Source organism: Roseateles amylovorans, from assembly GCF_025398155.2.
Taxonomy (GTDB): Bacteria; Pseudomonadota; Gammaproteobacteria; order Burkholderiales; family Burkholderiaceae_C; genus Roseateles; species Roseateles amylovorans.
This window is the reverse complement of sequence record NZ_CP104562.2, coordinates 1,375,079-1,605,764: the sequence shown is the minus strand read 5'-3', so window position 1 is coordinate 1,605,764 and position 230,686 is coordinate 1,375,079. Positions and strand designations below refer to the sequence as shown.

The 230,686-nt window shown below is 67.2% G+C and carries 192 protein-coding genes, 3 tRNA genes and 3 pseudogenes (2 of these 198 cut by a window edge); 86 read left to right on the top strand and 112 right to left on the bottom strand.

Translation table 11 applies throughout. The features are described 5' to 3' along the window. The 4 genes from N4261_RS06930 to N4261_RS06915 all read left to right on the top strand — a co-directional run. Positions 1 to 46 carry the 3' end of an AAA family ATPase gene (locus tag N4261_RS06930; RefSeq protein WP_261759464.1) on the top strand. It extends 935 nt beyond the left edge of the window, so 46 of the gene's 981 nt are visible here — the last part of the coding sequence; its start codon lies off the left edge, out of view; its stop codon occupies positions 44 to 46. Beyond that, complete coding sequence (locus N4261_RS06925) at positions 43 to 1,416, top strand: DUF58 domain-containing protein (protein ID WP_261759463.1); 1,374 nt, start codon at positions 43 to 45, stop codon at positions 1,414 to 1,416. Before N4261_RS06930 ends, N4261_RS06925 begins: the two co-directional genes overlap by 4 nt. Positions 1,417 to 1,450: 34 nt before the next feature. After that, positions 1,451 to 2,002, top strand: a complete 552-nt coding sequence (locus N4261_RS06920; protein ID WP_261759462.1) for a DUF805 domain-containing protein — start codon at positions 1,451 to 1,453, stop codon at positions 2,000 to 2,002. A gap of 191 nt (positions 2,003 to 2,193) precedes the next feature. Beyond that, the gene (locus N4261_RS06915) at positions 2,194 to 2,409 is read left to right on the top strand and encodes a hypothetical protein (protein WP_261759461.1); all 216 of its coding nucleotides are present in this window, start codon (positions 2,194 to 2,196) and stop codon (positions 2,407 to 2,409) included. Between the two features lie 42 nt (positions 2,410 to 2,451). On the opposite strand, the gene N4261_RS06910 is transcribed toward N4261_RS06915, so the two are convergent. After that, a complete protein-coding gene (locus N4261_RS06910; protein WP_261759460.1) occupies positions 2,452 to 3,510 on the bottom strand; it encodes an aldo/keto reductase in 1,059 nt (352 codons plus the stop codon). Between the two features lie 256 nt (positions 3,511 to 3,766). Here N4261_RS06910 and N4261_RS06905 point away from each other — a divergent pair, with 256 nt between their 5' ends. From N4261_RS06905 to N4261_RS06890, 4 genes are all read left to right on the top strand, one after another. Then, a complete protein-coding gene (locus N4261_RS06905; RefSeq protein ID WP_261759459.1) occupies positions 3,767 to 4,318 on the top strand; it encodes a DUF2975 domain-containing protein in 552 nt (183 codons plus the stop codon). A gap of 138 nt (positions 4,319 to 4,456) precedes the next feature. Beyond that, complete coding sequence (locus N4261_RS06900) at positions 4,457 to 4,696, top strand: helix-turn-helix domain-containing protein (protein WP_261759458.1); 240 nt, start codon at positions 4,457 to 4,459, stop codon at positions 4,694 to 4,696. Continuing rightward, positions 4,686 to 5,450 carry a hypothetical protein gene (locus N4261_RS06895; protein ID WP_261759457.1) on the top strand — a complete coding sequence of 255 codons (765 nt, stop codon included), beginning with the start codon at positions 4,686 to 4,688 and terminating at the stop codon, positions 5,448 to 5,450. Before N4261_RS06900 ends, N4261_RS06895 begins: the two co-directional genes overlap by 11 nt. Before the next feature lie 92 nt (positions 5,451 to 5,542). Next, positions 5,543 to 6,439 carry a hypothetical protein gene (locus N4261_RS06890; protein WP_261759456.1) on the top strand — a complete coding sequence of 299 codons (897 nt, stop codon included), beginning with the start codon at positions 5,543 to 5,545 and terminating at the stop codon, positions 6,437 to 6,439. Here the strand turns inward: N4261_RS06890 and N4261_RS06885 are convergent. Next, the gene (locus N4261_RS06885) at positions 6,411 to 8,252 is read right to left on the bottom strand and encodes an acetate--CoA ligase (RefSeq protein WP_261759455.1); all 1,842 of its coding nucleotides are present in this window, start codon (positions 8,250 to 8,252) and stop codon (positions 6,411 to 6,413) included. The two genes, N4261_RS06890 and N4261_RS06885, sit on opposite strands and share 29 nt — an antisense overlap. A 149-nt stretch (positions 8,253 to 8,401) precedes the next feature. Between N4261_RS06885 and arsC the strand changes: the two genes are divergently transcribed. Next, positions 8,402 to 8,746, top strand: coding sequence for an arsenate reductase (glutaredoxin) (arsC, locus tag N4261_RS06880; protein ID WP_261759454.1), 345 nt, complete (start codon positions 8,402 to 8,404; stop codon positions 8,744 to 8,746). A 126-nt stretch (positions 8,747 to 8,872) separates the two neighbouring features. Here the strand turns inward: arsC and N4261_RS06875 are convergent, their stop codons facing one another. The 4 genes from N4261_RS06875 to N4261_RS06860 form a co-directional block, all read right to left on the bottom strand. Then, positions 8,873 to 10,342 (bottom strand): DUF7125 family protein, encoded by a 1,470-nt coding sequence (locus N4261_RS06875; protein WP_261759453.1) that lies wholly within the window; start codon positions 10,340 to 10,342, stop codon positions 8,873 to 8,875. 107 nt (positions 10,343 to 10,449) lie between these two features. Beyond that, positions 10,450 to 11,376, bottom strand: a complete 927-nt coding sequence (locus N4261_RS06870) for an OmpA family protein (RefSeq protein WP_290428853.1) — start codon at positions 11,374 to 11,376, stop codon at positions 10,450 to 10,452. Between the two features lie 231 nt (positions 11,377 to 11,607). Next, the gene (locus N4261_RS06865; RefSeq protein ID WP_261759452.1) at positions 11,608 to 11,934 is read right to left on the bottom strand and encodes a DUF4398 domain-containing protein; all 327 of its coding nucleotides are present in this window, start codon (positions 11,932 to 11,934) and stop codon (positions 11,608 to 11,610) included. Positions 11,935 to 12,215: 281 nt separating this feature from the next. Then, positions 12,216 to 12,944 carry a Crp/Fnr family transcriptional regulator gene (locus tag N4261_RS06860; protein ID WP_261759451.1) on the bottom strand — a complete coding sequence of 243 codons (729 nt, stop codon included), beginning with the start codon at positions 12,942 to 12,944 and terminating at the stop codon, positions 12,216 to 12,218. 262 nt (positions 12,945 to 13,206) lie between these two features. Between N4261_RS06860 and N4261_RS06855 the strand changes: the two genes are divergently transcribed. Beyond that, positions 13,207 to 13,341, top strand: coding sequence for a hypothetical protein (locus N4261_RS06855; protein WP_261759450.1), 135 nt, complete (start codon positions 13,207 to 13,209; stop codon positions 13,339 to 13,341). 114 nt (positions 13,342 to 13,455) lie between these two features. After that, entirely contained in the window at positions 13,456 to 14,133 is a 678-nt protein-coding gene (locus N4261_RS06850; protein WP_261759449.1) for a hypothetical protein, read from the top strand. Positions 14,134 to 14,157: 24 nt separating this feature from the next. On the opposite strand, the gene N4261_RS06845 is transcribed toward N4261_RS06850, so the two are convergent. The 3 genes from N4261_RS06845 to N4261_RS06835 form a co-directional block, all read right to left on the bottom strand. Continuing rightward, positions 14,158 to 14,625: a universal stress protein gene (locus tag N4261_RS06845; RefSeq protein WP_261759448.1), complete on the bottom strand. Its 468-nt coding sequence runs from the start codon at positions 14,623 to 14,625 to the stop codon at positions 14,158 to 14,160. A 172-nt stretch (positions 14,626 to 14,797) separates the two neighbouring features. Beyond that, a complete protein-coding gene (locus N4261_RS06840) occupies positions 14,798 to 15,046 on the bottom strand; it encodes a hypothetical protein (RefSeq protein WP_261759447.1) in 249 nt (82 codons plus the stop codon). Between the two features lie 216 nt (positions 15,047 to 15,262). After that, on the bottom strand, positions 15,263 to 15,739 hold the full coding sequence (locus N4261_RS06835; RefSeq protein WP_261760631.1) for a GNAT family N-acetyltransferase: 477 nt from the start codon (positions 15,737 to 15,739) through the stop codon (positions 15,263 to 15,265). A 280-nt stretch (positions 15,740 to 16,019) separates the two neighbouring features. On the opposite strand from N4261_RS06835, the gene N4261_RS06830 reads away from it, so the two are divergent. Further along, complete coding sequence (locus N4261_RS06830) at positions 16,020 to 16,922, top strand: alpha/beta fold hydrolase (protein WP_261759446.1); 903 nt, start codon at positions 16,020 to 16,022, stop codon at positions 16,920 to 16,922. Between the two features lie 52 nt (positions 16,923 to 16,974). Here N4261_RS06830 and N4261_RS06825 read toward each other — a convergent pair whose 3' ends face one another. Genes N4261_RS06825 through N4261_RS06815 form a run of 3 tightly spaced genes read right to left on the bottom strand, consistent with a single transcriptional unit; the run spans position 16,975 to position 18,150 of the window. Beyond that, complete coding sequence (locus N4261_RS06825) at positions 16,975 to 17,430, bottom strand: acyl-CoA thioesterase (protein WP_261759445.1); 456 nt, start codon at positions 17,428 to 17,430, stop codon at positions 16,975 to 16,977. Beyond that, positions 17,427 to 17,948, bottom strand: coding sequence for an META domain-containing protein (locus N4261_RS06820; protein ID WP_261759444.1), 522 nt, complete (start codon positions 17,946 to 17,948; stop codon positions 17,427 to 17,429). Before N4261_RS06820 ends, N4261_RS06825 begins: the two co-directional genes overlap by 4 nt. A gap of 31 nt (positions 17,949 to 17,979) precedes the next feature. Further along, complete coding sequence (locus N4261_RS06815) at positions 17,980 to 18,150, bottom strand: hypothetical protein (protein ID WP_261759443.1); 171 nt, start codon at positions 18,148 to 18,150, stop codon at positions 17,980 to 17,982. 61 nt (positions 18,151 to 18,211) lie between these two features. Between N4261_RS06815 and N4261_RS06810 the strand changes: the two genes are divergently transcribed. Continuing rightward, positions 18,212 to 19,081 carry a ParB N-terminal domain-containing protein gene (locus N4261_RS06810; RefSeq protein ID WP_261759442.1) on the top strand — a complete coding sequence of 290 codons (870 nt, stop codon included), beginning with the start codon at positions 18,212 to 18,214 and terminating at the stop codon, positions 19,079 to 19,081. Between the two features lie 194 nt (positions 19,082 to 19,275). On the opposite strand, the gene N4261_RS06805 is transcribed toward N4261_RS06810, so the two are convergent. Continuing rightward, positions 19,276 to 19,632, bottom strand: coding sequence for a DUF4212 domain-containing protein (locus tag N4261_RS06805; RefSeq protein ID WP_435532018.1), 357 nt, complete (start codon positions 19,630 to 19,632; stop codon positions 19,276 to 19,278). A 148-nt stretch (positions 19,633 to 19,780) separates the two neighbouring features. On the opposite strand from N4261_RS06805, the gene prfB reads away from it, so the two are divergent. From prfB to N4261_RS06790, 3 genes are all read left to right on the top strand, one after another. Further along, positions 19,781 to 20,885, top strand: a protein-coding gene (gene prfB / locus N4261_RS06800; protein WP_261759441.1) for a peptide chain release factor 2 whose coding sequence is annotated in 2 segments (ribosomal slippage) — positions 19,781 to 19,861 and positions 19,863 to 20,885 — 1,104 coding nt in all. Because the reading frame shifts where the segments join, the coding sequence is not laid out codon by codon here. A 288-nt stretch (positions 20,886 to 21,173) separates the two neighbouring features. Then, a complete protein-coding gene (pepN, locus tag N4261_RS06795) occupies positions 21,174 to 23,933 on the top strand; it encodes an aminopeptidase N (RefSeq protein ID WP_261759440.1) in 2,760 nt (919 codons plus the stop codon). Between the two features lie 142 nt (positions 23,934 to 24,075). Beyond that, positions 24,076 to 25,089: a class 1 fructose-bisphosphatase gene (locus tag N4261_RS06790; RefSeq protein ID WP_261759439.1), complete on the top strand. Its 1,014-nt coding sequence runs from the start codon at positions 24,076 to 24,078 to the stop codon at positions 25,087 to 25,089. A 221-nt stretch (positions 25,090 to 25,310) separates the two neighbouring features. Here the strand turns inward: N4261_RS06790 and infA are convergent, their stop codons facing one another. From infA to N4261_RS06765, 5 genes are all read right to left on the bottom strand, one after another. Next, positions 25,311 to 25,577 (bottom strand): translation initiation factor IF-1, encoded by a 267-nt coding sequence (gene infA, locus N4261_RS06785; RefSeq protein WP_261759438.1) that lies wholly within the window; start codon positions 25,575 to 25,577, stop codon positions 25,311 to 25,313. Positions 25,578 to 25,670: 93 nt separating this feature from the next. Then, positions 25,671 to 25,907, bottom strand: coding sequence for a hypothetical protein (locus N4261_RS06780; protein ID WP_261759437.1), 237 nt, complete (start codon positions 25,905 to 25,907; stop codon positions 25,671 to 25,673). Between the two features lie 107 nt (positions 25,908 to 26,014). Continuing rightward, the gene (locus N4261_RS06775; protein WP_261759436.1) at positions 26,015 to 26,233 is read right to left on the bottom strand and encodes a cold-shock protein; all 219 of its coding nucleotides are present in this window, start codon (positions 26,231 to 26,233) and stop codon (positions 26,015 to 26,017) included. Between the two features lie 405 nt (positions 26,234 to 26,638). Then, positions 26,639 to 26,714: transfer RNA gene (locus tag N4261_RS06770), tRNA-Thr, on the bottom strand. A gap of 128 nt (positions 26,715 to 26,842) precedes the next feature. Further along, complete coding sequence (locus N4261_RS06765; RefSeq protein WP_261759435.1) at positions 26,843 to 27,256, bottom strand: MarR family winged helix-turn-helix transcriptional regulator; 414 nt, start codon at positions 27,254 to 27,256, stop codon at positions 26,843 to 26,845. A 165-nt stretch (positions 27,257 to 27,421) separates the two neighbouring features. Between N4261_RS06765 and N4261_RS06760 the strand changes: the two genes are divergently transcribed. Continuing rightward, positions 27,422 to 28,204, top strand: a complete 783-nt coding sequence (locus N4261_RS06760) for a siderophore-interacting protein (protein ID WP_261759434.1) — start codon at positions 27,422 to 27,424, stop codon at positions 28,202 to 28,204. Positions 28,205 to 28,267: 63 nt separating this feature from the next. Beyond that, positions 28,268 to 28,669, top strand: a complete 402-nt coding sequence (locus N4261_RS06755) for a VanZ family protein (RefSeq protein ID WP_261759433.1) — start codon at positions 28,268 to 28,270, stop codon at positions 28,667 to 28,669. Here N4261_RS06755 and N4261_RS06750 read toward each other — a convergent pair. Next, the gene (locus N4261_RS06750) at positions 28,656 to 29,462 is read right to left on the bottom strand and encodes a helix-turn-helix transcriptional regulator (protein WP_261759432.1); all 807 of its coding nucleotides are present in this window, start codon (positions 29,460 to 29,462) and stop codon (positions 28,656 to 28,658) included. The two genes, N4261_RS06755 and N4261_RS06750, sit on opposite strands and share 14 nt — an antisense overlap. A 352-nt stretch (positions 29,463 to 29,814) precedes the next feature. Between N4261_RS06750 and egtB the strand changes: the two genes are divergently transcribed. Beyond that, positions 29,815 to 31,098 (top strand): ergothioneine biosynthesis protein EgtB, encoded by a 1,284-nt coding sequence (egtB, locus tag N4261_RS06745; protein ID WP_261759431.1) that lies wholly within the window; start codon positions 29,815 to 29,817, stop codon positions 31,096 to 31,098. After that, positions 31,095 to 32,009, top strand: coding sequence for an L-histidine N(alpha)-methyltransferase (gene egtD, locus N4261_RS06740; RefSeq protein WP_261759430.1), 915 nt, complete (start codon positions 31,095 to 31,097; stop codon positions 32,007 to 32,009). The genes egtB and egtD overlap by 4 nt, the downstream gene beginning before the upstream one ends. A gap of 207 nt (positions 32,010 to 32,216) precedes the next feature. Here egtD and N4261_RS06735 read toward each other — a convergent pair whose 3' ends face one another. From N4261_RS06735 to N4261_RS06720, 4 genes are all read right to left on the bottom strand, one after another. Next, positions 32,217 to 32,972, bottom strand: coding sequence for an N-acyl amino acid synthase FeeM domain-containing protein (locus N4261_RS06735; protein ID WP_261759429.1), 756 nt, complete (start codon positions 32,970 to 32,972; stop codon positions 32,217 to 32,219). 465 nt (positions 32,973 to 33,437) lie between these two features. Further along, positions 33,438 to 34,817 carry a lyase family protein gene (locus tag N4261_RS06730; protein ID WP_261759428.1) on the bottom strand — a complete coding sequence of 460 codons (1,380 nt, stop codon included), beginning with the start codon at positions 34,815 to 34,817 and terminating at the stop codon, positions 33,438 to 33,440. Positions 34,818 to 35,135: 318 nt separating this feature from the next. After that, positions 35,136 to 35,876: a SapC family protein gene (locus tag N4261_RS06725; RefSeq protein ID WP_261759427.1), complete on the bottom strand. Its 741-nt coding sequence runs from the start codon at positions 35,874 to 35,876 to the stop codon at positions 35,136 to 35,138. Then, positions 35,873 to 37,174 (bottom strand): hemolysin family protein, encoded by a 1,302-nt coding sequence (locus N4261_RS06720; RefSeq protein ID WP_261759426.1) that lies wholly within the window; start codon positions 37,172 to 37,174, stop codon positions 35,873 to 35,875. The genes N4261_RS06725 and N4261_RS06720 overlap by 4 nt, the downstream gene beginning before the upstream one ends. A gap of 100 nt (positions 37,175 to 37,274) precedes the next feature. Between N4261_RS06720 and N4261_RS06715 the strand changes: the two genes are divergently transcribed. From N4261_RS06715 to N4261_RS06700, 4 genes are all read left to right on the top strand, one after another. After that, positions 37,275 to 38,105, top strand: coding sequence for a symmetrical bis(5'-nucleosyl)-tetraphosphatase (locus N4261_RS06715; protein ID WP_261759425.1), 831 nt, complete (start codon positions 37,275 to 37,277; stop codon positions 38,103 to 38,105). 125 nt (positions 38,106 to 38,230) lie between these two features. Beyond that, positions 38,231 to 38,320: transfer RNA gene (locus N4261_RS06710), tRNA-Ser, on the top strand. Positions 38,321 to 38,690: 370 nt separating this feature from the next. After that, the gene (locus N4261_RS06705; RefSeq protein WP_261759424.1) at positions 38,691 to 41,741 is read left to right on the top strand and encodes a sensor histidine kinase; all 3,051 of its coding nucleotides are present in this window, start codon (positions 38,691 to 38,693) and stop codon (positions 41,739 to 41,741) included. A gap of 151 nt (positions 41,742 to 41,892) precedes the next feature. Next, positions 41,893 to 43,563, top strand: coding sequence for an ATP-binding protein (locus N4261_RS06700; RefSeq protein ID WP_261759423.1), 1,671 nt, complete (start codon positions 41,893 to 41,895; stop codon positions 43,561 to 43,563). A gap of 82 nt (positions 43,564 to 43,645) precedes the next feature. Here the strand turns inward: N4261_RS06700 and N4261_RS06695 are convergent, their stop codons facing one another. Further along, a complete protein-coding gene (locus tag N4261_RS06695; RefSeq protein WP_261759422.1) occupies positions 43,646 to 44,437 on the bottom strand; it encodes an NAD(P)H-dependent oxidoreductase in 792 nt (263 codons plus the stop codon). 111 nt (positions 44,438 to 44,548) lie between these two features. Here N4261_RS06695 and N4261_RS06690 point away from each other — a divergent pair, with 111 nt between their 5' ends. After that, positions 44,549 to 45,460 (top strand): LysR family transcriptional regulator, encoded by a 912-nt coding sequence (locus N4261_RS06690; RefSeq protein WP_261759421.1) that lies wholly within the window; start codon positions 44,549 to 44,551, stop codon positions 45,458 to 45,460. 18 nt (positions 45,461 to 45,478) lie between these two features. Beyond that, positions 45,479 to 45,592, top strand: a pseudogene (locus N4261_RS06685) (hypothetical protein); the annotation flags it as partial. A gap of 146 nt (positions 45,593 to 45,738) precedes the next feature. On the opposite strand, the gene N4261_RS06680 reads toward N4261_RS06685, so the two are convergent. The 8 genes from N4261_RS06680 to ureA all read right to left on the bottom strand — a co-directional run bounded on the left by N4261_RS06680 (position 45,739) and on the right by ureA (position 52,325). Then, the gene (locus N4261_RS06680) at positions 45,739 to 46,926 is read right to left on the bottom strand and encodes a hypothetical protein (RefSeq protein ID WP_261759420.1); all 1,188 of its coding nucleotides are present in this window, start codon (positions 46,924 to 46,926) and stop codon (positions 45,739 to 45,741) included. 174 nt (positions 46,927 to 47,100) lie between these two features. Further along, on the bottom strand, positions 47,101 to 47,757 hold the full coding sequence (ureG, locus tag N4261_RS06675) for an urease accessory protein UreG (protein WP_261759419.1): 657 nt from the start codon (positions 47,755 to 47,757) through the stop codon (positions 47,101 to 47,103). Then, positions 47,754 to 48,497, bottom strand: coding sequence for an urease accessory protein UreF (locus N4261_RS06670; RefSeq protein WP_435532016.1), 744 nt, complete (start codon positions 48,495 to 48,497; stop codon positions 47,754 to 47,756). The genes ureG and N4261_RS06670 overlap by 4 nt, the downstream gene beginning before the upstream one ends. Continuing rightward, entirely contained in the window at positions 48,439 to 49,182 is a 744-nt protein-coding gene (gene ureE / locus N4261_RS06665) for an urease accessory protein UreE (RefSeq protein ID WP_261759418.1), read from the bottom strand. Before ureE ends, N4261_RS06670 begins: the two co-directional genes overlap by 59 nt. Then, positions 49,183 to 50,901 (bottom strand): urease subunit alpha, encoded by a 1,719-nt coding sequence (ureC, locus tag N4261_RS06660; RefSeq protein ID WP_261759417.1) that lies wholly within the window; start codon positions 50,899 to 50,901, stop codon positions 49,183 to 49,185. After that, positions 50,901 to 51,206 carry an urease subunit beta gene (locus tag N4261_RS06655; protein ID WP_261759416.1) on the bottom strand — a complete coding sequence of 102 codons (306 nt, stop codon included), beginning with the start codon at positions 51,204 to 51,206 and terminating at the stop codon, positions 50,901 to 50,903. Before N4261_RS06655 ends, ureC begins: the two co-directional genes overlap by 1 nt. Further along, the gene (locus tag N4261_RS06650) at positions 51,203 to 51,853 is read right to left on the bottom strand and encodes a HupE/UreJ family protein (protein WP_261759415.1); all 651 of its coding nucleotides are present in this window, start codon (positions 51,851 to 51,853) and stop codon (positions 51,203 to 51,205) included. Before N4261_RS06650 ends, N4261_RS06655 begins: the two co-directional genes overlap by 4 nt. A 169-nt stretch (positions 51,854 to 52,022) precedes the next feature. Next, positions 52,023 to 52,325: an urease subunit gamma gene (gene ureA / locus N4261_RS06645; protein ID WP_261759414.1), complete on the bottom strand. Its 303-nt coding sequence runs from the start codon at positions 52,323 to 52,325 to the stop codon at positions 52,023 to 52,025. A 504-nt stretch (positions 52,326 to 52,829) separates the two neighbouring features. Here ureA and N4261_RS06640 point away from each other — a divergent pair. Both N4261_RS06640 and N4261_RS06635 read left to right on the top strand, forming a co-directional pair. Next, positions 52,830 to 56,312: a hybrid sensor histidine kinase/response regulator gene (locus N4261_RS06640; RefSeq protein ID WP_261759413.1), complete on the top strand. Its 3,483-nt coding sequence runs from the start codon at positions 52,830 to 52,832 to the stop codon at positions 56,310 to 56,312. After that, entirely contained in the window at positions 56,309 to 57,307 is a 999-nt protein-coding gene (locus N4261_RS06635) for a response regulator (RefSeq protein ID WP_261759412.1), read from the top strand. Before N4261_RS06640 ends, N4261_RS06635 begins: the two co-directional genes overlap by 4 nt. Before the next feature lie 283 nt (positions 57,308 to 57,590). Here the strand turns inward: N4261_RS06635 and N4261_RS06630 are convergent, their stop codons facing one another. Both N4261_RS06630 and N4261_RS06625 read right to left on the bottom strand, forming a co-directional pair. Then, on the bottom strand, positions 57,591 to 58,565 hold the full coding sequence (locus N4261_RS06630; protein ID WP_261759411.1) for an Abi family protein: 975 nt from the start codon (positions 58,563 to 58,565) through the stop codon (positions 57,591 to 57,593). A 166-nt stretch (positions 58,566 to 58,731) separates the two neighbouring features. Then, on the bottom strand, positions 58,732 to 59,742 hold the full coding sequence (locus tag N4261_RS06625) for a hypothetical protein (protein WP_261759410.1): 1,011 nt from the start codon (positions 59,740 to 59,742) through the stop codon (positions 58,732 to 58,734). A gap of 325 nt (positions 59,743 to 60,067) precedes the next feature. On the opposite strand from N4261_RS06625, the gene urtA reads away from it, so the two are divergent. The 5 genes from urtA (at position 60,068) to urtE (ending at position 66,521) form a co-directional block, all read left to right on the top strand. Further along, positions 60,068 to 61,354, top strand: a complete 1,287-nt coding sequence (gene urtA, locus N4261_RS06620; RefSeq protein WP_261759409.1) for an urea ABC transporter substrate-binding protein — start codon at positions 60,068 to 60,070, stop codon at positions 61,352 to 61,354. A 694-nt stretch (positions 61,355 to 62,048) separates the two neighbouring features. Continuing rightward, on the top strand, positions 62,049 to 63,599 hold the full coding sequence (gene urtB / locus N4261_RS06615; protein ID WP_261760628.1) for an urea ABC transporter permease subunit UrtB: 1,551 nt from the start codon (positions 62,049 to 62,051) through the stop codon (positions 63,597 to 63,599). Further along, positions 63,596 to 64,723 carry an urea ABC transporter permease subunit UrtC gene (gene urtC / locus N4261_RS06610; RefSeq protein WP_261759408.1) on the top strand — a complete coding sequence of 376 codons (1,128 nt, stop codon included), beginning with the start codon at positions 63,596 to 63,598 and terminating at the stop codon, positions 64,721 to 64,723. The genes urtB and urtC overlap by 4 nt, the downstream gene beginning before the upstream one ends. Then, positions 64,720 to 65,556, top strand: a complete 837-nt coding sequence (gene urtD, locus N4261_RS06605; RefSeq protein ID WP_261759407.1) for an urea ABC transporter ATP-binding protein UrtD — start codon at positions 64,720 to 64,722, stop codon at positions 65,554 to 65,556. Before urtC ends, urtD begins: the two co-directional genes overlap by 4 nt. A gap of 260 nt (positions 65,557 to 65,816) precedes the next feature. Further along, positions 65,817 to 66,521 carry an urea ABC transporter ATP-binding subunit UrtE gene (gene urtE / locus N4261_RS06600; RefSeq protein ID WP_261759406.1) on the top strand — a complete coding sequence of 235 codons (705 nt, stop codon included), beginning with the start codon at positions 65,817 to 65,819 and terminating at the stop codon, positions 66,519 to 66,521. Between the two features lie 34 nt (positions 66,522 to 66,555). Here the strand turns inward: urtE and N4261_RS06595 are convergent, their stop codons facing one another. The 5 genes from N4261_RS06595 to N4261_RS06575 are packed head-to-tail and all read right to left on the bottom strand — an operon-like array spanning position 66,556 to position 77,654. Beyond that, the gene (locus N4261_RS06595; protein ID WP_261759405.1) at positions 66,556 to 69,027 is read right to left on the bottom strand and encodes a YehQ C-terminal OB-fold domain-containing protein; all 2,472 of its coding nucleotides are present in this window, start codon (positions 69,025 to 69,027) and stop codon (positions 66,556 to 66,558) included. Continuing rightward, the gene (locus N4261_RS06590) at positions 69,024 to 70,136 is read right to left on the bottom strand and encodes a VWA domain-containing protein (protein ID WP_261759404.1); all 1,113 of its coding nucleotides are present in this window, start codon (positions 70,134 to 70,136) and stop codon (positions 69,024 to 69,026) included. Before N4261_RS06590 ends, N4261_RS06595 begins: the two co-directional genes overlap by 4 nt. Then, positions 70,133 to 72,685: a DUF5682 family protein gene (locus N4261_RS06585; protein ID WP_261759403.1), complete on the bottom strand. Its 2,553-nt coding sequence runs from the start codon at positions 72,683 to 72,685 to the stop codon at positions 70,133 to 70,135. The genes N4261_RS06590 and N4261_RS06585 overlap by 4 nt, the downstream gene beginning before the upstream one ends. A 29-nt stretch (positions 72,686 to 72,714) precedes the next feature. Beyond that, the gene (locus tag N4261_RS06580) at positions 72,715 to 73,836 is read right to left on the bottom strand and encodes an ATP-binding protein (protein WP_261759402.1); all 1,122 of its coding nucleotides are present in this window, start codon (positions 73,834 to 73,836) and stop codon (positions 72,715 to 72,717) included. 14 nt (positions 73,837 to 73,850) lie between these two features. Beyond that, positions 73,851 to 77,654, bottom strand: coding sequence for a DUF4132 domain-containing protein (locus N4261_RS06575; protein WP_261759401.1), 3,804 nt, complete (start codon positions 77,652 to 77,654; stop codon positions 73,851 to 73,853). Positions 77,655 to 77,868: 214 nt separating this feature from the next. Here N4261_RS06575 and N4261_RS06570 point away from each other — a divergent pair, with 214 nt between their 5' ends. Further along, positions 77,869 to 79,401, top strand: a complete 1,533-nt coding sequence (locus tag N4261_RS06570) for an MFS transporter (RefSeq protein WP_261759400.1) — start codon at positions 77,869 to 77,871, stop codon at positions 79,399 to 79,401. 67 nt (positions 79,402 to 79,468) lie between these two features. On the opposite strand, the gene N4261_RS06565 is transcribed toward N4261_RS06570, so the two are convergent. Further along, positions 79,469 to 80,464 (bottom strand): LysR family transcriptional regulator, encoded by a 996-nt coding sequence (locus N4261_RS06565; RefSeq protein ID WP_261759399.1) that lies wholly within the window; start codon positions 80,462 to 80,464, stop codon positions 79,469 to 79,471. Between the two features lie 146 nt (positions 80,465 to 80,610). Here N4261_RS06565 and N4261_RS06560 point away from each other — a divergent pair, with 146 nt between their 5' ends. Continuing rightward, positions 80,611 to 80,868, top strand: coding sequence for a hypothetical protein (locus N4261_RS06560; protein ID WP_261759398.1), 258 nt, complete (start codon positions 80,611 to 80,613; stop codon positions 80,866 to 80,868). Positions 80,869 to 81,127: 259 nt separating this feature from the next. On the opposite strand, the gene N4261_RS06555 is transcribed toward N4261_RS06560, so the two are convergent. From N4261_RS06555 to N4261_RS06545, 3 genes are all read right to left on the bottom strand, one after another. Next, positions 81,128 to 82,015: an urease accessory protein UreD gene (locus N4261_RS06555; protein ID WP_261760627.1), complete on the bottom strand. Its 888-nt coding sequence runs from the start codon at positions 82,013 to 82,015 to the stop codon at positions 81,128 to 81,130. 203 nt (positions 82,016 to 82,218) lie between these two features. After that, positions 82,219 to 83,484 (bottom strand): cyclic di-GMP phosphodiesterase, encoded by a 1,266-nt coding sequence (locus N4261_RS06550; RefSeq protein ID WP_261759397.1) that lies wholly within the window; start codon positions 83,482 to 83,484, stop codon positions 82,219 to 82,221. Between the two features lie 130 nt (positions 83,485 to 83,614). Beyond that, complete coding sequence (locus N4261_RS06545) at positions 83,615 to 84,328, bottom strand: c-type cytochrome (protein ID WP_261759396.1); 714 nt, start codon at positions 84,326 to 84,328, stop codon at positions 83,615 to 83,617. A gap of 85 nt (positions 84,329 to 84,413) precedes the next feature. Between N4261_RS06545 and N4261_RS06540 the strand changes: the two genes are divergently transcribed. The 4 genes from N4261_RS06540 (at position 84,414) to N4261_RS06525 (ending at position 88,613) form a co-directional block, all read left to right on the top strand. Continuing rightward, positions 84,414 to 85,256 (top strand): AAA family ATPase, encoded by an 843-nt coding sequence (locus N4261_RS06540; RefSeq protein WP_261759395.1) that lies wholly within the window; start codon positions 84,414 to 84,416, stop codon positions 85,254 to 85,256. Between the two features lie 10 nt (positions 85,257 to 85,266). Further along, positions 85,267 to 85,491: a hypothetical protein gene (locus tag N4261_RS06535; RefSeq protein ID WP_261759394.1), complete on the top strand. Its 225-nt coding sequence runs from the start codon at positions 85,267 to 85,269 to the stop codon at positions 85,489 to 85,491. Between the two features lie 189 nt (positions 85,492 to 85,680). Beyond that, a complete protein-coding gene (locus N4261_RS06530) occupies positions 85,681 to 86,289 on the top strand; it encodes a GNAT family N-acetyltransferase (protein WP_261759393.1) in 609 nt (202 codons plus the stop codon). Next, a complete protein-coding gene (locus tag N4261_RS06525) occupies positions 86,289 to 88,613 on the top strand; it encodes a S9 family peptidase (RefSeq protein ID WP_261759392.1) in 2,325 nt (774 codons plus the stop codon). The genes N4261_RS06530 and N4261_RS06525 overlap by 1 nt, the downstream gene beginning before the upstream one ends. A gap of 134 nt (positions 88,614 to 88,747) precedes the next feature. Here the strand turns inward: N4261_RS06525 and N4261_RS06520 are convergent, their stop codons facing one another. The 5 genes from N4261_RS06520 to N4261_RS06500 form a co-directional block, all read right to left on the bottom strand. Next, positions 88,748 to 90,652: a reverse transcriptase family protein gene (locus tag N4261_RS06520; RefSeq protein ID WP_261759391.1), complete on the bottom strand. Its 1,905-nt coding sequence runs from the start codon at positions 90,650 to 90,652 to the stop codon at positions 88,748 to 88,750. 277 nt (positions 90,653 to 90,929) lie between these two features. Beyond that, positions 90,930 to 92,672 carry an SWIM zinc finger family protein gene (locus N4261_RS06515; protein ID WP_261759390.1) on the bottom strand — a complete coding sequence of 581 codons (1,743 nt, stop codon included), beginning with the start codon at positions 92,670 to 92,672 and terminating at the stop codon, positions 90,930 to 90,932. A 5-nt stretch (positions 92,673 to 92,677) separates the two neighbouring features. Next, positions 92,678 to 95,944 (bottom strand): hypothetical protein, encoded by a 3,267-nt coding sequence (locus N4261_RS06510; protein WP_261759389.1) that lies wholly within the window; start codon positions 95,942 to 95,944, stop codon positions 92,678 to 92,680. A gap of 90 nt (positions 95,945 to 96,034) precedes the next feature. Further along, positions 96,035 to 96,910: an MHFG family PEP-CTERM protein gene (locus tag N4261_RS06505; protein ID WP_261759388.1), complete on the bottom strand. Its 876-nt coding sequence runs from the start codon at positions 96,908 to 96,910 to the stop codon at positions 96,035 to 96,037. Positions 96,911 to 97,007: 97 nt separating this feature from the next. Beyond that, on the bottom strand, positions 97,008 to 98,297 hold the full coding sequence (locus N4261_RS06500; RefSeq protein WP_261759387.1) for a sensor domain-containing phosphodiesterase: 1,290 nt from the start codon (positions 98,295 to 98,297) through the stop codon (positions 97,008 to 97,010). 197 nt (positions 98,298 to 98,494) lie between these two features. On the opposite strand from N4261_RS06500, the gene N4261_RS06495 reads away from it, so the two are divergent. From N4261_RS06495 to N4261_RS06455, 9 genes are all read left to right on the top strand, one after another. Next, a complete protein-coding gene (locus tag N4261_RS06495; protein ID WP_261759386.1) occupies positions 98,495 to 99,676 on the top strand; it encodes a vWA domain-containing protein in 1,182 nt (393 codons plus the stop codon). Further along, the gene (locus tag N4261_RS06490) at positions 99,673 to 101,568 is read left to right on the top strand and encodes an autotransporter assembly complex protein TamA (RefSeq protein WP_261759385.1); all 1,896 of its coding nucleotides are present in this window, start codon (positions 99,673 to 99,675) and stop codon (positions 101,566 to 101,568) included. The genes N4261_RS06495 and N4261_RS06490 overlap by 4 nt, the downstream gene beginning before the upstream one ends. Next, a complete protein-coding gene (locus N4261_RS06485; protein WP_261759384.1) occupies positions 101,565 to 106,322 on the top strand; it encodes a translocation/assembly module TamB domain-containing protein in 4,758 nt (1,585 codons plus the stop codon). The genes N4261_RS06490 and N4261_RS06485 overlap by 4 nt, the downstream gene beginning before the upstream one ends. 119 nt (positions 106,323 to 106,441) lie before the next feature. Continuing rightward, positions 106,442 to 106,516, top strand: a tRNA-Arg gene (locus tag N4261_RS06480). Positions 106,517 to 106,918: 402 nt separating this feature from the next. Further along, on the top strand, positions 106,919 to 108,370 hold the full coding sequence (locus tag N4261_RS06475) for a S41 family peptidase (RefSeq protein ID WP_261759383.1): 1,452 nt from the start codon (positions 106,919 to 106,921) through the stop codon (positions 108,368 to 108,370). A gap of 143 nt (positions 108,371 to 108,513) precedes the next feature. Beyond that, a complete protein-coding gene (locus N4261_RS06470) occupies positions 108,514 to 109,302 on the top strand; it encodes a HesA/MoeB/ThiF family protein (protein WP_261759382.1) in 789 nt (262 codons plus the stop codon). A gap of 103 nt (positions 109,303 to 109,405) precedes the next feature. After that, positions 109,406 to 110,302, top strand: coding sequence for an LOG family protein (locus N4261_RS06465; RefSeq protein WP_261759381.1), 897 nt, complete (start codon positions 109,406 to 109,408; stop codon positions 110,300 to 110,302). Next, the gene (gene rocF / locus N4261_RS06460; protein WP_261759380.1) at positions 110,299 to 111,219 is read left to right on the top strand and encodes an arginase; all 921 of its coding nucleotides are present in this window, start codon (positions 110,299 to 110,301) and stop codon (positions 111,217 to 111,219) included. Before N4261_RS06465 ends, rocF begins: the two co-directional genes overlap by 4 nt. Positions 111,220 to 111,709: 490 nt before the next feature. After that, positions 111,710 to 112,240, top strand: coding sequence for a Csu type fimbrial protein (locus N4261_RS06455; RefSeq protein ID WP_261759379.1), 531 nt, complete (start codon positions 111,710 to 111,712; stop codon positions 112,238 to 112,240). Between the two features lie 62 nt (positions 112,241 to 112,302). On the opposite strand, the gene N4261_RS06450 is transcribed toward N4261_RS06455, so the two are convergent. The 4 genes and pseudogenes from N4261_RS06450 to N4261_RS06435 form a co-directional block, all read right to left on the bottom strand. Next, on the bottom strand, positions 112,303 to 112,632 hold the full coding sequence (locus tag N4261_RS06450) for a BrnA antitoxin family protein (protein ID WP_261759378.1): 330 nt from the start codon (positions 112,630 to 112,632) through the stop codon (positions 112,303 to 112,305). Beyond that, complete coding sequence (locus N4261_RS06445; RefSeq protein ID WP_261759377.1) at positions 112,629 to 112,940, bottom strand: DNA-binding protein; 312 nt, start codon at positions 112,938 to 112,940, stop codon at positions 112,629 to 112,631. Before N4261_RS06445 ends, N4261_RS06450 begins: the two co-directional genes overlap by 4 nt. Before the next feature lie 196 nt (positions 112,941 to 113,136). Next, complete coding sequence (locus N4261_RS06440; protein ID WP_261760626.1) at positions 113,137 to 114,030, bottom strand: ketopantoate reductase family protein; 894 nt, start codon at positions 114,028 to 114,030, stop codon at positions 113,137 to 113,139. A gap of 360 nt (positions 114,031 to 114,390) precedes the next feature. Beyond that, a pseudogene (locus tag N4261_RS06435) lies at positions 114,391 to 115,227 on the bottom strand (DUF429 domain-containing protein); the annotation flags it as partial. 156 nt (positions 115,228 to 115,383) lie between these two features. On the opposite strand from N4261_RS06435, the gene N4261_RS06430 reads away from it, so the two are divergent. Then, the gene (locus N4261_RS06430; RefSeq protein ID WP_261759376.1) at positions 115,384 to 117,264 is read left to right on the top strand and encodes a GGDEF domain-containing protein; all 1,881 of its coding nucleotides are present in this window, start codon (positions 115,384 to 115,386) and stop codon (positions 117,262 to 117,264) included. Positions 117,265 to 117,304: 40 nt separating this feature from the next. On the opposite strand, the gene N4261_RS26030 is transcribed toward N4261_RS06430, so the two are convergent. From N4261_RS26030 to hutC, 6 genes are all read right to left on the bottom strand, one after another. Continuing rightward, entirely contained in the window at positions 117,305 to 118,861 is a 1,557-nt protein-coding gene (locus tag N4261_RS26030; protein ID WP_290428852.1) for a methyl-accepting chemotaxis protein, read from the bottom strand. Positions 118,862 to 119,086: 225 nt separating this feature from the next. Beyond that, positions 119,087 to 120,442, bottom strand: coding sequence for a formimidoylglutamate deiminase (hutF, locus tag N4261_RS06415; protein ID WP_261759375.1), 1,356 nt, complete (start codon positions 120,440 to 120,442; stop codon positions 119,087 to 119,089). Next, positions 120,439 to 121,266: an N-formylglutamate deformylase gene (gene hutG, locus N4261_RS06410; RefSeq protein WP_261759374.1), complete on the bottom strand. Its 828-nt coding sequence runs from the start codon at positions 121,264 to 121,266 to the stop codon at positions 120,439 to 120,441. Before hutG ends, hutF begins: the two co-directional genes overlap by 4 nt. Positions 121,267 to 121,297: 31 nt before the next feature. Continuing rightward, positions 121,298 to 122,509: an imidazolonepropionase gene (gene hutI / locus N4261_RS06405; RefSeq protein WP_261759373.1), complete on the bottom strand. Its 1,212-nt coding sequence runs from the start codon at positions 122,507 to 122,509 to the stop codon at positions 121,298 to 121,300. Continuing rightward, positions 122,506 to 123,060 carry a HutD/Ves family protein gene (locus N4261_RS06400; RefSeq protein ID WP_261759372.1) on the bottom strand — a complete coding sequence of 185 codons (555 nt, stop codon included), beginning with the start codon at positions 123,058 to 123,060 and terminating at the stop codon, positions 122,506 to 122,508. The genes hutI and N4261_RS06400 overlap by 4 nt, the downstream gene beginning before the upstream one ends. Positions 123,061 to 123,097: 37 nt before the next feature. Continuing rightward, entirely contained in the window at positions 123,098 to 123,820 is a 723-nt protein-coding gene (gene hutC / locus N4261_RS06395; protein ID WP_261759371.1) for a histidine utilization transcriptional repressor HutC, read from the bottom strand. Between the two features lie 205 nt (positions 123,821 to 124,025). Here hutC and hutU point away from each other — a divergent pair, with 205 nt between their 5' ends. From hutU to N4261_RS06380, 3 genes are all read left to right on the top strand, one after another. Then, a complete protein-coding gene (hutU, locus tag N4261_RS06390) occupies positions 124,026 to 125,864 on the top strand; it encodes a urocanate hydratase (protein WP_261759370.1) in 1,839 nt (612 codons plus the stop codon). A 139-nt stretch (positions 125,865 to 126,003) separates the two neighbouring features. Continuing rightward, positions 126,004 to 127,554 (top strand): histidine ammonia-lyase, encoded by a 1,551-nt coding sequence (hutH, locus tag N4261_RS06385; protein ID WP_261759369.1) that lies wholly within the window; start codon positions 126,004 to 126,006, stop codon positions 127,552 to 127,554. A gap of 16 nt (positions 127,555 to 127,570) precedes the next feature. Next, positions 127,571 to 128,992: an alpha/beta hydrolase gene (locus N4261_RS06380; protein ID WP_261759368.1), complete on the top strand. Its 1,422-nt coding sequence runs from the start codon at positions 127,571 to 127,573 to the stop codon at positions 128,990 to 128,992. A 15-nt stretch (positions 128,993 to 129,007) separates the two neighbouring features. Here the strand turns inward: N4261_RS06380 and clsB are convergent, their stop codons facing one another. The 3 genes and pseudogenes from clsB to nudB form a co-directional block, all read right to left on the bottom strand. Beyond that, entirely contained in the window at positions 129,008 to 130,282 is a 1,275-nt protein-coding gene (gene clsB / locus N4261_RS06375; protein WP_261759367.1) for a cardiolipin synthase ClsB, read from the bottom strand. After that, positions 130,279 to 131,109, bottom strand: a complete 831-nt coding sequence (locus N4261_RS06370) for an endonuclease/exonuclease/phosphatase family protein (protein WP_261759366.1) — start codon at positions 131,107 to 131,109, stop codon at positions 130,279 to 130,281. Before N4261_RS06370 ends, clsB begins: the two co-directional genes overlap by 4 nt. Positions 131,110 to 131,237: 128 nt before the next feature. After that, positions 131,238 to 131,711: pseudogene (gene nudB / locus N4261_RS06365) on the bottom strand (dihydroneopterin triphosphate diphosphatase); the annotation flags it as partial. Positions 131,712 to 132,045: 334 nt separating this feature from the next. Here nudB and N4261_RS06360 point away from each other — a divergent pair. From N4261_RS06360 to N4261_RS06345, 4 genes are all read left to right on the top strand, one after another. Continuing rightward, positions 132,046 to 132,444 carry a hypothetical protein gene (locus N4261_RS06360; RefSeq protein ID WP_261759365.1) on the top strand — a complete coding sequence of 133 codons (399 nt, stop codon included), beginning with the start codon at positions 132,046 to 132,048 and terminating at the stop codon, positions 132,442 to 132,444. Next, positions 132,441 to 133,025, top strand: coding sequence for a cell division protein FtsI (locus N4261_RS06355; RefSeq protein WP_261759364.1), 585 nt, complete (start codon positions 132,441 to 132,443; stop codon positions 133,023 to 133,025). Before N4261_RS06360 ends, N4261_RS06355 begins: the two co-directional genes overlap by 4 nt. Positions 133,026 to 133,071: 46 nt before the next feature. Then, entirely contained in the window at positions 133,072 to 133,860 is a 789-nt protein-coding gene (locus N4261_RS06350) for a flagellar basal body L-ring protein FlgH (RefSeq protein WP_261759363.1), read from the top strand. Between the two features lie 68 nt (positions 133,861 to 133,928). Then, the gene (locus N4261_RS06345; protein ID WP_261759362.1) at positions 133,929 to 139,142 is read left to right on the top strand and encodes an Ig-like domain-containing protein; all 5,214 of its coding nucleotides are present in this window, start codon (positions 133,929 to 133,931) and stop codon (positions 139,140 to 139,142) included. Between the two features lie 36 nt (positions 139,143 to 139,178). Here N4261_RS06345 and N4261_RS06340 read toward each other — a convergent pair whose 3' ends face one another. The 5 genes from N4261_RS06340 to N4261_RS06320 form a co-directional block, all read right to left on the bottom strand. Further along, positions 139,179 to 140,666 (bottom strand): hypothetical protein, encoded by a 1,488-nt coding sequence (locus tag N4261_RS06340; protein WP_261759361.1) that lies wholly within the window; start codon positions 140,664 to 140,666, stop codon positions 139,179 to 139,181. A 344-nt stretch (positions 140,667 to 141,010) separates the two neighbouring features. Beyond that, entirely contained in the window at positions 141,011 to 142,804 is a 1,794-nt protein-coding gene (gene aspS, locus N4261_RS06335; protein ID WP_261759360.1) for an aspartate--tRNA ligase, read from the bottom strand. 195 nt (positions 142,805 to 142,999) lie between these two features. Next, complete coding sequence (locus tag N4261_RS06330) at positions 143,000 to 143,674, bottom strand: DUF502 domain-containing protein (protein ID WP_261759359.1); 675 nt, start codon at positions 143,672 to 143,674, stop codon at positions 143,000 to 143,002. Positions 143,675 to 143,696: 22 nt separating this feature from the next. Then, a complete protein-coding gene (locus N4261_RS06325; protein WP_261759358.1) occupies positions 143,697 to 144,089 on the bottom strand; it encodes an FmdB family zinc ribbon protein in 393 nt (130 codons plus the stop codon). Between the two features lie 147 nt (positions 144,090 to 144,236). After that, entirely contained in the window at positions 144,237 to 145,700 is a 1,464-nt protein-coding gene (locus N4261_RS06320; protein WP_261759357.1) for a high affinity choline transporter 1, read from the bottom strand. A 185-nt stretch (positions 145,701 to 145,885) separates the two neighbouring features. On the opposite strand from N4261_RS06320, the gene N4261_RS06315 reads away from it, so the two are divergent. The 9 genes from N4261_RS06315 to N4261_RS06275 all read left to right on the top strand — a co-directional run bounded on the left by N4261_RS06315 (position 145,886) and on the right by N4261_RS06275 (position 152,150). Continuing rightward, positions 145,886 to 146,080, top strand: coding sequence for a hypothetical protein (locus N4261_RS06315; RefSeq protein WP_261759356.1), 195 nt, complete (start codon positions 145,886 to 145,888; stop codon positions 146,078 to 146,080). Positions 146,081 to 146,301: 221 nt separating this feature from the next. Continuing rightward, positions 146,302 to 146,496, top strand: coding sequence for a hypothetical protein (locus tag N4261_RS06310; RefSeq protein ID WP_261759355.1), 195 nt, complete (start codon positions 146,302 to 146,304; stop codon positions 146,494 to 146,496). 101 nt (positions 146,497 to 146,597) lie between these two features. Continuing rightward, positions 146,598 to 147,161, top strand: a complete 564-nt coding sequence (locus tag N4261_RS06305; RefSeq protein WP_261759354.1) for a hypothetical protein — start codon at positions 146,598 to 146,600, stop codon at positions 147,159 to 147,161. Beyond that, positions 147,161 to 147,532, top strand: coding sequence for an EscI/YscI/HrpB family type III secretion system inner rod protein (locus N4261_RS06300; RefSeq protein ID WP_261759353.1), 372 nt, complete (start codon positions 147,161 to 147,163; stop codon positions 147,530 to 147,532). Before N4261_RS06305 ends, N4261_RS06300 begins: the two co-directional genes overlap by 1 nt. Positions 147,533 to 147,536: 4 nt before the next feature. Continuing rightward, on the top strand, positions 147,537 to 148,394 hold the full coding sequence (gene sctJ / locus N4261_RS06295) for a type III secretion system inner membrane ring lipoprotein SctJ (protein ID WP_261759352.1): 858 nt from the start codon (positions 147,537 to 147,539) through the stop codon (positions 148,392 to 148,394). A gap of 8 nt (positions 148,395 to 148,402) precedes the next feature. After that, positions 148,403 to 149,302: a hypothetical protein gene (locus N4261_RS06290; RefSeq protein ID WP_261759351.1), complete on the top strand. Its 900-nt coding sequence runs from the start codon at positions 148,403 to 148,405 to the stop codon at positions 149,300 to 149,302. Positions 149,303 to 149,314: 12 nt separating this feature from the next. Continuing rightward, positions 149,315 to 150,181, top strand: coding sequence for a GNAT family N-acetyltransferase (locus tag N4261_RS06285; RefSeq protein WP_261759350.1), 867 nt, complete (start codon positions 149,315 to 149,317; stop codon positions 150,179 to 150,181). A gap of 29 nt (positions 150,182 to 150,210) precedes the next feature. Continuing rightward, positions 150,211 to 151,002, top strand: a complete 792-nt coding sequence (gene sctT / locus N4261_RS06280) for a type III secretion system export apparatus subunit SctT (RefSeq protein WP_261759349.1) — start codon at positions 150,211 to 150,213, stop codon at positions 151,000 to 151,002. Continuing rightward, positions 150,999 to 152,150, top strand: coding sequence for an EscU/YscU/HrcU family type III secretion system export apparatus switch protein (locus N4261_RS06275; protein WP_261759348.1), 1,152 nt, complete (start codon positions 150,999 to 151,001; stop codon positions 152,148 to 152,150). The genes sctT and N4261_RS06275 overlap by 4 nt, the downstream gene beginning before the upstream one ends. A 53-nt stretch (positions 152,151 to 152,203) precedes the next feature. Here the strand turns inward: N4261_RS06275 and N4261_RS06270 are convergent, their stop codons facing one another. The 8 genes from N4261_RS06270 to N4261_RS06235 form a co-directional block, all read right to left on the bottom strand. Then, a complete protein-coding gene (locus N4261_RS06270; protein ID WP_261759347.1) occupies positions 152,204 to 152,677 on the bottom strand; it encodes a type III secretion protein in 474 nt (157 codons plus the stop codon). Next, positions 152,674 to 154,032: a FliI/YscN family ATPase gene (locus N4261_RS06265; RefSeq protein ID WP_435532013.1), complete on the bottom strand. Its 1,359-nt coding sequence runs from the start codon at positions 154,030 to 154,032 to the stop codon at positions 152,674 to 152,676. The genes N4261_RS06270 and N4261_RS06265 overlap by 4 nt, the downstream gene beginning before the upstream one ends. Further along, entirely contained in the window at positions 154,026 to 155,102 is a 1,077-nt protein-coding gene (locus N4261_RS06260) for an FHA domain-containing protein (protein WP_261759345.1), read from the bottom strand. The genes N4261_RS06265 and N4261_RS06260 overlap by 7 nt, the downstream gene beginning before the upstream one ends. 1 nt (position 155,103) lies before the next feature. Continuing rightward, positions 155,104 to 157,287 (bottom strand): type III secretion system export apparatus subunit SctV, encoded by a 2,184-nt coding sequence (gene sctV / locus N4261_RS06255; protein ID WP_261759344.1) that lies wholly within the window; start codon positions 157,285 to 157,287, stop codon positions 155,104 to 155,106. Between the two features lie 51 nt (positions 157,288 to 157,338). Then, complete coding sequence (locus N4261_RS06250) at positions 157,339 to 158,550, bottom strand: hypothetical protein (RefSeq protein WP_261759343.1); 1,212 nt, start codon at positions 158,548 to 158,550, stop codon at positions 157,339 to 157,341. A 145-nt stretch (positions 158,551 to 158,695) separates the two neighbouring features. Then, the gene (gene sctC, locus N4261_RS06245; RefSeq protein ID WP_261759342.1) at positions 158,696 to 160,483 is read right to left on the bottom strand and encodes a type III secretion system outer membrane ring subunit SctC; all 1,788 of its coding nucleotides are present in this window, start codon (positions 160,481 to 160,483) and stop codon (positions 158,696 to 158,698) included. Next, positions 160,480 to 160,698 carry a hypothetical protein gene (locus N4261_RS06240; protein WP_261759341.1) on the bottom strand — a complete coding sequence of 73 codons (219 nt, stop codon included), beginning with the start codon at positions 160,696 to 160,698 and terminating at the stop codon, positions 160,480 to 160,482. The genes sctC and N4261_RS06240 overlap by 4 nt, the downstream gene beginning before the upstream one ends. 22 nt (positions 160,699 to 160,720) lie before the next feature. Beyond that, a complete protein-coding gene (locus tag N4261_RS06235; protein ID WP_261759340.1) occupies positions 160,721 to 161,434 on the bottom strand; it encodes a FliH/SctL family protein in 714 nt (237 codons plus the stop codon). A 459-nt stretch (positions 161,435 to 161,893) separates the two neighbouring features. Here N4261_RS06235 and N4261_RS06230 point away from each other — a divergent pair, with 459 nt between their 5' ends. The 4 genes from N4261_RS06230 (at position 161,894) to N4261_RS06215 (ending at position 164,740) form a co-directional block, all read left to right on the top strand. Then, positions 161,894 to 163,084: a FliM/FliN family flagellar motor switch protein gene (locus N4261_RS06230; RefSeq protein WP_261759339.1), complete on the top strand. Its 1,191-nt coding sequence runs from the start codon at positions 161,894 to 161,896 to the stop codon at positions 163,082 to 163,084. Further along, positions 163,069 to 163,746, top strand: a complete 678-nt coding sequence (sctR, locus tag N4261_RS06225) for a type III secretion system export apparatus subunit SctR (protein ID WP_435532012.1) — start codon at positions 163,069 to 163,071, stop codon at positions 163,744 to 163,746. The genes N4261_RS06230 and sctR overlap by 16 nt, the downstream gene beginning before the upstream one ends. A gap of 18 nt (positions 163,747 to 163,764) precedes the next feature. Continuing rightward, a complete protein-coding gene (sctS, locus tag N4261_RS06220; protein ID WP_261759338.1) occupies positions 163,765 to 164,034 on the top strand; it encodes a type III secretion system export apparatus subunit SctS in 270 nt (89 codons plus the stop codon). 106 nt (positions 164,035 to 164,140) lie between these two features. Further along, positions 164,141 to 164,740 carry a sigma-70 family RNA polymerase sigma factor gene (locus tag N4261_RS06215; protein ID WP_261759337.1) on the top strand — a complete coding sequence of 200 codons (600 nt, stop codon included), beginning with the start codon at positions 164,141 to 164,143 and terminating at the stop codon, positions 164,738 to 164,740. A 193-nt stretch (positions 164,741 to 164,933) separates the two neighbouring features. Here N4261_RS06215 and ubiB read toward each other — a convergent pair whose 3' ends face one another. Together ubiB and N4261_RS06205 are read right to left on the bottom strand one after the other, a co-directional pair. Next, a complete protein-coding gene (gene ubiB / locus N4261_RS06210; protein ID WP_261759336.1) occupies positions 164,934 to 166,493 on the bottom strand; it encodes a ubiquinone biosynthesis regulatory protein kinase UbiB in 1,560 nt (519 codons plus the stop codon). A gap of 4 nt (positions 166,494 to 166,497) precedes the next feature. Next, positions 166,498 to 167,031, bottom strand: a complete 534-nt coding sequence (locus N4261_RS06205; protein WP_261759335.1) for a hypothetical protein — start codon at positions 167,029 to 167,031, stop codon at positions 166,498 to 166,500. Between the two features lie 229 nt (positions 167,032 to 167,260). On the opposite strand from N4261_RS06205, the gene N4261_RS06200 reads away from it, so the two are divergent. From N4261_RS06200 to wecB, 10 genes are all read left to right on the top strand, one after another. Further along, positions 167,261 to 168,655 carry an undecaprenyl-phosphate glucose phosphotransferase gene (locus N4261_RS06200; protein WP_261759334.1) on the top strand — a complete coding sequence of 465 codons (1,395 nt, stop codon included), beginning with the start codon at positions 167,261 to 167,263 and terminating at the stop codon, positions 168,653 to 168,655. 84 nt (positions 168,656 to 168,739) lie between these two features. Continuing rightward, positions 168,740 to 170,014 (top strand): porin family protein, encoded by a 1,275-nt coding sequence (locus N4261_RS06195; RefSeq protein WP_261759333.1) that lies wholly within the window; start codon positions 168,740 to 168,742, stop codon positions 170,012 to 170,014. 44 nt (positions 170,015 to 170,058) lie between these two features. After that, positions 170,059 to 171,078 (top strand): UDP-glucose 4-epimerase GalE, encoded by a 1,020-nt coding sequence (gene galE / locus N4261_RS06190; RefSeq protein ID WP_261759332.1) that lies wholly within the window; start codon positions 170,059 to 170,061, stop codon positions 171,076 to 171,078. 69 nt (positions 171,079 to 171,147) lie between these two features. Continuing rightward, positions 171,148 to 172,557 (top strand): mannose-1-phosphate guanylyltransferase/mannose-6-phosphate isomerase, encoded by a 1,410-nt coding sequence (locus N4261_RS06185; protein ID WP_261760624.1) that lies wholly within the window; start codon positions 171,148 to 171,150, stop codon positions 172,555 to 172,557. A gap of 82 nt (positions 172,558 to 172,639) precedes the next feature. Further along, a complete protein-coding gene (locus tag N4261_RS06180) occupies positions 172,640 to 173,920 on the top strand; it encodes a nucleotide sugar dehydrogenase (RefSeq protein ID WP_261759331.1) in 1,281 nt (426 codons plus the stop codon). A gap of 88 nt (positions 173,921 to 174,008) precedes the next feature. Next, positions 174,009 to 175,064 (top strand): dTDP-glucose 4,6-dehydratase, encoded by a 1,056-nt coding sequence (gene rfbB / locus N4261_RS06175; RefSeq protein ID WP_261759330.1) that lies wholly within the window; start codon positions 174,009 to 174,011, stop codon positions 175,062 to 175,064. Between the two features lie 218 nt (positions 175,065 to 175,282). Then, positions 175,283 to 176,164: a dTDP-4-dehydrorhamnose reductase gene (gene rfbD, locus N4261_RS06170; protein WP_261759329.1), complete on the top strand. Its 882-nt coding sequence runs from the start codon at positions 175,283 to 175,285 to the stop codon at positions 176,162 to 176,164. A gap of 13 nt (positions 176,165 to 176,177) precedes the next feature. Beyond that, positions 176,178 to 177,086, top strand: coding sequence for a glucose-1-phosphate thymidylyltransferase RfbA (rfbA, locus tag N4261_RS06165; RefSeq protein WP_261759328.1), 909 nt, complete (start codon positions 176,178 to 176,180; stop codon positions 177,084 to 177,086). After that, on the top strand, positions 177,086 to 177,637 hold the full coding sequence (rfbC, locus tag N4261_RS06160; protein WP_261759327.1) for a dTDP-4-dehydrorhamnose 3,5-epimerase: 552 nt from the start codon (positions 177,086 to 177,088) through the stop codon (positions 177,635 to 177,637). The genes rfbA and rfbC overlap by 1 nt, the downstream gene beginning before the upstream one ends. Positions 177,638 to 177,674: 37 nt before the next feature. Next, complete coding sequence (wecB, locus tag N4261_RS06155; protein WP_261759326.1) at positions 177,675 to 178,814, top strand: non-hydrolyzing UDP-N-acetylglucosamine 2-epimerase; 1,140 nt, start codon at positions 177,675 to 177,677, stop codon at positions 178,812 to 178,814. An 89-nt stretch (positions 178,815 to 178,903) separates the two neighbouring features. On the opposite strand, the gene kdsA is transcribed toward wecB, so the two are convergent. The 32 genes from kdsA to N4261_RS05995 form a co-directional block, all read right to left on the bottom strand. Continuing rightward, positions 178,904 to 179,743 (bottom strand): 3-deoxy-8-phosphooctulonate synthase, encoded by an 840-nt coding sequence (gene kdsA, locus N4261_RS06150; protein ID WP_261759325.1) that lies wholly within the window; start codon positions 179,741 to 179,743, stop codon positions 178,904 to 178,906. A 172-nt stretch (positions 179,744 to 179,915) separates the two neighbouring features. Continuing rightward, a complete protein-coding gene (locus tag N4261_RS06145; RefSeq protein ID WP_261759324.1) occupies positions 179,916 to 181,256 on the bottom strand; it encodes a UDP-glucose dehydrogenase family protein in 1,341 nt (446 codons plus the stop codon). A gap of 139 nt (positions 181,257 to 181,395) precedes the next feature. Continuing rightward, a complete protein-coding gene (locus N4261_RS06140) occupies positions 181,396 to 182,403 on the bottom strand; it encodes an NAD-dependent epimerase (RefSeq protein ID WP_261759323.1) in 1,008 nt (335 codons plus the stop codon). Between the two features lie 269 nt (positions 182,404 to 182,672). Beyond that, positions 182,673 to 183,755: an acyltransferase family protein gene (locus N4261_RS06135; RefSeq protein WP_261759322.1), complete on the bottom strand. Its 1,083-nt coding sequence runs from the start codon at positions 183,753 to 183,755 to the stop codon at positions 182,673 to 182,675. Continuing rightward, a complete protein-coding gene (locus N4261_RS26025) occupies positions 183,752 to 184,327 on the bottom strand; it encodes an acyltransferase (protein ID WP_290428851.1) in 576 nt (191 codons plus the stop codon). Before N4261_RS26025 ends, N4261_RS06135 begins: the two co-directional genes overlap by 4 nt. 110 nt (positions 184,328 to 184,437) lie before the next feature. Then, positions 184,438 to 185,952, bottom strand: a complete 1,515-nt coding sequence (locus tag N4261_RS06125; RefSeq protein ID WP_261759321.1) for a lipopolysaccharide biosynthesis protein — start codon at positions 185,950 to 185,952, stop codon at positions 184,438 to 184,440. Between the two features lies 1 nt (position 185,953). Then, complete coding sequence (locus tag N4261_RS06120; protein WP_261759320.1) at positions 185,954 to 186,961, bottom strand: glycosyltransferase family 2 protein; 1,008 nt, start codon at positions 186,959 to 186,961, stop codon at positions 185,954 to 185,956. A gap of 114 nt (positions 186,962 to 187,075) precedes the next feature. Continuing rightward, complete coding sequence (locus N4261_RS06115) at positions 187,076 to 188,209, bottom strand: polysaccharide pyruvyl transferase family protein (RefSeq protein WP_261759319.1); 1,134 nt, start codon at positions 188,207 to 188,209, stop codon at positions 187,076 to 187,078. 64 nt (positions 188,210 to 188,273) lie between these two features. Further along, the gene (locus N4261_RS06110) at positions 188,274 to 189,089 is read right to left on the bottom strand and encodes a WecB/TagA/CpsF family glycosyltransferase (RefSeq protein ID WP_261759318.1); all 816 of its coding nucleotides are present in this window, start codon (positions 189,087 to 189,089) and stop codon (positions 188,274 to 188,276) included. Between the two features lie 80 nt (positions 189,090 to 189,169). After that, entirely contained in the window at positions 189,170 to 190,378 is a 1,209-nt protein-coding gene (locus tag N4261_RS06105; protein WP_261759317.1) for a glycosyltransferase family 2 protein, read from the bottom strand. Next, on the bottom strand, positions 190,371 to 191,576 hold the full coding sequence (locus N4261_RS06100; protein ID WP_261759316.1) for a glycosyltransferase: 1,206 nt from the start codon (positions 191,574 to 191,576) through the stop codon (positions 190,371 to 190,373). Before N4261_RS06100 ends, N4261_RS06105 begins: the two co-directional genes overlap by 8 nt. A 92-nt stretch (positions 191,577 to 191,668) precedes the next feature. Then, positions 191,669 to 193,144 carry an Atrophin-1 multi-domain protein gene (locus N4261_RS06095; protein WP_261759315.1) on the bottom strand — a complete coding sequence of 492 codons (1,476 nt, stop codon included), beginning with the start codon at positions 193,142 to 193,144 and terminating at the stop codon, positions 191,669 to 191,671. A gap of 68 nt (positions 193,145 to 193,212) precedes the next feature. Then, positions 193,213 to 193,830, bottom strand: a complete 618-nt coding sequence (locus tag N4261_RS06090) for a serine acetyltransferase (RefSeq protein WP_261759314.1) — start codon at positions 193,828 to 193,830, stop codon at positions 193,213 to 193,215. Next, positions 193,827 to 195,317 (bottom strand): Atrophin-1 multi-domain protein, encoded by a 1,491-nt coding sequence (locus tag N4261_RS06085; RefSeq protein ID WP_261759313.1) that lies wholly within the window; start codon positions 195,315 to 195,317, stop codon positions 193,827 to 193,829. Before N4261_RS06085 ends, N4261_RS06090 begins: the two co-directional genes overlap by 4 nt. A gap of 1 nt (position 195,318) precedes the next feature. Then, complete coding sequence (locus N4261_RS06080; protein WP_261759312.1) at positions 195,319 to 196,338, bottom strand: acyltransferase family protein; 1,020 nt, start codon at positions 196,336 to 196,338, stop codon at positions 195,319 to 195,321. Beyond that, positions 196,335 to 197,855, bottom strand: coding sequence for an O-antigen ligase family protein (locus tag N4261_RS06075; RefSeq protein WP_261759311.1), 1,521 nt, complete (start codon positions 197,853 to 197,855; stop codon positions 196,335 to 196,337). The genes N4261_RS06080 and N4261_RS06075 overlap by 4 nt, the downstream gene beginning before the upstream one ends. Before the next feature lie 12 nt (positions 197,856 to 197,867). Further along, the gene (locus N4261_RS06070; protein WP_261759310.1) at positions 197,868 to 198,635 is read right to left on the bottom strand and encodes an exosortase C-terminal domain/associated protein EpsI; all 768 of its coding nucleotides are present in this window, start codon (positions 198,633 to 198,635) and stop codon (positions 197,868 to 197,870) included. Continuing rightward, positions 198,632 to 199,561, bottom strand: coding sequence for an exosortase B (gene xrtB / locus N4261_RS06065; protein WP_261759309.1), 930 nt, complete (start codon positions 199,559 to 199,561; stop codon positions 198,632 to 198,634). The genes N4261_RS06070 and xrtB overlap by 4 nt, the downstream gene beginning before the upstream one ends. An 86-nt stretch (positions 199,562 to 199,647) precedes the next feature. Further along, positions 199,648 to 200,559: a polysaccharide biosynthesis tyrosine autokinase gene (locus N4261_RS06060; RefSeq protein ID WP_261759308.1), complete on the bottom strand. Its 912-nt coding sequence runs from the start codon at positions 200,557 to 200,559 to the stop codon at positions 199,648 to 199,650. Further along, the gene (epsF, locus tag N4261_RS06055) at positions 200,559 to 201,977 is read right to left on the bottom strand and encodes a chain length determinant protein EpsF (RefSeq protein ID WP_261759307.1); all 1,419 of its coding nucleotides are present in this window, start codon (positions 201,975 to 201,977) and stop codon (positions 200,559 to 200,561) included. The genes N4261_RS06060 and epsF overlap by 1 nt, the downstream gene beginning before the upstream one ends. Positions 201,978 to 202,014: 37 nt before the next feature. Continuing rightward, the gene (epsE, locus tag N4261_RS06050; protein ID WP_261759306.1) at positions 202,015 to 202,911 is read right to left on the bottom strand and encodes a polysaccharide export protein EpsE; all 897 of its coding nucleotides are present in this window, start codon (positions 202,909 to 202,911) and stop codon (positions 202,015 to 202,017) included. Beyond that, complete coding sequence (locus tag N4261_RS06045) at positions 202,908 to 203,894, bottom strand: EpsD family peptidyl-prolyl cis-trans isomerase (protein ID WP_261759305.1); 987 nt, start codon at positions 203,892 to 203,894, stop codon at positions 202,908 to 202,910. Before N4261_RS06045 ends, epsE begins: the two co-directional genes overlap by 4 nt. A gap of 240 nt (positions 203,895 to 204,134) precedes the next feature. After that, the gene (ubiE, locus tag N4261_RS06040; RefSeq protein WP_261759304.1) at positions 204,135 to 204,866 is read right to left on the bottom strand and encodes a bifunctional demethylmenaquinone methyltransferase/2-methoxy-6-polyprenyl-1,4-benzoquinol methylase UbiE; all 732 of its coding nucleotides are present in this window, start codon (positions 204,864 to 204,866) and stop codon (positions 204,135 to 204,137) included. Positions 204,867 to 205,084: 218 nt separating this feature from the next. Beyond that, positions 205,085 to 205,516, bottom strand: coding sequence for a gamma-butyrobetaine hydroxylase family protein (locus N4261_RS06035; RefSeq protein WP_261759303.1), 432 nt, complete (start codon positions 205,514 to 205,516; stop codon positions 205,085 to 205,087). 178 nt (positions 205,517 to 205,694) lie between these two features. After that, positions 205,695 to 207,503: a S8 family peptidase gene (locus N4261_RS06030; RefSeq protein ID WP_261759302.1), complete on the bottom strand. Its 1,809-nt coding sequence runs from the start codon at positions 207,501 to 207,503 to the stop codon at positions 205,695 to 205,697. A gap of 624 nt (positions 207,504 to 208,127) precedes the next feature. Beyond that, complete coding sequence (locus tag N4261_RS06025; RefSeq protein ID WP_261759301.1) at positions 208,128 to 209,462, bottom strand: MFS transporter; 1,335 nt, start codon at positions 209,460 to 209,462, stop codon at positions 208,128 to 208,130. A gap of 71 nt (positions 209,463 to 209,533) precedes the next feature. Further along, positions 209,534 to 210,988, bottom strand: a complete 1,455-nt coding sequence (locus tag N4261_RS06020) for a DNA recombination protein RmuC (protein WP_261759300.1) — start codon at positions 210,986 to 210,988, stop codon at positions 209,534 to 209,536. 826 nt (positions 210,989 to 211,814) lie between these two features. Then, positions 211,815 to 212,837, bottom strand: coding sequence for a 2-hydroxyacid dehydrogenase (locus N4261_RS06015; RefSeq protein ID WP_261759299.1), 1,023 nt, complete (start codon positions 212,835 to 212,837; stop codon positions 211,815 to 211,817). 305 nt (positions 212,838 to 213,142) lie between these two features. After that, positions 213,143 to 213,862, bottom strand: a complete 720-nt coding sequence (locus tag N4261_RS06010; protein WP_261759298.1) for a nitroreductase — start codon at positions 213,860 to 213,862, stop codon at positions 213,143 to 213,145. Further along, positions 213,859 to 214,305 (bottom strand): acyl-CoA thioesterase, encoded by a 447-nt coding sequence (locus N4261_RS06005; RefSeq protein ID WP_261759297.1) that lies wholly within the window; start codon positions 214,303 to 214,305, stop codon positions 213,859 to 213,861. Before N4261_RS06005 ends, N4261_RS06010 begins: the two co-directional genes overlap by 4 nt. A gap of 114 nt (positions 214,306 to 214,419) precedes the next feature. Next, positions 214,420 to 215,277 (bottom strand): cupin domain-containing protein, encoded by an 858-nt coding sequence (locus N4261_RS06000; RefSeq protein ID WP_261759296.1) that lies wholly within the window; start codon positions 215,275 to 215,277, stop codon positions 214,420 to 214,422. Positions 215,278 to 215,401: 124 nt separating this feature from the next. Continuing rightward, positions 215,402 to 216,409 (bottom strand): histone deacetylase family protein, encoded by a 1,008-nt coding sequence (locus tag N4261_RS05995; RefSeq protein ID WP_261759295.1) that lies wholly within the window; start codon positions 216,407 to 216,409, stop codon positions 215,402 to 215,404. Between the two features lie 414 nt (positions 216,410 to 216,823). Here N4261_RS05995 and N4261_RS05990 point away from each other — a divergent pair, with 414 nt between their 5' ends. Next, positions 216,824 to 217,378, top strand: a complete 555-nt coding sequence (locus N4261_RS05990) for a phasin family protein (protein WP_261759294.1) — start codon at positions 216,824 to 216,826, stop codon at positions 217,376 to 217,378. Positions 217,379 to 217,591: 213 nt separating this feature from the next. On the opposite strand, the gene N4261_RS05985 is transcribed toward N4261_RS05990, so the two are convergent. Further along, on the bottom strand, positions 217,592 to 218,254 hold the full coding sequence (locus N4261_RS05985) for a TetR/AcrR family transcriptional regulator (protein ID WP_261759293.1): 663 nt from the start codon (positions 218,252 to 218,254) through the stop codon (positions 217,592 to 217,594). Between the two features lie 194 nt (positions 218,255 to 218,448). On the opposite strand from N4261_RS05985, the gene N4261_RS05980 reads away from it, so the two are divergent. After that, the gene (locus N4261_RS05980; protein WP_261759292.1) at positions 218,449 to 219,993 is read left to right on the top strand and encodes a methyl-accepting chemotaxis protein; all 1,545 of its coding nucleotides are present in this window, start codon (positions 218,449 to 218,451) and stop codon (positions 219,991 to 219,993) included. A gap of 50 nt (positions 219,994 to 220,043) precedes the next feature. After that, positions 220,044 to 220,613 (top strand): YdeI/OmpD-associated family protein, encoded by a 570-nt coding sequence (locus N4261_RS05975; protein WP_261759291.1) that lies wholly within the window; start codon positions 220,044 to 220,046, stop codon positions 220,611 to 220,613. A gap of 118 nt (positions 220,614 to 220,731) precedes the next feature. Here N4261_RS05975 and N4261_RS05970 read toward each other — a convergent pair whose 3' ends face one another. After that, positions 220,732 to 221,730 carry a patatin-like phospholipase family protein gene (locus N4261_RS05970; RefSeq protein ID WP_354005401.1) on the bottom strand — a complete coding sequence of 333 codons (999 nt, stop codon included), beginning with the start codon at positions 221,728 to 221,730 and terminating at the stop codon, positions 220,732 to 220,734. A gap of 283 nt (positions 221,731 to 222,013) precedes the next feature. Here N4261_RS05970 and N4261_RS05965 point away from each other — a divergent pair, with 283 nt between their 5' ends. Beyond that, positions 222,014 to 224,074 carry a type I secretion C-terminal target domain-containing protein gene (locus N4261_RS05965; RefSeq protein ID WP_261759290.1) on the top strand — a complete coding sequence of 687 codons (2,061 nt, stop codon included), beginning with the start codon at positions 222,014 to 222,016 and terminating at the stop codon, positions 224,072 to 224,074. A 248-nt stretch (positions 224,075 to 224,322) separates the two neighbouring features. Then, entirely contained in the window at positions 224,323 to 226,875 is a 2,553-nt protein-coding gene (locus tag N4261_RS05960; RefSeq protein ID WP_261759289.1) for a penicillin acylase family protein, read from the top strand. Here N4261_RS05960 and pncB read toward each other — a convergent pair. Continuing rightward, on the bottom strand, positions 226,787 to 228,067 hold the full coding sequence (gene pncB / locus N4261_RS05955) for a nicotinate phosphoribosyltransferase (RefSeq protein ID WP_261759288.1): 1,281 nt from the start codon (positions 228,065 to 228,067) through the stop codon (positions 226,787 to 226,789). The two genes, N4261_RS05960 and pncB, sit on opposite strands and share 89 nt — an antisense overlap. A 391-nt stretch (positions 228,068 to 228,458) precedes the next feature. On the opposite strand from pncB, the gene N4261_RS05950 reads away from it, so the two are divergent. After that, complete coding sequence (locus N4261_RS05950; RefSeq protein ID WP_261759287.1) at positions 228,459 to 229,241, top strand: hypothetical protein; 783 nt, start codon at positions 228,459 to 228,461, stop codon at positions 229,239 to 229,241. Positions 229,242 to 229,273: 32 nt separating this feature from the next. Here N4261_RS05950 and N4261_RS05945 read toward each other — a convergent pair whose 3' ends face one another. After that, positions 229,274 to 229,699 carry an Lrp/AsnC family transcriptional regulator gene (locus N4261_RS05945; protein ID WP_261759286.1) on the bottom strand — a complete coding sequence of 142 codons (426 nt, stop codon included), beginning with the start codon at positions 229,697 to 229,699 and terminating at the stop codon, positions 229,274 to 229,276. 192 nt (positions 229,700 to 229,891) lie between these two features. Here N4261_RS05945 and ocd point away from each other — a divergent pair, with 192 nt between their 5' ends. Then, a protein-coding gene (ocd, locus tag N4261_RS05940) for an ornithine cyclodeaminase (protein ID WP_261759285.1) crosses the window boundary here: on the top strand, positions 229,892 to 230,686 show its 5' portion. The gene runs 324 nt beyond the window's last position; 795 of the gene's 1,119 nt are visible here — the first part of the coding sequence; the start codon lies at positions 229,892 to 229,894; the stop codon falls past the right edge of the window.

Here is a 230,686-nt window from a genome sequence, read left to right as displayed (position 1 = left end):
AATCCTGCAGGCCGCGCTGGAGAGCGTGGAGGCCCCGCGGCTTTGAAAACCACTGCCCGTCGCATCGTCCTGCCCACGCAGGCCAGCATCCGTGTGCTGGCCGGGCTGAGCCTGGCCATCGCCGTGGCGCTGTCGCTGGGCGCGCCGCTGGCGGTGATGGCACCGCTGGGCAGCGCCCTGCTCGGGGCACTGTTGCTGGCTGCAGCCGTGGACCTCTGGCGCAGCCTGCGGCTGTGGACACGCGGCGGCGTGCAGGTGGAGCGCCGTCTGCCGGCCGCCTTCGCCATCGGCGCCTCGACCGAACTCAAGCTCGACCTCGTCAACCCCGGACTGCTCGCCTGGCGACTGCAGGTGTTCGATGAGGTGGACCCGGTCTTCGACATCGACGGCATGCCGCGCGCACTCCGCCTCCAGGGCCAGACGCGCAGCCGGGTGGTGTTCCGCGTCACCGCACGCCAGCGCGGCGTGGCCACGATGGGACGCACCCAGTTGCTGTGGCGCAGCCGCGCCGGGATCTTCGAGGTGCGCGACACCGTCGGCGAGGCGCGGGCGCTGCGCATCTATCCCAACTTCGCCGCGCTGGCGCGTTACGCGTGGCTGTCTGGCGATCGGCGACTGGCCCAGATCGGCATCAAGAACTTCATTCAGCGGGGCCAGGGCACCGACTTCCGCCAACTGGCCGAATACCAACGCGGCGCCCCGCTGCGAGACCTGGATGTGAAGGCTTCGCTGCGCTATCGCAAGCCGATTGTTCGGGAGTACCAGGACGAGCGCGACCAATGCGTGATGTTCCTGCTCGACTGCGGACGCCGCATGCGGGCCGATGAGCAAACTCGGCACACCGGCGAGACCAGCCATTTCGACGACGCGCTCGACGCCCTGATGCTGCTGGCCTATGTCGCGCTCACCGAAGGCGACGAGGTGGGCGCCATGACCTTCGGTGGCGAGGAAAGCGACCGCCGCGACTTCGCACCGCGCAAAGGCATGGGCACGCTCAATGCGCTGATGAACAAGATGCACGACCTGCAGCCCGGCGGCCACCATTCCGATTACCTGGCGGCGGCGGAGACCCTGTCGCATCGGCTGCGTCGGCGCTCGCTGGTGATCGTGCTGACCAATTTCCGCGATGAGGATTCGCCCGAGCTGCAGCCCGCGCTGCGGCTGCTGCGCCGTCGGCATCTGGTGCTGCTGGCCAGTCTGCGCGAAACCGCCCTGGGTCGCATGGCCGCGCTGCCGATCGCCGGCACCGAGGATGCCGTGGCCGTGGCCAGTGCACACCTGCTGTCCCAGGCCCGGCAGGACGCCTTTGCCCGCGTGGTGGACCATGACAAGCTGTCCATCGATGTGGAACCCCGGGCGCTGGCCGCCACCCTCGTCAACCGATATCACCAAGTGAAGCGCGCAGGCTTGCTGTGACCTTCCGCATTCCCGTTCAACCCAGGAGGAACCCATGATCGAATCCGCCCCCAATCAATACGCACCCCCGGTCGCCACCGTTCAGGACGTGGCGCCCCCCGCCCCGGCGGCGGAGCTGCGCTACTTTTCGGCCGAAGGCCGGATCGGGCGACTGCGTTATCTGGCCTACAGCATCGGCGCCTCGCTGCTGCATGGCGCGATCGTCGGTCTGCTGACCGCGATCCTGGGCAGCACCATCGGCACCATCGTGTCGCTGGCCAGCGTCCTGGTCCTGATGTGGTTCACGATCCTGTGCGGCATCAAACGCTGCCATGACCTGGACCTGAGCGGCTGGTGGTCGGTGACGGTCATCATTCCCATCATCTCGCTGATCTGGATCTTCGTGCCCGGCAGCAAGGGCGCGAACCGCTTCGGCCCGCCGCCCCCGCCCAACACCCTGGGCGTGCGCCTGCTGGCGTTCATTCTGCCGGCGGTGTTCATCATCGGCGTCGTGGCCGCCGTGGCGTTGCCAGCCTACAGCGCCTATGTTGCCAAGGCGCGCGCCGCCCAGGCGGCCAGCCAGGGCAGCCCGAGCAGCCAGCCCTGAGCTCTCATCCGGCGCGATGCGCAGGCCCGGCAAGTCCGGCCTGCTGATCGCCCACCCGCCCCACCACCGACGCACCACGGACGCACCGCCTGAACCGCGGGGCCCCGTGGTGTTTTCATTTGGCTGGTAGGCTGTGCGCCGTGATCAAGCGATGCCGCCCTGGCGGCTCGCACCAAGCAAAGGGAACTGCCGTGAAGACCATCGACGAGATGCTGAGCCTCGACCTGATCACCGCCGAGCAGCACCACCAGATTGGCGCCTGGATCGCCAACGCCGCGTCGCCGGAGGCGATTCTGCAGATGCCGCCCGCCCTCTGGCAGGCGGTGGAACGCGCCAGTGAAGTGATGGGCGTGGACGCCGACCTGCTGCGTCCGCCCTCGCTGGATGACGGCGGCACGCTGACCTGACGAACGGGGACAGAGACGGGGACGGCGCGCGTACCCCGCCGCTCACTGCGCCGGGTCGCGGATCTCCCACCGCACGCGATCGATGCGCGCGAGCGTCTCTTCGTCCAACCGGCATCCCAGTGCGGCCACGTTCTCGTCCAACTGGGCTGCGGTCGTCACACCGATCAAGGTGCTGCTGGTCTGCCAGCGCGAATGCACCCAGGCCAACGCCATCGTGGCCGGGCTGATGCCGAGCTCCCGCGCGATGGCGTTGTAGCGCCGACCTGCCTCCAGCGACTCCGGCCGCGCCCAACGCTGCTTCTTCATGCTGTCGAACAGCGCCAGACGACCGGGCCGATCCGGATCCGCCAGCCCGTGGGCGTCGTACTTGCCGGTGAGCACACCGAACGCCAGCGGCGAGTACGCCAGCAGCCCGACCCCGTGGCGGTACAGGGCCTCGTCCAGTCCGTTTTCCACCACCCGGTTGACCAGGCTGTAGGCGTTCTGCACGCTCACCACGCGCGGCAGGTCGTGTTGCTCGGCCAGGTGGATGAACTCGCTCACCCCGTAGGCGGTCTCGTTGGACAGGCCGATGTGCCGGATCTTGCCCGCGCGCTGCAGGCGGGCCAGCGCTTCCAGCTGCTCATGCATCGAGGTCACCGGCCGGTCCTTGGACGGCTCGAAGTAGACACCGCCGAACATCGGCACATGACGCGCCGGCCAATGGATCTGGTAGAGGTCGATGTGCTCGATCTGCAGCCTCCGCAGGCTGTCGTCGCAGGCCTGGACGATCTGCGCGGCGGTCAGGTCCTGGCTGCCCTCGCGGATCCAGTCGTAGCCGCGGGACGGGCCCGACACCTTGGACGCAATCACCAGCCGGTCGCGCAAGCCCGGTCGGGCCCGCAGCCAACGGCCGATGAGGGCTTCGGTCTGACCGAAGGTCTCCGCCCGCGCGGGGACCGGGTACATCTCGGCCGCATCCAGAAAATTGATGCCCGCAGCCACTGCGCGGTCCATCAGGGCCTGGCTGCCGGCCTCGTCCACCTGCTCGCCGAAGGTCATCGTGCCCAGACCGATCCGGCTCACCGACAGGTCCGACCGGCCCAATGAAATGCGTTCCATCGCTGCTCTCCAGAAGGGCGGAGACGGCCTGGTCCGGCCAGTCCCGCGCCTGTGATTCATCTGCGCGCTGCGCCGCGATGCACCGGGCCTTCCGGTCGACGGCTTCACAGCACGGCCGGAAGTTTGCCCGAGCCCGCCAAGACGCGCCGACCGCGATCAGCGCGAGCGACCCCGCTCGGGCCACCCGGGCAGATCGTCGTTGCGGACAAACAATTATTGTTTTACAGTAATTTATTACTCCGAAGCGACAAGACCCATGACCGAATCCCGCTTGCCCTCCGGCCTGACCCGCATCCGGTGGATTGCACACTGTGTGCGCGTGATGGCCGTGATCGCGATGGTCACCGTGGTGGGATTTCAGTGGTGGTTCTGGAGCGACGCCGCCTGGGTGCAGCGCACCGCCACCACGGACTGGAACCTGACCGGACCGATGCAGCTGGACGTCATGGCCCGGGGATCGGCGGCGGTGGTGAACCTGCCGGCCACCCTGCTCACGCTGTATGCGCTGATGTGCCTGTGGCGGCTGTTCGGCTGCTATTTGCGGGCCGAGGTCTTCACCGCGCCGGCCGCCCATCATTTGCGGCGACTGGGTCAGGCGGTGATCGCGATGGCGGTGGTGACCCCGCTGACCCAGACGGCGACCATCATTGCGCTGACGCTGGGCAATCCTCCCGGCAAGCGTCAGCTGATCGTCGGGCTGAGCAGCCAGCATTACATCGTGCTGCTGTGCGGTCTGGTGCTGCTGGCCATGGCCCTGATCATGCGCGAGGCCCAGCGCATGGCGCAGGAAAACGCGGAGTTCGTCTGACCGCCCGCAGACCCGCACGGCCTGCGGGCCTCACCGCCGCCTCGGCGCACGCCCACCATCGCCCCCTTCTGCCGGGTCCGGCGCTGACGTCGCTCCCTTGGTGCCTGTCCTCACTCTCTTGCCCTCACCGTCCCCACCATGCCCATCGTTGTCCGCCTTGACGTCATGCTGGCGCAGCGCAAGATGCGCTCGAAGGAGCTGGCCGAGGCCATCGGCATCACCGAGGCCAACCTGTCGCTGCTGAAGTCCGGCAAGGTGCGCGGCGTCCGTTTCGACACGCTGGCACGGATCTGCGCCGTGTTGCAGTGCCAGCCTGCGGACTTGCTGAGTTACGAGCCCGGCGACGACCTCACCGCTGGAGCCGATGATGGTGCATGAACCGCATGAGCCGCATGAGCGCCCCACACCGACTGGACCGACTGCATCGACCGGGCTGTCCGCGCTGCCTCGAGCGGCTCGGCGATGGCCGCTGCTCCTGGCGGTGCTGGTGGGACATCTGCTGCTGATCGGTGGTCTGGGCAGGGCCAGCCTGAGCACCACCCCGCCGCCGCACCAACCCACCAGCCGGCTGCGGATGGTGACCCTGCAATTGCCGCCGCTGTCCACGCCGACTGCGCGGCGCTCGCCTTCCATCCCGACCGGCGAACGGACGACGCGCTGGCGCAGCGCCTCGTCCCGTACGTCGCAAGGACCGGCGTCCATCTCGTCCCCTCGCCCCCGCCCATCGCCCGACGATCGTTTGGGCACGGCGCCGGGCCCGTCGGACGACGTGGCCACGTTGATGCCGCCGAAGACCGACGCTCAGCCAGATCCGACCCACACGCAGCCCCAGGCCTCAACGCCCCTGACGGCCGCTGCGCCCTCGGCCTCAGGACCGAGCGGCCAGACCCTGATGTCCGGCGACGCGACCCGACGGGCCATTCAACAGTCCGCTCGCGCGCCGCTGCTCTCGGAGCGTGCTGATCAAGCCAGCCAGGCGCCTGACCGCACCGAGGCCAGCGCTCGACTGGGCCAGGAGATGCAGCGCGGCGCCAAGTCCGACTGCCTCAAGGGCGACTTCGCCGGCGGCGGCGGCGGCCTGCTGAGCCTGCCCTTCTGGCTGATCGCCGAGGCGCGCGGCAAATGCCGATGACGTGGTCCGTCCACCAGCGCATGGGTTCAAGCGTTCAACACCGGCGCATCGATGCGTCCCAGATCCCGCCCTTTCTTGAGACGAGGTTCCATTTGATTCCGACACCGTCCTCCCTGATCGCTGCGCTGCTCGGCGCCGTCGTTCTCCTCGGCGTGCCGCCGGTCCTGGCGCAGGGCACGCCCGCCACCCCGGCGAGCGCCGCCTCGGACGCCGCTTCGAACGCAGCCTCGGACCCGGATGGCGGGGCCACCGTGCTACCGCCGGTTCAGTCGGCCATGCGGCGGGGCGTCTCGATCCCGTACAAGCAGCTCAACCAGATCCTCACCACGCTGCGCACCGAGGGCGAGGGCCTGTTCGTCAGCCGCTTCACGCTGACGCCGGCCAAGCAGGGTCAGGACTTGCCGCCCAACCTCCGCATGGCCTTGATGGATGACGAGCGCACCATCGCCATTCCGGTCGACGCAAAGGGTCGTTTCGAGCTGCCGACCTTCCCGGCGGACGAAGCCAAATCGATGGAGCTGGCCTCGAATGTACCGAAGGGTTCGACGGGCATCCGGATGAGGGTCGACCTCACCACGCCACCGGAGCGCCTGGACATGGCGGTCGTGCGCCGCGTGGTCAAGGTGGGCCAGCGGCTGCGGGAAGAACTGCTGCCCTGGTATTTGCGCTGGTTGTTCCCGCAGATCGATGGGGTGACGATCTGCAGCGACCGCCCGGACTGGAGCCTGGAATGGCGCGAAGGCGGCCAGCTGCTGTCGCTGCCGCTGAGCGTCGAGGCCGGTCTGCGCGAGCCCGATGGTTCGCAGAAGCCGTCGACATCGAACGCCCCCGCAGCGACGGCCGCGTCGTCCGCCGAGGCGTCCTCAACGCCGCGCAGCTGCACGGTGCTCACCGGTCAGGAGCCGTGGCCGGATGCCGCCCGGCTGCAGCCCCCGGACGGCGGTCACACCAAGCTCTACGTCAAGCTGAGATCGACCCGCCCGTCTTGACGGTGTCGACCAAGGGGCGCGCCGCGGTGCCGGCACCGCCCTTGCCGGCGGGGCGCCCCTGCGCGACGTTGCTCGCCCCCGCCTCGGCCGCGGCCTCGGTCGCTCGCGCCTGCTCCAGCTCGCGCAACACGCGGCGCTGCAACTTGCCGGTGGTGGTCATGGGCAGGCTGTCGAGAAACTCGATCTCCTTCGGATATTCATACGGTGCGAGGCGATGCTTCACGAAGGCCTGCAGCTCCGCCACCAACGAGGCCGACGGGCGATGCCCGGTCGCCAGCACGACGAACGCCTTCACCACCGCGCCGCGCTCGGCATCGGGTTTCGGCACCACCGCCGCATTCGCCACCGCCGGATGCTTCACCAGGCAGTTCTCGATCTCGCCGGGGCCGATGCGGTAGCCGGCCACCTTGAACTGGTCGTCGGCGCGACCTTCGTACCAGAGATAGCCCTGCGCATCCATGCGGGCCAGGTCGCCGGTGCGGCACCAGCTGTCGGACGGGTCACCGGTGAACTTGGCCAGGGTCGCCGGTTCGTTGTTCCAGTAGCCGAGGAAGAACACCGGATCGAGCTCGCCATGGACATCACGGCGATGCACCGCGACTTCACCCACGGTCCCGGTCGGGCAGACCTGACCCGCTTCATCGATCACCGCCACCCGGTGGCCCGGATAGGCGCGTCCCATGCTGCCGGCCCGCGCGGGCCACAGGCGTTCGCAGTTGCCGACCACATAGTTGATCTCGGTCTGGCCGAACATCTCGTTAACGGTCACCCCGAGTTCATCGCGCACCCACTGGAAAACCGCATCGCCGACCGCCTCGCCCGCACTCATCAGGCCCTGCAGCGTCAGCGTGTAGCGCTCGCGCGGATGCGGCACCGACTTCATCATCGCCTTGAGCGCCGTCGGGAAGAGAAAGGTGTGGGTGATGCGGTAATGCGCGAGCAGCTCGAACGCCTTCTCCGGCGAGAAACGGCCCTGATAGCCGAGGATCGGCCGGCCGAAGTACAGCGACGGCAGCAAGGCATCCATCAGGCCGCCGGTCCAGGCCCAGTCGGCGGGACTCCAGAAGATGGCGTCGCTGGTGACGCTGGGATCGCGCGGATCGAAGCCGAACCAGTTCTGGCTGGCAATGAAACCGGTGAGGTTGCCCAGCAGCGCGCGCTGAGGCAGCAGCGCGCCTTTGGGCGCACCGGTGGTGCCGCTGGTGTAGATCAGGATCGCCGGGTCGTCGGCGGCGTTGTCGCGGGGGGTGAAGCGCGCGTCTTCGGCCTGCAGCGCCTGCATCCAGTCCTGCTCGCCCGCCTGCAGCGACAGCGCCCCCACCGCCAGCACCTGACGCAAGGCCGGACATGCCGCACGCACCTGCCGCACGGCGTCGAGTGCGCCGGTTTCGACGATCGCCAGGCAGGCGCCGCTGTCGCGCAGCCGGTATTCCAACGCGTCGGGGCCGAACAGCATCGACAGCGGCATGGCCACCGCGCCCAACTGATTCAGCGCGATGTGCGCCACCGCGGTCTCGAACCGCTGCGGCATGACCAGCGCAACGCGATCGCCCGCGCCCACGCCGAGTCGCTGCAAGGCATTGGACAGCCGGTGCGCGGCGCGTTGCAGCTGGCCGTAGCTGTAGTGGGCGCGACAACCGCTGTCACTGTCGAACAGGATGGCGGGCGCTTCGGGCGTGTCGCGCGCCCAGCGGCCGCAGCACAGCTCCGCCAGGCTGATGCGCTCAGGCAGCTGCCACCGGAAACCGGCGTGGACATGCGGATAGATGTCGCCTGCCGGCGCCTGCGGGCCGGACGGGGTTCTGCCGGTCATGACGCCTTTGCCTCCTGATGGGGAACAAGAGGCTGGATGCTAGCGAGGGTGGGGGTCGGGGTCTTCATGGAAAGCCCGTAGCAAGTCATGGACCATTCAGGGTCCACCCTCTCCTGGTGGACCCTGCCCCGTGTTCCTACACTGCGCGCATGCAGATCTTCCACAACCCCCGTTGTTCCAAGTCGCGCGAGGCCTTGGCCTTGTTGGAGGCGAGAGGCCTCGCCCCCGAGGTCATCGACTATCTGAACGCGCCGCCCACGCTGGCAACGCTCATGACCTTGACGCGGCAACTGAAGCTGCCGGCCCGCGCCCTGCTGCGCGACGGCGAGGACGAGTACCAGGCGCTCGGCCTCGCGGACCCATCGATGACCGATGCCCAGCTGCTGCAGGCCATCGCGTCGCATCCGCGACTGCTGCAGCGGCCGATCGTGGTCGATGGTGACCGCGCCCTGATCGCCCGGCCTCCGGCGCTGCTCAACGACTGGCTGACCTGATCACGTTCAGCGATCAAGGGCAGCGATCAGGTTCACGGATCCGGTTCATCAATCCGGTTCATCGATCCGGTTCATCGGTGAAGGCGGGCCATGGCGCCCGGCCCTCACGACCACCTGATCACCCGGTCATGCAGTGCCCGTCTCCGGCGCCAGCCGACGAGGTCGGCCGGCCAGCAGGCCCTCGTAACCCTGCATCGCCTGGCCGACATGCAGGCCGTCGTCATCAATGTCGAAGGCCATCAATTCCTTGGCATGCGCGCTGCCTCGCAGCTTGACCACCGCCATCAGACGATCCAGTCGCCCGTCGAGCTCGACATAGCGCTGCAGGATGATGGCATCGGTCAGGAAGGCGGTGCCGCCGGGACTGAAGCGCAGATCGTCATACCGATCCTCCAGCTCGGAGGTCATCATCAGCGTGGCGCCGGTCGAGGCCAACGCGGCCACCAGACGGGCCAGTGATTCACGGAAGTCCCCGCGGAAGGTGGGCGCCAACGCCAGCTCGAAGCCGGAGAGCGAGTCGATCACCACACGCGTTGCGCGCACGCGGCGGATTTCCTCGATGAGCAGCAACGCCAGCTCATCGACCGACAGCGACTGGGCCCGCGTGTCCACCACCGCAATGCGGGCGGAATCCACCAGCGCCTTCATCGCCGCGCCGCGCGAGCGGGTCGGGCGTTGCTCGAAGGCCGCCAGCACGCCGACCTCACCCAGGCGTGCGCCCTCCACCAGGAAGGAGGCGGCCAGCAGGCTCTTGCCCGAGCCCGAGGGTCCCGCGACCAACACCGAATAGCCGCGTGGCAGGCCGCCACCCAGCATCCGGTCCAGTCCGGTGACACCGGTCAACTGGCGCGCGGCCAGGGGATCGGGCGGCAGTTCATCCCGGTAGGTCGCCAGCGGCTGCGGCGCAAACACCCGCAGGCCGCTGTGATCGATGCGGAAGGTGTGCAGCCCGGGCACAGTGCCCTGGCCTCGCATCTTGATGATCTCCATCTTGCGGACCATGGAGTTGCCGTGCACGCTTTGGCGCAGCCAGATGAGCCCGTCCGACACAGTGAAGATCGGGCTGGGCTCGGCCTCGTGGAAGGCCTCGCCCACCAGGAAGGTCGTGGCCTGCCAGCTCGCCAGCTTCACCCCCAGTTCATGCACGAAGCGCTCCGCCGTCATGCCACTGGGCCCCGGCGGGATGGTCGCACCGAGCAAGGCGCGAAATGAATCCACGAACACCAGCCCCGGCTGGTGCTGCTCCACCTCGGCCACGATGCGCGCGAGCACCTGATGGAGATCGCCGCCCGCCATGTCGTCCGCGAGATTGACGAAGCGAATGGCGTTGTTGAGTCGATCCAGCTGGAAGAAATCGAACTGCTGCTGATAACGCAGCATCTTGATCGGCGGCTCGCCCAGCACGGTGAAGTACAGCGCGCGCCGTTCCGGCGTGGCGAGCGCAAACATCAACTGGTGCGCCAACGTGGTCTTGCCGCTGCCGGGCGGACCGGCGATGAGATTGAAGGAGAACTCCGGCAGGCCCCCGCCCAGGACATCGTCCAGGCCGGGCACGCCCGTCGACAGGCGGCGGATCATGGCGCGATCCAGATTCATGAGCACACTCCTTGGCACCCGAGGCGGGCGCCCTGCAATGGGGATGGACACGGTCCGCCGTCCGCTGGCGTTGAAGGCACGCGGGGCGGCCGCCTCGGATCAGGCACTCAGCGGCTGCTGCCGACGGGCTGACCTTGCATCGGCGAATCGAACACCACTTCGACGCGGCGATTCATCTGTCGTCCGGCGGCGGTCGCATTCGTGGCCACCGGCCTGGCGGAGCCGTAGCCCCGCGCATCGAGACGATCTCGTGCCACCCCTTGCGCGACCAATGCGGCGACGACCGAATTGGCGCGCGCTTCGGACAAGGTCTGGTTCGCGGCCTGTCCGCCCACGTTGTCGGTATAGCCCTCCACCGTGGCCCGACGCGCCGGGTTGTGCAGCAGGAATCGAGCCACCTTGTCCATGTGGGGAACGCCGCCCGGTGTGAGCTCGGAATGGCCGCTGGCGAACAGCGTGTCGCTGAGCGACAGCATCATCCCGCGCTCGGTTTGCGTGGCGCCCAGAGCGACGCGTTCGGCCTCCAGCTCACGGACGCGGTCATTGCGCTGGCGCAGGGCTTCCGCCTGTCGCGCCGACTGCGCATCGGCCGCCGCCAAGGCATTGCCTTGCATGGCCTGGTCCTGGCGCGCCCGGCTCAGGTCGGCCTTGGCCTTGTCCGCTTCCTGGGTGCGCATGGACAGCCGCATGCGGTCGCGCTCAGCCGCCGCGCCGGCCGTCTGCGCATCGGCTGCGCGGCCAGAGGCCACATCCTGGGCGATGACGGTGCGCTGCTGGGCGAGGTAGGCCAGATGGTCGATCTCGGCCAGGCTCAGTCCGTCACGCGCGGCCTGGTCGGCCTTGCCCAGGCTGGATTCGGCGGCAGCGAGTTCGGTGCGAGCGAGCGCGGTGACCTGCGGATTGTCCCGGGCCGCGCCGAAGCGGGCATGAGCGCGCTCCAGGGCGGTGTTGCGCTCGGGCAAGGCGCCGCAAGCGGTGAGCATCGCGATGGTGGTGGTCAGCAAGAGCAGAGATCGGGTGTGGGTATGAGACATGGTGAATCCTTGAAATGCAGGGGCGCGATCCGACCGTGGCGAGGCCTCGGCCCCGCATCGGTCATTCATTCGCGACCTGGCCGACGACGCGCGGCCAGGGAGGAGACAGTCCGCCGCCTCAATCAATGAGCGCGGCGGCGCATGGGCGATGGCGATGAGACGACGTCGACACACCGCCGCGCCGGAATGACGTCCGTGGACGCATCGAGCTCCGGCGGTGCGGACGGGGTGTCAGCGACCGGCCTGCCGCGCCAGTTCTTCGGCCAGGACCCGCGCGGCATCCCGCGCGTCTTCTGCGGCCTTGCGGGCACGGGCGGCGCTGGCTGCGGCGACCGCCGCCTGCGCATCGACCTGGGCTTCCTCTGCCATGCGGCGGGCGCTGACGTTGTCCTTGGCCTGTTCGGCCACCCGGGCCGCTTCGAGTTTGCTGACGGCCAACTGAAGCTGAGCGCCGGCGTACTTGGCGGTGTCAGGCGAGTCTGCGGCTTGCACGGCCGCTTGCGCCACGGCGATGTCCGCATGGGGTACCGGCACGCTGGCGCAGCCTGCAGTGATCATCAAGAGTGCGACGGCGATGGGACCGACCCGTACCAGGGTCCGTCCGGATGTGTGATGCTTCATTGGGCCTCCAAGGGCTGTGTGTCCACAGTCTGGGCGCCGAGTGAGCGAGGGTCTGTCCGGCAGCGCACATTGCAGGTCATTGCCATCCATGCAAAGCGATGCAATGGCATCGACTGCACGGCACTGCACGGCCCGGCACGACACTGCATTTCAACGCCATGCGTGGAGGGGTGGCGCAGGTGCGCGGCGCCACTTCTGCTGGCCGTCCGAACTCAGGGTCAGGTGTGCGGCGACGGTGGCAGCAGCGACAGCAGGCGGTCGTATTCGCGCTTGACCACCGCATAGCACTCGCAGGTGCGTCGCTCCAGGCCAGCCCGGTCCAGCACGGTGATGTGGCCGCGTCGGTAGTTGATGAGTCCGGCGGCCTGGAGATTGCCAGCCGCCTCGGTGACGCCTTCACGGCGCACGCCCAGCATGTTGGCGATGAGCTCCTGCGTCATCACCAGATCCACGCCGTGAAGCCGGTCCAGGCTCAGCAGCAGCCATCGGCACAACTGCTGATCCAGCGCATGGTGCCGATTGCAGACCGCCGTCTGCGACATCTGGGTGAGCAAGGCCTGGGTGTATCGCAGCAGCAGATGCATCGCACTGCCGGCACGATTGAATTCCAGCAGCATCAGGTCGGCACGCAATCGAAGCAGTCGGCCGGCACTCTGCACCACGGCCCGACTGGGGGTCGTCTGTCCGCCCATGAAGAGCGAGACACCGACCACGCCCTCGAAGCCCACGACCGAGATCTCTGCCGATCCGCCGTCCTCCAGCACATACAGCAAAGAGACGATGCAATCGATCGGAAAGTAGACATGCGAGAGTCGTCCGCCCGATTCATACAGCACCTGTCCCAGGGGCATGTCGACCGGCTCCAGGTCGGGCAGCCATCGCGCCAATTCATGCTCAGGCAATGCCGCCAACAACTGATTCTTGCGCGCCTCAAGGCTGGTGACCATTCGCCTCCCAGTGGGTGTGATCGGTTGTCGAGTCGCCTCGATGGATCGGAATGGTTCGATTCGATCGAGTATAGGTCGCTCATCGCCATCGATTGGGTCGGGTGGCCCCGCACTGCAGCGCTTTTCTCCGTCAGCGCTGATCAATCTCTCCAGCGCTACGTGCGCTTGCGCACCGACGAACGGCGCCATTGGTTGCACGCTGAGCCGAACCCCGATGCCTACGCATCTTGCCTCGGCGCCAAGCCACTCACCAAGGACCCTCATGACCAAGCATCAACGCGGCAACAAGGAAGCCAAGAAGCCCAAGAAGCCGACGCCACCGCCCCTGCCAGTGCAGGCGGCACCGGGGGCGCTGCACGATCCGGCCACGGGGCCACGCCGGGACAACAAGCGCTAGGCCACCGCGCCGCAGCTGGCTCCTGGCCCTCCTCTTCGGTGCCTCGTTCCGCTCGCACCGCCCAGGCAGGGACCCGGGCGGACAGGCGTACGCCACACGTCATCGGATCGAACCATGCTCAACAGCCTCAGCGCCCTGCACCGCACCAAGATCACTGGCAATGACGGCGACATCGGCCATGTGAGCCAGGCCCTGTTCGACGATCAGGCCTGGCGACTGCGTTTTCTCGTGGTCCGCACCAGCCCCTGGCTGCTCGGTCGCCGGGTGTTGGTGGTGCCGTCGATGCTGATCCAGCCCATCACCGCCGGCAGCATGCACCTCGACCTGAGCCGCCGGGTGATCCGCACCGGCCCGACCCTGCATCCGCTGCAGGAGGTGACGCCGCAGCAGACGCATGCCGCCATGCTGCATTACGAACAAGTGCCATCGTGGCCTGAACGGGCCGCGCTCTACAGCGACATCGACCTCCAGGGCTTTTCAGTGGGCAGCGGTCAGGACTTCCTCGGTGCAGTGCACGACATCGTCTTCGACGACACCGACTGGACGCTGCGCTACTTCATGGTCGACACCAGCGCCTGGTGGCAAGGCGGCCATCGGGTGCTCATCGGCGTGCGCTGGACCGACGGCATCGACGCCGCGGCCAAAGTCATCCGCGTGGGACTCACCCGGGCGCAGATCCAGGGCAGCCCGTCCTTCCAGGATGTGGGATCGATCGACCGGGACTACGAGGCCCGGCTGCATCGCAGCTACGCCCAGGCCGGTTATTGGGAGCGGCTGCAGGCGCAGACCTGATCCCGTCATGCCGTACGGCGCCGACTAGGCTTGCGACGTGCCCAGGCCGGTCTTGGCCGGCGCCCGGACGAACATCACCGGCACCGTGCTGTCTCGCAGCACCAGTTCCGCATCCCCGCCGAGGGCCAGGCGGCTCAGCCGCCGGCGGCCATGCGTGCCCATGACGATCAGGCCGCAATGCTGCCGGACCGCCTCGGCAACGATGGTCGAGGCCGGGCTCGATTCCACCGTCTCGCGCAGATAGTAGGAGACCTGCACGCCCTGGTCCTGTGCGGCGACCGCGGCCGTGGCGAGGATCTCTTCGCCGTAGTCCCGCAGGTTCTTTCGGTAGTCCTTGAGATCGCCCACACCCTGCAGGAACATCGGCTCGACATCCACCACGTGCAGCAGCACCAGCCGTGCATTGAGCGGTCGCGCCAGGGCCAGGGCCTGCTGGAATCCGAAATCGGCGGCCGCGCTGCCGTCGATGGGCACGAGGATGGTGTCGACCATGGGGCGCCTCCTGGCGAATGAAGGGTGAGTGGATGGACGAAGGAGCGGATAGACGGAAAGGCGGATGCGCGTATAGGCGGAATGACGCCGCCCATGTGGCGCGTGAATCGGCTTGGCATCGGCCAGGGGGTCTGCCCTCGCCATGCTGTGCCGGCGCTGACGCCGTGGGGGCTCAGCCGTTCTTGCGTGGCGCGCGCGAGCCCCAGATCCGCTGAAGGCAGGTCATCACCGCATGGATCAAGGACCTCGGCACGGCGCCGGGCCGGCGGTATTCACGCCAAACCTCCACCATGAACAGGGATTGGGACAGCACGGCCGCGGCCACCCAGATGGCCAGGCCCCAGCCGATGAAGTGCTCGGAGAACAGCACCGCGCCCAGCACGGCCAGCGTGCCCGCCATCAGCAGGATGAGTGCATTCATGCGGGCGCCTTTCGTTGGGGTGTCGCGGATGCCGTTCATCGCCACTATGGGCGCCCCGCCGTCGGCGGTCTGTGCCCCACCGCACGCAACCCGCGCGCAGACGCGCCATGCGCCCGCGCCCAGGCAGCGATCACCCCGATCGCAGGCCGATCCCTGGCCGATCGCGCCGAACTCAGGACGCGCTCAAACCGAACTCGGCCTGAGCCCCGGCCCCGCTCAGGCCGACGTCTCGCCGAACGCCGACAGCGCATCGCCGGCGAGCCGGCACAGGCGCCAATCCGGCATGATCGTCGCGCCCATGCGCTGGTAGAAGCGGATGGCATCCTCATTCCAGTCCAGCACGCACCACTCGAAGCGGCCATAGCCGCGCGCGATGGCGGTCTGCGCCAGCCTCGTCAGCATCCGCTGACCGAGGCCGGCCCCGCGATGGGCCGGCTGCACATACAGGTCCTCCAGATACAGGCCGGGCTTGGCGAGGAAGGTGGAGAAGTTGGTGAAGGTCAGCGCGAAGGCCACGACGCCGCCGCTCGCATGCTCGGCCACCAGCGCCTCGGCCACCGGACGCTCGCCGAAGAGATGGGGATGCAGCTTGTCGGCGGTGACTTCCAGCAGGTGGGTGAGGCTTTCGAACTCGGCCAGTTCGCCAATGAGTCCGACCAGCGCCGGCACGTCCTCGGGACGGGCCGCGCGCAACGTGTAGGCGTTCGATGCGTCGGGAGGCGATGCCGCGGGGCCGACGGGCGCCGCGGTGGTCGCAGCCGAGTGGATGGCGTCCGCCGCTGGGGCAGCACCGGCAGCCAGGTTCGATGGCGCGTTGGACGATGAAGGCGTGGAAGCAGCGGTCATGGCGAGGAATCTCTGGCAGGGGTGACGTTCACCGGGGAGGTGTCGACGGAACGGTCGATCGACGGATGGGCCGCATTGTCTCCATGGCGAAAGCGCGCCGCATCGCCGCGCCGTAAAGTGCCGCTCCATGAGCACCGCCTATGACGCCCGCCGACCGCACCGCAGCGAATTCCTGACGCTGCGCGGCCTTCGCCACCATGTGATGCGCTGGGGGCCGCCGCCGGACGGCTCGCGGCCGCTGCTGGTGATGCTGCACGGCTGGATGGATGTGGGCGCGTCCTTCCAGTTCATGGTGGATGCGTTTCGCGAGGACCGCTCGGTGCTGGCCATGGACTGGCGCGGCTTCGGCCTGACCGACAGCTCCGGCGGCGATGCCTACTGGTTCCCGGACTATCTAGGCGATCTGGATGCGCTGCTGGATGCGGTCAGTCCCGACGCTCCGGTGGACCTGCTGGGCCACAGCATGGGCGGCAACATCGTGATGACCTATGCCGGCGTGCGTCCGCAGCGGCTTCGCAAGCTCATCAACCTGGAAGGCTTCGGCCTGCCGGAAACCATCCCGGAGATGGCGCCGGCCCGCCTGGCCGAATGGCTGGATGAACTGAAGCAGCCGCAACACCTGAAGACCTATGACGATCTCGGGGGCGTGGTCGATCGCCTGATGAAGACCAACCCGCGGCTGGCGCCGGACAAGGCCGCCTGGCTGGCGCCGCACTGGTCCCAGCGTCGGGACGATGGGCGCTGGCACATCCTGGGCGACCCGGCCCACAAGCGGACCAATCCGGTGCTGTATCGCCGCGCCGAGGCGCTGGCCTGCTGGTCCCGCATCGAAGCGCCCACGCTGTGGGTCGAGGGCAGCGAGACCAACATCAGCCAATGGTGGGGCAACCGCTATCCGCGGGAGGACTTCGAGACCCGGTTGAGCGTGGTGCCGCAGTTGCAGCGTGTGACCCTGCAGCAGGCCGGACACATGCTGCACCACGACCAGCCGGACGCACTGGCGCGCGAGGTGCAGGCCTTCCTGGGCTGAGCACCGTGCGGCGCGCCACTGCGCGCCCGGTCGAGCAGACGCGCAGGCAGCGTCAGGCGGGCACCACCACCGCCTGGTAGATCGAGACGAACTCCGGCGGCATGCGGCGCGGTCGACCGGTGCTGATCTCGATGCAGACCAGGTCCCAGCGGCCCCGCATCAAGGTTTGCCCATCGCTGGCGCGGCGCAGCTGGAAACGTCGCTCCATCGACAGCTTGCCGTCGCCGGCGGTAAGCCAGGTGCCCAGCACCAGCGACTCGCCTTCGAACGACGGCAGCAGATAGTCGTAGCCGCCGTGGCGGATGGCCATCGCTCGATCGAGTCGGCGGTAGTCATCGAGGCTCAGGCCCAGCGCCTCCGAATGCGCCCAGGCCACCCGCTCGCACCACTGCACGTAGACCGCGTTGTTGGTGTGGTTCAGGCCGTCGATGTCGGCCGCCTGAGGGCTGACCGTGAGCCGGTACGGGCCGGGAAGGTCCCAGCCCTCCAGCAGATCGGTCGCACTCATGGGGTCGCGCCGGCCTTGGCTTGCGGGCGCAGACGGGCCAGCACGTTGTCGCCCTCGTCGATCAGCAGCAGCCGGCTGCGTTCGGCGCGGATCGAGCGGGTGGCGGCCAGCGCGGCATGCCAGTCCCGTGCGATGGCATCGCCGGGCGGTACGCAGGCCATGCGAGTGGTCGCTGCGCCCGACGGGTTGAACCGCAGCGCGCCCGGCACGTCCGCCGGCGTGGTGATCGCCTGGCGATACCGGTTGCAGCCGTCGGTGCCTTGGGCCATGCCGTCGACCACCTGCAGGGTGGGCCGCGGTCCGTTCTCCGGCAGATCGCGGCTGCCCAGGGAAGCCACCTCCCAGGACTGATCGCTCCAGCGGTGCAGCGACGGGCCGTCCGCCGGCAGCGGCCGGGCGGTGGACGAGGAGGTGGCGGATGAGGCGGAGCCGGAAGCGCTGGAGGAGGCGGACGGTGCCGCGCAGCCGGCCACCAGGGCCAGGATCAGCAGCGGTCCGACGAAGCGTGAGGGGTGCATGAACAGGTCTCCGTGTGAAGTTGGGCGCGTGTCAAGCCGAGATCGGGCTGAAGTCACGCAGCAGTTTGGGCAGAATGCCGGCCCTTGATTCTGTTGTCGTCGCTGCTGCGCGCGTGTCGCACAAGCGGCGGCACCGACCTTGGGTGCTTTCATCGTCGATCTTGGGTCCGCTCTGGCTGGACGCAAGGTCCTTGCGGGTCATTCTTCGGTGCTTTCGGCCCCTCCGCCCTCTCGACATTCCCGGCTCTTCCTCCTCCCGCCTCATGAACATCATCGTCAACGAAGATCTCCGCGCCTACATCGACCCGCTGACCGAGGACGAATACGCCGCCCTGGAACGCAGCATCCTCGCCGAGGGCTGCCGCGATGCGCTGGTGCTCTGGGGTGAAGTGCTGATCGACGGCCACAACCGCTACAGCATCTGCTCCCGGCACGGCCTGCCCTTCCAGACGGTGCAGAACACCCGGTTCACCTCGATGGAAGACGTCCATCTGTGGATGATCGACCAACATCTCGGCCGACGCAGCGTGTCGGACTTCCAGCGCGGCGTGTTGGCGCTGCGCAAGAAGGAGATTCTGGAAACCCGCCGACTGGCCGTGCTGGACGATCCCGCGCCCGACGCCAGTGCCTCCGAGGCCGCGACCGGCGCCGGTCCCGAGGCTGCCCTGCCCCCGCCGCCGCCGCTCAAGAGCCGCGAGGCCATCGCCCGCGCTGCTCGCATCAGCAGCGCCACGGTGGGCCAGATCGAGAAGATCCAGAAAGCCGCCGCGCCCGAGCTGGTTGCTGCGGTGAAGTCGGGTGAGGTGTCGATCAGCGCCGCAGCCGTGATTGCCGACCTGCCCGCCGAGGAACAGGCCGCCGCCGCTGCGGGTGGCAAGAAGGAGCTGCGTCAAGCGGCCAAGCGGGTGCGGGAGTCACGCGGCGGCAAGAAGCCGGCTTCGGATGCGGTGGCCGAGGTGGCCGTCGAAGTGCTGGGCGTGGCCACCACCGAGGACGGCGAGCCCGAAGCCGATCCGCGCATCGCCCTGCTGCGGGCGCAGGTCAACGCCCTGCAGGAGGAAAACGGCCAGCTGCGCGCCCAAGTGACCGAGCTTCAAGCGCAATTGAGCGCCGCCCGGCACTCGGCCGGTTGACGGGCCTGGTCCCCGCCCGACCCGCCCTCGATCCACGCTCGATCCGCCTTCAATCCGAACCTGGCCTGCGATTGATCGGCGCTTGATCGGCGCTTGACCTGCGCTTGACCTGCGCTTGACCTGCGCTGGATGCCACCCCGGCATCCCGCATCGCAGCGGCGGTGAATCGCTTCACCAGCAACGCGCCGTCGAGATCAGAACTCGGAGGGGCGCGAGCGGACCGGCTCGGCCGGTGGGGCCACCGGCGGCGGAGCCGCGCCGTGCACCGCCACCCAGGCGGCCTCGCGGCGGTTCATCGTCCGCGCGTAGTACCAGACGATCAGGCAGTAGACGATCAGGCCGCCCTGCGCGCCCACCCAGAAGCTGAACGGCCAGCCGAAGAAATCGAAGCTGAGATCGCGCGCAAACCAGGCCACGCCGAAGGTCACGCTCGCCCAGAGGGCCAGCAGCGACAGCGTCAGCGGCCACACGCGGGGACGCTGCGGCGCGCCCGTCGGCGACATCGACCCGACCGGGTCGCCGTGTTGGGGGACATCTCGAAAATCGGCCATGCGGCCATCTTAGGCGGCCCCCTTGCCCGCCCCATGAGAAAATGCGCCGCTTGTCCCGGCCGTCGGCCGCGGACATCGCGATCCCGCCAGTGGCGGCAAGCGGCCCGACGCAGGACCGCCAGGCCGTCTCCACGCTTCAAAGAAGACCATGGACATCGAACAAATCAATGCGATCGGGAACTCCCTGACCGATCTGCAAGCGCGTACCGACGCGCTAAGGGGGTACCTTTGACTACGACCGCAAAGCACTGCGGTTGAATGAGGTCAATGCCGCGTTGGAGAACCCCAACGTCTGGAATGACCCCAAGCGCGCCCAGGAACTGGGCAAGGAAAAGCGCACCCTGGAACAGGTCGTCGAGACGATCAACCACCTGACCACCAATCTGGCGGACAACCTTGAACTCTTCGAGATGTCCAAGGCCGACAACGACGTCACCGGTCTGCAGACGATCGAGGCCGATGCGGCCAAGCTCGCCGAAAGCGTCGAGCAGCTCGAATTCCGGCGGATGTTCAACAACCCGGCCGATCCGAGCAACTGCTTCATCGACATCCAGGCCGGCGCCGGCGGCACCGAGGCCTGCGACTGGGCCGGCATGCTGCTGCGTCAGTACACGCGCTATTGCGAACGCAAGGGCTTCAAGTACGAGATCGAAGAACTGACGCACGACGAAGTCGCCGGCATCAAGAGCGCCACGCTCAAGGTCGAGGGCGAGTACGCCTTCGGTCTGCTGCGCACCGAATCCGGCGTGCACCGCCTGGTGCGCAAGAGCCCGTTCGACTCCTCCGGCGGTCGCCACACCAGCTTCGCCTCGCTGTTTGTCTATCCGGAAATCGATGACTCGATCGAGATCGACATCAATCCGGCCGATGTCCGCACCGACACCTACCGCGCCAGCGGCGCCGGTGGTCAGCACATCAACAAGACCGATTCGGCGGTGCGCCTGACCCACATTCCCACCGGCATCGTGGTGCAGTGCCAAGACAGCCGCAGCCAGCACAGCAACCGCGACGTCGCCTGGCGCCGGCTGCGTTCGCGGCTGTACGACCATGAGATGAAGAAGCGCATGGTCGAGCAGCAAAAGCTCGAGGACAGCAAGACCGATGTGGGCTGGGGCCACCAGATCCGCTCGTATGTGCTGGACCAGAGCCGCATCAAGGACCTGCGGACCAGCGTCGAAGCCTCCAACACCCAGAAGGTGCTGGATGGGGATCTCGACGGCTTCATCACCGCCTCGCTCAAGCAAGGCGTCTGACAGCATGGACTGCCGGGCTGCCCGCCTCGCCGCTGATCCGGCCCCGCCGCACCTGACCCATCCGAAGGTCGGCGGCGCCCGCCGGTCCGGACGGGGCGCGCGGGCCGCGGTGGTGCCAGGCGGTGCACCTGCGTCCTCGTGGTATGACACAGGCTGTTTTTCCGGGCCGCGGCCGGCGGGTGTCGACACGTGTCGACCGGCCGGGCGCGGCCCGCTGTCGTCGGCTTGGCCGGCGTGAATTGACACTTTGTCGGGCCGGCCGGCCTGACCTTTTTTAGGATGACCGACATGCGTGAAGGCACTGCCAACCTCATCCGCCGCGAGGACTACGTCGCGCCCATCTTCTGGATCCGCACCGTCGACCTGTGTTTCGACCTGGATCCGGCCAAGACGCTGGTGACCAGCAAGATGCGCCTGGAGCGCAACGCCGCCGTGGCCCACGGCCCGCTGCGTCTGCATGGCGAGGAACTGAATCTGCTGCGCGTCCTGATCGACGGCGAGAGCGTGTCCTTCCGCACCGAAGGCCATGAGCTCGTCATCGACAACGTGCCGGATGCGGACTTCACGCTCGAGATCCGCAACACCTGCTGCCCCGAGAAGAACACCTCGCTGTCCGGTCTCTATACCTCTGGCGGCGGCTTCTTCACTCAATGCGAGGCCGAGGGCTTCCGCCGCATCACCTACTTCATGGACCGCCCGGATGTGATGGCGGTCTATACGGTGACGATGCGTGCCGACAAGGCGCGCTTCCCGGTGCTGCTGTCCAACGGCAACCTGCTGGAAACCGCCGAGCTCGACAACGGCCGCCACCTCGCCAAGTGGCATGACCCGTTCCCCAAGCCCAGCTACCTGTTCGCCCTCGTGGCGGCCGACCTGGTGGCCCGCGAACAGCGCATCCGCACCCGCAGCGGCAAGGACCATCTGCTGCAGGTGTTCGTGCGCCGCGGCGATCTGGAGAAGACCGAACATGCGATGAATTCGCTCATCGCCTCGGTCGTGTGGGACGAAGCCCGTTTCCAGCTGCCCCTGGACCTGGAACGTTTCATGGTGGTCGGCGTGTCCGACTTCAACATGGGCGCGATGGAAAACAAGGGCCTGAACATCTTCAACACCTCGGCGCTGCTGGCCTCGCCCGCCACTGCGACCGATGCGGACTTCCAGCGCATCGAATCCATCGTCGCGCATGAGTACTTCCACAACTGGACCGGCAACCGCGTGACCTGCCGCGACTGGTTCCAGCTCTCGCTCAAGGAAGGCCTGACCGTCTTCCGCGATCAGGAGTTCAGCCAGGACATGGCCGCCACGCCCAGCGCACGTGCGGTCTGCCGGATCCAGGATGTGCGCGGCCTGCGGGCCCGCCAGTTCCCGGAAGACGCGGGGTCGATGGCGCATCCGGTGCGCCCGGACCAGTACGTCGAGATCAACAACTTCTACACCGCCACTGTTTACGACAAGGGCGCCGAAGTCGTCCGCATGTACCAGACGCTGGTCGGACGCGACGGCTTTGCCAAGGGCATGTCGCTGTACTTCGAGCGCCACGACGGCCAAGCCGTGACCTGCGACGACTTCGCCCAGGCGATCGCCGATGCGAACCCGGGTTCGGCCCTGTCGACGCGGCTCGATGCCTTCAAGCGCTGGTACGCGCAGGCGGGCACGCCGCGCCTGCAGGCCCGCGGCCACTATGACGCCGCCACGCAGACCTACACGCTGGCGCTGCAGCAGGTCAATCCGCCCGCGCCGGGACAGGACGGCAAGCTGCCGCAGGTGATTCCGGTGGCGCTGGGCCTGCTTTCGCCCGACGGCCAGGCGCTGCCGCTGATGCTGCAGGGTGAAGACGGCGCCGCGGGCGCCACCGACACCGAGCGGGTGTTGGTGCTGGACCAGGCGGAACAGTCGTTCGTGTTCGTCAATGTGCCGGTGGCGCCGGTGCCGTCGTTGCTGCGCGGTTTCTCGGCGCCGGTGGTGCTGGAAGACGGTCTGGGCGACGCCGAACTGCTGGTGCTGCTCAAGCATGACAGCGACGCCTTCAACCGCTGGGAAGCCAGCCAGCGCCTGGCGCTGGCGCGCATCCTGGGCGCGGTGCGATCGGGCAAGCCGCTCACGCTCGATGCCGCCTACCTCGACGCCATGCGTGCCGTGCTGCGTCATCCCGCACTCGAGCCCGCATTCAAGGCGCTGGCGCTGCAACTGCCGGATGAGGCCTATATCGCCGAGCAATTGAGCGACGTCGATCCGCAGGCGGTGCACGCCGCAGTGGCGGCCGCGCAAGAGCAACTGGCCGCCGCGCTGCAGGCCGACTGGGTCTGGGCGTACGACGCGCATCAGGTCGCCGGCGGCTACCAACCGGACCCGGTGCAGAGCGGCCGACGTGCGCTGTCCAACCTGGCGCTGTCGATGCTGGTGCTGCAGGCTACCCGCAGCGGCGACACCGTCTGGCCGGGTCGCGCCTATCAACGGTTCAAGGACGCCGGCAACATGACCGACCGGCTCGGCGCGCTGTCCGCGCTGGTCAATGCCCATGCCGAACTGGCCGACAGCGCGCTGGCGCGTTTCCACAGCCAGTTCAAGCACGATGCGCTGGTGATCGACAAATGGTTCGCGCTGCAAGGTCGCGCCGCCGAGCAGGAGGGCCGCACCTTCGCCCGGGTGAAGCAGTTGCTCAAGCATCCGGACTTCACGCTGAAGAATCCGAATCGCGCCCGCAGCCTGATCTTCTCGCTGTGCATGTTCAACCCCGCCGCCTTCCATCGCCGCGACGCCGCCGGCTATGTGTTCTGGGCGGAACAGGTGTTGGCGCTCGATGCCATCAATCCGCAAGTCGCCGGCCGTCTGGCGCGGGTGATGGACCGATGGACTGCATTGGCCCAGCCCTATCGCAGCGCTGCCCGCGAGGCGATCGCCCGTGTGGCGGCCAAGCCGGACCTGTCGAACGATGTGCGGGAGATTGTCGAGCGCGCGCTGGCAATGGATCCGCAGTGGGCCGCAGTCAGCCCCGCCAGCGACGCCCCCGCCGCAGCACCGGCCGCCGAAGCCGCTGCGCAAGGCTGATCGGGCGGATCAGGCCGATGGCGCGCACGGGAGCGACGACTGACCGACACCTCACCGGTGCGGTCGGTCCCGCTCCCAGGCCCCAGCCAAGCGCGCCTCGCCCACGATTGCGACGAGTTTTTCAACCATCCGGAGTCGTTTCATGAGTCAACGCGTCAGCCTGACCCAGTACCTGGTCGAGCAGCAGCGCCTGCATGGCCACATCCCGTCGCAGCTGCGGCTGCTGATCGAAGTGGTCGCCCGCGCCTGCAAGCGCATTGCCATCAGCGTCAACAAGGGCGCTCTCGGTGATGTGCTGGGCACGGCGGGATCGGAAAACGTGCAGGGCGAGGTCCAGAAGAAGCTGGACATCATTGCCAATGAAGTCCTGATCGAGGCCAACGAATGGGGTGGCCATCTGGCCGCGATGGCGTCCGAGGAGATGGAGAGCATCCATCTGGTGCCCAATCGCTTCCCGCAGGGCGAGTACTTGCTGATGTTCGATCCGCTGGACGGCTCCAGCAACATCGATGTGAATGTCTCGATCGGCACCATCTTCTCGGTGCTGAAGAAGCCCGAGGGCAGCAAGGGCGTCAGCGAGGACGACTTCCTGCAGGCCGGCTCGGCACAGGCGGCTGCGGGCTATTGCGTCTACGGGCCGCAAACCACCCTGGTGCTCACCGTGGGCGACGGCGTGGCCATGTTCACCCTGGACCGCGAGCAAGGCTCCTGGGTACTGACCGCCGACGATGTGAAGATCCCGGAAGAGACCAAGGAATTCGCGATCAACATGTCCAACATGCGCCACTGGGACGAGCCGGTGAAGCGCTACATCGACGAATGCCTGGCCGGCGAAGACGGTCCGCGCGGCAAGAACTTCAACATGCGCTGGATTGCGTCGATGGTCGCGGATGTGCATCGCATCCTGACCCGTGGCGGTGTGTTCCTCTACCCCTGGGACAAGCGCGAACCGAAGAAGGCCGGCAAGCTGCGGCTGATGTACGAAGCCAATCCGATGGCCTTCCTGGTGGAACAGGCCGGTGGTGCCGCCACCAATGCACGCGAGCGCATCCTGGACCTGCAGCCGACCCAGTTGCATGAGCGGGTGTCCGTGGTGCTGGGCTCGAAGAAAGAAGTGGAGCGGATTACCGCCTATCACCTTGAGGCGAAGCCTTGAGGCTTGAAACGTGACGAGGGCGGTGGACGGCGATGCAGATCAGCGCCGTGCGCCTGATCCTCCACTGATCGGGACTTGATCAGCACGCCACAATGAGAAAGGCCGCCCAAGGGCGGCCTTTTTGCTGCTCAACCGGCCAGTGACAACATGGCGAGTCGGGCAAGCGCAGGTGAATGGGCAAGAGACCCATCGCTGCGGCAACTGGCCGCAGCGGGGACTCATCAACGCCGATGCGGCGTCGGCCGGGGGGCACCGCCACCAGCACCACGTTGGATGTGCCGGAAGGTGATGCGACCCTTGCTGAGGTCGTAAGGCGACAGCTCGAGCGACACATTGTCGCCAGCCAGGATGCGGATGAAATGCTTGCGCATCTTGCCGGAGGCGTAGGCGATCAGGCGATGGCCGTTCTCAAGCACAACAGCGAAACGGGAGTCGGGCAGCACTTCCTCCACCACCCCGTTCATTTCAATGAGTTCTTCCTTTGCCACGGGTTCTCCTTTGTCAGTGTGGTGGTGAGCCGCAGTCCGCACCCGGGCGGGCCGCGTCTCGATCAGGTGTGCCGGCCTGGCGCTCGGTCCCCGTCATGCGGGGAGGAGCGTCGCGAGGCTCTTGCGCGCCCAAGCCGTACCTTCCGCCGTAGCGTAACGCAGGGCTGCCTGTTGGCTCGGGAACGTTGGCACGAAGCGCCACACGCGATCGATGCTGGACATGCCGCGTCCCGAACGAATCGAGACCGAAGCGGCAAAGCCGCCGTCGACATGGGGTTTGGTCATAGGTGAGACAAGGTAACGCCCCACCTCAATGCTTTTGTTTTGCATGTTTTTTTTGAGGTGTGTGCGCCTTGACTGGTCAGTATCACCGTCTTGGCGCGGTTTGGATGTTGCAGGGATGTTAGACGTGCCCTGCCACGTGATCGCGTGTTGAATTACAGCGCGCGAATGTTGGCGGCCTGCAGGCCCTTTTGGCCTTCCTTGACCTCGTACTCGACGCGGGCGCCTTCGGCCAGGGTACGGAAGCCGCCGTTGTTGCGGATTTCCGAGTGGTGGGCGAACAGGTCCTTGGAGCCGTCAGCCGGCGTGATGAAGCCGAAGCCCTTGCCGTCGTCGAACCACTTCACGGTACCGGTTTGCGTTTGATTGGACATGGTGTTTCCTTTGGAAATTAAGAAGATGAGCGAGAACACTCCGCCGCCACATGGCGATGCGGAGACAGAAACACTCAAGAACAGTCAGCGGGAGTTGATGCTGTAGCGAGCCGCTCGCGCGAGGTGGGGTCAGGGGATGACCGGCGGGGCTGCAGATAAAGACCTTGATAAACGGTCTTGTGCGTATCTATGTTCCCGAATATAGCACAAGGTTTTGGTTTTCCGCTATGGGTCTCTGCGGAGTTCGCTGCGCGTCGCATTGCCGTCACGGTGATTCGGGACTTCTTGGGTTCCCGTTGGGAGCCACCTTGGGTCGCAGTTGAACAGACCTCAAAGCGCAGACCCAAAAAATGCAGACCAGAAAAGAAAGAAGGCCTGAGGTCTTGCAACCTCAGGCCTTCGAATTGGTGCCGATGAAGAGAGTCGAACTCCCGACCTTCGCATTACGAATGCGCTGCTCTACCAACTGAGCTACATCGGCATTCTTTTGACGATTCACCGTCGCTGGATGGCCATCAATTCAGATGAACAATCATGCGGGCGGTCGTCAGCAGAGCCTTGGAGTATAGGGCAACTTTTTTTGGCCGGCAAGCATGGAGGTCGCGGACCTCATCCCAGATCGAGATTGAACCTCACCCGCTGCAGCAGCTTCAGGAGCATCTCCTGCTCTTGAGCGTCTAGCCCTTCGACCGCCAACGCCGAGAGCTGCTTCGCCTGCCGCCGCAACGCCTGATTCACTGCATCGCCTTGCGCGCTCAGCCGCAACCGGACGTGGCGGCGGTCCGCTTCATCGGCCTCCGCCTCCAGCAAACCTTGCTCTCTCAGCCCCTTGATCAGCCGCGCCAGCTGCGCCTTGTCGCGCCCGCTGTGCTGGGCAAGATCGCTTTGCGTGGCGCCTGGGTGGCGCGCGAAGAATCCCAGCACCTTGCCGTCCATGTGGGTGATGTCGTGCGGCCCATCCTTGAGCACCCGGTACTGCCGCGCACGGTACTGATGCATGACGGTGTGGATCAGCTCCAGCACATCCTCCTTGCCCCTGCCGCTCGTGGTGTTGGTTGACATTATCAATCGAATGCGAAATTATTGATGACATTATCAACCGATCAGATCCTGCCTTCAATGACCTCCCATCTCCGCCCTGCCGACGACTCCCCCGAGCCATTCCCCCTCCCCACCCTCGCCCCGTCGATGGCCGCTCCCGGCGACGGGCCAGCCCCCTCCCACCGCGCGCCGGCCGCCGATCCACTCAGCGCGGTCAGCCGGGTGAAGCGGGTTCGTCACGAGATCAAACGACGCGAGCTCACCGTGATGCGCGTCGAATCGATCACGCCGCACTTTCGTCGCATCACGCTGAGCGGCGAATCGCTGAACGACTTCATCAGTGCCTCGTTCGATGACCACATCAAGCTGATCTTCAGCGCAGACGGTGAGACTCCGGTCATGCGCGACTACACGCCTCGCCGATACGACACGTCATCCCGTGAACTGGTGATCGAATTCGCCCAGCACGGTGACGGGCCCGCAGCCCACTGGGCGGCACAGGCGCAGCCCGGCCAATCGCTCACCGTGGCGGGACCTCGCGGCTCCTTCATCATCCCGACGGACTACGACTGGCATCTACTCATCGGCGACGAGACGGCATTGCCTGCCGTGGCGCGCCGACTGGAGGAACTGCCCGCCGGCGTTCGCGCGCTCGTCGTGCTCAATGTCCCAGCCAGTGACCGTCGGCCATTGGAGACGCATGCCCATGTCGACCTGCGGTGGGTCGATGGCGATGAGGCCCTGCGCTCGGCCATTGGCGACCTCACGCTGCCGCCCGGCGAAGGCTATGCCTGGTGTGCGGGTGAGGCGTCGACCGTGGCGGCCGTGCGTCGAATGCTGGTGGAGGACAAGGGCCACGACCGGCACGCCATCCGCGCCTCGGCCTACTGGAAGCGCGGGGCGAGCAACCACCACGAAGCTCTTGAATAAGGCCAGCAAGGCCGGCCGCAGGCCCGTGGCACACTGCAGCCGCCCGACCGGAGGCGGGCTGCCGTGATCGATCATCTCCTGTTCAATCCCCAATGGCGCCTGGCTTGGCGTGTGCTGTTCCTGGCGCTGGTGACTGTCATCAGCTGGCTGGCGTTCAGTCCCCACCCGCCCCAGGGCGCCGACCTGGGATGGGACAAGGCGAACCATTTCGCCGCCTTCGGCACCTTGGCGGTCGTTGGTCTGCAGTGTCTGCGTCCGAGCGGGAACCGCCGTTGGGCGGTGCTGACCGGACTGTTGGCCTACGGCATCCTGATCGAATGGGTCCAGTCCCATGTGCCCGGCCGGGATGCCGATGCGCGCGACGTGGTCGCCGACATGATCGGCGCGGCCCTTGGCGTTGGCGTGCACCTGCTCCTCACCCGTTTGGCGGGACGGCGACGCAGCGCCCAGGCTAGCCCTCGCTGATCTCCCGCCGGGTCATCGCGATGGCCACCGCCTGAGCGCGGTTGCTGGCACCGAGCTTGCGCAGGATCTTGCGCACATGGTTCTTCACCGTGAACATGCTGATCCCCAGCTGGATCGCAATCCCCTCGTTGCTCAACCCCGCCCGCATGCCCTCCACGATCTGCTGCTCGCGAGGCGTGACCAGGTCCAGCATCCGCTGTGGCGCCAGCGGACTGCGCGAGGACCATCGTGCCCGTCGCCAGGCCGCATGCATCGCCGGCACCAGCAGCTCGAACTGCTGAACCTGGTCGATCGGCCAGCCATCGCCGGCGAGCAGGAACAGCGCTTCGGGGCGCTCGCCCGGTCCGGGCACGCCGTGCACCATCACCGACCGAAAGCCCGCGTCCAACAGGGTCTGGAACACGCCGGCAGGCGCCTCCCCCAGCAAGTCGATGAACAACGCCCGACGCCCCGGCAGCCAGCGGCGCATCAGTTGCAGCCACAAGCCATGTTCCGGCGATTCGAGTTGCGACACCAAGGCCTGCGGTACCGGCCGAAGATGAAACACCTGCGCCGACAGCCGCGCCGACGGCGCGCTTTCCGACACACACACGAGCAACTGATGCGGCAGCATCGGTTGCATCCGGCTCTGGCTCCAAACGAAGAACTGCGCCGGCGTGGTCGGTTGGCGAGCGGTCCACAAGGCCTCCAGCAGCCGCTCGGCCAACAGGCGATCGAGCAGCCAGTCCGGCGGCACCGCGTCCTGGCGATCTGCGACGAGTTCCGGCGGCGGCAATGAGGACAGCAGGTTCATCGGCATGAGCAGGTGGCAGCGGTCCGGCCATCAGCAACCGGATCGAGCGCAGGGTGCCGCCATCGCATGACGCGACGATGAATCGGCTGGGCGCTGGGGGGCGGGCCTTGCGGATGACTGTCCCGCAGGCAGACGTCGTTCTCTGCGCCGACGAGCCGATCTGCCAGCGGGCCGTCTGACTTCTGGTCATCCCTGTCCCGTCGGCCGGGAATCGTCCTTGCCCTTACTGACAGGCGGTGTCAGTTTGGCGGCCGCCTCCGCCTTAGGAGAGTGGCCCAAGGCGGGCGCGGCATGGCCAAATCGGCTACCGTTGTTGTGCGGCTCGCCCCCACGGGCCGCAGGAGTTGCTTGCATGTCGGATCCGGATTTGCCGCATCAGCGGCGCGAATGGTCGCGTCGCTTCGATGCGGTGCGACGTCATACCCTGGCCTTGGCGGAGACCCTGTCCGATGAGGATCAGGCCGCCCAATCCATGCCGGACGCCAGTCCGGCCAAATGGCATCAGGCCCATACGAGCTGGTTCTTCGAGGCGCTGCTGCTGCGCCCGCATCTCGCGGGCTATCAGCCCCTGGACGAGCGCTACCACTACCTCTTCAATTCCTATTACGAAGGCCTGGGGCCTCGGCATCCTCGCCCGCAGCGTGGCCTGCTGACCCGGCCCTCGCTGACCGAGGTTCGGGACTACCGCAGCCACGTCGACCGGCATCTGCATCAGCTCATCGCGCAATGTGCGGAGCCCCTCTGGCAGGCGGTGGTGGCACCGACGCTCGCGCTGGGGCTGCAGCACGAGCAACAGCATCAGGAATTGCTGCTGACCGATGCGCTCCACCTGTTGTCTTGCCATCCCTGGCGGCCCGCGCTCATCGAACGCCAGCCCACAGCGATCTCCGCCAGCACATCATCCTGGCTCGCCCATGACGGCGGATTGGTCGAGATCGGCCATGCCGACGGCGACGAGACCGGATTCGCCTTCGACAACGAAGGGCCGCGACACCGTGTCTGGCTGGAACCTTTCGAGATGTCGAGCCGCCTGGTGACCTGTGGCGAATACCGTCGCTTCATCGAGGACGGCGGTTACCGCGACCCGCGCTGGTGGTTGTCCGACGGCTGGGCGACGGTGAAGTCGCAAGGCTGGCGCGCGCCGCTCTACTGGATCGAGGACGAGAAAGCGAGCGAGAGCGAGAACGAACAGGACGCCCCGGCATCGCAGGTCGCCTGGTCCGTGTTCGGCCTGAACGGCGTCCATCCGCTGGACGACCACGCCCCGGTGATGCAGCTCAGCTTCTATGAAGCGGCCGCCTATGCCGAGTGGGCCGGTGCACGACTGCCCAGCGAATTCGAATGGGAGGCCGCCAGCGCCCTGCCGGGCATGTCGCAACTGTTCGACCAGGCCTGGCAGTGGACGCGCTCCGCCTACCACCCCTACCCGGGCTTCCGCCCGCTGGAAGGCGCAGCCGCGGAATACAACGGCAAGTTCATGGTCGGCCAACTGGTGCTGCGCGGCGGCAGCCTGGCCACCCCGCCGGGGCATACCCGATCGACCTACCGCAACTTCTTCCCGCCAGCCGCGCGCTGGCAGTTCACCGGGCTGCGATTGGCCCGCGATGCGCGTTCACGCGCGGAGATCCACGCATGAGCAGTTTCGCTGAAGACCTTCACGCCGCGCTGGCTGGCCCCGACCACAGCATCTCTCCGAAGTATTTCTACGACGCCCAGGGCTCTTCGCTCTTCGAGCGCATTTGCGAGCTGCCGGAGTACTACCCCACCCGCACCGAACTCGCCTTGCTCGACCAGCACGCGCCGGAGTTCGCCGCCCGCATGGGGCAGTCCGCGCAGTTGATCGAGTACGGCGCGGGCGCGCTGGTCAAGGTCCGGCGCTTGCTGGCGCATGCGCCGCAGTTGCACAGCTTCGCGCCGGTGGACATTTCCGGCCCTCATCTGCTGGCCGCCTGCGAAAGCCTGTGGCGTGAGTACCCCCACCTGCGCATCACGCCGGTGATCGCCGACTTCACCCGCGCGCATCGGCTGCCGGAGGCGCCGGAGGGCGGGCGCCGCATCGGCTTCTTCCCCGGCTCCAGCATCGGAAACTTCGATCCGCAGGAGGCGCTGACCTTCCTCAAGCTGCTTCGCACCGAACTGGATGGCGGCGCCTTGCTCATCGGCGTGGACCTGATCAAGGACCCCGCCTTGCTGCATGCCGCCTACAACGATGCGCAGGGCGTCACCGCCCGGTTCAATCTCAATCTGCTGCGACACGCTCAGCGGGAGCTGGGGCTGGAATACGACGCCCAGGGCTTCGACCATTACGCCTTCTACGAACCCCGCCGGCAGCGCATCGAAATGCACCTGTTGCCGCGCGGCCCCCAGATGCTGCAGTTGCAAGGGCGACGCTATCCGTTGGTGCCCGGCCAAAGCCTGCACACCGAGAGCTCCTACAAGTACAGCGTCGAGACCTTCCAGCAGCTCGCCCGCGAGGCCGGCTTTGTTCCCCAGACCGTCTGGACGGATGATGCCAAGTGGTTCAGCCTGCACTGGCTGGCGGCCTGAGGCCGACGGCACACCAGGGTGACCCGGTCGAATGAACGCACCGGCAAACAGGTTGAACCTGCGCCGTCTCAGCCTGTTTCGGACAACAACAAAGGCCCGGAGCGACGAGCTCGGGCCTTTGTTTGGGGTGCTGCCCCCAGTGCGACTCGGGATCGATGCCGTCCCTGCGCGAAGGTGCGATGCCAGCGCCGCCCGGTCAGCGATCTCTCAGGCGTCGTAACCGTAGCCGTACACGTCCGCCAGGCGGTCACGCAGATGGGCTTCTTCGTCGACGGAGAAGAAATACGGGAACAGCGTGCGGGAACGCCCTTCGGCCAGCTTGCCGCCATGCTTCTTGACCAGGGTCGAGCCGTACGGAATCGACAGGCTCATCAGCACCGCCGGCGCACCGACGCCGCGATGCAGCCGCTGTTCGCCATGGGTCTGGAAATCCAACATCCGGCGGTAGAAGCCGGTATGACGCGGATTCACCTCGATCACCAGATAGTCCGCACCCCAGTGGTGGGCCGCATGCAGATAGGCCAGATGCGACAGGCTGGCCAGCACCATCTTTGACGGGCCCTCCGGATCTGCGGCAAAACGGGTCAGCTCGCAAATCTTCCAGCCGCGGGCACGCATGGCCGCCATTTCATCCGGAAAACTCTGGTCGGCGCCCAGCACGCCCACATCCCGACGCATGCCAAAGGTCGACACCAGACGACCTTCCCAGTACGCCCCCAGCGTGACGTCCGCCGAGCGGCTCAGCTTGTAACCCCGCGACGCATAACGGCGCTCGACCAGCGAATGGCTGGTCTCTTCCATCAAGGCGCGAATCTCAATCGGGCCCTGTTCGGTGTCCCGAGAAACCAGCTCAATCGAGCCAGAGCGCGAAAACGCCATCTGTCGCGGAATCGACTGGTAGGCCTGCAATGCGCTCGCAGGGGCCTCCAGCTCGATGCTCGATAGATTTGCTTCGTCGCTCATTCCCAACTCCAGACTCATCGGTTATGGAGGCAAGTCTAGGCTCCACCCAAAGTAATTAATTCCGGCTGCAACGATAGTTAACAATTGCGACGATGGGCTTACGGGTCTGTACCGGGTCCTTGGGGCTGGTCAATCCCCCATCACTGCGATACCCCGCGAATGAGGGAACGAGGTGAAAGAGTGCTCACCAACCTTGCGGAGCGCCAATTGCCTGGGCTGGCGCCCCACTTTGGGGGATGGCGATCGCGTTGCCTTCAGCCGCTGGCTCAACGTCTCCGGAAAAACGCCGATCGGGTAACTTCGGGTGCAAATGTTCGCCATGCGGAATGCCTTGGCTTCAATGTCACCCCTTTTGGGAGCTAAAAGCCTCTCAGAGTCTGGGGGAATTCAAGGTCCATGCGTCGGAACCGTTTCCCGGCAAACGCAAAGGTCTCAACGCGGACGCCGGCAAGGCGCCGTGAACACTCACCCGAGCGGACGCGAGGCAAGCGCATCGCAGCGGCGCCGTGCGTCCTGAAGAAGCGATTCGACGCGCTGGTCGGCCAGGCGTGCACTGGTGTCCATGTCGAACAAAGCATCCAGGTCGCCTTCGGCAATGGCGTTGGCGGGCAATTCGCCTTGGTCCAATGACTGGACCAGCATCTCTCGCATGGAGCCCTGCCCCTGCCGCACGCGGTGGATGATGTCCTGCAACATGGCGGCAGTGCGCTGACGACCCAGCCGCGGCAGCAGGAGCAACTCCAGCCCCTCGCTGGCGACCAGCCCTTGCCGCGCAGCCACGTGGGCGCGCATCCGTTCCGGGCGCACCGTCGGCGCTGCCATCGACTGGGCCAGCGCCTGCACGGCGGCGTGGGCGTTGCCCAACAGGCCGTTCCATTCCGCCAGTTCGGCCTGGATCTGGCCCAGACCGCGTTCATGCTGGGGCGTCATGCAGCTGAACATGCTGGCGATGCGCTGCGGCACGCGCTGCACGGCGGCCATCGCCTGCTGCGCCGCCACCGGGTTGTGCTTGTGCGGCAAGGTGATGCAGACGCCACGGCCATCGGCCTGCGGCTCGCTCAGCTCCTCGACCTCGGCCTGGCCCATCAGCGCCACATCCTGGGCCAGCTTACCCAGGGCGCCACACATGATGCCGATTTCGGCCGCCAGCCGCATGCCGCGGTCGCGCTGGGTATGCCAGCACATGTCGGGCACGGCCAGGCGCAAGTCCTGCGACATCGCCTCCAACACCGCCTCGGCATGCTCGCCCAGGCTGTCCAGCGTGCCCACCGGCCCGCCGAACTGCAACATCAGCGCCGCATCCGCCTGACGACGCAGCATCTCAGCGCTGCGCAGCAGCGGCATCAGCCAGTTCATCACCTTGAAGCGGAAACTGATCACCTGCGCCGGCTGCATCAAGGTGCGCCCCAGCATCGGCACCGCCTCATGGCGCTCGGCCAAGTCCAGCAGATGACCGCAGAGCGTGAGCAGATCATCGTCGATCAACCGAAGCGCCTCGCGGGTGCACAGCACCATCGCGGTGTCGACGATGTCCTGGGCCGCCGCGCTGCGATGCACATAGGCGGCCGCCGACGGGTCGAACAACGCGACCGTCTCTCGCAGCCGTTGCACCACCGGCATGGCCAGGCTGCCCGCCCGGGGCGCGGCCGCCAGCAAGGCCGGGACGTCATACAGCTCCGCGCGACACAGGCTCACGATGGCCTGCGCCGCCGTCGCCGGCATCAGCCCGGCTCGGGCCTGGGCGCGCGCCAGCGCGGCCTCGACATCCATCATGGCCTGGACCACCGCGGTCGGTGAAAACACCGCCTCCACCGCAGGGGATGACAAAAAAACCTCAAACAACATGGATCACGACCTCTTCGGGCCTCTAAATGCTAGCGACGCAGGTCGCCTCCTCACCTTCACGCAAACCCGCGTCGTTCTTCGCCCACCGTTTGGGGGGAGCGACGCGACCATCGGTCTGACCACCAACACCGGCTGCCCGCAAGCAAAACGCGCCTGCCGCGGAACGTTCCGCAGTCAGGCGCGCGTGGCGCATTCGCAGAGAGCGCGATCGGAGAAAGAAGCACCCTCCGCGTCACGGTCCGGTCGACCCGTCAGCGCGACGGCAAGACCCGGTCAGGCCAGGCCGTCCGACGCCACGCGGGCAGCGGAACCAGGCCCTCAGGCCACCGGCTGGTACTGGGTGGCCAGGCGAGACATGTGACCCAGCGACACGCGATGCATCGTGATCAGCTCCAGCAGGCCGTTGCGGTGCAGTTCCAGCACCTTGTCGTCCGGCAGCTCGGCCAGGGCCTTTTCATTGATGGTCATGAAACCATCCACGTCCAGCTTCTCGCCGCTGCTCATGGTCGCCTCGAAGCGCATGTCCTGCAGCAGGTTCAGGTCTTGCAGCACATCGCAGGCCTGGCGGGTGCGGTCGGCTTCGCGCTCGAACTCCTCACAGAAATTCTTGGCGTTGAGCAGCAGCTCGGTCGCTTCGCCCTTGTCGTCGAACAGCGGCGCGCCGTCGGTCTGCGAGAAACCGTCCCAGGCGTCGTCGATGCACAGTGCCATGTTTTCGCCGTCGTCGATGCGGGCCATCGCGAACGGGTAGCGGCGGATGTAGGCCGGCAGGTAGCGACCGGTCCACAGGCCGTCCTTGATGAACAGGTTGCTGCCTGGCTTGAGGCCGAACACGGCCAGCGGTGCCACCGCCTGACGCTGGCCCTCCACGGCCGCGCCCACGCGCACGAACACCACCGGGAAATCCTTGCAGGCGTCGGAAAACTCGGCCACCGCCACGAACAGCGAATTCAGCCCCGCGATGCGGTCCAGCGAGGACTTCACGGTGCTCATGCGCAGGTTCTTGTGCTGCGTGCGGTCCAGCGGGACCAGATTGCCATACATCGGGGGGTTGCTCATTCACTCACTCCATCATCGGCCAGTCTCGAGACCAGCACCTTGTCCACACGCTTGCCGTCGAGGTCAACCACCTCGAATCTCCACGCGTCCCACTCCACCACATCGGCCGTACGCGGCAGGCGCCCCAGCAGCAGCATGACCATGCCGGCCAGCGTGTTGTAGCGCCCGCGGTCTTCCTCGGGCAGTTCCTTCAAGTCGAGGCGGTCCTTCAGCTCGGTCACCGGGATCAGGCCGTCCATCAGCCAGCTGCCGTCCGCACGCTGCACCGCCCAGGCATCCGCGCCGTCGGACGAGTTGAACTCGCCCGCGATCGCCTCCAGCACATCGCGCATGGCGACCACGCCCTGCACTTCGCCATATTCATCCACCACGAACACCAGCGGTGTCTCAGCGCCCCGCATATGGGCCAGCAGTTCCATGCCGGACAGCGTCTCAGGTACATACACCGGCGCGTCAAGCCCCTGGGCCAGATCCAGCGATTCGCCCGCCAGTGCGCGGGCCAGCAGATTCTGCGCGCTGAGCACGCCCACCACATCGTGAAGCCCGCCGCGGCACACCGGATACCGGCTGTAGCCGTGCGCCCGCAGAATCTGCAGCACCTGGTCGGGGCGATCGGTGATGTCCAGCCAGGCGATTTCCGCGCGCGGGATCATCATCGAGCCGATCTGACGCTCGTCGAGCCGGAAGACGTTGCGCACCATCTGGTGCTCGTGTTCCTCGATCACACCGGCATCGCGGCCTTCATCCAGGCTGGCAGCGATTTCTTCTTCGGTCACCAGCCGGTTGGCGCGGCCGCCCATGCCCAGCAGCTTGAGGGTGAATTCGGTGCAGAAGCTCAGCAGCTTGACGAACGGCCGGGTGATCAGCGACATGATCTCCATCGGCGGCGCGACCAGGCGGGCGACGTTCTCCGGGAACATCTGGCCCAGGCGCTTGGGCACCAGCTCGCCGAAGATGATGGTCACGAAGGTCAGCACCAGCACCACCAGGCCGGTGGCGGTGTAGTCGGACGCCCGGGCACTCAGCGGCGTGTTGGCGCGCAGCACATCAGCCAGCGGGCCGGAAAACGCCGCTTCACCGACGATGCCGTTGAGCACGCCGATGGACGTGATGCCGATCTGCACCGTCGAGAGGAACTTGGTGGGGTTCTCGTGCAGGTCCATGGCGGCCTGCGCGCCGCCTTCGCCGCTCTCCACCATGACTTGCAAACGTGCCTTGCGGGACGCCGTAAGGGCCATCTCCGACATGGCGAACAGACCGTTGAGCAGGATGAGAAAGAGAACTAGGGCGGTATCCATTGACAGCGCGGACTCGGTACAAACCCTGAGTCGCGCCCAAAACACAAGGCTGACAAGGTTAGCAGAGCCGGTGTGACACGAACACCGCAGAATCCCGGTCATGCATTACCTGATCGGCGATTTGCAAGGCTGTTGCGACGCACTGGCCCGACTGCTCGAGAAGATCGACTTCTCTCCCTCCCGCGACCGCATCTACCTGCTGGGCGATCTGGTGAACCGGGGTCCGGATTCCCTCACCACGCTGCGGCGGCTGCATTCACTGGGCGATGCCGCCCAGTGTTTGCTGGGCAATCATGATCTCCACCTGCTGGCCACCGCCGCCGGCGTGCGCGCCCCCCACAAGAGCGACACGCTGGACGCGATCCTGCAGGCGCCCGACCGCGAGCCGCTGCTGGACTGGGTGCGTCACCAGCGGCTGGCGATACGTGCGCAGGGATGGCTGATGGTGCATGCGGGCGTCGTGCCGCAATGGGATGCCGACCAAGTGCTGGCGCTGGCGGACGAGGTCCACACCCTGCTCCGCAGCCCGGACCTGGCCGACTTCCTGCCGCAGATGTACGGCAACGAGCCCGACCGCTGGAGCGAGGACCTCACCGGCGTGCCCCGCTTGCGCTTCATCATCAATGTGCTGACCCGCATCCGGTTCTGCAGCGCCAAGGGCAGGCTGGACTTCAAGACCAAAGAAGGCCTGGGCCTGGCGCCCGACGGCTATCTGCCCTGGTTCGATGTGCCGGGGCGCCGCACCGCGGGCCATCCGATCGCCTTCGGTCACTGGTCGACGCTGGGCCTGGTTCAGCGCGACGACCTGCTCGCGCTGGACACCGGCTGCGTGTGGGGCGGTCAACTGACCGCCGCGCGGGTGCTGGACGGACAGGTGCAGGAGATCCTTCAGGTGCCGTGCACCCAGGCCAAGAAGCCGGGGATGGATTGATCCAGGGCATGGTCCGCGCACGAACTGCGGATTGATTCAGATCAGCCGCACGCGCAAGACTGGCGTCGCGCCATGGCGGGTGGGTCGCGGGGGCTTTCCAAGGCCTTACAATCGCGGGCTTCTGTGGAAGGCTGGCCGAGTGGTTTAAGGCACCAGTCTTGAAAACTGGCGAGGGCTCACGCCCTCCGTGGGTTCGAATCCCACGCCTTCCACCAGCAGGATTTGCAGTGGCTGCGCGCCGGCGTGCCGTGAGCCATCCCGACGCCTCAGACGCCGCGCCAACCGTCCCCGCTCCGCATCGGCGCGGGCGCAACTGACGGGTCCGCACCTCCCTAACCCCTAGGCCACCGCGGCCGAGCACTTGCGCCATCACGGCAGCAAGCGGGAACCATTGCTTCATTGCGATTTCCTTGACCGCGTGAGTGCGTGGACTGCCCGCCTCCGTGCCGCCTGTGCGGCAAGCCGAGCCCCTCTCCCTGCTCCGCCCCCTATGCCTCGATTGGGGAAGTGACGCCGCCCGGCACCGCTGGGAACATGCAGGCGCGCTTCTCGCATGCCCCGCCTCCCCTTCGACAGGTCGCCGCTTTGAGTTCCTCCTTCCTCAGACCGGGCTGGACCCTGCTGGCGGCTTTTGTCTGGATGGGGATGGCGCCCGCCTGGGCCCTCGACCGAGACCGCACACTCGATCAGTTCCACCACACCCGCTGGACCACCAAGGACGGCGCCCCGCTGGGCATCCGCAAGATGAGCCAGACCCGCGATGGCTGGCTGTGGCTGGGCACCACCTCCGGATTGTTCCGCTTCGACGGGGTGCGGTTCGAGCGCCTCGCGCCGATCGATGATCCCGGCTTCGGCGAGCGCCCGGTGAGCACCGTCGCCGCTGGCGCGCAAGGCGAGCTGTGGGTCGGCCTGCTCGCCGGCGGCATCGCCCGGATCGACGCCCAAGGCAGGCCCACCACCTTTGCCCTGCCCGACGATCTGCCGTCGCGCCAGACGCTCGGCCTGTCCGTCCTGCCCAACGGTCTGGTGTGGGCCAACGTGGGTGGCGAACTGCTGGTGTACGAGGGCACGACCTGGCAACGCGCCGGTGCCGACTGGGGATGGCCCGCGACCAGCGTCACCGGCACCTTTGTCGACGCCGCCGGCGGCTTGTGGGTCATCAGCCCGAAGGGCTGGTTCCGCCTGCGCGCCGGCAGCCATCGTTTCGAAACCGTCGATCGTCACGATCCCGCCCCCCGCAGCGCCCGCATCATCGACGGTCAAAGCTGGCTCATCTTCAACGACAGGGTTCAGCCCCTGCCCGACACCGGCGCGCGAAATGCGCAAGCACCGCCGCAACCGGACTCCTCCTCCATCTATGTCGACCGCGCCCGCAATCTGTGGAGCGTGTACTGCCCCGCCGGCCTGTGCCGATCGCGCCTGCCGACCGGTCACCGGATGGCAGACGGCGCTTTCTCGCTGCCGCCGGTCGAGGAACAGTTCGATCGGCGCGATGGCCTGTCCAGCGACATCGGCATGACCGTCCTGGAAGACCGCGACGGCAGCCTGTGGGTCGCGACGCAGACCGGACTGGATCGTTTTCGCGACACGCTGCTGGCGCGCTTCAGCCCGTCCGGCTCGGCCACCAACTTCGTCCTGCAGCCGGAGCCCGAAGGCCTGTTGCTGGGGGCCGTGGAGGCCACTCGGGGGCCCATGCTCTGGCGGTGGCGGGCGCGACGCTGGCGGCAACTGCCGTGGCCCTCGGAGGGCGGCCGCATCCGCGCCTTGCTTCGAGACCCTTCCGGCACCGAATGGCTGGGCACCAGCAGCGGCGTCTGGCGTCTGGAGGGCGACGCCGCCCACCGCCTCCCCCTGCTCGACCCCACCGGACCTCATGATTGCCGACAACTGGCCCGCAATCGGCAAGGCTTGTGGGCCCTCTTTCATCAGAAGGGCCTGAGGCTGCTCCGCGATTCGGAATGGCAGCCGGCGCCGATGCGCGGGCTGGAGGCCGAGCAGCCCACCGCCTTTGCCCTGGAGGGCGAAGGCACCGTCTGGACCGGCTATCCCACCAACCGCCTGATCCGTTCCGATGCCCTGGGCAGCACGGCTTTCGGCCCGGACCACGGCCTGGATGTGGGCGCCGTGACCTTCCTTCATGTCGGACACCGCCTGCTGGTGGTCGGCGACCGCGGGCTGCAATTGCGCGTCGGCGATCGCTTCCATGCGTTGCGCAGCGATGAGGAAGAGGCGCTGCGCGGCGTCACCGGCGCCCATGAGAGCCCGGACGGTGACCTGTGGCTCAACGGCCTGCGCGGCGCCGTGCGGATCAGCGCGAAGGCACTCCTCGCCTTCGACCACGATCCCAGCCGCCCGGTGCCTCTGCAGGTGTTCGATTCGGCCGACGGCTACCCCTCCGGCGCGACCGCACTCGCGCCAGCCTCCAGCCTGGTGGCGGACGCCACCGGCGCGCTGTGGTTCGCCGGCCTGGATGGCGTGGCCCGCCTGGATCCGCGCCAGCTTCCGCCGCCTCGCCGTGCGCCGCCGGTGGTGTGGCTCGAAGCGGCGGCCGATCAGCATTGGAAGCCGTATCGCGAGGGCCTGGACCTGCCTGCGGGTACGCAGACCGTCTCGGTGCGCTTCACCACCCTGGACCTGGGTCTGACCGAACAACTGCGATTCCAGGCCCGGCTTGAGGGTGTCGACAAGGATTGGCGCGAACTCGGCCCGCAACGGGAACTGTCCTACAGCCACTTGCCGGCAGGCCGGCATCGGTTGGAGGTGCGGGCCGTGGTGGGCCACGGCCTGTCAGCCCAAGCGATGGACGCACCGGCGCCCGCCACGATGCGATTCTTCCTTCAGCCGACCCTCACCCAGACGTTGTGGTTCCGGTCCTTCGCCGCCGTGGCCGTCTTGCTGCTGTTGGCACTGGGGGTCCGCTGGCGCACCCGCGTGGTGGCGCGGCACGAGCAACGGCTGATGCGGCTGCGCATGGACGAGCGCGAACAGATCGCGCAAGACATCCACGACACCCTGCTGCAAGGCGTGCATGGCCTGACGCTGCATTTCCAGAAGGTCGCCAATCGAATGTCCGGCGGCGACCCCAACCGGGCGCTGATGGACGCCGCGCTGGACCGGGCCGATCAGCTCATCGAGCGAGGTCGCGAACAAGTCGCCGCCCTGCGTGCCGCACCCGCCCCGGCCCCGGATCTCGCCGCGGCGCTGTCGGACTTCGGTGAACGGCTCGCGGCGGACGGAGGCGCTCGCTTTCTGCTCGATGTGGATGGCCCCCCGCGCCAGCTGCGGCCCCACGCCCGGGATCAACTGCTGCGGATCGGCGAGGACGCGATCGCCAATGCCTTCCAACACAGCCATGCCACTGAAATCCGGGTCACCGTCACCTATCGGTGGAACGGCCTGCGATTGCAGGTGACGGACAACGGCATCGGCATGGCGAGGCCCCGCGTCGACAACGACCGGATCGGCAGCGTGGCAAACGGCGGCCTGGCTCGCCTGAGCGACCGCAGCGTGGGCCTGTCGGGACGGGCCCGGATTCATTCGGCACCTGGCGACGGCACCACCCTGACGATGCGCTTTCCCGCCTGGGGCGTTTTCGAGCGTCCCTGGTGGCCGATCGCCGTCGATTGCGAAGACTGACGGCCGAGCGCGCGCGCCAACGCCCCATCACCCTCGATCGGGGAAGTGACGCGCCCGGCCAGACCACCGACGATGCGACTCGTTTTCCCGCACTGCACCATTTGATCGCTGATCCCGCCACGCCACCACCGATCCACCGGATCTCATCACCATGAGTTGCCACCGTTTCGGACCGTTCACCCTGTTGGTTCCGCGCCGCCAGCTCTTTGAGGGCCAGCGCGAGATCAAGCTCGGCGCGCGCGCGCTCGACCTGCTCGTCGCGCTGGTGGAGCGCGCCGGTGCGGTCGTGAGCAAGCAGGACCTGATGGCCCAGGTCTGGCCGCATGAAGTGGTCGAGGACAACACCTTGCGGGTCCACATGGCCGCGCTGCGCAAGGCACTGGGTTCAGGCGACGGCACGCGCTACATCACCAACATCGCCGGCCGCGGCTACAGCTTTGTTGCGCCCTCCATTGCGATGGCGCCACCGCCGCTGGAGGTGCGTCCCACATCCGCCACACTGCAAAGCGGCGCACCGGACCGCGACGCCTCGCTCGCGGCACCCCCGCGGCCCGCCGCCCTCGCCCGACGCACCGACGCCGCTCGCCACGCCGCGCTGAGCGTCCCCACCCGCAATGAGCCGTCCGCCAGCCCCGACGCCGTACCGCGCGCGCTCCTCAACCCCACGCCGGTCGCCGTCCATCGACGCATCCCGCGGCTGGACTGCGGGTTGCTGGGTCGCGAGGAAACACTGGACGCGCTCGACCGTCATCTGGCCCGCTACGGCTTCGTGACACTGGTCGGCCCCGGCGGCATCGGCAAGACCAGCGTGGCGATCGCGGTGGCCCGCCAGGTCGGTGATCGTTACGCGCAGGGGGTCTGGTTCGTGGATCTGTCGATGCTGCCCGCCACCGCCTGCAGGGTGGATGTCGCGCTGAGCATCGCCAAGGTCATCGGTGTGGAGACGGCGGTCGAAGGCTTGTTCGACCGCATCGGCTCGCGTCTGACGGGGGGACGGCAGTTGCTGATCCTGGACAACTGCGAGCATGTGGTGAAGGCAGCGGCGGCACTGGTCGAAACCCTGCTCGCGCCCACCCCCGGCCTGCATCTGCTGCTCACCAGCCGCGAGCCGCTGCGGGTCGTGGGCGAACAGGTGCATCTGCTGCCCTGCCTGCCGATGCCGGATGCCTCGGTCTCGTCCATGACCGAGGCCCTGCACTATCCCGCCATCGAACTCTTCCTCCAGCGCGCCCGAGCCGCTGATCAGGATTTCGAGCCCACCGACAGCGATGCGGTCTGGATCACCCACATCTGCCAAGGCCTGGACGGCGTGCCGCTGGCGATCGAGCATGCCGCCGCGATGGTGCGCACCTTTGGCCTGAAGGCGCTGGCGTCGAGCCTGGACGATCGCTTCCTGCTGCTCTGTGGCGCGCACCGCCATGCGATCTCGCGCCATCAGAACCTGGAGGCGCTGCTGCGGTGGGGTTATGACCTGCTGGACGAGCGGGAGCAGCAGTTGCTGCGCTGGCTCTCGGTCTTCCGTGGTGCGATGCCGCTGAGCGACATCCTCACCTTCGCCTCCCCGGAGCTGATGGCGCGCCATGAGTTGCTGGCCGCGGTGCACGGCCTGGTCATGAAAAGCTGGCTCTTCCCCTGTCCCGGCCAGGACCTGCCGACCTATCGCCTGCATGCGGTCGCCCGCAGCTTTGCGCAACAGCAGTTGATGGCCGCAGGCGAACAGATCCAGGTGGGCTTTCGCCATCGCGACCTGTTGGCCAGCCGCGGCCAACCGGCGCGGCCGCCACGGCCGTGGACGCCCCCTTCGTCCTGGGTGAGCGGCTGACGTCTCATCGCCGTGCCCCGTCAGCGACCGGGCCCGCCGCAGGACGACGGGTGCAGTTGCAGTCACGCGTGAACACGCATGATCACGCGCGATCGGCGCCCGCGCTCTCGACATGCACCCGCACGCCCTCGATCCCTGGCGCGATGTGGTCCGCCAGGACGTGAAGGTCGGGATAGTCGCCGCCGTTTTGACGCCGATAGCGGATCGGGGGCTCGTCGAAGATGCCGGCGAGTCGATCGCGCCAGGCGGCCTTGGCCGCCTCCACCTGCGTGGCATCGAAACGGCTGGTGCCGTAGACCGCATGCGTCGGCAAAACCGACATGCCGGGGTAGAACAGCATGCCGTGGGTGATCGGGAACAGCAGTTCATCCAGTGCGCCATTGATGCCGCGGGGACCGTAGTCGCTCGCCGGGCCGCCGGTGGTGACCGACACCAAGGCACGGCGCCCCTGCAGGCCGCCTTCGCCGTACCGATGGCGGTTGCCAGCGCCTTGCACACCGTAGGCGAGCCCGTAAGCCCACACGCGATCGATCCAGCCCTTGAGGATGGCCGGCATGCCGAACCACCACAGCGGGAACTGCAGAATCACCAGATCTGCCGCCAGCACCTTGCGCTGCTCGGCCAGGACATCCTCGGTCAGTTGCCCGGTCGCAAAGCCGTGGCCGGATTCCGCCACCACCGACAGGCGCTCCGGATCAACGCGGGACGGGAAATCATCGCCGTCCACCACCGCCTTCCAACCCATCGCATGCAGATCGGACCGAGCCACCGTATGGCCGGCGGCGCGAAGCGCGGCGTCGGCGACGTCAGCCATTTGGCGGGTGAGCGAGGTCGGCTCGGGATGGGCGTGCACGATCAGCACGTTCTTGCTCATGAGGATCTCCATGTCAAACATGGCTCGCAGTCTGGGTGTTGAATCGCCATCGGTGAAATCGTCTTTCTGCTGTCCTACCATCCACGCCATGGATAGCTGGATCTGACCGCCATGGACCTTGGACGACTCGACCTGAACCTGCTGGTCACGCTGGAAGCCTTGCTGACCGAGCAGAACGTCACCCGCGCGGCAGCGCGGCTCCACCTCAGCCAACCGGCGGTGAGCGCCCAACTGAGCCGGCTGCGGGATGCCTTCGAGGATCCGCTGCTGCTGCCCGCGCAACGCGGCATGACGCCTACCGCCAAGGCATTGGCGATGCTCGATCCGCTGCGCCAGGCGCTGGATCAGGTGCGCAATGCGGTGACGTCGCAACTGGACTTCGATCCGAGCCGCGCAGACCTCACCGTCAACATCGCCTGCTCCGACTACATGCAGGTGGCGGTTCTGCAGCCGCTGGTGCTGCGCTGGCGATCGGTGGCGCCTGGCATCCGGGTGGCGGTGCGGCAGTTCGATCCGGCGCGGCTGGAGGCGCAGATGGCCAGCGGCGAGATCGACCTGGGCTTCCTCACGCCGACCGAAGCCACGCCCGGGGTGCGCATCCGGCATCTCTTCCATGAGCGCTACGTGATGATCGCGCGCCGCCGGCATCGGCTGCTCAAGGAGCGGGTGACGCTGCGGGATTTCGCGCGGCTGGAGCATGTGGTGGTGTCCACCGAAGGCGGCGGCTTCACCACGCCGGTCGACCATGCCCTGGCCGCGCTGGGGCAACGACGCCAGGTCGTGCTGTCCGCCGCCTCATTCCTGTTCGTGCCGGACATCGTCTCGCGCTCCGAGCTGGTGGCGCTGGTGCCGGAGCGTCTGGTCAAGGGCCGGGCGACCGGCCTGCGGGTGATGGACCCGCCCTTCCAGGTCCAGGGCTTCGAGATGTGCATGGTGTGGCACGAGCGCAATCACGGTCATGCGGGTCAGCGCTGGCTGAGAGAGGCCGTGCTGGCTGAGGTGGGCGGAGGGACCTCCGGCTGAGACGCGCCTGCCTGCAGCATGCGGACGATTGCGCAACGATGGCGGCGGGTGACGGACCTCGTGGGCCTGATCGACGGCATGGCCTTCCAGACCCACGTCCTGGCGCCCAATGCCGAGGTGGAGGCCCTGCGTGCCGGCGAGCAGCGCCTGGCCGTGCCGTGGCCGATCAACACATCGCGTTCAGCGCTCTCTGTTCAGCGCTCTCTGTTCAGCGCTCGTTGTTCAGCGTTCGTTGTTCAGCGTTCGCTGTTCATCGCTCGTTGTTCAGCGATCGTTGTTCAGCGATCGCTCGGCTCAGAGGCCGCATTGCAGGCCGCGGCGGGGGTCATTCGCACCTCGCGCACGCTGGCATCGCCCTGGATGCGGCCGATGACCACGCCGCAGGCGCGTCCGTTCGCCGCAGGCTCGAAGCGGGCTTCGTAGTCGACGCTGCCGCGTGGCGTGAAGCTCATCGCCGTGGCCGGGCAGCGGCCGTTCTCGATCACCACGGTCAAGGGCTCGCCGGCAGCAATCTCGAACTCCTGGAAGTAGTTGCGGTTGCCCACCCGGTTGCGGTCGGCGGCCGCGCGGGAAAACTCGCTTTCCGGCATGCCGAGCGAGAGGTTGTCGGGCAGGCCGAGCACCAGGGCCATCGACCGGCTCACCCGCGACGCGATGCGCACCTCCGGACCGCCGCCGATGCAGGCGGCCCGTTTGTAGAACCGCACGCCCATGCCGTGGGTCGCGACCAGTCGAAGACGAGCGAGCCGATCACTCGCCACCGCCGCTGCGCTGGACCTGACGCTGGAAGCCGCAGCGGTCCCGGGGCTCGGCACCGCCTCGGAGGCCGGTTCCGAGGCAGCGTTCGCGCGCCCCGCGCCCGCCAGCGGTTGACCGCAGACACGCCGATAGACCGCCGGATCGATCCAGCCACGCGCCATCTGGGCGCGATCGAACGAACGCGCGCTGCCGTAGTACGGGACGACCGCGCGCGAGTCCAACTGCACCAGGGCAGCATCGACCCGCAACGCCGGCTCGCAGCGCAGCAGCATGCGCAAGGCGGTGTTGAAGGGCTTGGGCTCGGCGGTGGTGCCTTCCAAGGGCTCCTCCAACTTGCGCACCCAGACATCCACCCATTCGCCGCCGTCCGGATCGATCACCCGCCGCGGCGGCGACATCGAGAACAGCATGCGCTTGCCCTCGCGCTGGAGGTCGCGGCTGGCGAGGGGCTCGAAATTGCCCTGCGCTTCCACCTCGGCCCAGATCTGCCGAACCCGCTCGCGGCGCAGCTTGTCGGCGCCGATGGCCGGCAGGCCGTCGGGAAAGTCGATGCGCTCAAGCATCCGGCCTTCCCGCGTGACCTCCACCGCTGCCGCGCGTGCCGCCGTCGGCCCCCACAGCCCGCCGACCACGGCGGGCAGGGCGAGCGCGAGCAGCGCGACGCGGATCGAACGCGGCAACGAGCGAATCATCAGCGGCTTCTCCATGAGGGGTAATCCATCGTCCTGGCGCCATCAGGCATCAGGCATCAGGCATCAGGCATCAGGCATCAGGCATCAGGCATCAGGCATGACGGCTTGGCGTCGGGATGGCGTGACGGCCGAACGGCCGCCTGGGGTAAGGACCCGACGGCGCTCACAGTCGGCCTCAGACGTCACGCGTCAGACCGACTGGCGCAGCATGCCCTTTTCCTCGATGAAGGCCACCACCTCATCCAGGCCCGACAGGGTTTTCAGGTTGGTCATCACGAAGGGACGCGTGGGGCGCATGCGCCGGGTGTCCGAGGCCATGATGTCGAGGTTGGCGCCGACATGGGGCGCCAGGTCGGTCTTGTTGATGACGAACAGGTCGCTCTTGGTGATGCCCGGACCGCCCTTGCGCGGGATCTTCTCGCCGGCGGCCACGTCGATCACATAGATCGTGAGGTCGCTCAATTCCGGACTGAAGGTGGCGGCCAGGTTGTCACCGCCGGATTCGATGAACACCACATCGGCATTCGGGAACTGGGCCAGCATGCGGTCGATCGCCTCCAGGTTGATCGACGCGTCCTCACGAATGGCGGTGTGCGGACAGCCACCGGTTTCCACACCCATGATGCGCTCAGCGGGCAGCGCCCCGCTGACGGTCAGCAGGCGCTGGTCTTCCTTGGTGTAGATGTCGTTGGTGATGGCGACCAGGTCCCACCGGTCCCGCATGGCCTTGCAGAGCATCTCCAGCAGCGTGGTCTTGCCGGACCCGACGGGACCGCCAATGCCCACCCGCAGCGGCGGAAGGATGCGGGTGCGGCCGGGAATGTGATGCAGGGCACTCGAGCTCATGATCGGAACAGTCGTGAATATTGGGTTTCATGGCGCGCCGCAAGAATGGACAGCATCGGCGCGAAGACTTGTCGCCGCGCGGGCGGCGTCGCGATGGCCTGGGCCACCGCCTGCGGAATCGCTGCGGCCAGGCGGGCCAGCACGCGTTGGCCCGCGTTCTGCCCCAGCGGCACCGCCTTGAGCGCGGCCTGGACCTGGTTCTCTGCCCAGCCGAAGGCCTGCGCCTGCAGGGCCTGCTCGATCGGGACCTCCACGGTCGACAGCGCCAAGGCCATCACCAGCGGGTAAGGCGGCGACTGGCCGGCGGCCACGTCGGTGAGCAGGGCCAGTTGCGCGGGTGAGGCCATGCCTTGCGGGCGCAGCCAAGCGAGCAGCGACTGGCCCATCTGCTCACTCTGCAGCCGGGCCTCGGCGCCATCACGGGTGCGGCGCAGCCAATCGGCCAGGTCGCGCAAGGCGGGCTCGTCCTGCGTGCGCCAGGCTGCGATGCCGTGCGCGATGGCGGCCAGATCGCCGCGCGCCAGCAGCGCGAGCTGCTGCGTCAGCCAGATGGCTGTGCTTTGGTCGTCATGCACATGGCCATGCTCGACGGCGGCCTCCAGTCCTTCCGAATAGGAAAACGCGCCGATCGGCAGCGCCGGCGAGGCCAGCCAGACCAGCCGCAGCAGCGGCGGGACCGGATCAATGCTTGTGGTCGTGGGAATGATCGTGCCCACCATGGTCATGGTCATCATGGTCATGGCCGCAACCGGGGCCGTGCACATGCGGCGTGGCGGCGGCCTGGATGGCGATCGTCTTGCGGCCGGCCGGCGGAGCGACCGGGGCCTTCGCATGCGAATGACCGTGGCCGTGGTCGTGGTCGTGGTCGTGCTTGTGGTCGTGACCGCGCGCGCGATCATGTCCATCGCCGTGCGCATCGCCGTGTTCGTGTCCGTGCGCGTGACCGTGGTCATGTCCATGGCTGTGGCCGCCGGCGGCGTAGGCGCCGGCTTCGGGCTCGAAGCCCTCTTCGACCTCGCGCACGATCAGGTGCATGGCGCGGAGCATGTCAGCGAGGACATGGTCGGGCTCAATCTTGAGGTGGTCGGGCCGGAGTTCGATCTGCACATGGCGATTGCCCAGGTGATAGGCCGCGCGCAGCAGGTCGAAGGGCGAGCCGTGCGCGGTGCAGGCGGTGATGCGCAACAGGGGCTGCGGCGCGGCGACCACACGGACCAGGGAGCCGTCCTCGGCGACCAGCACATCGCCGCCCCGCACGGCGGTGCCGCGGGGCAGGAACACGCCCAGTTCGCGGCCCTGGCTGTCGGTGGCCTGGAAGCGGCTTTTCTGGCGGGTGTCCCAGTCGAGGGTGAGGGTGCCGGCGCGCTTGAGCAGCACCGGCGCCAAACCGGCGCCTTGCGCCAGCAGTTTCGAAACTTGAAGCATCTAGAACAGGAAGTAGCGCTGCGCCATCGGAAGCACCGTGGCGGGCTCGCAGTGCAGCAACAGGCCATCGGCGCGCACCGCGTAGGTCTGGGGATCGACCTCCATCCGCGGGGCATCGTGATTGTGGACCATGTCCTTCTTGCCCACCCCGCGGATGCCCTTCACCGCCACGGCGGTTTTGGCCAGGCCGTAGCGCTTCGCCACGCCGGCGGCCAGGGCCGATTGAGAGACGAAGCTCAGCGAAGCCCGCGCCAGCGAGCCGCCGAAGCTGCCGAACATCGGCCGGTAGTGCACCGGCTGCGGCGTGGGGATGGACGCGTTGGGGTCGCCCATGGCCGCCATCGCAATCACCCCACCCTTGAGAATCAGCGACGGCTTGACGCCGAAAAAGGCCGGCTTCCAGATCACCAGGTCGGCCCATTTGCCGACCTCGATGCTGCCCACTTCGTGGCTGATGCCGTGGGTGACGGCGGGATTGATCGCCAGCTTGGCCACATAGCGCTTGACGCGCGCGTTGTCGTGGCGGGCGGTGTCGCCCGGCAGCGGACCGCGCTGCTGCTTCATCTTGTGGGCGGTCTGCCAGCAGCGCAGGATCACCTCGCCGACCCGGCCCATCGCCTGCGAATCCGAGCTGAACATGCTGATCGCGCCCAGGTCATGCAGGATGTCCTCCGCGGCGATCGTCTCCTTGCGGATGCGGCTCTCGGCGAAGGCCAGGTCTTCCGCAATCGCCGGGTCGAGGTGGTGGCAGACCATCAGCATGTCGACATGTTCGTCGAGCGTGTTGATGGTGTAGGGCCGCGTCGGGTTGGTCGAGCTGGGCAGCACATTGGCCTCGCCCACCACCTTGAGGATGTCCGGCGCATGGCCGCCGCCCGCACCCTCGGTGTGGAAGGTGTGGATGGTGCGGCCCTTGAAGGCGGCCACCGTGTCCTCCACGAAGCCGCTTTCATTGAGCGTGTCGGTGTGGATGGCGACCTGGGTGTCGGTGGCTTCGGCCACGTCCAGGCAATTGCTGATGGCCGCGGGCGTGGTGCCCCAGTCCTCATGCAGCTTCAGGCCGATGGCGCCAGCATCGATCTGCTCCATCAGCGCCTGCGGCAGGCTGGCGTTGCCTTTGCCGAGAAAGCCGAGGTTCATCGGAAACGCGTCGGCCGCCTGCAGCATGCGCTCGATGTGCCACGGTCCCGGCGTGCAGGTCGTGGCGAAGGTGCCGGTGGCGGGACCGGTGCCGCCGCCGAGCATGGTGGTGACGCCGCTGGCCAGGGCCTCTTCGATCTGCTGCGGGCAGATGAAGTGGATGTGCGAATCGATCGCGCCGGCGGTGACGATGGCGCCCTCGCAGGCGATGACTTCGGTGCCGGGGCCGATGATGATGTCCACGCCGGGTTGGGTGTCCGGATTGCCGGCCTTGCCGATGGCGACGATGCGGTGGTTCTTCAGGCCGATGTCCGCCTTGACGATGCCCCAGTGATCGAGGATCAAAGCGTTGGTCATCACCGTGTCGACAGCGCCCTCATCGCGGGTGCGCTGGGACTGGGCCATGCCGTCACGGATGGTCTTGCCGCCGCCGAACTTCACCTCTTCCCCATAGCCGCCGGCGGCCAGGGTGAAGTCGCGTTCGACTTCGATGATCAGGTCGGTGTCGGCCAGCCGGAGCCGGTCGCCGACGGTGGGGCCGAACATCTCGGCATAGGCGCGTTTACCAATGCGGGCCATCAGAGCTGTCCTTGAATGAGGCCGCGAAAGCCCCAGATTGCGCGGGCGCCGCCCACGTCCACCAGTTCCACGGTGCGTTGCTGGCCGGGTTCGAATCGCACGGCGGTGCCGGAGGCGATGTTGAGCCGCATGCCGCGTGCTGCGGCACGGTCGAACTGCAGGGCCGCATTGGTTTCGGCGAAGTGATAGTGCGATCCGACCTGGATGGGCCGGTCCGATCCGTTCACCACGGTCACGGTCGCGGTGCGCCGGCCAGGGTTGAGATCCAGATCGCCCTCGTCGGTGAACAACTCGCCAGGAATCATGCGATCACCATGCGGGTCAGCAGGCCGAGGCCCATCAGCGCGATCATGCCGCCCGCCAGTCGGGCCCACACGGGGGCCAGCCCGCGCAGCTTCCAGCCGACGGCCAAGCCGGCGCCATGCAACAGCACGGTGGCGGCCACCATGCCGGCCAGCGCCGCTCCGCCCTGCAGCTCGCTCCCGTGGGCCAGTCCGTGAAAGATGGCAAACAGCCCCACCAGCGTGGCCGACGCCACCGCCCCGAGCCGCCAGCGCGCGGCGGCGATCAACCCCAAGGCCAGCACTGAGACGGCGACCATCGGTTCGATGCCTGCCGCGGGCAAGCCTGACGGCCCGACGAGCCCTCCGGCCAGGGCGCCGATCAGCAACAGTGCGGCGAATGCGAAGGGCGCGACCAGCATGCGTCGGCCGCTTTGGGTGAGTGCGCTCCACAGGCCCACGGCCAACATCGCGGCCAAGTGATCCAGCCCGGTGAACGGATGGGCAAAGCCGGCGCTCAGGCCGTGGTCGTGGCCCGCGCCCTCACCGGTGTGGGCGAAGACCACCCACGGGGCGGCCAGGCACAGCGCGGCAGCGACCTTCAGGGCCGTGCCGCGCGCCGCGGTGTTGGGCTGCTCGGGGATTTCGATGGGCTGGGTGGCGTGGGTCATCGCGTGGGCTGGAGTCGATGGGGTTGATCGGGTCACTGCATTCGGCATCGCGCATCCTCTTCAGGTCGATCGGTCAAGGTCGGCAAGCGCCTGTGGGCGGCGTCACGCGTCAGGTCGGGCGACAGATGCGCCATGGACGCGGTAATTCGTCGAGGGGAACCTCGGGCCTTCAAGCGATGGGTTGATGGACGGTGACCAGCTTGGTGCCGTCGGGGAAGGTGGCTTCCACCTGGATGTCGGGGATCATCTCGGCGATGCCGTCCATCACATCGTCGCGGGTGAGCAGGGTGCGCCCCTCGCTCATCAACTGGGCGACCGTCTTGCCATCGCGGGCGCCCTCCATGACGGCGGCACTGATGAAGGCCACGGCCTCGGGATAGTTCAACTTCAGTCCGCGTGCTTTGCGGCGCTCCGCGAGCAGGCCGGCGGTGAAGATGAGCAGCTTGTCTTTCTCTCGGGGTGTCAGTTCCATGGCTGCGGCGCCGCTCAGGCGTCTGTGTCTCTCACTCCCTCTTGTAGCAAGGCCCATGCCGTCCCGGCAAGTCCCCGCGATCCCCCCCCCGGACAGCTCATCCCATCCCATCCCATCCCGACCCGATCAGCCCAGGGCAGAGACAGCCGGAGCAACGAGTTCGGACAGATGAGTGTGGCCAGGCGCCTCGTGGAAGGGAGACGGTGGTGATGCGGGCCAGGCTGCCGGAGCCTGTTTTCGGAGGTCAAGGAATGAATTCGACAGACGTCAGTCTGGCGAAGAAGGGACACGGAGAAAACAGGCTCCGGCAGCCTGGCCTGCGTGCTCGCAGGTGGCACGGGAAGGCCCTCGCCAGACCACGGCCCGCCGCCAAAGCCAAAGAAAAAGCCAAAAAACCGAAGCCCAAGAACCGAGCCCCAGGCGCGCCCCTGAAGGACGCCCCCCGATCACGCCAGCAGCGTCAGGCATGGAACCTGCAACCTTCCCCGCCTTCCTCCCGTGCTCATGGACACTCCCCTGCCCTCCGCCAACCCACCGCAGCACATCATCAAGCTGCGGCGGGACTACAACGCCTGGGTCGCGCGCGAGACGCTGGAGGACTACGCCCTTCGCTACACCCCGCAGCGATTCCGACGATGGTCGACCTTGCGGGTCGCCAATACCGCCTTCGGGGCTGCCTCCTTCCTGATTCTGGAGGCGGTGGGCGCCACCTTGCTGCTGCAGTACGGCTGGACGAATGCCGCGCTGGCGATCCTGGCCACCGGGCTGATCATTTTCCTGGCCGGGCTGCCGATCAGCGTCTATGCGGCGCGCCACGGCGTGGACATGGACCTGCTGACCCGCGGCGCAGGGTTTGGCTACATCGGCTCCACGCTGACCTCGCTGATCTACGCGAGCTTCACCTTCATCTTCTTTGCGCTGGAAGCGGCGGTGATGGCCTACGCCCTGGAGCTGGCGCTGGATATTCCGCCGCATTGGGGCTACCTGCTGTGCGCGCTGGTGGTGATCCCCTTGGTGACGCACGGGATCTCTGCCATCAGCCGGCTGCAGGTGTGGACGCAGCCGTTGTGGCTGGTGTTGCTGATCCTTCCCTTCGCCTGGGTGTGGTGGCGCCATCCTGGTGCGTTCGACGGGATTTCGACCCAGATTGGGTCGCAGTCCGGCACAGCAGCCTTTGACATGCACGCCTTCGGTGCCGCGTTGACGGTCGGTGTGGCGCTCATCACCCAGATGGGAGAGCAGGCCGACTACCTTCGGTTCATGCCTCGGCAAACGGCGGAGAACCGCCGTCGGTGGTGGGCGGCGGTGTTGTTGGGCGGCCCGGGCTGGGTGGTGCTGGGCGTGCTGAAGATGCTGGGCGGCGCCTTGCTGGCCTGGCTGGCGGTGAGCCATGCGGTGCCGCCGGAGCGGGCGGTGGATCCGAACCAGATGTACCTGGCCGCCTATGAATATGTCTTCCCCCAATACGGCTGGGCGGTGGCGGCCACCGCGCTGTTCGTGGTGGTTTCGCAGCTGAAGATCAATGTCACCAATGCCTATGCCGGCTCGCTGGCCTGGAGCAATTTCTTCTCTCGCCTGACCCACAGTCATCCTGGCCGGGTGGTGTGGGTGGTGTTCAACACGCTCATCGCCTTCATGCTGATGGAGATGAATGTGTTCGAGGCCCTGGGCCATGTGCTGGGCCTGTACGCCAACATCGCGATCGCCTGGATCATGGCGGTGGTGGCCGATCTGGTGATCAACAAGCCCCTGGGGCTGTCTCCACCCGGGATCGAATTCAAGCGCGCGCATCTCTATGACGTGAATCCAGTGGGCGTGGGTGCGATGGCGTTGGCATCGCTGTTGTCGGTGGCCGCGCACCTGGGGATGATGGGTTCGCTGGCGCAGGCCTGGTCGGCCTCGATCGCGATGCTGACGGCCTTGATCGCGGCCCCGGCGATTGCGTGGGCGACCAAGGGGCGCTACTACCTGGCGCGTCCGGACGAGTCGATCGCCGCTGCGGCTGCCGATCCGCTGGTGCTGCGCCGCTGCGTGATCTGCGAGCGCGACTACGAAGGCCCGGACATGGCCCACTGTCCCGCCTACCGCGGCTCGATCTGCTCGCTGTGCTGCACGCTCGATGCGCGCTGCGGCGATCTGTGCAAGCCGCAGGCGCGGCTGTCGGTGCAGTGGTCGGGGCTGCTTCGACGACTGCTGCCGCGCGCCAGCTGGCCGTATCTGGACACCGGACTGGGCCACTACCTGCTGCTGATGCTGGTGATCACGCCGGTGCTGGGCGCGCTGTTCGGGCTGCTCTACCACCAGCAATTGCAGCAGTTGCCCTTGCTGGACGAGAGCGCACTGGCGGCGTTGCGGCAGGGGCTGCATTCGGGCCTGTTGAAGGCCTTCTTCGCCTTGCTGCTGGTGGCGGGCACGGTGGCCTGGTGGCTGGTGCTGGCGCATCAGAGCCGGGAGGTGGCACAGGAGGAATCGAACCGTCAGACCCAGGCCCTGATGCGAGAGATCGATTCCCATCGGCGCACCGACGAAGCGCTGCAAAGTGCCCGCTTGCAGGCCGAGCGGGCGCAGGCCGCAGCGGAAGCGGCGAACCAGGCCAAGAGCCGCTACATCAGCACCATCAGCCATGAGCTGCGCACGCCGCTCAACAGCATCCTCGGCTATGCGCAGCTGATGGCGGCGGACAGCTCGCTGCCACCACAGCGCCGACAGGCAGTGCAGGTCATCAAGCGCGGCGGCGAGCATCTGATGCAATTGATCGACGGCACGCTGGACATCGCGCGCATCGAGGCGGGCCGGTTGAGCCTGGAGCCGGCGCCGGTGCGCTTCGCCGATCTGCTGCGCGAGCTGGCCGACATGTTCGAGCCGCAGGCGGCCGCCAAAGGCCTGAGCTTTGGTTTCGAGCCACAGGGGCCATTGCCCGAGTGGGTGCGGGCGGATGAGCAGCGGCTGCGGCAGATCCTGATCAACCTGCTGGGCAACGCCATCAAGTTCACCAGCGACGGCGGCGTCACCCTGCGGGTGCGGCACAGCCGCGAGATGGCCACGCTGGAGATCCAGGACAGCGGCCCGGGCCTGGATGACACGGATCTGGCCCGCATCTTCGAGCCTTTTGCCCGAGGCGCCGGGGGCGCCGGTACCGGCAGCGCGCCGGGTGCGGGCCTGGGCCTGACGATCGCGAAGATGCTGACCGAGCTGATGGGTGGCGAGTTGTCCGCCCGCAGCGTCAAGGGCGAGGGATCGACCTTCCGAGTGCGCCTGTTCCTCCCGGAGTTGCATGGTCGCATCCCCGACACCCCACGGCTGCGCGCGCTGAACGCGGCCACCCGGACGCGCCTGGGCATCGAGGGCCCCTCGCCGCGGGTGCTGGTGGTGGACAACGAGGCGGACGATCGCCAGTTGCTCATCGAGTTGCTGGAGCCGCTGGGATTCACCGTGCGGACGGCCGAGAGCGGGCATGACGCCCTGGATCTGGTGGCCGCCGGTTGGACGCCGCATGCGGTCCTGATGGACCTGGCCATGCCCGGCATCGACGGCTGGGAAACCATCCGCCGCCTGCGACGCCTGCTGCCTGCGCTGGACGCGATCGCGGTGGTCTCCGCCAATGCCTTCGAGCGCGGCCAGGACAACGATGCCGGGATCAGCGCACGTGATTTCATCGTCAAGCCGGTCCGCCACGACCTGCTGCTGGCCTGGTTGGGCGAACGTCTGAAGCTGCAGTGGCGAACTGCTGCGGCCATCGAATCGTCCGCCGCCGCAGCGCCCCTGAATCAACCCATCGAACAGCCGCCCCCCGAGCGACTCAGCGGCCTGCGCGAGGCGCTGCAACTGGGCTACTACCGTGGGGTGCTGCAGCAGCTTGACGACATCGAACGCGCCAACGCCCGCTGGCGTCCCTTCTGCGAGACCCAGCGCGGGCTGGCTCGGCAATTCCAGTTTGAAGCGATGCTGCGCGCCCTGGCGCGTGGCGAGAACCACGCCGCATCATGAACAGTGCCCTGCCCCCTTCCGTCGCCGCGCTGCTGGACCAGCAGGAGGGCGATCGCGTCCTGCTGGTGGACGACGTGCCGGACAACCTGTCGCTGCTGCACGATGCGCTCGATGAGCAGGGCTACACCGTGCTGGCCGCCACCAGCGGCGAGGCGGCCCTGGCCCGTGCGGTGCAGGGTCTGCCGGACATCGTGCTGCTGGACGCGATGATGCCGGGCATGGACGGCTTCGAGGTTGCCCGGCAGCTCAAGGCCAATCCGGCCACGGCGCACATCCCGATCATCTTCATGACCGGTCTGACCGAGACCGAACACCTGGTCGCTGCGCTGCAGGCCGGCGGGGTGGACTACGTCACCAAGCCGCTGGACCCACGTGCCGTGCTGGCGCGCATGCAGGTTCATCTGCAGGGGGCGCGTCAGGCGCGCCAGACGCGGCAGGCGCTGGATGCTTTCGGCTACGCCAGCATCGCGGTGCGGGCCACCAGCGGTCGCTTGCTGTGGCAGACGCCGCTGGCTCGCGAGCTGCTGCAGCTCTACTACGGCACGGTGGCGCCGCAAACGCCGGCACCGGTGCTGGCCTGGTTGCGACGGGCGCTGGAAGAGGTGCGCGACGGCGTCCCGCCGCAGGAGCCTCCACGCCTGTGCGCGGAGCTGGGCGCACGCCGGCTGAGCTTTCGGCTGCATCACTGCATCGGCGGGGATGACGCGCCGGGCACCGGCGACTGGCTGATCGTGATGCGCGAGGTCTCGGATGCGGCGGTGATCCGCTCGCTGGGCCTGGCCTTCAGCCTCACCGCGCGCGAGGCGGAGGTGCTCTACTGGGTCATCAAGGGCAAGATCAACCGCGACATCGGCGAGATCCTGGGTGCCAGCCCGGCCACGGTGAAAAAGCACCTGGAGCGCATCCATGCCAAGCTGGGCGTCGAGACCCGCACCGCCGCGGCCGCGATGGCGCTCACGCGGGTTCGGGAGATGCATCCGCAGTGGGAGTTGTGATGGCGCCGTCTCAACACGGAGAGTCCAGCACGGTCGCCGCGGCCAGGTCCTGAGTAGGAGACCTCAGAGACAGGCCACTTCGGAGCCGGACGAGGCGCAGACCGTAGGAACGCAGTTCAGGTATAGTCTTGACCAACAACGCCACCACGCCTTCTTTGGTTGAAAGGCCAGAGAGTCCCGAAAGGGGGCGCACCAGGGTTGGTTACGTTATTCGCGTCAGCGGTAAGAGAGCCTCGCTTCAGCGGGGCTTTTTTACGTCGGTACGTTTCCGATCGCTTCCATCCTAGAACGCCCAGAGCGGGTCATCCCTCCAGCTGCCCTGGCCCCATGGGGAAAAGCCTGCCGCACCGTCGATGTCGATGTCGCTTTGCCAGTCCAGGAACGTGTTGAGCTTTCGGCTCCACATGGCGCGCGGATCCACGCATTTCAGCAACACCGCGATCACGACCATCAGCGTTCTGAGATCAGTGCCTCGACCTCGAAACAGATGAGCGACGCTGGGATCTCGGGCGGCGATCGGCGCAAACGGAAAAGTCTTGTGTGTGATACGGCCATGATGCGCGCATCTGTTCCGGAGGACGCTGAGGGAGTGGAACCAGTCCTCCAAGACGGTGTGATCGATCCGCTTGCCGCTCGGGTACTTCCAAGAATCCGAAATCTGCTTCTGCTCTGACGCTTCGAGTCCCGCAAACAAGAACGCCCAGGTTCGGAAGCTGGCGCATTCCCTCAGCATCCAGCCCGGTGGCATTCGCGTGGCCGGATCGGTGTACTTCGCGTAGTACCGATCAAGGAACTGATGCATGCCTGTGCGACGCGCATAAGGTTGCCCGCGATTGAGATCGAACTCGGCCACTTTGGCGAGCGCCTCCAGGTTCTCAAGATGTTTGCCCTGCTTGAACGGCTTGGCGGAAAGGGGCCAGTGTGCCCCATGGGACCTCGACAAGTGATCGCAGATGGAAACACGGATGGCGACCTCGAGCTGACTGAGGCCCTCGATGCAATGCATGCGCAGGGTTGCGTCAAAGTCGTGCAACGACACAATCTTCTCAATGCTCGCTCCGGCTTTGAAGTTGTGGCGATCGGCGCCACGGCCTCCCTGAACGAAGGGGAGCATGAAGCCGCTGAGGCGGAAATAGCCGATGCGATCCAAAGCCCTGCGCGCCATGGCCAGGTCGTCGGGAGCGGTCAGCGGCAAGCCTCGTTGAGACATCAAGTCAATCAACTTTTGCTGACTCAGCGCAAGCTTGGTGTATTTCATTGGCAATAGGGTTGGGCGAACGCCAATCCGCCAGATCACGCTGCCTGAAACAGAAGAAGGGCTCCAAGGAGCCCTTCTTCATTGCGTCTCACAGGATCATTGGCGGCCAGGCGCCTGATCCTATTCACTGGGAGGCCGGATCACGCCGTCCCCCAGTCAGGGTCACTCAAGGCAGACGAAGCTGGTCGCCTTCCCAGGCCTGTGCCTGACGCTCCTGTCCGCGGCCCTGGGTGTAGAACACCTGCAGCAGCTTGCGGGATCCCGACGCCGGGTCACGGCCGAACAGGTCGTTGCTGACCCGGACATCCAGGCGGCCCGAGCGGCTCAAGTCGCGGATGCGCTGGGTCACGTCCATCTGGCGCAGACCGGTGCCGTAGGTGGCGCGGACGATGTTGAGGCCCTGGTCCTGACCCGGACGGCCGCCATCGTTGCCCGGACGGCCCGGACGGCCATCCCAGCCGCCGTTCCAGCCGCTGTCGCCCCAGTTGCCACGGCCCCAGCCGGTGAACTGCGTGCCGTCGATCCAGGCGCCTTCCTTGAACTCGAAGGTGCGTTGCTCGCCGTTGCGGCCGCGGGCAAAGATGCGCAGGGTCTTGGTCTGGCCGTAGGCCGGGTCGTTACCGAACAGCTCGTTGCGCACCCGCACCCGCTCGTCCCCACGCGCCAACTCCTTCAGCCGACCGGTGACATCCATGTTGCGGTCCGCCGTGCCGTAACGCGCCTGCAGGATCTGCCAGGTACCCCCATCGCCGTTGCCGCCACCGTGACCAGGACGTGGGCCGTCCCAGCCGTGGTCCCAGTTGCCGCCCTGGCCCCAGCCGCCGCCGCGCCAGTCGGTGAACTTTTCGCCGTCGATGACGCTGCCCTCCCGGTATTCGAAGGTGCGGCTCTCACCACTGCGGCTGCGCGCATAGATGCGCAGGGTCTTGGTCTGGCCGTAAGCCGGGTCATTGCCGAACAACTCGTTGGACACCCGCACCCGCTCGTCGCGGCGGGCCAGTTCCTTGAGCCGGCCGGTGACATCCATGTTGCGGTCCGCCGTGCCGTAACGGGCATGCAGCACCAGCCAGTTGTCGTCGTCGCCACGCGACCAGGCGCTGGACGCGCTCACCAGCGCCAGCACCATCAGCAGCCAGCGCGCCACCAGTCGCATCGGATCGATGCGGGGAGCCGTCATGGGCAAGGACATAGAAGACACGTTCACCTCCGGGGTCATGTTTGATGTTGTTCGATCTGTCGATCTGCAGCGGTGCCAGTTCGCTTCGACGTTTTGCGTCGACGGTTCACCGGCATCGCCAGGATTCCTATGTTGCCTCAACGCCGCAACGTCGCCGACGGTGCACCGACACACCATTTGGTTACAGCCAGTCACATGCATCGGACGGCATCTGCGGGGCCCCTGGGTTGGGCCGTACGCCATGTGCCGTATATGCCGCGGGAGGGGGGCTTTCTAGGATCCGGTCACTTTCTCAGTGAAGTCATTCAACCACCGGAGCCTCCCCATGTCCGCGAACGCACCGTCTACCCGCCGCCACACCATCAAGCTACTGGCGGCAGCCAGCGCGCTGGCTGGCCTCTCGCTCACTGCGCTGCCTGCTGCGGCGGCGGACACCATCAAGGTGGGCGTGTTGCACAGCCTGTCGGGCACGATGGCGATTTCCGAGACGGTGTTGAAGGACACCGTGCTGATGGCGATCGACGAGATCAATGCCAAGGGCGGCGTGCTGGGCAAGAAGCTGGAGCCGGTGGTGGTGGATCCGGCGTCGAACTGGCCGCTGTTTGCCGAGAAGACCCGGCAGCTGCTGACGCAGGACAAGGTGGCGGTGATCTTCGGCTGCTGGACCTCGGTCTCGCGCAAGTCGGTGCTGCCGGTGGTGGAGGAGCTCAACGGCCTGTTGTTCTACCCGGTGCAGTACGAGGGTGAGGAACTGAGCAAGAACGTGTTCTACACCGGTGCGGCGCCCAACCAGCAGGCGATTCCGGCGGTGGATTACCTGATGAGCAAGGACGGCGGCGGTGCCAAGCGCTGGGTGCTGCTGGGCACGGACTATGTCTATCCCCGCACCACCAACAAGATCCTGCGCGCCTACCTGAAGAGCAAGGGCGTGAAGGACAGCGACATCGACGAAAAGTACACCCCCTTCGGCCACAGCGACTACCAGACCATCGTCGCGGACATCAAGAAGTTCTCTGCGGGCGGCAAGACCGCGGTGGTCTCGACCATCAATGGCGACTCCAACGTCCCGTTCTACAAGGAACTGGGCAATGCCGGCCTGAAGGCCAAGGATGTGCCGGTGGTGGCGTTCTCCGTCGGTGAGGAGGAACTGCGCGGCGTGGACACCAAGCCGCTGGTGGGCCATCTGGCGGCGTGGAACTACTTCATGTCGATCAAGAACCCGACCAATGACGCCTTCATCAAGAAGTGGTCGGCCTATGCCAAGGCCAAGAACCTGCCGGGCCACAAGGACAAGCCGCTGACCAATGATCCGATGGAGGCCACCTACATCGGCATCAACATGTGGAAGCAGGCGGTGGAGAAGGCGAAGTCCACCGATGTGGACAAGGTCATCGCGGCGATGGCGGGCCAGACCTTCACCGCGCCATCGGGCATCACCTCCAAGATGGACGAGAAGAACCACCACCTGCACAAGTCGGTCTTCATCGGCGAGATCCGTGCGGACGGCCAATTCAACGTCGTCTGGAAGACCCCGGCCCCGGTCAAGGCCAAGCCGTGGAGCCCCTACATCGCCGGCAACGAATCCAAGCCCGACGAACCCGCCAAGAAGTAACCCGCGGAACGAACGGCGCCTGCGGCGCCGTTCTTCTTGAGCCACACGACCCACCGCACCGCGCCGATCGCACGCCCTCCCCCCGAAGCATGCCCGACGCCGGGACGGCGAGGGTCAGGGAGATCTGCACCGATCGGGACCGACGACTGCGCCAAGACCGCCGAGTTGAACGAAGGCAAACGTTGATCGTTCACTTTGGCGAGCGAGCGCCGTGCTGGGTTTGTCTCGGTGGTGTGCGCCGATCGCCGTTCAGGCGAGGCGCTGCGAGGGGGGGGAAGTAGCGCGTTGAGGGGCGTCCGCGTCCCGCGAAAGCGGGCAAGGTCACCGCTGGGAGATCCAAGCGTCCTCGGTGGTGGCGGGTCCAGTAGCAGGGTGGGAGCGAGCGCGATCGATGACAGCGAGCCAGATCAAAGTCCTCGAGCGCTTCTTTGGTTCCTTTCTTGTCGCGACAAGAAAGGGACTCGCCGGCCGGGGCGAGACCCGGCGGGGTGTAGCGGGTGTGAGGGGAGCTGTGGTGAGGCGAGAGAAGTATGGGGAGCAGGACGTGGATCGCAGGCTGCGCATGCGTGTCGGCTGCAATGCAATGGGGACGACGATGGCATCACCGCTCTCGACGGAAAAGCGACGGCTCGACGCTTTGAAATCACACGCTAGGCGCGTCGCCACGGCCTTGCTGCTCACCGCAACGGGCGCGATGCTCGTTGCGTCACCGGCGCGGGCCTTGACGCAACAGCAGGCGCTGTCCGTGGCCCAGGGCGAGACGGACGCCCGCATCGAGGCGCTGGCGGCGCTGGTCGCCAAGCCGGATGCACAAACCAGGCCGTACCTTCAGGCCTTGACCGAAGAGCGCGTGAAGCTCACCCCTGACGGCCGGGTGGTGATCGCCGCCGACGCCGGCACGCTGACCGACGCAGCCACGGGCCAGCCGATCGCCGCGCCGCCCGCCGCAGTGGAGGATGTGATGCTGAACAACCGCCTGCGCGGCGAGCTGGACGGCGCGCTGGCGGCCTTGATGCTGAGCAGCGAGGACCGCCGCGAGCGGCTGGCGGCGGCGAAGTCGCTGCTGGATGCAGGCGCTGAGGCCTCCCGGGCGCCGATGCTGGAGGCCGCGATCAGCAAGGAGCAGGATCAGGAGGTCAAGGCGGCCTTGCAACTGGCCCGTGCGGCGGCGCTGTCGGGCAGCCCGGAGGTGGCCCATCGCCTGGAGGCTGCCAAGCTGCTGGGCGAGTCCCGCAGCCCCGACACCCAGCGCCTGCTCAACCAACGCATCGCCGACGAGCAGGATCCTGAGGTCAAGCGCGCCTTGCAGCGCTCGCTTCGCAGCGTCGAGGATTCGCTGGCGTGGGGCGGCCGTCTGGGCGCCTTGTTCACGGGCATCAGCCTGGGCAGCATTTTGCTGCTGGTGGCGCTGGGCCTGGCGATCACGTACGGCCTGATGGGTGTGATCAACATGGCGCATGGGGAGCTGATGATGATCGGCGCCTATGCGACCTACCTGGTGCAGGTGGCCTTCCGGCAGTGGCTGCCGGCGTCGTGGTTCGACGCCTACCTGATTGCGGCGGTGCCGATGGCGTTCCTCACGTCGGCGCTGGTGGGTGCGGTGCTGGAGCGCACGGTGCTGAGGTGGTTGTATGGCCGCCCGTTGGAGACCTTGCTGGCCACCTGGGGCTTGAGCCTGGTGCTGATGCAGGCGGTGCGCAGCCTGTTTGGCGCGCAGAACGTGGCGGTGGAGAGTCCGTCATGGCTGGGCGGCTCGGTGGCGCTGATGCCGGGACTGGCCTTGCCGATGAACCGGATCGCGATCATCTTGTTTGCGCTGGCGGTGCTGGCTGGCATGGCGGTGTTGATTGCGCGCACCCGGCTGGGCCTGTTCGTTCGGGCGGTCACGCAGAACCGTCCGATTGCGGCCTGCATGGGCGTGCCCACCGCCCGCGTCGACACCTATGCCTTCGCGCTGGGATCGGGCCTGGCCGGTCTGGCGGGTTGCGCCCTGAGCCAGGTGGGCAACGTGGGCCCGGACCTGGGACAGAGTTACATCGTCGACGCGTTCATGGTGGTGGTGCTGGGCGGTGTGGGGCAGTTGGCCGGCACGGTGCTGGCGGCGCTGGGCCTGGGCCTGGCGAACAAGGCTTTGGAGGGTGTGGTGGGTGCGGTGCTGGCCAAGATTGCGGTGTTGCTGTTCATCATTGTGTTCATCCAGAAGCGACCGCAGGGTCTGTTCGCGGTGAAGGGACGGGAAGCATGAGCACCCCAACGAACGAGACCCTCACCCCGGCCGACTTCCCTCCCCGCCCCGCGCTGCTGGGCACCAAGGGCTGGCTGTCGGTGGCGGTCGTGCTGCTGATCGCCTGCGTCGTCGTCCCGGTGCTCAACCTGGCGGTTCCACCCGGCCATGCCCTGCATCTGGACGGCTACTGGGTCAGCCTGCTGGGCAAGTTCTGCTGCTATGCGATGTGCGCGCTGGCGATGGACCTGATCTGGGGCTTCTCCGGCATCTTGTCGCTGGGCCATGGCCTGTACTTTGCGCTGGGCGGTTATGCGATGGGCATGTACCTGATGCGCCAGATCGGCACCGACGGCCAGTACCGCAGCAGCCTGCCGGACTTCATGGTGTTCCTGGACTGGAAGGAACTGCCCTGGCACTGGTTGCTGAGCGACAGCTTCCTGGCCACGCTGCTGTTGGTGGTGCTGGTGCCGGGCGGCATTGCCTTCGTCTTCGGCTACTTTGCGTTCCGTTCCCGCATCAAGGGCGTGTATTTCTCGATCATCACCCAGGCCATGACCTATGCGGCCATGCTGCTGTTCTTCCGCAACGAGACCGGCTTCGGCGGCAACAACGGCTTCACCGATTTCAAGCGCATCCTGGGTCTGAGCATCACCACGCCCGGCATGCGGGTGACGCTGTTCGTGCTGAGCGTGCTGGCGCTGGTGGGCGGCTACCTGGGCCTGCGCTGGCTCACCCGCGCCAAGTTCGGCCGGGTGCTGGGTGCGATCCGGGATGCCGAGTCGCGGTTGATGTTCTGCGGCTATGCGCCGCTGCCTTACAAGCTGGCGGCCTGGGTGCTGTCGGCGGTGATCTGTGGCGTGGCCGGGGCCTTGTATGTGCCGCAGGTCGGCATCATCAACCCGGGTGAGATGAGCGTGGCCAATTCGATCGAGATCGCGATCTGGGCGGCGGTCGGCGGCCGGGGCACGCTGATCGGGCCGATCGTCGGCGCCTTTGCGGTCAACGGCGCGAAGAGCTGGCTCACCCAGGTCGCGCCGGAGTTCTGGCTCTACCTGCTGGGCGGACTGTTCGTGGCGGTCACGCTGTTCATGCCGGACGGCATCGCGGGCCTGGTGCGCCGCCAACGGGAGAAGAAGTCGTGAGTCCCGATCTGCTCGAACAAGGCTCCGAGCGACTGCGCTCGGCCAGCGGCCCGGGCTACGGACGGTTGGTGCAGCCGGGCCAGTTGGATCTGGCCCACGGCCGCATCCTGTACCTGGAGGACGTCAGCGTGAGCTTCGACGGCTTTCGGGCGATCAACCGGCTCTCGATCGACATCGCGCCGGGCGAACTGCGCTGCATCATCGGCCCGAACGGTGCGGGCAAGACGACGATGATGGACATCATCACCGGCAAGACCCGACCCGACAGCGGCACCGTGTACTTCGGCGGCACCATCAATCTGCTGCGCCACAGCGAGGCCGAGATCGCCCAGCTCGGCATCGGCCGCAAGTTCCAGCGGCCGACGGTGTTCGAGGCGATGAGCGTGTTCGAGAACCTGGAACTCGCGATGCAGGGCGCGCGCACGCTGCGCACCTCGCTGTGGGGGCGACTGAGCGGGGCCCAGCGCGACCGGTTGGCTGAAGTGCTGATGCTGATCCGCCTGCAGGACCAGATGAACCGCAGCGCGGGCTTGCTCAGCCACGGGCAGAAGCAATGGCTGGAGATCGGCATGCTGCTGGTGCAGGACCCGCGCCTGCTGCTGCTGGACGAGCCGGTGGCCGGCATGACCGACCAGGAGACCGAACGCACGGCGGAGCTGATCCTGACGCTGAAGGGTCGGCACAGCATCATCGTCGTCGAGCACGACATGGGCTTCATCGACCGCATTGCCGAGAAGGTGACGGTGCTGGCCGAAGGCGCGGTGCTGGCGGAAGGGACGCTCGCGCAGGTCCAGGCCAACGATCGCGTCATCGAGGTGTACCTCGGGAGGTGACCCCCCTACCGGCTGCGCCGGCCCCCCTCAGGGGGGCGAGCTCGATGAAGTGGCAAAGCCACTCCATGAGCTCCGCTTGAGAGGCACCGGCGCTGCGCGCGGTGCTGGAAGACGGGCGAGGTCCTGTGCCGAGCCGTGCTGTGCTGTGCTGCATTGCGCTGGGCGTTTGGGTGATGGGACGACTGATCGTGCGGTGCGGGACGGGGCGTTCGCTGAGCCCGTCGAATCAGTGGAATAACGAGGATCGGATGGAGTCGAGGATGCTTGAAGCAACCGGAGTGAATCAGTATTACGGCGGCTCGCACATCCTGCGGGATGTGTCGGTCAGCGCCTCGCCCGGTCGGATCACGGTGTTGCTGGGCCGCAATGGCGTGGGCAAGACCAGTCTGCTCAAGAGCCTGATGGGGTTGATCCCCATCCGCAGCGGATCGGTGCAACTGGCGGGCACCGACATCACCCGCGCCACGCCCTATCAGCGCGCGCGGGCCGGCATCGGCTATGTCCCGCAAGGCCGCGAGATCTTTGCGCGGCTGAGCGTTGAAGAAAACCTCCGCATGGGTCTGGCCAGTCAGCCCGCTCGCACCCCGATTCCGCCGCATCTGTACGAGCTCTTCCCGGTGCTTCAGCAGATGCTGCGTCGCCGCGGCGGCGACCTGTCCGGCGGCCAGCAGCAGCAGCTCGCCATCGCCCGCGCCCTGGCCGCCTCGCCCCGCCTCTTGATCCTCGACGAACCGACCGAAGGCATCCAGCCCAGCATCATCAAGGACATCGGCCGCGTCATCCGCCGCATCGCCGATGAAGGCCTGGATGGCCATCCGGTCGCACTGCTGCTCTGCGAGCAGTACTACGACTTCGCCGCCGAACTCGCCGACGACTTCCTGGTCCTGGAACGCGGCGCCGTCATCGCCCGCGGTGACCGCGCCGCGATGCAACAGCCCGAGATCCGCGGATTGGTCGCCATCTGAGACCAGTCCGCTTCAGGCCCACCCAGACCGCCTCTCATGCGCGAGCGTCGTCGTTGACGTCGACGTCATCAACGCCCTCGCCGCCAACGCCGCCCTCGCCGCCCTCGCCAACTTCCCGCGCTTCATCGCCTTCCTGGCCCCCATGGCCCTGGCTGCCCGCCAGTCGCTCGCATTGCATCAGCAAGTAGTGCCATCGCAGCATCAGCACCGGGACCTCGACATCGGCCGGCAGCGCCCGCCCGAACAGGCTGAAGCCATGGCCCATGGCTCGATCGGCCCATGCGGCCGCCTCGGTGCGCCAACGCGGCCATTGCTCGACAGGCACGCCCCGTTCCGCCTGACGGCACAACCAGACCCGCAAGTCCCGCAGCACCGAAGGCATCACCACTGGTGCCACGGGCATCGCGGCGGTCGGCGTCACTCGCCGTCTCTGGCCGGTGACCTCCTGCGGGGTGACCAGCCGTTCCCCTCGCGGTGACGGATCAAAGTAGAGCGCATCCACCCGCCGTCCGCTGGGCCCCGGCGTGGGGGTGATCAGGCTCAGCGGCTCGATCACCAGACCGGACGCGCCCGGCCGCAAGCGCCCCACCACCAGCGTGTGCGGCGCCAGCTCGTGCAACTGCTCGATGCGCTCGATCGCAGCAGCCGAGCGCGGCTGGTAGATCAGCTCCGCATCGAGGCGGCGGTTCTCCGCATCGAACAGCGGCCACACCTGGGTCTGTCGTTCCGCCTGGAAGACCGCCGGGCCGCAGCGCGCCGGCCGCAGCACCGCCCAATCGGCCATCGGTCGGGGCTCCGCGAGCAGGCTGCGCTGGTCGGCCTGGTAGCGGCGCGACAGCGCGGCCCAGTCCTCGTCCACCGGCAACTGCGCAATCAGCGCATCCGCCTCGGATGCCGAACCCACCGCGGCCGCATGGGAGCCGGCGTCATCCACCATCGCATGGGTGCTTTCGGCGGCGGACAGCCGTCCCTGCTCATTGAGCTGCGCGCCGGTGAGCACCACGCGTCGGCCGCTGGCTTGCGCGGGCGAGCTCAGGCCGCGCCAAGGACCGGGCGCCGCATAACGTGCGACGGGATCGAAGTTGCGCATCGAGGCCGGCCTCGCATCGGTGCAGGACAGGAAGCTGCGCTCCTGCGGGCTCCAGAAGATCATCGTCAGCCCCGCATAGCCGCTGGCCGACCGCCAGGGACTGGCGCCGAGGCCCAGGAGCGTGAGGTGGCCCGCGCCCTCGTAGCGGGTGCGTGCCCGACCGACCAGCGCCACCGGCACGTGACCGCGTGCGGCGGCGCGGGCCAACGCGTCGACCAGCGCATGGCCGATCGCCAACTCATCCATCAGCCGATGCTCGTCGGCGCCGCCCGCCCGCGCCAGCAGCAGTTCGACATGATCGGCGAGACGGCGCAGCAGCCGCGACAAGCGATGGCACTCCGCCCCCTGGGCCCAGACCGCCAGCGTCGACAGGCGCTCCTGGATGCCCTTGGACAGATGCGAGAGCCCCAGTCGCAGGCATTCCGCCAGCAGCTGTCGGGTCGAGAACATCAGTCGCGCCCGCGAGGCCTCCTGGGCGGTGCCAGCCTCGGGCGGCAAGGCGTGGTCCAGGCCCAGGTCCAGCGCCGCAGCGCGGGCCGCGCGGCGCTTGGGCGCTTCCGGCTCCGCCACCGCCAGGCCCAACGCCAGACGCAACGCCAGCACCGCGGCCACACGGTACTTGTTGGGCTGCGGCAGCTCGGTGTCGATGATCAGGCTGTCCAATCCGCCGCCCATGTAGCGGAAGGCCACCCGGGGCCGGGCAAAGCCCAGCACCAGGTAGCGGTCACCGTCGACCCGGAAGTCCCGCTCCAGCGACAGGTCCTGCACGAACTGCCAGGCCCATCGGTAGCCCGGTTTGCCGGCGTGACGCACCAGCACGTCAGTGGGCAGCGCCAGCAGCGCCTGGCGCAGGTCGTCCAGCGGCTGGTCATCGGCCTCGCCCGTCTGCTCGGCGATGGTGCCTGCGACAGAAGGAGCCAACGGTGGCGGCGACGAAGGCAACCCCGTCGCCGTCGTGGCCGTGGCCGGGGCCGGGGCCGGGGCCGCGCGGGTCGTGTCCGTCGCCGTCGGGGCGCTGCGTGAGCTTCCTGCGTCGGGCGCAGAAGAGGGATCGGCGGGCAAGGTCGAGCCCGACGCCGCATCGCCGCCCCCGTCGCCGCCCGCGCCCAAACGCTGCAGCCCGATCGCGGCCGCCAGGATGTGTTGACACACCCCGCTGGCCGGGCAACCGCAGACGGCTTGCGCGGGGCCACGCGCATCCAGGCGCACCTGCTGCCCCCCGGTGTGGATGAGCAACGCAGGGCCTGGGCCGGCCGCCTCATCGGGACCGAGCGCCTGCACATCGGCCTCGGTCACCGGCGTCTTTTCCAGGTCCTTGAGGGCGCGCCGCAGCAGGCCCTTGTTGGCCAGCGCGGCGAAGGCGTCCTCGTCGTACCGGGACAGCTGCGTCGCCAGTTGAGATCGCAATCGGCTCACGAGACCACCTTGACCAGCCACTGGGCCAGCCGTTGGGGCGTGAGCGCAGCGATCTCCATGCCGCACTCCGCCAGTCGCTGGGCCATCTGCCGGTCATAGACGGGATGCGCCTGCTCATCCAGCGCGGCCAGGCCGAGCAACCGCACCCGCGCCTCGGCCAGTTGCTGGACCGCCCGCACCAGCTCCCCGGGGGGCGCGCCCTCGCAGAAGTCGGTCACCAGCACCATCACCGTGCGGTGAGGCTGCTCGACCAACTGGGCGCAGTAGCGCACCGCCCGGCCGATGTCGGTGCCACCGCCGAGCTGCACCCGCATCAGCAGCTCGACCGGATCATCGGCATGGCCGGACAGGTCGACGACGTTGGTATCGAACACCACGATCTTCACCCGGAAGACCGGCAGCGACGCGAGGATGCCGGCCATCACCGCGCTGTGGATGACCGAGTCGGTCATGCTGCCGCTCTGGTCGATGCACAGGATGATGTCCCACGGCAGGCGCCGGGTGTTGCGCTCGAAGAAGCGCAGTTGCTCCACCACCAGCTGTCCGCGCTCGGGGTCGTAATGCTTGAGGTTGCGACGCAGAGTGCCGGCGGCATCGAAGTTCTGGGCCACGGCCATGGGCGAATGGCGCTGCCGGTTCAGCCGTCCCGCCAGGGTGCGACGCACCTCGCCTTCGAGCTTGCGGCGGATCTCCTCCACCACTTGCCGGATGATGCGGCGCGCCATGTCCAGCACCTCGCCCTTCATGTGACCCTTGACCATCAGCAGGGTGCGCAGCAGTTGGTGATTGGGCTCCAGCCGCTCCAGCGTGGTCGGATCGGTGACCAGCTCGGTCATGCCGTAACGGTCCAGCGCATGCTTTTCGATGATCTCGACCGTGTCGTGCGGGAACAGCGCCCGCACTTCACCCAGCCAGTTCACCAAGGTCAGTTGCGAGGGATCGAGCGACCCCGCGCCGACCTCGCCACGCAGGCCCCGGCCCTGGTATTCGCGGCCGTAGAGATAGTCCAGCGCGCGGTCCATGCGCTGCTGGGCCTGATCACCGGCATCTCCCAGCCGCGACTGGGCATAGCGCCCCAGCACCAGGCGCCAGCGTTGGATGGGCGTCATGGGCGGATCCAATCGTTCAGGCCGTCCTCGGCCAGCACATCGGCCAGCGTGGCGGACAGCGCCAGATGCGCCTGCAACGCCTGGGCGGTGACCTCATGGTGCACCAGCGCGCCGAGGGGGGTGCCGCCGTGCAGATCCGCCACGGCCTCGGCAATGCGGTCGGTCTCCTTGGGCGTCATGTCGGCGAAGGCCAGACGCAGGTCCGGCAGCACGGCCAGAAAGGCCGCTTCATCCCAGCGTGCCAACGCGGCATCGACGGCCGCCAGCAGCATCGGCTGCTGCCAGGCGGCTTCGCGCGCCGCGCTCAGCAAGCCGCGCAGGAACGACACCGCATCACGCGGCTGGGCCAGGCCGTCCAGATGACCCTGGGCCGCGCGGCCCAAGGCCTCATCGGCCAGGTGGCCCGCCGCATAGAGCAAGCCGGCGCAGGCGCCGCGAATCAGCGCAGCCTCGTGATGCTGGTAGAGGTGCTCGATCGCGCCCCAGTACAAGCTGCGGTCCAATGCTTCGCCGGCCTGGCTCACCAGCAGCTCGCGCAATTGGGCCAGTGCGGACAGCGTCGCGGCGCCGTCGTCGCGCAGCCCCTGGAGGTCGCGCGCCAGGTAGGTGGCGCGCTCATAGGCGATCCGCAGCAACGGCGGCAGATCCGGCAGATCGCGCGCTTCCAGCGGCTCGCGGGATTCCCACAACAAGCCCAGCGCACCCGCGGCCTGGGCCACGGATTCGAAGGCCGGATCGGTGACCACCGCCTGCCGCAGCAACGGCACCAGGCGAGGCAAATGATCATGCAGACCGAGCACGCAGGCCTGCACCATCAGCGACGCGCCGGTGCGGGCATCGCGTCCCTCACGGAGCTCCTGATAGCGATCGATTCGCGCAGAGAAGCGGCTCGCCACCGCCAGCGGCACGGTGACGCCCTGCACCGACGCCTCCACCAGCGCCCCTTCGGTGAGCGCCGAATGCGCATACTCCCAATGCTCCTGCAGCCGATCCAGCCCGCTGCCCGCCACGAAGTCCGGACCAGCCAGGCGGGTCGCGAACGGAATGCCCAGCAGGGCCAGTCCATGCAGCAAACGACTGGTGACGCGATGTTCGGGCCGCCGATACAGATCCAGGGCCACGCGACGGCGCTCCGCATCATCGATCTTCAGGCGCTGCCGACGCGCCCGGAACTCGAAGTCCCGCACCAGTGGCGGACGGCCCGCCCCGGGCGGCACCTGACCCATGGATTGCCCCCCGAGCGTGCGATGGGCCAGCGCCATGACCAGCGCGCCATCGGCGTCGATGTCGCCCTTGACGAAGCAACTGGCGATGGCATCCACCAGATCGTCGCGGATGGGGGCGGGACGCCCCCGGAGATGCGCCAGCTGCAGCAACTGCTCGTAGGCGCCGCGCACCGCCGGCATCGGCAGCGAAATGCCGTGACGCTGGCGCAGTTCCTCGGCGATGGCCAGCAGCGTGTCCAGGGCCGCGTCCTGTCGCACGCGCACGCCCGCAGCGAAGGCGGCGGCCGGGTCGCGGAAGAGCCCGGCCTTGTCATGCCGCTGCAGCCGTTCCCAGAGCAGTTGATGCCAGGCGGGCGAAGTCATGCCCGACGCATAGCCGTTCAATCGGTCGAGCCGGTCGAAGCCATACCGGATCAGCGCGGCGGATTCATCGGTGATGGTCGCGCGGGAGATCACCGGCCGGGCCGGCGCCTGGATGGCTGGTGCGGCGACCAGGTCCGGCAGCACGACGGCATGAAAGCCGCCGACCACCGCCAGCACCGGCCCCGCGCCGTCGGCGCGCGCCGCCAGCGCCTGGCGGATGTGCCAGGCCATCTCCGCCTCGCGCGCCAGGGTGCCGTCGGCACGCAATTGGGCGTCGTCATGGTCGGATCGCGCCAGTTGGCAATAGGCGGCCACCTGGGCGACATGGGCCTCCAGCGTGAGCGCCGTGGCCGAGACCTCGAACAGATGCTCCCACAGCGCCTCGTGATCGCGACAGCCCAGCCGCTCGGCCAGCAGCTGCAGGTGCTGGCTGCGGCCCAGGTGGCGCTCGTCCAGCAAGGACTGCGCCTGGCCGTCCTCGGCCGCCGCCCGCCGATCCGCTTCCGCCGCTTCGATCAGGGCCTGTTCCGCATGGTCCAGATCGATGAAGCGGGCCTCGATGCCGAGGGCCTGCGCCTCGCGCAGGGCGACCAGTTCCGGCGAGTGGTCGCAGAACGGGTAGTAGGCCGCATGCCGGCGAGGGGCGTTCGCGGCGTCCTCCGCTGCGTCATCCTTGGCGGTACCCGCGACGCGATCCCCGCCGCCCGGCGGCCGCTGTTCCACCGCATAGCTGTAGATGGCCAACGGCATGCGCGCCTGCGGATCCACCAGCAACGGCACCAAAGGGCTGAAGCTGCGCGGCCCCTCGACCAGCACGACCGACGGCTTGAGCGTGCGCATCAAACGCTGCAGATGCCAGGCGCAGGCCGGGCTGTGGTGGCGCACCGGGAACACGATCAGCTCCGGGCCCAGCAGCCGTCGGCCAAGTGCCCGCAGCGACTCGGCGGTGGGCAGCGACACCGCGTCCGGCCTCGGTGCGCGAGCGCGACTCACCGATCCAGTTCCCGCCGCGCCTCCAGCAAGCGCTTCCACTGCGGCTGACGCTGCGCGCGCTGCTTGACCACGACATCGAAGTAGTGGCGCAGCTTCTTTCCGTCGTCCGGGTTGTCCTTGAGCACGGTGCCGATGAGCTGCCGCGCGATGTGTTCCCCGCCGACGTCGCCACTACCGAAGAAGTGCGCATCCAGGCAGGCCGCATAGCCCACCGACACCGCCTCGGCCGACGACATCACCGCCGCCGGCCGCTCCACCACCACGCCTTCGGCGGTCACGCCCTGACGCAGGTCATGGAAGGCGGTGACCAGCAGCTCCAGCACATCGGGCGGCAGGTCCACCTCCACCCGGGCGCGGCGCAGCAGCGCATCGGTCTGCTCGCGCACCAGCTGGGTTTCCAGCTTGCGGTCGGCGATCGGACGCACCGTCTCGAAGTTGAAGCGGCGCTTCAGCGCGCTGGACATCTCATGCACGCCGCGGTCGCGGATGTTGGCGGTGGCCAGCACGTTGAAGCCGCGCGCGGCAAAGACGAGCCCGTCGTCGCCATCCAGCTCCGGCACATGCAGCAGTTTCTCGGACAGCAGGCTGATCAGGCTGTCCTGGATCTCGGGCTGCACCCGGGTCAGTTCCTCGAAGCGGCAGAGCACGCCCTCCCGCATCGCATCGAACATCGGCCCGCGCACCAGCGCCCGCATCGACGGGCCCTCCGCCAGCAGCAGCGCATAGTTCCAGCCGTACTTGATCTGGTCCTCGGTGGTGCCGGCGGTGCCCTGCACCACGCAGCCGGAGCGGCCGGAAACCGCCGCGCACAGCAGCTCCGACAGCATCGATTTCGCGGTGCCTGGCTCGCCCACCAGCAGCAGGCCCCGGTCGCTCATCAGGGTGACGATGCAGCGGTCGATCAGCGCATCGTCGCCATAAAACTTGCGCCGCACGCCCAGTCGATCGTCGCCGACGATGAAGGCCCGCACCGAGCGCGGCGAGAGTCGCCAGCCCTCGGGTCGGGGGCCGTGGTCGGCCTCGGCCAGCCGCGCGAGTTCTTCCGCATGCAGGACCTCGGCAGGGGCGCGCAACGCGGTCGCCGCCTGGCGTGCGGTGTCGGTGGATGGCGTCGTCATGTCGATACGGCCCTTCAATATTCGCTCTTCTTGCGCCAGTCCGCATCGAAGCCGGTGCCCTCCGCCGCGATCAGGCGCAGGTCGTTGTAGCACTCGGACAGCAGGATGGCAGGCACCTGCGCCAGGGCCAGGCTGCGGCCGCTCGCGTCCTGCCCGGCGCGCTGGAAGCTCAGCGAGATCAAGGCCACCGTGCGGTTGCTCTCCGGCAGCGGATTGCCGGTGAACTCGATCACTGCCTCCAGGCCCAGCGTCGGGAAACGTTTCAGGTAGGTCATGAACCAGCCGCCGTCCTCGGTCGGCCCGCGCAGGTAGCCGAGCTTGGTCGCGCGGCCGCGCAAGGCAAAGGTCTCGATCAGGTGACCTTCGAAGTCCTTGATCGCATCCGCCTTGGCCCGATCCGCCGGCAACTGGTAGACGCCCTTGCCGATCTGCTGGAACAGCGGCGTGATTTCGTAGTCCGACAGATGCTGCTGCCAGGCCCGCACCTGCGCCTCGGTCAGCAGGGAATCATGGGCCACGCGGACATAGGCCTGCGGCGCCAGCACCACCTCGTTGTCGTCCAGATCGGTGAGCGTGCCGTCGTCCAGTGGGCGGAAGCTGCGCAACACCTGGCCTGCCGATGCGGCGGGTAATGGCGTCGTCGATGGGGTGGACGATGACGGGTCATGGCCGGGCGCGTCGGCATCGACAGAATCGACCTCGGACTCGGGCGGTGCCACTTCCACCCAGATCAGCCGCTGCACGAGGTGCCGAAGCACCGGATGCGCGAGCAGATAGTCGCGCCAGTCGGCCTGGGGCCAGGCGCGTCCGGTGCACAAGGCTTCGTAGAGGCGGTCGGTCTGCAGCTCGACGATGCTCTTGAGCTCCTTCTTCGCTGCGCTCAGCGCCTTCTTCGCCTCGCGGGCCTGCTCCTCATCGTCGTCCTGCCGCGGCTCAGGCAGTGCGGCGATCTTCTTGCCGTCCGGATTGAAGAGTTCGATCTTGAAGCTGGGCAGCAGCCGCGCCGTGAACTCGCGACCGCCGTAGCTGAGCGCCATCACACCGTCCTCGTCGAAACCCGCCGAGGGCACGGTGCGGTCCGCCAGTTCGGCCAAGGTCCAGCCGTTGCGCTCCGCCAGTGCGGCAGCCTGCCGGGTGGCCTCTTCCTGGAAGCTCTTGGTGCGAAAGCGCGAGCCCACCGCCAGCATCAGCTGGGTGGCGGACGGATGTGCGATCCAGGCCAGCATCGCAATCAGGGCCTTGCCCTGCGCGGCACGCTGGCCGTACCACTCCTTGAGATAACGATGCACCAGGGGCGCCGCACGCTCGGCCGCACAGGCCGACGCCACCGCCAGCAGCCCCTTGCTGGCGACCGCGCTGCCGGCGGGCTGGCGCAGGTAGCCGGGCAGCATCATGGCGGTGATTTCTTCCACCGTCTTGCCCAGTTTCGGATCGTCCTGGTAGTACTGGGGATAGCTTGCCATGCTCTGGAAGGTGGATTGGGCGGCCTGCGTGGCCCGCGCCAGCGCCTCGTCTGCCGGGATCGGGCGCACGTCCTCGACCAGCCAGGCTTCCAGCACGACCTGGCCCAGGGCCTCGCGGTCGCGCGCATCGAACATGCCGCAGTACTTGCGCAGCACCGCATTGGGTTCCGGCGACTTCTGCTTGAAGGCCTGCACCAGCAGCCAGCGCAGGGTCTCGGCGGGCACGGCGCGGCCGTTGTCGGCCCAGCGCACCGTGGGCAGCGCGGACCAGGGGAACCAGGCGAGATCCTTCGGCAGCCCCTTGGCGATCAGCTTCGCCGCCTCGGCATCCAGTGCGTCACGGTCCAGGTACTTCTCGACCGGCTGGCCGAGCGCCAGCAGCGCTTCGAGCAAAGCGCCCTTGGCGATGTCCTGCTTCTCCTTGCGCACCGCCGCCTCCAGGGCCGGCAGGGCCGGTGCATGGCGCAGACGGGCCAGCCATGCGGCGGCATTGGCGCGGGTCTCGGACTGGCCGTCGGACAGCGCGGCCATGATGCGTTCCTCCTTGCCGGGCAGCCGCTGCAATGCGCGCTGCGCCGCCAGTCGGGCGACCTTGCTGCCCGCCAGGGCCAGGTCGAACAGCACGCTCACCAGCGCCGAGGGAATCACCGGCAAGGTGCCCACCGCGCGGAACAGCTTGGAGGCCTCGAAGGTGTAATCGCCCGGATTGGGCTTGGCCAGGCGCGCGGCGACCTCCTCCACATGGTGGGCCACGAAGGGCCAGACCGCGTCATCCGACCAATCATTGGCGAGCGAGCCGCCCCAGGTGCGGCAATAGTTGCGGATCAGGCCCTCGGGCGGCAAGCCCTGACCCTCGACCATCGCGGCCAGCTCCAGCAAGGTGGGATGCCCGTCACGCCGATGCAGGGCATCAAACACCTGACAGGCGGGATGACTGAATTCGCCATCGCGATCCGCAGCCAGTTGGAAGAAGCTGAGCATCTTCATCGCCGACAACGGCGACAGCTGACCGGCCTCGGCCAGCGCCTGGATCTGCGGGGCCACGAAGCCCCAGCCGACCCGTCCCTGGACCGACGCCGTCTGCGCCGGCTTGGCGGCATCGCCGCGCAGATAGGTCAGCAAGTGCGCCCGAGTCTCTGCGCCATAGGGTTCGACGAGGTGCAATACCCACTGATGCCCTCGCGCGGCGGCCTCCTCATGGCGCTTGCGGGTGAGGGCGTTGTCCGCGTCGATGGCCTGGTTCAGCGCCGCCCAGAAGCCGTCCAGCGCCTCGTCCGACGGCAGGCCGTCCGAGGTCCAGTCGATCACCGGCACGGCGTAAGGCGGCAGCTCGGCACTGACGTCGCCCGCCGAGGCCGCGGCGACGCTGTCCCACTCCTGGATCAGCGCCTGGATGGAACTGGCCTTGTCGGCGGCCGCCGTGGTGCGGGCGAAGTCGGTCCAGTCGGCGCGCTGGCGGGTCGACCCCAGCCGGTAGAGCAGGCGCAGGGCCAGTTGGCGCTGCTCCGGCTTGTCCTGCACCGCAATCCGCTGGAGCTCCGGCGCCAGCGCGTCGGGCACCTTGAACGCAAACAGCTCGGCCTCGCCGCGCACTTGACGGCTGCCCGCCACCGCCATCTGGGCGAGTTCAGGCGCCAGACGGATCAGGGTGGTCTCCAAGGCCGGCTTCAGCAGCTTCAGAATGTGCAGGCGGGCGTCCACCGCGGTCGGCGACATCAACGGGCGAAGGCGTTCCAGATGCTGATCAAGCGCCTCGGCATAACCGGGCATGCTCGCCACCAGTGGCTGGCGCATGTTCAATCTGGGCGCGAAGGCACTGGTGAGCAGCAAGGCTTCCGGATGGCCCTGGGCCTGCAACAGACCTTCGACGGTCGCGAACGGCGTGCGGGACTGGGCCCGGCTGGACCAGGTGTTCAGGCAGATGCCCGCGCCCTGTACCAGCATCACCTCCGCCCAGCGCGCGCCCGCCGGCAGCGACAGGTAGAGCGGACTGGACGACACATGCGTGGCCGTCCGGGAACCGGTACAGGCCTCCAGCAGCAGCGCCCAGCGTGCCAGGACCGCCTGCGGCAATTGGGCGATGTACTGGTACATGCCGCCGGTTTCATCATGACCGTAGCCGACCACCCCCATCACCTGGCCGATGCCCACCGATTGGCCGGCGTCCGTCAGCACCGATTCGGGCTGGCCGGTCAGCAGGTAGCGGGCGATGTCCTCGGCCAGGCCCTCCTTCAGATGGGGTGGCCGGGCGATCGGCCGGTCCAGCCTCGCCGCCAACTGGGTTTTCCATTCCGGCGGAATTCCCGGCGTCTCCTCAAGGTCACCCCCGAGCGCCTTGCCTAGCCACTGCAGCATGCTTGTCCTCCCATGCCCTTTCACGGCATGTCCGTCGTTTTGTCCGAGGCACTATAGCCAAGCAGAAAGCTCACCGGACGAGCCAGTGTGAGCCAGTTCGCGCGCTGAGCCGCCACGCCGCACCTCACACCGCCACGACGCGCCCGACCTCCCGCTGCGGCCGGAACGCGGATTGCCGTCAGCGCTGGCCTTCACACCCGGGTGCCGCCACGCGATGATCCTCAGCCCCGTCCCCCAGGTCTCCGACGAGCAGCTCGCACAGGCGCAGCGCGTGCTGGTGCGCGAGTCCGCCTGGGCGAGCATGATCGGGTCGCTGTCGGGCGGCGTGGTGCTGGTGTCGTTCGCGCTCAGCCTGGGGGCCGGCCCCCTGCTGATCGGCCTGCTGGCGGCCCTGCCCTTCGCGATGCAGGTGCTGCAGTTGCCGGCCACCTTGCTGGTGGAGCGCCTGCGCCTGCGCAAGCGGCTGAGCATCTTCGCCCTGGCCGCGGCCCGGGTGGTGATCCTGGCCTTGGCCGCGCTGCCGCTGATGGAGGACAAATCGGCCGCCCTGGCCTGGCTGCTGGCGGCGCAGTTCGCCATCACCAGCACCAGCGCGGTGGCGGGCTGCGCCATCAATTCCTGGTTCCATCAACTGCTGCCGCCACAGAGCCTGGGCAGCTTCTTCTCGCGCCGGTTGCTGGCCGCCACGCTGCTGGCCAGCCTGTGCACGCTGGGCATGGGGTTGCTGTCGGACCGACCGCCGATGGGGGATGTGCGGCTGGCCTATGTGGTGTCCTTCCTGGTCGCCGGCCTGGCCAGCGTGATGAGCACGGTGTATTTGTCACGCACGCCGGAGCCGCAGATGCTGGAAGCCGGCCCGCCGGGCAAGACGCTGAACAAGCTCAAGGCGCCCTTCCTGGACCGCAACTTCCGCCGCGTGCTGGTGCTGCTGGGCAGTTGGAATCTGGCCACCAATTTTTCCGCGCCGTTCCTGACGGTGTATCTGCTGCAGCAACTGCAGTACGGACTGGGCACCGTCACTGCGCTGTGGGTCACCGCCCAGGCGGCGAATGCGCTGACGCTGCTGTCGTGGGGCCGCGTGTCGGACCGACTCTCCAACAAGGCGATCCTCGCGGTCGCCCTGCCGCTGTATTTCATCTGCGCGCTGGGGCTGGTGTTCACCCGGGTGGGCGAGCCGTATGGCTTGCAGTTGGCCTTGCTGTTCGGGGTGCATCTGCTGATGGGCGCGGCCAGCGGCGGGATCGGCCTGGCCACCGGCAACCTGGGACTGAAGCTGGCGCCGCAAGGCCAGGGCACCGCCTATCTGGCAGCGGTGGGGCTGGTGTGTGCCGTGGCGGGCGGCATGGCGCCCATCCTGGCCGGACTCGCGGCGGAATGGTTCCAGTCACGGCAACTGTCGGTGGTGGTGCGCTGGGTCTCGCCGGTGGCGGTGAACGAGGTGTCGGTGCTGCGCTTCGCCCACATCGAGTTCCTGTTCGCCGCCTCCGCCGCGATGGGTCTGTATGTGATGCATGCGCTGTCCCGCGTCAAGGAAGGGACCGAGGTCAGCGAGCGCCGCGTGGTGCAGGAACTCGGGTTGGAGGCGATGCGGTCGGCCCAGCAGCTGTCATCCATCGGCGGCGCGCTGGGCAGCCTGTTCCCGTTCGAGCGGTTGACCGAGCGGCGCCTGTTCGGGCGGCCCCGGGCCTCACGCGGTGGGCGTCCGGGGTCCGAGGTGCCGGCCGCGCCCTCGGTGGAACCTCACTGAAGGCACGATCAATAACGGCAGGCAGCAGCTGCCGCCGATGTCCTGGGGGTGTGCGGTCGATGTGCCGTCAGGCCCCGGTCATCAACGGCATGGCCTCGGTGCGCGCACGGATTTCCGCCGAGGCTTCCTGCAGCATCTGACGCAGCCAGCGCTGAGCGGGCTCCAGCTCATGGCGCACATGCCAGAGCTGGCTGATGTCGATGCCCATCAGCTCGAACGGCACCTCCCGGCAGGCCAGCAGGCCGACGATGCCGGTGGCCGGCACAAAGCTGTTGGGCAGCACGGTGAGCAGGTCAGACTGCTGGACCGCCAGCCCGCCGGTGAAGAAGCTGTTGACGGTGATGGCCACCGTGCGGCGCCGGCCCAGCCGCGCCAAGGCGTCGTCCACGAAACCGTGCGGCCGTCCGGCAAAGCTCACCCGCAGATGCTGGGCAGCGCAGTAGCTGTCCAGGGTGAGCGCGCCGGGGGGCGCCAGCGGATGCTCGGCGCGCATCACGCAGACGTAGCGGCTCTCATAGAGCGCCGTGCGGCGGAAGGCGCCGCCGTCGTCATCGCCGACGAACATCGACTTCAAATCGGGAAAGAAGCCGATCGCCACGTCCGCCCGGCCCTGCTCCAGCATGTCGCGCGGATCCCGGGTGGTGAGCGGCACGATGCGCAGGTCCACATGTACGCCCTCCTGCATGAAACGACGCGCCAACGCCGGCACCAGCAAGGCGGCGGTGGCGTCGGCCATGGCCAGGGTGAAGCTGACCGTGTTGGCCGCGGCGCGCGGATCGAAAGCCTGAGGCTCCAGTGCCTGCTGCAGGCTGGACAGCGCCTTGCGCACCGTCGGCCAGAGCGCCTGCGCATGCAGGGTGGGCTCCACGCCGGTGGAGGTGGGCAGGAAAAGTTCCTCGTTGGTCGCCTCCCGCAGCCGACGCAGCGCATTGCTGACCGCAGGCTGGGTGATCGCCAGCCGATGGGCGGCCCGGGTGACATGGCGCTCTTCCATCACCACGTCAAATACCCGCAACAGGTTCAGATCCAGGGTGCGGAAGTTGACGGGGCGGGGCGTGCTCATGACGCCGATGCTAATTCGGTCACGGGCCATTCGCGCCAGTGATGACCCGATTCCGCTTCTCAATTGGGCAGGACTAGGTAAAACCCCCAATATCACGCCCATGGACAGCCAGCGATGTGCCGAGCGTCCTCGACAAGGAAACCGTCATGAACACGATCACTCTCAATCTGCCGCTCCAGGTCATGCCGTCCGACGTCGCGCGGGTGAATGCCGCGCGCCAGGGCGGGGAGCGTGTGGTGGCCCTCGGCAGCCAACTGGGCCACAGCCTGCGTCAACTGATGCGTGAACTGGGCCAGACCCATCCCCGCGCCGCGCTGATGAACCTGGCCAGCGAACAAGCGGCCGAGCGTCCGGAACTGGCCGCCTCGCTGCGCCGCGCCGCGCGCCGCAGCTGGATGGATTGAACCCGGCTCGACCCTCGTCTCAGCCATGGCTGGCACTCGTGCCCGCACCTTATCTCTCTCCTGCAATCGCTTGACCGCCGGGCTCGACCGGGACACCCGTCCCGCTCGGGCCCGGTTTGTTTTGTCGATCAGCGAATCGACTGAACGCGCCGACTGAACGCACCGACTAGACGCGCACGCGCAAGCCTTCGGAGTGTTGCAGCGCCGGCTTCAAGCGGGTTCGCCGCACGCCAGCACCGTGCGACGGGCCAGGCCCTCGCTACATCGACCACAAGCGCGGTGCGGTGCCCGCCAGGCCCCACAGCTCGTGCCGCCAGGCGGCCCAGCACTGCCGCAGCAAGGCGGCCACCGGCTCCACCACCGGCCCCAGCACCCGGACCACCAGCACCCCATCCTGCGCCGCTGTCGCGCCCGCGCGAGTCCGGAGCGCATCGGCCTCAATGCGCTCGCGCACGACGTCCAGCGCCCGCTCCCGGCGCTCGCGGGCCAGGCCGCCGCCGGCGGCGAACACCAGCGTGCCCATGCAGCGCTGTCCGGCCAGGCCGAGCGCGCCGTCCATCAGCAGGGCATCGTCCGCCGACAGGCAGCCGTGCTCCAGCCAGACGCCAGGAATCTCCAGATGCTGGATGAAGCGGCCGTGGTCGAAGGCTTGACCAGCGCCGGGCAGGCCGAAGGCGGTGATGTCCCACGCCAGCAGTTCAGCGCCGGGCGCGAGGCTGAAACGCGCTTCGTTGAAGGCCTCGCAGCCGGGATAGGCGATGGCCTCCAGCGGCAACCACTCCAGGCGCGCACCGGGCTGCAGCGCCGCCGTGACCCGCTGGGTGGCCGCAGCGCCGGTCGGGCTGCGATAGAAGCGGGTCGCCCCCGGGGTAGTGACCAGCGCATGCGCGCCCTCGCCCACCGTCATCGCGATGTCCAGTGTGTCGCCGCCCACCAGGCCGCTGGGCGGATGCACCAGCACGCTGTGGCAGATGGCCGGCCCTTCCGGATACAGGCTCTTGAGCAAGCGCAACGGACCTTCATGCCGATGGTGCACGCTGCAGCGGCCATGGGACAGGCGGTAGTCCGCCTCCAGCCGCGCGAGCCAGCGCTTGCCTGCCAGCCCGGCCTCGCCCGCATCGCCGCCGCCGGTCAGCGGTGACGGCATGGCAGCCTGCGGCGGCGCAGGCGCGGCGATCTGATCGGCATCGGCATCGGCATCGGCCTCAAAGAGGGGACCGTCGTGAGCATCGGCAGGACGACCGCTCAAGGCGGCTGGCGCGTACAGGGACGCGTCTCGGGGCGCATTCATGAGGCCGGATGTTAGATCGGCGCCGGCCCGTGGAACGGGAGCGGCGTCGCACGCACGACTCAGGCCTGCTGCCAGAGATCGTCCAGCCGCTGGAAGCCCCAGGTGGCCGGGTCTTCGCGTCCGATGATGCGATCTCCGGCCGAGGGCGAGGACAGGTCCAGCACCTGGGTGGGAATCGGCATCTGCGACTTGGTGGAGTAGAAGACCCGCACCCGCGGCGAGGTGAGCACGCTGGTGTTCTGGTCCAGCACCACCGCCAGTCGGCCCGATTGCAGCTTCACCAGCGTGCCCACGGGATAGATGCCCACGCTCTTGACGAAGGCCTGGAACACCAGCGGATCGAAGTGGCCCTTCCACTGCGCCATGCGGGCCAGCGACGAGGCCGGATCCCACGCATTCTTGTAAGGCCGGTTCGAGGTGATGGCGTCATAGACATCGCAGACCGCGCCCATGCGCGACAGCAGCGTGATGCCCTCGCCCGCCAGCTTGGCCGGATAGCCGGTGCCGTCCATCTTCTCGTGGTGATGCAGGGCCACGTCCAGTGCCGACTCCGGCACCGAGGTGCCTTCGAGCAGCATCTCGTAGCCGCGGGTGGGATGGCCGCGCATGATGGCGAATTCTTCATCGGTGAGCGCGCCGGGCTTGTTCAGCACATCCATCGGCATGGCCATCTTGCCGACATCGTGCAGCAGACCGGCCAGGCCGGCCTCGCGGGTGCTCGCCTCGTCCAGGCCCATCTGGCGGGACAGCGACACCATCAGCGCGCAGACTGCCACCGAATGCATGTAGGTGTAGTCGTCCTTGGTCTTGAGCCGGGCCAGGCTGATCAGGGCGGAAGGATTGCGAGCCACTGAATTGGCGACCTCTTCCACCAGGGGCAGGCATTGCTCGGCATCCACCGCCTTGCCCAGACGCGCTTCACCGAACAGGCTGATCACCGCCTGCTTGGACTTGTTGACCACTTGCGCAGCCCGCTCGAGTTCCTCGCCCATCGACGCCGGCGCGGTGCTCAGCTCGGGGCGGGGCTCCGAAGCAATGACGGCAGGGGCCTGCGGTGCGGCGGGCGCAGCGGCCACAGCTGGGGATGCAGGCGCAGGGTCGCTCGGCTTGGGCGAGACGCCGTTGTCGGGCTCGCCCTCGACATCCAGGCCCTGGGCGGCGTCGATCCAGCAGAACGGCACGCCGCTGCCCTTCAGGGCTTTGACATCGTTCGGATCAGCCAGGACGAACTTGGTCTTCCAGAACGGATGCGACAGCCACGAGCCTTCCATCCCGTGCAAATACATGCCCAGGCGAACTTGATGCGTCGGTATCTTCTTCAACATGACTGGCGGCTTCGACCGGGACAACACAGTATGGCGCCCTCCCCGTAGCGCGCACAGTCAACAACCCAAAAAAAAGCCGCCCCAGACGGGCGGCTCTGCACCGAAGCGTGAATTTATCCCACGGCGTCGGTCACCGGAATTTGGACTGCGGCACGGTGCGCAACTCTCCGGGAAGCGTTGCCAAATATTTCGCCAAGGTCTTGAGTTCCGCGTGGCTGAATTGCTTCACCTGGCCCGCCATGATGGCGTTGGCGCGCCCCAAGTAGGGTTTGCCTTCGGTCTGGTAGGACTTCAACGCCACGTACAGATAGTCGGCATGCTGGCCGGCGATCTTGGGGTAGGTGCCGTCGATCGGCTTGCTGAAGTTCGCGCCGTGGCAACTGGCGCAGTTGCCCTTGTCGAGCAGGGCCTTGACCGCGGGCGGCGGGTCGATGGTCTCGGGCACCGGATCGACCTTCACCTGCTGTTCATAGAAGGTGGATATCTCGGCGATGTCCTGCTCGGTGAGCGACTGGGCGATGCCGCGCATCGTCGGATGCTTGCGCTCGCCCTTGGCATAGGCGTTGAGTGCCGCGCTGATGTATTTGGCATTCTGGCCCGAGATCATCGGAACCTTGTGCACCTCGGGAAAGCTGGCCTGATAGCCAGGAATGCCATGGCAACCGATGCACATGGCCACCTTGGCCTGTACCGGTGCCTGCGTCACCGACCGAGCGGCAACGGGGGTGGGTGCCGGCGCTTGTCCCTGCGCCGGCGAAGATGTGGATGCAGCTGTCTGAGCCGATACAACAAAAGCACTTCCAGCCAGCACCAACGCGAGGGAGATCTGCAGTTGTTTTCTCATGGTCCCATCATCAAGGATTTGGGGCGGCGCGATTATAGGGGGGGCCCTATATACTGGTTTTCACCCTCTGCGCTAGAGATCGCTCATGAAATTCAAAGGTTCCCAGGACTACGTCGCCACACCCGACCTGATGTTGGCGGTGAATGCGGCGATCACCCTGCAACGACCGCTGCTGGTCAAGGGCGAACCCGGCACCGGCAAGACCCTGCTGGCCGAGGAAGTGGCCAAGTCGCTGGGCCTGCCGCTGCTGCAGTGGCATGTGAAGAGCACCACCAAGGCCCAGCAGGGTCTGTATGAATACGACGCCGTCAGCCGCCTGCGCGACAGCCAGCTGGGCGACGACAAGGTGCGCGACATCGGCAACTACATCGTCAAGGGCACGCTGTGGCAGGCCTTCAGCGCCGACGCCCCGGTGGCGCTGCTGATCGACGAGATCGACAAGGCCGACATCGAGTTCCCCAACGACCTGCTGCGCGAACTCGACCGGATGGAGTTCTACGTCTACGAGACCCGGGAATGGGTGCGGGCCAAGCATCGGCCGCTGGTGTTCATCACCTCCAACAATGAGAAGGAACTGCCGGACGCCTTCCTGCGCCGCTGCTTCTTCCACTACATCAAGTTCCCCGAAGCGGACACGATGCAGGCCATCGTGGACGTGCACTTTCCCCATCTCAAGAAGGACCTGCTGGCCGCCGCGCTCAAGACCTTCTATGACGTGCGCAAGCTGCCGGGCCTGAAGAAGAAGCCCAGCACCTCGGAGCTGATCGACTGGCTCAAGCTGCTGCTGGCCGAGGACATTCCGCTGGAAGCCCTGCAGACGCAGGATGAAAAGGTCGCCATCCCGCCGCTGGTGGGGGCGCTGCTGAAGAACGAGCAAGACCTGTCCCTCTTCGAGAAGCTGGTCTATATGCAGAGCCGCAACCGCTGAGGCCGTCCGCATGACTCCGCACACCGGCGCCTGGCGCGCCGCGCTGGCCGACGCGATCGGCTTTGTCCTGGGCGGCGCCCTGGGGCTGTTCGTCGGCCGCTGGCTGGGCTGGGACTTCATCGGCAGCACCGGCTGGGGCACCTCGCAAATCCTCGGCCTGCTGCTGATCCTGGGCGGCATGGGCGGCTGCCGCTGGCTGCTGCGCCGGCTGCTGCTGGGCGCGCCGCCGCAATGAATGCGCCGTGTGGGCAGGCGCAGGTGTGCGCCGTCCAGATCGATGGTCGGCGCGACGGTCGGCCCGACGCTCGTCCCGACAAACGCCGCGCCGCACGGCCTGGACAACGGTGCCCCGCGCTTCCCTCCCCGCTCCCGCTTCGCCGAGCCTTCCGACGCCCCCTTCCAACGCCCTTACCCTGCCTGATTCATGCCCCCCTTCACCGACTTCACCCGACCCATTACGCTGACCGGCCCGCAGGCGCGCCTGGAGCCGCTGTCGCACGATCATCTCGAAGGCCTGATCGACGCCACCCGCGATGGCGAACTGTGGAAGCTCTGGTACACCCCCGTGCCGGCGCCGGAGCGGATGGCGGCGGAGATTGACCGCCGTCTGGGCCTGCGCGACGCGGGGTCGATGCATCCCTTCACCGTGCTCGATGCCGGCGGCCGCGTGGCCGGCATGACGACCTTCATGAACATTGACGCGGTGAACCGCCGCGTCGAGATCGGCTCCACCTGGACCCGCGCCGCATGCCAGCGCAGCGGCCTCAACACCCAGAGCAAGCTGCTGTTGCTGACCGATGCCTTTGAGCGGCTGGGCTGCATCGCGGTGGAGTTCCGCACCCATCGCCTGAACCAGCAGAGCCGCCGCGCGATCGAGCGCCTGGGCGCTCAGCTCGACGGCATCCTCCGATCGCACCTGCGCATGCCCGACGGCACCCTGCGCGACACCTGCGTCTACAGCATCACCGCCACCGAATGGCCGACGGTGAAAACCCATCTCCAGTGGCAACTGGACAAACCCCGGAGCGCCTGATGCCCGCCGTCAAGAAGACATCGATGCCGACACCGACGACCCCTCACTCCCCGTTCGACGTCGACGCGCTCTGGCGCATGGACCGGGTGGGCGCCCCGAGCCTCTCGCCCGACGGCGCGCAGGCCGTGGTGCCGGTCACCCGTTACGACATGGACAAGAACAGCGGGGCGACCTCGCTGTGGCTGCTCTCGACCCTGGGCGGCGAGCCGCGACGCCTCACCCAGGCCGGCGAGAAGGATGGCCAGCCGCAATGGAGCCCGCAGGGCGACCAGATTGCGTTCGTCGCCCGGCGTGAGCAGGAAGGCGACAAGGACGAGGCGCCGCAGATTTACCTGATCCCGCCCGACGGCGGCGAGGCGCGGCGACTCACCCAACTGCCCTTCGGCGTCGAGGCCTTCAAGTGGTTCCCGGACGGCCGCCGGATTGCCTTCGTGTCCTGGGTCGACCCCACCGTAAAGGGTCAGGCCGCTCAGGCCAAGGTGCGTCAGGCGGAGAAGGACCGCAAGGACACCGGTTACCGCACCGAAGAGGCCTTCTACCGCTTCTGGGACCACTCGCTGCCGATGGGCCGCGTGCCGCATCTGCATGTGGTGGAGCTGGACAGCGGCCGCGTGCGCGATCTGTTCGAAGGCACGCCGTACGAGCTCAGCCGCGCCGAGCCGGACGGCACCACCTTTGACATCTCGCCGGACGGCCGCCGCATCGCCTTCAGTTTCGATCCCGCCGAAACCAAGCTGCTGGAACACCGCAATGCGCTGGCCGAAGTGGAACTGCGCTCCGGCAAGATCCAGGTCCTGCTGCAGGACGCGGCCTGGGACTTCACCGCGCCCTGCTACAGCCATGCCGGGCATCACCTGGCGTTCCTGGCCAGCCATCAGGGCCTCAAGCACACCATGCCCTATTGGCTGGCGGTGCTGGACACCCACGGCCATTGGGCGGTGCTGTCCGAGGACTGGGACCACGACGTCGCCGCGCCGCTGCAGTGGGACGAGGACGACCTGGGCGTGCTGTTCTGCGCCGAGGACCGGGGGCGCCGCCATCTCTGGCGCTTCGATGTGAAGACGCTCGCGGCCTTCGTGCTGACCGAGGGCGGCCACATCGGCAGCTTCGCGCTGCAGGCCGGCACGCTGGTCGTGCATCACGACAGCGTGCAGTTCCCGCCGCGGGTGTCGGTGGTCGTGCAGGAGGGCGAGGCCGACGAGGCGGTGCTGCATCGGATCGACCGATTCAACGACACGCAGCTCGATTCACATCGCTTCGGCGCACATGAAGAGGTCTGGTACGAAGGCGCGCAGGGCGAGCTGGTGCAGATGTGGCTGATCTATCCGCCCGACTTCGACGCCAAACAGTCGGGCAAGAACGCGGGCAAGAAGCTGGGCAAGAACCCGGGCAAGAAGACCTGGCCGCTGATGCATGTGATCCACGGCGGGCCGCACACCGCCTTCGGTGACAGCTGGCACTGGCGCTGGAACCACCAGGCGATGGCGGCGCAGGGCTATGTGGTGGCCTGCGTGAACTACCACGGCTCGTCCAGCTTCGGCCATCGCTTCCTGGACTCCATCACCCACCGCTGGGGCGAGTTGGAGCTGCAGGACATCGAGACCGCGACCGACCTGCTGCTCAAGCAGCCGTGGGCCGACCCGGCGCGGGTGTTCGCCACCGGCGGCAGCTATGGCGGCTACATGGTCGCGTGGATGAACGGCCATGTGCAGCCCGGCCGTTATCAGGCCTATGTCTGCCACGCCGGCTGCTTCGACTGGCAGGCGATGATGGCCAACGACGCCTATCACTGGCATGCCAAGGAGCTGGGCACCTGGTACTGGGAGGATCCGGCCAAGGTCGCCTCGCAGAGCCCGCATGGCAGCGCGCAGCACTTCAACACGCCCACGCTGGTCGTCCATGGTCAGCTCGACTACCGGGTGCCTGATGCGCAGGGTCTGGCCTACTACAACACCTTGAAGGCCCAGGGCATCGACGCCCGGCTGCTGTGGTTCCCGGACGAGAACCACTGGATCCTCAAGCCGCGCAACAGCCAGCTCTGGTATGGGGAATTCTTCGACTGGCTGAAGCGCCACGACACCGCCGGCGGGAAGCGCAAAACCGGCAGCGGTCGCAAGCCAGCGGTGGCGGCAAAGGGCGCGATCAAAGGCGTGATCAAAGGCGCGGCAACAGGCCATGCAAAAGGCCATGCAAAAGGCAAGGCAACAGGCGCGACGAAGGCCGCGACAACGGCTGCTGCGAGCGCCACTGCAGCGCCCGAGGCAACGCTGCCCGCAAGCCCGAAGCGCCCGTCGGCCGCCAAGACCCAGCGCAGCAAGGCCTGACACCGCAACGTCCCCGCCGCGCTCGCCGACCGCACCCGCTGTGCCGACATCGGCGCGGCGGGTCGACATGGAGGCGGCGGGTTCAGGAGGCCGATGTCAGCGCGGCAGCCTCATCGCAGCGCCCAGCGCCGCGGTCACAGCCTTCTGATCGCGGCGTCGACCATCAGCAGCACTCCCAGTCCCAACAGGAACTGCCACCAGCTGCGCTCACCCGTCTTGATGCGGATGGCCAGATGCAACAGTCCACCCAACAGGACCACCGGGGACATGGTGGACTCCCCGAAGCTGGCCAGGATGGCGAACTGCACCGCATAGCGGACCCATGGCACGGCACCTGGCGCCACCGGCGTCACGCTGGCCGGCGAGGCAGCGTCCTGTCCCGATTGCGGCGCCGCTGCGTCGTCATGGCGGGGGTCAGGACGTGCGTTCGGGGTGGCAGACGCCGCAGGTTGGCGAGCAGCCCGTTGCTCGGCCTGACGGGCCAGGCGTGCGGCCTTCTGCTGCGCGGCGGTCTGCTGCAGCACCGGGGCCGGCGGTTCGGCCGGTTGCCACCAGCCGCCGCGCGCCAGCACCGGCGCCTGGCCCTGCGCGGCCTGCCGGCGGAAGGCTTCACCGAATCCTGAACGTCGCGCGCTGCCGCCGCCGGACAGACCGAGCGCCTGAGCCAGCAGCGGCGCGCCCTGCGTGCGGTCCACCATCGACACGAAGCGGCTGTAGCCGACCAGCACCTCCCGGGTGGCCGGCTGGCCCTGCCAGGTGGCGGCCTCCACCCCCTCGCGCGAGGCCTTGTGCAAGGCGGCCCGCAATTCGCGACGCTGCTGTCGGGACACCGAGGGCTTGTCGTTGACCACCACGCCGGTCACCGCCTGGCGCGCGCCTGAGCGCATCACATGCTGCTTGGCCGGATGCGGCGTGAAGCCCTCGTCCTTCAGCACATGCCGCGCCTGGCGCAGCAGCGTGCCCACCCGCCCGGCGGCGTCACCGGAGGCGGAGAAGGTGAGGTCGTCCGCATAACGTGTGTAGGCAAATCCGAGCTTGTCGGCCAGCCCCTGCAGCCGCCGATCCATCTTGCGGCACAGCACATTGGTGAGCATGGGACTGGTCGGCGCCCCCTGCGGAAGCACGCGGTCGCGGCCCTTGCCGCCGACATAGAAGCGCTCCCCATCCACCACCAGCTCATCGCAGGGGTTCTCGCTGCACATCAGCGCGAGCAGGGTCGCCACAGGCTCGTCGTAACCCAGTCCGATGAACACGCCCTTGATGCGGGGATAGGTGATCGTGGGGAAGAAGTCCTGGATGTCCAGGTTGATCACCACCTCCTGGCCGACATGCGGCGTGGCGTTGGTGAGGATGCTGCGACCCGGCAGGAATCCATGGGCGGCGCTGTGGACCTTCACCTTCGCCAGCAGGTTGTCCAGCACCCAGTACTGCGCGCGCTTGAGGCGCGGCATCGGCGCGGAGATGGTGCGCTGTCCGCCGGTCTTCTTCGGCAGTTGGAAGCGGCGGTAGTGCGTGGTGCGGGCCACCTCGCGGTGGAAGCAGAGAAACTTGAGTTCGGGCAGCGTCAAGCACATGGCCTGTGCCAGCGCCATCGGTGAGGCCAAGGGCGGCAAGCCCTCGCTCAGCGGCCGACGCTCGCCTTGCTGCGCGGGCGGCTGCAGGCCGCCGGACACGCCGGCGCCGAGGTAGCCCGCATCGGTCTTGCGCGCCTCATGCCAGCGCTGGGCCCGTTCGAAGCGACGCTGTTCCCGGGCCTGCGCCGTGGCCTCTCGGCGCGCCAGGGCGGCAGCCATGCGCTCGCGGCGCATGGCCTTCAAGGCTGCTTCCGGATCGTTGATCTGACGCAGTTGGCTCTGGGCCTCCTGCAGCGCCTTCATCAGCACGGCCTCGCGCTCGATCAGGGCCGCTTCCAGCGTCGGTTCGGTTTGATGGGAGGGCCAGAAGCCCAGCCGCTGCATTTCCTGCAGGACGACGGCGTCCTTGGACGACGCGCGGATGCGCTCGATGATGTCGGCGCGGGTGGGCACACGGTCGCTCATCGGGCGGCTCCGGAGAAGAAAGGGAGTGCAGCGCGCTTCTCGTCGAAGAGCCTGAAAGGCTTGAAGGACGGGCGCTGTCCACTCGACGCCGCCCGCCCCACCGTGGCACGATTCGCTCGAAGCGAGCCCAATCGGAATCTGCCACGGTGGGGCTGGGCGGCACAGTGAAGACGGCGCCCGTGACGCATGGAAAGGCAGGGAGCAAGGACGGCGAAACACCGCCCGGGTTGCAAGAGCCTGCGCGCTGCACTCGAAAACAGTTTAACCCCAGCTGTGGTCATGCGGCCTCCGGCGTGGTGCCAGGGGTTGCCCCTGCTGCGGTGGGTGATGCGTCGGACGCGGACGGCTGAGGCATCCACTCCGCCAAACGGGGCTGGGCCAGTTGGCGCAGCGCCAGCATGTGGCTGCAAGGTCCCCGGCGCAGCCGGTTCTGGCGATAGAAATTGCATCCGCATTGGGCATCCACCAGTTGCTGGTCCGCATTGAGGATCAGCCGGGGCGTCAGGCGCTGGCTGCGGTCCTGCACCGTGCCCTCCACCACCAACCGCTGGCCCTCGGGCTGGAGGCTTTGCAGCTTCGCGCGGCGGTCATGGATCAGGGTCAGCGCGGCCTGTTCCTCCGGGCTGGCAAAACGCAAGGTGTCGATCGGCAGCGGATCACGCGCCAGTTCGCGCCAGGCAAACTGACCTGAAGGCAGATCGAACACCGCGCGCCCGGCCTGGACCCACAGGCCCAGGGCGGCCTCGACATCCGGCCTCGGCAGTTGGGTGCCGGCGGCCAGATCGGCTGACGTCGCCATCCATCGGCCCTGCAACGCGGCGCCCACCGCCTGCTTGGTGGCGTCGGACACGTCGTGGCGCGGCTGCAGCAGATCGAAGCGCCCCGCATCCGCCCAATCATTGGCGGACCAGCCGGACAGCCCCAACGTGACCGTGATGTCGCCCAGTTCGACCACCCAGAAGCTGGGCATGCCGGTGCCCAGCAGATGGACCCGCACACGGGTGGCCATCGCGATGAGGCGCTCCAGGGTGAGCAGGCGGCGGCGACCCCAGACCCGGATGCTGCGCGGCGCCGTCAGCGGCGCCCCGACGATGGCGCTGCGACGCGCGGTCAGGGCGAGGTTCCAGGGTTCCAGCACCAGTCGGGCCGGACCGCCGGGACTGAGCTCGAACCGCAATGAACGCGGACCGGCCCGCTCCTTGCGCTGGCGCAGGGCGGCGCACAGGTTGTGGAGATCCATCGGATGCAGCTCCACCACCGTGGCCGGCAGGGTCATGGCGGACGAGACCTGCAGGAAGCCCCTCACCCAGCTGTCGGGCAGATCGATCTTTTCTTCGCGAAAGGCCGGATCGTCGCCGGTGGCGACGGTGAAGCCGGCCGGGTCGATCTGCAGCCGGGTGGCCTTGTAGTCGCGGATCTTCTGGAACTCGTCGTAAAGCGAGGCCGAGTAGTCGATGTTGGTGGTGCCATAGGCCATCTCGCCGGTGCGGTCGAAGACGTCATGGCGCACGCTGACGGCGCAGTAGGTCGATTCGTCTTGGCTGAAGGCCTCGAACAGCAGGCGGTCCGGGTGCACGGTGATGACCGGATCCAGCACGAACCAGGCGTCGCGGTTGCTGGTGTAGAGCCAATTGAAGTAGCGCTGCCGGGCCTTGTAGAACGGCGCCAGCGCGGCGATCTTGCGCTGGCGCAACTGGCTCAGCTCGGCCTGCACCGTGCGGGTTTTCAGCTCGAGGTCGCCCTTGTCCGCCATGAAACCGGCCAGCAGCGACTGCTCGTTCTCGGCCAGCCATTGCCGGTAGGCGGATTTGTCGCGGCCGCGGTAGCGCTGGTCACTGACGACGACCTGGTGCAAGGCCGACATCGCCTCCCGAAACGCCAGGTGGGCATGAGAATCCCGACGCAGCGCGCCGTCGAAGGCGGTGGGCGGTCGGAGCGTGTCCGGCGCGAGATGAAAGGCCTGCGCGGTGGCGCTGTCCTCGACGCTGGTGCTGCCGTAGTACTTGTAGCGGAACTGCATGGTCGTCAGGCGATGGGCGAGATCGGCGAGGTCGGCACGATGGGTGCGATCGGCGCGGCGGACGCCGCCGGCGTCTTCCACTGCACAAAGGGCAGGTCGATGCCGGGGTGGCGCGCGGAAATATCCCGCAGGCCGGCGATGTACTGCGGCTTGTCGGTGAGGCTGGCGGTGACCACCTGCCGGGCAAAGATCGCGGCCACCACCTCGGCGGTCTCGGGTGCGGCCGTCTGGGCGCGCAGGAAGTCGATCACCCGGGACTTGGCAGTGCGGCCGCGATGCACCTGGCTCAGCACCGTCAGGAAATACGGCGTCAACGCCCGCAGCTGGGCCGCCAGCGCCACCGGGTCGACCGTCGGCAGTTCCAGCAGCCACTGGGTGACGAACAGCTGGACCTGGGTGCCGGGATGCTGGCTCAGGCGGGTCAGGCACAGCGAGGCCTCGGCGGCGGACATGCGGCGCACCAACCGGCTCCGGCCCAGGGCCTGCACCCACGGGCGCGGGTGATCCACCAGGCTGATGAGCAGGTCGATGCCCAGCGATGCCTCCGGCAGGCGCTCGGTGAAGAGGCGGGTCGCGTAGTCGATGGCATCGTCGAAACCGGCCTCGACCAGCGGCAGCAACTGCTCGGTCTGGGCGGTGTCGGGCGTTGGCGGCAGGGCGGCGTCGATGGCCGCCATCGCCCAGCGGCGCACCGTCACATCCGCATGGCGTGCCAGCGTGGCCAACTGGCGCATCGAGAACTCGGCCGGCGGCAGATCCGCCAGCGCCCAGGCGCCATAGCGCTGCGCGCCGGCGGTGCGGGCCTGCAGGGCGCGCCACACGCTGGCGCCATCGCGGGCGGGCGCCTGCGCACGCAGCTCGCCGGTGAGCCATCGCAAGGCGTCGTCATGAGCGCCGTCGCCGGATTCGGTGTGGAACAGTGAGCGGTGCAGCCGATCCGCGATCTGCCGCGCGAAATCGTCGTCGGTCCTGGCCACCCGCAGCAGGGCCGCGCTGATGGCCGCACGCAAGCTGCTGCTGGCATGGGTCGCCAGGTCGCCGATCAGGGCCACCTGATGCCGCAGCACCTCATCCGGCAGCGCTCCCATCAGTCGCACGCCGCAGGCACGGCGCTCGGGGTCGTCGGCGGTCAGCAGGTCCGTCATCAGGGCCGGTGGCAGCAAGGCCATGCCGGCGGGATGCTGCAACAGCCAGGTCACGCCCACGCTCACCACCGGCACGGCAGGATGGCCGAGCAGGGTCAGCAGCTCGCCGATCATCGGCATCACGGCCTCTGCGCTGGCCGAGGCCAGGCGGTCCTGCAGCAGCTGTTCGATCTGGCGGCCCGCGGCGGCAAGTCCGGGAAGGTCCGCATCCACTGCCAGCAGGGCCGAGAGCAGCTCGCGCAACAGCGGCTGCGGGTCGGCCAGCAGCGCCAGACCCACGCCCTGCTTGCGGCCGCGCTCCTGTTCACCCAGCAACAGGCCCACCACCAGGGACGGGAACCGCGCGAAGGTGGCCGGATCACCGGCGATGTGGAGCAGCGCGAAATCCTGCGCGGGGGTGTGGGTGGACGCCGCCATCAGCCGCAGCCACGGGACCTGGTCTTCAGGCGGACTGGCCAGAACACGGCTGCGGGCGGCGGTAAAACCGATTTCCGCGGCGGTGGGATATGGGCTGCGCAGCAAAGGCTCCAGCACCGCCGGGGACTGGCGCTCGACGAACGCCGCGTGGTCCTGCAGCGCGCGGGCCACCACGGCCTGCACCAACGCGCTGCGGCTCAAGAGCGCCAGACGCAGCAGCGCCTCTGGATGGGCATCCCACATCGGCTGCAAGGCTTCGGTGCGGCGGGCCAGCGGTCGACCAGTGTCGATCGGCTCGGTGGTCCACAGGCGCCGGGTGCGGGAGCCGGCGCCGGCGCCACGGGTCTCCAGCCGAGGCAACAGCAATTCGGACACCAGCACCCAGTGCGCTCCGGCCGGATAGTGCCGCGTGAGCCGACGCCACCGGCCCTGATGAGGCGCATAACGGGCCTCGGCGTGGGCGGCCGGCACCTCGTCGTCGCGCAAGCCCAGCAGCAATGCCACGGCCAGGTCGGGCGCATGCGAATGACCGAGGGCCGCCAGACGCCTCAAGTGGCGCCAGCCGCGCAGTCGAAGGTATTGGCGCGTCGCCTTCGCATAGGCCCGGGCCGGCTTGCGCTTGCTGCCGCTGGCGCGGGTGATCGGCTCCCCGTCCACGGGCGAGAGGTAAACGCGCTGGGTCAGGCGGCCCACCGCCGCCGGTGTGTTCTCGAAACGCGCATGCAACAGGCCGATCACCGCCGCATCCCGTCGCAGCTCGGCGGCCTTGTAGAGATAGCGCATGGCCTGGAAGGACTCCGCCTGCACCGGCAGGTGGGTCAGCAGGTCCAGCACGCGGCCCTGCAGATCGGCCCGGCACAGGGCCAGGTCATACCAGTCCTGCAGCAGGTCGGGCCAGTCCATGCCGCGCGCCTCCACCAGATCCAGCAGGCGAAGGATGAGCGAGGGGCCGTGGTCATCCACTGCGAGTTCCTCCGCCCAGCGCGCGGCCAGCGGCTCGCACTGAACCTCACGCTCAGCGGGGGACAGCAACATCAGCCAGGCTTGGCGGGCATAGCGCTGGGTGGCCGGGCTGCGACCGCGTTGCGCCAGTTGCCGCATCGCCTCGGCGGCCCCCGGATCGCCGAGGCGGCCGATGGCGGCGGCCAGGCACAGGTCCAACAGGTCGGTGCCGGTGTCCAGCAGCTCGACCAGGCGGGGCACCAGCCCGCGCAGCGCCTGCTGGGCGGCGGGATGCACCTCGACCCGATCGCTGCACTCGGCCACCCGCCAGGCGGCGCGGGCCTGACGCTCCGGCGACTCCAGCTTCCATCGCACCGGTTCGAAACGGGCCACCAGCGCGGCCACGGCGGGCGGCACCGGCTGCGCTGCGACAGCCGGCCGGGCGGCATCCCGATCGCGTGCGACCTCGGCCGGCGCCTCGGCATCGCCCAGCGCGTCGAAGCCCTGCTGTCGCACCAACGTCTGGCCGGCGGCCAGGCGGCGGCGGATGAAGTCCAGCGCGCGGCGCTCGGCTTCCTCCTTCGAAACCGGTGCGGCGGTAAGGCTGGATTCCTCCAACCCTCGCCGCACGGTGACGATGAAGCGGGCGTCGGACGGGCGCGCGCTGGCGGCGCCATCGCCGGGAAGATCGAGCGCCACCAGCTCCACGGTGCAGCGCTGCTCGCGAGGAAAGGGGCGACTCAACGTCGCCGATGCGATCTTCTTCAAGTTGTCCTCTCCGAGCGCCGCTGCAGGGGGCGATGGTCCTGGTCGATGGTCGACAGGATTCTGCACGAGTCAGAGGAGGACGAAAGTCAATCAGCGCCGTCGATCCCTTCGCCTGAGCCAGAGCGCCAAGCCCCCCAGACCGGCGACAAACATCCAGAGGCTGTCCAGCTCGGGCACCGCCGGGATCGGGGTCACCGAGGGCGGCCGAGGCGGCAGCACGATCACCGGCGGAACGGTCAGCGGCGGGGTCACGGACGGCCCGCCCGTCGGCGGCCCACTGATCAGCGGCGGCGTCAGCACCGCAGGTGGCAGACCCACCAAGGGCGGCAGGCCGGAGGGGTCGGGCAGTGCCAGCGGTCGTGGCATCGGGAGGTCGGGCGCGGCGGGCGGCGCCCCGGCGGACGGCGGCTCGAACACCAGTTCCTGCGGCGGATCCTGGGGCGTGGCCGGCGGTCCGGCGGCATCGCCCGGCACACGCAGGATGCGGCTGAGGTTGCGACAGACGGTGGGGATCAGCAGGCAGTGGCCGTCCTCGCAATAGACCAGGCCGCGCTCGCGGTGGGCCTCGGTCCAACCCTGGCGGGTGACGCTGCGGCACACCCGTCCCTCGCCGAAATGCATGTCGCGGATGTCGGGGGCATAGCGGCGGCGGCCGCGAATCTCGTCGCGGGAGATGTCGACCAGGTCGTCATAGTCATGGGCAGCCATGCGGGCCTTGAGCCGCTGGCGGACGTCGGCGGGCAGGTCCCGGTAGCGATCCACCGCCGCCGACAGGTTGCCGGTGAAACTGTCCGCGCCGGGATGGTCCCAGACGCACGAATCGACGGCGGGCGCAACGGGGCGCGACGCGGTGGACACCCGCGTGGGTTCAGGTCGGGGGGCACCATCAGGCCATGCCGAAGGCGATGGCGCCGATGGGGTGACGACGGACAACGCCCCCGTCAGCAACAGGGCGAGCGCAGTCATCGGGCCTTCCTGTCAATCGAGCTGACGTTGGAAGGGCAACGCTCCTACCGGACAACGTTCTGCAGGACGCCCTGCGCCCGGAATCCGCCCGATCCCCTCAGGCCTGACCCCAGTCCAGATCGCCGCACAACACCCGCAGCCGTCCGGAGGTCCAGTACGCCACCGACACGGTGATGCACAACTTCGCCCCCCGCAGGCTCAGGTAGGGACGGGTGACCTGGATCTCGCCGACGGACTCCACCGCCCGCCGGAAATACGGCCGGCGGGCCCAGCGGGCATCCCCGGCGCGCTCCATGGGCAGGAAGCGCACGTCGTCGTGGGTCGGGGCGTCCGGCGAGGCCGCCCGGGCGCCCAGTTCCCGGCCCTCCTCGTCGAGCAAATAGCACATCTGGCTGCCGGCCAGGCGCAGGAAGGGGGCACAGGCCACCGCCAGGCCCTGGCCTTGCTGCAAGGGTTGCAAAGCCAGGGCCAGCGCGTTGCGAAACGGCGCGAGCTGCTCGTCATAGTCCCGGCGCACCTGGGCATGCCGTTCGCTGAAGAGGCTCCAGACGCCCTCCAGTTCTTCCGAGACGCCGCTGTCCATCAGCACATCGGGATTCGGATGGGCAAAGGCAAAGCCCTGCACCAGGTCGACATCCGCATCCATCGCCAGCTGCGCATCCTCCCGGCTTTCCACCCCTTCCAGCAACACCAGCGCCCCGCACTCATGCAGCAGCGACACCATCTGCGCCATCACCCGCGCCATCCGGCGGGAGCCCCGTGCATGCTGCAGCAGGCTGCGGTCGAGCTTGACGATCTCCGGGCGGATCCGCCAGATGCGGTCGAAATTGGAATGGCCGACGCCGAAATCATCCAGCGCCAGCAGGCAGCCGGTGGCCCGCGCGGCCTCGACCGCCGCTTCGAAGCATTGGTCGCGGGCCATCACATCCTCGGTCACCTCCAGCACCAGCCGCTGGGTCGGCAGGCCCAGGTGATGCACCGTGTCCACCGCACCGGACAGCAGGTCGTGCTCCCGGGCGGCCTGCAGGAATACGGCCGGATGGATGTTGAGGAACAGCCAGCAGTCCGGCGGCCCCTGGGTCACGAAGTTGTGCACATGCAGCAGGCGGCAGAGCCGGTCGAGCCGGACCTGGTCCTCGAAGCTGGCCACGCCTTCGAAGGCGGCCACCGGCGAGACGCTGCGCCCGTGCAGGTCGGACACCCGCACCAGCGCCTCATAGCCGACCGGCCGGCGGTGCGGAAAACTGTAGATGGGCTGGAACGCGCTCGTCAGTTGATGCGGACCATGGCGGGCGGTCCACCGGCTGGGCTGCCCGTCCGGCCCCGGAGATGCACTGATCGCCCCATACAGGGCCTTGAGCATCTGCTCGACTTCGCCATCCACCATGCCGCACGCCTCACACCACCACGCGTCGTCCGCGCTTCAACGCCCCGAAGGCCCGAATCTCCTGGTCCCGGCGGTCCGGGCCTGCGCGAGCACCTGGGCGCCCCTCGTCGCCGCAGCGCCGAGGTGGTGCGAACATCGTACGCCGATGGCCCGGCATGGATAATGCCCTGACGCCCTGCAGTTCAGGGGGGAGGCCCATGCTCATCCAGTTTTTCTACACGCTGCGCGCCGCCAAACTCCCAGTCTCGGTCAAGGAGTACCTGACCCTGCTCGAAGCCATGAAGGCGGGCGTGCTGGACGACGACGGCGGTCCGACCGTCGAGAAGTTCTACGTCCTGGCCCGCACCAGCCTGGTGAAGGACGAGGCGCTGTTCGACAAGTTCGACCGGGCCTTCGGCGCCTATTTCAAGGGCGTCGAGCTGATGGGCGACCTGTTCAAGGCCCTGCCCCAGGACTGGCTCACCAAGCAGTTGGAGCGCGAGCTCACGCCCGAGCAACTGGCCCAGCTCAAGGCGCTGGACTGGGACGAGCTGATGGACACCCTGCGCCAGCGGCTGGACGAGCAGCAGGAACGCCATGAGGGCGGCAACCGCTGGATCGGCACCGGCGGGACCAGCCCGTTCGGCAACGGCGGGGTGAACCCGCGCGGGGTGCGCATCGGCGGACCCGGCGGGCAGCGCAGTGCGGTGAAGGTCTGGGACCAGCGCAGCTACCGCGACTACGACGACCACATCGAACTCGGCACCCGCAACATCAAGGTGGCGCTGCGCCGGCTGCGGCGCTTCGCCCGCGAAGGCTCCGAGCTCGAGCTGGACCTGGACGACACCATCCACAAGACCGCCGCCAATGCGGGCATGCTGGACATCCGCATGATCCCGGAGCGGCACAACAAGGTGAAGCTGCTGCTGCTCATGGATGTGGGCGGCACGATGGACGAGCATGTCAGCCGGGTCGAGGAGCTGTTCTCCGCGGTGAAGAGCGAGTTCAAGCACCTGGAGTTCTTCTACTTCCACAACTGCGTCTATGACTTCGTGTGGAAGAACAACCGCAGGCGGTTCGCCGAAAAGACCTCCACCTGGGATCTCATCCACAAATACAACCGCGACTACAAGCTGATCTTCGTGGGCGACGCCACCATGAGCCCCTACGAGATCCTGCAACCCGGCGGCAGCGTCGAATACAACAACGAAGAAGCCGGAGCCGAATGGCTGCAGCGGCTGACTCATGCCTTTCCGAAACATGTGTGGATCAATCCCGAGCCGGCCGGCGTGTGGCAATACCGCCAGAGCATCTCGCTGATCCAGCAACTGATGCAGCAACGAATGATGCCCCTGACGATGAGCGGACTTGAACAGGCGATGCGCGTTCTCAACCGATGAGGGCCCTGCTGACCCTGACGCTGGGCGCCCTGATGGCGACCCTGCTGGGCGGCTGCGCCTTGCTGCCCTCCGACCGAAAGGCCAAGCTCCAGGTGGCCGCCGCCGAGGAACCGGACGATGGCCGCCCCGAGGGCGAGCGCCGCCGGATTGCGTCCTACGAGCTGACGGTGGAGGCGCCGCCCGAGCTGCGCGCGCTGCTGCTTCAGCATCTGGACCTGGCCCGTTTCCGGGACACACCCGAAGACATGCGGCTGACCGCTGCGGAACTGCGCCGACTGGCTGCCGTGGCGCCGGAGCAGGCCCGTCAACTGCTGGAGACGGCCGGCTACTTCAATGCCAAGGTGCGCACCGAGGAAGTGGGCGACCTGTCCGACGGCGTGCGCAACCTGCGGCTGGTGGTCGACACCGGCCCGCGCGCGATGATCGGCACGCTGGACCTGCAGATCGAAGGCCCGCTCAAGGCGATGGCCGATCGTGGCGACAAGCTGGCCGGCGCCCTGACTCGCACCCTCAACCAAAGCTGGCTGCTGCCGCCGCAGACCGGTTTCAGCCAGGGCGACTGGGCCGCCGCCAAGAACGCGCTGCTGACCCGGGCCCGGGCCCAGGGCTATCCACTGGCCCGCATGACCCACAGCGAAGCGGTGGTCATGGCCGACGACAACCAGGTCGATCTGGCCGTCACGCTGGAAAGCGGTCCGCTGTTCACCCTGGGTGAGCTGCAGATCGAAGGACTCAAGCATCAGCCGGAGGCCGCCGTGCGGCGCCTGGCGGGCTACCGGGAGCACGATCCCTACAACGAGCGCCTGTTGCTGGACTTCCAGGAGCGCCTGGTCGGCACCCAACTGTTCGACAGCGCCAGCGTCGAGATCCAGCCCGAGGCCGTGACCCCAGCGCCCGGCGTGGAGACGGTGGAGGTGCCCGTCACCGCCAAGCTGCGTGAAGCACCGCGTCAGCAGATCACCACCAGCCTGGGCTATCACAGCGTGGACGGACCGAACGTCGGTATCGAACACATGCACCGCAAGCCGTTCGGACTGAACATCCGCGAGCGCACCAAGCTCAACATCGGCCGCGACAAGCGTTCGATCGACACCGAAATCAGCTCCCATCCGCAACCCGGCATGCAGCGCAGCCTGGCAGCGCTCTATCTGGAGCGGCTCAAGAGCAGCGACGACCAGGTCAACGTCAACCTGCGCGCCCGACTCGGCTACGCCCGGGAGACGGAACCGGAAGACCGGCTGGACTACATCGAGACCTTGCGCTCCTGGGAGCATGCGCCGAATGTGGAGACCACCGTGGCGGGCGCCGTGTCGCTGAATGAGCAGCGCATCTGGCGCCGCCTGGATTCCAAGCTGCTGCCCACCAAGGGCTGGAGTGCCAGCCTGCTGGTCGGCGGCGGCTGGGCCAACAGCACCACCGAGCGGAACGGCCCGTTCGGCCGCGCCCAGGCCAAGGTGTTCTGGTATTCGCCGCTGCCCTCGCGCTGGCTGCTGGCCACGCGGCTGGAAGCGGGCCAGATCATCGCCAAGGGCAAGCTGGGCCTGCCCGAGGCCCTGCGCTTTCGCACCGGCGGCGACGACAGCGTGCGCGGCTACGGCTACAACGAGCTCGGTCCGCTGGACTCCGCCGGCAACCAGACCGGCGGCCGGGTGCTGCTCAACGGCAGCGTGGAAGTCTCGCATCCGCTGACGCCGCGCGTGCCGCAACTGATGGGCGCCGTCTTCCTGGACGCCGGCCAGGCCGCCCGCAACTGGGGCGACTACACCCCCGCCTGGGCCTACGGCGCCGGACTGCGCTACCGCAGCCCGGTGGGCGTGCTGCGGATGGACTTCGCCAAGGGCAACCTGGTGGACAAGTTCCGTCTGCATTTCAGCGTGGCCATCGCGCTATGAACGAGACGCCCGACCACGAGCGCCCGGCGCTGACGCCGCCGCCGACCTCTGACACCGCAGCGCCCGCGAACGGCGCCGGCGGCCCTTCCCTGCCGCCGTCCGTTCCGCCCTCGCCCCCGTCGGGGGGAACCGACGATGGCGCTGCGCCGCCGCCGCGGCGACGCCGTCGCGCACGCGGTCTGCTGTGGGCATTGCTGGCTGTGCCGGTGCTCATCGGCCTGCTGCTGCTGGGGCTGACCTGGGCTTTGAAGACCGAAGGCGGCACTGCCTGGGTGCTGTCCAAGGTCCCGGGATTGACGCTGCAAAACGCCCAGGGCCGTCTGCTGGGTGATTTCGATGTCGAGCGCGCCGAGTTCATCCTGCCGGGCAGCGACGACCGCGTGGTGCTGGAGCAATTGCAGTGGCGCGGCGTGCGCCTGGTGTGGAACCGGTCGCCGATGCTCTGGGGCGAGGTGCAGGCGGATCGCCTGGCGGTGGCCCGGCTGCGGGTGCAAGTCGCGTCATCGGACAGCACCGAGCCGCTCAAGCCGCCAGCCGGCCTGCTCACGCCGGTGGCCGTGACGGTGCGGGATCTGGAGATTGGTGAACTGCATGCGCCCGGCCTGGCGCAGCCCTTGCGCGCGCTGCGGGGCAGTCTGGCTCTGGGCGCTGATGGCGGCGAACACCACCGTCTCACGCTCGGTTCGCTGCAGTGGCAACAGCTGACCCTCGCCGGACAGGCGCAGATCAGTGCACGGGAAGACCTCACCCTGTCCAGCCAGTGGCGGCTGAGCCAACCCCAAGGCGAGCTGCCGTGGACCGCACCGTTCCGGCTTGACGGTCCGCTGAAAGACCTGAGCCTGAAGGGCCAATTAGAGGCGGCACGCCAGAAGTTGCTGCTGCAAGCGCGCCTGCTGCCGTTTGCATCCTTCCCGCTGGCGCAGTTGCAGGCCGAAGCCCAGGCGCTGGACTTGGCCGCCCTGCTGCCCGGCACACCGGGCGTGCCCCACACCGGACTGACGGGCCGGATCCTGGTCGATCCGACGAAGGACGGTGCGCTGTCGGTCAAGGCCGATCTGGACAACACCGCCGCCGGCCGGCTCGACCAGGATCGCCTGCCGCTGCGCGAGTTGCAGCTGGACCTGCTGCTCGATCCCAACCACTGGACGCGCCTGAAGCTGCCGCGTCTGGACGCCCTGTTGACCGGCGGTGGCCGACTTCGCGCGGTCGGACAGACCAGCGCCAAGGACGGCACGGTGCTGACGCTGAAACTGGACGGCTTGGACAGCCGCCAGATCGACCAGCGCTGGCCGGTGGTCCAGGCCCGGGGCGAGCTGCGCCTGAGCAGCACCGCCTCGCTGACCCAGACCGACCCCGACCAGGCCCTTCGCGTGGAAGGCGAGCTGGCAGGGCAACTGGGCCAAGGCCGTTTGCAAGCACCGCTGGAGGTGGCACTGGCGGCTGAGCTGCGTCCCCAGGCCATTGAACTGGAGAAGCTCCATGCCCGCTCCGGCCCGGCGACCTTGCAGGCCACCGGCTCGCTGACGCTGAACCAGGCGCTCAGCATGGCCGAGGGCTGGAAGGCCGACCTGGATGCCTCGATCCAGGGCCTGGACCCGCGTCGCTTGACCGGTGCGGCGCCGAGCGCCCGTGCGGCTGCGCCGGCCACGACCGCGCGCGGCGCGCAGGCGCGGGTGGGGACCAAGCGGGTGTCACCCTCAGCGGCGAAGGGGGGGACCGCGTCGGCGGCCGCTTCCGCCGTACTGCCGGTGGCGGGCGCCTCGGCGGTCGCCCCGGAAGAGTCGGTCGCGCAGACCTTCCCGCTGCGCACGCCGCAAACCCCGCAGGTCGCCTTGCCCCGCCGCCCCGCGCCAGCCAAGGCGGCCGCCGTGCCGCCGATTTCGGCATCCGGATCCGGATCGGCATCGGCAGCGCGACCGGCATCGACTTCTGCACCGACGTCTGCGTCGGCGTCTGCGTCTTCCCCGCCGACGGCCACGACGCCACGCACTGCCAATGCGACGACCTCGACCGACGCCTCGTCGCTGCCGCCGTCGACCGCACAGGTGTTGAACGGCAAGCTGCAGGCACAGCTGCAATCGGTGCGCGGCAGCTTGTGGCCGCAGGGTCGGGCCAACCTCGATCTGCAGCCCAGCGTCTGGCACGGGCTGCCGCTGCAGGGCCAGGTGCGCTATGCGCGGGCCGCCAACGCGGTGCCCGATCTGCAGGCCGATCTGCGCCTGGCTGACGCCTCGCTGCAGGCGCGCAGCCGCATCGATCCGGCGCTCAAGCGCGGCGGTGAGCAGGTGGACCTGAGCATCGACCTGGACGCGCCCAAGCTCGCCAGCCTGCAGCCGCTGCTGCGGGCGGAGTTCCCCGCGGCCGCCCTCCAGGGCGCGCTGCAGGCCAAGGCCGCCGTCCAGTTGGTGCAGCCGGGCACCCGCAGCGCCCGCTACAGCAGCGAGGGCCGTTGGCAGTTGAGCGGCTTTGCCCTGGCCGGCGTGCCGGGCCTGCCAGCGCTGACCGGCTCGACCGCCGCCGTTCGCACCGGCGCCAGCCCGGCGGCCAATGCCCGCTGGCCGCTGTCGATCGACACCGCTTCGGGCGACTGGAAGGTCTCCAGCCTGCGCGAGGCCGCGCTCAGCTGGACCACCCAGATCAAGCAGCTGCGGGCGGCGCCGCAGAACATCCGGCTGGAACAGACCACACTGACTCTCGACGGCAGTTGGTCCCAGCACCAGCTCAAGCTGGAATCCAACGGCCAGGTGCCGCTGCCGCCAGTCCTGACGGCGCCGACGCAGACCAAGGTGGTCGCGCGGGCCCAGGCGGCCAGCAGCAGTGTCGCCAGCCGGTTGCAGCTCGATCCCCAGGGCGCTCGGGCGGAAGTTTCGCTGGCGGGAGCGCTGGACGCAGATCCCTTGGTCGCCTGGCGCCAAGGCGCGCTCTGGCAGGCCCGCGACCTCAAGTTGCTGCTGCAGGCCAATCCGCAGTCCGAGCCGCTGTTCAAGGCGGGACCGCTGACCCTGGCCCTGAGGCTGGAGCCCGGCGTCACGCCGCGTCAGGCGCAGGTCGCGCCCGGCCGGCTGGAGGTGCTGGGCGCCGGACTGCGCTGGGATCGCCTGATCTGGCAGGCGCCGAAGGACTGGGATGTGCAGATGGAGCTGGAGCCGCTGTCGGCAGCGCCGGTGCTCAACAAGCTGCAGCCGGACTTCGGCTGGGGGGGTGATCTGCGCATCGATGGCCACTTGAAGAGCCGGCGTGATCCTCGCGGACTGACCATCGATCTGTCGCTCTCCCGCACGGCCGGCGACCTGACGGTGACCGACGAAGTCAGCACCCAGCGACTGGGCCTGACCGACCTGCGCCTGGGACTGCTGGCGGAGAACGGCGTGTGGCACCTGACGCAGGGCATCGCGGGTCAGAACATGGGCGCGGTCGGCGGCGCGATCACCGCGCGCACCAGCGATCCACACGCCTTGCCGTCCTCGTCATCCAAGCTGGAAGGCGCGCTGGAAGCCAAGGTGGACAACCTCGGCAACTGGGGGCCGTGGCTGCCGGCCGGCTGGCGATTGGGCGGCAGTCTCTATGCCACCCTGAGCCTGGGCGGGACCTTGGGTGCGCCCGAAGTTCGCGGGCAGGCGGGCGGCCAGAAGCTGGCATTGCGCAACGCGCTGATGGGCGTGGACATGAACCAGGGCGAGCTGGCGCTCACCATGAACGGCACCCAGGCTCAGTTGGAGAAGTTCGTCGCCAAGGGCGGCAACGGCCAGGTCAGCGCCGAGGGGCAACTGCACTTCGGCGCCAATCCGCGTGCCGAACTTGTCCTCAAGGCCGACACCTTCGCACTGCTGCAACGGGTCGATCGCCGGGTGGTCGCCAGCGGCACGGCACAGATCAAGGCCAGCGCCGAGTTGCTGGATCTGAAGGGCCGCTTCGTTGTCAACGAGGGCTTGTTCGACTTCTCGCGCGGCGACGCACCGCAGCTCGACAGCGACGTGCAGGTGGTCCGGCAGAGTGCGCCTCCGAGGGCGGCGGAGATCAACGGCCGGCCGCTGCGGGTGAAGCTCGACCTGGATCTGGAACTGGGACGGCGCCTGCAACTCAAGGGCTATGGCATCGACACCCGCATCCGCGGCGTGCTGCACCTGGCGCAGGACGGCCAGGCCAAGCCGACGATGGAGGGGGAAGTCTCCAGCGAAGGCGGCACCTTCAATGCCTACGGCCAGAAGCTGGTGGTGGAGCGCGGCATCTTCACCTTCAACGGCCCGCTGGACAACCCGCGGCTGGACGTGCTGGCCATCCGCCCGGGGCTGGAGAACGACGATGTGCGCGTGGGCGTGTCGGTCACCGGCACCGCCACCAACCCGCGCATCAAGCTTTATTCCGATCCGGACATGAGCGAGACCAACAAGCTCTCCTGGCTGGTGCTTGGCCGCTCACCCGACAACCTGGGCCGCAGCGACACAGCGCTGATGCAACGCGCGGCGATGGCGCTGATCAGCGGCGACGGTGAAAGCACCAGCGACAAGATCATCCACAACATCGGCCTGGATGAGTTGTCGTTCAGCGGTGAAGGCGACGATGCGCGCGGCACGGTGGTGCGGTTGGGCAAGCAGCTCAGCCGCAATGTGTTCGTGGCGTATGAGCGCGGACTGAACGCCACCACCGGCAATTGGCAGCTCATCTACAAGGTGGCGCAGCGCTTCACGCTGCGGGCCCAAGCCGGCGAGGACCAGCAGGGGCTGGATGTGATCTGGCAGTGGAAGTGGGAGTGAGGCGGGAGTGCCGTGGCGGTGACGAGTTCGGTGTAAGCGCCAGCGCTTCCATGCGAGAATCCGCCGCTTCGCGGTGACCGGCTCCCGGCGCCGCGAGTGTCCCGGGCATCCACTGCCTGCTCTCCGTAGTTCAATGGATAGAACGGCCGCCTCCTAAGCGGCAAATACAGGTTCGATTCCTGTCGGAGGGACCAGCGTGAAGCGTCATCCGCGCCGCCGTGCGCGATCAAGAGCGCCATCAGTGCGTAATCGGTGCGTAATCTGCGCCTTCCCTTGCGATCCCGTACGCCACCTTGCGATCCCTCTCCCATGCGGTAGAGGGCCATGCGGTAGACCGCATCGCCACCATGCCGAACGTCATGGCGCCGCCGCCGCCCTTTTCCCGCGCGCCACGACCGAACCACCGGCCCCGACAGGCCGCACTGCCCCGATCCGCCATCAATCCACGAGATGCTGGTAAATGAGGGGTAAACCGGTTTCTCCATGCCGGATGGTTTTTTCCCCGAGGCATATACTGAGCAAGCCCTCGCTGCGTCCGCCAGGCGGGCGACAAGGGCGCTGGCAGTCAAGCTGTACACAGAAGGATTTTTCGCATCATGGGCGCCAAACTGAAAGTTGCGGGCTGGGTCGCATTGGGAGCGATGGCCGGCGTGTTGACCACGATGCAGCTGCAAGCGAATGCCCGCAGCACGGCCGCGCCGCTGCCGCTGGAAGAACTCCAGCAGCTGGCCGCGGTGTTTGGCATCGTCAAGGCTGACTACGTCGAGAACGTCGATGAGAAGAAACTCATCAACGACGCCATCTCCGGCATGGTCTCCGGCCTCGATCCGCACTCGCAGTTCTTCGACAAGAAGAGCTTCAAGGAATTCCGCGAAAGCACCTCCGGCCGCTTCGTCGGCGTGGGCATCGAGATCGGCATGGAAGACGGCCTGGTCAAGATCGTCTCCCCGATCGAAGGCTCCCCGGCCTTCCGCGCCGGCCTCAGGAGCGGCGACCTGATCAGCAAGATCGACGACACCGCGGTGCGCGGCATGACGCTGGACCAGGCGGTCAAGCGCATGCGCGGCGAGCCCAACACCAAGGTGACGCTGTCCATCTACCGCAAGACGGAAAGCCGCACCTTCCCGATCACCATCGCCCGTGAAGAAATCCGGGTCCAGAGCGTGCGCGCCAAGATGGTCGAACCCGGCTTCGCCTGGGTGCGGGTGAGCCAGTTCCAGGACCGTACCGTCGAGGACTTCACCCAGAAGCTGGCCGACCTCTACAAGCAGGACCCCAAGCTCAAGGGCGTGGTGCTGGACCTGCGCAACGACCCGGGCGGCCTGCTCGAGGGCGCGGTGGCGATCTCCGCGGCCTTCCTGCCCAAGGATGTGGAAGTGGTGTCGACCAACGGCCAACTGGCCGAGTCCAAGGCCAGCTACAAGGCCAGCCCCGACTTCTATGTGCGCCGCGGTGCGAGTGATCCGCTGCGCAAGCTGCCGGATTCGGTGAAGAACGTGCCGCTGGTCGTGCTGGTGAACGAAGGCTCCGCCTCGGCCAGCGAGATCGTGGCCGGGGCACTGCAGGACCACAAGCGCGCCGTCGTGATGGGCGCCCAGACCTTCGGCAAGGGATCGGTGCAGACGGTCCGTCAGCTCGGTCCCGACACGGCCGTGAAACTGACCACCGCGCGCTACTACACCCCCAGCGGGCGCTCGATCCAGGCCATGGGCATCGTGCCCGACCTGGCCATCGACGAAACCGCCGAAGGCAATGTCTTCGCCGAACTGCGCATGCGCGAGGCCGACCTGGAGAAGCATCTCTCCGGCACCGATGAAAAGGCCGACGACGCCCGCACGAAGGCACTCGAGAAGCTGCGCGAAGAGCGCCGCCAAAAGCTCGAGGCCGAGTACGCCAAGCGCGGCGAGCCGCTCAAGCCGCTGCCGGAGTTCGGCAGCCCCGAGGACTTCCCGCTGCAGCAGGCCCTGAATCAGCTCAAGGGCAAGCCGGTGGCGATCTCCAAGACCGCCGTCGAGCGCAAGGCCGAGGCCAAGACCACCAAGGAGTGACGCGTGACGGCGGCGCCGGGACCTCCGGACACGTTGCCGCACGCTGCCGCACCTGATGCATCCCACGAAAGGCCCCGCAAGGGGCCTTTCTCTTTTCCGCCGCTCGCCCCAGGCGGTCGGCGTCGCCGCTATGCTTGCCGTCTATGGATGACGAGCAATTGCTGCGCTACTCGCGCCACATCCTGCTGGACGACATCGGCGTGGAGGGTCAGCAGCGGCTGCTGGACGCCCATGCGCTGGTGATCGGCGCCGGCGGGCTGGGATCGCCGGTGGCGCTGTTTCTGGGCACGGCCGGCGTGGGCCACATCACCCTGGTCGATCATGACCGGGTGGACCTGACCAACCTGCAGCGCCAGATCGCGCACAGCCTGGACCGGCTGGAGCAGCCCAAGGCGATCTCCGCGGCCGCCGGCATTGCGGCGATCAACCCCGAACCCCGGGTGAGACCCGTGATCGCGCGCGCCGATGCCGCGCTGCTGGACGAGCTGGTGCCGCAGGCCGACCTGGTGCTGGACTGCACCGACAACTTCACCACCCGACATGCGATCAACGCCGCCTGCGTGCGCCACGGCAAGCCGCTGGTGTCCGGCGCGGCACTGGGCTTCGACGCGCAGCTGAGCGTCTATGACAGCCGGGGCATCGATACGCCCTGCTATGCCTGCCTCTTCCCCGCCGACCAGCCCCCGGAGGAGCAACGCTGCGCCACCATGGGCGTGCTGGCGCCGCTGGTCGGCATCATCGGCAGCATGCAGGCGGCCGAAGCCCTGAAGCTGCTGTCCGGCATGGGCAGCCAGTTGCCGGGCCGATTGCTGATGCTGGATGCGCGCCGGATGGAGTGGACCGACCTGCAGGTCCAGCGTGATCCCACCTGCCCCTGTTGCGGGCCCCACGCGGCCTGGCGCGGATCGCACTCAGCGGCGGTCGCGCCCTGAGTCTGCGTCCGTCGCGCAACAAACCACCGCGGCGACCGATTCCCTCGTCTGAGGACGCACAAACATTAAGCGAAGACGCCCGTATGCTCCCGGGCCACCGACCATGAACCGACACGACAAACTCACCGCGCGCAACTTCCAGACCGCTCAGGAAGAAGCCAAACTCACCAGCTTCGACGAGAACCCGCCCGACGCCTATCGCCTGGCCTTCACCGACACCGATTTCCTGGTCCGCCCCGAGCTTCGACCGGTGCGGATGCAGTTGGAGCTGCTCAAGCCCGAACTGATCCAGCAGGAGCTGGACATCCAGTCGACGGTGGTGATCTTTGGCAGCGCCCGGATTGCCGATCGCGAGTCCGCGCAAGCCGCCGTCGACGCGGCCCGCACCGCCAACGACAGCGTGGCCCTGCAACGCGCCGAACGCCGGCTGCTGATGAGCGGCTTCTATGAGGAAGCGCGCCGGTTCGCCCAGCTCGTGACCGAGCACACCAAGGACCATCCGCATCCGTTGTATGTGGTGACCGGCGGCGGGCCGGGCATCATGGAAGCGGGCAACCGCGGCGCGCATGAGGCCGGCGGTCGCAGCATCGGGCTGAACATCGTGCTGCCGCATGAGCAGCGTCCCAACCAGTACATCACGCCGGAGCTGTGCTTCCGCTTCCACTACTTCGGCCTGCGCAAGATGCACTTCCTGATCCGGTCGGTGGCCCTGGCGGCCTTCCCGGGCGGCTACGGCACCTTGGACGAGCTGTTCGAGACCCTCACCCTGATCCAGACCGGCAAATGCCGCCGTCGACCGATCCTGCTGTTCGGTCGCGACTTCTGGTCGCGTCTGATCGACTTTGACCTGCTGCTGGACACCGGCATGATCAGCCCCGGCGACGAGCAGCTCTTCCACTATGTTGAAACCGCCGACGAGGCCTGGGCCCTGCTCGTGAAAGAGTACGAGATCGACCAGCCCGGCGCCTCCACCGGCACAGCCCAGGAGTTCCCGATATGAGCCCCTTGCGACAAGTCAGCCTGATCGGCGCCCCCACGGATGTCGGCGCCGGCGCCCGAGGCGCGAGCATGGGCCCGGAGGCCATGCGTGTCGCTGGCCTGGCCGAAGCCTTGCGCAGCCACGAGGTGGAGGTGCTGGATCGCGGCAATCTGTCCGGCCCGCCCAATCCCTGGCTGGCACCGGATGACGGTTATCGGCACCTCGCGGAGGTCACCGCCTGGAACCGCGCGGTGCATGACGCGGTGCATGCGGAGCTGCAAGGCGGCCGCATGCCCATCCTGCTGGGCGGTGACCACTGCCTGGGCCTGGGATCGATCTCCGCCGTGGCGCGCCACTGTCGCGAGACCGGCAAGAAGCTGCGCATCCTGTGGCTGGACGCCCATGCGGACTTCAACACCTCCACCCTCACCCCGAGCGGCAACATCCACGGCATGCCGGTGGCCTGTCTGTGCGGCTACGGGCCCAAGGAACTGATCGAGATCGGCGGGCACGTGCCGGCGATCGATCCGAAATGGATCCGCCAGATCGGCATCCGCAGCGTGGACCCCGGCGAGAAGCGCTTCGTGCACGAGGTGGGCCTGGAGGTCTTCGACATGCGCTACATCGATGAGATGGGCATGCGCCATGCGATGGAGCTGGCGCTCGCCACCATGGACGCCAACACCCACCTGCATGTGAGCTTCGATGTGGACTTCCTCGATCCCGATGTCGCGCCCGGCGTCGGGACCACCATCCCCGGCGGCCCGACCTACCGCGAGGCACAGCTGTGCATGGAGATGATCGCGGACACCGGCCGGCTGGCCTCGCTGGACGTGATGGAGCTCAATCCCGCCCTGGATGTGCGCAACAAGACGGCGCTGGTGGCAGTGGACCTGATCGAATCGCTGTTCGGCAAGTCCACGCTGATGCGACGTTGAGTCGTCCTCGCGCGAGGGACAGCGCCATGCGGTCTGGCCGGCCGGGGGATCCAGTCGGGCCGGGCAGTCCATCGAGCCCGAGCAGGGAGAAGGTGTCGGGCACTCCGGTGATGAGCGGCGGTGATCAACGCCCATGATGAATGCCTGTCCTGCGCCCCGATGAGCCAGGCCATTCCGGGCTTGCTACCCGACGCGACGACACCCATGCCTTTCGATGATCGAGCGTACGCAGCACGGGTTCACCGCCGGCGCAAGTCGCTTCGTCAGATCCGACATGCCGATTCGCCACTTCGGTGAACGACTGCTCGCTTAGGGGAGCCCCTCCAAAGAGGGTGGCCTGAATGTGGACTTTCGCACTCGCCGCATGGCGGCCAGTCGTGTCCAATTGCAACTCAGGGACAGGCATAGAGGCCGCTCCGGGGACGACATCGCATCACCGGACACACAGGCCCGCCAAGCTCCGCGATGTACAGAAGAACACGCTTTCACCATGTCGTCGTCCGTCCGAATTCATGCGCAGTCGATCCGCGCTTCGCTTGCCGCGCTGGCCCTGATGGCCACTGCATCCATCACCGCCGCAGCACCTGCCACCAGCAGCGGCACCCTGGAGATTGGCGCGACCATCCTGGTGGCCTGCAATGTCTCCGGCAGCACCTTGAACTTCGGCACGGCCATTGACCCGTTGCAGACGCCGGGGCCGGTCGATGCCCTGACCTCGCTGGCGGTGACCTGCACCCGCACCACGCCCTACAGCGTCGCGTTGAGTGCGGGGGCCAACGCCGGCAATGCGTCGGCCTTCGGCAACCGCGCGATGAAGAGCGGCGCCAACAGCCTGCCCTATCAGCTCTACCTCGATGCGGGCCGCACCCAGGTCTGGGGCGACGGCAACAGCAGCGGCGTCTTCACCGGCACGGGCACCGGCAGCCAGCAGATGCTGACCGTGTATGGCCGGCTGCCGTCGCTCAACGGCATCCCGCCGGGCAACTACAGCGACACGGTGACGTTGACGATCACCTATTGATCGCGAGCACGGACAAGCCCTCAGGCATCAGCCCTCAGCCCTCAGGCATCAGGCATCAGGCATCAAGCATCAGGATCGGGAAGCCGACCTCCCAGGGCCAGCGAGGCTCGAAGCATGTCGTTGATCCGGGTCTGCCAACCGTCTCCGGTGGCGCGAAGTGCCTCGAGGACATCCGCATCGAGCCGGAGCTTGACGGGCTGCTTGGTGACCGCCGCCACGCTCCCAACCGGACGTCCGCGACGTCTGGCCATCTCCGCCGGCGTATGCACATGCGCCGTCACACCCGCCTTTGCCTCCAGCAAAGACTCACGCAAGCCAGGCAGCGTCTGCCCGGCGTCCGACTCGATGGCGGCCAGCGCCTTCTCGACATTCAACGTCTTCATGGTCTTCATTTGACGCTCCCCTTGATGCTCCGCTTGATGCCGAGGGGCTGCACGTCATCGACCTCCGACTTGGCGTACACCATGACGAGCAGCACGATTTCCTCGTCTGACAAGTGAAAGTAAATCACACGCACGCCACCACGCTTACCCATGCCTTGGCGCTGCCAACGCACTTTCCGAGCGCCTTCAGCGTTCGGGATGACGTCACCCGCATCCGGTGTCGACGCGATGAAATCAATGAACGCCTCGCGCTCTTCATCACTCCAGACCGCCGCCGCCTGTTTCCGGAAGGCCGTCGTTTCGACGACCGTCCGCATTGAATTAATTGTCCACCCAAATAATTTAGATAGCAACCCACATCTCCATCGAGGCGATCAGCCATGCCGCATGGCATGACGCGGCATGGCCTCACTAGCGCGATGTGTCAGCCTGGATGCGCGGTAGTTCGTTCTCCTGCGTTCGCCACGGCCTGTGCGGCAGCAGCAGGCGCGTTCGTACCGCTGTGCTGACGCCTCAATGCGGCGCCTGCTCCATCAGCCTCACCAGCGCATGCAGCACCCGGTTGGCCGGCGTGGGCACGCCCAGCGCCTCGCCGCGTCGGACCAGATGGCCGTTGAGATGGTCGATCTCGGTCCGCTTGCCGCGGGCCAGGTCCCGGGCGGTGGAGGACAGCTGCCCCGGCATCGTCACCGCGATCTTGCGAACGGCCTCCCGGACATCGCCCTCCACCTGCACGCCGTCCGCCTGCGCCACCGCCAGGCCCTCGGTGACCAGATCCTCCAGCACCGCCCACACGCCCTCGCCTTCCACCAGGCGGCCATAGGGCTGCTGCGTCAGCGCCGACAGCGCGTTGTAGGCGCAGTTGATCAGCAGCTTCGACCAGAGCGCGCCCCGCACGTTCGCGGAGATCTCGGTCGGTACACCCGCGGCGATCAGGGCCTGAGCCGCCTGCGCATCGCCGGTGGCCGGCTCGATCACCAATTCGCCGCGACCGTAATGCTTCACATGCCCCGGGCCCACCATGCCGGTGGCCACATAGACCACCGCCGCAGACACCGGCTGGCGCAGCACCTCGCGCATGCGCTCGGCATTGTCGACGCCGTTCTGCATCGACAGCAGCAAGGTGTCCGCCGCCAGGTAGGGCCGCAGTTGCTCGGCGGCCTCCACGGTGTCGGCGGACTTCACGCAGAACAGCACCAGGTCGGAACCCCGCGCCGCACTGGCCTCGGTCTCCGCGCGCAATGGCACCGCCTGGTCGAAGGTGGCGGTCTCCATGCGAAGGCCCTGCCGCCGGATCGCCTCGACATGCAACGGTCGGCCGATCAGCACCACGTCATGACCGGCACGCGCCAGCAGCCCGCCGAAATAGCAGCCGACGGCGCCCGCGCCCATCACCGCGATCCGCAGGGGCACGGTCGTCGCGGGAGGACTCGCCACGTCGGAGCGGGGTGAGGTCGCAGGCGCAGAGGTCGGGATCGTCATGGGTCATTCCTTCTTGGCACGAGCGCCCTTGCGGGCACCAGATCGGGGCGAGGGCGAGGGCGAGGGCGAGGGCGATGGTCTGGCCGCCGGCGCTGCCAATGACGAAGGCGAAGACGCCGCGGATTTCTTCGTCGCGGCACTTGATGTGCCCGCCTCGTTGCCGGCGGCGGACCGTGCGCCGTCACCACTGGCTCGACGCGACGCTGCCGACCCGGCGCCGCTCGCCCGGCCCGCCCGGCCCGCCGAGGCGGCACCCGTGGCCGCGGCCAGCGGCGCCAGATGCCCCGCCGCCACGATCCATCCTTCCAGCGCATCCGCATCCGCCGGACGTCCGAAATCGGGCTGCAGATCCGCCCAGGCCGCCAACATCAGGCAGAGCACGGCATCCAGCTTGTCCCCGCTGGCGTCATCGGCCAGTTCGTCGCGCTGCGCATGGCTGAGCTTGAGGCGGATGCCGAGCCGGCTGCGGCCTTGCTCCAGGGCGTCGATCAGATCCTTGCGGGCGATCAGCCGCTCCGGTGTCTGCCGGGCGCGATCGTCGCTCTTGTAGCTGCGCGTGCCGATCAGCTCTCGCGCCAGCAACCCCGGATACGCTTCCAGCGCCACCCTGCCCGGATCACCGGAGTGCAAGCCCGGCAGATGCACACCGGCCTCGATCAGGCGCGGCACGCCGGCATGCAGCATGTAGGCCACCGGCGGATTCACCCATTTCATGCTGGGCGACGACCCGGCCGGTCCGTCGCAGGCGCGATGCGCAAACTTGCCGCCGACCGGACGGGCGGCGCAGAACGCAGCGAAGGTCTCGCGGATCTGCGCGCGCGACAGCGACGCGTAGTGCGCCATCAGCGGCGCCCAATCCGTCGGCCATCCGAGTTGGGTGACCAGTTCGCGCGGCAGGCCGAACGGCAGATCGAAGCCGCCGAGCCAGCCTTCCCCCTCGGTGACCGGCTCACGCAACCAGGCGTCGAAGGCGTCCAGCGACGCCAGCCCGCGCTGGGATTCGAGCCGCAACACCTGCCCCTGACGTCGACCGAACGCCAGCCGGATCGGCTTGCGCGGGCTGGGGGCACTGGAAAAATCGATCCCCACCAGGGTGGATCGGGGGTTCGAGACATTTGACATGTCCGCCACTGTATCGGGCTCCACCCCGGGTGGGCGCGCATTGACGCGGTCCGCAAATCGCCCAATGCTGGAGACACCCTGCATCACCCCGCCGGGCCGCGTCCGGCATGGGGCGTCATGCCGCGTGGGTCCCATGACCGCAGAAGGAGGCAAGCCGTGTTCGAGGACGAACTGGCGGCAGCAGAACAGCTCAGCCACCGAGGCGCCTATCGAGAGGCGACTGCGGCGCGCGAGCGCGCGTTGGCGGCCGCTCGGACGCCACGCGAGCAGGCCCGTGCGCTGATCCTGATCGCCCACGACCTGCCGCGACAAGGCGACCTCCAGGCAGCCCTGCGCCGTGCCAGCGAGGCAGTGGCGCTGGTCCGCCAGATCGAGGGCGAGGACAGTCATGCCTTGCTCGCCCAGGCCCTGACCGAGCTCTGCTACGTGTACGCCCAGTTCTTGATGGGACGGGATGCGCTGCAGACCGGCTGGCAGGCGCTGGCGGCGGCCCGGGCGGCCCGTGAGCCCCTCCTCGAGGCCTGGGCGCTCAATCGGCTGGCGGTCGCCTCTGCCGCCATGGATCAGACCGAGCAGGCCTGCCAGGACACGGTACAGGCCCTGGAGATTGCCCAGAGCACCCTGTCAGCGATGACTGCCGCGGGCCAGGATGTGAGGCTTCTCATGCCGCAGGCTGGCTCGACGTCCGCGTCGTCCATCGCCTCCGCCTCGTCCGCCTCCTCCGCCTTGTCCTCGTCATCCAACGGCGACGCCACGGCGGGGTCGGGCCTGCCGCCCACCGCGGCTGCGCCGAATCCCCAGGGGCAGCGCCAGAGCCAGGTTCGAGGCGTCATCCAGGCCCAGGAACTGCTGCTGTCCTGCCTGAACAACCTCGCGCATTTCTGGCTTCAGGCGCATGCGGAGGCGCTTCGCAATGAAGACCGAACTGCGGCCGCGGAGGCGCTGGCCCGAGCCGGGCCCTATGCGGTCCGTGCGGCCGAGCTGGTGCGCCATGCCGGCAATCCCTTCCTTGTGGTGGTGTCCTTGTCCAACCTGGTGGAACACCTGCTGGGCAACGGCGAGATCACGCATGCCTTGGCCCTGGTGGATGAATACGAAGCCATCGCCCTGCGTGAAGGCTACGGCGGCATGGCGCTTCAGGCCCGCGCCCAGCGCGCGCTGCTGCAACTGCGGCGGGACGACCCCGCGCGGGTGATGCAGGCCCTGGCCGGGATGCAGGCGCTGCTGACGCACGAGGGACCGCCGCAACTACCGCTGCGGCTGCGGCGCCAGCTCAGTCTGGCGATGTACCGGGTCTACAAGGCGCGCGGGGACTATGCGCAGGCGCTCTCCGCGCATGAGCAGTTGTCGGCGCTCGAACGCCAGGCCGCGCGCAACGCCATGGCCTTGCAGACCGAAGCGCGGCTGATCCGCCAGGAATTCGAGCAGGCCCGCGCGCGAGCCGAGCATGCGATGCAGGACGCCCGGCGGGAGCGCGAGCGCGCCGAACACGCCGAGCAGGAGCAGCACAAACTGCGCCGCCAAGCCGCCGAGCTGGGCCGCATGGCCCATGAGGATGCGTTGACGGCGTTGAACAACCGCCGCCATGCCGAGTTCGCCCTGCCGCTGCTGCTGGAGCGGGCGCGTCAGGAACACCAACCCATCGCCCTGGGTCTGCTGGACGTCGACCATTTCAAGCGGGTCAACGATTCCTTCGGGCATGGCATGGGCGATCAGGTGCTGCAGCAGGTGGCCCAGTTGCTGCGCCGGCAGCTGCGCAGTGCCGACCTGCTGGCGCGGGTCGGCGGCGAAGAGTTCATGCTGGTGTTCGTCGGTGTCCCGCCGCCCAGGGCGCAGGACATCTGCGAGCGACTGCGCCAGGCCATCGCCGGCTTCAGTTGGCAGGACCTTGCCCCCAACCTGTCGCTGACGGTGAGCATCGGCCTGAGCGCCGGGGAACCGCCCTCACGGGTGGACCTGCTGGTCGAAACCGCCGACCAGGCGCTCTATGCCGCCAAGCACAACGGACGAGACCGGGTGCAGTTCATGGCGAGTTGACGGCCGCGAGGCGCTGCCTCGCCAACCTCGCTTCAGCCCCTCAATTCAACTTGAACACCGCCACCGATTGCGACAGCGCATCGGCCTGATGCTGCAGGCTCTGCGCGGCGGCTGCGCTCTCCTCCACCAGTGCCGCGTTCTGTTGCGTCATTTGATCGAGTTGCGAGATGGCGCTGCCGATCTGGTTGATACCACCGCTCTGCTCGGCGGTGGCGTGGCTGATCTCGGCCACGATCTTCGCGACGCGGCCGATGGAGTCGGAGATCTCACGCATGGTCTCACCGGCCTGGCTCACCAGCGTGGAGCCGCTGGCCACGTTCTCACCGCTGGCCGTGATCAGTTGCTTGATCTCCTTGGCCGCCTCGGCGCTGCGCTGTGCCAGGCTGCGGACCTCGGAGGCCACCACCGCGAAACCACGGCCCTGCTCGCCTGCACGGGCAGCTTCCACGGCCGCGTTCAGCGCCAGGATGTTGGTCTGGAAGGCGATGCCGTCGATGGTGCCGATGATGTCGCCGATCTTGTTGGACGACGCACTGATGCGCCCCATGGTATCCACCACCTGGCTGACCACTGTCACGCCGCGCTCCGCCACGCCGGCCGCATCCGCAGCGAGCGTGTTGGCCTGACGTGCCGAGTCCGCGTTGTGCTGCACGCTGGCGGTGAGCTGCTCCATCGCCGAGGCCGTCTCCTCCAGGTTCGATGCCGCCTGCTCGGTGCGGTTGCTCAAGTCCTGCGCCCCGGCGGCGACCTCGCGCGAGGCGGTGGCGATGCTGTCGGTGGCGCTGCGCACGCCGCTGACCACGTTGCGGATCGAGCTCTGCATGCCTTGCACGCCGCGCATCATCGCGGCGGTTTCATCGCTGCCATCCACCGACACCGATTCGCTCAGATCCTGGCGTGCAATCCGCTCGGTGGTGGAGACCGCCTGCGCCAGCGGCGTGAGGATGGAGGCGATGTTGAACAGCGTGAAGGTGCCGATGGCCAGCGCCCCGATGAGCATCACGCCGCCCAGGGCCATGCGGATCCGGGTCTCTTCCTCGTCGATGCGCTTCACCTCGGCATCGCTGCGTTGCAGGATGGCCTGCGTCATCTCGCCGAGCTGCTTGTCCATCTGACGCACCGGCCCTTTGATTGGCTCGGTCGCGCGGTTGGCCTCGGCCGAGTCCACGAAATCGTTGTTCAGGATCCGCGCGGCGATGCCGTCCAGGCCGGTCTTGTAGCTCGCAAGCGACCGCTGCATCTCCGGCGCCATCGCCTTGATCTCCGGCTGGATGTCCAGGGCCGCGATGCCGTCCAGGTTCTGGTTCACCTTCTCGAAGGTGGCCTGCCATTCCTTCTGATAGCGCCGCACGGCCTGCTCCTCACCCATGTTGATGAGGAGGTCCTTTTCATAGCGCCGCAGGTTGCCGACGCCGGCTCTCACTTCGGACAGCTGCGCCAGCGAGGCCACGTCATGGCTGACGTAATGCTGGAATTGCTGCTTGGTGCGGGCCATCGCCCACAGCCCGTCGCCGCCGATGAGCAGCAGCGCCAGAACCGACAACAGGCCCAAGGCCATCAGTCGAGCTCGGATCGTGAAGTTCCGCAAGGACCGCATGTGATGTTCCCGAACGATTCGTTGATCGCACAGAAAGACTAGCAGTCGGCTTGCTGTTCGAACAGCCTGAGCCGCGTTGGAAATGCGGAAAGAGGCAGGATCTCGGGAAAATGAAACGGTTTGAAAGGACAGAACTGCAAAAACTGACAACGCCAACATCCCAGCGCCAAGCGTCACGCGGCTCGGCGGCTTGGCGGCGAAGCGCCCGGCTCAGCGGACGCTCGCTCAGCGCCAGAGCGCCGCCATCGTGTCCTCGAACGCCCGCAGACGGGCCGAATCATGGAGGGTCCGCCGCTGACCGGCGACGTAGACCTCGTGCCAGGTCGGCCCCTGGCTCGCAAACACCAGGCCATCGAGACGGGCCTCGGGCGGCAAGCCCGCCAGACCACTGGCCTGGGGATCGAGCACCAGGAAGTCCGCACGCGCGCCCGGCGTTAGGCCCCAGGCGTCCAGGCCGGCGGCGGCGGCGCTGCCGCGCACGCAGGCCTCGAACAGGCGGGCCGCGGTACGGGGTTGGCGGCCGGGCTGGGCCGCCACATTGCGACGCTGCAGGCCCAGGCGCTGGCCGTATTCCAACCACCGCAGTTCTTCGACCCAGCCGCGGGTGACCTGGCTGTCCGACCCCACCGTCATCGGCACGCCGGCGCGCAGCCAACCGTCGAGGTCGGCCAGGCCGTCACCGAGGTTGGCCTCGGTCCCGGGGCAGATCACCACGCCCGCGCCGCTGGCGGCAATGCGGTCGATCTCCTCACGCGTGCTGTGGGTGGCATGCACCAGTTGCCAGCGCGCATCCAGTCCGGACTGCGCCAGCGCCTCCAGCGGACGAAGCCCGGTGGCCGCCAGGCAGTCGGCCACTTCCTGCTGCTGTTCGGCCACGTGGATGTGGATGGGCACCGCCGCGTCACCCAATCGCGCACGCAGCGCCTGGATATCGGCCGGATGGGCCGCGCGCAGCGAGTGCAGCGCCACGCCGGCATTCACCAATGGCAAACCGGCGGCGTTGATGCGCTCGCAGGCGCGCCAGACCCAGTCGGCATCGGTACGAAAGCGGCGCTGGGTGTCACGCAGGCCCGGCTGCGTGAAGCCGGCGTGGGCATAGAGCACCGGCAGCAGCGTCAGGCCGATGCCGACCTCGCGAGCCGCCTCCGCCAGCGCCCAGCTCATCGAGAGTTCGTCCTCATACGGCCGACCATCCTCGCGATGCTGCAGGTAATGGAATTCGCAGACCTGGGTGTAGCCGCCGGCTAGCAGCTCGGTGTAGAGCTGCGCGGCGATGGCCTTGAGCTGCTCGGGCGTGACGCGCAGCGCGACGCCGTACATACGGTCGCGCCAGGACCAGAAGTCGTCGCTGTCGCTGTCACGCTGCTCCGCCAGGCCGGCGAAGGCGCGTTGAAAGGCGTGGCTGTGGGCATCCACCAGGCTGGGCAGCACCGGCCCGTCGAGGCGGAGCACGCCGTCGGGCGCCGGCTGACCGGCCCGCAGCGAGCGCCATCGGCCGTCGGCGCCGGCCTCCATCAGCACATCCGCCTGCCAGCGTCCGTCCATCCACGCCTGCGGCGCGTGCCAGCACTGCGGACTCATGCGTGGGCGTTCCGGGTGGGATTGGCCATCAGATAGCCCTGCAGCAGCATCGTCAGCACCGGGCGGATGCCCTCGACGCAAGCGGCGTCCAGTTCGTACCCGGTGTAGCCCAACTCGCCTTCGGTCATGTAGCAGCGATAGCACATCTCCAGTTGGACGGCCTGTTGGCCCAGCTCGGGGCGACCGTACTGGCGCGTGATGTAGCCGCCCTTGAAGCGACCGTCCACCACCCAGCTGAAGCGGTCCTGCGCCGAGAGCACGATCTCCATCGCCTGGCGAGTGACCTGCTTGCAGGACTTGCCCTCGACGGTGCCGATATTGAGGTCGGGCAACTGGCCCTCGAACAGCCACGGCAGCTCCGATCGAATGCTGTGCGCTTCGAACAGCAGCGCCTGCCCGTGTTCCTGGCGCAAGCGCTGCAACTCGCCCTGCAGCGCCTGGTGGTAGGGGGCCCAATAGGTGTCGATGCGACGCTGCTTCTCGGCCGCATCCGGCGCCTGGCCGACTCGGTAGAGCGGCTCGCCGGTGAAGAAGCGGGTGGGGCATAGCTCGGTGTTGGACGCGCCCGGATACATCGGCGTGTCTTCCGGCGGGCGGTTCAGGTCGATGAGATAGCGCGAATAGCGGGGAATGAGCAGACCGGCACCGAGTTGCTCGGCGATGGGCGCATAGAGCGGCTCCAGGTGCCAGTCGGTGTCCTCGCTGCCCAGGGCGCGCTCGACATACCGGCTGTGCTGATCCGCCGGAATCTCGCGGCCGACATGCGGCATGCTGATCAGCAGCGGCGTGCGGCCACGCCGCAGTTCAAAAACATCATGCTTCATCTTGGGGTCTCCTCGTCCCGCCGGGCCAGGCTCAGGCGCGCGTGCGTCCGCCCATCACCGTGCCTCGGATCGGGTTGCGTCCGAAGTAGTAGGACAGCTCGCGCGGATGGGCGGCGTTCCAGATGCAGAAGTCGGCGCGTTGTCCGGCCACCAGGCGGCCACGATCGGCCAGGCCCAGCGCCCGTGCCGCATTCACCGTCAGGCCGCGCAACGCTTCTTCCGGCGTCAACCGGAACAGGGTGCAGGCCATGTTGAGCATCAGCAGCAACGACAGGCCGGGCGCGCTGCCCGGGTTGTGATCGGTGGCCAGCGCGATCGGTACACCCGCGGCGCGCAGCGCGGCGATGGGGGGCAACTGGGTTTCGCGCAGGAAGTAGTAGGCGCCGGGCAGCAGCAGGGCCACGGTGCCGGCGTCGGCCATGGCGCGGATGCCGTCGTCGCTCAAGTGTTCGAGATGGTCGCAGGACAGCGCACCGAAGCCCGCTGCCAGCGCGGCTCCGCCCTGGTCGCTGAGCTGTTCCGCATGCAGCTTGACCGGCAGCCCCAGGCCGCGGGCGGTCTCGAAGACTCGCCGGGTCTGCGCTGGGGTGAAGGCGATCCGCTCGCAGAAGGCATCGACGGCGTCGATCAGGCCCTGGTCCCGCAGGATCGGCATCCACTGGCAGACGGCCTCGACATAGTCGTCCTGGCGTCCGTCGAATTCGGGCGGCACCGCATGCGCGCCGAGGAAGGTGGTGCGCACCGTCAACCCGGCCTCGCCGAGCCGGCGGGCCACGCGCAGACATTTGGCCTCGTCATCCAGCGACAGCCCGTAGCCCGACTTGATCTCCAGCGTCGTCAGGCCCTCCGCCATGAGCGCCTGGGCACGCGCCAGGGCCAGCGTGTGCAGCGCCGATTCGGACGCCTGCCGGGTGGCCGCCACGGTGGACCGGATGCCGCCACCGGCACGGGCGATCTCCTCATAGCTGGCGCCCTGCAGGCGCAGCTCGAATTCCGCGGAGCGCTCCCCGCCGTAGACCAGGTGGGTGTGCGCATCGATCAAGCCCGGCGTGACCAGCGCACCGCCGAGGTCCTGCTCGTCGGCCAACCCCTCACACAGCGCCCGCGGCAGCGCCGCGCGCGGACCCACCCAGCGCAGGGCCTCGCCCTCGGTGAGCAGCGCGCCGTCCGGCACCAGGCCCCAGTCGCGATCACCGGCGAAGGTGACCAGATGGGCGCCGGTCCAAAGACGGCGCTCACTCATTCGGCGCTCCACATCAGCCACCAGGCCGGGCCGTGCTCATCCCCGTCGTCAAAGACGCAGCTCTGCGAGCTCGGTGATTCACACCAGGCCAGGGTGTGGGGCGCCACCGGTACCGCGCGGGCACCGTGGATCAGCAGGCCGCCGCGCTCGGTGAACAGACCGAACCAGTCCATGCCGTGCGGGATGATGGGGCGGTCCGCCCGCTGCACCCGGAACACGCCGGCATCGCGGCGGTGCATCGCATTGAAGTCCTTGGTCGGCCCGTTGACCAGAGTGCAGACGGGGCCTTCCTCACCAGGAAACTTGAGCAGCGGATCGCCCGGTTTCAGGGTGCGGCGCAGCAGGTTGACGCCCTGACCGGCCAGCACGCCAAACCACCGGTCCACGCCCGGAAAGGCGGAAAACGGGCCGTCCTTGTCGATGTCGGCCACGCTGATGCGGACCTTCCAGTCCGACACATGGGGCCACGCCAACAGCTCGCGGGTGCGGCCGCCGCCATTGCGCCAGAGGGTCGGCTTGACCTCATCGGCACTGATCCTCATCCAGCTCATGCGGGCCCTCCGACCGCCGTCGCCAGCCTTGCGCTTCTCATGCTTGAAAACTCCCTTGCAGAATCCACCGGCTGCCCGGATGCACCAGGCGGACCGCCGTGACCACGCGCCCCAGGCTCAGCGTGCTGCGCTTGACCACCAGGCAAGGCTCGCCGCGCGGCATGCCGAGCAGCCGCGCCTCCAGCGCGTTGGGCATCTCGGCTTCAATCGTATAGCGGGCCTCGGACAGCGGCGCCACCTCCAGCAGGTAATGCGTCGGGGTGACGTGATGAAAATCCTGCGCCATGTAGTCCGGTGCGCAGGCGGCATTGACCAGCCGGTCCTCGCATTGGATGGCGATGCCGTTTTCGCGATGCACGATGACGCTGTGGAACAGCGCAGCGCCGACATCGATGCCGAACTGCGCCGCCTGGCCGGCATCGGCGCGCAAGGCCTCCAGCACATGCACCTGGGCCTCATGCCGATGGCCGCGGGCGGCGATCTCCTCATGCACATCCCGCACCGTCAGGGTGGAAGCGATGCGGTGCAGCTCCGCCACGAAGCTGCCCACGCCCTGCACCCGCTCGACCAGGCCTTCCTGATGCAACTCGCGCAGCGCGCGGTTGACGGTCATGCGGCTGACGCCGAAGGCGTCGGTCAATTCGGACTCGGACGGCAGCCGCTCGCCCGCGCGCCAACGGCCGCTGGCGATGCCTTCGCGCAGGTGCGTCTTGACCTTGAGATATTGGGGCGCCGGGCCGCCGGCGGCAGGGGTGACCATGGGGGCGGATCCTACTTGACGGTACTTGTATAGACAACCCGATCCGTCGACCACATAATCGCGCCGCATCGACGGCTCGCACCGTCGTCCGTCATCGCGACAGGTCCCGGATCACCGTGCCCTCGTGGATCCGCCCATGGCCCCATCGGGGCGTGACCTTGGCGACGACCGGCCTCACGTTCCCGTCCTCGATCAGGAGATTTCCATGAGCGCGCCCGTCTCCCTTTCTTCGGCTTCTGCCTCGCCTGCATCGTCTGCCCCGATTGCCGCGTCCGCCGCGACTGCTGCGTCTTCACCGTTTGTCGGTCCTGCGACGAATGCCGCCCTCCCGCCGGCCCAGCCCCGACCGGTGCGCGCCCCCACAGGCACTGCATTGCACTGCAAGAACTGGCTGATCGAAGCCGCCTACCGCATGCTGCAGAACAACCTCGATCCCGCGGTGGCCGAGAACCCGGACGGGCTGGTGGTCTACGGCGGCATCGGCAAGGCGGCACGGAATTGGGATTGCTTCGAGCAGATCCTGGCCTCGCTGCGCACTCTCCACGAGGACGAAACCCTGCTGATCCAGTCCGGCAAGCCGGTGGGCGTGTTCCGGACCCAGGTGGACGCGCCACGCGTGCTGCTGGCCAACTCCAACCTGGTGCCGGCCTGGGCCACCTGGGAGCATTTCAACGAGCTCGATCGCAAGGGCCTGATGATGTATGGGCAGATGACCGCCGGGTCCTGGATCTACATCGGCTCGCAGGGCATCGTGCAGGGCACCTATGAAACCTTCGCCGAAGCCGGCCGGCAGCACTATGGGCAGCCGGCGACGGGCGGCGGCGCCGCATCAACCGCCTCCGAATGGGCCGGACGCTGGATCCTCACCGCGGGCCTGGGCGGCATGGGGGGCGCCCAGCCGCTGGCGGCGACCTTCGCAGGCGCCTGTTCGCTGACGATCGAATGCCAGCAGTCGCGCATCGATTTCCGGCTCAAGACCCGTTATGTGGACGAGCAGGCCACCGATCTGGACGACGCCCTCGCCCGCATCGCCCGCTACACCGCCGAGAAGAAGGCGGTCTCGATCGCCCTGCTGGGCAACGCAGCCGAGGTGCTGCCGCAACTGGTGGCGCTGGTCAAAGCCGGCCGCGCGATCCGGCCCGACCTGGTGACCGACCAGACCTCCGCCCATGACCTGATCAACGGCTATCTGCCGGCGGGATGGACCGTCGACCAATGGAAGGCCGCCGCCGCCGACCCGGCCCGGCATGCCGAGCTGAAGGCCGCGGCCGCGCGCGGTTGCGCGGTGCATGTGCAGGCGATGCTGGACTTCCAGGCGCTGGGCATCCCGACGGTCGACTACGGCAACAACATCCGCCAGGTGGCGCTCGACCAGGGCGTGCGCAATGCCTTCGACTTCCCCGGCTTCGTGCCCGCCTATGTGCGGCCGCAGTTCTGCGAAGGGCGGGGGCCGTTCCGCTGGGTGGCGCTGTCCGGCGATCCGGAAGACATCTACAAGACCGACGCCAAGATCAAGGAACTCTTCCCCCACCATGCCGGCGTGCACCGCTGGCTGGACATGGCCCGCGAGCGGATCAGCTTCCAGGGCCTGCCGGCGCGCATCTGCTGGCTGGGACTGGGCGAGCGGCACCTCGCCGGCCTGGCCTTCAACGAGATGGTGCGCAGCGGCGAGCTGAAGGCGCCGATCGTGATCGGTCGGGACCATCTGGATTCCGGCTCGGTCGCCAGCCCGAACCGCGAAACCGAACGCATGCAGGACGGCTCGGATGCGGTGTCCGACTGGCCGCTGCTCAATGCGCTGCTCAACACCGCCGGCGGCGCGACCTGGGTCTCGCTGCACCACGGCGGCGGCGTAGGCATGGGCTATTCGCAGCACAGCGGTGTGGTGATCGTCTGCGACGGGACCGATGCCGCCGCCAAGCGCATCGAGCGCGTGCTGTGGAACGACCCGGGCACCGGCGTGATGCGCCATGCCGACGCCGGCTATCCCCTGGCACAGCAAACCGCCCGCGACCGCGGCCTGAACCTGCCGATGCAGCGCTGAACCCGTCGCGCCCCACACCGCCTCCCCGCGGAACGGACGCGGCGCTGAGCACGCCGACCCCGACATCGACTTCACCGATGACGACGACACCATCGACATCGACATCGACATTGACATCGACGCCACCGACGACATCCCCATGACGACTGCCCTCGAACTCATCCCCGGCCGGCTGACGCTGGACCAGTTGCGCCAGATCCGCCGCGGCGATCTGCGCTTGACGCTGCATGCGGACGCCGCCGCGGCGATCCGACGCAGTGCGGCGGTGGTGCAGGCTGCCGCCGCGGGCGATGCGCCGGTCTACGGCGTCAACACCGGCTTCGGCAAGCTGGCCTCCAAACGCATCGGCAAGGACGAGCTCGCGGCCCTGCAGCGCAACCTGATCCGGTCGCACTGCGTGGGCGTGGGGGCGCCGCTGTCGCCCGCCGTGGTGCGGCTGATGCTGGCCACCAAGGCGGCCTCGCTGGCGCGCGGCTACTCCGGGGTGCGGGAATCGGTGGTGCAAAGCCTGCTGGATGCCTTCAACGCCGGCCTGGTGCCCTATGTGCCGGCGCAGGGCTCGGTCGGTGCGTCGGGCGATCTGGCCCCGCTGTCGCACATGACGCTGGCCCTGATGGGCGAAGGCGAAATGCTGGTGGACGGCCAACGCCGCCCGGCTCTGCCGGAGCTGGAGAAGGCCGGCCTGAGGCCGCTGGTGCTGGAGGCCAAGGAAGGCTTGGCGCTGATCAACGGCACCCAGACCTCGACCGCACTGGCCCTGGATGCGCTGCTGCGCTTCGACACCGTCTATGCCGCCGCCATCGTCAGCGGCGCGCTGAGCCTGGATGCCGCGCGCGGCAGCGATGGTCCCTTCGATCCCCGCATCCATGAGGTGCGCGGCCAGCCCGGCCAGATCGAGGCGGCTGCCGCCTACCGCGCGCTGCTGGCGGGCAGCCCGATCCGGCAGTCCCATCGGGACGGCGACGACCGCGTGCAGGATCCCTATTGCCTGCGCTGCCAGCCTCAGGTGATGGGCGCCTGCCTGGATCAGTCCCGCTATGTGCGCGACGTGCTGCTGCGCGAAGCCAATGCGGTGACCGACAACCCGCTGGTGTTCGCGTCAGACGATGGCACGTCCGCCATGATCAGCGGCGGCAACTTCCATGCCGAGCCGGTGGCCCTGGCGGCAGACGCCCTGGCCTGCGCGGTGGCGGAGGTCGGGGCGATTGCCGAGCGGCGCATCGCCATGCTGATCGACACCGGCGTGTCGCGCCTGCCGCCCTTCCTCACCGCGAATGCCGGCCTCAACTCCGGCTTCATGATTGCGCACGTGACCGCCGCGGCGCTGGCCAGCGAGAACAAGTCGCTGGCCCATCCCGCCAGCGTGGACAGCCTGCCCACCAGCGCCAATCAGGAAGACCATGTGTCGATGGCCACCTTCGGTGCGCGCCGGCTGGGGCCGATGCTGGACAACACGGCCCACATCGTGGCGATCGAACTGCTGGCGGCCGGCCAGGGCATCGAGTTCCTCAGGCCGCTGCGCAGCTCCGACGCGCTGGAAGAGGTCCATGCGCTGCTGCGCGCCCGTTGCCCGGCCATGCAGGACGACCACTACCTCGCGCCCGACATCGAACAGGCCTTTGCCCTGGTCAACGACGGCACGCTGGCAACATTGCTGAATCATCGAACTGATATGGTGCTGCTGGACTGAACTTCCCCGACCCTTCATGCGCCGCGTCCTTTCCCTGAGCGCCTTCCTTGCCGTCACTGCCCGCGGCATCCCCAGCACACGGCACGCGGCGCCTCCCAAACGCCGGAGCGGGTGGCCGGTCCCGCTGTCCATCGCTGCACTTGTCCGCTTCTTTGCGGCCGCGTTGCTGATGTCGATCGGCGTCCAGGGCTTTGCCGCCACCCGGGTGCTGTTCGAGATCGACATGCGCGACGAGATCCGCGCCGGTCGCTTCGATCCAACGAAGGACCGGGTGGGCGTGCGCGGCGGCGGTGCCCCGCTGAGCTGGGACACGCCGGTCCTCGCCAAGCGGGCGAGGGAGACGACCGACGTCCGGGATAGCGAGGACGACCGCGACAGCCTCTGGATCGCTGAGCTCACCGTCGAACGCGCGCCCATCGGCGGCGCCCTGCCCTACAAGTTCCGCATCGAACGCCACGGACAGGCGTCCGATGCGGGCTGGGAGCCTGGCCAGAACCGCATGCTGGAACTGGTGGCTGATCGGGTGCGGGTGGCGCGGGTGTTCGGGGCGCCGGCCGCGCCGATCTCGCTGAGCCGGGCCGGCCGCATCGAGGCCCTGCCACCAATCCCGACACGATTCGTCTCGCCACGCACCCTGCAGGTCTGGCTGCCGCCCGGCTATGAGAACGAGCCGCAGCGGCGCTATCCGGTGCTGTATCTGCAGGACGGACAGAATGTGTTCGACGCTGCCGCGGCCGGTGCGGAATGGTCGGTGGACGAGACCGCGCAACGCCTGGTGGTGAGCGGCGCGATCCAGCCGCTGATCATCGTGGCCGTGTCCAATTCACCGCAACGGGCGGATGACTACACCGCCACCCGCATCGTGGTGGACGGCGCGGCTCAGGGCGGCAACGCCGCCGCTTACGCCCGTCATCTGATCGAAGAGATCAAGCCGGCCATCGACGCCCGCTACCGGACGCTCAAGGATGCGACGCACACCGCCGTGGGCGGTTCCTCGCTCGGCGGCAACCTGAGCCTGTGGCTGGCGATGCATCACAACGAGGTGTTCGGCGCCGCGCTGGTGGTCTCGCCCGCGCTGTGGTGGGACGATGAATTCCCGATCCGCGACGTGGCCCGCACCCCGCTGCCGATGAGCCTGGCCCGTCCGCGGCTGTGGATCGACATGGGCGACGGCGAAGGCGAGCGCGCCATCCGTCAATTGCGCAAACTGCGCCAGCAGTTGTTCAATCGGGGCTGGGACCGCAGCACGCTCAACTATCAGGAAGCGCCGGGCGCCACGCATGACGAAGCCAGTTGGGCCGCACGGGTGGAGGGGATGCTGCGCTTCCTGGACCGGCAGGCCTGGCCGGCCGCCGGGCCGACCGCGCCCTCGGTGGGTCAGGATCCGTTCCCGCCCAGTCGCGCGGTCGATATCAATCGTCCGCCGCCCCGGCCGTAACCGGTCGGACGCCGCTCAATAGCGTCCGGTCGCGCCGGCGACCCGCAGGTAGACATAAGCCACCCAGGCCACCAGCCCGCGGCGCAGCATGCCGCGCAGGCCGCGGCCATCGGGTTGCTCCACGCGACGCGACCGGGCGATGGCGCCGTCGAACTCCCGCACCACATCGCCTGCAAAGGCGGCGTCGCGGACAACGACATTGGCCTCCAGGTTCAGCAGCAGCGACAAGGGATCGATGTTGGAGCTGCCGACCGTGGCCCAGTCGTTGTCCACCACACAGACCTTGGCATGCAGGAAGGCCGGCGTGTATTCGTAGATCTGCACGCCGTGGCCCAGCAGCTCCTCATAGAGCGCACGGGCAGCCAGTGCGGCGATGCGGTAGTCCACCTTGCCCTGCAGCAGCAACCGAACCTGCACCCCCCGCTTGGCCGCGCCCTTGAGCGCACGCCTGAAGCGCTGGCCGGGATAGAAGTACGGCGTGATCAGGTCCACCCGGGTGGTCGCGGCCTGGATCGCTTCGACATACGCATGCTCGATCGTGCGGCGCTGCCGGAAGTTGTCCCGCAGCACGAAGGCCGCGCGCATCGGCGGCAGCACGGTCGGGTCCCGGCGGCGATGGTCGCCGCGCGGCATGCGGATGCGGCGCATCAGTCGCCGCGCCCGCCGCCCCGGCGAGGCGCTGCGGATCATGGCGCGGACTTCATCGCCGAAGTCATGGCCCAGCCAGGCGCGCGTCCAGACCGCCCGCACCGCCTGCTCCACCGGCCGGACCACCGGTCCGCTGACCCGCACCGCGTAGTCCAGGCGCGGGGTGTCGGTGCGACCGTGGTGCAGGTCCATCCGGTCGCCGATGATATTGATGCCGCCCACGAAGCCCACCATCCCATCGACCACGCACAGCTTCTGATGCAGGCGGCGCAGTTGGCCGGGATGCAGCCAGTTCCACCAGCGGTCGATCGGTCGGAACACTGCCAAGGCCACCGGCGCCTGTTGCAGCTGCTCACGCAGCCAGCCCAGGCTGGCCTTGGAGCCGAAGCCGTCCACCACCACCCTCACCCGCACGCCGCGCGCGGCGGCGCGACACAGGGCGGCGGCGGTGGCGGCACCCGCGTCGTCATGATGAAAGATGTAGGTGGCCAGCCAGACCTCATGTCGGGCGGCATCGATCGCGGCGATCTGCGCCGGAAACAAGGCATCGCCGCCGCACAGCAGTTCGACCGCGTTACCGCCGGTGAAGCTGGGCTGCGACCCCAGCGTCCAGGGGAAGAGCGGCTCCGCCGGTCGGTTCACGCGTCCAGCACCAGTTCGGCGAGCAGGGGCAGGTGGTCGGACATGCGCGCCCAGGCCGGCCCGCGCGGCACCTTCATGTCGACACAGCGCAGGCCCCGCATGTAGATGCGGTCCAGCGAAAACACCGGCACCCGCGACGGGAAAGTCGGCAACCCGCGCGACTTGCCGTGCGGCACCGCACGGCTGAGGCCGCACACGCGGATTGGCTCGTCCAGACGCTCGCCCCAGTCATTGAAATCGCCCGCCACGACCAGGGGGGCGTCGCCGGGCACATGGTCGTTGATGAACTGCTGCAGCCGCTGCACCTGGCGCACCCGGCTGCCATGCATCAGCCCCAGGTGCGCGACGACCGCATGCACCTGCACGCCCTGCCAGTGCACCGGCACATGCAGCAGACCACGCTGCTCGAAGCGGTGGTCCGACACATCGTGATGGCCGATGTCGCCGATCGGGTAGCGCGACAGCAGCGCATTGCCGTGCTCGCCATGACGGGTGATGGCATTGGTGCGGTAGGCCACCTCATAGCCATCCGGCGCGAGGAATTCGGCCTGCCCCTGTTCCGGCCATCCGAAATAGCTGCGTTCGAAATGGCGCGCCTCCCGGTGGTGGAACAGCCGCACCTCCTGCAGGAACACCAGATCGGCATCCAGGGCCCGCACGCCCTGGCTCAGGTTGTGGATCTCCAGCCGCTTGGCCAGCCCCATGCCGCGCACACCCTTGTGGATGTTGTAGGTCGCCACCCGCAGGCGATCGGCGCTTTGCGCCGGGGTGGTGTCGGTGGTGGCGGAGTTGGAGACGGCCGCGTGTCGCGGGCTCGGGCGGGTCATGGGGCGCGTCCCGGCGCGGCCTGGGGCGCCAGGGTGGCTTGCGGGGCGGCTTGCGGGGCGACGGCCGGTGGCGGCACCGCCTCGTTCGGCGGCGGCGCCAAGGCGGGCTGATGGGCCGCCCTCTGCGCAGGCAGATGAAGGATCGCTTCCGCATTGGACGGCGAGAAGCACAGATCCGCCGCCTCACGCCAGGGCAGCCAGCGGTATTGCAGATGCTCACGCGGTGCCAAGGTCACCGGGGTGCCCGACGGGACCGTCAGCCCGAACACATGCTCGGTGTTGTGGGTGACGCCCGGCGCATAGCGATGACGCCAGACCGGATAGATCTCGTACACATTCTGCAGGGCCCAATCCGCCAGCGCCCCGGGGGCCAGGTCACACACCCGGATGCCGGTCTCCTCCAAGACCTCCCGCTCCGCCGTGCTCGGCAAGGATTCGTCCAGCGTGTCCTTGGAGCCGGTCACGCATTGCCAGAAGCCCGGCCGATCGGCGCGTTCGATCATCAGCACCTCCAGCGTCGGCGTGTGGATGACCACCAGCACCGATTCCGGGATCTTGTAGCTGCTCGGGACAACAACGGCTTCGCTCATGCGGGCAAGCATATCGCAGCGCTTCGACACCTCTGTGGCGTGCGCCGGGATGCCGCCACGCCGGGCTGGGGGAATTCGGCCGGGGCGGCGCCATGGCCACATTGCGTCAGGTTTGTCTCCCGGCCATGGCCCGCGCCGGCACAGGGGGGCGACTGACGGTGTTCGACACATCGTCAGCCTGCGCCAGCAATGCTTCTTCACACCGCACCAACCTCCGCGTCTGCAGATGTGTGGCGCGACATCTGGAACGTCAATGCTGGCCGTGGAGTCGGCGGATGTTCGATCGATCCGCCCACGGCCGCCTCGAAAGAATGGCGACATCGCAACCCAAACAACTGGAGTGGTCATGACCTCGGTCTCCAACATGCCCTTGGTGGCTTCCCGGCAACTGACGAGCCGACCCAGCGGCAGCTATGAAATCAATGCGAAGGAATACGGCACGGTGGCGGCCACCGCGATCGGTCTGACCCAGGCGGCCTACCAGGGCGGCGAAAACGCGGTGAGCACCGTGGTGCACTGGAGCGAAGACGGGCTGCAGGCGTTGGAAGATGGCGCCAAGGCCGTCGGCAGCGCGGTGAGCACCGGCGTGAAAGAGGTCAAGGACGCCGTGGTCGATGGCGCGAGCGCCCTGGCCCACGGCGTCGGCGAGGTGGTGGATGAGCTCGGCGACATCGGCAGCAGCGTCGCGGGTTATGTCTCTGCGGGCGTGGTCGCCGGCAAGGCGCTGATCGACGAGATCGTATGAGCACCGCGCCGCGCTTGACGGTCGGGCCCGCGGTGCGGCGGGCCGCGACGCGGGTCGCTGGTCTGGCCGCCGCAGCGCTGTCGGGCTGTGCCCTGCTGAGCCCCGTGCCCACGGTCGAACTGATCAAGGCCAGCGCTGGGGCCGCCACAGTGGCCATCGGGCAGGGGCCGACCCATGCCAGCCAGACGGTGTTCCAGGGGGCGGCACTGCCCACGCGGGTCTGCATCGAATACAACCGCTCGCTGGCGCTGCCGGAGTTCGTGCCCGCCCTGATCGCCGAGCTGCGCGAGCACGACGTGCCGGCGCGGGTCTATGAAGCCGGTGCCCGCCCCAACGACGAGGTCTGCCCCGCCTGGCTGCGCTATCAAGGGCTGCAGCAATGGGACAAGCCGCCCTTGTCCGATCAGGTGCGGCCCTACCTGGCGCAAGCCACGCTCAGCCTACATGACGCGGGCGGTCATCTGCTGGCCGCCAGCAGCTACGAGAGCCAGGACGCCGTCATGGGCATGGGCCGTTGGGCCAGCACCCGCAACAAGCTGGCCCCGGTGGTGCGCGCCCTGCTGACCGGCTTCGAAGGCTGAGCCGCGGGTTTGCGGCACCACGACAACCACAAGACTGGAGGGAAACATGTCCGACCTGAACCATACAGCCGGCCCGGCCGCAGGCCACGCAGCCAGTGACGCGTCCCGCAATGCCATCCAACACGCGGCCCCGAACGTCCCGCACCGCGACGCCCTCACACGAAGCGCCGCTGCGCTGCTTGTGTTGCTGGCCACCGGTTGCGCCTCGCGCGAGCCGATCCTGGTGCAGGACCCGATCCACGTGATGCCGCCGCCGGAAGCGGCCTATGTGGAGCGGGTCAACAACGGCGCGATCTACCAGCCGCAGATGTCGGCCGCCTCGCTGTTCACCACCGAGCGTCGCGCCCGGCAGGTCGGCGACTCGCTCAAGGTGGCGATCAGCGAATCGCTCAATGCCAACCAGAAGAGCAAGACCGACACCAGCCGCGACAACAAGCTGACGGTGAAGGGACCCGGAGGCTCCAGCCCCATCGGCCTGATCGACAAGCTGCTCAAGGCCGATGCCTCCGCCGGCGGCAGTGATGCCTACAAGGGCAGCGGCGACACCGAAGCCAGCAGCAGCATCACCGGCCAGATGGCGGTCTCGGTGATCAATGTGCTGCCCAACGGCCATCTGGTCGTTGCCGGCGAGCGCAGCGTGGCGATGAACGGCGGGATGAACACGCTGCGCTTCTCCGGCATCGTCAATCCGCAGGACATCCGCATCGGCAACCAGGTGCAGTCTGCCGACGTGGTGAACGCCCGCATGGAGCTGGTCGGGCGCGGCGAGGTGTCCGACGCCGCCCGGCGCAGTTGGCTGCAACGGGTGCTGACCTCCAGCCTGGCGATCTGGTGAGGGCTCTGCGGCGTCACTTGCAAACTCACCTGGTCTAACCAGCACGTTTTTGCTATTCACACCAACTTTTGGGCCAGTTGGTGCTATGTGATTGGGATTTCAGCCTACCGACACTGGTGAGATCTACACACGATCACACAATCGCCATGTCTAAATCAGTCATCTCCATTGACGCCGCGACGCAGCCCAGCGAGACGCCCCGCAACCTCCTTGGCGCCCCCATTCGGACTGTTCAGAGCCTGGCGGCCGTGGCGCCCGGCGTGAAGGCTGTGCCCAAGCGCATCAAATTTCCCGCCGATAGGGACGACGACTTGATGCCGACGCACGAGGCCCCCGAGACGTCGGTCCACGAGTCCGCCGACGATCCCGCGGGCACAACACGGCCTGGCGACCCATCGGCCGCATCGCCCAGCCTGGCGGACGACATGGCGCAAGGCGGCGACGCCCTGCCTGCGGACGCAGGATCGCAGGCCGATGAGGACGACGACCACCTGATGCCGCTCTTCGTCATCCCCACGCTCGGCGGCCTGGCTGCCGGCATGTTGTCGATGGTGGGGGATCGGCCTCCCCACGCGTTGCCGGCGCCCCTGCCGCCGCAGCGTCCCGGGCCATCCGAATCGCCAGGTCAGCCGGATGCCGCCGAGCCGCCCTCCCGTCCGCCTCATCCGGAGGATCCGGGTTCCGCCCAACCTCCCGGAAGGCCCGAGCTGCCGGAGGGCGAGCAGCCGGCCGAACCGGTCGATCCGCTTCCGCCGCTGCAGGCGCCCACCCTTCGGCTTCAGCAGGACACGGGCCGTGACGACGACCGCATCAGCAGCCATGCCACCATCGAGGTCCTGGGCCTGGCGCCCGGGGCCCGTTGGGACTACAGCCTGGACGGCGGCATCACCTGGGCCGTCGGCGAAGGTGCCGAGATTCCCGCGGCCGTCTTTGCCACCGACGGGCACTGGGAGGTGATGGTTCGGCAAACCGATGCGGACGGCCGGCACTCCGCCGCTGGCTGGCTGGCGTTCGAACTGGACACGTTCGCCGAGGCGCCCGGCCTCCAATTGCGCAACGACACCGGCGCGAGCACCCATGATTTCATCACCCGCGACGGCACCTTGATCATCGACGGCCTGGAGACCGACGCCCGCTGGGAATACAGCCTCGACGGCGAGACCTTCCTGGCCGGCACCGGCGAGATCCTGGACGCTGCGTGGCTCCCCACCCATGGGGCGGTGGATGTGCAGGTGCGGCAGATCGATGTGGCGGGCAACATCAGCGATGTGCGTTGGGTGAGGCTGCACCTGCATGACCATGCGGAGGACCTGGATCTCAGCGAGCTGGCCGGCACGCAGGACCGCGCCTGGTGGCTGGGTGACCTGGGGCAGTTGAGCGCCGGCATCGCCTTGACCAACACCACCGCTCCGCTGACCGGGGCCGACATGCACCGCCTGACCGTGGACATCGGGGGTGACGCACTGGATCTGGCGAATGACCGCCTGCTGCTGGACACCGAACTGTCGCTCCTGACCGATACCGCAGCGGATGGGGTGACCATCGGCGGCGTGCTCGGTCTGAGTTATCGGTACGACGCCCAACAGCAACGGCTGACGATCTGGCGCACCGACGACACCGAGATCTCCGGCTCCGAAGCCGCCGCACTCACCAACTCGCTGCGCCTGCGCAACCAGGATGTGGCCCCCGGCATCGGCGACCGGACCTTCCAGCTCAGTTATGAGGACATGGCCGGCAACCTGAGCACCACCGCCACGGTCACGGTGACGATCGATCCGCGCCAGCCGCTCCTCGACCTCAACGGTGGGGCGCCCGGCATCAACGCCGACGCGGTCTCCGCAGACCTCGCCAGCGGCGTCGCCCTGTTTGCGAGCGATCTGACCGTGGGGCACCAGAATCCGGACGCGACGCTGCAATTCGTCCGCATCACCCTGACCGGCGGCGGCGCCAGTCGGGACGACCGGTTGTTCAGCCGGGACGGTGGCATCGATACCGCGTTGGACGGGAGCAGCTCGACCTTCACCATCGGCGGCGCGACCTGGGTCATGACGCGCTTCTCCGACACCTTCACCTTGTCGAAGGCCGACGGCAGCAACGCGTCCCTGACCGATACCCAGGCCATGCTCGCCAGCCTGCGCGAGGTCAATCCGCTGGCCTCGCCGCTGCAGGGCACGCGCACCTTTACCGTCACCCTGGTCGATCACCTGGGTCGCGCGGCCACGGCCGCAGGCAGCATCACCTATGACACGGTGGCGCCCCAACCCGACCTGAATGGCCGGACGCCTGGCGTGGACTACGACGTGGTGGTCACGCCCGGCCTGCCCTGGGCCTTCGGGCTTGCCAATCCAGCCACCGGCGCCATCACCGAGCGCAATGGCGTGACCCAGTTGACGCTGCGATTCAGCGCGTCGGTGGCCGGCGCGTTCGACACCACCACGCCCGACACCGGCGAATGGATCGGCCTTTTTGACCCTGACCGCGGCGACGACCGCAGCATGATGCTGCGGCTGGGCGACAGCGGCACCCTGACCACGGCGACGCTGCTGCCGGACCGCGTGCTGACGCTCACGCTCAGTGACGGCCCCTCGCCCACCCTCACCATCACCTCCGACACCGCGCTGACGCAAGGCGAGGCGTCCGAGCTGCTGCGCGCCCTCCACTACACCTGCGAGGCCGACGCGCCACTGGGCCTGCGCACGGTCGAGGTGACCGCCACCGACCGCGCCGGCAACACCGCCGCCACCGGAGCCGTGACCCGCCTGGACGTGCGAGACATCGCCACGCCGGTGCTCTACCTCGCCGCCGAGGCGGACACCGGCCTGCATCACAACGATGCCCTCACCGCCTGCAATGGCAGCGACGGCGCCCCGCTGGTGCTCCTGGGGTTCGCTCCCGCTGGTCAGACCGTGACCGTCTTCGTCGATGCCAACGGCAACGGCCTGCTGGACAACGGCGAAACCCTGGGCAGCGTCGTGGCCGATGCCAATGGCCAATGGCGTTTCACACTGACGGGCCAAACGCTCCCTGATGGGGACTACCGCGTCGGCGTGATCGCCGGCGGACTGATCTCCGGCCTGCTCGAACTCACCATCGACACCCGTCCTCCGGCCAGCACCATTGTCATTGGCCACACGGTCCACGCCCTGCCGACGCTCGGCGGCATCGCTGACCCCGACATGCCGGTCACGATCGAGATCGACATCGACAACGATCTGACCAATGGCTACGAGGTCCGTTATGAGGTGCAGACCGATGAGGCCGGTCATTGGCGGCTCGACACCGGCTCCGCCGTCAGTGCCGACGGGCAGACCCATGTCTTTGCGCCGGGCGACCTCGTCAATGTCCGGGTCACCACCCAGGATCTGGCTGGCAACGAGACGGTGCGCACCGCCACCTCCACGGTGGACACCACCACCTACGCCATCACCGATTCACAGGTGATCGAGGGCGAGGACGGCAGCCGGGAGATGGTGTTCCTGGTCACCCGCACCGGCGACCTCCGCGCAGCCGGCAGCGTCCGATTCGCCGTCGACGAAGCCGCCAGCTCGGCGCGCGCCCTCAGCGACGGTGCGGCGGCCGATGATGATTTCATCGGCGCCATGGCCGGCCTGATCGACTTCGCAGCGGGCGAGGACAGCAAGCTGATCAAGTTCACCATCAAGGGCGACTACTACCGCGAGGTCAATGACACCCTGGTCGTTCGCCTGGACGAGCCCATCGGCGGCGTGATCCAGGACGGCCTGGGCATCGGCAACCTCAACGAGATCGACATCAGCCAACTGCAGGCTGCCTACGGCCTGCGCAACCTCAATCAGCGCCAGAACGACTTCGCGATCCGGGTGAGGCGCTCCTCGGACAATGCCGAGCAGGACATCGGCTTCGACGCCAGCGGCAATCTGGACCGGCAGGCGCTGATGGACTTCGTGGGAACCGGCGCCACCGACAAAGGCTTTGTAACCTGCTGGTATGACCAGTCCGGACACGGTATCAACATGGCCCAGACCGACCCTGCCAAACAGGGCGTGATCGTCGACGGCGGCCAACTGGTGACCCGCTCCGACGGCTCCCCGGCGATCAGTTTCAACAGCGGACGCAATGGTGCGAATAACGATTACCTCGAAGCCACCGGCGTCGCGGGCACCGATTGGCGCAGTCTGGCGGTCTACGCCAAGGTCCAGGCCGAGGGGACGCGGTCGGGCACGCTCTTCCAGCTCGGTGATCCATCGACGTCCAACCGGATCAGTGCCCATTACCCGGAGGGCTCGCGCTATGTGTTCGATGTGGGCGCACCCAACTCGGTGGGCCGGCTGGTCCGCAACCTGACTGATGACATGCAGGTGGTGGGTCAGGCCAACGACATCGTCTTCGAGGCCCACAGCGGCAATCCCACCGCGGGCACCGACGAGAAAAACTTCACCGATGGCAAGCAGGTCATCTACGAGAACGGGGTGCGTGTCGCCTCTGATGCCACGCTGAACGACACCTTCGTCTCAGCCGGGAGCTGGTTCCTCGGATGGGGCAACGGCTCGCCGTACTATCAACAGGTCATGTTCAACGAGTTCCTGGTCTACCTGGCCACGGACAACAGCACGCCCAGCATGCGCGCGCTGCTCGGTACCGCCCGCAACGATGTCCTCACCTACGCCGGAGAGCGCGCGATCGAGACCATCGACGGCCTGGCCGGTCATGACACGCTGTACCTCTGCGGTGACCATGGCCTGGACTTCTCCGCCTTCTCCGGCGGTGTCCGGGGCATCGAGCAGGTGTGGATGGACAACGGCGCGGCCAACCTGCTGACGCTGTCTTCCCAGACTGTGGCCCTCAACGGCGCGGATGCGTTGACCATCCGCATGGATGCTGGTGACGTCGTGGTGATGGACGGCCAACGCTTCGCGTACGACACCGGCGCCCAGGCCGTGGTGATCGGCAATGCGGGCGACAACATCGTTCGGTCCACCGGCGCCAACGACGTGCTGATCGGGGGCGCAGGTTCCGACACCTTTGTGTGGACCGAGGGCCACCGCGGCGCGGACCTCGTGTGGGACTACACCACCGCCCAGGGCGACCAGCTCGACCTGCGCCAGCTGCTGCAGGGCTTCCTGAGCGGCGACGAGGCGCTTTATCTGCGCCGGGCGGTCGACGAGCGCGGTCAAGTCGTCTTGCAGGTGGATGTGAACGGCAATGCCGACTTCGCGCACCCCGATCTCACCATCACCCTGGCCCAGGTACTGCAGGCCGACGCCATCACCGTCATCACAGCGGCGGGCACCTCGGTACTCTGAGGGTTTGCCTGTGGGCCGCGCCGGTCGGGAAGGGGTTTATCCGAGGCGATCGACCAGCCGGCGAGCGGCGAGCAGCGCGTCAGCCAGGTCGATCGGCTCCAGCGGACCGACGCTGGCACGAAGTCGCTCCAGCTCGCTCAGCAGGACCCGCGCTTGCTGCCCAGTGTCCTCGGGCATCGGCGCATCCCGCATGGGCGCGGGCGAAGCGCTGGCCGCCTGCGCGACGAGCCGTTCCAGCCACCCTGCCACGCGCGTCGCCCGACTTCGATCGGCACGCGACCAAGGCACGCCCACCGGACGTTCCAGACGCAACACACCGATCGCCTCCCCGTCAGGCTGGTGCAGGGGGAGCTCCAGAACTTGCGGTGGATCGTAGGGCAAGGTCCGGCCACGGCCCGGCAAAGGCGCCTTCCAGCTGACCTCCAGCATGGACAGGCTGAGCGCGGCCTTCAGGGGCGGTCGAGCGCGTTGCCAATGGCGGTCGACATCCGCCATGGACGACGCCGGCGCGTCGGCACGGCCAAGCGACAACAGGAGGGCGTCCGCGCCATGCGGATCGGTGTCGAAGCGCGCCAACTGCTCCAACCTGGCCGGGAGTTCGGTTTGGACGAGGGTCGCCTCCAGCCGCTGGCGCTGCTGCTGGTGGTACCAGCTCGGACCCAACTGCGCCTGCTCGGCCATCAGCTGGCTGAGCCGCCCATGCGCCGCGGCCTGGACGGCCCGCGACTGGAGTGCCTCGCCCAGCAGCAAGGCCTGCTCGGCCGGTGGGATGGCCTCGGTGCCGGGCCGCAATTCCGAGATCAGCAGCAGCGTCTGCGCCTGCAGCCAGCGGTAGTGGCAGCGACTGGCCAGCTCCTCAGCCTGGACGGCCAGCGCCAGGGCCTCGCCGGCCGCCCCACTGTCACGGGCACAGCGGGCCAGGTGCCAGATGGCCTCGGCTTCATAGTCTCGATGGCCCGCCTCGCGCGCCGCCGCACGCGCTTCATCCAACCGCGGCAATGCCGCCTGCGGGCCCTGCGTCGCGCGCAGGGCGACCGCCCGGTTCAAAGCGATCTTGGCGCGAAGATAGGCATCGTCGGCCAGTTGCGGGTAGTGCAGTTCCGCCTGATCCAGCACCCGTCCGCCGCGCGCCCAATCGCCCAGCGCAAAGCACAGATGCGCCAGACCGATGCGCGCCAAGCAGGCCCAGCGGGTTTCATCGTCCGCCAGCTCCAAGGTCTGGCTCCAGACGTTGCAGGCCTGGACGTAGTCGCCGCGCTGGTAATGGAGCCGACCCAGCGCCTCACTGAGCTCGGCCGCCTCCTCCAGCAGGCGATGCTGTCGCGCGCGAAGCAGCGCGCTTTCCAATGCACCTTGAAGCTCCGGTCCTCGGCCCCAGCGTTCGAGAATGAAGAAGGCCCCGAGCAACGCCTGGAACGGCGGCTCGGTGTCCTGGGCCATCACGGCCTGCAGGCGCGAATAGGCCAGCCCCGGGCGGCGCATCACCAAGCGCTCCCAGCGCTTCAACGGTTGCGGCCACGTCAACGCCGGGACGTCGTTCTCGCGTCGCCCGCCTGTCGGCCGGGCCCTCGGCCCGCCTTTGTCTGCCTTGTCGGCCTTGGCCGCCTGCCCATCCGTCGCCATCTCACTCCCGTCGTCTCAACCGCAGCCTGGGGCTGCATCAGTTCGAAGCATAACGGGCACGCCGGTCGACCCCACGCCGCTCCTGACCTGATTTCAGCCAGCAGATGCGCGGCATGGACGGGAGCGCCCGCCATGACAAACGCCCCGGCGGATCACTCCGCCGGGGCGTTCGCTTCGAGGCTGCGCTTCAGGTCATTGATCGACAGCGCCCGATAGGGCAACCGCTCCGATCGAGACCCGCCCGATCAAGCCGTCGCTGCGCCGGGGTTGCGCAGACGGATGTGCAGCTCGCGCAGCTGCTTTTCGTCGACGTTGGACGGCGCGCCCGTCAGCAGGCACTGGGCACGCTGGGTCTTGGGGAAGGCGATCACGTCACGGATGGACTCGGCCTTGGTCATCAGCGTGACCAGACGGTCCAGGCCGAAGGCCAGGCCGCCATGCGGCGGAGCGCCGTATTGCAGCGCGTCCAGCAGGAAGCCGAACTTGATGCGCTGTTCCTCCGGGCTGATGTTGAGCGCCTCGAAGACCTTGGCCTGGACATCCGCACGGTGAATACGCACCGAACCGCCGCCCAGTTCCCAGCCGTTGAGCACCATGTCGTAGGCCTTGGCCACGCATTTGCCGGGATCCGTCACCATCAAATCCTCATGCCCGTCCTTGGGCGCGGTGAACGGATGGTGCACGGCGGCCCAACGGTTGTTTTCCTCGTCCTGCTCGAACATCGGGAAGTCGACCACCCACAGCGGGGCCCACTTGTCCTCGAACAGGCCGTGGGTCTTGCCGAACTCGCTGTGGCCGACCTTCAGGCGCAGGGCGCCGATGGCGTCGTTGACGACCTTGGACTTGTCGGCACCGAAGAAGATCAGGTCGCCGTCCTGCGCGCCGGTGCGCGCCAGGATGTCCGCCACCGCCTTGTCGTGCAGGTTCTTGACGATCGGCGACTGCAGGCCCTCGCGGCCCTTGGCCACTTCATTGACCTTGATCCAGGCCAGGCCCTTGGCACCGTAGATCTTCACGAACTCGGTGTAGCTGTCGATCTCGCCACGGCTGAGTTGGGCGCCGCCGGGCACGCGCAGCGCGACCACACGGCCACCAGGCGTGGTCGCCGGCGTGGAGAACACCTTGAAGTCGACATCGCCCATCACATCGGTCAGCTCGGTGAACTCGAGCTTGATGCGCAGGTCGGGCTTGTCGGAGCCGAAGCGGTACATCGCCTCCGCATACTTCATCACCGGGTAGTCGCCCAGTTCCACATCCAGCGCCTTGCGGAAGACGTGGCGGATCATGCCTTCGAACATCGCGCGGATCTCTTCCTCGTTCAGGAAGCTGGTCTCGATGTCGATCTGGGTGAATTCGGGCTGGCGGTCGGCGCGCAGGTCCTCGTCACGGAAGCACTTGGTGATCTGGTAGTAGCGATCGAAGCCCGCCACCATCAGCAGCTGCTTGAACAGCTGCGGGGACTGGGGCAGCGCGAAGAACATGCCGTCATGCACCCGCGACGGGACCAGGTAGTCCCGCGCGCCTTCGGGCGTGCTCTTGGTCAGCATCGGGGTTTCGATGTCGACGAAGCCTTGCTCGTCCAGGAACTTGCGCGCTTCCATCGCCACGCGGTAGCGCAGCATCAGGTTGTTCTGCATGTACGGGCGGCGCAGATCCAGCACCCGGTGCGTCAGGCGGGTGGTCTCGGAGATGTTCTCGTCGTCCAGCGGGAACGGGGGCGTCACCGACGGGTTCAGCACTTCCAGCTCATGGCACAGGACTTCGATCTTGCCGCTGACCAGGTTGCCGTTCTCGGTGCCGGTCGGCCGCGCGCGGACCTTGCCGACGACCTTCAGGCAGAACTCGTTGCGGACTTCCTCCGCCACCTTGAACATGTCGGCGCGATCGGGATCGCAGACGATCTGCACCAGGCCTTCGCGATCGCGCAGGTCGATGAAGATCACGCCGCCATGGTCACGGCGGCGATGGGCCCAGCCCATCAGGGTCACGGTCTGGTCCAGCAGCTTTTCGCTGACTTGGCCGGCATAGCAGGTACGCATGGGATCTCTCCGAAAATCTGGGATGTACAGGGACCAGGGGCCCACCACGAGGTGCTGGCGGTCGCCTGGCACGGGCCCCAGGCTTCAATGCCTCAGGACCCGGCGGCCCGGCCCGGGAAGGGCGCAGGCCAATGAAGGCGCTGGCGGGGTCCGGGGACCCTCAGGGCTGAGCGCTTGCCGAGGCGCTCAACCCGGTCAATTTCGGGCAGGCTCGTTCGGCAGCACCAGGGTGGCATCGCCCGGAGGCGGGGCGACCACGCCCATCGAGATGATGTACTTGAGCGCCTCGTCCACGCTCATGCCCAACGGACGGAGCTGCGCACGGGGCATCATCAGCAGGAAGCCGGAGGTGGGGTTCGGGGTGGTCGGGACGTAGAGGCTGACATGTTCGTCCGGCGCGGCGCCGCTGAGCGTGCCGAGCTGGTCCGCCACTTCGCCGCTGGGCTTGCCGGTGACAAAGGCGATGGTCCAGGAATGAGGATGCGGGTAAGGGACCAGCACCGCCTCACGGAATGCATTGCCGCTGGAAGAGAACAGCGTGTCCGAGACCTGCTTGACCGAGCTGTAGATGCTCTTGACGATGGGGATCTTGAACAGCAGCCGGTCCCATTGCCGGAACCACCACTGGCCGAAGATGTTCGCGACGAACATGCCGGTCAGCATCAGCGCCGCGACCAGCACAACCACGCCCAGGCCGGGAATCTGATGAAGTTGCTTCAACCAGGGGGCAGAAACCGGCAGCACCGTTTGCACGGCGGAGAGCAGCCAGGTGAAGACGCCGTCGATGATGCCCAGCACCCACAGCAGCACCCAGACGGTGATCGCGAGCGGTAGCCAGACCAGCAGGCCGGTGATGATGTACTTTCTCATGCCTGGGTCCGGCCCTCGTTCCTCAATGACAGGCGCAGGAGCCGCCGCAGGGCGTGCCTCCGCCCGAAGCGCTGGCGCCGCCGGAGGTGCTGTCCGACGTGCCGGAACCGCCGGCGCTGGCGCCGGCAGTCGTTTCCGAGGCCGCGCCGCCTGCAGCGACAGCGCCCCCCGCTGCACCAGTCGCTGCACCCGTCGCAACACCAGCGGCCGGGGCCGCACCGGCACCGCCGGAACCGCCTCGGAAGTCGGTCACATACCAGCCCGAGCCCTTGAGCTGGAAGCCGGCGGCGGTGACTTGCTTCGAAAAGCTTTCCGCGCCACAGGCCGGGCAGGTGGTCAGCGGAGCGTCAGACAGCTTCTGCAGCACGTCCTTGGCGTGTCCGCAGGCGCCACAGCGGTAAGCGTAGATCGGCATGGTGGTGGCCAGGGTCAAAAACCCGAAATTATATAGAGAGGCGCCCGGTTGCCCCTCAGCCGCGTGACCAAGCCCGGCCGCCCACGGCCCGGTCCGTTGCTGGCGCGCCAATGGCGGGGACATCCGGATGACGGCCCCTTGCGGGGGTCAAGCCGCGCGCGAACCGTCCTCAGCACCCACCAGCCGATGGTGGGATCCCTGCACATTGCGGATGGCCTGAGGGCCCAACGAGCCCAGCAACATGCCCACGATGCCGGCCAGGAAGCCCGCCAACTGCGCCGGGAACTGCTCGCCGGCCGGGGTCAGCAGGAACAGCAGCCAGGTGATGGTGCCCAACGCGATCGCCAAAATCGCGCCCTGCGTCGTCGCGCGCTTCCAGTAGAGGCCGAAAACCAGCGGCACGAAGGCGCCGACCAGCGTCACCTGATAGGCCGCCGACACCATTTCATAGATCGAGGTGCCCTCCAGCGCCATCGCATAGCCGCAGACGCAGACCGAGAACACCAGCACCGCGATCCGCATCGTGCGAAGTTCCTGCTTGTCGGACACACGCGGGAAGAACTGACGCCAGATGTTCTCCACAAAGGTCACCGATGGCGCCAGCAGTGTGGCCGATGCGGTCGACTTCAGCGCGGACAGCAGCGCCCCAAAGAAGATCACCTGCATCACAAAGGGCATGCGCTCGATCACCAGCGTCGGGATGACCTTCTGCGGATCCTCCGCGATCAGCCGCTTGGCCTCCTCCGGCATGATGATCAGCGCGCTCACCACGATGAACATCGGCACGAAAGCAAACAGGATGTAGCTGATGCCACCGATCACCGGTCCGCGCGTCGCGGCCTTCACATCCTTGGCCGACATCACCCGCTGGAACACGTCCTGCTGCGGAATCGAACCCAGCATCATCGTGATCGCCGCGCCAAGGAAGAAGACGATGTCGTGGAAGTTCGGCGCCGGGAGGAACTTGAACATGTCCTGGCTGGACGCCAGCGCGATGACCTTGTCCGCGCCGCCGGCGCTCTCCGCCGCGAACCAGGCAATGATCGAGAGACCCACCACGAGGATGATCATCTGCAGGAAATCGGTCACCGCCACCGACCACATGCCGCCAAACAAGGTGTAGGCCAGGATGGAGGCCGTACCGATGACCATGCCCACCGGAATGCTGATCGCGCCGCCGGACAGCAGGTTGAACACCAGGCCCAGCGCCGTGACCTGCGCCGACACCCAACCCAGGTAGGACAGGATGATGATGAAGCTGCACACCACCTCGACCACCCGGCCGTAACGCTCGCGGTAATAGTCGCTGATGGTCAGCAGGGTCATCCGGTAGAGCTTCGCCGCGAAGAACAGACCCACCAGGATCAGGCAGGAGCCCGCACCGAACGGATCCTCGACCACGCCATTGAGTCCGGTTTGGACAAATTTGGCGGGAATCCCCAACACGGTCTCCGAACCAAACCAGGTCGCGAACGTGGTGGTCACGATCATCACCAGGGGCAGATGTCGGCCGGCAATGGCGAAGTCCGCCGTGTTCTTCACCCGCTTGGCGGCCCACAGGCCGATCGCGATGGTGACAAGTAGGTAAAGGATGACCAGGGTCAGCAGCATGGCGTCGGGCCTTGGGTGCAAGTGAACGGACGGAAAAAGCGCGCGGATTATCCAGGATCCGGCGACACGCCCTCCCCGGGATCAGTCCGGATCGACGGAACCACCGCAATTCCATCGGCAACTGAAGGCCCGCGCTGCGATCCCCGCATCGCAAGTTGTGCAACCAGATTCAACAGGAGCCATCCATGGCCGGATCACTTACCGGGGGCCACAACCCTTTTGCCCAGCAAATGCAGGAACAGACGAATTTCCAGTCCCAATGGGACCAAGCTGTTCTGCATAAGCAGGCTGCCCAGGACCAACTGAACGCGAAGAAGAATGAAGTCGCTCAGGGGGTCACCAATTCCGTCGCGAAGCTGGTGGGCATGGTGCAGATCTGATCGATCGAGACGGCCCTTTCGGCCAGTCTTCTCGAACCTCTGCACCTCTGCAGTCTTGCATGTCTTGCATGTCTTGCATGTCTTGCATGTCTGCATGTCTGCATGTCTGCATTTGTTCTTTTTTTACTGCTCGGCTGATACCGGGCATCTCTCCCGAGCATCGGCTCGTGTCGCAAGACCGCCGATGCATCACTCTCCATATCACTGAAAGGAAATCAATCATGAGCGGAAGCACCACCAACATCACGTACCACAACTGTGATCCCAGCCACGGCATGGGCCTGGGCATGGGCATGGGTATCGGCATGGGGATGGGCATGGGCATGGGCATGGGCGGAATGATGGGCATGATGGGCGGCTCGATGGCCTCCATGTTCATGGGGCACGCCATGATGGGCATGCCGAGCTTCTATTGATCGTGCGTCGGGGCCCTGGCGCATGTGCCAGGGCCCTTTTCATTGTCATGAGCCCTGCTGAGCGGCCACGCCGACGAAGGTGCTCACCCTCACTCGCCATCATGTCTATCGCCACCTACGAGCAACCGGTCGCGTCTGCCGCGACCGAAGTCGATACCGCCTCCGAAAAACGCCACTGCATCGTCACCTTCATGGACAACCATCCGGAGGTCTTCGCCGCACCGGAGGCCGCCGCCACCTGGACCGAATTCCTCGAACAATCCTGCACACCCATTGGACGGGACAGCCTGGTTCTGGACCAGGCGGTCGGCCGACTCATGCAGGTCCTGCGTTCGGCACAAGAAAACATTCCCCAGGAACTCGACCTCGCCGACATGTTGCGCCAGGCGAAGGATCAGGGTATGGGCGACATCGCACCAGACCCGTCGGTTCGCGCGCTCGCCACCGAAGAGTCTTCGCCCGAAGACATCGAGACCATGGCACGTGCCATGACGCTCTACAAGGAATGCATGAACTCCGGCGTCGCGACAGGCTCGGAAATCTACGATGCCATCCACGCCGGCTTCGAACACTTGCCCGCCGACACGCCGTTCATGCGCGACCTGATCGACACGGCCAAACGCATCACCCTGATCGACCTGAACCTCGCGCTGGGGAATGGGTAATGGCCAGCGCCCCCATTCCAAACCGGGTGGTCCTGCCCCATCTGCCTACCGTCTCCACGCCGACGCCGTCCGCTGCCACCTCGGCATTTGCCCGTGCAGTGGCTGAAGTCGGTGGCATCGAAGGCAGCCTGGTCGCAGCTCGACACCGTTCGCCGCAGGATGTCCAGGGACTCTCGGATGTCCTCGGGGGGCCGGGGGTCGAACGCCGCCACCTCGCGAACCGGCTCAACCAGATGCTTCGCAGCGGCAACACGCGCGACGTCCCCGCCATCACAGCCCGCATGCTGGACATGAGCACGCAGAGCGACATCGTCGCCAAAGTGGTGGGCAAGACGGTGTCGGCCGTCGACCAACTCACCAAACTGTCCTGACCCGATGCGCAGCGTCCCTGTCCGCCAGATCCTGGCCCGCGTGGCGGATCGCGTCGACAACATGCGACGCCATGCCTTCAGCCGGACCCGCTCGGCTGCCCGCATCGTCTTGTGTGCCGGCGCCTGCTGCCTGGCGCTGTCGGGCTGCAGCCCATCCATCGAACTCTACGGTGGCCTGAGCGAGCGCGATGCCAATGAAGTCACCGCCGAACTCGACATCCACGGCCTGAAGGCGGTCAAGTCCCCCAACGGCAAGCAGCTGTTCGCGGTCAACATCCCCAAGAAGGACTTCGCCCAGGCGGTGACCATCCTGCAAGCTGCCGGGCTGCCTCGAGACACCTTCAGCCGGATGGGTGACATCTTCAAGAAGGACGGCATGATCTCCACGCCCACCGAGGAGCGAGCCCGGTTCATCCATGCCCTGTCGCAGGAACTGGAGAGCACCCTGTCGCAGATCGACGGTGTGGTGGCCGCCCGCGTGCATCCCGTCCTGCCTCAGCGCGTTGTCCCCGGCGAGCCGGTGATGCCGTCCTCCTGCTCCATCCTGATCAAGCATGTCGTGGGGTGGGACACCACACTGTACGAAGCGCGTATCCGCAAGTTGGTGCTGGCCAGCATTCCAGGGCTGGCCGATGCGCCGGACAAAGTGGCCGTCGTCTTCGTCCCGTCCGAGCGGATGCCCGCGGCGCATCCCGTCCAGGCGACGAGCGCGTCCGACCGCCTGCCGGCCGGTTCCATTCAAGGCTGGCTGATCGGCATTGCTGCGGTGGTGCTGGGCATCGGCCTGCCCTCGGCATGGCTGCTTTGGCAGCGTCGGATGCAGTCCGCCACCACCCGAACGTCGCACGACACGGTGGAGTGAGCTAGCCGATGGCCTACACGAACGCCAGGGGCACCGAACGCGACGACATTGCGGATGCGCCCATCGATGACGAGATCCACGACGAGCGCGATGATCGCGTCGACACCGACGAAGAGGCCCCACGAGGGCGCCATGTCGACAGTCATCGTGTCAGTGTCAGTGTCAGTGACAGTGACTGTCACGGCGACATTCATCGTGATGGCGAGCGTCGCCCTCCCCTGCGGCCCGATGACGCCCTCGCCGCCCCTGCCGCGCCCCGGGTGGTGACGGCAGAGGCGGCGTGGTGGCGCCTCTGGCACGAGCCTTGGGTGGACGCTCATCCCGAATGGCTGGACATGATGGCCGAGCAAGACCCCTGGGCCGCGAAGTTCAGGCGAGCCAGTCCCAGTCTTCGCCTGGGCTACCCCTGGTTCTGCAGGCGGCATCAGATTGACGACCGCATCGGCCTGCCGCGGGAATGGCACACCGGCATGCCCATGGACCTTCGCGCACTGCCTCTGTCCGGTCCGCGGCTGGCACGCGCGGCCATCGCCATCGGTCGCGTCGGCTATGTCAGCCACTGCATGTCGCAAGCGCGAGAGCAACTGGCCCGGCTCTTCAGCCCGGAGGCCAGCGCCGATGCCTCGCCATGGCGGGATGCCTTGCGTCAGGCACGCGCACGGCCGCTGCTGACACTCTCGGACGCGCCGATCGACAACTCCGAACCCGCTCTTCAGCGCTGGGCGCTCCCCCTGATGGCCCAGCTGATCGACGAACGAGTGCCTGGCGCCTGGTCCCGCCTGCGCCTTCGCCTCGCGCCGGACCTGTCAGGCGGCATCGCCCCCCACGGTGCGACGGTCTTGCCGGACGCCGCCACCGCGTTGCGGCGACAGGCCTGGCGGCTCTGGCACAGCAGCGCACTCCTCTAACCTGCCCCAACCATGAAACTATTGTCCGCACTCACTTGGCGGCGAGCCCAACCCCAGGATGCCGCCGCCATGAGCCGCATCTACAACGAATCGGTGCAAGGGGGTGGCCATTCGCCCACCCTGACTGAAGCCAGCGTCGACAACATGCGGCACTGCATGCGTGAGTCGACCCGGCACCGGTGGCCGCTCTGGGTCCTGACTCGGCCGGGGCCGCACGGGCCGGGCGACGACGGCGCGTCCAGCGAGGAGGTGGTCGGTTGGGCCTATCTGCGGGCCATCGCCTGGGGCAGCTCCGCTTGTGGAACCACCGGTGATCTGTGGATCTATGTCGCGCGCGAATGGCACGGCACGGGTGCGGCCATGTTGATGGCCCGACGCGTCCATCCGGAGATCGTCCGGCACGGCTTCGACACCCTGACCTGCTGGATTCTGGGCGGAAACCGGCGCAGCCTGTCCATGGTTCGTGCTTGCCGGCTCAAGCGGTGGGGCCTGCTGCCCGGCATCGTCCGCTATGGCGCGCAGGCCCATGATCTGGAGATCTGGGGTTGCCGCGTGGACGATCCCGAATGGCAAACCTACATGACCCGGCTGAATGAGCGATACAGCCGCATCGAGCGGCTGCGCGCTCAGCGTATCGCCGAGGCTGACGGGGGGCGCTCGTTGGGCACCATGGCCAATGCCGATGCCTACATGGGTGCCGACATGGGTGCCGGTGCCGATGCCGATGCCGAAAGTGATGCAGACGCGGACACCCGCGGCAAGCGCAACGTCCCCGCCTGCGACGGCCGCAGCGGCGAACCCAGCACTGTCTTGGGCGAGGCCCCGCGCCCACCCGTGATGGCCTCCCTTGCCGTGCGCCGCCGAGAGACCACCACCTGAGCGGGCGAGCCCCCGCCGCGTGCCACACCATGCCCTTCACCTCGCCCGACCTCATCCTCCTGGCCCAGGCGCTGGGCTTGGCGCTCGCACGCGTGGTGGGACTGATCTTGTTCGTGCCCTTCCTGACCAGGCAGCAGACCAACGGACTCATCCGTTCCGCCATCTGCCTGGCCTGGAGCCTGCCGACCGCCTGGGCGCTCTGGCCGACGCTCGTCGACCATCCAATCTCGATGCCACTGACCGTGGCGTATGCGCTCAAGGAAGCCGTCCTCGGTGCGCTGTTGGGCATGCTGGTGGCGACGCCGTTCTGGGCCGTTCGCGGCATGGGGACCTTGATCGACAACCAGCGCGGCGCGAACGCGGCCCAACAGGTCAATCCGTCGCTTCAGGCGGACGCGACCCTGCTGGGCGAACTGTCGGAGCGGGCTCTGGTGGCCTTGCTGATCCAGTGGGGCATGCTCCAGACGATGTGGAGCGTCCTGATCGACAGCTACAGCGCCTGGTCCATCATGCAGTTGCTGCCCGACCTGGGGCCGGCAGCCCGCGAAAGCATTCTCCAGGCCTTGGCGGGCTCGGTCACCGACGCCCTGCTCCTGGCCGCACCGGCGCTCCTGCTGTTGCTGCTGATCGAGCTCGCCCTCGCCATCACCAGCACCGCCGTCCAGGGCTTTGACGTCTATTCGTCGGCGATGGCGGTCAAGACGCTGATGGCGCTGCTCATCCTGATGCTGACGGCCCCCTCGGTGTTCCAGCACGCGGGCGAAAACGCGTTGGGCTGGTGGTCGGAAGGACTGCGCGACGCGCTGGGCCTGAGGCGATGAGCGACAAGACCCTACCGCCCACCCCGACCCGCATCCGGCAGGCGCGCGAGGACGGCCAGGTGGCCGTCAGCCAGGACGCCACACGCATCATCAAATTGATGGTGGTCTTCGAGCTTGTCTTTGCCACCGAGACCTACTGGAGGAAGTGGCTGAACGAGCAATTGGAAACCGCCCTGCGCGCGATCGCCTCTCCGCTGGACCTGTCGTTCCAGGGGGCCTGGGGCACGCTGGTGCCGGTGTTCGTGGTGCTGATGGTGGTGGCCATCATTCCCGCCCTGATCGTGGCCCTCCTCACCGTGGCCCAGACAGGATTCAACGTGGCGCCGAAGGCGCTGGCCAAAGGCTTCGAAAAGCTCAATCCGGCCGCCAATCTCAAAAGCCTGGTTTCGCCGCAGAAGCTGTTGATGGCCGTGCTGGGTCCGATCCGCGGCGGCTTGCTGCTCTGGGTGACGTACCGGGAGATTCGCGACGCGCTGCCCACGCTGGGACAGACCTTTCGCCTGGATCCGGCCCAAGGCTGGGCGCTCTCGATGGAGATGCTGCACAGCGTCGAGCGGCACTGCATCATCGTGCTCATCTTCCTGGCCATCACCGACGTGCTGCTGCAGCGCTACATGAACTATCGGAAGATGCGCATGGACCACAGCGAACTCAAGCGCGATTACAAGCAGAACGAGGGCGATCCGATGCTCAAGGGCACGCGCAAGCAGATCGGCCAGGAGATCGCGATGTCCGACAGTCCCGGTGGCGGAAAAGCCGAACCCAAGGCGAGCGCGGTGGTCGTGAATCCGCAGCACATTGCGGTGTCCCTCCATCTGGATCCCGACTTCATTCGCGCACCGCTGCTGCTGAAAAAGGCCGAAGGGGATGACGCACTGGCCATGCGACGGATGGCCCGCGAAGAAGGCATTCCGATCGTCAAGTACGTCCCGCTGGCCCGTCATCTCTACGCCGGCGGCCGCGCGGGCGAGGAGATCCCTGTGATCACCTATCGGGCGGTGGCCCTGTTGCTTCGTGTCATGGAGGAATATCGCAAGCAGGCCCCGGAAATCCTGACCCCGCCGTATCGCGCGCAAGACGAAGAAAGCGACCTGGAACTCGCCGAAGTGGACGAGGAACTCGGCGACGCCATGTTCATCCGGCTCTGAGGCCGTTCGGCGCCATCGCGGGTTCTGCCCGCGATGGCAGGCAAGAGGCGCGCTCAGGCTTCGGTGAGCTTCTCGATCAGGATGCCGTATTTTTCATTGCGACGGGACAGGGCCCGCTGGCGGCCCAGCGCCTGGGCAAGCGCCAACTGGGCGTCTTCGAGTTCCCGAAACCGGTCGTCGACAGCCTGGCGCATCGGCCCGACGCTGTCGATCAGCGCCTGGTCTCGCTGGCGCCAGCGCCGCAGGGCGCCGGCATCGCGTGTGCCCTGTTGGCATTCCTCGCTCAATCGGCTGCGCTCGGCGGCCACCCAGTCGATGTGATCCATCAGTGCCTGCTCGGCCTGGACGTGGGCATGCGCGGCGTTGTCCGCTGCCAATTGCGCCCGCCGGAGCTCAATGTCGGCCATGATCACCCGTCGCCCTGCGATGGCGGCGATCTTCCTGACATCGGGAAGCCGCGCATCGGGCGGCGCCGGCGTGTCGGGTTCGTAGAGATGACGCCGACGAGGGCTGTCCAGCGGACTCACGCTGCACGTCCGGCCAGCGCCGTCAGTCGCGCCAGGCTGTCCTCAAACGCCACCGGCGTTCGGGTGTCCTGCTTCAGAAAGTCGATGACCTTGGGATAGTCGGCCACGATGCTGTCGGTGGCCGGATCGACGCCCTCGCGATACTCGCCCAGACGCACCATCAGTTCCATGTCGCGATAGCCGGACAGCACTTCCCGAATCCGCCCCGCCGCCCGAGTCTGTTCACGCGGCACGATGTTGGACATCACCCGGCTCAGGCTCGCGAGCACGTCGACGGCGGGGTACAGCCCCTGCTCCGCCAGTTTGCGCGAGAGAACGATGTGTCCATCCAGCAGCGACACAGCCTCTTCGCTGATCGGGTCGGACCGAAGCTCGCCCTCCAGCAGCACGGTATAGAAGGCCGTGATCGACCCGCCGGCCGCGTTGCCCGCCCGCTCGATCAGACGAGGCAGCAAGGCATAGACCGAGGGCGGGAAGCCGGCCCGCGCGGGCGCTTCACCGGCGGCCAGGCCGATCTCGCGCTGGGCCCGCGCCAGGCGGGTCAACGAGTCCACCATCAACAGGACGTTGAAGCCCTGGTCCCGCAGTCCTTCGGCGATGGTGGTGGCCGTGAAGGCGGCCCGGACCCGCTCGATCGATGTGCGGTCCGACGTGGCACAGACCATGACGGTGCGCGCCATCAGGTCGGCGTCGAACTCATGCTCGGTGAACTCTCGGACCTCCCGGCCGCGCTCGCCGATCAGGGCGACGACGATCACATCCGCCGGACTGCCTCGCCCCACGGCGGCCATCATCGTGGTCTTGCCACAACCGGGACCGGCAAACAGTCCGATCCGCTGGCCTTGGCCGACGGTCAACAGGGTGTCCACGCTGCGCACGCCGGTGGGGAATCGGTCCTTGATCCGCCAGCGCTCGGTCGGCGGCGGGGCGTCGGCGATCACCGGTCGCAAGGCCACGCCGGGCTCGTCCGCGCGCAACATCGGCTTGCCGTCCAGCGGGTCGCCGAAGCCGTCCAGAATCCGTCCCATCAACTGCGCGCCCACCGCGACATGGTGCACCGCGCGCAAGGGCCGAATCATGCATCCGGCCGAGATCCCCTCAAGGGGCGTCAGCGAGGACAGCAGCACATGGCTGCCATGGAAGCCCACCACCTCGCAGCGCCAGATCTTCTTCGGCGCATCGGGGTGAAAGATCTCGCAAAGTTCACCAATGCTGGTGGACGGCACACTGCCTTCAATGAGCATGCCCTGAACCCGCTGCACCTGGCCGAGGTGTCGGGTCAGACTGGCGGTTTGAATGGCCTCGACGACCGATGACGGCCATCGGGCCCGCAAGGGGGTGGCGCGACTCACCATGGCACCTGGACCCGCTGTTCGCCGCTGAAGACCAGCGTGCTGGCCCGCACCTCCATCAGCCGCCAGCCGGCGACCTCATCGCCCGGCAGCAGGACTCGCCCGTCGGTCAGGGTGACTCGGCTTTGCTGCCCCAGCATCACCTCGCGCACCACGAACGGAAGCACCACCGACTCGTCGTCAGTCAGGCGGACCACGGTCACCGGGCCCGCGCGTGTTGGCGCCTGGCGGGGCGCCACCGAAGCCCTCTGTGCGCCGGTAGGCCCTGCCGGAGCCGGAGCCGGAGCCGGAATCGCAGCCTCGACGGAGGACAGGGACGGCACGGAAGCGGAACCTTCCATCGCCGCAGGACCTGACAACCCAGTCGGCGCCGTCGCGCCGGCACGGTGACCTGCCCACGGGGCGTGAACCACAGGCTCTGCAGAGGCATCGCCCGCCACAGGGACGCCCATCTGGGTCAGCAACGCGACCAGGCCGAGCAGGGTCGACAAGGCGCCGCATCCCAGTACCAGCACACGCACCACTGCGGAGCTCGATCTCGGCCGCTGCGGTGCGCGGGGTCGGGGCTCTGCGCGAAGTTCAATTTCTGATTCGGGCGCACCAAGCGCGGGTTTGGCCGGAGGGGGGGCCTCAGCGGCGGGGGCTGGTCCTGTCCACGGGGTCCAGGGTTCATCACGGGGCTGCACGACCAGCCAGACGTCTGCCGCACAGAACGGCGCGTCCGTGAGAAGCGGCGATGCCGCGGGCAGCTCGTGCCCGTAGGCATCGACGACAGCGCCCTCCACGCAGTAGAGCGTCAGTTCGCCGTCCGGGCTCCAGGCCACTTGCAGATGCGTCGGCGCGATGCCGTTGTCCAGCAACAGCACATCGCAGTCGTCCCCGCTGCCGACGGTCAGGCTGTCATCCAGGGGCAGGGCGGCGCCCGATTGCAGGCCCGACAGGACGCGCAGCTCCAGTTCGTCGTGGTCGGACGCCAGCAATTCTTCTTCCGCAAGCTGCGCGGGCTCATGGTCGGACGCGAGTTCCTCGAACCCGTCATCCAACTGCGCTTGATGGAAATTCCGCGAATCCATGTCAATACATTTCCGCGCCTTCGCCCACGCGTTCGGGCAGGCTCACGACAGCGCGCACATTCACTCGATATTCGGGGGGAAGCTCCGACAGGCCGATGACCCCCAGCTCGGGGATTCGATCGGCCAGCAGCCGGCGGACATGCGACCGGATGTCCTGGGCGCACAGCAGCACCACCTGACCGTGGCCATCCATCACCGACAGATAGCTGGCGCTCAGCTCGTCAAGGATGCCGTCCGTGGTCTCTGCATCCAGCGACAGGAAGTCCCCGTAGCTGGTCTGCCGGATCGCGCCGCGGATCAGCGATTCGAATTCACTGTCCAGCATCAACACCCGCAGTTCGCGGCGCACGGCATAGGATTCGCAGATCTCGCGCTGAAGCGCCGCCCGGATGCACTCCGTCAGCACCGCAGGATCGCGTTCACGCGGCCCCCATTCGATCAGGCTGTTCAGGATCACCGGCAGATTGCGCACGCTCACCCGCTCACCCAGGAGCCGCCGGAAGACCTCGGTCATGCGGCTCACCGGAAGCGCGCGATCCAGCTCCTTGCCCAGCTCGACGGCCCCGCGTACGGTCCAGGCGACGATCTTCTGGGTTTCCTCAATGCCGAAATAGCTCGGTCCATAGCGCATCAGGCTCTCGATGGTCAGGCCGTTCAATCGCGTCCAGACGTCCTGCACATCGAAAGGGGTGGGCGACAACTGGGCGACCGCCGCCTCGTCCATCCACAGGCGCACGGAGCCTGCCAGTCCGGCCCCGATCTCCACCTGGGTGGCAGGCAGGTCGAAACCACTGCCATCGTCGTGAATCCAGGAAAAGGTGCGCAGGTCTTCATTCAGCCACAGGGCAAACACCCGAACCTCGCCGTGGCAGAACTCCACGTCGGCGTCTTCCAGGGGCTGTCCTTCGTCGGCATAGATCGGCGGCGTCACCAGGCCCAAGCGCGTCACCAGCGCATTGCGGGCAGAGCGGCAGGTCTGCACGGCCTTGGCCGCCACCTCCGGCGACAGACGGTCGCTGAGCCGCAGCAGGAACGGACGCACCACCGAGAATTCCCGGGACTCCTGAAGGCCGGTGGCCACCGCGCGCTCCGCGTCCTTCTTCTTCCGCATGTTGCGCGCCATGGCGGTCAGACCCACGGTGGCGGACGCGAGGGCCAGCGTGGCAAAGGCCAGCAGCGGCATCCCCGGAAGCATGCCGAAGGCCACCATCGCCCCGCTGGCGGTCACCCAGGCCTTGGGTTGGGCCAACAGCTGCGAGGTCAGTTCCGTGCCGATGTTGTGCCCGCCCGTGGGCTTGGCCACCCGGGTGACCAGCAGGCCAGCGGCCAGCGACATCAGCAGCGCGGGAATCTGAGCGACCAGGCCGTCGCCGACGGTCAGAATGGCATATAGCTGCAGCGCCTGCCCCGCTTCCATGCCTCGCTGCAACATGCCGATCGCCAGGCCGCCAATCAGATTGACCAGCACAATGACGATGCCCACGATGGAATCGCCCTTGGCGAACTTCATCGTGCCGTCCATCGCGCCGAAGAACTGGCTCTCCTCGGTCAAGGCATCGCGCTGCGCACGGGCCTCCTCCTGGGTGGTGACGCCCGACTTGCGTTCCATGTCGATCGCCATCTGACGACCGGGCATCGCGTCAAGCGAGAAGCGCGCGCCGACTTCCGCCACCCGCTCCGAGCCCTTGGTGATCACGATGAACTGAACCGCCGTCAGGACCAGGAAGATCACCAGACCCACCACCAGGTTTCCGCCCACCACGATCTCACCGAAGGCCGTGATGATGTGCCCGGCCTCCGCGTTGAGCAGGATCTGCCGGGTGCTGGCCACGCTGATCGCGACGCGGAACAAGGTGGTCACCAGGAAAAGCGACGGGAAAGCGCTCAGCCCGGTGGTCTTCTGCACCTGCAGCACCAGCACGATCAGCAGCGCGGACATGCACAGGTTCACGGCAATCAGCAGGTCGAGCAGCCAGGTGGGGATGGGCAGCAGCATGGCAAACACCACCGCGACCACCAGGATGGTGACCACCACCTCCGCCCGCTCCCCGCGCGGTGCGATCTGAGCCGCGAGCGAGAGCGCCAGCGGCATCCGGTAGCCGTCCGACTTCGGGCTCGGCGCGCCAGGCGCCGGGGGAGGTGCAGCGGTCGTGCCGACCGCCCTTGAGGATTTGGAAACTGCCATGTCTGTCAATCGCGCCGCGCTGAGCGGCTTCGCCGCGGGGGCGGCTGTCGGTCAATCATTGCCAGCCGGACGCAGCAGGCGCGCGCGTTGACTCTCGGTCCGATCGGGTGTGCCGGTGGGTCCGATGAGCCCCTGCCGCCGGTATTCCATGCCGAGGGAATCGCGCAGCACCTTCTGCATCGTGGACTTGGTGTCCAGGTTCAGCCAGACCGCCTCGGGAAACTTCGGGATCTGACTCAGCAGATGGCCCTCCACCTCGGGCCTTGTCAGCCGAGTGACCTGGAGCGATCCGCTGAACAGCTTTTCCATCAGAGGAGCGGGCGCGGCCGACCCGCAGACATCGAACAAGGCGCGGGTCACCTTGAGCACGGTCGCCGGATTGGCCGCCCCAGGTGTGCGAGCCTGGGTCATCAGCGAGGCACCGTGCTCGCCCATGGTTCGAACCAGGCCCACCAGGCGGGCCATGCCCACCAGCATGCCCACCTCGGCGGACGGGCTGTTGAAGCGGCCCGACTCCGGCGCCTGCCGTGCCTGCTCATTGAAGGCCGCGATCCCTTCCAGACTTGGCGCCGAGTCAAGCAAAACGCGGGCCGTCGGTCGCGAAGACAGCAGTTGCATCAAGGAGGAGGTGCGATCGGTGGGCGAGCCGGCACTGGGCGAAGCCGCCTTGGGTGCGGCCGCTTCCATGGCGGCAAACAGGCGACGCAACGCCGGATCCTCGGATTGCTCGATCGCCTGGAACTGCTCGACCAAGGCCAGCTTCTGTGGCTCCCGGATGCCCTCGGTCTTCTCCATCAGCTCTGCGGCCATCCGGATGACCGCATAACGCTGAGCGGGCGGATAGGCCGACGGGGCCAGGTGATCCAGCGCCGCCTGGGGATCCCGGGCCCACAGCTCGGCGAAGCGCCGCGCCTGGCTGCGCAGGTGCATGTAGCCGTCGTTGCTTTCCATCAACCGCATCACCTGGCGAACCTGCTCGACCGGCACGCTCGCCTCGAGCCGCTGCCGACCCTCGACCCCGCGATCGAGCTCGTCGTCGTGCAGTTTGGCTTCCTCGGACTCGCTGCTCTGAAACGTGATCTCCTCGAAGCTGTCCGACTTCAAGCCGAGGCTGCCGGCCTGTCGCAACCAGTCAGGCCGCAGTTCGGGATCCGGGTGGGCAGGCTCCTGCCGACGGTGCTCGGCTTTCCGTTGCTGGACGACGGGTTCCGTTGGGAGCGGGGCGGCATAGTCCAGCGCGACAGAGACGGATTTGATGGTCATGAAATGACTCGTGGACTTCAGTGGGGGTGGGTAGGCGAAGGCTCGGGGCGCTGAGTGGGAACGTCCCATCGAGGCGACGCGGCCTTCATCCAGCACCACGCGGGAGCGGGCCACACCGTGGCGGCCCCGGGGTCGGTAAGGGCGTTCACTTGACGATCCTTGCGGTGAGGATGAACAAACGCTCGCGCTCGTCGGTGACCGCGCTGTCACTGCGAAACAGCCAGCCCAGCAGCGGCAAGGAATGCAGCCCGGGCACGCGGCTGTGAACGGTCTCGGTGTTCTGTCGCCGATAGCCGCCGACCACCAGGGACTCGCCCTGACGGACGACCGCCTGCGTGCTGACGGCGCTGTTGCCGACCATGGGATTGGCTTGGTCACCGTCGGTGTTCTTCAAGGCACCGTCCTCGATGTCGAGCGTGACCCGCACGGTCGCATCCTCGCCTTCACCCACGATGCTGGGTGTGACCCGCAGCGACGTTCCAGCCGTCACCGTGCGCAGGTCCACGGCACGCTCGCCGACCAGCCGGACATTGATCGACTGGCTCATGTCCAACACCGCGCCCACATTGTCCTGAGTCAGCAGCGAGGGTCGGGACAGCACACGGGCCTCACCTCGGGATTCCAGCGCTCTGAGTCGAAGGGTCAGGCGGTCAGTGGCCCACAGGACCATCGACGAGTTTTGCGAGGACTCACCCGCAGACGCCCCCACGGTCCCGGCGGGATTGATCTGCACCCGCGCCGCACCGGAGCCGGCGGTCAGATCCACCGCCCAGTCGCGCAGGGCGTTGGTGTTGACGTCCAGAATCTCGACGTTGATTTCCACCTGACGGACCGCCTGATCCAGATCGGCGATCAACGCCTCGTACTCCGGGCGTCGCGAAGGCAGATCCCAGATCAGCACGGCGTTCAGCGGCGCATAGGCCGCCACCACGGGCAGGCGGTCATGGTTCTCGGGCACGTCCACAGGCGGATTCGCCACCGCGGCCGCTCGCCTCGCCGGCGCGGGCGAGCTCGGCGCAATTGCGCCCAGCCCCGCGGCGCTGCCTGCACCCGGCAACTGAGACGCCAGCAGCGCACCACTGCTCAGACCGGTCAAGGTGTCCTGCAGTGACTGCAGCGCAGAGGTTCCCGCCCCCATCGGAGCGGGCATCGCGCCGAAGCCCTGCGCTGCCGGTTGGACAGGGGTCGAGGGCGACGCAGCCGCATTTCGTCCTGTTGCCCGCCCGACATCGCTCAAGTCCCGGCCATCCGACAAGATCTGCCGCAAGGTGGTGGCCAGCCCTGGGCTCGTGGTGACCTGGCCGCGAACGCTCATCTGGCGATCCGATGCGACGGCATGCTTGAGCCGGAAGACCATCATCTTCGGTCGCTCCGCCTTGGGCGCCGCGGGCGGTGCTGTCGGGGGCCGCAGCGCACGGCGCACATGCGCCACATACGCGGCGGGCCCCCCGACCAGCACGGCCGGCGGGTCGGTATCGAGTTCCCCCCAGCCGAACTTCTGCTCGAAAAGCCCCAGGCCGATCAAGGCCTGCCGGGCGCTCGCCGCCGACTGCGTGCTCAGTTCCAGCCGCTGGGTCACGGTGCCCGACGGCGGCGAAATGTGCAGGACGCCTTGGTAGACGAACCACTCCAGCATCTGGGACTGCGCCAGCTGATCGAGAAACTGGTCAGGCGCAAGGCCGCGCCCCTTGAGCGTCACCTTGCGACTGCGCAGCTTCTCATCGGACAGCCGCAACTGAAGACCCATGGCAGCGGCGAAGCTGTCCAGCACCGCACCCAGGGTGGTCTCCTCGTCCGCCCGGTAGCTGTAGCGGACCTCCTTCCAGGCGGCCGGCGTCACCGCACCGGCATCCGGGGTGACGCAGGCACTCGCCAGCAGCAACAGGGCGCCGATACAAAACGGCGCCCACTTCGATGTCGCCTCGCGTTTCATCGCAGTTCGTTCATGACCTTCTTGAGCAGGCCGTGACGGGTGCGCAAGCTGATCTGAACCGCCAGCATCTCTCTCTGCATGCTCTGCACGGTCTCGACGAAGCGCTGGCCGCTTGGGCCCTCCAGGGAGAGTGATTCCTGGATGTCCTTGTCGAACGTCGCATGCTTGTGAGCGAAGTCGTTGACGAAAGAAGACAGGGGGTCGTTGACAGACATGGGAAGGACTCCTTGATTCAGATCACGAATTGATCGGCGAGTTGGAACCGGTTTGAGGCGTCGACAGCATTCCCGGACCGACAGCCCCGTTGCCCGATTCGGGCGCACTGGGGTGAGTGGGTGGCATCGCAAGCATCGACCGCGCGGTGTCGGCCGCAGGCTGACGATCGGCGCGCACCTCAGCGGGGGACCGTGCTGCATCGACATCGACATCAACATCAACATTGGTGTTGAGTTCGGTGTCGGCAGCATGAGTGGTGTTGTCCAGCCAATCCAGCGAGACCAACGCATCACAAAGCGTCAGAACATTCACGGAGAAGTCGGCGTGGATGCTGCCGGCCGTATGCCGGAGCACGCACTGGCCCCGCTTCAGCGTGGGATCGGGGCGGAGCGACCATCCCTTGGCGATGGCTTCATCGGTGCGGGTCGCATCACCTGGCGCCTCACCTTCGGTGGCCCAGGTCGAGCGCCGTGACTGCCCAAGGCTCCCGAAGCGCCCGCCGACGGACAGGTCCTCCGGGTGCACCCTGAGGGTCACCTGGTCCGCCAGGTCAAGCGCACGCCAATCCGCCAGGGCCAACGCCACACTGGATGCGGTCGGCCACTCCGCAGGGACATCCATCAGCAGCCGCCGTGCGGCCTGACGGACCGCGTCCACCGCAAGGGAATGAACGGTGTCGCGCAAGGCCTGGCGCTCCTCGCGGAGTTGCCCCAGCAAGGTGGCGGCCTCGTTCATCACCGCGATTCGCGTCTCACGTTCGACGGTCTCGGCACGCGCCTGCAGCGCCTCGCGCGCCCGGCGCGCACGCTCGCGGTGCCGGGTCCGCGCCCGACGCAAGAAGCGAGCGCAGGAATGGCGCGTGCAATCCACCAGGGCGGAGGCCTGACGAACGACGTCCAGGGATTCGCGAACGAGCACGCCATCCTCGTCTTCAAGACGATGCGCCACGTCAGCCAGACCATATCGATGAGCAATCCAGCGGGGATTCATGGCGCGTCAGTACCGCCGTCCGCGACCTCGGTTCACATGTGGTTCGTCATGCCCCGGTCAGACAGCGCGCGCTGCGTGAAGACCCACACGGAACCGGCCTCCAGCGCATCACGCACTGAAGTGCCCCCTTGATTCAACCGATCGCCAGCGCCCGCGTACAGCCGATCACGGCCGACCGCGGTCGCCCCGATCGGTCACCCCCACATGTCCTACGACCTGCCCACCGCCCCACCGCCGCACCGCGACGCTTCGAGGGCCGACATGCGCCCTCCACACGCCACCGCCTCGCCCCTCCCCAGTGCGAAAACCACCGTTTCCGATTCGTCCGCTCTACGGGCAGATGGCCACCCCGCCGGGCCGCCTTTGCGGCTTCAATTGCGCGCCTACCACCCGGTGTCCGCGGAGCTGGCCCGACGACTGGGACGAGGCCTGCAATGGCTGATCGACGACGAGGATTCCGACTGGCACGGGGTGGAACTGACCCTGGCGCCCACGGACCATTGGCCCTGCGGGCCTGGCATGGAGCGTCACGCCATCCAATGGCGAACCCGCCACGGACTGATTGAAATAGAGGATCCCCTCCTCCTCACTTTGCTGACCGGCTTGCACCTCCCTGCCGATGCAGGTGAGGGCCTGTCGCACGAATTGCTTCAGTGGGCCTGCGGCTACATGCCCGCCGAGCTCCAGGAGGTGCTGGGAGGTCCGCTGGCACTCGTGCCACCGACCGCCACGGTCATGGCATCGGCGCTGGCCACACCCTCGCATTCCGCGCTGCTGTCCTTCCTCAACCGGACAGGCGAGCCTCATACCTTCCTGATCCGTACGGACGCCCACACGCTTCAGCGGTGGATCAGCGATGCCCGCTGGCATCCCCCCACCACGACGCGCGACACGCTCCCCCGTCCCGTGCGCTCGATCTCGCTCGAAGGGGGGCTCTGGCTGGGATCGCTGAGTCTCTCCGCCCAACGACTTGCACGCATCCGGCCCGGCGATGCGTTGACGCTCCCCTCCGAATGGGGAGCTGATTCCTCCTCAATTCGCCTGCTTCTGGGGGCCACCCTCGTCAATCTCCGTCAGACAGAGGACGGGTTCTATCAATTCCAGGGATGGGGTCCAAGGAGGGTGGGGCCTTCCAATCCATTCCACCAACACGCCTCGGCCCTGCCCCCTCTTTCTGTGGATGCTCTCAAAGTTGAAATCGATGTTCTTGTCGGTCATCTGTCGATGACGGTGGAAGCACTCGCCGCGCTGGCGCCAGGCCAGATCCTTCCCCTTGACGTGCCGACGCCGCCGCGCGTGCGCATCGTGGCCAATGGGCAGTCCCTGGGGGCGGGCGAACTGGTCGAGGTTGGCCAGCGGCTGGCCGTCGAGATCACCGAATGGGGTCATCCCTGATGAATCCCACCGCCTTCGATCCGGTCGCCCTGATCCTGCTGCTGGCCGGACTGGCCTTGCTGCCGCTTCTGCTGGTCTGCACGACCAGCTTCCTGAAAATCAACATCGTGCTGATGATCGTGCGCAATGCCCTCGGCGTTCAGCAGGTCCCGCCCGCCATGGCCATCAATGGCATGGCACTGGCCGCCACGTTGTTCGTCATGGCGCCCGTGTTCAACCAGATGGCCCAGCGTCTGCAGCCCGAGAGTGGCGCTGCGGCCATCGGTCAAGCGTCGGGTCCGCTCAACCTGGCTCGTCTGGCCCATGCCGCCGAACCGCTGCGCGACTTCATGGTGGCCAACACGCTGCCGGAGCGTCGACAGACCTTCCTGGAGCTCGCTCGCCGGCAATGGGAGCGCACCTCCATGACCCCGCAGGAGACCGACTACGTCGTGCTGATCCCCTGCTTCGTGGTCTCCGAACTCGAACTCGCGATGAAGGCCGGCTTCGTGCTGTACGTGCCGTTCGTTGTCATCGACCTGTTGCTGTCGAACGTGCTGCTGGCGCTGGGCATGCAGATGGTCTCGCCCATGGTGGTGTCGCTGCCGCTCAAGCTGTTGCTCTTCGTGATGCTCGACGGCTGGGCGCGTCTGTTCGACGGCCTGGTTCGCTCCTACGCATGACTGTGATCGAGAACGTCCATGGTTGAAACCATCGCCTTTTTCCAGAAGGGACTGCTGCTGGTGATCTGGCTGTCACTCCCGCCCCTGATCGTCGCCGTCACCGCCGGCGTGCTGGTGTCACTGCTTCAGACCGTGCTGTCGATGCAGGACCAGAGCATTCCCTTCGCCGTCAAGCTGATCGCGGTGGGCGTCGTGCTCGCCGCTACCGGACGCTGGATGGCGCTGCAACTGCTGGCCCTGGGCGACCAGGCGCTGGCCGCGTTGGCCACCTTCAGCGGACGTCCTTGAACGTCACCACTTTTCTTTCCAGGGAGCGCTATCGCCCCCGGCATTTCCCTGCGGATTCGTGCATCCAGCAAGAACAGGGACGGCGGGCCTATCCAGAGTCTTCATCATGACCACCAACGACATCGACGACGCCAAGAGCAGACAACAACAGGTCCTGACGCACATCGTCAAGATCGCCCGCGAGTCCAGGCACGACTCCAGCAAGCTCAAGCGCTTCCTTCGGCGCTATGAGCGCTCGCCCGGCGAGCTTGACGACATCATCCAGGATGCCCTGCTGGAAGCGACCCGCTGCAGCGATCGCTACATGGCGCGCTCCACGGTCGAGACCTGGTTCTTCGGCATTGCGGCCAATGTGGCGCGCAACCATGTGGCGCGCTGCTCGCGTCGCAACAGCCAAACGGAGAGCCTCGACGAGTCCCCGCACATGATGGATGCGGACTCGACCTATCGCCCGAAAGACGCCGGCATGGACGTGAGCCAGCGCGCGGCCTACCGCCAACTGGCCACCATCGTGACGGAAGCGCTGACGACCCTGTCCCCCGACCTGCGCACCACCTTCGACCTGGCCTGCCTGCAGGAAGAATCGTATCGGGATGTGGCGGAGATCCAGGCCATTCCGATCGGCACGGTGCGATCTCGTGTGAACCGGGTGCGGACCCTGCTACGGACCAAGGTGGCGCAGACCTTTGCCGACTACGCGACATGACCGCGTCCCATGCAGGTGACTTGCCACCCGCGCCGTAGTCCATCCACCGTCACGCATTCCGCCGCTCGCCCGGATGGCCGGGTGAGCCCGGCGGAAGCAGCCCGTTCCAACCAGAAGCGTGTCAGATGCGGGAAGCATCAAGCGGGAAGCATCAACCGGGAAGCGTCAACCGGAAAGCATCAAGCGGGAGGGGTCAACCGATCCACCACCAGCGCGCGGCCACCTGTGACACCACCAACGCCACCATGAAACCGGCCACGCCCCAGAGCAGGGCCTGGAGCAGATTGTTGGTGCGTCGTTGTTCCTGGATCAGCTGCCGTGTCAGTTCGCCCTGACCGGTGCCCGCCCGCTGCTTGAGCACCTCGTGCATCAGCCGGGGAAACTCGGGAAGCATCTGCGCAAAGCGCGGCGCCTCCTTCTTCAGATGGTGCACAAAGGCGCGCCAGCCCACCTGCTCATCCATCCAGCGTTCCAGGAATGGCTTCGCCGTGGCCCAGAGGTCCAGTTCAGGATCCAGCTGACGACCCAAACCTTCAATGTTGAGCAGCGTTTTTTGCAGCAAAACCAGCTGCGGCTGGATTTCGACATTGAATCGCCTGGAGATCTGGAACAGCCGCATCAGGACCTGACCCAGCGAAATATCCTTGAGCGGCTTGTCGAAGTGCGGTTCGCAGACGGTGCGGACCGCCCCTTCCAACTCATCCACCCGGGTTTGCGCAGGCACCCAGCCGGACTCGATGTGCAGCTCGGCCACGCGTTTGTAATCGCGGCGGAAGAAGGCGATGAAATTCTGGGCCAGGTAGTCCTTGTCCACCTCGGTCAAGGTGCCGATGATCCCGAAGTCCAGCGCCACATAACGGCCGAAGGTCTCCGGCTCCAGACTCACCTGGATGTTGCCCGGGTGCATGTCCGCATGGAAGAACCCATCGCGGAAGACCTGGGTGAAGAAGATGGTGACGCCATCGCGGGCCAGCTTCTTGATGTCGACGCCCGCCGCCCGCAGCCGGTCGATCTGGGAGATCGGCACGCCGCGCATGCGCTCCATCACGATGACCTCGCTGGCGCACAGCTCCCAGATCATCTCCGGCACCATGACCAGCTGCAGATCCTGCATGTTGCGGCGCAGCTGCGCGGCATTGGCGGCCTCGCGCACCAGGTCCAGCTCATCATGCAGATAGGTGTTGAACTCGCCCACCACCTCGCGCGGCTTGAGCCGGCGCCCGTCGGCGGAGAAGCGTTCCACCCAGCCTGCCAGCGTGCTCATCAGCGCGAGGTCGTCCTCGATGACGTCCAGCATGCCGGGCCGCAGCACCTTCACCGCGACCTCCCGACCATCCTTCAGGGTGCCGAAGTGCACCTGCGCAATCGAAGCGCTGGCCACCGGCTCTGTCTCGAAGGTGGCAAAGATGTCTTCGATGCGTCGCCCGAAAGCCCGCTCGATCAATGCCCGGGACAGCTCGGCCGGGAACGGCGGCACGTTGTCCTGCAGCCGTGACAGCTCGGCCACGATGTCGGGCGGCACCAGGTCACGGCGGGTGGACAGCAACTGGCCGAACTTGACGAAGATCGGCCCCAGCCGTTCCAGCGCCAGACGCAGCCGCACCCCGCGCGGTTGGTCCCAGGCGCGGCCGACCGAGATCAACCGACGCAGGAACCGGAATCGGCGCTGCTTCAGGGTGGACAGGGCCAGTTCGTCCAGCCCGTGACGGTAGAGGGTCCAGACAATGACCAGCAGGCGCGAGAGATACCTCATGGGGTCATGCCCGGCCTGCGCCGTCCGGCATGAAACGTCCCGCCTGTCGGGCCAGCGTCGCCAGGCCCTGGGCGGCCGCGCGGCCGAAACGGCCGAGCTGATGCGCCACCGCCGGGCCGGTGATCGCGGCCAGGTCGTCCTCGATGTCCCACCGCAGGTGATCGATCAGCCAGTTGATCTCGCCGGCCAGTTGCGCATCGCCCTGCACCCGGACGTCCGGCCGCGCGCCCGAGAGGGCGGCGAAGGCCGCCGCGGCGGGATTGGACGCATCCAGCTCGATCCTCAGGTCCGGTTCTTGCTCTAGGCTTTCCCCGTCGCCCAGCCGTTCCAGCAGGCCGGCGGGGGTGATGCGCAGGCGAAGGTCCGGCGCGGCGGGCAGCAGACGCGGCCATCCGGCCAGGTGAAGCCGAACCGTCTTGCCGACCTGCGGCGCCAGTCGTGTCATCACGACGGGCTCCCGGGACATGACATGGTTGAGCAACAGCGTGATGCGATCCTGAACCGCGGGAGCCAGGAGTTGAGACCATTCTTGAAGCATGGGGCGGATTGTAGGCAGCCGGCGAGACATGGAAGTCGGGGGGGCTTGGTTACGAGTCGCCCCGTGGAATTGAGAGAGAATTTCCGGCTCTGACCGGGATAGGGGAAACCCGGCAGGTCGCTCCCCGTGCGGCCCGATCGGGCAGGTGCGGGTGGATGGCGCGTGCGGCTGGCAGAGTCGGCGCGGCATCACCGCGGCAACGAGGGAAGCAACCAAGGACCACAGGGTAATGTTTGAGGATCGCAATTACAAAAGAACCTTCTACAGTGCACCGCAATCGGTCCGATCCTTCATCGCGGCGTTCCTTGAGCCGTCGCTGATCGTCTTTTGTTATCTGGCGGTGCTGCACTGGTTCGGTGAACCGGTGATGCGGTCGACCTACACCCTGTGCATGCTGGTGTTCGCGCTCACGTTCCCGGGGCGCAACCGATTCACCGACCACCCGGTGAGCGCTGTGACCGACATCATCGGTTCCTGGCTGATGCTGCTGCTGATCCTGGGCATGTTTGCCTACGCCACCAGCAGCTTCCATTACTTCGAGCGCGACGTGCTGGTGTGGTGGGCCGTCCTGACGCCGATCGCGCAGATCCTGTCGGTGGAGATCGGTCGCCATGTGCTGCGCTGGCGCGCCCGGCAGCCCTGGATCCGCCGCACGGCGATCATCGTCGGTGGCGGTCCGCTGGGCGCCAAGGTGGCGCGGGCGCTGGAACTGGGCCCGACCAAGGGCGTGGAGTTCCTGGGCTTCTTCGACGACCGCCAGGACGACCGACTGCACGGCGACACCTCCGGCCGCATCCTTGGCACGCTGCCTCAGTTGAGCGACTATGTCCGCACCCATGGCGTGCGCGAGGTCTACATCACCCTGCCGCTGGGCTCGCAGCCGCGCATCGTGCAGCTGCTCGAGCAGGTGCAGGGCACCACCGCCTCGCTGTTCTTCGTGCCGGACGTCTTCGGCATCAGCATCATCCAGGGCCGCCTGCAGGACATGAACGGCGTTCCGGTGGTCGGCATTCTCGAAACCCCCTTCACCGGGGTGAACGAGGTGGTCAAGCGCATCAGTGACGTCATCCTGGCCAGCATCATCCTGCTGCTGATCTCGCCCATCCTGGCGATGCTGGCGATCGGGGTGAAGATGAGCTCTCCCGGCCCGGTGATCTTCAAGCAGCGGCGCAACGGCCTGGACGGCGACGAGATCATCGTCTACAAGTTCCGCTCGATGCGGGCCATGGACAACGGCACCGTGGTCAAGCAGGCCACCAAGGGTGACCCGCGCATCACGCCGTTCGGCGCCTTCATCCGGCGCACCTCGCTGGACGAGCTGCCGCAGTTCATCAATGTGCTGCAGGGCCGGATGAGCATCGTCGGGCCGCGGCCGCATGCGGTCGCGCACAACGAGGAATACCGGCAGATCATCAAGGCCTACATGGTCCGCCACAAGGTCAAGCCGGGCATCACCGGCTGGGCCCAGGTCAACGGCCTGCGCGGCGAGACCGACACCATCGACAAGATGAAAGCCCGGGTCGAATACGATCTGGAATACCTGCGCAACTGGTCGCTCGGCCTGGATCTGCAGATCATCGTGCGCACGGTGCGCCTGATGCTGTTCGATCGCCACGCCTATTGAGATGGACACCCGGCGGCCTCGCGGCGCCGGCCCTGTGCGCGGCCCTGCTGTCGGCCGCGCCCCATGAGGAACACGACACCCCGCATGCGTCACCTGCTGACCCCCACCCCCACGACCGTCCGCCTGCGGCCCGCCGCCGGCGCCGCCCTCGCGCTGACGGCACTGACCGCGCTGACCTCGCTCTTCGGCCCTGCCGCCATGGCGCAGAGTTCGTCGTCGACCGGCCCGAGCCCCTACTACCTGGGCGTGTCGGCCGGCTACAACCATGCGAGCAACGTGTACCGGCAGGCCAGCGACGCCAACAGCGACAACATCACCAGCTACAGCCTGCTCGCCGGCCTGGACCAACCCATCGGCCGCCAGCGCCTGTTCGGCGATGCGACTGTGCAACGTAGCAGTTACCAAAGTAACAGCCAACTGAACAATACCGGCTACTCGATCAAGGGGGGCCTGGACTGGGCCACGATCGAGCGGCTGTCCGGCCGGCTGCTGATCAACAACCGCCGTTCGCTGGCGGACTACAACAGCAGCACCAACGGCGTTCAGCCCACCTTCGGCAAGAACATCGAGGACAACCGCCAGGCCCAGGCCATCGTCCGGCTCGGCCTGGTGACCGCCTTCAGCGCCGAGGCCATGGCCGAGCACCGCAGCCGCAGCTTCAGCGCCACCGAATACAACCGCTCGGAATACAGCCAGAACATCGGCTCGCTCGGTATTTATTACCGACCCAGCAGCGCCTGGAAGTTCGGCATCGCCGGCCGCTACACCAAGGGCCGCACGCCCTACTTCTTCGAGCCGGTCGACGCACCGGCCATCGAGGACAAGTACACCCGCAAGGACATCGACCTGACCGCCTTCTGGGCACCCAAGGGCGATTCCACACTGGATGCCCGCATCTCCAGCAGCCGCACCAGCCACAGTGCGACCGGGCAGAACAACCTGTCCGGCGCCACCGGTTCGCTGGTCTGGAACTGGATGCCGGGCGGGCGCTGGTCGCTGAACACCCGCATTGCGCGGGATTCCGGCGTGGAGACCTACTATCTGGGCATCGCCGGACTCAACTCCGACCTCAACCAGGTGGTGCGCAGCCTGCAAAGCCAGCTGAACTATGAGTTGACCGGCAAGCTGATCCTCACCGGCGGCCTGAGCTTCAGCAATGTCGAGCGCAGCGACGAGCTGGTGCTCAGCTCCAACAGCCGGGACCGCAACCGCGGCTACAACGTCGGCCTGCGCTGGCTCGCCACGCGCAGCATCGAGCTGGGTTGCAACTACAACCAGCAGCAGCGCAGCAGCAGCATCGCGACCTACGAGTTCGATGCCAAGACCTACGGCTGCTACGTGCAGGGCACACTGCGTTGAGCAGCCGCCCCGCCCCGCCCACCGACCCATCACCGAGTCACCCCATGAGCCACACCATCCTGCTGACCGGCGCAACCGGCTACATCGCTTCCCACACCTGGCTGGCGCTGCTGGCCGCCGGCTATCGCGTCATCGGCGTGGACAACTTCAGCAACAGCTCGCCCAAGGTGCTGGACCGTCTGGCCGAACTGAGCGGCCAGACGCCGCTGTTCGAGAAGCTCGATGTCTGCGACGGTGCGGCCCTGGACGCGGTGTTTGCCGAGTACCAGCCGGCGGCGGTGGTGCACTTCGCGGCCTACAAGGCGGTGGGTGAATCGACGGCCAAGCCGCTGAGCTACTACCGCAACAACCTCGACGGCCTGCTGACCGTCTGCGAGACGATGCGCCGGCACGATTGCAAGCGCATCGTGTTCTCCTCCAGCGCCACCGTCTATGGCCAGCCCAAGTCGCTGCCGCTGAGCGAGGACGCCGACCTGATGGCGGTGAACCCGTACGGCGCCACCAAGCTGATCGGCGAAGGCATCCTGCGCGACCTCGGCGCCTCGGACCCGCAATGGCAGACCGCCTGCCTGCGCTATTTCAACCCGGTCGGCGCGCATGAAAGCGGCCGCATCGGCGAAGACCCGCGCGGCATTCCCAACAACCTGATGCCCTACGTGACGCAGGTGGCCGTGGGCCGGCGGGAGAAGCTGTCGATCTTCGGCAACGACTACGACACCCCGGACGGCACCGGCGTGCGCGACTACATCCATGTGAGCGACCTCGCCGACGGCCACGTCGCCGCACTGAAGTTCCTGCTGGGTGGCAGCGAGTCGATCTGGGTCAATCTGGGCACCGGCCGCGGCTACAGCGTGCTTGAACTGGTGAATGCCTTCGCCAAGGCCTCGGGCCGCGAGATTCCCTACGACATCGTGCCGCGGCGCCCCGGTGATGTGGCCGCCTGTTATGCCGATCCCGCACTGGCGCGTGACCGCCTGGGCTGGACGGCCAAGTACGACCTGCAACGCATGTGCGAAGACAGCTGGCGTTGGCAGTCCAACAATCCGAACGGTTTCGAAGGCTGAGGCCGCGCAACCATTGAATCCAGAGGGAGCAGTCAGGTGAGCAACAAGATCAACACCCAACCCGTGATCATGGCCGGCGGCAGTGGCACACGCCTGTGGCCGCTGTCCCGCGCGGGCTATCCGAAGCAGTTCCTGGTCCTGAGCGGCAACACCAGCCTGTTCCAGCAGGCCGCCGACCGTCTGGCCGCGCTCAGCGCCGAGGACATCGAGGTCGCTGCACCCGTCATCGTCGGCAACGAAGAACACCGCTTCATGGTGCTGGATCAGCTGCGCGAGCTGAAGATCAGCCCGACCGCCGTGCTGCTCGAGCCCACCGGCCGCAACACCGCACCGGCGATCACGCTGGCGGCGCTGCAGGCCCTGGCGGAGGGCCAGGATCCGGTGCTGGTGGTCACGCCGGCCGACCAGACGGTCACCAACAGTCCCGCCTTCACCCAGGCGCTGCAGGATGCGGTCCGCCAGGCCAAAGACGGCGCCATCGTCATCCTCGGCATCACGCCGGACCGTCCCGAAACCGGCTACGGCTACATCCGCAGCGGCGCCGAAGGTGCCGGCCTGCGCGTGGAGGCGTTTGTCGAAAAGCCTGACGCTGACACCGCCCAGCGTTATCTGGACCAGGGCGGCTACTTCTGGAACAGCGGCATGTTCGTGCTGCGCGCCAGTGTCTGGATCAAGGCCCTGCAGAAGTTCCGCCCGGACATCGAAGCCGCCACCCGCGCGGCCTTCGATGCCAAGGCGGTCGACGGCCCGTTCGTGCGGCCGTCCAAGGACGCCTTCGGCATCGTCCCGTCCGAGTCGATCGACTATGCGGTGATGGAGCGCTGCCCCGGCAGCGAGTTCCCGCTGCGCATGGTGCCGCTGGATGCCGGCTGGAACGACCTGGGCGCCTGGGAGGCCGTGTGGCAGGTGGCGGACAAGGACGCCGCCGGCAATGCCACCCGCGGCGATGCCATCATCGCGGACAGCCGCAACACGCTGGTGCATGCCACCAGCCGGCTGGTGTCGGCCGTCGGCCTGGACAACGTCATCGTGGTGGAGACGCCGGATGCGGTGCTGGTCGCCGACCGCAGCAAGAGCCAGGACGTCAAGAAAATCGTCAGCCAGCTCAACGCCAGCCAGCGCGGCGAGCAGAACCTGCATCGCAAGGTCCATCGCCCCTGGGGCTGGTATGACAGCATCGACATGGGCGAGCGTTTCCAGGTCAAGCGGATCATGGTCAAGCCGGGTGCGTCGCTGAGCCTGCAGATGCATCACCACCGCGCGGAACACTGGATCGTGGTGCAGGGCACGGCCGAAGTCGTCAACGGCGACAAGACCATCATGCTCACCGAAAACCAGTCCACCTACATCCCGCTGGGCCAGGTGCATCGCCTGTCCAACCCGGGCAAGGTGCCGCTGGAAATCATCGAGGTCCAGTCCGGCTCGTATCTGGGAGAAGACGACATCGTGCGCTTCCAGGACACCTACGGCCGCAACTGAGGGATCGGCGGACCGGCAAAAACCAGCTACAAACGCGTCCTTGGATTTCAGAGCACAAGCGCGCGCTTGGGAGGAGAAGGTCGTGTCCGTGATTGCCGTCGTCGGTTTGGGTTATGTGGGGCTGCCGCTGGTGGTCGAGTTCGGGAAACAGGGCCGCACCCTCGGTTTCGACATCTCGACCGACAAGGTGGCCAAGTGCCGCGCCGGCACCGACCCCTCGCGGGAGCTGACCGACGACGAGGTGCGTGCCGCCGTGCACGCCGAATATCACAGCGATCCGGCCTGCCTGGCCGAAGCGGATGTGATCATCGTCGCGGTGCCCACCCCGGTGGATGCCGCCCACATCCCCGACTTCCGCCCCTTGGTCGGCGCCTCCACCAGCGTGGGCCGGCACCTCAAGCGCGGCGCGGTGGTGGTGTTCGAATCCACGGTCTATCCCGGCGCGACCGAAGAGGTCTGCATTCCGGTGCTGGAGCGTGAATCCGGCCTGCGCTGGAAGCAGGACTTCTTTGTCGGCTACAGCCCGGAGCGCATCAACCCGGGCGACAAGGAGCACACGCTCACCAAGATCCTCAAGATCGTCTCCGGCGACACGCCCGAGACGCTGGAGATCGTGGCCAAGACCTACGAGAAGATCATCGTGCCGGGCGTGCACCGCGCCTCCAGCATCAAGACCGCCGAGGCCGCCAAGGTCATCGAGAACACCCAGCGCGACCTCAACATCGCCCTGATGAACGAGCTGGCGATCATCTTCGAACGCCTGGGGCTGGACACCTCCGAGGTCCTGGAAGCCGCCGGCACCAAGTGGAACTTCCTCAAGTTCAAGCCGGGCCTGGTGGGCGGCCACTGCATCGGCGTGGACCCCTACTACCTGACCCACAAGGCCGACATGCTGGGCTACCACCCGCAAGTCATCCTGGCGGGGCGTCGCATCAACGACGGCATGGGCAAGTTCATCGCCGAGCAGACCATCAAGCAGATGATCGCCGCTGGCAGCGTGATCCGCGGCGCCAAGGTCAATGTGCTGGGTCTGACCTTCAAGGAAGACTGCGGCGACCTGCGCAATTCTAAGGTCATCGACATCATCCATGAGCTGCAGAGCTACGGCGTGGCGGTGCATGTGACCGATCCGGCCGCGGCCGCCGACGAGGCGATGCACGAATACGGCGTTCAGCTCTGCCGTTTCGATGAACTTCCGCAGGCCGACGCCATCGTCGCCGCCGTCGCCCACCGCGAGTACAAGGCCCTGAGCGCGGACGAACTGGCCGCCAAGCTGGTCAAAGGCGGTGCTTTTATCGACGTCAAGGCCGCTTTCAACAGCGACAATCTGCGGGCCGCCGGCCTGAAGGTCTGGCGGTTGTAAAGAGGGCCGGCCGGACACCGCCGTCCGGCCTCGCGCAGACATCGCCCCCGCCCGCACAGACCGGCGGGGTGATCCAAGGGAAGCATTCATGACGATCCTCGTCACCGGCGGCGCCGGATTCATCGGCAGCAACTTCGTACTGGACTGGCTCAAGACTTCGGACGAGCCGGTCGTCAACCTGGACGCCCTCACCTACGCGGGCAACCTCGAGAACCTGGCGTCGCTGCAGCACGACCCCCGCCATGTCTTCGTCAAGGGCGACATCTGCGACCGGGCGCTGATTGACCAGTTGCTCGCCACCCACCAGCCCCGCGCCCTGGTGCATTTCGCCGCGGAGAGCCATGTGGATCGCTCGATCCATGGCCCCGGCGCCTTCATGCGCACCAACATCGAAGGCACCTTCACCCTGCTGGAGGCCGCCCGCGGTTACTGGAGCGCGCTGCCGGCCGAGGCCAAGGCGGCCTTCCGCTTCCACCATGTCTCGACCGACGAGGTCTACGGCTCGCTCAAGCCCAGCGACCCGCCCTTCGCCGAATCGAATCCCTACGAGCCCAACAGCCCGTATTCGGCCTCCAAGGCCGCGAGCGATCACCTGGTCCGCGCCTGGCACCACACCTACGGTCTGCCGGTCGTCACCACCAACTGCAGCAACAACTACGGGCCCTATCACTTCCCCGAGAAGCTGATCCCGCTGATGATCGTCAACGCCTTGGCAGGCAAGCCGCTGCCGGTGTATGGCGACGGCCAGCAGATCCGCGACTGGCTCTATGTCACCGACCACTGCGCCGGCATCCGCGCGGTGTTGGCGGGCGGTCGGCTGGGCGAGACCTACAACATCGGCGGCTGGAACGAGAAGGCCAACATCGACATCGTGAAGACGGTCTGCGCGCTGCTGGATGAGCTCCGCCCCGATCCGGCCGGCCCCTACAGCCGGCTGATCACCTATGTCACCGATCGCCCTGGTCACGATCGTCGCTATGCGATCGATGCCCGCAAGATCGAGCGCGAACTGGGCTGGCGCCCGGCGGAGACCTTCGACACCGGCATCCGCAAGACGGTGCAGTGGTACCTGGCGAATGCCGACTGGGTCAGCCAGGTGCAGTCCGGCGCGTACCGGGACTGGGTCGCCAAGCAATATGACTGACACGCCCCGCCGGGCGTCGACAATGTCCGGGTCCGGGTTCCCTGCAGTCGCCAAGGGCGCAACGGAAGTCGACACCTGCGGGGGCAAGGTCTGCGTCGATCAGCGCCACGCGTCTGGCGCGAATCGACGCGGCGCCCGACGGCGTGCGTGAATGGCGCCTGCGGTCACCGCCGTTCGGCGGGCGTGCCGCCAGGTCGCATGAATGGGATTGAGCCATCGTGAAGATTCTTCTACTCGGCAAGAACGGCCAACTGGGCTGGGAACTGCAACGCGCGCTGGCGCCGCTGGGCGAGCTGATCGCCATCGACCGCACCGAAGGCGGTGACTTGGCCGACAGCGAACCCCTGCGCGACACGGTGCGACGCGTCGCACCGGACGTGATCGTCAATGCCGCGGCCTACACCGCCGTCGACAAGGCCCAGACCGAGACCGAGCTGGCGCATCAGATCAATGCGGTGGCACCCGGCCTGTTGGCCCAGGAAGCACGGACGCTCGGTGCGCTGCTGATCCACTACAGCACCGACTATGTGTTCGATGGCAGCGGCGACCAACCGCGCCCGGAATCTGCGCCCACTGCGCCGCTGAGCGTCTACGGCCGTACCAAGCTGGACGGCGAACAGCGCATCCGCGAAAGCGGCTGCGATGCGCTGATCCTGCGCACCAGCTGGGTCTACGCGGCACGCGGCGGCAACTTCGCCAAGACCATGCTGCGGCTGGCCGCAGAGCGCGATCAGCTCAAGGTGGTGGCCGACCAGATCGGTGCACCCACCGGCGCCGACCTGCTGGCCGACCTCACCGCCCACCTGCTGCGCGCGGCGCACCAGGACCGCTCCCTGTGCGGCGTGTACCACGCGGTGGCCAGCGGCGAGACCAGCTGGCACCGGTATGCCCAGCATGTGATTGCCCGCGCTCAGGCCAAGGGCCTGACGCTCAAGGTCAGCGCCGACCAGGTCCAGGCCCTGGCCAGCAGCGACTACCCCACCCCGGCACCGCGACCGCTCAACTCGCGGCTCGACAACACCCTGCTCCAGCAGCGCTTCGGCCTGGTCCTGCCCCCGTGGCAGACCGGCGTGGACCGCCTGCTCGACGAGATCCTCTGAGGAGACCACCGCCATGACCCCACGCTCTCCCGCAGCGTCCAGCGCGCGCAAAGGCATCATCCTGGCTGGTGGCTCCGGCACCCGGCTGCATCCGGCCACGCTGGCGATCAGCAAGCAGCTGCTGCCGGTCTACGACAAGCCGATGGTCTACTACCCGCTCAGCACCCTGATGCTGGCCGGCATGCGCGACATCCTGCTGATCAGCACCCCGCAAGACCTGCCGCGTTTCGAAGCCCTGCTGGGCGACGGCTCGCGCTGGGGCATCAACCTCCGCTACTGCGTCCAGCCGAGTCCGGACGGCCTGGCGCAGGCCTTCATCCTGGGCCGTGACTTCATCGGCGGCGCGCCGTCGGCGCTGGTGCTGGGCGACAACATCTATTACGGCCACGACTTCAAGCGCTTGCTGGACCGCGCCGATGAGCGCACCGACTGCGCGACCGTCTTCGCCTATCACGTCCACGATCCGGAGCGCTACGGCGTGGTGGAGTTCGATGCCCAGCAGCGCGCCGTCAGCATCGAGGAAAAGCCCCAGACGCCCAAGAGCAACTACGCGGTCACCGGCCTGTATTTCTATGACCGGCAGGTCTGCGACATCGCTGCCGACATCAAGCCCAGCCCGCGCGGCGAGCTTGAGATCACCGACGTCAATGCCCGCTATCTGGCCCAGCAGCAGCTGCAGGTCGAGATCATGGGTCGCGGGTATGCCTGGTTGGACACCGGCACCCATGACAGCCTGATGGAAGCCGGACAGTTCATCGCGACGCTGGAAAAGCGCCAGGGACTGAAGGTCGCCTGTCCGGAAGAGATCGCCTACCGCAACGGCTGGATCGATGCCGAGCAGCTCGAACGCCTGGCGCAGCCCATGCTGAAGAACGGCTACGGCCAATACCTGAAGCAACTGCTCAACGAGAAGATCTTCTGATGAATGTCATTCCGACCGCCCTGCCCGAGGTCCTGATCATTGAGCCGAAGGTCTTCGGCGATGCCCGCGGCTTCTTCATGGAGAGCTGGACCGAGCCCAAGTTCAATGCCGCCGTCGGCGCGGAGGTGCGCTTTGTGCAGGACAACCATTCGCGCTCCAGCCGTGGCGTGTTGCGCGGCCTGCATTTCCAGCTGCCGCCGCATGCGCAAGGCAAGCTGGTGCGCTGCACGGCGGGCGCCGTCTTCGATGTCGCGGTGGACATGCGCCGCAGCAGCGCCAACTTCGGCAAGTGGGCCGGCGTGGAACTGAGCGGCGAGAACCACCGCCAGCTCTGGATCCCGCCCGGCTTTGCACATGGCTTCCTGGTGCTGAGCGAGACGGCCGACTTCCTCTACAAGACCACCGATCTCTACGCGCCCCAGGCCGAAGGTTCGGTGCGATGGAATGATCCCGCCATCGGCATCGTGTGGCCGGACACCGGCGTCGCGCCGAAGCTGGCGGACAAGGATGCGCAGGCGCCGCTGCTCGCGGCTGCCAAGTGCTTCGACTGACGGGCCGCCCCATCCTTCACGCCCACCACGCCCTGCCATGTCCGCGCCTCTGCTGCATCTGATCGCCGGCGCGCGGCCGAACTTCATGAAGCTCGCGCCGCTGGTGCGGGCCTTGCAGGCGGACGGTCGCCTGCGCTGGCGGCTGATCCATACCGGTCAGCATCACGACAGCGCGATGAGCGGCGTGTTCTTCGATGAACTCGGCCTGCCGCCGCCGGACGTCTCGTTGGGTTGCCATGGCGGCAGCCATGCGCAGTTGACCGCCCGCATCATGCAGGCCTACGAACCCCATCTGCTGGCCGACCGGCCCGCGGCCTGCGTGGTGGTGGGCGATGTCGATTCCACCCTGGCCTGCGCGCTGACGGCCCGCAAGCTGGGCGTGCGTGTGGCGCATGTGGAGGCCGGCCTGCGCAGTGGCGACATGGCCATGCCCGAGGAAATCAACCGACGCGCCACCGACGCCATCAGCGACTGGCTGTTCACCACCGAGCCCAGCGCTACCGCGCACCTGCGGCGCGAGGGGCATCCGGACAGCCGCATCCATGAGGTCGGCCATGTGATGGTGGACAACCTGCTCCACCAGCACCGCCAACTGGCCGGTGCGGTGCAGGCGGACTGGCCGGGTCAGGCCGAACGTCAGATCGCGCTGGCGCAGGCGGGCCGCTACGGTGTGGTCACGCTCCACCGCCCGTCGAATGTCGACGACCCGACGCAACTGGACGCGTTGATCCGTGCGCTGGCGACGCTGTCACTGCAGTTGCCGCTGCTGTTCCCGGTGCATCCCCGCACACGGGCGCGGATGGATGCGATCTCGATGTCCACGCTGCTCGCCCTGCCGCCGTCACTGCACCTGCTGCCGCCGTTGCCGTATCAGGCTTTCCTGGCGCTGTGGAGCGAGGCGGCACTGGTGCTGACCGACAGCGGCGGACTGCAGGAGGAGACGACGGCGCTTGGGATTCCGTGCCTGACGTTGAGGGAGACGACGGAGCGGCCGATTACCCTCACCCAGGGCACCAATCGACTCATTGGACGTAATCCGTCTGGACTGGTGGAAGAAGCGCTGCGGCACGCTCAGCCCGCCCGTCTCTCCCGCATTTCACGCCCGCCACTCTGGGATGGTCACGCCGCAGAGCGCATCGTGAGCTTGCTGGCCCGAGACCTCGTCACACTCAATTGACCCCTGGTGCCAGCGGGCAATGATGAGAGATCGCGGCGGGGCTGTTGACGCCAGCGCCCGTGGCCCCACGATTCAGTCCGTCTCCAGCGTCAGTTGGTATCCAGCGCCGGCATGGCCTTCACCAGATCATCGATGGCCTTGACCTGCTCCAGGAAAGGCTTGAGCTGGGACAGGCGCAGGGCACTCGGGCCGTCGCAACGCGCCTTCTCAGGCTCCGGATGCGACTCCAGGAACAGTCCCGCCAGACCCACCGCCATCCCCGCACGGGCCAGCTCGGTCACCTGACCGCGACGACCTCCGGATGCGGCCGCGCCCGACTCTCGCTGCTGCAACGCATGGGTCACGTCAAAGATCACCGGCTTGCCGCCGCTGACCTGCTTCATCACACCGAAACCCAGCATGTCCACGACCAGGTTGTCGTAACCGAACTGCGCGCCACGGTCGCACAGCATCAGGTTCGGATTGCCGCCTTCTTCGAACTTCTCGACGATGTTCTTCATTTGCGGCGGGCTGACAAACTGCGGCTTCTTGATGTTGATCACCCGACCGGTCTTGGCCAGCGCAATCACCAGATCCGTCTGACGGGCCAGGAAGGCCGGCAGTTGCAGCACATCGCACACCGCGGCCACCTCAGCGGCCTGGTAAGGCTCATGCACATCGGTCAGCACCGCCACGCCGTGGGCCTTCTTCACCGCTTCGAAGATCTTCAGACCGGCTTCCAGGCCTGGTCCGCGATAGCTCTTGATGGACGACCGGTTGGCCTTGTCGAAGGACGCCTTGAAGACGTAAGGGATGCCCAGCTCCTGGGTCACCCGCACATATTCACCGCACACATCCACCGCGAACTGCTCGGACTCCAGCACGTTCACGCCGCCGAACAGCACGAACGGCTTCTCGTTGTCCACTTCGATCTGATTGATCTTGACCATGTCGGATCCTGTCTTCTGTTTTCTGACTTCTGTTTTCTGATGGCCGACCACCCACGGCCGACGAGGCACGTCGAGTGATCTGAGGCGAAAGCTTAACGCCGACGAGCCCAGCGTCCGGCAAATGGGTCCGGGTGGAACGTCTGCCGACGCAGCATCGACAGATCAAGGCGCATCACGCCGTCGGGGCCGTCGTTCCGCGCCCAATTGCATGATGCTCGATGCCCAGCAGCTTCATCGTCGCCGGCTCATACAGATTCCGGCCATCGAAGACCACCGCCTGATTGAGCTCCGACTTGATCCGGTCGAAATCCGGCGTGCGGAATTCCTTCCATTCGGTGATGACAATCAGGGCGTCAGAATTGGCCAAGGCGTGATCCGCGCGCTCGCAGAAGCTCACCCCCGGCACATGGCTGAGCAGCTTCGCCGCTTCGCTCATCGCGACCGGGTCATAGGCCGCCACGGCGGCCCCGCGTTTGCTTAACTCATGAATCACTACCAGCGACGGTGCTTCGCGCATGTCGTCGGTATTGGGTTTGAAAGCCAGACCCCATAGCGCGAAGCGTTTCCCGCTCAGGTCCTCGCCAAAACGAGCCACCACCTTGTCCACCAGCACCCGCTTCTGACGCTCGTTCGCTTCTTCCACAGCGTTCAGCACATGCAAGGGCTGATCGTGCTCACGGCCGGTTCGTACCAGCGCTTTCACATCCTTCGGGAAGCATGAACCGCCGTAACCGGCACCGGCATAAAGGAACTGGTAGCCGATACGCGGGTCTGAACCAATCCCGCGACGCACCAATTCGATGTCTGCGCCCACCTGTTCTGCCAACAGTGCCAGTTCATTCATGAAACTGATGCGGGTCGCCAGCATCGCGTTGGCCGCGTACTTGGTGAACTCAGCGCTGCGCACATCCATCACCATCAAGCGATCGTGACTGCGGGTGAACGGCGCATAGAGCGCGCGCATCATCAGCGTAGCCTGATCATCGTCTGAACCGACGATGATTCGGTCCGGCTTCATGAAGTCCTCGATCGCCGCGCCCTCTTTGAGGAACTCGGGATTCGACACCACCGAGAAGCCGATCGGCGTGCCGCGTTGCGCAAGTTCGGCATCGATGGCAGCGCGCACCCTGTCGGCGGTGCCCACCGGCACGGTGCTCTTGTCGACCACCACCTTGTAGTCGGTCATGCGCTGACCGATGGAACGTGCCGCGCTGAGCACGTATTGCAAGTCGGCCGATCCATCTTCGCCCGGCGGCGTGCCAACGGCGATGAACAGAATGGTCCCGTGGCTGATCGCCGCATCCACGTCGGTGGTGAATTGCAGGCGTCCGGCAGCGACGTTGCGCGAGACCACGGCGTCAAGGCCCGGTTCATGGATCGGGATGCCGCCATCGTTCAGCATCTTGATCTTCTCGGCGTTCACATCCAGGCACACCACATGGTTACCCATTTCCGCCAGGCAGGCGCCGGTGACCAACCCTACATAGCCGGTACCGATCGTCGTGACTTTCATGCGCTGACTCCCAATTTAACGCCCACTTCAAAAGACTTGGCCCGCCCCAACGGCGGATCGAAATTCGTATCCAGACTTCGTTCGCGCCCGCAGCAGTTGCGCCCACGCCCAAGCGCGGGATCATCGGGCCGGGACATGTCTAGACCTTGTAGTACTCGCGATACCAGGCAACGAAACGTTGGATGCCTTCCGGCACCGGCATCGCCGGCCGAAAGCCGGTCCAGGCCGCCAGCTCCTCGACGTCCGCGTGCGTGGCGGGCACATCACCATCTTGCAACGGCATGAAGTCCTTCTTCGCTTCCTGCCCGACGGCCTTCTCGATCGCGCCGATGAAGTCCATCAACGGAATCGGGTCGTGGTTGCCGATGTTGAAGACGCGGTAAGGCGCGCTGGAGCGTGCGGGGTCCGCGGCGATCGGGTCATACGCCGGATCGGCGGTAGCCACACGGTCAAGCACACGCACCACGCCCTCGGCGATGTCGTCGATATAGGTGAAGTCGCGAATCATCCGGCCATGGTTGAACACCTTGATGGGCTCTCCCGCCAGGATGGCCTTGGTGAACAGGAACAGGGCCATGTCCGGCCGTCCCCAAGGCCCGTAGACGGTGAAAAAGCGCAGACCGGTCGTCGGCAGGTCGAACAGATGGCTGTAGGTGTGCGCCATCAGCTCATTGGCCTTCTTGGTCGCGGCATACAGGCTGACCGGATGGTCCACGCCGTGATGCTCGCTGAACGGCATCAGCGTGTTGCCACCGTAGACACTCGAGCTGGAGGCATACACCAGATGCTGTACGCGGTGATGGCGGCAGCCTTCCAGGATGTTGGTGAAGCCGACGATGTTCGATTCGATGTATGCGTGCGGATTCTCCAGCGAATAGCGCACACCCGCTTGAGCGGCCAGGTGGACCACCCGGTCGAACCGGTGCTGGGCGAAAAGCGCTGACATCCCTTCGCGATCAGCCACATCCAGCTTCACGAATTGGAAGGCAGGGTGCGAGGTCAGCCGAGCCAGGCGGTTCTGCTTGAGCTGCGGGTCGTAGTAGTCATTGAGGTTGTCCAGGCCGATGACCTGGTCACCCCGCGCCAGGAGAATCTGGCTGACATGCATGCCGATGAAGCCGGCGGCGCCGGTGACGAGTACTTTCAAGCCTGCTCCCGCGTTGAGCGTTGCGAATCACCTCCGATTCTCGCCCAGGCGGACGCACCCGCCCTCAGCGAGTCCCCGCTCAGTCAGGGGTTGGCAAGCAGGTTTCGTGCGACTGTGAAAGCATTCAGCTCACGAATGGGGTGCGGAACCACCAACTGCGCCACCCGGGACCGGGACGGAAGGACCGTGAACGGCGGCCGCCATGGCCAGTCCCGGCAACCGCAGCGAAGCGCCCGCTTCAGACGGATCAGGCTTGGCTGTCTGACTGATCAGGCGGTCGCCGTGCGAATGTCCCGATGCCCCAGCAACCGCTGCCGCCACGTCGGCGGCATTTCGAAGAGCGCCATGGCCGCGCGGCCATGCGCCCAGCGCCACACGCACCAAGGCACGACCATCCCGGCTGTCACCCCGGCCACCAGATGGACGGCGGGATCCCGGATTCCCATCACTTTGAGCAATACGATACGAACACCGCTGGCCACGAGGATGTGCAGGAGAAAGATGGCCATCGACCCGCGCCCAAATGAGGCCAGTACCGCCCCACGGCGGCGCGCATCCAGAGCGATCGCCAGCAGCATGACGAGGCAGGTGCCAAACACAGCTGCGGCCAGACGGAAGGCCTTTGGCCAGTCGACGCTCTGCGATTGCATCCACAGCACAGCAACCCCGCTCACCAAGGCGCCGGCCAGCAGCAAGCGCGAGGCTGCCGACGCGCTCATCCGCCTTGCACCGAGCCAGGCGCCCAACGCAAAGAACAGCAGGTGACTGGACACCAACGCCAGCGGCATCGGCCAGTCACGTCGCTGCAAGGCGAAGGCGACGCCACCCAGGAGGATGAGTGCCAGCACCCCGCGGCGTGGCTGTTTGAAACACAGCAGCAGCGCCAGCAGGCTCATGAGAAACAGCGCATACAGGAACCAGAACTGAGCCCGCGGCGCCCAGCCGAGTGCCAGAACCTCCCCCACCGCGAGCGGCTTGCTGGTCCAGCCGGACAGCAACAGCTCCACCCCGCCCTGCAACAACGACCACAGCACGTACGGATAGAGCACCGTGGCCACGCGGCCCACCAAGTAATCCTTCGGACCGCGCCGCGTCAGGGATCCGACGAAAAACCAGCCGGACAGCAAGAAGAACAGCGGCATGTGGAAGCTGTAGATCAGCGCATCCGCGTGAGCGAACCACCACAGGTCCATGGGGACCCCGCCGTTCACCAACCCGCGCGCCACATGCCCGTAAACGACGAGGAAAATCCCCATGCCTTTGGCGACATCGATCCAGTCCGCGCGGTGAGAAGCCACCGGCGGGGGTGACGCGAGCGGCGGTCGGAGCGACTGTGTCACCGGCATGTTCATCGTGGATCCAGCACCTCACGCTTGCGAAGGCCCTGCTTCTGCTTGAGCACAAGATAGTGCCGCCCTTGCGCGACCAACTCTCGGAACGCTTCCATGTCCCGCGAACCGATCTGCGTCGCCGGGTTGCCCCCGAGGATCGCGCCGGCGGGATGGGATTTGGTCACCACCGCGCCCGCGCCGACAATGGTTCCTTCGCGCAAGGTCACGCCGGGCAAGATCATCGCCCGCATGCCGACCCAGACAAACCGCTCGATCGTCACCGGACGAAGCAGGTCGACCTCGTCGTAGGGCACCATGGACGCGCCCCTGTAGCGATGCATCGAGGTCATCACGGCAACACCGGGCGCGAAGATCACGTGATCGTGGATGGTCAGGCCGCCTTGACCGTTGAAATAACCATTGCCTTCGATATGCACATGGCTGCCAAGGGAGATCCGTTCCGGAAAGACAAAATCGTTTCCCGGAGCGATGCCACACCCCTCCCCCTTGGCCTTGAATGCGATCGGTGCTGTCGATTGTCCCAACAACTTTCTTACGATCCGCGAAATCAAACCCATCTCGTCAATCTCCAATCATCACTATCCGAAACGGCGAGAAGGCCGAGGGCCTTCAGAGAGCCCGCGCGTTGGCCCATGCAGTTCCGTCACCGAAAGCAGGGCCGGACGGGCCCACCCATCGCCCATCAGGTTCGCTTCAACTTGCGCCGTACCTTGTCCATCGCCAAGGCGCGGTGCTCAGGCCGGAGGAAGACCGTCCACAACAAGACAGCACCGAAGGCCCCAACCCCGCAAACGGATCCCCCCAGACTGAGCCAGGACGCTGGGGACAGGCTGCGGGACACCGTCAGTGAGGCCAGGAAGATCAGCACCGCCATCAGCAGGATAGGCAGCGCCTCCCGGGCGAAGGTCCACCAGGGGCGATCCAAGATGCGAGCGGCGTACAGCGGCGTGAACACCAGGTTGCGCAGCAGCAAGACAAGCCCCCCAGCAATCGCGATGCCATACAGGCCCCACACCTTGGCCAAGGCAATCGCCAGGCCCAGGTTCACCACGCCCGCCACCACCTGCAAGATGCCGGGCAGTCGCACATGGTTGGTGGCAAGGCTGATGTTGTGCAGTGGGAGGTAGGCCAGATTGAGCGCCAGATGGGCCGTGGCAATCACCATCACCAGCGACAACGGTGCGAATTCCGGGCCCAGCCAGACACGCAGGATGGACTCGGAAAAACCGCAGACGATGCCGATCGGAATGGCCATCACCAGACCCAGATGGCGCACCGACGACCGTGCATAGTCGATCATTTCCTGGATTCGATTCTGGGCATGCAGCGTGAGGATCGTGGGACCAAACACGCCCGACACCACCAGGGCAAAGTTGCGCAGCAGCAGCGACCACTGCAGCACCAGCGCATATTGACCTGCCGCTGCAGCGCCAACCACCTTGTTGGCCACCAGCAGATCGATGTTGATCAGCAGCAAGGTACCGATCTGACTGATGAACACCCATCCACCGGTGCCGCTGACCTCCTTGACGACCGGCCAGGAGAATGCGCTCAGTTGAGGACGAAGCGAAGGTGCCAGACGGCGCGCCGCCACGATCACCACCGCAATCGTAGCCACCGCCGCTGCCAGAACGCTCGCCCCGACGTGCCACAACTGGGGCGTCGCCAAACGAAACAGCACCAGCACCACGGTGACCCGAAGAACCAAGCCGAGGATGTTGCCCAGATTCTGGAGGTCAAAGCGGTTGTGGCTGTAGACCACCGACTGGAAGGGAGTCCCCAAGGTCGTCACCGCGAGCCCACCCACGGTGAGGAAGAACAACCATCCTGCATCCCGCTCCCAACCCGCAGGCACTTCAATCCATTGCGCGATGTGGGTCAGCAGTGGCAAGCCGAGCACGCACATCAACAGTGCCACCAGTACGCCGGCCCAAAGGGACGAATTGAAGATGCTGCTGGCGCGCGCGTGATCACCGCCACTCAGCGCCACGGTGAGGTGACGCCCCACTGCGGCATTCAAACCGGCGGTGATGACATTGAAGTAGCCAGCGACGGTCACCGCGAGCGGCACCATCCCGTAGGCAGCGACGCCCAGCTGGCGAACCAGAAAGGACACCAGCCATAACGAGACGACGATGTTGAGCGCGAAGAATGCGACGTTGCTGACCAGATTGGCCCCGAGCCTGCCTTTGCTCACGTCAGGACCTGCTGGTGGAGGAGACTGCAGTTCCGGCGGACGTCGCCGATCTCGGGGCGCGCTTAAGCCGACCCAGGGCGCGATACAGCGCCTGGGGCAACAGACTCATCCGCAACAGCCTGCGGCGTTCGCCGGCAAAGACGGTCGTCCTGCAGGACTGCAGCACCGCGCGGCCCGCCGCCTTGTCGCCCCACTTGATTTGATGATGGGCATGGGCCAAGCGGAAGAAGTTGTGGAACTCCTCCATGTCTTCGGCCACCTGCCTGGCCTCGGGATGGGCCCGCACCCAGGCCTCATCGGTATCGAAAAAGACATAACGTGCCGGCGGCGCGTGATTGACCAGCGCCCGGTTGTCGCCATCGGCGTGGTAGCAGGGCCCTGGCTTGCTATCAAACACAATGGTCCCGATGAACAACAGACGGATCCAGGTGTCGATGTCTTCCCCCAGGCGAATGCCGGCCGGAAAGCCCCCAACGCGCTGAATGGCGGCTCGACTCACGGCGACGGCCGACGAGAACACGGGCGTGCCGTGCCGAGCAATTCGGAAGAAGTTCTCCGGAGTCAGCAGCACACGTGGCTCCGAGACCACCGTCACTCCCGGCGTCTTCCCACCTGCGACATCGACAACGAAATAGTTCAACGCCCATGCCACCGCGTCGGGATGTGCGGTGCGCATCTGCCAAAGCCGGTCCAGGTGATCGGGAAACCAGGCGTCATCGCCGTCGAGAAAGGCCACGGTGTCACTGCGTGCCAATTCGACGCCACGGTTGCGTGCGACCGATACACCGCCGTTGGCCTGCCGGTGCAGACGCACGCGAGGATCGGCATAGGCCGCCACGACCTGCGCACTGCGGTCCTTGGAGCCGTCGTCCACGACTACGATCTCGAAATCCTGGAAGGACTGGGCCAGCACCGAATCAATGGCCCGGGCGATCTGACCTTCCTTGTTGTAGAGCGGAATGACGACGGAGAAGCGAGGTGGTTCGACGGACATCGGAGCAGCGTTCAATAGGAGTCGGACGATTCGGGCAGGGCTCAGCGTCAGGCCAGATCCCACCAGGAGGGTTCCAACAGGCGCCTTCCCGTGCGATCGGACAACGAGCACATGACGATAGACACCGCGTCAGCGGCGCCCCTCGCAATACGGCGCTGCGGTGAAATTCACCCGGGCCAATTCACGGGAGTCATCGACGCTGCGGGCACAGAGACGATGCGGACGTCCCTCGGCGGCCAACCGCGTCAATCGACGGGCGGTCTCCACCGGATCGACCGTGGCATCGCCCACGCGTCCCTCCGCCGTATAGCCGATCTCATCGAGGAAGTCGCCGCACTTGCGGTGGTACTCCACCAAGATGAAGGGCACGCCCGCGGTGTAGGCCAGGATGCAAGCATGCAGTCGCACGCCGAAGATCGCATCGCAACGCGACAGCTCGGCATACACCACCTTGGGATCATCGCAATACGGAAGCTTCTCGACATGCGGATAGCCGTCCAACGACGCGATCACCTCATCGGTGACCGCCTCATCACCCGATGCTGCGTGCCCATTGAATACAAAGAACCGCAGCGCGAATCCCTCTGCCGCCAAGGCTTTGACGGTGGCCTTGACCGACGCCACGCGGCGCTGTTCCTTGCCGACATCGCCACCGTGATAGCGCTCGACATTGCACACGCTCACGCCGATGACCGGCCGACCGGTGGCCCGCTGCGGCAAGGCCGGGGGCGGGCTGTCGGCCATCACATCCAGCATCAGCAACGCGGGGTCGAACGACTGGATCACCGGCGTTTCCACATTCATCGCTTTCACGATGTCGAAGGACGCACGGTCGCGCACGGCGATGTAACTCATTTCGGAGATCAATTTGCGGATCTCACGCTCGCCTTCCGCCGACTTGAACGGCCCCACAGAGACGCCGGCCGCTGCAATGGACTTGCGCCCGACCTTTTGAACGAGCGTCTGACGCAGCAGATTCACCCAGAGTTCTTGCGGTGAATGCAGCGTCGACCCGCCGAAATACACCATATGGCGTGCGCCCATGCCTGAGAGCGTGCGCGAGACGGTCTGCTGCCCGGGGTAGCGCCGAGCGGTCGGGATGATGGCGTGCGCTGGCTGACTCAATACCGGCAACTCGGTCGCCACGAAGGCGAGGTCACGGGCACCCCAATACTTGCGGCTGCCCCAGTCCGCGACGACGCAGAAGACATCGTCGCCAGTGTTGCGGTATCCGTAATAGCCGTTGAACAGGAAGTCGGTCATGCGAATGCGGAGATGAGAAACAAGGAATTCAGGCAGACCACTGAATGTGGCCCCACCCGTTCGATCAAGAGACGGTGACGCGACCGCGCCGCGTGGCCGCCCGCCACAGCAGGCCCACCGCGAACGGAATGCCGTCCACCAGGTAACGTCGCGCCAGTCGGCCCGGCTCCTGCGTCAGCCGATGCAGCCATTCCAGGCCGCTGCGCTGCATCCAACCGGGCGCGCGTTTCACATCGCCGGCCACGAAGCTGAAGCTAACGCCCACGCCGAGGTACCAGGCTTGCGGCGCCAACGGCCGCAGGCGCTGGATCAGCTTCTCCTGCTTGGGCGAGCCCAGACCGATGAACACGATGTGCGGGCGCCCTTCCGTCAGCAACTGCTGGATCCGAGCCATCTCGGCGGGCTGCTGTTCGAAGCCGAAGGGCGGGCACAGGCACAGCACGCTGCCCGGCGCGGCCTGGGGCAGCAGCTTGGCCGCCGCGGCCTCTGCGGCACCTTCATTGCCGCCGATCATCGCGATGCGCAGTCCCGCCGCATGGGCCTTGCCGACCAGCTCCACGAACAGGTCCGAGCCGGTCAGACGCGCCGGCAGCGGCGTGCCCTGCAACTGGCTGGCCCAGATGATGGGACGGCCGTCGGCGGTGAAGACATTCGCATCGGCCACCACGGCACGGAAGTCGGCGTCCAGCCGCCAGCGCCGAAGGATGTCGATGTTGGGCGTCACCACCCAGCCACCGCGGCCCGCCGCCGCTTGCGCGACGATGTGGTCCGCCAGCGGCGACACGGTGGTGTTGACGAAGGGCAGCCCGTCGACGGGGATCGTCGGCAGGCCGGCAGCGGCGGTGGCAGTCAGGGTCGAATCGGCGGTCATGGCGGTCATGGCATTCGGAAGGGGTTCGGCGTCTGGCGGCTCATCGTGGCGTCATCGGGTCCGGGCAGGTCGCGCGTGCGGTGCGGGCATCAGGTGTCGCGCTTGGTGCGCACCCAGTCGACCTGGCGCTTCACCACGAAACGCAGGTAGAGCGGCAGCTTCGCCAGCACGATCAGCGGCGCCCGGCCCAGCTCGGCCAGGCTCAGGATGTCCGACGCCCAGCGCTGCTGCGCGATGACGATTGACAAGCCCAGCATGGCCACACCCAGCAGGGTGACCAGCAGTGGCGCCACCCAGCCGAACACCAGCGCCAACAGCAGTTGCAGCACCGCCCAGGCGGACAGCAGCATGGCCAGCAACGCCAGCGGCGGCACCAGCATGTCCAGCACCTGCAACAGTTGCGCGCCCTTGCCCGGCCGCATCGACTGCCACAGCAGGCGCGGCCCTTCGCCCACCAACATCGCCAGATGGCCGTGCTCCCAGCGGGTGCGCTGGCTGGCGGAGCCCTCCTGGCTCTTGGCGAACACGCTCGTCACCCGGGCGTCCTCGCACAGCAGCGGCGGTGCGCCGAGTTGGGCCAGGCGCACGCCCAGTTGCATGTCCTCGGCCAGGTGGCCGCTGGCCAGCGGCGCCTTGACCACCACATCCCACGGGAAGGCCATGCCGGTGCCATACAGACCGCAGGGCAGACCCAGTTGGTGCATGCCGCGGGGGCGCACCAGGTTCTTCACCCGCATCGCGAATTCGGCGACTCGGGCCTTCAGGCCGTCGTTGGCCGCATGCATCAGGTAGGTGGCCTGCACCGGTCGGCCGGTCGCATGGGCGACGGCGGCGATGCGCGGCAGCAGCTTCGGGCCCAATTCGCAGTCGGCATCCAGCACGATGACCACGTCCGGCGGCAGGCCGTCCTTGCGGGCCAGCGACTCCAGGTGCCGCACGCCGTAGTCCAGGGCGAAGCCCTTGCCGCGCTCGGTCGTGTTGAAGCGCTCCACCACGGTGACATCGAACTCACGGGCTTGCGCCGCGGTGTCGTCATTGCAGTTGTCTGCAACGACCAGCAACCGGTCCTGCGGCTGCAATTGCGACAGCGCCTGCATCAGCGTGGCGCGCAGGCCCGTGCTCTCGTTGTGGGCCGGCATCAGGACGGCGATGCGGCCCGGCCTCGGGAATTCCGGGATCGGGCGATCCGGGCGGAGCGCCAGCACCACCTGCGCGAACAGCAGCGCCGCCGGCAGCGCCAGCAACAGGCTGACCAGCAAGGCCAGCAACCAGGGAAGGCCACTCAGCAGATCAAGCATGGGCATGCTCCCGGAACAGACCGGCCAGTCGGGCCGCTTCGACATCGACGTCATGGCGGGCCAGCACGCGGGTGCGCGCGGACTCACCCATGCGTTGCAGTTCTTCGCCTTCACAGCGCAGGCAGGCCAGCATGGCGTCGGCCAGCGCCTGGGCATCACCGGCTGGCACCAGCCAGCCGTTGTCGCCGGGCTGCACCAGCTCGGGGATGCCGGCAATGCCGGTACTCACCACCGGTCGACCCAGCGCCATCGCTTCCATGACCACCACCGGCAGTCCTTCGGCGAAGCTGGCCAGCACCAGGGCGCGCGCGGCCAGCATCTCGGTGCGGACCTGATCGCTGCCGATCCATCCGGTGATGCGCACATGACCGCCTAGCTTCAGGGCCGCAATGCGCTCCTCGATCGGTTGGCGCAATTCGCCGTCACCCGCCAGCACCAGCTCGAAATCGGGTTCCTGCGCGGCCACCAGCGCGGCGGCCTCGATCAGCAGCAGATGGCCCTTCTGCTCGGACAAACGTCCGACGCACAACAGCCGACGACCGGCCGGCGGCGGCGTGTCGACCTTGTGGAACGCCGGCTCCAGGCCGCAATGCACGATGCGGACCTTGCCCCATTGGTGCCGATCCACCCAGCGGTACAGCTGGCTGCGGCAGAACGAGGTGATGGCCACGACGAAACGGGCGCGGCGGATCTTTTCGCCCAGGTGCAGGAACTCGGGCTTGTCGAATTCTTCAGGGCCGTGAACGGTGAAGCTGTAGCCCGGGCCGCCCAGCGCATGCACCAGCATCGCGACTTCGGCGGAGTTGGTGCCGAAGTGCGCATGCAGGTGGGTCGCGCCGCCCTCGCGCAGCAGGCGCAGGGCCACGCAGGCTTCGGCAAGGTAGACCAGGTGCAGCGGCCACGGGCGGTCGGACCGGCGGCCCATGCCCAAGGCGAGCTTCAGCGCGCCGAAGAACTTGCCCGGCGCGCGCACTGCCTCGCCGAGCATGGCGCGGCCGAGTTCAACGGGGCCGCCCTGCAGCAGATAGCGAGTTCGAGCCTTCTCCGACTGATCCTGAGGATCCGGCGCGGCGTCGTCCCAGCCTCGTACCGCCAAACGCATCACATCGAGGCCCTGCTTCTCCAGCGCCAGAATCTCGCGACGAATGAAGGTATGACTCACCTTCGGGTAATGATTGACGAGATAGGCGACCTTCACATCGTTCCTTGTAATCTTTCCTTGTCCTTGTCCCTGTCCACGCTCGGTCCCAACGCCAGCGGCGCTGTCCGTGGACACTCTTTGCAGCACGCTCATCCCTCGATCACCCGCAGATCGCCACTCGCCCATCCCCGGCCGGCCGAGAGCGCATGGACAGCCACCCTTGCGGCCGTGACACCTTCAGGCCACTCGAACTCGGCGCTCTGACCATTGGCCAGTGGCGCACTTCCCCAAGCCACGCGCACGCCATCGCTGCCTCGCAGGTCCAGTCGCATTCGCGTGTCCGCGCTGGTTCGAGCGGTCAATCGGCATCGCTGTCCCGGCTTGGGCTTGGCCCAAGTCACCGCGCTGAGCAAGCGCGGAGAATTCGCCACCAGCACGCTGTCGCGCTTGGCGGCGTCAAACACCACGGCCTGCCGCCAGGTCTCGAAGCGTCCCTGGATCTCCCCTCGTTCGGATCGCCAACGGCCACGCATCGACAGCAGGTTCATCGGACGCTGCCGTTCGACCGGCTGTCCGTGTCCATCGAGCCAACCCTTGACCGACACCACCGGGCGAAGGGCCGCGCGCACGCGGTCCAACTCGCCCGCTACCTTCGTATCCCAACGACCCGCGGGGTGGAGCCGGGCCTTGCTGCCGATCTCGGCATAGATCACGAACGGCGTGCCGACGTTGCGGTCGACCACATAGCCGCCATAGCGCTTGAGCGCCTCCGCAATCCGACGCAGCCGCGGATCGCTGAAGCTCGCGGTCTCAAAATCAGGCGGCAACATGAGGAGAGCGCCTTCAGGAATCTTGCCCTTGTTCTTGTCGGCACCACTGTCCGACGAGGTGGCCGGAAACACGTAGGACGGATTCGCACTGAGGCCGCTGAAGGTCAGCGAAATCGCCAGTGCATGACGGATGGGTCCACTGTCGTCCTCCAGCTCGTGGCTGCGCAACAGGCCGCCCATGGTGGGAACCGCAGCGGCACGGGCCCCCTGGAAATAGTGGGCGGGATCACCCCAGCCACTGCCATCCAGACGCGTCCAGGCGTACTGGCGGGAGCGCCACTCACCATCGATCAATTTCAGCTTGTAGAACGAATGGATCAACCCGGCGGCCTCGTCGACGATGTCCGCATGGCCGTCGGCACCGGCCGCCGGCAGCACGTCGGACGGCCAATGCGGCACGATGACCTCGGACTGGAACTCCTCGGCATCAGGGTCCCAGATGCCCTTCTCGCCAACCAGACCGACGACACGCTGAGGCCGGTCTGTGGGTCGTGCGACGAACACACCGGTGGACCACGTACCCGACTCCAGCGTGGGAAAGTAAGAGTCGCGGGGAATCTCGTCGGTGCCCAGCACGGGATCCAGCGGCCTGGAATTCCACGGCGATTGGGCAGAGAAAGGCCGCATGGCGGTCCCGAAGCGTTCGCGGCCGGCATCGGTTCGGTCCGACTTCTCGGCCTTCAGCTTGCGCGCATCCGTGCCCGCCGAGGCGCCTGCATCGGCTGGACTGGCTGCACCGGACGGCCCGTCGACCTGCGCCGCCTGCAACCAGGGCGCGCTGAGTCCGGCAGCCAACCCAAGTCCTGCTCCGCACCATCGACGTCGATCCCATTGCATCGTCATGTCATGTTCTTTCTGGGCCATCAGACCGGGCTTTGCGGCACCGTCTCAACCGTGCTGTTCTTCGCTGCAGCCAGTGCCGACGCAGATCGCGCAGTGGCGGGCACATCGGCGGGCACATCAGCGGGCAAAGGCTGTGCATGCAGGATGCGTGCCGGATTGCCCACCGCCGTCGCGCCAGGAGGAACGTCCTGCAAGACCACCGCCATCGCACCGACCTTGCAACCGCGTCCCAGACGAACGCCGCCAAGCACCTGCGCATACGCACCCAACTCCACGCCATCTTCGAGCACGGGGCAGGGGCCGTCCTCCACCCGATTGCCCAAGGTCACGCCTTGGCGCAGCGTGCAGCCGGCACCGATCACGGTCGCGGGATTGATGAACACGCCGCCGAAGTGCCAGATGCGAAGGCCCGGCCCAACCCGGCAGTCCTTGGGCAGGCTGATGCCCGTGAGCGTTTCCGCCCAACGGAACATCAGCCAGTACACCTTGGTCCGCAAGCGCCGACCCATGCCCTCAGGCATCGCATCGACACGACGGCCGAAGCGATAGACCCAGAGCGCCCACAGGGATTGCTCCCGGCGCCAGGCGCGACCGCCACCGCAGCGGTCTAGATCGGCGAGCCAGTCCTTGTCACTCATTTCATCAAGATCTTTCCGGACATCTCCGTCAGAGGCTGGTTGCTGATCAGGGTGCCGCCGACGGTCGACTGGACGCCCGTCGACCCGCTGTAGGCGTAGACCGCCACGCGCGCCTGGCCAGCGGGCCAGTTGAAATCGGCCACCTCTTCGTTGGCCAGTTCGGGGCTTTCATACAGCTTCACCCCAGCGTTATCAAACAAGGCCAGCTTCAGCCGGCCCCCGCCGGTACTTCGGGAGGTAAGGCGATAAGGTTGGCCGGCGACCGGCGCTGCCCAGATCACATTGCTGATGGTGCGAGCGCTGTAATTCACCTGCACGACATCGGTGGCAGTGGCCGGAAACACGACCGCCTGCTTCCACGTCTCATAGATCCCCAAAGGCGAGCTGCGTTGCAAATACCATTGCCCGCGCATCGACAACAGATTCAGCCGCTGCTCGGGGATCAATGGTTGCCCATTGCCGTCCAACCAGCCAGACACGCTCACCACCTGCCTCAAGGCAGCGCGCATGCGTTCCAGTTGGCTGGCCGTCTCGTTGTCCCAGGTGGCGCCCATCAGCTTGAAGTTGCTGCCGTTCTCGACGTAGATCACGAATGGCGTGCCCGTATTGCGGTCCACTGCATAGCCGCCATAACGCTTGAGCGTCTCTGCGACCTTGCGCAGCTTCAGGTTCTGGATGGTTGACGTGTCGTAATCCGCCGGCAACATCAACAGGGCGCCCTGCGGGATGGCACCGGTGTTCTGCGTCGCAGCGGTGGCATCGGCCGAGGTGGCCGGAAAGATGTAGCTCGGCGTACCGCTCAATCCGTTGTAGGTGAGGGACATGGCGAGTGCGTGGCGGTAATACGGCAAACCGTCATCGACCTCATGGCGCCTGATGACGCCACCAATCGCGGGCACACCGACCGCACGCGCTCCCTGGTAGTAATGACCCGGCTCGCCAAAGCCTCGACCCAGCAGCGGCGCCCACGCATATTGCGCGGCACGCCACACGCCGTTGTCCAGCTTGAGGCGGAAGAACGAATGGACGATGCCCATGTCCGCATCAATGATGTCGGCATGACCGTCCGAACCGGTGGACGGCGTCACACCGGCCGGCCACCTTGGAATGGTCACCGAAGCCCGGTTGGACTCCATGTCGGGGTCCCACACGCCGGACGCGCCGGTGAGCGGGTAGACGGTCACTGCTGGATCCGTCGTGAGCGCACGGAACACGCCGGTTGACCATGTGCCCTCCGCGAGCGTCGGGTAGTACTGGGACGTCGGCACCGTCGCCGTACCCAGCACCGGAGTGACCGGCCGCATGTTCCAAGGCGAGTGCGCCGCGAACGGCGTCTCGAAAGAGCCCCACACGGGCGGGGCCGTCTGGGACTGCGCCGGCATGGCGATCAGCAGGGTCGACGCCGCCAGTGCAAGGGCGCACAGCAGCGGGCGACCTCGCCGGCCTCCTGCGCAAGGGCGAGGGCGGGGAAGTGATGACAGCTTCATTTCAAACCTCCTTCAGCCGCTGGCCGCGCCCTGCCCCGACACGCTTGGCCAGCTCGTTGAAGCGCTGCTCCACGTAGAACGTAGAGACATGCGCGATGCCGAAGACCACCAGCAGCAGAAGTGGGCGCTTGAGATACTTGATCCAGAGGTCGCCACTTCCCAGCCAGGTGGCCGCCAGGGGCAGGTGCCACACGTAAAGTGCATAGGAAATCGACGCGATGTAGGCGAGCCGCCTGCCGCCCAGATGCCGCGACAGGAGATGCTGCGGCTGGGACAACAGGGCACCGACGAATGCGGCCGCGAGATACGGTCGCAGATACGACAGCGGATTCACCCACTCATGAATCAGGACGCAGCTGGCAACCAGCAATCCGAGCGTCAAAGGGATCACGCCGGGGCGGGAGAGCCGCTCCCGCATCGTGGCCCAGTGTCGGGAATGGATCAACAGCGCCAGGCAGGCCCCAGCCAGCAGGTCGTCGGCACGGAACCAGGTGATGCTGGATGCCGTCACCTGGTGGGCCACGCGCAGGACGGACATCAAGGCGAGCAAGGCAGGAAGCAGCCACCACACCGCCCGCGGCCGAAGCCACAGCAGCACGGCCGACAGCATGTAGAACTGCACTTCAAGGCACAGGCTCCAGAAGTGGTCGACCGGGGCCACCAGACGCTGCGGAGGCAGGTTGGCATAGAAGAAAAGGTTGGCCAGCGCCGTCTCCAATTCGACCGGCTGCCAGATCCACACCACCATCAGGCACAACCAAGCCGCCGGCACCACCCGCAGAAGCCGCCGGGCCACGAAGGAGCGCACGGTCGGCCGCTTCAGCAACTGGATGGTGATGAGATAGCCCGACAGGATGAAGAACAGGGCCATGCCCAGCATGCCCAAGGATTCGTTCAGGGGCACGCCCAGCAGCCGAAAGGGAAACAGGTGCGTCCAGAGCACCGCCAGGATGCTCATGGCCCGCACGCCATCCAGGACCGGCGACCGCTCGGTGGCGTGGCTCGCGAGCGCCGCTGTCATCGGCGCCACACCGGACGCGTCGAGACCCCGGCTGCTACCGAAGTCGGGACTCTCGTCAAGGGTTGCGTGACCGCCCATGCGTCGTATCTCCGGACCGATTCAGAAGCGGCCTTGGGCTGCCGCATCGCCAGGGCACAGACAGCGCCCATGCAGAACCAGAAGTACCAGTTGTAGATGAGGTAGGACAACATGTTGTCCGACAACGAAACCAGGAAATTGCCGATCAGCAGCACCGTACTGATCAACCCGAGCAAGCCGTAGGGACGCCACAAACGCTTCAGCATCCGGACCGTGGACAAATAGATCCATCCATAGGCCAATGCCCCGAAGACACCCAGCTCAAAGAACACCTGCACCACCGCGCTGTGCGCGCCCCAATTGCGGCCACCCGCCATCGAGAAGAAGGTCGGCGAGTGAAACATGAAGCTCTCTGCGCCATATCCGGTGATATAGCGCGATGTCGACATCCAATGCAGCGCATCGGCCCAGAGCAGCTTGCGCCACGCGAACGAATTCAGCTTCGCGTACTGGACGACCTGGTTGCCCTCAGACAGGCCCATGACACGCTCACGCAACTCGGGCAGAGCCGCCATCGCCGCGATCCCGCCGATCGCCAGGTAGACCAGATAGCGGCGCTCCCTCACGATGCCGTACACCACGAAGATGAACAGCACCGAAATCCAGGCACTCCGTGTTTTCGTTGTGTAGAGCAGCCCGACCAACAACAACATATATGCCACAACGACCGTCGTGCGGGCGAAGCCCTGGCCGATCTGCCCGCTCTTCCAGCGGTAAAAGATCACCCCAAGCGCAAGCACAAGGTAGAAGGCCAGAATGTTGGCGTGCGGAAACGGGCCGCCGTAGCGAGCACCGGCATCCTCCAGCCCATCCACGATACCGGCAGTCTTGCCTAGCGCGATGTAAATGAGCGTGACAACTGCGACAGGCACCGAGGACCAGGTGACCAACCTGAGCATCTTGTTGAGATCTGCTTCATTGGTGATCAGGTAGAAGCTGACCAGGAAAAGGGCCACCACCGAGAGTTGGCCGAGGTACAGCCGCACCGCCTGGACAGGCTCCGGCGAATAGCCGAGCCCAATCAGCTGCATCACGCAAAACGGCAGCCATACCCACCAGGCCGCCTTCGGAATTCGCTTGGGATCGCGCGAAATGATCATCGCTGCGATCAGGACGACCAGCGCGTTGAGCAGACCTCCGAGCCCCCCGACCGCCGCCAGCCGCGTTTCCTCAAAGATCGGGTTAGCTCCGGCACGCACCAACATCACGACCAGCAGGAAGGACTCTCGGCTGTAGATGAACAAAAACGCGGTGAGCAACAGCACCGGCAACACCGCCAGCAAGGCGGGACGGCCCGCCGATGCGCCGCCAACCATGACCGTCACCAGACCGATGAACACTGCCCCCACACTCAAACCCAGCACGGCCCAGATGGACGCACCATCCATGCCGTCGCGCCAACTGCGCCAACCGCGCGCCATCCAGTCAAAACCCCGCACCGCCGGTTCTCCTCAGCGCACCAACATCGCCCGCGCCGCCGCGGGTGAGGCCGCGACCAGTTCCGCCAGGAAGCCCTCCATCAGCGCCTGCGACGGCCCTTGGGCTTCCGGCGTGGCCAGATGCTGCGACGCGCGCACCAGCACGCCATCGGGAATGCGGCCCGCCAGCCCTTCGTTGAGGATGTACCAGCGCGCGGCCAGACCATCGCCGCCGTACTGCGTGCCGATGCGGATCCAGTACCGCACCGCCTCATAACCGCCCCCGCGGGCTTCGGTCAGCAACTGCGTGGTCGGCACCGCTTGGGCGCGGGCCGAAGTGGCGATCGGGCGGCCATCCTCCAGCCGGCGGATCGCAAAGCCCTGGGCCGGATAGCAGACCTCCGGCCGGTGCACCTTCACATCCTGGCGCTGACGCTCGCCCCAGGCCAGCGCCACCATGACCTGATCGCCCTGGCTGTTGGCATAGGTGCGCATCACCGTCTGGTCGTAAGGCTGCTCCTGCGCCGTCTCCACGCCCTGCGACACATCGACCTGGGTGGTCGAGTCCGCGATCACGCGCCAGTCACCGAAAGCCTTCGGCACAGTGGCCTCGAGGCTCGGCGCGCCGGTCACCGCCTGGACGCGAGGCGTCGCAATCCAGGCGCAGGCCGCGGCCGCAGCCATCAGCACCACACCGGTCACCGCCACGCTTCGTGACAGGCGCGGGAGTCGAGGAGCGCTCGCAGGCGCGGAACGACCTTCGGAAGGACCCGTCGACGGGTTCGGGGATGTCGGATTCATGCGACCTCCTTGCCGCGCCAGCGCAGCCAGCGAATGGACAGCCCCCGCAGGAGACTGTCGGTGAGCACGATCAACATCAGCGCCGTCAGGAACAGCGCCATGCCGGAGAACTCGTGCATGAAGCCCTGGCCGACGTCGTCACCGAAGTGATAGGTCAACAACGCCAGGATCAGGATGCGGATCACATTCGACGAAAACGAGATCGGCACGATCAGCACGGCCAGGGTGATGTTGCGGAACACCGATTCATGGCGCACCACATTCATGTAGAGCAGGCCCAGCGCTTCCAGGGTGAACAGCGAGTTCAGGCCCGCACAGGCGTCCGCCACCAGCAGTTGGTAGGAGCCGATCTGCAGGATCACGCCGGAGCGCGCCACCGGATAGCCCAGCGCATACATCAGATGCTCCGCGCCCCAGGAGGCGGCCAGCTTCATCGGCTGGGTGATCACATCCACCACCGAGGCCGGCAGCGGCACGGCGAACAGCAGCAGGAAGAAGGCAAACCAGTAGCGCTTGGCAATGGCCGGTCCGAGCAGCAGCAAGGCCAGGCCCAGCAGCACCGGCAGCAGCGAGCCGAGCTCGAACAGCGCGATCGATTGCGAACGGCCCAGCACATACAGCACCAGGCCCAGCAGCATCAGCGCCCAGCCGACCAGCGGCGCGGGGCGCGGCTCGAAGTGCTCGCCCTGCCCGGCCATGCGGCGGGTCTGGAAGTAGAAATACCAGGCGGACAGGGCCAGCACGATCGGCCCGTGGGAATTGCGGTCGCCCCGCCAGGGTCCGTGCAGGAAGTCGATGATGGTCGGCACATACAGCACCGCCAGGCCGAGGACGAGCATCGCCAGCGCGAACCGGTTGGCAGCCCAGAACGCCGGAAATCCCGGTCCCTGGCGCCCCGGTGCGCCGAGGAAGACATTGCGCGACATGACTTTCACTGCATTCCCTGATCAGGCTTGAAGACACGAACGCGCCCGCACGGCGGGCGCGTTCTGAGAGGCTCTGCGGCCTTTGATCAATATTGGTTCATCACCGTGCCGACCAAGGTCGTGCTGACGTCGTCCAGGCTGGCGGTGAGTTCCTGCAACGCGGTCACGCGGGACTGGTTCTGCCGTGCCAGCACCAGCGCCGCGCCGCAGCGTGCCGCCACGATGGCCGAATCCGCACCGTACAGACCGGCCGAGGTGTCCACGATCACATGATCGAACTTGCCCGCCAGCTCGCGCATCAGCATGCCGAAGGCCGGACGCTCCAGCAGTTCACCCGGGTTGGGCGGAATCGCCCCGACCGGCAGCACGAACAGGCTGTTCATGCCCTCGACCTGCTGAATGACCCGCGGCTCGCTGCGACCCGACAGGATCGACGACAGCCCGGACTGGTTCTTCACATCGAAGATCTCATGCTGGCGCGGACGACGCAGGTCCGCATCCACCAACAGCGTGCGCCCGCCCAGTTGCGCCAGCGTGACCGCCAGATTGGCCGAGAAGTAACTCTTCCCGTCCAGCGTGTCCGGGCTGATGACGGCCAGTGCACGGCGCGGCTCGCCTTCGCGGTACAGCCGCATCATGATCTGGCTGCGGATGCCGCGGAAGACTTCGGCCTGCGAGGAGAACGGCTGGTTCAGCGCCACCAGCTCGGGGCTGCGGCTCTTCCGCTCGGTGGGCGCATACGGATAGTGGAACTGCTTGGACAGGGCTTCCAGCACATCCTCGGCATTCGCATAACCGAGGGCGATGGCGGCCTCGCCGAAGCGGATGCCGCGCTCACGCTGGTACTGCAGCACCCGCTCGACCTGGTCGGCAGTGAGGTTGCGGGTCTCGGCAATGATGGCGCCGATCGAACGGTCATACAGACCGCCGCTGGCCTTGGTCTCTGCATCCACGGATTTTCTCGGCGCGTAGTTGAGAGGTTCCTTCAAGTCGGACATCAGGCAACTCCCTTGGTGGCACTGCGGCCGAGCAGACGACGCTCTGCAGAAGGCAGCGTCTTGGAATGGCGTTGGTTCGGCGCGGGCAGCACGCCCAGCATCGGCAGTTGGACCACGGCCATCACGTCATCGGCATCGCGGATCTTGCGGTCACGCATTTCAAGCAGCAGCGCAATGCCGACCGCCAGGATCAGGCCGACCACGAAGGCCAGTGCAGTGTTGAGCGCAATCTTTGGCGACGCCGGCCTGAGCGGCGCGGTGGCCTCAGTCAGCACATTCACATTGCTCTGCGTGGACTGGCTCTCGAGGTTGGTCTGCGTCAGCCGCGCCGTGATGCTTTCGTAGGCGCGCTGGGCGCTTTCCGCTTCGCGCATCAGGCTGCTGGCATCGTCGCGGGCCGCCTTGAGCTTGGCCACCTTCTCTCGCTGGATCTCCAACTGCGCACGGACATCCGATTCGCGCTGGCGGTTGATGTTGTTGGTCACCGTCACGCTGCCGGTCACCCGACGCATTTCGGTCGCCAGCTTGGTGCGCTGATCCGCGACCGACGCCTTGGCCTCGATCACCTGCGGATGGTTGTCGCCGTAACGGGTGCTCAGTTCCTGCAGCTTGGACTCCGCGCGGCTGAGGTCGGCCTTGATCTGCATCACCACCGGATTGGCCAGCACATCGGGCAGTTGATCGGCGCCGCGGGCGGCCTGGCCCTGGCGGCTGGTGGATTCGGACGACAGGCCCTGCAGCGCCACGAGCTGCGACGAGAGTTCCACCAGGCGGTTGTTTTCGACGTCCAGACGCTCGTCGCTGGCGACGATGCCGTGCACCCGCTCGAACGCGGACAGCTTGCCCTTGGCCGCTTCCAGCTTCTCCAGCGCCGCCTTGGCCTGCTGGTCGAAATAGCCGGCGTACTGACGCGCTGGCTCGACCCGCAGGTCCAGCGTGGTGGCCACATAGGCCCGCACGAAGGCGTTGGCCATCGAGGCCGCGAACTGCGGCGACTGCGACCGATAGGCCACCGTCAGCACATTGCTTTCCTTGGACGGCTTCACGTCCATGCTGCCTTGCAGGAAGTCCACCAGCCATTGCTCGATGGTGCCTTCTCCGCCGGTCTGCTTCTGCCACTGTTCCCGGAACTCCGGCACCTCGGTCAGACGCAGGTCGCGCACCACGCGCAGGGCGACGCGATCGCTGGCGATCACATCCACCTGGGTGTTCATGAAGGCCGGCGACGACAGACCCGGATAGATCAGGGCCGAGATCGGATCGGGCTTGGCATCGATTACCACCGAGGCGGTGGCAACATATTTCTTTGGCAGCATCAGGCTCACGCCAAGGGCCGTGAGGGTGGTGAGCACCACCACCAGGACCACCAGCGACCAGCGGGCGCGAAGAATCGATATCAGCTTGCTGGGCGTCACCATGCACTCCTCAGACGGACCTCACGGTCCGGCAAAAAACTCAGAACAGGCTCTCGCGCACGAAGATCACGTCGCCGTCGCGCAGCACTTCATTCATCGCTGGCTTGACCTCCTGCACCTGGCCGTCGGCGCCCTTGCGGTTGATGCGGATGCCGCGGTCGGTGCCGCGCAGGGTCAGACCACCGCCGGCGGCCAGGCCCTGCATCAGGGTCATGCCACGCTCCAGGCGCATCTGGCCGGGACGCTGCACTTCGCCGTAGATGTAGAAGCGGGGATAGCGCTCGATCCACAGCACGTCGCCGTTCTGCACGATCACATCCTGTGCGCGGCCGCCCTCGGCGAACAGCGTCGGCAGGTCGACTTCCAGCCGGTAAGGTTTGCCGTCGCGGGTACCGGTCAGCACCAGTTGCTCGCCGCCGAATTCGGTCACGCCGCCGGCGGTGGACAGCAGATCGGTCAGGCGGGTGTCCGCCACTTCCAGCGGATAACGGCCGGGACGGTTCACCTGGCCCAGCACGCTGGCCTGGTTGCCGGTGACCTTCAGCACCACGATGGTGACCTGCGGCTGCTTGACGAAGTTGCCCTTGCGCAGGCCCTCGGCGATGCGGCCTTCCGCTTCGCTGACCGCCAGGCCGCCGACACGGACCGTGCCCAGCAGCGGGAAGGTGATGGTGCCGTTCTCAGAGACCCGGGTCTCCAGCAGCAGGTCCGGATTCTGGAAGACGCTGATGCGGATCGCGTCGCCCGACCCCAGGCGGTACTCCGCCGTGGCGCCACTGGTGCCGCCCACGGGCGCAGGCGCGGTCGGCGCTGCGGTGGTCGCTGCCGGTGCGGCCGACCTGGTGGCCGGCGCGGGCGTCTGCGCCCAGGCGTTCAGGGACAGGCAGGCCGCCATGAGCATGGCGGCCAGGATCGGAAAGCGACGCGAACTCTTCATTTGTTACCCAAACCCTTCGAGGAGGAATTGCTGTCCAGGCTGCCGCTGGCAGCCGGATCGGGGGAGGTGACCGGCGCGATCGGTGCGACCGGCGCCGAGGCGGAGCCGGCGGGCGCGGAGGCCGCAGCCTCGGCGAACTTGCCGACGTATTCGATCTTGGCGTTCTCGCGCATGGCCTTGATGTCCTTGGCCAGGAGATCGGTGCGACGTTGGTTCAGCAGGAATTGCTCGATCGCCGGACGGGCCTGCTCCAGCGTGACCGGCTGGCTGCGCGAGCCGGCCAGGTACACCACCAGCAGCCCGGTGGGCGTGGCGTTGAGCATCGATTGGCCGTCCTTGAGACGGGCCACGGCATCCAGCGAATTCAGAGGAAGCTGCTCGGCCGAGCGGACCGCCTGGGTGCCGACGAACTTGATGTCGTTGGCCTTCAGGTAGTCCAGGAACTCGGGCAAGGTCTTGGCTTCGCCCAGCCGCGCGCGCAGTGCGTCGAACTGCTCGGGCTTGGCCTCGATACTGATTTCCTGCAAGTTGTAGATGCGACGGTCGGCAAACAGCGCCGGCTTGTCGTTGTAGTACTGCGTGATCTCTTGGGGCTGCGGCTTGGAAGCCGTCTCGCCCAGACGCTCAGCATAGGCCCGCGCGATGATTTCGCGCTTGGCGGTTTCGATCTGTTGCACCACCCGCGGATCGCGGTCGAGCTTGAGGTCCTGGGCCTTCTGAACCGCCAGTTCCTGGTCGATCAGGCGCTCCAGCACCTGGCGCGACGCGCCCTCCACCTGGTCAGGCTTGAGGTTGGGCTGGCGCTGCAGCACGAAGTTGATCTGGTGAACGGTGATCTCTTCCTTGTTCACCTTGGCCGCCGTTTGCGACGCCTTGGCACCGCTGCCACCGCCGCACGCAGTCAGTGCCACGGCCATCAAGGTGGCCGCCGTCAGAGCCGCCAAACGAAATCCGCTGGGTGCCCGCATCCTCATCACTTTCATGGCTTCGACTCTCGTTGTTATGCCTGTCCTGGCGGCCCTCACAGGCCGTTTCACGCGGTCGCGTGAGCGGCGAGTGTAGCCCTGCACCATGACGGAATATGCCCATTCCATGCCGTTCAAACCCCCCTCACTCCCTAGACTAGGTGGGTCAATAGCAAGAATGGCTCCCGCCCCTCCCGAGGCGGTCGTCGAAGCCCCCGCGATTGAGGGGGGCGTGTTCGTAACTAGTGCGACATCACGTCAGCACTTGATACCAGCATGCAACGCCACCATGCCGCCGGTGAGGTTGTGAACGTCCACATGACCGAAGCCGGCGGTCTTCATCATGGCCTTCAGCTCGGCCTGGGGCGGATGCATGCGGATGGATTCGGCCAGGTAGCGATAGCTGTCGGCGTCGCCGGCGATCATCTGGCCGATGCGGGGCAGGATCTTGAAGGAATACCAGTCATACGGCTTGCGCAGCGGCGCCGCCACCTGGGAGAACTCCAGCACCAGCAGGCGCCCGCCCGGCTTGAGCACCCGGCACATCTCGGACAGCGCGCGGTCCTTGTGCGTCATGTTGCGCAGGCCGAAGGCCACACAGACCAGGTCGAAGCTGGCATCGCGGTAGGGCAAGGCTTCGGCGTCGCAGAGGTTGGTCGGCAGGACCAGGCCTTCATCGAGCATGCGCTCCCGACCGGTGCGCAACATCGCCTCATTGATGTCGGTATGCACCACCATGCCGCGCTCGCCCACCTTCTTGGCGAAGGCGCGGGCCATGTCGCCGGTGCCGCCGGCGATGTCGAGCACCCGCTCGCCGGGCTTGAGGTTGGCCACCGCCACGGTGTAGGTCTTCCAGGCGCGATGCAGGCCCATCGACATCAGATCGTTCATCACGTCATAGCGCGAGGCGACCGAATCGAACACGCCCCGCACCCGGCGGGCCTTGGCGTTTTCGTCGACGGTCTCGAATCCGAAGTGGGTGCTGCTCATGGAGGGGTCCTGCTGTTGTGCTTGCCGCAAGGTTGACGCCGAATCTGAAGGCTGAACCCTGACACGGTGAATCTGGGGGCCTGAACGCTCGGTGCGGGCCGCCGGACACGGCGGGCCCAGGTCAACGGGCGGATCGGTGTGTCAGAGCGCGCGGGATCGGGTGTCGTCGCTGCGGGTGAAATCGTGTGGGGATGAGGCGGTGGCGAACCTGATCGGGATCAGTGTGCGCCGCCGCAACCGTGTCCGTCATGGCCGCCGGTCTTCTTACCGGGCATCGGGGCATCCCGATCCAGGCCGGCGGCGGCCAGGCGGGCTTCGTAATCGCTCATCAGCTGCGCCTGGTCGCGGCCCAGGCTGTAGAGATAGGCCCAGGTGAACAGACCGCTTTCATGGCCATCGGAAAACAGCGGCTGCAGCGCGTAGTGGCCCACCTGCTGGACGGCGACGATCTGCACCTCGCGCTTGCCGGTCTGCAGCACTTCCTGGCCGGGGCCATGGCCCTGCACTTCTGCCGAGGGGCTCATCACCCGCATCAGCTCGAACGGGATGCGAAAGCGCGCGCCGTCGGAAAACGCCAGTTCCAGCGTGCGTGACTGCTGGTGAACGACGATGTCGGTCGGGAGGGGCGTGGAAGGGTCGAGGCCGGCCATGGGTGCGTCGACGGTCTCTCAGCGAGGCCGACGAGGAATGCAGATACAAGTCCGGCAGTGTAGCGGCGGCCTCGGAAATAAAAAAACCCGCCGGCTCGCACCGGCGGGAATCAACGGGGGCCCCGTTCGGGCCCAGGACCCCCGGCTTACCAAACGAGGTGGTTGGCAAGAAGGGACTTCACCATCCCAGCGTCAGCGTGTAGCTGCTGGCACCACCGCCGTAGTACGCGACACGCAGGTAGAGCGTGATCGCGGCCGTACCGCTGTTGGTGTAGGTGAAGTTGTCTGTTTGACCGTTACCCAGCTCGCTGCTGCGCAGTTGCGAGCCGCGGCTGTTTTGCAGGTAGAGGTCGTAATCGATGGTGCTGCCCATGGCGAGCGAGGCGCTCAGCGTCTTGCCGGCCGGCAGGCTGATGCGGAAGTAGTCGGTATCGGTGGTGGCCGACAGCCCGCCATTGATCGTGCCCGGCGCGGCGATCACCTGAGCGGCGGACCGGTTGTTGTTGGGCTCGACTTCGCTGATCGTCGTCCCGCCACCGGTCCCGCTCAGGATCGCTGTGATGGCGGCATTGGCGTCCAGCAGACCCGAACCGCATTGGTTGCAGGTGCCGGGGAAGGCCCGCGCACTGCTCTTCAAGGCGGCGGTGATCTGGTCGGGCGTGGCGGTCGGCTTGGCGCTGTAGAGCAGCGCAGCCACCCCGGCGACATGTGGCGACGCCATCGACGTGCCCTGGTAGTAGGCGTAGCTGTCGGAGCCCGGCGTGGAGGTGCCGGTGTTGAGCGTCGACAAGATGCCGTTGCTGGCGCTGGAACGGGTGTCGCCACCCGGCGCGGCCAGCGCGACGTCGTTGCCGTAGTTCGAGTAGTAGGCCCGCGCGCCGTAACGGTCGGTCGCCGCCACCGTGACCACGCCGGTGCAACTGGCCGGACTGAAGTTGGCCGCATCGGCGTTGGAATTGCCTGCCGCCACGATCACGCTGGCTCCGCGGGCCCGGGCGCCGTTGACGGCGGCCTGGGTGGTGCTGTCGCAGCTGCCGCTGCCGCCCAGCGAGAGGTTCAGCACCTTGGCGGGCGTGGCATTGGCCGGGATGCCGGACACCGTGCCACCCGAGGCCCAGGTGATGCCGTCGGCGATGTCGGAGGTGTAGCCGCCGCACTTGCCGAGTACGCGCACCGGCTGCACCTTGGCGTTGAAGGCGATGCCGGCCACGCCCAGCGCGTTGTTGGTCTTGGCGGCGATGGTGCCGGCCACGTGCGTGCCGTGCCAGCTGGAACTGGAGGCCGGATCCCCGGCGGCGCATTCGTTGGCGGCGTTGTAGTCGCCAGGGTCGATCGGGTCGTTGTCCCGACCGTTGCCATCCACCGAGACAAAGGTGTCGGCAATCATGTCGTAGCCCGCGACGATCTGGCCGGACAGGTCGGCATGAGCCCTGTAGCCGGTATCGAGCACCGCCACGACCACGCCGGTGCCGGTGGCCTGATCCCAGGCCGCCGGGGCACGGATGCCGCCGGTCGTGTCATACAGGTCCCATTGGGACGTGTAGCTCGCGTCATCCGGGGTGAGCATCGGATACATCTTGCGGTCCGGCTCGACGTAATCGACATTGGCGTCGGCGGCCTTGATCTGGGCGCCGAGGTCGCGCAGTTGGGCAACGCTGAGCTGGCGGTCCAGCTTGTAGACGTGGGCGCCGGTGCCCATCTGGCGCAACAGGCTCAAGCGGGCGCCCAGCGGGGCGGCCAGTTGCTGCAGCTTGTCGGTCCGGGTGCTCAGGGCGGCGCTGGCCACGGCCTGCGCCTGCAGGGCCACACCGCTACGCTGCTGGACGGCCACACTGCCGTCCTTGTATTTGACGATCAGACGGTCGGTCTGCTCGGACAGGAGCTTCGGCGCCTTGTCCACATCCGCGGAGGAAACGCCGGCATGGGCGGCGGTTGCGCTGATCAGACCCAGAGCCAGGGCAAGGCTGATCTTGTTCATACGAAACATGCTGCGTTCTCCTGATGGATCAACCCGAAGCCGCCACGCGGCATCCCCTCGCTCACCCTGAAGCCCTGGCAGACCATTGGGGTGAACATTCCGCAGACCCTTTCGAATCAGCGTGTCGCCAGTGTAGGAAGTCAGGCTCGCGTCAGGCAGCCCCACCTGCAAGAGTTAACAGGGCGGAATACCCCGATAACTTTTTTGTGTTGAGACGTGTCAAACAAAAGGTTCGCATCGCTCACTGCAGCGGTGGAACGCGGCTTGGCGCAGGCGCCATCGGGGATGGCGGGGCCTTGAGCGAACGACGTGCCCGCGAACGATGACGCGCGGAGCGAGTCCTGTGTGACATCGCCACAGGTTGCCCAGGGCGACGTCAGCCCTGCGGCAGGGACCCGACGTCACCTTTTCCTGGCGTTGACGCTGTCAGCATGCTCGGCCTACACGCGCGCACGCGTCAGCGGACCGTGTGCGAGAACGGCGATCTGACGGATCTTCATGTGCCGCGCGTGCCAGCGGACTGCGTGGTTGAGCGGGACCGATCGACATGGGCGGCCGAGTGAGGCGGCGAGCCCGGGCCACGGCGGGACGGTCCGGCGAGCGCCGTTTCAGCGCCTCGCCCGAGTCCGTGCCCTACGGCTTTTGCCGCAGTGCGGCGATCTGCTTGGCAGGCCACTGCGCGAACAGGAGCAAGCCGGCCATCAGCCACAGCGGCGCGGCCGCGGCGCTCACGCTGGCCAGCGCGCCGAACCCCAGCGGCATGGCGACGGTGGCGCCATTGGTGGCCAGCATGCGCAGGCCGAGCGCCTGTCCATGCCGATCCACCGGCGTGACCTGGTGCAGGGTGGCCAGCACCATCGGCTGGACCGAGCCGAGCGCAATGCCGAGGATGGCCGAGCCGATCATCAACCCTGGGGTACCGGGCAGCCAGGCGTAGACCATCAGGATCAGGGTCGCGGCGGTCATGGCCGCGCGCAGGGCCTTGACCTCGTCGAGGTGATGGGACCAGCGGACGATGGCCAGGCGAACCACGGTCGCGGCGGCGGCGAAACTGCCCAGCACTAGGCCGATGCTGGAGGCCGACAGGCCCTTGGCATGGCCCACCACCGGCACCACGAAGCTGTGCGCATCCCAACAGGCGGACAGCACGATGTTCACCACCAGCAGATGGCGCAGCGCGGGGTCGCGCAGGAGGTCCCAGGCCGGACGCGCCTTGACGGACGTTGGGCGCTCTCGCGGGGGATGACGCGGCACCCGTAGCGCCACCGCCCAGGCGACCAGCGGAAGCACCACCGCCAGCGAAAACGCCGCCCAGTAGCCGGCGATGTCGATCAGGATGCCCGCCATGACCGGTGCCAACGCGTTGGACAACGCCGGCCCCAGGGCCACCCAGCTGAACACGCGCTTGAGCTGGGACGGATCAGCCGCCAACAGACCGGCCTCTCGCTGGATGGCCACAGCGGCCACCGAAATCGCCCCGCCGCACAGCAGACAACCCAAGCCCATCAGCCACACCGATTGGGAGGGAAGCGCCAGCAGGGAGAGCGCCGCACCGGCAAAGGCCATCAGCACCCCGATGCCCACCGGCCGATGGAAGCCGAAGCGATCCGCCAGACGACCCGCCCAGAGCGACAAGCCGATTGGCGCGACTGCAAACAGGCTCAGCAATACGCCCACGGTCCACTCGCCGTAGCCCCGGCTCAGCACCCAGAGACTGGCCGCGACCCGGGTCGTTGCCATGCAGGCATGCACCGCCACCAACGTGGCAATGACTGCGGGAAAGGCACTGCGCAGATTGGGGGGCGGTTCGTGGGCGGCGGACGGCACCGCGGCCTCGGAGGCGTACGCGGCCGATGCCGATGCCGATGCCGATGCCGATGCGACAGATGCTGCGGGTGCGGCGGCTGACGCGATCGGCTGGGCCGATGCCGGCGCCAAGTCGACCTCTGACGCCGACGTGGCGGCCACGATCACGGGCTCGTCATCACCTTGCCCGGGCACAGGGGCCGATGGCGAGGGGGTGACGGGCCCATGGGCGCTCATCCTGCCAGGCCCTCATCGTCGGCGGCTTGGCCGAGTTGCAGCACGCGCGACATCTGGTCTTCAGGCAAGGCCTCCACCGTCTTCAGGCGGCGGGTCATGGCGCGGGTGCGCACTTCGGCGGCGTCGATGGTGTTGCTGGCTTCCTCGAGCTTTTTCTTGGTCTTGGCCAGCACGTCGCCGAACTTGCCGAATTCGGTCTTGACGGCGGAAAGCACTTCCCAGACCTCGGCGGAACGCTTTTCGAGTGCCAGCGTGCGGAAGCCCATCTGCAGGCTGGAGAGCGTGGCCAGGAGCGTGGTCGGGCCGACCAGCATCACCTTGTGTTCACGCTGCAGCGATTCGGACAGGCCGGGCCGACGAAGCGCTTCGGCATACAAGCCTTCGGTGGGCAGGAACAGCAGCGCGAAGTCGGTGGTGTGCGGCGGGCCGAGGTACTTTTCGCGGATGGTCTTGGCTTCCAGGCGCAGTCGGGTCTCGATGGCGCGGGCGGACAGCTCGGCGGCGGGCGCATCGGCGCGCTCTTGCGCCTCGATCAGGCGTTCGTAGTCTTCGCGGGGGAATTTGGCATCGATGGGCAGCCAGAGCGGCTGGCCATCCGCGCGCTGGCCGGGCAGCTTGAGGGCGAACTCCACCCGGGCGCCGCTGCCGGGCAAGGTCTCGACGTTGGAGGCGTACTGCTCCGGCGTGAACACCTGTTCCAGCAGGCCGGCCAATTGCACTTCGCCGAAGATGCCACGGGTCTTCACATTGGTGAGCACCCGGTTGAGCGAACCGACGTCGCGGGCCAGGGTCTGCATTTCACCCAAACCGCGATAGACCTGTTCCAGCCGTTCGGCGACCTGCTTGAAGCTTTCGCCCAATCGATGCTCGAGCGTCGCGTGCAGCTTCTCGTCCACGGTGGCGCGCATTTGCTCGAGCTTCTTCTCGTTGTCCTGCTGGATCGATTGCAGACGGGCTTCGACGGTGCGCCGCGTCTCGGCCAGGCCGACCTCGTTGCGCTGGGCGAGTGACTGCATCTGCTCGGTCAGCAGGCTGGCCAGACGTGCGCCGGCGGCGTCCTGCGCCTCGCGCGCGGTGGCGGCCTGCTGGGCCAGGGCCTGCTGAAGTGCGGCGAGCTGGACGCGGAAGCTGTCGATCTGCTCGTTCTGGGTGCGGGCCACATCGCCGCCTTGGGCCAGCAGCGCCTGCTGGAACTGGGTCAGCGTGGCCAGCGTTTCCTGGCGCAGGCTGCTGTTGGCGCGGATCATTTCCTCGCGCAGGCCGGCATTCACGCGACTCAACTCATCGCGCAGGCCGCGCTCCAGGCGCTCGCCGGACTGCTGGATCAAGGGTGCCAACGGCTCTTCCTGGGTGCCGGCGCCGGCTTGACGCCGCTGGGTCAGCAGCACGAGCAACAGCAGGATCACGATCAGGACCGACAGGCCCAGGCTCAGCAGTTCGGCGAATGTCATGCCGGGATTGTCTCCCGCCCTGCCCGTCCCTCGTGCGCAACTCGGCGACGCCGAACACCCCGCCCTGCCACCGACCCACCCACCACCCACACCTCCGGAACCCCAAAACGCCGAAACGCCGAAACACCGAAACGCCAAAACACCACAACACCACAACGCCCAAACGCATCGGACCGCTGCAGCCGGCGGCCCTCGGAGCGAATGCGTAGCGTCTGAGCGCAGAGGGCTGCCGGCTGCGGCGGTCACGCTCGGTCGAGGCAGGACGGGAGACTGCGACCACGACTCAAGCCCAACACCGCAAGCCGCGCCACATCAACGAGAACACGCGTCGCCAAAACCAAAACGGAGCGCTGCAGCCGGCGGCCCTCGGAGCGAATGCGTAGCGTCTGAGCGCAGAGGGCTGCCGGCTGCGGCGGTCACGCTCGGTCGAGGCAGGACGGGAGACTGCGACCACGACTCAAGCCCAGCACCGCAAGCCGCGCAACATCAACGAGAACACGCGGCGCCAAAACCGCAACGGACCGCTGCAGCTGGCGGCCCTCGGAGCGAATGCGTAGCGTCTGAGCGCAGAGGGCTGCCGGCTGCGGCGGTCACGCTCGGTCGAGGCAGGACGGGAGACTGCGACCACGACTCAAGCCCAGCACCGCAAGCCGCGCAACATCAACGAGAACACGCGTCGCCAAAACCAAAACGGACCGCTGCAGCCGGCGGCCCTCGGAGCGAATGCGTAGCGTCTGAGCGCAGAGGGCTGCCGGCTGCGGCGGTCCCGCTCGGTCGAGGAAGGACGGGAGACGCTCACCCGCGCCGCCCAGACCCGCCCCAGCCCTCACCTCGCCCGGAGCTGCCCCGCATTCAACGGCGTCTTGGCCGTCCCGCCGGTGAGCGCCAGGATGAGGTTGTCCACCGCCAACGCGCTCATGGCACGGCGGGTGGCGACGGTCGCGCTGGCGATGTGCGGCGTCAGCACCACGTTCTCGCAGTCGAGCAGCGCGGGATGCACGGTCGGCTCGCCTTCGAACACGTCCAGGCCCGCCGCTGCGATGGTGCCGGCCTTGAGCTCGGCGGCCAGGGCGGCGTCGTCCACCACACCGCCGCGGGCGATGTTGACCAGCGTCGCGGTGGGCTTCATCAGGCGGAGTTCACGCTGCCCGATGAGGTGGTGCGAGGAGGCGCTGTAGGGCACCACGATCACCAGATGGTCGGCCCGGCGCAGCAACTCGTCCTTCTCGACCCATTGGGCGCCCAGCGGGCCTTCCTGGTCGGCCGGCAGGCGACTGCGGTTGTGATAGATCACCGGCATGCCGAACCCCAGGTGACCACGCCGCGCGATGGCGGCACCGATGCGTCCCATGCCCAGCACGCCCAGCGTGGCGCCATGGATGTCCGCCCCGGCGAACAGGGTCACCGACCAGTGCTGCCACCGTCCGGCCCGCAGGAAGTGTTCGCTCTCGGTGATGCGGCGCGCAGTGGCCATCATCAGCGCGAAGCCGAAATCGGCGGTAGTTTCGGTCAGGACATCGGGGGCATTGGTGACCAGCACACCGCGTTCGCTGCAGGCGGCCACATCGATGTTGTTGTAGCCCACGGCCATGGTGCAGACCACCCGCAGGTCTGGACAGGCATCCAGCAGCTTGACGTCGATCTTGTCGCTGCCGCTGATGTAGACGCCGGCCTTGCCTTGCAGACGGCGGATCAGTTCGTCCTGGGGCCAGGGGAGATCGGTGTCGTTGGACTCCACCTCGAAATGGGGCCGCAGCCGATCGACGATGTCGTCGAAGGTCTTGCGGGCCACCAGGACCTTGGGCCGGCCGGCGGCAGCCTGGGACGTGGGGGGGGTGCTCGTGCTCATCTCGGTCTCCTTGTCGGCATCAGATCGACGAGACCCGCGATGACTTCGCGCATGGCCCCGCCCGCGTCACCCCTCGCGCGGATCGCGGCGAGCGGGATCGGCCTGGCGGGCGGCAATGCCGCGACATGGCATGCGTGGACGGGCGGCGACTGTGGGCGAGTCGGTGTCCGTCGAACCCCGGGGCCGACCCGTCTCGGCGGGCCGGAGGGTCCGGCACATTGTGGGGGAAGCAGGTCCGACCGCGGTCCCCGCGACGGCGGCCTGCGGAACGAGGATCGCCCACCTCATTCCTGCAATCGAGGAATCTATTCGATGAATCGGGTGAAGCCGCTCACCGGTTCGCGCTCGGTGACCAAGGTGTTCTCCACCGCCTGCGGATCGGCATAGCCGAGCGACATGCCGCAGACCAGCATCTGCTCCGGTCCCAATCCCAGGTCTTCGGCGATCAGGCGATGGAATTGGGTGAAGGCGGCCTGGGGGCAGGTGTGCAGGCCGTGGGCCCGGGCGGCAATCATGATGTTCTGCAGGAACATGCCGTAGTCCAGCCAACTGCCTTGACGCATGACGCGGTCGATGGTGAACATCAGGCCGACCGGCGCATCGAAGAAGCGGTAGTTGCGGCCATGCTGCTCGTGCATGCGCAGCTTGTCCGTCTTGGTGATGCCCAGCAGGCCGTACAGATCCCAGCCCACCTTGCGACGGCGGTCGATGTAGGGCGAGACCCATTCGCGCGGGTAGTAGTGGTATTCCTCGCTGTGGGTCGCCAGGGCCTCGGGGTCGTCGTAGCAGGCCTGGATGCGATCGGCGAGGCGGTCCTTGGCGTCCCCGGTGAGCACGTGGACCTGCCAGGGCTGGGTGTTGGTGCCCGAGGGCGCGCGCGCCGCCACCTCCAGCACGCGCTCGATCAGGTCCCGCGGCACCGGGGTGGGCAGGAAGGCGCGCATCGAGTGGCGCGTCTGAATGGCCGCCTCGACAGCGGCCGTCTGCGCATCGGTGGGGACCAGAAAGGGATCGGGCAGGCTCATGTCATCTCCAGTGCGACCAGTGCGGTCAGGTAGGCCTCGGGCAGTGCATCGACAGGACGCCGCGATTGTCGGTCCACATACACATGGACAAAGTGACCGCGCGCCGCGCACAGCGGCTCGCCCGCAGCGAAGAGGCCGATCTCGTAACGCACGCTGGAGCGGCCCCGCCGGCTGACGCGCAAGCCGGCCTCGACCGCCTGTGGAAATGCCAGCGACGCAAAGAAGTTGCAGTGCGTCTCCACCACCAGTCCGATGACCGCGCCCTGGTGCAGGTCCAGTGCGCCCTGCTCGATCAGGTAGCGATTCACCGCCGTATCGAAGAGGCTGTAGTAGACGACGTTGTTGAGATGGCCGTAGAGGTCGTTGTCCATCCAGCGGGTCGGCACCGGGATGAAGTGGGCGAAGGCGCTGCGCGGCTCGGGTGTCGGGCGTTCGGCGGTCATGGCGCGGATTCTTTCATTGGAAGGAATCCGTCGCTGTCGCCTGCGCAACTGGCAAGGCGCGGTGCGCGCCCGTGACGCTCGCCGCGCAGCGAGGCGGTGCGGCAGCCCTGGGGATCAGTCGGATGTCGCGCCTGACTGTGCAGGCTTAGCGGGCGGGTGGCCCCCATCCAGGCAACTGTGCCACATGACGGTGTTGTGATCGGCATCCTGAGCTACGTGGTCGATCACCAGCAGGCGCACGGGCTCACTGCCGACGTTGACCGCTGAATGCCAACGGTTCTGCATCTCGACAATGAGCTCGCCCGCTTCGAATCGGCGGACGCGGCCGGTGTCGACGTCGGTAATCTCCAACTGGCCGGACAGCATCTGGCCATAACGGGGCGCAGGATGCATATGCACCGGCAATTTCGCTGCCGGCTCGACCGTGTAATGCGCCGCGAGCACCCTCGGCTGCGCGGGCATGCGCAACGGATCGCCGTTGTAGCTGCCGACGGCGTCCCAGAGCAGCCGGGCGCCTGGCCGGCTGCCGCGGTCCGCAGGCAGCGCCTGGGTGGCGGGATCCCGATGATCGATCAGCAGCAGTTGCGCGCCATCGGTCCCAGCCCAGGCCAACTGGCCGGTATCCGCCACGAACGATCCGCGCTGATGGGTGACATGCCCGGCGCCGTCAGCCTCCACCACGCACAGCGTGCCTTCCTGGACATAGGCATACCTCGCCACCAGACCCGACGCCCGATCCAGTGGTTGCCGCGATTCAAGGTTGAGCACCGCCGCAGTGAGGCGGGGCGATGGCGGCATCTGAACCGGCTCGCCGCGATAGGTCGGCGTCACGTTGGCCAACGACTCGACGGTCACGGGTGGCGGTGCCGTGGATCGTCGAGACAAGGCCGGCGACATCGCCGCTTGGCAGTGCTCAGCCGACTCGTCGGGCGGAGGGGTCAATGGCTGTGCCGACGAAGACAAGGCATACATGGCAGCTCCTGGAAGTGTCTGGGAGCCCATGAGTCAGCCATCGTGCGGATTGGATCCGCGCCGGTGTAGGCCTGGCGGTCGCTCAGGAACGTCGCATCGTGAGGAGGGGGCCTGAACCTGGCGCTCAGCCCGTCGTCGACAGGCCGGCGGCGGTGCCGGCCTGCGTTTGTCGATCACGCCATCGACCCCAGGCTTGCGCCGCCGCCTCCAAGGTCCGCTGCTGGATGTCGACTGTCACCGACAGGTCTTCGCCATAACCGCCGGCCATGCTGAGGGCCACCGGGATGTGTCGATCGAAGAGCGCCTCCAGCACCCGACGGTCTCGTTGCAACAGCCCATCCGCGGTCAACTTCAAGCGGCCAAGCCGGTCGCCTTCATGCGGATCGGCACCGGCCAGGTAGAAGGCGAGACCGGGCATGCGGCCGTCCAGGCGGCGCCAGACCTCTGCCATCGCATCGTCGAGCGCGCGGAGGTAGGCCTCGTCACCGCAGCCATCCGGCAGGCCGACATCCAGGTCGCTGCGTTCCTTGCGGAATGGGAAGTTTTTTTCGCCGTGCAGCGACAGGGTGAAGACGGTCTCGTCCTCCGCGAAGATGCTGGCGGTGCCGTTGCCTTGATGGACATCCAGGTCGATCACCAGCACGCCCAGCCCCGCCGGACCATGCATGGGCGCCAAAGCTGCTGGCGCACGCCTGGCGCGGTGATGCGCCGCCTGCATCACGCGCGCGGCGACCGCCACATCATTGAACACGCAGAAGCCGCTGCCCTTGTCTGCATACGCATGGTGCGTACCGCCCGCCAAGCTGGCGGCCACGCCCTCTTCCAGTGCAGCGCGGGCGGCGTCGATGGTGGCGCCGACCGAGAACAGCGAACGTCGCAGCAGGCTGGGCGCCCAAGGGAAGCCGATTTCGCGCTGGGCGGCCGGGCTCAGGGTGCCGTGCAGGACGGCGTCGATGTAGTCCGGCGTGTGCACCAGCGCCAGCACGTCGGTATCCGCCGGTTGCGCCACTTGCAGGCGCAGCAGGCCGGGGTCGCGCTCCAGCCGCTCACGGAGCAACTGGTATTTGGACTGGGGGAAGCGGTGGCCGGGCGGCAGCGCCAGCGTCAGATGGTCGTAGTGGAACGCACGCATGGTCGCCACCTTACCCGGGGTTGACGCCTCGAGTGGGCGTCGCCTCACGATCCGGAGCAAACGCGATGGATGCTTCACCTCTCCCAGGGCGCTTCGGTCGATTGCGCCAGTGGACCTTCCCCGGGTGGGGCACGGGCACAGACAACGCCAGACAACCCAGGCCACCGGCGCCGCCCACGACCGGTCATAAATCCAATGATTTCAGGCACCTACGGGCTTTGCTGCGCCGCAGCAAAAAGAGCTTGCAATCCTTCAAGCGGGTCCTATACTTGGTTTCATGTTGCAGCGCAGCAAACACCAAGAGGGGTCACGCAAGGGTCCGCTCAAGGGTGTTCAAGCACTCGCAATACCGGCCATCAGCCTGCCGTATCACCGGGCTGAGAGACTGAATTGAATCCATCTAGGAGATTTCGCATGCTGACCCCAGAACAACTGATCGCCGCCCAGAAGACCCAGCTGAACGCCCTGTTCGGCCTGACGAGCAAGGCTTTCGAAGGCGTCGAGAAGCTGGTCGAACTGAACCTGCAAGTCGCCCGCACCGCCCTGAGCGAAGCGGCTGAAACCGCCCAGACCGTGCTGTCCATCAAGGACGCCCAGGAACTGATGGCCTTGCAAGCCTCGCTGCTGCAGCCGTCCGCTGAAAAGGCCGTGGCCTACAGCCGCCACGTCTACGACATCACCACCGCCACCACCTCGGAATTCACCAAGCTGGCTGAGGCGCAGGTCGCTGATGCGCAAGACAAGTTCGGCTCGGTCGTCGAGAACGCGACCAAGAACGCACCTGCTGGCACGGAAAATGCTGTTGCATTGGTGAAGTCGGCGGTCGCCGCGGCCAACAACGCTTACGAGAGCATGCAAAAGGCTGTCAAGCAAGCCAGCGAGATCGTTGAGAACAATGTCAACACCGTGACCACCACGGCGTTGAAGACCAGCCAGACGGCACGCGCGCCGAAACGCGCGGCAGCCTGACAGGTCACTGCACCGGTTGTCTCCTCGGTACCCAAGGAAGCTAGGCTTCCCAAGTGCCCTTCAAGCCCAGCGAATGCTGGGCTTTTTTTTGCCGGTACGCGGCGCTTGGGAGGATCAGGCGGGCAAAACGCCGCGGCCTTCACCGCCGAAGTGACGGCGCCGACCTGACAGCGCCACGCTGCAACAGCGGCTATCGGAGCCGCCCCCAGCCGCTCAGTTCACGGACGCGCTCACCCCGTGCGCCACATCGCGGAGCACGCCCTGCACGATCCGGTCGCGCAATGCCTCACGATCGTGCAGGGGATAACGCGGCAGCCCCACCACCAGCAGCAGGTAGCCCATGGTTTTGGCGCTCATGAGGTCGGTCATCGCCCGGACCTCACCCTCTTCCGGTACATGCCCTGCAGGCGCGCACGCGGCCACCCGCTCGTGGATCAGGCCCAGCAGCCGGGTGTAGATGGGTTGCTGGGCCTCGCCGACCTGCGTCAGCGACGCACTGCTCTGGGACATGTAGATCATCCGGAACTGCTCCGGATGGCGTTCCCAGAAATCGAAGAAGCACAGCAGATGGGCTTGCAGCACCTCCCGGGGACCGCGCTGGCCATTGCCGGCCTCCAGCAGCTCATCGGTCAGCGCTTCGAAGACTTCGATCCACAGGCCATCCAGCAAGGCCTGCTTGTTGGCGAAGTAGCTGTAGATCGCCATGGTGGAAATGCCCAGCTCCTGCGCCAGACGACGCATGCTCAGCGCTTCCACCCCTTCGTCACGGTAGATCGCGCGCGCCCGCTCCAGCATGTCGCGTTTCAGGGCGGCCATCTCCGCCGGGCCGCGTCGCAGCCGCGGGGTCGGACGGTCCTTGTTGGGTGACTGTTCCAAAGCGTTTTCCCATCATTCCGGATTTAGCGTCGGCGTACGTTAACCCACCGCTCGACCCACGTTAAATACTCCCGAACCCTGGACCAAGTGGGCGATTAGCAGACGCCTAAGCACCTGACAATCTGGGCAAACGACATGCCCCGCAGCTCAGTCGCACTGACGCGTGTCGATTCCTTCGATCTCCTGGAGTCCTCATGTCCGTGCTCGACCGTCTGTCCGTCGGGGCCAAGCTCGGCCTCGCCTTCGCGATCGTCTTGATGATCACCGCCGGGCTGGGTGTACTGTCTCTGGTCCAGCTCAGCCGGGTCGACCACACCGCCAACGAGTTGGCGGCCCACTGGCTCCCCTCGGTGCGGCAAGTGCAATTGATCAATTTGACGGTGACCCGCTACCGCACCCGTGAATATCGCTTCATGTTGGACGACGGCGAGGCGCGCAAGGCGGACGCGGCGAAGATCGATCAGTCGCGCCAAGCCGTCGAGGAACAACTCAAGCGCTACGAGACCTTGGTGAGTTCGTCCGACGAGGCCGCCAAACTCAAGGATGTGCGCGCGCTGTGGGCCACCTACCTGGAACTCAGTACCCGGATGATGCAGACCGCGCAGGCCGGCGACGAGGGCCAGGCGCGCAAGATGCTGACAGTGGACGGATTGCCTCGCTATGAAGCCTTGGGCAAGGCACTGGAGGAACTGGTGGAGCTGAACAGCGCCAGTGCTCAGGCGGCCAATGAATTGGGAGACCGCATCTATGCCACCAGCCGTTGGGAGGTGGTCGCCATCACCATCCTCGCGATGGCCTTGGGCACCGTGTTCGCCGCGGTGATCACGCGGCGGATCACCCGCCCGCTCCGTGCCTCGGTTCGACTGGCAGAAGCGGTGGCGATCGGCGATCTCACCCAGACCCTGCGCCCTCGCGGCAGCGACGAGGTGGCACAGTTGCAGCAAGCCTTGCTGCGCATGGTCACCCAGCTCAAGGCGGTCGTCGCCGAGGTGCGCGAGGGGGTGGTGTCGGTGTCCAGCGCGTCGTCCCAGATTGCCATCGGCAACGAGGACTTGTCGGCGCGAACGGAACAGACCGCCTCCAACCTGGAGGAAGCCGCCTCCAGCATGGAAGAGTTGACTGGCGCCTTGGCGCAGTCCTCCGACACCGCGCGCCAGGCCAACCAGTTGGCCGGCAGTGCGGCGGAAGCCGCGACCCGTGGGGGTCGTGTCGTGGGTCAGGTCGTGGCGCGGATGGGGGACATCAGCTCAGCGTCACAACGCATTTCCGACATCATCGGCACCATTGACGGCATCGCCTTCCAGACCAACATCCTGGCGCTGAACGCGGCGGTGGAAGCTGCACGCGCCGGTGAGCAGGGCCGTGGTTTTGCGGTGGTCGCCAGTGAGGTCCGGTCGCTGGCGCAGCGCAGCGCGGAAGCTGCCAAGGAAATCAAGAATCTGATCACCCGATCGGTCGAAACGGTGCAAGCCGGCACGGTGGACGTGGCGCAAGCCGGGCACGCCATGGACGACATCGTCTCCGGCGTGCGCCGCGTGACCGATCTGATGGGCGAGATCGCAGCCGCTTCCACCGAGCAGAGCAACGGCATCGGTCAGGTCAACCAGGCGGTGGCGCAGCTGGACCAGATGACGCAGCAGAATGCCGCGCTGGTCGAAGAATCGAGTGCGGCCGCCACCTCCCTGCGGGAGCAGGCGAAGCGGCTGGAGGACGTGGTGTCGGTGTTCAAGGTCGCCTGACGGCCGCCCTGTCGCAGAATCAGGCACCGGCGACGGCATACTCGCAGGTCATGGCTGCCCGCACCCCCACCTTTTTCGAGACCGCCGCCGAGTTCCGCGCCTGGCTGGACCAGCATGCCGCCACCGCCACCGAGCTGGTGGTGGGCTTTCGCAAGCGCGGCAGCGGCCTGCCCAGCCTGGACTGGCCCGAGTCGGTGGACGAAGCCCTGTGCCACGGCTGGATCGACGGTGTCCGCACCCGCATCGACGACAAGTCCTACAAGATCCGCTTCACCCCTCGCCGGGCGGGCTCGATCTGGAGCGCCATCAACATCGGCCGCGTCGAAGCGCTCACCAAGGAGGGTCGAATGACTGCCGCCGGCCTGGCGGCCTTCGAAGCCCGGCTGGCGCATAAGTCACGGGTGTATTCGCATGAGCAGCAGAAGGACCAGATCGAGCTGACGCCCGCCCAGGAGGTCGCGTTCCGCCACCATCCCGAGGCCTGGGCCTTCTTCCAGCAGCAGCCGGACGGTTACCAGCGCACCAGCATCTGGCACATCCTCAGCGCCAAGAAGACCGAGACACAGACCGCGCGCTTGAACAAGCTGATCGAAGCATCCGCTCGCGGCGAACGGCTTTAAGCCTTTGCGCGCGGTGGAGGGATCGCGTCATCGCGCGATCACCGCATGACCGCCCGCAAAGGCCCCGCCGGGCGAGTCGAAGCCCATCAATCGTCCCGACAGCGGCGCCGCGAAGCCCTCAGCGCGTCTTGGCCGCGATCTTCTGCCGGATCGACGGCAGCATCGCCGTGGCGACCTCACGGCCCAGGGCGATGGCGCGCCGGCGGGTGCTGAAGTCGGCACCGCTGAAGCCATCGAGCTTGGGACGCAAGACCACGTCCGCGCCCTGAAGCTCGTACTGGTTGATCGACTTGCCCATGATGGAGAAGGTCTGCATGAGCATGCGCATCGCGTCACCCGGCACCTTGGGATCGGGCGGCTCGCCGATGTCGACGGCGATCACCAGTTCGGCGCCCATCTGCTTGGCAAATCGAACCGGCACCGGCGCCACCAGACCGCCGTCCACATACTCGCGGTTGCCGATCTTCACCGGCTGGAACAGCGCCGGCACCGCACTGGACGCACGCACTGCGGTGCCCACATCGCCTTGGCGGAACAGGATGGGCGAACCATCGCCCAGATCGGTGGCCACGATGCCCAGCGGCAGCGGCAGTTGCTCCAGATTGCGATGGCCGGTCATCTGACGGACATACCGCGCCAGCGCTTCGCCGCGGATGAGGCCGCGCATCGGGAAGGTCCAATCGGTGATGGCGCCCTCGTCCATGCCTTCGGCGACCGTCTGCAACTCCTTGCCGGTCCGGCCGGCGGCATACAGCGCACCGACCAGACTGCCCGCCGAGGTGCCGCACACCAGATCCACCTTGATGCCGTTCTCTTCCAGCACCTGGATCACGCCGATGTGGGCGAAGCCGCGCGCGGCGCCGCCGCCCAGGGCCAGGCCGATGCGAGGCGGCTTGGGCACGGGCTTGGGCGTGATTGGGGTCGGCAGGTCCGGTTCGGGCGGCGGCGTGACCGGGGGCGTGACGGGGATCGTCGGGGTCACCACCGAGCAGGCCGACAGGGCGACGGCGCTCAGCGCCGCGGCGCCGGCGAGCCAACGGCGCCGGCCCGGATCGACGCGGCCGGCTTCGGACGTGGAGAGGGCGGGCGCGAGCGATGGGGAGGGCTTCAGGGACATGGCGCGCATTCTAGGGATCCCTCGCCGGGCTACCGAAGGTTGCTCAGTCGGTGCCTTGAACAACATAACTCAAACAGAGGGGCCATTTGCCTTTCAGTGCAGCCCGCCTGACATGCCTGCGTGATCCACCGTCTGCCCTTAAGGGAGTCAGCACCAAGCTTTCAGCAGGAATCGGCTAGTGGCGAGCAGACCAAGTTTCCAGAGACTGAGCGCCTTTTCAAACCGATACCGAAGGTCCTGACACATGGCTGATCTGACTTCCCCGCGGCCCGCGATGGCGCCCTTGACGGCCGCCAAGCTCCAGGGGCGAGCCAAGCGCTCGCTCGATCAAGAAGCGGAAGAACTGGCGCAATCCGGGATGGATGAGACGCAAGGTTCCGCCGTCGCTGACACGACCGGCGACGCGCACACCGCCCTGGATGCGTCTGTCCCGAGCGACTCGGATGGGTTGACTGAAGAAGCGGTGGGCAGCGCGTCCACGGACTCCACCACGCCAACAACATCGGAACAACTGAGCTCTGTCGGCGCTGCGTCCTCTGTCTCGATGGCGGCATTCGCTGGCTCGCCCACCCTGATCGCCGCAGGCGCATTGGGCGCTGTGGGCCTGATGGCTGCCGTGGCCAGCAGTGGCGGCAGTTCCGGCAGCTCAAACACGCCAGACCTTGGCCGGCCGGGCGAACCCCAAGTTCCCGCGCCCGAGCAACCCAGGCCGGGTCCTGGCACACCGGAGCCGCAGCCTGGCATTCCGCAGCCCGGCAACCCGGAGCCAACTCCTGAGCCAACTCCTGAGCCAACTCCTGAGCCGACTCCTGGGCCTACGCCTGGCGCCCCCAGTGACCCAACGCCCGACCCGGGCGACGGCGCCGGCCACACCCCCGATCCTGGCACCCCAACACCGGCACCGCTGCCCAAACCTGGGGCGCTCTCCGCTGCGCTGGTGAATGACTCCGGCACCAGCAGCACCGACAAATACACGAACGACGGCACGCTTCAAATCACTGGCCTCGAAGAGGGGGCTCGTTGGCAATACAGCCTTGATGCCGGCCAGTCGTGGATGGATGGCGAGGGGGATCGCATCGCCTCCTCCGCATTTGGGAGCGATGGCGTCAAGAAGGTCTTGATGCGTCAGTTCGACAGGGCATCAATCCCGAGTGAGACGACCGAGTTCAGCTTTGAGCTGGACACTAAACCTCCTGCCTTGTTGGATATCACTATCACTGCAAAGTACCTGGGCCCCAATCAATTTGATTCAATCATTAAAGCAACAAACCTAGAAGAGGGTGGCCACTGGCAATACTGGTATACCTCTGATTACTCTGCGACTGACGTCAGAGATGGTTCACAGGCAACCGCCACACTGAAAGGCAACACTGCCTATCAACAGATTGATCGAGCCGGAAATGCAGGCCAAGTCGATTTAGCCTTTCTTGGCGGCATGGAAATCTTGGGAGGCCTCGGCGGAAACGGGATACTCACCAATGGCGGGAAGCTTGAAACAATTCGAGGCTACACGTGGCAGGGGGAATATTCACTGGACAATGGAACGTCATGGTTGGCCTTTCCCGCCAATCCAGGGTCAAGAGCCTGGGCGCTAACCGCGCAAGATATTCCAGGCGAGAATGGCAACCGCACCATTCAATATAAACTCCTTGCTGCGACGATCTCCTACGACTTCATCCTCGACAAAGAAAACCTCCGCCCTGGCGTCACCCTGAAAACCGACTCCGGCCCCGACGCCACCGACCGCATCACCAACGACGGCACCCTGCTCATCGCCGGTCTGCAGGCCGATACCACCTGGAAGTACAGCGTGGATAAGGGCACGACCTGGAAGGTCGGCGGATCCAATCATCAGATTGCCACCACCGAGTTCGGCCCGGACGATGGCTTGAAATCGGTTCAGGTCATCCAGACGAGCACCGAAGGCAAAGACAGCGCGGTCAATACCTTCCAATTCGAACGCATCACGTCGGAGGTCAAGGGCGTTGCTGCCACTGAATTGACCAACGGGATGGTGGACGTTTATAACTTTGCGGGCGATGGCGGCGCAAACCGGTTTATCGTGACACAGGATGTGCTCACGTCCAAGGAAACGGACACCTCGACTCTGAATATTTCCGGATTCAACGCCGCAGAGGGCGATGTTCTGGATCTCAGTCAGGTTCTCTCCGCAGCCAGCGATGCCAACAAGGCGGATTATCTGTATGTCGAAGTAGACAATTCGCTCCAAGTCAATCTGCAAGGCACCGGATATAAAGCGGCTTTCGACCTTCGCTTCGCGGGCGTCACGGCCGGAAACGACAGCATCAAGGTCATTTACGACGGCGGCTATTTCATCATCTGAACCCTCCAATCGAACCCACACAGCCCGGCAATGCCGGGCTTTTTTCTGGGCGGTTCGCAACACCGGTCCCTGCGATGCGTCGAGGGTCGCCATAGGGAAACGCCGCATCATCTCCGCAGCGAGCGACTCCACAATTCGCCCGCTGCAGCCCCAGCCCCACCCTGTTGCCAATCGCCAATCGCCAATGGCGAATGGCCGGTACCGGTCGGTCGCTTCTTGCCCTCTTCCCATTGAAAGCTCCACGCCCTATGAATCGATGGCGCGCCCTCCTGCGTTGGACCGTGCGCAGCCTGCTCGCACTATTGCTCCTGCTGCTCCTGCTCCTGGCGCTGGCCTGGACGGCGGTCCGTGCCAGCCGACCGCAACTGGATGGCGACATCGCCCTGCCCGGGCTGCGCGCACCATTGAGCCTCAGCCGCGATGCGCGTGGAACCGTCCTGATCGACGGCGCGGATCGCCTGGACGTGGCCCGCGGCCTGGGCTTCGCCCATGCGCAGGAGCGCTTCTTCGAGATGGACCTGACCCGCCGGTCCGCCGCCGGCGAGCTGTCCGCGCTATTCGGCATCAAGGCGCTGGAGCGCGATCGGGAACGCCGGATCCATCGACTGCGCGCCCGTCTGACCGACCGCTACGCCGGCATGAGCGCGCAAGACCGCGCGCTGCTCACCGCCTACTGCGACGGCGTCAACGCAGGACTGCATGCGCTGCCGGTGCGCCCCTGGCAATACCTGCTGCTGCGCGCGCAGCCGAAGGACTGGACGCCGATCGACTCGCTGCTGGTGATCAGCGAGATGTACTTCATGCTGCAGGGCGGCAGCATGGAGGCCGGATTGGAGCGCGCCCTGCTGCGAGAGCGGGCGGGCGACACCCTGTTCAACTGGCTCAGCCCCCGCGGCGGACACTGGGACGCACCGCTGGACGGCAGCACGCTGTCCGAGCCGCCCATGCCCACCGCCGACCAGTTCGATCTGCGCCGCCCGCCCACCCCCACGCCGACCGCCGGTGCCAGCCTCACCGAAGGGACGGCGCGGCGGCTGGAGCGCCCGGAGCGGCTGACTCACACCGCGTCCAACATCAGCGCATTGTTCCGCGAGGAGGGAGCGCCCCGGCACGGCGATGAGCCGCCGGTCATCGGCAGCAACAACTGGGCGGTGGCGGGCTCGCGCTCGGTGCACGGCGGCGCCATCCTGGCCGACGACATGCATCTCGGCCTGGGCGTGCCCAGTCTGTGGTTCCGCGCCCAGTTCCAGATCGGCCCGGCGGACCGCGACGGCAGCGGCGCCCCCGCCTCGCCGTCGGACCACCGGCTTCGCGCGGCCGGCGTGACCCTCCCTGGCTTGCCCGCGCTGGTGGTGGGCAGCAACGGCCGGGTCGCGTGGGGCTTCACCAATGCCTATGGCCAATGGTTCGACTGGGTGCCGGTGCCGGACCAGGCCGCGGTGGTGGCCCATGACGAGACCATCGAGGTCAAAGGCGACGCGCCGCAGATCCTGACGGTTCGCGAGTTCAACGGCGCACCGATCGCGGCGCACGACGGGTCCCGTCGCCTGGCTCTTCACTGGATGGCGCATGAAGGCGAGGCCTACAACCTCGCGCTGGACGACATGCTGCAGGCCCGCCATGTCCACGAAGCACTGGCCATCGCCCAACGGGCCGGCATGCCGCACCAGAACCTGCTGGCGGCCGACCGCGACGGCCAGATCGGCTGGACCATCGCCGGACGGCTCTGGTCGCAACCGAGCCTCGGCGCGTCCTTTGGCCGATTCACATCGCCCGACCAGATGACGCATGCCTGGCTGCGGCCGGATCAGTCGCCCCAGATCCTGTCGCCCAAACAGGGTCAGCTGTGGACCGCCAACCATCGGCAGCTGGGCGGCGACGCGGGCGAGCTGCTGGGCGATGGCGGCTTCGACCTGGGTGCGCGCGCGCAGCAGATCCGGGATCGCCTCTCCGAGCGCCCCCAGCACGATGAAGCCAGCCTCGGCGCAATTCATCTGGACGATGAGGCGCGCTTCATGCGCACATGGCGAGACCGTTTCCTGCCGCTGGCGCGCGCCCATGCGGACCATGCCGCCGTCGCCCAGTTGCTGGCCGGCTGGAACGGCCGCGCTGATGCCGATCAAGCGGCCTATCGGCTGGTCCGGGCCGCCCGCCTGCGGACGTTGGATCTGCTCTGGGACGCCTGGACCACCCCCGCCCTGGGCGAGCGACAACGCGATCCCAAGCAACGCATCCGCTGGCGCAACCAGTTCGAGTACAGCGTGGTGAGAGCGCTGGACAGCCGCCCCGCCCATCTGCTGCCGCCGGCGTTTGCGGACTGGAATGCGCTGCTGCTGGCGCAGCTCGCCGCCGCAGCCAAGGACATCGCGCCCGACGGCGCACTCGCGCAGGCCACCTGGGGGCGCCAGAACGCCAGCCGCATCCAGCATGTGCTGGCCAAGGCCATTCCGGCGCTGTCGGCCTGGCTGGACATGCCTTCGGTGGCGCAAAGCGGCGATGCCAACCTGCCGCATGTCGCCGGGCCGGCCTTCGGCCAGTCGCAGCGGCTGGTGGTGTCACCGGGCCGCGAAGACCAGGCCTGGCTGTCGATGCCTGGGGGACAGAGCGGCCACCCGATGTCGCCCTACTACGGCGCCGGCCATGAGGACTGGGTGGCGGCGCGGCACACGCCGCTGCTCGCAGGGCCGGTGCAGCACCGGCTCACCGCCACGGTCAGTTCGTCAACGGGGTCGCCAACGGGGTCGCCAACGGGGTCGCCAACGGGGTCGTCAATGGGGTCGTCACCGGCGTCGGCACCTTGAAGACCTGGCGCAGGTAGGCCAGGAAGGTCTGGTCTTCACACATGGTCTTGCCGGGACTGTCCGACAGTTTGGCCACCGGTTGACCGTTGACGTGAGTCAGCTTGACCACGATGTTCAAGGTCGGCAGGCCCATGTCGTTGCTCAGCTGGGTGCCGATGCCGAAACCGAGCTGGGTGCGGTCGGCGAAGTGCCGGTACAGCGCCAGGGCCTTGGGCATGTCGAGCGCATCGGAGAACACCAGACGCTTGGTGTGCGCATCGATGCGCAACTGCTCATAGTGCGCCAGCGCTTTCTCGCCCCATTCGACCGGATCGCCGGAGTCATGGCGCAGACCATCGAAGAGCTTGGCGAAATACAGGTCGAAATCGGCCAGGAACGCGTCCATGCCGATCACATCGGTCAGCGCAATGCCCAGGTCGCCCCGGTACTCTTGCACCCAGTCCTCCAGCGCCGCCTTCTGGTGGTCCCGCAGCCGCACACCGGTGGCCTGGTAGCTCTGCAGGTATTCATGGGCCATGGTGCCGATCGGGACCAGATCCAGCTCCCGCGCCAGCAGCACATTCGACGTGCCGCGGAACACGTCTGGCAGCTCGGTCTTCAAGGTGGCCAGCACCTCCCGATGCCACTCGCCGGAGAAGCGACGGCGCAGGCCGAAATCGAAGAACTGGAAGGGATGGCGCCGCGGCGCTTCGTCGCGGGCAAAGACGCGCAGCGAGTCGATCTTCAGGGCGAGCCGGCGTCGGCCCTCCTCGATCGCCGCCTCCGCATCGAAGCGGCGGAAGTACAGCTCGTTGACCATCGCCAGGACGAAGATCTCGAAGCCCATCACATGCACCTGCGGGCCGCGGATGATGATCTCCAATCGATCGCCATCGGCGCGCAGGGCGATGAAGTCACGCTGGAAGCGGAAGATTCGCAGGAAGTCGATGAAGTCCGACTTGATGAAGCGCAGGCCCCGCAGATAGTCCAGTTCGCCGGCGCTGAAGCTCAGCGCGCACAGATGGTCGAGCTCGCGCGACAGATCGTCCATCAGCTCGGTCAGCGGGTACTGCGGCGTGTTGCGGCAGGCGAAGCGGTATTCGGCTTGCGCCTGGGGATGGCGATGCAGCATCGCCTGCCACATCGTGAACTTGTAGAGGTCGGTTTCCAGCAGGCTGCGGATCACCGGCGCATGGGTCTCGGGACGGCTCATGCGGAGGGCACTGTACACGCGGCGCCTCGATGCGGACGCCGCAGGGCCATCGCGGATCCGGATCGCACAAGACGCCGCACCGCCGAGGGCGCTTCCTCAGGCGAGCCGCATGCAGACTCGGCGATGATCGCGCCTGTTGCCGCCGCGCTGCGCTGCACGGCGACGACCGACCCGATCGGCGCGCCGCATCGCCCGCCGCCGGGGTCACTTGATGCTCTGCTCCACCGCATTCCTGCGCGCCGCCATGATCGAGCCCCTTCTGACTTGCCTGCCCCTGTCGTCTGCCGAGGTGCCACATGCACCAGCGCGGCCATGGCTTCGGCGCACCGCTGGGTCCGTGCGCAACGCCCTGGCGAGCGCGTCTGTCGCAGGCGTCGCAGTCCTCGCTTTGATGTGTGGACCGACGCCGTCAGCCTGGTCGCAGGTGCCGGTGGCCATCGAGTCACCGCCCTCTGCCGATGTCGCGATGCGGATGGTCTACGGCGGCGCGACCTGGCGGGATGAACGTGTCGCCGCCTTTTTCGGTGGCCGCTCCACCACCTTGCGCGCCGAGATCCGCGAGGTGTTCCGCGCCCGCTATGTCGAAGGCGAGGTCGACAAGCTGATGCTGGTCTACCAGCTCACGCCCGGGCCGCGCGATCAGTTCCGATGCGACGCCTGTGTGCCGGCGCTGGGCGCTGCGGTACTGGCGGCCGATGAGGCGGGACGCTGGAAGCTGCGCGCCCGCGGCCTGCTGCTGATGCCCGGCATGCCGGGGTCAGGCGACGAGGACCTGCAACTGCTGCAGATCGCCGATGAGCGCTGGACCCTGCGCAGCCGCCGCTACGACAACGACCGCGGCCGCGAAAGCCGCAGCGAGCGCTTGGTGATCGAGCGCAACGGCGAGGTCCAGCTGGCCGCCGATCTCGGCTTCGAGGACAAGCTCGGCGCTCTGGCCTGCGGGGCGCGTGCGGCGCCGCAGTCGTCGGGCGTCAGCGTGCTGAGCCCGGGCGTGGGGCCGCGGGTGGAAATCGTGCTGCGCTTCAATGAGGGCGACTGCGCCTCGATCCAACCGGTGGTCCAGCGCACGCGGCTGGAGTTGCGCGAGGGTCGGTTCCAATTGGTACCCGATCCGCTGGAAAAGCAGGATCCGGACGACGACGGCCCGACGGCCGCCTCCGCCGCCGGACGCTGACACGCACAGCGGCACCGCGGCACTGCGGCACCTCAGGCCAGCTTGTAGGTCTGCAGGTGGATGCTGGTTTCGGTGGCACCGATGCCCTTGATCAGCCGCACACGTTCCAGGATCTCCGCCAACTCGCTGAGGCTGTCGGCCCGCAGTTCAGCGAGCAGGTCCCAGCGTCCGTTGGTGTCGAACAGCCCCGCCACGCCGGGCTCGCCGAGCAGAATGCCGACCACCTCCCGCGTGCGGTTGCCTTCCACCGCAATGCTCATCCAGGCGCTGATCTGCTTGGGCGCCACATCGGCCCGCAGGCGGACCGTGTAGCCGACGATCTGGCCGGTGTCCTCCAGCTTGGTCAGCCGGTTGGTCACCGTGCCGCGCGACACCTTCAGCTTGTGGGCCAGCGTCGCGATGCTGGCGCGCGCATCCTGCCGCAGCAGGGCGATCAATTGCTGGTCGAGTGTGTCCACATCGCAAGCCGCGTTTTGGGGCGGACGGGCGCCCAGCGCCCGGGTTAACCCGAATCGCTGTGCAAAACGTCAGCCGACGCTGCCGATCTGTCAAACAAGCTCGCATTATTGAGCACTTCAGCGGCTTCCGGCTGACAGGCCGAGTGCGAAGAATCGGGTCATCGCCACCACAGCCTTCGCGGCTCACTGCCCATGACCCGATTACTCACCACCGGCGACATCGCCCGCATCGTCCAGCACCACGGCCTGGCCGACAGCTTCCGGCAACTGACCCGCTACCTCACCGAGGACTACCGGCGCTGGCAGGAGTTCGACAAGAGCGCCCGCGTCGCCAACCATTCGGACGAGGGCGTGATCGAGCTGATGCCGATTGCCGACGCCACCTCCTACAGCTTCAAGTATGTCAACGGTCACCCCAAAAACCACCGCGTGGGCCTGCCCACGGTGATGGCTTTCGGCGTGCTCGCCGATGTGGCCACCGGCACACCGACCCTGCTGTCGGAGCTGACCCTGAGCACGGCGCTGCGCACGGCCGCCACCTCGGCGCTGGCTGCGCAACACCTGGCACGTCCGGATGCACGACGCATGGCCCTGATCGGCAACGGCGCGCAGAGCGAGTTCCAGGCGCTGGCCTTCCATCATCTGCTGGGCATCGACGAGATCCGCCTCTACGACATCGACACCGCTGCCACCGAGAAGCTGATCCGCCATCTCGGCCGCGTGCCGGGCCTGCGCCTGGTGCGTTGTGCCAGCACGGCGGAGGCGGTGCGCGGCGCCGACATCGTCACCACCGTGACGGCCGACAAGCGCAACGCGACCATCATCACGCCGGACATGATCGAGCCGGGCATGCATTTGAATGCGGTCGGCGGGGATTGCCCGGGCAAGACCGAGCTGCACCGCGACGTGCTGGCCCGGGCGACGGTGTTCGTGGAATACGAGCCGCAGTCGCGCATTGAAGGCGATCTGCAGCAGATGCCAGAGGAC

Coding starts and splice junctions, on each gene's coding strand:
- N4261_RS06920 (WP_261759462.1), top strand. CDS start 1,451: ATGATCGAATCCGCCCCCAATCAATACGCACCCCCGGTCGCCACCGTT.
- N4261_RS06910 (WP_261759460.1), bottom strand. CDS start 3,510: ATGGAACGCATTTCATTGGGCCGGTCGGACCTGTCGGTGAGCCGGATC.
- N4261_RS06905 (WP_261759459.1), top strand. CDS start 3,767: ATGACCGAATCCCGCTTGCCCTCCGGCCTGACCCGCATCCGGTGGATT.
- N4261_RS06900 (WP_261759458.1), top strand. CDS start 4,457: ATGCCCATCGTTGTCCGCCTTGACGTCATGCTGGCGCAGCGCAAGATG.
- N4261_RS06895 (WP_261759457.1), top strand. CDS start 4,686: ATGGTGCATGAACCGCATGAGCCGCATGAGCGCCCCACACCGACTGGA.
- N4261_RS06885 (WP_261759455.1), bottom strand. CDS start 8,252: ATGACCGGCAGAACCCCGTCCGGCCCGCAGGCGCCGGCAGGCGACATC.
- arsC (WP_261759454.1), top strand. CDS start 8,402: ATGCAGATCTTCCACAACCCCCGTTGTTCCAAGTCGCGCGAGGCCTTG.
- N4261_RS06875 (WP_261759453.1), bottom strand. CDS start 10,342: ATGAATCTGGATCGCGCCATGATCCGCCGCCTGTCGACGGGCGTGCCC.
- N4261_RS06870 (WP_290428853.1), bottom strand. CDS start 11,376: ATGTCTCATACCCACACCCGATCTCTGCTCTTGCTGACCACCACCATC.
- N4261_RS06865 (WP_261759452.1), bottom strand. CDS start 11,934: ATGATCACTGCAGGCTGCGCCAGCGTGCCGGTACCCCATGCGGACATC.
- N4261_RS06860 (WP_261759451.1), bottom strand. CDS start 12,944: ATGGTCACCAGCCTTGAGGCGCGCAAGAATCAGTTGTTGGCGGCATTG.
- N4261_RS06855 (WP_261759450.1), top strand. CDS start 13,207: ATGACCAAGCATCAACGCGGCAACAAGGAAGCCAAGAAGCCCAAGAAG.
- N4261_RS06850 (WP_261759449.1), top strand. CDS start 13,456: ATGCTCAACAGCCTCAGCGCCCTGCACCGCACCAAGATCACTGGCAAT.
- N4261_RS06845 (WP_261759448.1), bottom strand. CDS start 14,625: ATGGTCGACACCATCCTCGTGCCCATCGACGGCAGCGCGGCCGCCGAT.
- N4261_RS06840 (WP_261759447.1), bottom strand. CDS start 15,046: ATGAATGCACTCATCCTGCTGATGGCGGGCACGCTGGCCGTGCTGGGC.
- N4261_RS06830 (WP_261759446.1), top strand. CDS start 16,020: ATGAGCACCGCCTATGACGCCCGCCGACCGCACCGCAGCGAATTCCTG.
- N4261_RS06825 (WP_261759445.1), bottom strand. CDS start 17,430: ATGAGTGCGACCGATCTGCTGGAGGGCTGGGACCTTCCCGGCCCGTAC.
- N4261_RS06820 (WP_261759444.1), bottom strand. CDS start 17,948: ATGCACCCCTCACGCTTCGTCGGACCGCTGCTGATCCTGGCCCTGGTG.
- N4261_RS06815 (WP_261759443.1), bottom strand. CDS start 18,150: ATGACCCGCAAGGACCTTGCGTCCAGCCAGAGCGGACCCAAGATCGAC.
- N4261_RS06810 (WP_261759442.1), top strand. CDS start 18,212: ATGAACATCATCGTCAACGAAGATCTCCGCGCCTACATCGACCCGCTG.
- N4261_RS06805 (WP_435532018.1), bottom strand. CDS start 19,632: ATGGCCGATTTTCGAGATGTCCCCCAACACGGCGACCCGGTCGGGTCG.
- pepN (WP_261759440.1), top strand. CDS start 21,174: ATGCGTGAAGGCACTGCCAACCTCATCCGCCGCGAGGACTACGTCGCG.
- N4261_RS06790 (WP_261759439.1), top strand. CDS start 24,076: ATGAGTCAACGCGTCAGCCTGACCCAGTACCTGGTCGAGCAGCAGCGC.
- N4261_RS06780 (WP_261759437.1), bottom strand. CDS start 25,907: ATGCAAAACAAAAGCATTGAGGTGGGGCGTTACCTTGTCTCACCTATG.
- N4261_RS06775 (WP_261759436.1), bottom strand. CDS start 26,233: ATGTCCAATCAAACGCAAACCGGTACCGTGAAGTGGTTCGACGACGGC.
- N4261_RS06760 (WP_261759434.1), top strand. CDS start 27,422: ATGGCCGCTCCCGGCGACGGGCCAGCCCCCTCCCACCGCGCGCCGGCC.
- N4261_RS06750 (WP_261759432.1), bottom strand. CDS start 29,462: ATGAACCTGCTGTCCTCATTGCCGCCGCCGGAACTCGTCGCAGATCGC.
- egtB (WP_261759431.1), top strand. CDS start 29,815: ATGTCGGATCCGGATTTGCCGCATCAGCGGCGCGAATGGTCGCGTCGC.
- egtD (WP_261759430.1), top strand. CDS start 31,095: ATGAGCAGTTTCGCTGAAGACCTTCACGCCGCGCTGGCTGGCCCCGAC.
- N4261_RS06735 (WP_261759429.1), bottom strand. CDS start 32,972: ATGAGCGACGAAGCAAATCTATCGAGCATCGAGCTGGAGGCCCCTGCG.
- N4261_RS06730 (WP_261759428.1), bottom strand. CDS start 34,817: ATGTTGTTTGAGGTTTTTTTGTCATCCCCTGCGGTGGAGGCGGTGTTT.
- N4261_RS06725 (WP_261759427.1), bottom strand. CDS start 35,876: ATGAGCAACCCCCCGATGTATGGCAATCTGGTCCCGCTGGACCGCACG.
- N4261_RS06720 (WP_261759426.1), bottom strand. CDS start 37,174: ATGGATACCGCCCTAGTTCTCTTTCTCATCCTGCTCAACGGTCTGTTC.
- N4261_RS06715 (WP_261759425.1), top strand. CDS start 37,275: ATGCATTACCTGATCGGCGATTTGCAAGGCTGTTGCGACGCACTGGCC.
- N4261_RS06700 (WP_261759423.1), top strand. CDS start 41,893: ATGAGTTGCCACCGTTTCGGACCGTTCACCCTGTTGGTTCCGCGCCGC.
- N4261_RS06695 (WP_261759422.1), bottom strand. CDS start 44,437: ATGAGCAAGAACGTGCTGATCGTGCACGCCCATCCCGAGCCGACCTCG.
- N4261_RS06690 (WP_261759421.1), top strand. CDS start 44,549: ATGGACCTTGGACGACTCGACCTGAACCTGCTGGTCACGCTGGAAGCC.
- N4261_RS06680 (WP_261759420.1), bottom strand. CDS start 46,926: ATGGAGAAGCCGCTGATGATTCGCTCGTTGCCGCGTTCGATCCGCGTC.
- ureG (WP_261759419.1), bottom strand. CDS start 47,757: ATGAGCTCGAGTGCCCTGCATCACATTCCCGGCCGCACCCGCATCCTT.
- N4261_RS06670 (WP_435532016.1), bottom strand. CDS start 48,497: ATGACCATGATGACCATGACCATGGTGGGCACGATCATTCCCACGACC.
- ureE (WP_261759418.1), bottom strand. CDS start 49,182: ATGCTTCAAGTTTCGAAACTGCTGGCGCAAGGCGCCGGTTTGGCGCCG.
- ureC (WP_261759417.1), bottom strand. CDS start 50,901: ATGGCCCGCATTGGTAAACGCGCCTATGCCGAGATGTTCGGCCCCACC.
- N4261_RS06655 (WP_261759416.1), bottom strand. CDS start 51,206: ATGATTCCTGGCGAGTTGTTCACCGACGAGGGCGATCTGGATCTCAAC.
- N4261_RS06650 (WP_261759415.1), bottom strand. CDS start 51,853: ATGACCCACGCCACCCAGCCCATCGAAATCCCCGAGCAGCCCAACACC.
- ureA (WP_261759414.1), bottom strand. CDS start 52,325: ATGGAACTGACACCCCGAGAGAAAGACAAGCTGCTCATCTTCACCGCC.
- N4261_RS06640 (WP_261759413.1), top strand. CDS start 52,830: ATGGACACTCCCCTGCCCTCCGCCAACCCACCGCAGCACATCATCAAG.
- N4261_RS06635 (WP_261759412.1), top strand. CDS start 56,309: ATGAACAGTGCCCTGCCCCCTTCCGTCGCCGCGCTGCTGGACCAGCAG.
- N4261_RS06630 (WP_261759411.1), bottom strand. CDS start 58,565: ATGAAATACACCAAGCTTGCGCTGAGTCAGCAAAAGTTGATTGACTTG.
- N4261_RS06625 (WP_261759410.1), bottom strand. CDS start 59,742: ATGACGGCTCCCCGCATCGATCCGATGCGACTGGTGGCGCGCTGGCTG.
- urtA (WP_261759409.1), top strand. CDS start 60,068: ATGTCCGCGAACGCACCGTCTACCCGCCGCCACACCATCAAGCTACTG.
- urtB (WP_261760628.1), top strand. CDS start 62,049: ATGCTCGTTGCGTCACCGGCGCGGGCCTTGACGCAACAGCAGGCGCTG.
- urtC (WP_261759408.1), top strand. CDS start 63,596: ATGAGCACCCCAACGAACGAGACCCTCACCCCGGCCGACTTCCCTCCC.
- urtE (WP_261759406.1), top strand. CDS start 65,817: ATGCTTGAAGCAACCGGAGTGAATCAGTATTACGGCGGCTCGCACATC.
- N4261_RS06590 (WP_261759404.1), bottom strand. CDS start 70,136: ATGACGCCCATCCAACGCTGGCGCCTGGTGCTGGGGCGCTATGCCCAG.
- N4261_RS06580 (WP_261759402.1), bottom strand. CDS start 73,836: ATGACGACGCCATCCACCGACACCGCACGCCAGGCGGCGACCGCGTTG.
- N4261_RS06575 (WP_261759401.1), bottom strand. CDS start 77,654: ATGCTGCAGTGGCTAGGCAAGGCGCTCGGGGGTGACCTTGAGGAGACG.
- N4261_RS06570 (WP_261759400.1), top strand. CDS start 77,869: ATGATCCTCAGCCCCGTCCCCCAGGTCTCCGACGAGCAGCTCGCACAG.
- N4261_RS06565 (WP_261759399.1), bottom strand. CDS start 80,464: ATGAGCACGCCCCGCCCCGTCAACTTCCGCACCCTGGATCTGAACCTG.
- N4261_RS06560 (WP_261759398.1), top strand. CDS start 80,611: ATGAACACGATCACTCTCAATCTGCCGCTCCAGGTCATGCCGTCCGAC.
- N4261_RS06555 (WP_261760627.1), bottom strand. CDS start 82,015: ATGCCGTCACCGCTGACCGGCGGCGGCGATGCGGGCGAGGCCGGGCTG.
- N4261_RS06550 (WP_261759397.1), bottom strand. CDS start 83,484: ATGTTGAAGAAGATACCGACGCATCAAGTTCGCCTGGGCATGTATTTG.
- N4261_RS06545 (WP_261759396.1), bottom strand. CDS start 84,328: ATGAGAAAACAACTGCAGATCTCCCTCGCGTTGGTGCTGGCTGGAAGT.
- N4261_RS06540 (WP_261759395.1), top strand. CDS start 84,414: ATGAAATTCAAAGGTTCCCAGGACTACGTCGCCACACCCGACCTGATG.
- N4261_RS06535 (WP_261759394.1), top strand. CDS start 85,267: ATGACTCCGCACACCGGCGCCTGGCGCGCCGCGCTGGCCGACGCGATC.
- N4261_RS06530 (WP_261759393.1), top strand. CDS start 85,681: ATGCCCCCCTTCACCGACTTCACCCGACCCATTACGCTGACCGGCCCG.
- N4261_RS06525 (WP_261759392.1), top strand. CDS start 86,289: ATGCCCGCCGTCAAGAAGACATCGATGCCGACACCGACGACCCCTCAC.
- N4261_RS06520 (WP_261759391.1), bottom strand. CDS start 90,652: ATGAGCGACCGTGTGCCCACCCGCGCCGACATCATCGAGCGCATCCGC.
- N4261_RS06515 (WP_261759390.1), bottom strand. CDS start 92,672: ATGCAGTTCCGCTACAAGTACTACGGCAGCACCAGCGTCGAGGACAGC.
- N4261_RS06505 (WP_261759388.1), bottom strand. CDS start 96,910: ATGACTGCGCTCGCCCTGTTGCTGACGGGGGCGTTGTCCGTCGTCACC.
- N4261_RS06500 (WP_261759387.1), bottom strand. CDS start 98,297: ATGGTGGATGGCGAAGTCGAGCAGATGCTCAAGGCCCTGTATGGGGCG.
- N4261_RS06495 (WP_261759386.1), top strand. CDS start 98,495: ATGCTCATCCAGTTTTTCTACACGCTGCGCGCCGCCAAACTCCCAGTC.
- N4261_RS06490 (WP_261759385.1), top strand. CDS start 99,673: ATGAGGGCCCTGCTGACCCTGACGCTGGGCGCCCTGATGGCGACCCTG.
- N4261_RS06485 (WP_261759384.1), top strand. CDS start 101,565: ATGAACGAGACGCCCGACCACGAGCGCCCGGCGCTGACGCCGCCGCCG.
- N4261_RS06475 (WP_261759383.1), top strand. CDS start 106,919: ATGGGCGCCAAACTGAAAGTTGCGGGCTGGGTCGCATTGGGAGCGATG.
- N4261_RS06470 (WP_261759382.1), top strand. CDS start 108,514: ATGGATGACGAGCAATTGCTGCGCTACTCGCGCCACATCCTGCTGGAC.
- N4261_RS06465 (WP_261759381.1), top strand. CDS start 109,406: ATGAACCGACACGACAAACTCACCGCGCGCAACTTCCAGACCGCTCAG.
- rocF (WP_261759380.1), top strand. CDS start 110,299: ATGAGCCCCTTGCGACAAGTCAGCCTGATCGGCGCCCCCACGGATGTC.
- N4261_RS06455 (WP_261759379.1), top strand. CDS start 111,710: ATGTCGTCGTCCGTCCGAATTCATGCGCAGTCGATCCGCGCTTCGCTT.
- N4261_RS06450 (WP_261759378.1), bottom strand. CDS start 112,632: ATGAAGACCATGAAGACGTTGAATGTCGAGAAGGCGCTGGCCGCCATC.
- N4261_RS06445 (WP_261759377.1), bottom strand. CDS start 112,940: ATGCGGACGGTCGTCGAAACGACGGCCTTCCGGAAACAGGCGGCGGCG.
- N4261_RS26030 (WP_290428852.1), bottom strand. CDS start 118,861: ATGCGGTCCTTGCGGAACTTCACGATCCGAGCTCGACTGATGGCCTTG.
- hutF (WP_261759375.1), bottom strand. CDS start 120,442: ATGAGTCCGCAGTGCTGGCACGCGCCGCAGGCGTGGATGGACGGACGC.
- hutG (WP_261759374.1), bottom strand. CDS start 121,266: ATGAAGCATGATGTTTTTGAACTGCGGCGTGGCCGCACGCCGCTGCTG.
- hutI (WP_261759373.1), bottom strand. CDS start 122,509: ATGAGTGAGCGCCGTCTTTGGACCGGCGCCCATCTGGTCACCTTCGCC.
- N4261_RS06400 (WP_261759372.1), bottom strand. CDS start 123,060: ATGAGCTGGATGAGGATCAGTGCCGATGAGGTCAAGCCGACCCTCTGG.
- hutC (WP_261759371.1), bottom strand. CDS start 123,820: ATGGTCACCCCTGCCGCCGGCGGCCCGGCGCCCCAATATCTCAAGGTC.
- hutU (WP_261759370.1), top strand. CDS start 124,026: ATGAGCGCGCCCGTCTCCCTTTCTTCGGCTTCTGCCTCGCCTGCATCG.
- hutH (WP_261759369.1), top strand. CDS start 126,004: ATGACGACTGCCCTCGAACTCATCCCCGGCCGGCTGACGCTGGACCAG.
- N4261_RS06380 (WP_261759368.1), top strand. CDS start 127,571: ATGCGCCGCGTCCTTTCCCTGAGCGCCTTCCTTGCCGTCACTGCCCGC.
- N4261_RS06370 (WP_261759366.1), bottom strand. CDS start 131,109: ATGACCCGCCCGAGCCCGCGACACGCGGCCGTCTCCAACTCCGCCACC.
- N4261_RS06360 (WP_261759365.1), top strand. CDS start 132,046: ATGACCTCGGTCTCCAACATGCCCTTGGTGGCTTCCCGGCAACTGACG.
- N4261_RS06355 (WP_261759364.1), top strand. CDS start 132,441: ATGAGCACCGCGCCGCGCTTGACGGTCGGGCCCGCGGTGCGGCGGGCC.
- N4261_RS06350 (WP_261759363.1), top strand. CDS start 133,072: ATGTCCGACCTGAACCATACAGCCGGCCCGGCCGCAGGCCACGCAGCC.
- aspS (WP_261759360.1), bottom strand. CDS start 142,804: ATGCGTACCTGCTATGCCGGCCAAGTCAGCGAAAAGCTGCTGGACCAG.
- N4261_RS06330 (WP_261759359.1), bottom strand. CDS start 143,674: ATGAGAAAGTACATCATCACCGGCCTGCTGGTCTGGCTACCGCTCGCG.
- N4261_RS06325 (WP_261759358.1), bottom strand. CDS start 144,089: ATGCCGATCTACGCTTACCGCTGTGGCGCCTGCGGACACGCCAAGGAC.
- N4261_RS06320 (WP_261759357.1), bottom strand. CDS start 145,700: ATGCTGCTGACCCTGGTCATCCTTTACCTACTTGTCACCATCGCGATC.
- N4261_RS06315 (WP_261759356.1), top strand. CDS start 145,886: ATGGCCGGATCACTTACCGGGGGCCACAACCCTTTTGCCCAGCAAATG.
- N4261_RS06310 (WP_261759355.1), top strand. CDS start 146,302: ATGAGCGGAAGCACCACCAACATCACGTACCACAACTGTGATCCCAGC.
- N4261_RS06305 (WP_261759354.1), top strand. CDS start 146,598: ATGTCTATCGCCACCTACGAGCAACCGGTCGCGTCTGCCGCGACCGAA.
- N4261_RS06300 (WP_261759353.1), top strand. CDS start 147,161: ATGGCCAGCGCCCCCATTCCAAACCGGGTGGTCCTGCCCCATCTGCCT.
- sctJ (WP_261759352.1), top strand. CDS start 147,537: ATGCGCAGCGTCCCTGTCCGCCAGATCCTGGCCCGCGTGGCGGATCGC.
- N4261_RS06290 (WP_261759351.1), top strand. CDS start 148,403: ATGGCCTACACGAACGCCAGGGGCACCGAACGCGACGACATTGCGGAT.
- N4261_RS06285 (WP_261759350.1), top strand. CDS start 149,315: ATGAAACTATTGTCCGCACTCACTTGGCGGCGAGCCCAACCCCAGGAT.
- sctT (WP_261759349.1), top strand. CDS start 150,211: ATGCCCTTCACCTCGCCCGACCTCATCCTCCTGGCCCAGGCGCTGGGC.
- N4261_RS06275 (WP_261759348.1), top strand. CDS start 150,999: ATGAGCGACAAGACCCTACCGCCCACCCCGACCCGCATCCGGCAGGCG.
- N4261_RS06265 (WP_435532013.1), bottom strand. CDS start 154,032: ATGGTGAGTCGCGCCACCCCCTTGCGGGCCCGATGGCCGTCATCGGTC.
- N4261_RS06260 (WP_261759345.1), bottom strand. CDS start 155,102: ATGGATTCGCGGAATTTCCATCAAGCGCAGTTGGATGACGGGTTCGAG.
- sctV (WP_261759344.1), bottom strand. CDS start 157,287: ATGGCAGTTTCCAAATCCTCAAGGGCGGTCGGCACGACCGCTGCACCT.
- N4261_RS06250 (WP_261759343.1), bottom strand. CDS start 158,550: ATGACCATCAAATCCGTCTCTGTCGCGCTGGACTATGCCGCCCCGCTC.
- sctC (WP_261759342.1), bottom strand. CDS start 160,483: ATGAAACGCGAGGCGACATCGAAGTGGGCGCCGTTTTGTATCGGCGCC.
- N4261_RS06240 (WP_261759341.1), bottom strand. CDS start 160,698: ATGTCTGTCAACGACCCCCTGTCTTCTTTCGTCAACGACTTCGCTCAC.
- N4261_RS06235 (WP_261759340.1), bottom strand. CDS start 161,434: ATGAACGAGGCCGCCACCTTGCTGGGGCAACTCCGCGAGGAGCGCCAG.
- N4261_RS06230 (WP_261759339.1), top strand. CDS start 161,894: ATGTCCTACGACCTGCCCACCGCCCCACCGCCGCACCGCGACGCTTCG.
- sctR (WP_435532012.1), top strand. CDS start 163,069: ATGGGGTCATCCCTGATGAATCCCACCGCCTTCGATCCGGTCGCCCTG.
- sctS (WP_261759338.1), top strand. CDS start 163,765: ATGGTTGAAACCATCGCCTTTTTCCAGAAGGGACTGCTGCTGGTGATC.
- N4261_RS06215 (WP_261759337.1), top strand. CDS start 164,141: ATGACCACCAACGACATCGACGACGCCAAGAGCAGACAACAACAGGTC.
- ubiB (WP_261759336.1), bottom strand. CDS start 166,493: ATGAGGTATCTCTCGCGCCTGCTGGTCATTGTCTGGACCCTCTACCGT.
- N4261_RS06205 (WP_261759335.1), bottom strand. CDS start 167,031: ATGCTTCAAGAATGGTCTCAACTCCTGGCTCCCGCGGTTCAGGATCGC.
- N4261_RS06200 (WP_261759334.1), top strand. CDS start 167,261: ATGTTTGAGGATCGCAATTACAAAAGAACCTTCTACAGTGCACCGCAA.
- N4261_RS06195 (WP_261759333.1), top strand. CDS start 168,740: ATGCGTCACCTGCTGACCCCCACCCCCACGACCGTCCGCCTGCGGCCC.
- galE (WP_261759332.1), top strand. CDS start 170,059: ATGAGCCACACCATCCTGCTGACCGGCGCAACCGGCTACATCGCTTCC.
- N4261_RS06185 (WP_261760624.1), top strand. CDS start 171,148: ATGGCCGGCGGCAGTGGCACACGCCTGTGGCCGCTGTCCCGCGCGGGC.
- rfbB (WP_261759330.1), top strand. CDS start 174,009: ATGACGATCCTCGTCACCGGCGGCGCCGGATTCATCGGCAGCAACTTC.
- rfbA (WP_261759328.1), top strand. CDS start 176,178: ATGACCCCACGCTCTCCCGCAGCGTCCAGCGCGCGCAAAGGCATCATC.
- rfbC (WP_261759327.1), top strand. CDS start 177,086: ATGAATGTCATTCCGACCGCCCTGCCCGAGGTCCTGATCATTGAGCCG.
- wecB (WP_261759326.1), top strand. CDS start 177,675: ATGTCCGCGCCTCTGCTGCATCTGATCGCCGGCGCGCGGCCGAACTTC.
- kdsA (WP_261759325.1), bottom strand. CDS start 179,743: ATGGTCAAGATCAATCAGATCGAAGTGGACAACGAGAAGCCGTTCGTG.
- N4261_RS06145 (WP_261759324.1), bottom strand. CDS start 181,256: ATGAAAGTCACGACGATCGGTACCGGCTATGTAGGGTTGGTCACCGGC.
- N4261_RS06135 (WP_261759322.1), bottom strand. CDS start 183,755: ATGAACATGCCGGTGACACAGTCGCTCCGACCGCCGCTCGCGTCACCC.
- N4261_RS06115 (WP_261759319.1), bottom strand. CDS start 188,209: ATGACCGACTTCCTGTTCAACGGCTATTACGGATACCGCAACACTGGC.
- N4261_RS06110 (WP_261759318.1), bottom strand. CDS start 189,089: ATGACCGCCATGACCGCCGATTCGACCCTGACTGCCACCGCCGCTGCC.
- N4261_RS06105 (WP_261759317.1), bottom strand. CDS start 190,378: ATGCTTGATCTGCTGAGTGGCCTTCCCTGGTTGCTGGCCTTGCTGGTC.
- N4261_RS06090 (WP_261759314.1), bottom strand. CDS start 193,830: ATGAGTGACAAGGACTGGCTCGCCGATCTAGACCGCTGCGGTGGCGGT.
- N4261_RS06085 (WP_261759313.1), bottom strand. CDS start 195,317: ATGAAGCTGTCATCACTTCCCCGCCCTCGCCCTTGCGCAGGAGGCCGG.
- N4261_RS06080 (WP_261759312.1), bottom strand. CDS start 196,338: ATGACAGCGGCGCTCGCGAGCCACGCCACCGAGCGGTCGCCGGTCCTG.
- N4261_RS06070 (WP_261759310.1), bottom strand. CDS start 198,635: ATGAATCCGACATCCCCGAACCCGTCGACGGGTCCTTCCGAAGGTCGT.
- xrtB (WP_261759309.1), bottom strand. CDS start 199,561: ATGTCGCGCAATGTCTTCCTCGGCGCACCGGGGCGCCAGGGACCGGGA.
- N4261_RS06060 (WP_261759308.1), bottom strand. CDS start 200,559: ATGTCCGACTTGAAGGAACCTCTCAACTACGCGCCGAGAAAATCCGTG.
- epsF (WP_261759307.1), bottom strand. CDS start 201,977: ATGGTGACGCCCAGCAAGCTGATATCGATTCTTCGCGCCCGCTGGTCG.
- epsE (WP_261759306.1), bottom strand. CDS start 202,911: ATGAAGAGTTCGCGTCGCTTTCCGATCCTGGCCGCCATGCTCATGGCG.
- N4261_RS06045 (WP_261759305.1), bottom strand. CDS start 203,894: ATGAAAGTGATGAGGATGCGGGCACCCAGCGGATTTCGTTTGGCGGCT.
- ubiE (WP_261759304.1), bottom strand. CDS start 204,866: ATGAGCAGCACCCACTTCGGATTCGAGACCGTCGACGAAAACGCCAAG.
- N4261_RS06035 (WP_261759303.1), bottom strand. CDS start 205,516: ATGGCCGGCCTCGACCCTTCCACGCCCCTCCCGACCGACATCGTCGTT.
- N4261_RS06030 (WP_261759302.1), bottom strand. CDS start 207,503: ATGTTTCGTATGAACAAGATCAGCCTTGCCCTGGCTCTGGGTCTGATC.
- N4261_RS06020 (WP_261759300.1), bottom strand. CDS start 210,988: ATGACATTCGCCGAACTGCTGAGCCTGGGCCTGTCGGTCCTGATCGTG.
- N4261_RS06015 (WP_261759299.1), bottom strand. CDS start 212,837: ATGAGCACGAGCACCCCCCCCACGTCCCAGGCTGCCGCCGGCCGGCCC.
- N4261_RS06010 (WP_261759298.1), bottom strand. CDS start 213,862: ATGAGCCTGCCCGATCCCTTTCTGGTCCCCACCGATGCGCAGACGGCC.
- N4261_RS06005 (WP_261759297.1), bottom strand. CDS start 214,305: ATGACCGCCGAACGCCCGACACCCGAGCCGCGCAGCGCCTTCGCCCAC.
- N4261_RS06000 (WP_261759296.1), bottom strand. CDS start 215,277: ATGTATGCCTTGTCTTCGTCGGCACAGCCATTGACCCCTCCGCCCGAC.
- N4261_RS05995 (WP_261759295.1), bottom strand. CDS start 216,409: ATGCGTGCGTTCCACTACGACCATCTGACGCTGGCGCTGCCGCCCGGC.
- N4261_RS05990 (WP_261759294.1), top strand. CDS start 216,824: ATGCTGACCCCAGAACAACTGATCGCCGCCCAGAAGACCCAGCTGAAC.
- N4261_RS05980 (WP_261759292.1), top strand. CDS start 218,449: ATGTCCGTGCTCGACCGTCTGTCCGTCGGGGCCAAGCTCGGCCTCGCC.
- N4261_RS05975 (WP_261759291.1), top strand. CDS start 220,044: ATGGCTGCCCGCACCCCCACCTTTTTCGAGACCGCCGCCGAGTTCCGC.
- N4261_RS05970 (WP_354005401.1), bottom strand. CDS start 221,730: ATGTCCCTGAAGCCCTCCCCATCGCTCGCGCCCGCCCTCTCCACGTCC.
- N4261_RS05960 (WP_261759289.1), top strand. CDS start 224,323: ATGAATCGATGGCGCGCCCTCCTGCGTTGGACCGTGCGCAGCCTGCTC.
- pncB (WP_261759288.1), bottom strand. CDS start 228,067: ATGAGCCGTCCCGAGACCCATGCGCCGGTGATCCGCAGCCTGCTGGAA.
- N4261_RS05950 (WP_261759287.1), top strand. CDS start 228,459: ATGTGTGGACCGACGCCGTCAGCCTGGTCGCAGGTGCCGGTGGCCATC.